The 222955-nt window shown below is 62.9% G+C and carries 222 protein-coding genes, 4 tRNA genes, 1 other RNA gene and 2 pseudogenes (1 of these 229 cut by a window edge); 109 read left to right on the top strand and 120 right to left on the bottom strand.

The window, feature by feature from the left end; all coding sequences use genetic code 11:
- Positions 1-2, bottom strand: a 2-nt sliver of a protein-coding gene (serS, locus tag ACZ1JV_RS22140; RefSeq protein ID WP_465150545.1) for a serine--tRNA ligase. The gene continues 1279 nt to the left of window position 1, outside the view; just 2 of its 1281 coding nucleotides fall inside the window; only part of the start codon is in view: it crosses the left edge, with 2 bases visible at positions 1-2; its stop codon lies off the left edge, out of view.
- A 185-nt stretch (positions 3-187) separates the two neighbouring features.
- On the opposite strand from serS, the gene ACZ1JV_RS22135 reads away from it, so the two are divergent.
- Both ACZ1JV_RS22135 and ACZ1JV_RS22130 read left to right on the top strand, forming a co-directional pair.
- Complete coding sequence (locus ACZ1JV_RS22135) at positions 188-1246, top strand: acyltransferase family protein (protein WP_465150544.1); 1059 nt, start codon at positions 188-190, stop codon at positions 1244-1246.
- Positions 1247-1404: 158 nt separating this feature from the next.
- A complete protein-coding gene (locus ACZ1JV_RS22130) occupies positions 1405-2715 on the top strand; it encodes a methyl-accepting chemotaxis protein (RefSeq protein WP_465150543.1) in 1311 nt (436 codons plus the stop codon).
- Positions 2716-2813: 98 nt separating this feature from the next.
- On the opposite strand, the gene ACZ1JV_RS22125 is transcribed toward ACZ1JV_RS22130, so the two are convergent.
- Positions 2814-2888 (bottom strand) — tRNA-Val (locus ACZ1JV_RS22125).
- An 89-nt stretch (positions 2889-2977) separates the two neighbouring features.
- Here ACZ1JV_RS22125 and ACZ1JV_RS22120 point away from each other — a divergent pair.
- Positions 2978-3265, top strand: coding sequence for a DUF3297 family protein (locus tag ACZ1JV_RS22120; RefSeq protein ID WP_395331520.1), 288 nt, complete (start codon positions 2978-2980; stop codon positions 3263-3265).
- A 36-nt stretch (positions 3266-3301) separates the two neighbouring features.
- Here ACZ1JV_RS22120 and ACZ1JV_RS22115 read toward each other — a convergent pair whose 3' ends face one another.
- Complete coding sequence (locus ACZ1JV_RS22115; protein ID WP_465150542.1) at positions 3302-3958, bottom strand: CHAP domain-containing protein; 657 nt, start codon at positions 3956-3958, stop codon at positions 3302-3304.
- Between the two features lie 189 nt (positions 3959-4147).
- Here ACZ1JV_RS22115 and der point away from each other — a divergent pair, with 189 nt between their 5' ends.
- Positions 4148-5524, top strand: a complete 1377-nt coding sequence (gene der / locus ACZ1JV_RS22110) for a ribosome biogenesis GTPase Der (RefSeq protein ID WP_465135829.1) — start codon at positions 4148-4150, stop codon at positions 5522-5524.
- A gap of 82 nt (positions 5525-5606) precedes the next feature.
- Here the strand turns inward: der and ACZ1JV_RS22105 are convergent, their stop codons facing one another.
- A complete protein-coding gene (locus ACZ1JV_RS22105; protein ID WP_465150541.1) occupies positions 5607-6764 on the bottom strand; it encodes an AI-2E family transporter in 1158 nt (385 codons plus the stop codon).
- Positions 6765-6909: 145 nt separating this feature from the next.
- Here ACZ1JV_RS22105 and ACZ1JV_RS22100 point away from each other — a divergent pair, with 145 nt between their 5' ends.
- A complete protein-coding gene (locus tag ACZ1JV_RS22100; RefSeq protein WP_465150540.1) occupies positions 6910-8997 on the top strand; it encodes a prolyl oligopeptidase family serine peptidase in 2088 nt (695 codons plus the stop codon).
- Here the strand turns inward: ACZ1JV_RS22100 and ACZ1JV_RS22095 are convergent.
- The 5 genes from ACZ1JV_RS22095 to ACZ1JV_RS22075 form a co-directional block, all read right to left on the bottom strand.
- The gene (locus ACZ1JV_RS22095; RefSeq protein WP_465150539.1) at positions 8990-10042 is read right to left on the bottom strand and encodes an NAD(P)H-dependent flavin oxidoreductase; all 1053 of its coding nucleotides are present in this window, start codon (positions 10040-10042) and stop codon (positions 8990-8992) included. The genes ACZ1JV_RS22100 and ACZ1JV_RS22095 overlap by 8 nt on opposite strands.
- A 23-nt stretch (positions 10043-10065) precedes the next feature.
- The gene (gene bfr, locus ACZ1JV_RS22090) at positions 10066-10545 is read right to left on the bottom strand and encodes a bacterioferritin (protein WP_465135825.1); all 480 of its coding nucleotides are present in this window, start codon (positions 10543-10545) and stop codon (positions 10066-10068) included.
- Positions 10546-10650: 105 nt separating this feature from the next.
- Positions 10651-10845 carry a (2Fe-2S)-binding protein gene (locus ACZ1JV_RS22085; protein ID WP_465135824.1) on the bottom strand — a complete coding sequence of 65 codons (195 nt, stop codon included), beginning with the start codon at positions 10843-10845 and terminating at the stop codon, positions 10651-10653.
- Between the two features lie 86 nt (positions 10846-10931).
- A complete protein-coding gene (locus ACZ1JV_RS22080) occupies positions 10932-12233 on the bottom strand; it encodes a DUF418 domain-containing protein (protein ID WP_465150538.1) in 1302 nt (433 codons plus the stop codon).
- 123 nt (positions 12234-12356) lie between these two features.
- Complete coding sequence (locus ACZ1JV_RS22075; RefSeq protein ID WP_465150537.1) at positions 12357-13541, bottom strand: SPOR domain-containing protein; 1185 nt, start codon at positions 13539-13541, stop codon at positions 12357-12359.
- A gap of 282 nt (positions 13542-13823) precedes the next feature.
- On the opposite strand from ACZ1JV_RS22075, the gene ACZ1JV_RS22070 reads away from it, so the two are divergent.
- The 3 genes from ACZ1JV_RS22070 to ACZ1JV_RS22060 are packed head-to-tail and all read left to right on the top strand — an operon-like array spanning position 13824 to position 16577.
- Positions 13824-14549, top strand: coding sequence for an AAA family ATPase (locus ACZ1JV_RS22070; RefSeq protein ID WP_395331538.1), 726 nt, complete (start codon positions 13824-13826; stop codon positions 14547-14549).
- Positions 14550-14563: 14 nt separating this feature from the next.
- Positions 14564-15250, top strand: coding sequence for a hypothetical protein (locus ACZ1JV_RS22065; RefSeq protein ID WP_465150536.1), 687 nt, complete (start codon positions 14564-14566; stop codon positions 15248-15250).
- A 22-nt stretch (positions 15251-15272) separates the two neighbouring features.
- Positions 15273-16577, top strand: a complete 1305-nt coding sequence (locus ACZ1JV_RS22060) for an SPOR domain-containing protein (protein ID WP_465150535.1) — start codon at positions 15273-15275, stop codon at positions 16575-16577.
- A 221-nt stretch (positions 16578-16798) separates the two neighbouring features.
- On the opposite strand, the gene ACZ1JV_RS22055 is transcribed toward ACZ1JV_RS22060, so the two are convergent.
- Together ACZ1JV_RS22055 and ACZ1JV_RS22050 are read right to left on the bottom strand one after the other, a co-directional pair.
- On the bottom strand, positions 16799-18040 hold the full coding sequence (locus tag ACZ1JV_RS22055; RefSeq protein WP_465150534.1) for a dihydroorotase: 1242 nt from the start codon (positions 18038-18040) through the stop codon (positions 16799-16801).
- Positions 18037-19017 (bottom strand): aspartate carbamoyltransferase catalytic subunit, encoded by a 981-nt coding sequence (locus tag ACZ1JV_RS22050; RefSeq protein ID WP_465135818.1) that lies wholly within the window; start codon positions 19015-19017, stop codon positions 18037-18039. Before ACZ1JV_RS22050 ends, ACZ1JV_RS22055 begins: the two co-directional genes overlap by 4 nt.
- A gap of 154 nt (positions 19018-19171) precedes the next feature.
- Between ACZ1JV_RS22050 and sppA the strand changes: the two genes are divergently transcribed.
- The gene (gene sppA, locus ACZ1JV_RS22045; protein WP_465150533.1) at positions 19172-21073 is read left to right on the top strand and encodes a signal peptide peptidase SppA; all 1902 of its coding nucleotides are present in this window, start codon (positions 19172-19174) and stop codon (positions 21071-21073) included.
- A gap of 19 nt (positions 21074-21092) precedes the next feature.
- Here sppA and ACZ1JV_RS22040 read toward each other — a convergent pair whose 3' ends face one another.
- Complete coding sequence (locus ACZ1JV_RS22040; RefSeq protein ID WP_465150532.1) at positions 21093-21254, bottom strand: hypothetical protein; 162 nt, start codon at positions 21252-21254, stop codon at positions 21093-21095.
- Between the two features lie 210 nt (positions 21255-21464).
- Between ACZ1JV_RS22040 and ACZ1JV_RS22035 the strand changes: the two genes are divergently transcribed.
- Both ACZ1JV_RS22035 and tig read left to right on the top strand, forming a co-directional pair.
- A tRNA-Leu gene (locus ACZ1JV_RS22035) sits at positions 21465-21549 on the top strand.
- Positions 21550-21637: 88 nt separating this feature from the next.
- A complete protein-coding gene (tig, locus tag ACZ1JV_RS22030) occupies positions 21638-23203 on the top strand; it encodes a trigger factor (protein WP_465150531.1) in 1566 nt (521 codons plus the stop codon).
- 88 nt (positions 23204-23291) lie between these two features.
- Here the strand turns inward: tig and ACZ1JV_RS22025 are convergent, their stop codons facing one another.
- Complete coding sequence (locus tag ACZ1JV_RS22025; RefSeq protein WP_465150530.1) at positions 23292-24767, bottom strand: hypothetical protein; 1476 nt, start codon at positions 24765-24767, stop codon at positions 23292-23294.
- A gap of 253 nt (positions 24768-25020) precedes the next feature.
- Here ACZ1JV_RS22025 and clpP point away from each other — a divergent pair, with 253 nt between their 5' ends.
- From clpP to ACZ1JV_RS22010, 3 genes are all read left to right on the top strand, one after another.
- On the top strand, positions 25021-25689 hold the full coding sequence (gene clpP / locus ACZ1JV_RS22020) for an ATP-dependent Clp endopeptidase proteolytic subunit ClpP (RefSeq protein ID WP_465135813.1): 669 nt from the start codon (positions 25021-25023) through the stop codon (positions 25687-25689).
- A 148-nt stretch (positions 25690-25837) separates the two neighbouring features.
- On the top strand, positions 25838-27100 hold the full coding sequence (gene clpX, locus ACZ1JV_RS22015) for an ATP-dependent Clp protease ATP-binding subunit ClpX (RefSeq protein ID WP_395390794.1): 1263 nt from the start codon (positions 25838-25840) through the stop codon (positions 27098-27100).
- A 124-nt stretch (positions 27101-27224) separates the two neighbouring features.
- Positions 27225-27572: a low molecular weight protein tyrosine phosphatase family protein gene (locus ACZ1JV_RS22010; RefSeq protein WP_465152626.1), complete on the top strand. Its 348-nt coding sequence runs from the start codon at positions 27225-27227 to the stop codon at positions 27570-27572.
- Between the two features lie 9 nt (positions 27573-27581).
- On the opposite strand, the gene ACZ1JV_RS22005 is transcribed toward ACZ1JV_RS22010, so the two are convergent.
- On the bottom strand, positions 27582-28163 hold the full coding sequence (locus tag ACZ1JV_RS22005) for a nuclear transport factor 2 family protein (RefSeq protein WP_465150529.1): 582 nt from the start codon (positions 28161-28163) through the stop codon (positions 27582-27584).
- 137 nt (positions 28164-28300) lie between these two features.
- Positions 28301-29257 (bottom strand): cation diffusion facilitator family transporter, encoded by a 957-nt coding sequence (locus ACZ1JV_RS22000; protein ID WP_465152625.1) that lies wholly within the window; start codon positions 29255-29257, stop codon positions 28301-28303.
- 357 nt (positions 29258-29614) lie between these two features.
- Here ACZ1JV_RS22000 and ACZ1JV_RS21995 point away from each other — a divergent pair, with 357 nt between their 5' ends.
- Together ACZ1JV_RS21995 and ACZ1JV_RS21990 are read left to right on the top strand one after the other, a co-directional pair.
- On the top strand, positions 29615-32263 hold the full coding sequence (locus ACZ1JV_RS21995) for a TonB-dependent receptor (RefSeq protein WP_465150528.1): 2649 nt from the start codon (positions 29615-29617) through the stop codon (positions 32261-32263).
- Positions 32264-32364: 101 nt separating this feature from the next.
- Positions 32365-33012, top strand: coding sequence for a YitT family protein (locus ACZ1JV_RS21990; RefSeq protein ID WP_465150527.1), 648 nt, complete (start codon positions 32365-32367; stop codon positions 33010-33012).
- A gap of 63 nt (positions 33013-33075) precedes the next feature.
- Here the strand turns inward: ACZ1JV_RS21990 and mtgA are convergent, their stop codons facing one another.
- Together mtgA and ACZ1JV_RS21980 are read right to left on the bottom strand one after the other, a co-directional pair.
- Positions 33076-33741, bottom strand: coding sequence for a monofunctional biosynthetic peptidoglycan transglycosylase (gene mtgA, locus ACZ1JV_RS21985; RefSeq protein ID WP_465152624.1), 666 nt, complete (start codon positions 33739-33741; stop codon positions 33076-33078).
- A gap of 80 nt (positions 33742-33821) precedes the next feature.
- Positions 33822-34202, bottom strand: a complete 381-nt coding sequence (locus ACZ1JV_RS21980) for a winged helix-turn-helix transcriptional regulator (RefSeq protein WP_465150526.1) — start codon at positions 34200-34202, stop codon at positions 33822-33824.
- Positions 34203-34314: 112 nt separating this feature from the next.
- Between ACZ1JV_RS21980 and ACZ1JV_RS21975 the strand changes: the two genes are divergently transcribed.
- The gene (locus ACZ1JV_RS21975) at positions 34315-35064 is read left to right on the top strand and encodes an SDR family oxidoreductase (protein WP_465150525.1); all 750 of its coding nucleotides are present in this window, start codon (positions 34315-34317) and stop codon (positions 35062-35064) included.
- 77 nt (positions 35065-35141) lie between these two features.
- Positions 35142-36197 carry a patatin-like phospholipase family protein gene (locus tag ACZ1JV_RS21970; RefSeq protein WP_465150524.1) on the top strand — a complete coding sequence of 352 codons (1056 nt, stop codon included), beginning with the start codon at positions 35142-35144 and terminating at the stop codon, positions 36195-36197.
- Between the two features lie 81 nt (positions 36198-36278).
- Here the strand turns inward: ACZ1JV_RS21970 and rpoH are convergent, their stop codons facing one another.
- Together rpoH and ACZ1JV_RS21960 are read right to left on the bottom strand one after the other, a co-directional pair.
- The gene (gene rpoH / locus ACZ1JV_RS21965) at positions 36279-37190 is read right to left on the bottom strand and encodes an RNA polymerase sigma factor RpoH (RefSeq protein ID WP_465135806.1); all 912 of its coding nucleotides are present in this window, start codon (positions 37188-37190) and stop codon (positions 36279-36281) included.
- An 89-nt stretch (positions 37191-37279) separates the two neighbouring features.
- Positions 37280-38224, bottom strand: a complete 945-nt coding sequence (locus ACZ1JV_RS21960; RefSeq protein ID WP_465150523.1) for an RluA family pseudouridine synthase — start codon at positions 38222-38224, stop codon at positions 37280-37282.
- An 18-nt stretch (positions 38225-38242) separates the two neighbouring features.
- Here ACZ1JV_RS21960 and ACZ1JV_RS21955 point away from each other — a divergent pair, with 18 nt between their 5' ends.
- The 4 genes from ACZ1JV_RS21955 (at position 38243) to rnpB (ending at position 40581) form a co-directional block, all read left to right on the top strand.
- Positions 38243-38704: a M67 family metallopeptidase gene (locus tag ACZ1JV_RS21955; protein WP_465150522.1), complete on the top strand. Its 462-nt coding sequence runs from the start codon at positions 38243-38245 to the stop codon at positions 38702-38704.
- 48 nt (positions 38705-38752) lie between these two features.
- On the top strand, positions 38753-39409 hold the full coding sequence (locus tag ACZ1JV_RS21950) for a histidine phosphotransferase family protein (protein WP_465150521.1): 657 nt from the start codon (positions 38753-38755) through the stop codon (positions 39407-39409).
- Between the two features lie 27 nt (positions 39410-39436).
- Positions 39437-40141 (top strand): N-acetylmuramoyl-L-alanine amidase, encoded by a 705-nt coding sequence (locus tag ACZ1JV_RS21945; protein ID WP_465135802.1) that lies wholly within the window; start codon positions 39437-39439, stop codon positions 40139-40141.
- Between the two features lie 9 nt (positions 40142-40150).
- Positions 40151-40581, top strand: an RNA gene (gene rnpB / locus ACZ1JV_RS21940) — RNase P RNA component class A.
- Between the two features lie 227 nt (positions 40582-40808).
- On the opposite strand, the pseudogene ACZ1JV_RS21935 reads toward rnpB, so the two are convergent.
- Positions 40809-41384, bottom strand: a pseudogene (locus ACZ1JV_RS21935) (metallophosphoesterase); the annotation flags it as partial.
- Between the two features lie 237 nt (positions 41385-41621).
- Between ACZ1JV_RS21935 and ACZ1JV_RS21930 the strand changes: the two are divergent.
- On the top strand, positions 41622-42386 hold the full coding sequence (locus tag ACZ1JV_RS21930; protein WP_465135801.1) for a TorF family putative porin: 765 nt from the start codon (positions 41622-41624) through the stop codon (positions 42384-42386).
- A gap of 183 nt (positions 42387-42569) precedes the next feature.
- Complete coding sequence (locus tag ACZ1JV_RS21925; RefSeq protein WP_465150520.1) at positions 42570-42998, top strand: VOC family protein; 429 nt, start codon at positions 42570-42572, stop codon at positions 42996-42998.
- A 50-nt stretch (positions 42999-43048) separates the two neighbouring features.
- Here ACZ1JV_RS21925 and nhaA read toward each other — a convergent pair whose 3' ends face one another.
- The gene (gene nhaA / locus ACZ1JV_RS21920; protein ID WP_465150519.1) at positions 43049-44245 is read right to left on the bottom strand and encodes a Na+/H+ antiporter NhaA; all 1197 of its coding nucleotides are present in this window, start codon (positions 44243-44245) and stop codon (positions 43049-43051) included.
- Between the two features lie 120 nt (positions 44246-44365).
- On the opposite strand from nhaA, the gene ACZ1JV_RS21915 reads away from it, so the two are divergent.
- Positions 44366-45088 carry a glycosyltransferase gene (locus tag ACZ1JV_RS21915; RefSeq protein WP_465150518.1) on the top strand — a complete coding sequence of 241 codons (723 nt, stop codon included), beginning with the start codon at positions 44366-44368 and terminating at the stop codon, positions 45086-45088.
- A gap of 127 nt (positions 45089-45215) precedes the next feature.
- Here the strand turns inward: ACZ1JV_RS21915 and ACZ1JV_RS21910 are convergent, their stop codons facing one another.
- From ACZ1JV_RS21910 to ACZ1JV_RS21890, 5 genes are all read right to left on the bottom strand, one after another.
- The gene (locus ACZ1JV_RS21910) at positions 45216-45407 is read right to left on the bottom strand and encodes a DUF6771 family protein (protein ID WP_465150517.1); all 192 of its coding nucleotides are present in this window, start codon (positions 45405-45407) and stop codon (positions 45216-45218) included.
- A gap of 384 nt (positions 45408-45791) precedes the next feature.
- Positions 45792-46475, bottom strand: a complete 684-nt coding sequence (locus ACZ1JV_RS21905) for a hypothetical protein (RefSeq protein ID WP_465150516.1) — start codon at positions 46473-46475, stop codon at positions 45792-45794.
- A 29-nt stretch (positions 46476-46504) separates the two neighbouring features.
- Entirely contained in the window at positions 46505-46927 is a 423-nt protein-coding gene (locus ACZ1JV_RS21900) for a hypothetical protein (protein WP_465150515.1), read from the bottom strand.
- A 36-nt stretch (positions 46928-46963) separates the two neighbouring features.
- Entirely contained in the window at positions 46964-47140 is a 177-nt protein-coding gene (locus tag ACZ1JV_RS21895) for a hypothetical protein (protein WP_465150514.1), read from the bottom strand.
- Between the two features lie 11 nt (positions 47141-47151).
- Positions 47152-47838: a hypothetical protein gene (locus ACZ1JV_RS21890; protein WP_465150513.1), complete on the bottom strand. Its 687-nt coding sequence runs from the start codon at positions 47836-47838 to the stop codon at positions 47152-47154.
- Between the two features lie 100 nt (positions 47839-47938).
- Between ACZ1JV_RS21890 and ACZ1JV_RS21885 the strand changes: the two genes are divergently transcribed.
- Entirely contained in the window at positions 47939-48370 is a 432-nt protein-coding gene (locus tag ACZ1JV_RS21885) for a lysozyme (RefSeq protein ID WP_465150512.1), read from the top strand.
- A gap of 103 nt (positions 48371-48473) precedes the next feature.
- Here the strand turns inward: ACZ1JV_RS21885 and ACZ1JV_RS21880 are convergent, their stop codons facing one another.
- Entirely contained in the window at positions 48474-49406 is a 933-nt protein-coding gene (locus ACZ1JV_RS21880) for a hypothetical protein (protein WP_465150511.1), read from the bottom strand.
- A 118-nt stretch (positions 49407-49524) separates the two neighbouring features.
- Here ACZ1JV_RS21880 and ACZ1JV_RS21875 point away from each other — a divergent pair, with 118 nt between their 5' ends.
- From ACZ1JV_RS21875 to ACZ1JV_RS21855, 5 genes are all read left to right on the top strand, one after another.
- Positions 49525-51165 (top strand): hypothetical protein, encoded by a 1641-nt coding sequence (locus tag ACZ1JV_RS21875; RefSeq protein WP_465150510.1) that lies wholly within the window; start codon positions 49525-49527, stop codon positions 51163-51165.
- 56 nt (positions 51166-51221) lie between these two features.
- A complete protein-coding gene (locus ACZ1JV_RS21870) occupies positions 51222-52463 on the top strand; it encodes a hypothetical protein (protein WP_465150509.1) in 1242 nt (413 codons plus the stop codon).
- 706 nt (positions 52464-53169) lie between these two features.
- Positions 53170-53652 carry a hypothetical protein gene (locus ACZ1JV_RS21865; RefSeq protein WP_465150508.1) on the top strand — a complete coding sequence of 161 codons (483 nt, stop codon included), beginning with the start codon at positions 53170-53172 and terminating at the stop codon, positions 53650-53652.
- Positions 53649-53867: a hypothetical protein gene (locus tag ACZ1JV_RS21860; RefSeq protein ID WP_465150507.1), complete on the top strand. Its 219-nt coding sequence runs from the start codon at positions 53649-53651 to the stop codon at positions 53865-53867. The genes ACZ1JV_RS21865 and ACZ1JV_RS21860 overlap by 4 nt, the downstream gene beginning before the upstream one ends.
- 168 nt (positions 53868-54035) lie before the next feature.
- Positions 54036-54572 carry a hypothetical protein gene (locus ACZ1JV_RS21855; protein WP_465150506.1) on the top strand — a complete coding sequence of 179 codons (537 nt, stop codon included), beginning with the start codon at positions 54036-54038 and terminating at the stop codon, positions 54570-54572.
- Positions 54573-55380: 808 nt separating this feature from the next.
- Here the strand turns inward: ACZ1JV_RS21855 and ACZ1JV_RS21850 are convergent.
- Genes ACZ1JV_RS21850 through ACZ1JV_RS21825 form a run of 6 tightly spaced genes read right to left on the bottom strand, consistent with a single transcriptional unit; the run spans position 55381 to position 62724 of the window.
- Entirely contained in the window at positions 55381-55557 is a 177-nt protein-coding gene (locus tag ACZ1JV_RS21850; protein ID WP_465150505.1) for a hypothetical protein, read from the bottom strand.
- A 59-nt stretch (positions 55558-55616) separates the two neighbouring features.
- A complete protein-coding gene (locus ACZ1JV_RS21845) occupies positions 55617-56075 on the bottom strand; it encodes a hypothetical protein (RefSeq protein WP_465150504.1) in 459 nt (152 codons plus the stop codon).
- A complete protein-coding gene (locus tag ACZ1JV_RS21840; RefSeq protein WP_465150503.1) occupies positions 56072-56368 on the bottom strand; it encodes a hypothetical protein in 297 nt (98 codons plus the stop codon). The genes ACZ1JV_RS21845 and ACZ1JV_RS21840 overlap by 4 nt, the downstream gene beginning before the upstream one ends.
- Entirely contained in the window at positions 56365-59676 is a 3312-nt protein-coding gene (locus ACZ1JV_RS21835) for a hypothetical protein (RefSeq protein WP_465150502.1), read from the bottom strand. The genes ACZ1JV_RS21840 and ACZ1JV_RS21835 overlap by 4 nt, the downstream gene beginning before the upstream one ends.
- Before the next feature lie 55 nt (positions 59677-59731).
- A complete protein-coding gene (locus ACZ1JV_RS21830) occupies positions 59732-60118 on the bottom strand; it encodes a tail fiber assembly protein (RefSeq protein WP_465150501.1) in 387 nt (128 codons plus the stop codon).
- On the bottom strand, positions 60115-62724 hold the full coding sequence (locus tag ACZ1JV_RS21825) for a phage tail tip fiber protein (protein ID WP_465150500.1): 2610 nt from the start codon (positions 62722-62724) through the stop codon (positions 60115-60117). The genes ACZ1JV_RS21830 and ACZ1JV_RS21825 overlap by 4 nt, the downstream gene beginning before the upstream one ends.
- Positions 62725-62780: 56 nt before the next feature.
- Here ACZ1JV_RS21825 and ACZ1JV_RS21820 point away from each other — a divergent pair, with 56 nt between their 5' ends.
- Positions 62781-63179 carry a hypothetical protein gene (locus ACZ1JV_RS21820; RefSeq protein ID WP_465150499.1) on the top strand — a complete coding sequence of 133 codons (399 nt, stop codon included), beginning with the start codon at positions 62781-62783 and terminating at the stop codon, positions 63177-63179.
- Positions 63180-63192: 13 nt separating this feature from the next.
- On the opposite strand, the gene ACZ1JV_RS21815 is transcribed toward ACZ1JV_RS21820, so the two are convergent.
- The 12 genes from ACZ1JV_RS21815 to ACZ1JV_RS21760 all read right to left on the bottom strand — a co-directional run bounded on the left by ACZ1JV_RS21815 (position 63193) and on the right by ACZ1JV_RS21760 (position 73361).
- Positions 63193-63957, bottom strand: coding sequence for a hypothetical protein (locus ACZ1JV_RS21815; protein ID WP_465150498.1), 765 nt, complete (start codon positions 63955-63957; stop codon positions 63193-63195).
- 1 nt (position 63958) lies between these two features.
- The gene (locus ACZ1JV_RS21810; protein WP_465150497.1) at positions 63959-64300 is read right to left on the bottom strand and encodes a hypothetical protein; all 342 of its coding nucleotides are present in this window, start codon (positions 64298-64300) and stop codon (positions 63959-63961) included.
- Positions 64301-64318: 18 nt separating this feature from the next.
- Positions 64319-68107: a hypothetical protein gene (locus ACZ1JV_RS21805; RefSeq protein WP_465150496.1), complete on the bottom strand. Its 3789-nt coding sequence runs from the start codon at positions 68105-68107 to the stop codon at positions 64319-64321.
- Positions 68108-68167: 60 nt separating this feature from the next.
- The gene (locus ACZ1JV_RS21800) at positions 68168-68404 is read right to left on the bottom strand and encodes a phage tail assembly chaperone (RefSeq protein ID WP_465150495.1); all 237 of its coding nucleotides are present in this window, start codon (positions 68402-68404) and stop codon (positions 68168-68170) included.
- A 56-nt stretch (positions 68405-68460) separates the two neighbouring features.
- Positions 68461-68919, bottom strand: coding sequence for a hypothetical protein (locus ACZ1JV_RS21795; protein ID WP_465150494.1), 459 nt, complete (start codon positions 68917-68919; stop codon positions 68461-68463).
- Between the two features lie 125 nt (positions 68920-69044).
- The gene (locus tag ACZ1JV_RS21790; RefSeq protein ID WP_465150493.1) at positions 69045-69992 is read right to left on the bottom strand and encodes a phage tail tube protein; all 948 of its coding nucleotides are present in this window, start codon (positions 69990-69992) and stop codon (positions 69045-69047) included.
- A gap of 73 nt (positions 69993-70065) precedes the next feature.
- Positions 70066-70500 (bottom strand): phage tail terminator-like protein, encoded by a 435-nt coding sequence (locus ACZ1JV_RS21785; protein ID WP_465150492.1) that lies wholly within the window; start codon positions 70498-70500, stop codon positions 70066-70068.
- On the bottom strand, positions 70500-70817 hold the full coding sequence (locus ACZ1JV_RS21780; RefSeq protein ID WP_465150491.1) for a hypothetical protein: 318 nt from the start codon (positions 70815-70817) through the stop codon (positions 70500-70502). The genes ACZ1JV_RS21785 and ACZ1JV_RS21780 overlap by 1 nt, the downstream gene beginning before the upstream one ends.
- Positions 70817-71167, bottom strand: coding sequence for a hypothetical protein (locus tag ACZ1JV_RS21775; protein WP_465150490.1), 351 nt, complete (start codon positions 71165-71167; stop codon positions 70817-70819). Before ACZ1JV_RS21775 ends, ACZ1JV_RS21780 begins: the two co-directional genes overlap by 1 nt.
- Complete coding sequence (locus ACZ1JV_RS21770) at positions 71164-71556, bottom strand: hypothetical protein (protein ID WP_465150489.1); 393 nt, start codon at positions 71554-71556, stop codon at positions 71164-71166. The genes ACZ1JV_RS21775 and ACZ1JV_RS21770 overlap by 4 nt, the downstream gene beginning before the upstream one ends.
- Before the next feature lie 91 nt (positions 71557-71647).
- Positions 71648-72607: a hypothetical protein gene (locus tag ACZ1JV_RS21765; RefSeq protein WP_465150488.1), complete on the bottom strand. Its 960-nt coding sequence runs from the start codon at positions 72605-72607 to the stop codon at positions 71648-71650.
- A gap of 100 nt (positions 72608-72707) precedes the next feature.
- Entirely contained in the window at positions 72708-73361 is a 654-nt protein-coding gene (locus tag ACZ1JV_RS21760; RefSeq protein ID WP_465150487.1) for a hypothetical protein, read from the bottom strand.
- A gap of 148 nt (positions 73362-73509) precedes the next feature.
- Between ACZ1JV_RS21760 and ACZ1JV_RS21755 the strand changes: the two genes are divergently transcribed.
- Positions 73510-73929, top strand: coding sequence for a hypothetical protein (locus ACZ1JV_RS21755; RefSeq protein ID WP_465150486.1), 420 nt, complete (start codon positions 73510-73512; stop codon positions 73927-73929).
- On the opposite strand, the gene ACZ1JV_RS21750 is transcribed toward ACZ1JV_RS21755, so the two are convergent.
- From ACZ1JV_RS21750 to ACZ1JV_RS21740, 3 genes are all read right to left on the bottom strand, one after another.
- Positions 73921-74991, bottom strand: a complete 1071-nt coding sequence (locus ACZ1JV_RS21750) for a minor capsid protein (protein ID WP_465150485.1) — start codon at positions 74989-74991, stop codon at positions 73921-73923. The two genes, ACZ1JV_RS21755 and ACZ1JV_RS21750, sit on opposite strands and share 9 nt — an antisense overlap.
- Entirely contained in the window at positions 74991-76421 is a 1431-nt protein-coding gene (locus tag ACZ1JV_RS21745; RefSeq protein ID WP_465150484.1) for a DUF4055 domain-containing protein, read from the bottom strand. Before ACZ1JV_RS21745 ends, ACZ1JV_RS21750 begins: the two co-directional genes overlap by 1 nt.
- A gap of 66 nt (positions 76422-76487) precedes the next feature.
- A complete protein-coding gene (locus ACZ1JV_RS21740; protein WP_465150483.1) occupies positions 76488-77924 on the bottom strand; it encodes a phage terminase large subunit in 1437 nt (478 codons plus the stop codon).
- Positions 77925-78019: 95 nt separating this feature from the next.
- Here ACZ1JV_RS21740 and ACZ1JV_RS21735 point away from each other — a divergent pair, with 95 nt between their 5' ends.
- Positions 78020-78553, top strand: coding sequence for a hypothetical protein (locus ACZ1JV_RS21735; protein WP_465150482.1), 534 nt, complete (start codon positions 78020-78022; stop codon positions 78551-78553).
- 48 nt (positions 78554-78601) lie between these two features.
- On the opposite strand, the gene ACZ1JV_RS21730 is transcribed toward ACZ1JV_RS21735, so the two are convergent.
- On the bottom strand, positions 78602-79051 hold the full coding sequence (locus ACZ1JV_RS21730) for a hypothetical protein (RefSeq protein WP_465150481.1): 450 nt from the start codon (positions 79049-79051) through the stop codon (positions 78602-78604).
- 142 nt (positions 79052-79193) lie between these two features.
- Positions 79194-79679: a hypothetical protein gene (locus tag ACZ1JV_RS21725; RefSeq protein ID WP_465150480.1), complete on the bottom strand. Its 486-nt coding sequence runs from the start codon at positions 79677-79679 to the stop codon at positions 79194-79196.
- Positions 79680-80046: 367 nt separating this feature from the next.
- Here ACZ1JV_RS21725 and ACZ1JV_RS21720 point away from each other — a divergent pair, with 367 nt between their 5' ends.
- The gene (locus ACZ1JV_RS21720; RefSeq protein ID WP_465150479.1) at positions 80047-80583 is read left to right on the top strand and encodes a recombinase family protein; all 537 of its coding nucleotides are present in this window, start codon (positions 80047-80049) and stop codon (positions 80581-80583) included.
- Here the strand turns inward: ACZ1JV_RS21720 and ACZ1JV_RS21715 are convergent.
- Positions 80580-80954: a terminase small subunit-like protein gene (locus ACZ1JV_RS21715; RefSeq protein WP_465150478.1), complete on the bottom strand. Its 375-nt coding sequence runs from the start codon at positions 80952-80954 to the stop codon at positions 80580-80582. The two genes, ACZ1JV_RS21720 and ACZ1JV_RS21715, sit on opposite strands and share 4 nt — an antisense overlap.
- 204 nt (positions 80955-81158) lie before the next feature.
- Between ACZ1JV_RS21715 and ACZ1JV_RS21710 the strand changes: the two genes are divergently transcribed.
- From ACZ1JV_RS21710 to ACZ1JV_RS21695, 4 genes are all read left to right on the top strand, one after another.
- Positions 81159-81992, top strand: coding sequence for an RES family NAD+ phosphorylase (locus ACZ1JV_RS21710; RefSeq protein ID WP_465150477.1), 834 nt, complete (start codon positions 81159-81161; stop codon positions 81990-81992).
- A 48-nt stretch (positions 81993-82040) separates the two neighbouring features.
- Positions 82041-83009: a DUF2971 domain-containing protein gene (locus ACZ1JV_RS21705; protein ID WP_465150476.1), complete on the top strand. Its 969-nt coding sequence runs from the start codon at positions 82041-82043 to the stop codon at positions 83007-83009.
- A gap of 3 nt (positions 83010-83012) precedes the next feature.
- Positions 83013-83171: a hypothetical protein gene (locus ACZ1JV_RS21700; RefSeq protein ID WP_465150475.1), complete on the top strand. Its 159-nt coding sequence runs from the start codon at positions 83013-83015 to the stop codon at positions 83169-83171.
- Between the two features lie 111 nt (positions 83172-83282).
- Positions 83283-83921: a lecithin retinol acyltransferase family protein gene (locus tag ACZ1JV_RS21695; RefSeq protein WP_465150474.1), complete on the top strand. Its 639-nt coding sequence runs from the start codon at positions 83283-83285 to the stop codon at positions 83919-83921.
- A 468-nt stretch (positions 83922-84389) separates the two neighbouring features.
- Here the strand turns inward: ACZ1JV_RS21695 and ACZ1JV_RS21690 are convergent, their stop codons facing one another.
- Genes ACZ1JV_RS21690 through ACZ1JV_RS21680 form a run of 3 tightly spaced genes read right to left on the bottom strand, consistent with a single transcriptional unit; the run spans position 84390 to position 85269 of the window.
- The gene (locus ACZ1JV_RS21690) at positions 84390-84599 is read right to left on the bottom strand and encodes a hypothetical protein (protein ID WP_465150473.1); all 210 of its coding nucleotides are present in this window, start codon (positions 84597-84599) and stop codon (positions 84390-84392) included.
- Positions 84596-84802 carry a hypothetical protein gene (locus ACZ1JV_RS21685; protein ID WP_465150472.1) on the bottom strand — a complete coding sequence of 69 codons (207 nt, stop codon included), beginning with the start codon at positions 84800-84802 and terminating at the stop codon, positions 84596-84598. The genes ACZ1JV_RS21690 and ACZ1JV_RS21685 overlap by 4 nt, the downstream gene beginning before the upstream one ends.
- Positions 84799-85269: a hypothetical protein gene (locus ACZ1JV_RS21680; RefSeq protein WP_465150471.1), complete on the bottom strand. Its 471-nt coding sequence runs from the start codon at positions 85267-85269 to the stop codon at positions 84799-84801. Before ACZ1JV_RS21680 ends, ACZ1JV_RS21685 begins: the two co-directional genes overlap by 4 nt.
- A 204-nt stretch (positions 85270-85473) precedes the next feature.
- Between ACZ1JV_RS21680 and ACZ1JV_RS21675 the strand changes: the two genes are divergently transcribed.
- On the top strand, positions 85474-85884 hold the full coding sequence (locus tag ACZ1JV_RS21675; protein ID WP_465150470.1) for a hypothetical protein: 411 nt from the start codon (positions 85474-85476) through the stop codon (positions 85882-85884).
- A 129-nt stretch (positions 85885-86013) separates the two neighbouring features.
- Entirely contained in the window at positions 86014-86574 is a 561-nt protein-coding gene (locus tag ACZ1JV_RS21670; RefSeq protein WP_465150469.1) for a hypothetical protein, read from the top strand.
- Between the two features lie 81 nt (positions 86575-86655).
- On the opposite strand, the gene ACZ1JV_RS21665 is transcribed toward ACZ1JV_RS21670, so the two are convergent.
- Positions 86656-87015, bottom strand: coding sequence for a DUF2958 domain-containing protein (locus ACZ1JV_RS21665; protein WP_465150468.1), 360 nt, complete (start codon positions 87013-87015; stop codon positions 86656-86658).
- Positions 87016-87194: 179 nt separating this feature from the next.
- On the opposite strand from ACZ1JV_RS21665, the gene ACZ1JV_RS21660 reads away from it, so the two are divergent.
- Positions 87195-87389, top strand: a complete 195-nt coding sequence (locus ACZ1JV_RS21660) for a hypothetical protein (protein WP_465150467.1) — start codon at positions 87195-87197, stop codon at positions 87387-87389.
- Positions 87390-87394: 5 nt separating this feature from the next.
- Here the strand turns inward: ACZ1JV_RS21660 and ACZ1JV_RS21655 are convergent, their stop codons facing one another.
- Together ACZ1JV_RS21655 and ACZ1JV_RS21650 are read right to left on the bottom strand one after the other, a co-directional pair.
- Entirely contained in the window at positions 87395-87616 is a 222-nt protein-coding gene (locus ACZ1JV_RS21655; RefSeq protein ID WP_465150466.1) for an SHOCT domain-containing protein, read from the bottom strand.
- 149 nt (positions 87617-87765) lie between these two features.
- A complete protein-coding gene (locus ACZ1JV_RS21650) occupies positions 87766-89331 on the bottom strand; it encodes a recombinase family protein (protein ID WP_465150465.1) in 1566 nt (521 codons plus the stop codon).
- Between the two features lie 33 nt (positions 89332-89364).
- Here ACZ1JV_RS21650 and ACZ1JV_RS21645 point away from each other — a divergent pair, with 33 nt between their 5' ends.
- The 5 genes from ACZ1JV_RS21645 (at position 89365) to ACZ1JV_RS21625 (ending at position 95299) form a co-directional block, all read left to right on the top strand.
- Positions 89365-90399, top strand: a complete 1035-nt coding sequence (locus tag ACZ1JV_RS21645) for a glycosyltransferase family 2 protein (RefSeq protein WP_465150464.1) — start codon at positions 89365-89367, stop codon at positions 90397-90399.
- An 11-nt stretch (positions 90400-90410) separates the two neighbouring features.
- Complete coding sequence (locus ACZ1JV_RS21640; RefSeq protein WP_465150463.1) at positions 90411-91685, top strand: hypothetical protein; 1275 nt, start codon at positions 90411-90413, stop codon at positions 91683-91685.
- 47 nt (positions 91686-91732) lie between these two features.
- Positions 91733-92647, top strand: coding sequence for a sulfite exporter TauE/SafE family protein (locus ACZ1JV_RS21635; RefSeq protein ID WP_465135797.1), 915 nt, complete (start codon positions 91733-91735; stop codon positions 92645-92647).
- Entirely contained in the window at positions 92644-93405 is a 762-nt protein-coding gene (locus tag ACZ1JV_RS21630) for a TIGR02186 family protein (RefSeq protein ID WP_465150462.1), read from the top strand. The genes ACZ1JV_RS21635 and ACZ1JV_RS21630 overlap by 4 nt, the downstream gene beginning before the upstream one ends.
- Before the next feature lie 121 nt (positions 93406-93526).
- A complete protein-coding gene (locus tag ACZ1JV_RS21625; RefSeq protein WP_465150461.1) occupies positions 93527-95299 on the top strand; it encodes an ATP-binding protein in 1773 nt (590 codons plus the stop codon).
- Between the two features lie 128 nt (positions 95300-95427).
- Here the strand turns inward: ACZ1JV_RS21625 and ACZ1JV_RS21620 are convergent, their stop codons facing one another.
- The 3 genes from ACZ1JV_RS21620 to ACZ1JV_RS21610 form a co-directional block, all read right to left on the bottom strand.
- Positions 95428-96858: an MATE family efflux transporter gene (locus ACZ1JV_RS21620; RefSeq protein ID WP_465135794.1), complete on the bottom strand. Its 1431-nt coding sequence runs from the start codon at positions 96856-96858 to the stop codon at positions 95428-95430.
- An 8-nt stretch (positions 96859-96866) separates the two neighbouring features.
- Positions 96867-97613, bottom strand: coding sequence for a 7-carboxy-7-deazaguanine synthase QueE (locus ACZ1JV_RS21615; RefSeq protein ID WP_465150460.1), 747 nt, complete (start codon positions 97611-97613; stop codon positions 96867-96869).
- A gap of 416 nt (positions 97614-98029) precedes the next feature.
- Positions 98030-100699 (bottom strand): valine--tRNA ligase, encoded by a 2670-nt coding sequence (locus tag ACZ1JV_RS21610; protein ID WP_465150459.1) that lies wholly within the window; start codon positions 100697-100699, stop codon positions 98030-98032.
- A 175-nt stretch (positions 100700-100874) separates the two neighbouring features.
- Here ACZ1JV_RS21610 and ACZ1JV_RS21605 point away from each other — a divergent pair, with 175 nt between their 5' ends.
- The 5 genes from ACZ1JV_RS21605 to ACZ1JV_RS21585 all read left to right on the top strand — a co-directional run bounded on the left by ACZ1JV_RS21605 (position 100875) and on the right by ACZ1JV_RS21585 (position 105376).
- Positions 100875-101990, top strand: a complete 1116-nt coding sequence (locus tag ACZ1JV_RS21605; protein ID WP_465150458.1) for an ABC transporter permease — start codon at positions 100875-100877, stop codon at positions 101988-101990.
- On the top strand, positions 101987-102901 hold the full coding sequence (locus ACZ1JV_RS21600) for an ABC transporter ATP-binding protein (protein ID WP_465150457.1): 915 nt from the start codon (positions 101987-101989) through the stop codon (positions 102899-102901). The genes ACZ1JV_RS21605 and ACZ1JV_RS21600 overlap by 4 nt, the downstream gene beginning before the upstream one ends.
- Before the next feature lie 11 nt (positions 102902-102912).
- Entirely contained in the window at positions 102913-103851 is a 939-nt protein-coding gene (locus ACZ1JV_RS21595; protein ID WP_465150456.1) for an MlaD family protein, read from the top strand.
- A gap of 23 nt (positions 103852-103874) precedes the next feature.
- Positions 103875-104504, top strand: coding sequence for an ABC-type transport auxiliary lipoprotein family protein (locus ACZ1JV_RS21590; RefSeq protein WP_465150455.1), 630 nt, complete (start codon positions 103875-103877; stop codon positions 104502-104504).
- 320 nt (positions 104505-104824) lie between these two features.
- Entirely contained in the window at positions 104825-105376 is a 552-nt protein-coding gene (locus ACZ1JV_RS21585; protein ID WP_465150454.1) for an outer membrane protein, read from the top strand.
- Positions 105377-105517: 141 nt separating this feature from the next.
- Here the strand turns inward: ACZ1JV_RS21585 and ACZ1JV_RS21580 are convergent, their stop codons facing one another.
- From ACZ1JV_RS21580 to crcB, 6 genes are read right to left on the bottom strand one after another with little or no spacing between them, the layout of a single operon-like run.
- On the bottom strand, positions 105518-106228 hold the full coding sequence (locus ACZ1JV_RS21580) for an ATP12 family chaperone protein (protein ID WP_465150453.1): 711 nt from the start codon (positions 106226-106228) through the stop codon (positions 105518-105520).
- Positions 106229-106243: 15 nt separating this feature from the next.
- On the bottom strand, positions 106244-106474 hold the full coding sequence (locus tag ACZ1JV_RS21575; protein WP_465135786.1) for a hypothetical protein: 231 nt from the start codon (positions 106472-106474) through the stop codon (positions 106244-106246).
- Complete coding sequence (locus ACZ1JV_RS21570; RefSeq protein WP_465150452.1) at positions 106471-107121, bottom strand: HAD-IA family hydrolase; 651 nt, start codon at positions 107119-107121, stop codon at positions 106471-106473. The genes ACZ1JV_RS21575 and ACZ1JV_RS21570 overlap by 4 nt, the downstream gene beginning before the upstream one ends.
- Positions 107118-107720 carry an FMN-binding negative transcriptional regulator gene (locus ACZ1JV_RS21565; RefSeq protein ID WP_465150451.1) on the bottom strand — a complete coding sequence of 201 codons (603 nt, stop codon included), beginning with the start codon at positions 107718-107720 and terminating at the stop codon, positions 107118-107120. The genes ACZ1JV_RS21570 and ACZ1JV_RS21565 overlap by 4 nt, the downstream gene beginning before the upstream one ends.
- The gene (locus ACZ1JV_RS21560) at positions 107720-109042 is read right to left on the bottom strand and encodes an RluA family pseudouridine synthase (RefSeq protein WP_465150450.1); all 1323 of its coding nucleotides are present in this window, start codon (positions 109040-109042) and stop codon (positions 107720-107722) included. Before ACZ1JV_RS21560 ends, ACZ1JV_RS21565 begins: the two co-directional genes overlap by 1 nt.
- On the bottom strand, positions 109039-109446 hold the full coding sequence (gene crcB, locus ACZ1JV_RS21555; RefSeq protein WP_465150449.1) for a fluoride efflux transporter CrcB: 408 nt from the start codon (positions 109444-109446) through the stop codon (positions 109039-109041). The genes ACZ1JV_RS21560 and crcB overlap by 4 nt, the downstream gene beginning before the upstream one ends.
- A gap of 166 nt (positions 109447-109612) precedes the next feature.
- Between crcB and ACZ1JV_RS21550 the strand changes: the two genes are divergently transcribed.
- The 7 genes from ACZ1JV_RS21550 (at position 109613) to gatB (ending at position 115944) form a co-directional block, all read left to right on the top strand.
- A complete protein-coding gene (locus ACZ1JV_RS21550; protein ID WP_465150448.1) occupies positions 109613-110263 on the top strand; it encodes a hypothetical protein in 651 nt (216 codons plus the stop codon).
- Positions 110264-110505: 242 nt separating this feature from the next.
- Entirely contained in the window at positions 110506-110712 is a 207-nt protein-coding gene (gene rpsU, locus ACZ1JV_RS21545) for a 30S ribosomal protein S21 (RefSeq protein ID WP_132386556.1), read from the top strand.
- Positions 110713-111057: 345 nt separating this feature from the next.
- Positions 111058-111651, top strand: a complete 594-nt coding sequence (locus ACZ1JV_RS21540; RefSeq protein ID WP_465150447.1) for an FKBP-type peptidyl-prolyl cis-trans isomerase — start codon at positions 111058-111060, stop codon at positions 111649-111651.
- A gap of 11 nt (positions 111652-111662) precedes the next feature.
- Positions 111663-112193, top strand: a complete 531-nt coding sequence (locus ACZ1JV_RS21535; protein ID WP_465150446.1) for an FKBP-type peptidyl-prolyl cis-trans isomerase — start codon at positions 111663-111665, stop codon at positions 112191-112193.
- Positions 112194-112474: 281 nt separating this feature from the next.
- Positions 112475-112777: an Asp-tRNA(Asn)/Glu-tRNA(Gln) amidotransferase subunit GatC gene (gatC, locus tag ACZ1JV_RS21530; protein WP_021234714.1), complete on the top strand. Its 303-nt coding sequence runs from the start codon at positions 112475-112477 to the stop codon at positions 112775-112777.
- Positions 112777-114264: an Asp-tRNA(Asn)/Glu-tRNA(Gln) amidotransferase subunit GatA gene (gene gatA, locus ACZ1JV_RS21525; protein WP_465150445.1), complete on the top strand. Its 1488-nt coding sequence runs from the start codon at positions 112777-112779 to the stop codon at positions 114262-114264. Before gatC ends, gatA begins: the two co-directional genes overlap by 1 nt.
- A 177-nt stretch (positions 114265-114441) precedes the next feature.
- The gene (gene gatB / locus ACZ1JV_RS21520; protein WP_465150444.1) at positions 114442-115944 is read left to right on the top strand and encodes an Asp-tRNA(Asn)/Glu-tRNA(Gln) amidotransferase subunit GatB; all 1503 of its coding nucleotides are present in this window, start codon (positions 114442-114444) and stop codon (positions 115942-115944) included.
- Positions 115945-116219: 275 nt separating this feature from the next.
- On the opposite strand, the gene ACZ1JV_RS21515 is transcribed toward gatB, so the two are convergent.
- From ACZ1JV_RS21515 to ACZ1JV_RS21505, 3 genes are all read right to left on the bottom strand, one after another.
- Positions 116220-116522: a hypothetical protein gene (locus tag ACZ1JV_RS21515; RefSeq protein ID WP_465150443.1), complete on the bottom strand. Its 303-nt coding sequence runs from the start codon at positions 116520-116522 to the stop codon at positions 116220-116222.
- Between the two features lie 35 nt (positions 116523-116557).
- Positions 116558-119458, bottom strand: coding sequence for a M16 family metallopeptidase (locus ACZ1JV_RS21510; RefSeq protein ID WP_465150442.1), 2901 nt, complete (start codon positions 119456-119458; stop codon positions 116558-116560).
- Between the two features lie 297 nt (positions 119459-119755).
- Positions 119756-120211: a nuclear transport factor 2 family protein gene (locus ACZ1JV_RS21505; protein ID WP_465135774.1), complete on the bottom strand. Its 456-nt coding sequence runs from the start codon at positions 120209-120211 to the stop codon at positions 119756-119758.
- A 338-nt stretch (positions 120212-120549) separates the two neighbouring features.
- Between ACZ1JV_RS21505 and clpB the strand changes: the two genes are divergently transcribed.
- Entirely contained in the window at positions 120550-123129 is a 2580-nt protein-coding gene (gene clpB / locus ACZ1JV_RS21500) for an ATP-dependent chaperone ClpB (RefSeq protein WP_465150441.1), read from the top strand.
- 48 nt (positions 123130-123177) lie between these two features.
- Here the strand turns inward: clpB and ACZ1JV_RS21495 are convergent, their stop codons facing one another.
- From ACZ1JV_RS21495 to ACZ1JV_RS21485, 3 genes are all read right to left on the bottom strand, one after another.
- Positions 123178-124158: a 2OG-Fe(II) oxygenase gene (locus ACZ1JV_RS21495; RefSeq protein ID WP_465150440.1), complete on the bottom strand. Its 981-nt coding sequence runs from the start codon at positions 124156-124158 to the stop codon at positions 123178-123180.
- A gap of 86 nt (positions 124159-124244) precedes the next feature.
- Positions 124245-127400: a TonB-dependent receptor domain-containing protein gene (locus ACZ1JV_RS21490; protein ID WP_465150439.1), complete on the bottom strand. Its 3156-nt coding sequence runs from the start codon at positions 127398-127400 to the stop codon at positions 124245-124247.
- 341 nt (positions 127401-127741) lie between these two features.
- Complete coding sequence (locus tag ACZ1JV_RS21485; protein ID WP_465135770.1) at positions 127742-128293, bottom strand: hypothetical protein; 552 nt, start codon at positions 128291-128293, stop codon at positions 127742-127744.
- A gap of 426 nt (positions 128294-128719) precedes the next feature.
- On the opposite strand from ACZ1JV_RS21485, the gene ACZ1JV_RS21480 reads away from it, so the two are divergent.
- The 9 genes from ACZ1JV_RS21480 (at position 128720) to ACZ1JV_RS21440 (ending at position 139871) form a co-directional block, all read left to right on the top strand.
- Positions 128720-131776 carry a TonB-dependent receptor domain-containing protein gene (locus tag ACZ1JV_RS21480; protein ID WP_465150438.1) on the top strand — a complete coding sequence of 1019 codons (3057 nt, stop codon included), beginning with the start codon at positions 128720-128722 and terminating at the stop codon, positions 131774-131776.
- 114 nt (positions 131777-131890) lie between these two features.
- A complete protein-coding gene (locus ACZ1JV_RS21475) occupies positions 131891-133939 on the top strand; it encodes a tetratricopeptide repeat-containing sulfotransferase family protein (RefSeq protein ID WP_465150437.1) in 2049 nt (682 codons plus the stop codon).
- 23 nt (positions 133940-133962) lie between these two features.
- The gene (locus ACZ1JV_RS21470) at positions 133963-135177 is read left to right on the top strand and encodes an aspartyl/asparaginyl beta-hydroxylase domain-containing protein (protein WP_465150436.1); all 1215 of its coding nucleotides are present in this window, start codon (positions 133963-133965) and stop codon (positions 135175-135177) included.
- A gap of 6 nt (positions 135178-135183) precedes the next feature.
- Positions 135184-136677, top strand: coding sequence for a 2OG-Fe(II) oxygenase family protein (locus ACZ1JV_RS21465; protein WP_465150435.1), 1494 nt, complete (start codon positions 135184-135186; stop codon positions 136675-136677).
- A 97-nt stretch (positions 136678-136774) separates the two neighbouring features.
- A complete protein-coding gene (locus ACZ1JV_RS21460; RefSeq protein WP_465135765.1) occupies positions 136775-137125 on the top strand; it encodes a hypothetical protein in 351 nt (116 codons plus the stop codon).
- A 151-nt stretch (positions 137126-137276) separates the two neighbouring features.
- Positions 137277-138062, top strand: coding sequence for an SDR family oxidoreductase (locus ACZ1JV_RS21455; RefSeq protein WP_465150434.1), 786 nt, complete (start codon positions 137277-137279; stop codon positions 138060-138062).
- Between the two features lie 16 nt (positions 138063-138078).
- Positions 138079-138720 carry a TetR family transcriptional regulator gene (locus ACZ1JV_RS21450; protein WP_465150433.1) on the top strand — a complete coding sequence of 214 codons (642 nt, stop codon included), beginning with the start codon at positions 138079-138081 and terminating at the stop codon, positions 138718-138720.
- Positions 138710-139600 carry an S-methyl-5'-thioadenosine phosphorylase gene (gene mtnP, locus ACZ1JV_RS21445; RefSeq protein WP_465150432.1) on the top strand — a complete coding sequence of 297 codons (891 nt, stop codon included), beginning with the start codon at positions 138710-138712 and terminating at the stop codon, positions 139598-139600. Before ACZ1JV_RS21450 ends, mtnP begins: the two co-directional genes overlap by 11 nt.
- A gap of 43 nt (positions 139601-139643) precedes the next feature.
- Positions 139644-139871, top strand: coding sequence for a hypothetical protein (locus ACZ1JV_RS21440; protein ID WP_465152623.1), 228 nt, complete (start codon positions 139644-139646; stop codon positions 139869-139871).
- Positions 139872-139914: 43 nt separating this feature from the next.
- On the opposite strand, the gene ACZ1JV_RS21435 is transcribed toward ACZ1JV_RS21440, so the two are convergent.
- Positions 139915-139990, bottom strand: a tRNA-Ala gene (locus ACZ1JV_RS21435).
- A 260-nt stretch (positions 139991-140250) separates the two neighbouring features.
- Between ACZ1JV_RS21435 and ACZ1JV_RS21430 the strand changes: the two genes are divergently transcribed.
- The 3 genes from ACZ1JV_RS21430 to ACZ1JV_RS21420 all read left to right on the top strand — a co-directional run bounded on the left by ACZ1JV_RS21430 (position 140251) and on the right by ACZ1JV_RS21420 (position 144161).
- A complete protein-coding gene (locus tag ACZ1JV_RS21430) occupies positions 140251-142554 on the top strand; it encodes an arylsulfatase (RefSeq protein WP_465150431.1) in 2304 nt (767 codons plus the stop codon).
- Positions 142555-142607: 53 nt separating this feature from the next.
- The gene (locus ACZ1JV_RS21425) at positions 142608-143252 is read left to right on the top strand and encodes a LysE family translocator (protein ID WP_465150430.1); all 645 of its coding nucleotides are present in this window, start codon (positions 142608-142610) and stop codon (positions 143250-143252) included.
- 111 nt (positions 143253-143363) lie between these two features.
- On the top strand, positions 143364-144161 hold the full coding sequence (locus ACZ1JV_RS21420) for a hypothetical protein (RefSeq protein ID WP_465150429.1): 798 nt from the start codon (positions 143364-143366) through the stop codon (positions 144159-144161).
- A 69-nt stretch (positions 144162-144230) separates the two neighbouring features.
- Here ACZ1JV_RS21420 and ACZ1JV_RS21415 read toward each other — a convergent pair whose 3' ends face one another.
- The 7 genes from ACZ1JV_RS21415 to ACZ1JV_RS21385 all read right to left on the bottom strand — a co-directional run bounded on the left by ACZ1JV_RS21415 (position 144231) and on the right by ACZ1JV_RS21385 (position 151642).
- Complete coding sequence (locus ACZ1JV_RS21415) at positions 144231-145250, bottom strand: type II secretion system F family protein (protein WP_465135758.1); 1020 nt, start codon at positions 145248-145250, stop codon at positions 144231-144233.
- Positions 145251-145265: 15 nt separating this feature from the next.
- Entirely contained in the window at positions 145266-146237 is a 972-nt protein-coding gene (locus ACZ1JV_RS21410) for a type II secretion system F family protein (RefSeq protein ID WP_465150428.1), read from the bottom strand.
- A 54-nt stretch (positions 146238-146291) separates the two neighbouring features.
- Positions 146292-147563, bottom strand: a complete 1272-nt coding sequence (locus ACZ1JV_RS21405; RefSeq protein ID WP_465135756.1) for a pilus assembly protein CpaE — start codon at positions 147561-147563, stop codon at positions 146292-146294.
- Between the two features lie 4 nt (positions 147564-147567).
- Entirely contained in the window at positions 147568-148242 is a 675-nt protein-coding gene (locus ACZ1JV_RS21400) for a CpaD family pilus assembly protein (protein ID WP_465150427.1), read from the bottom strand.
- Between the two features lie 14 nt (positions 148243-148256).
- Positions 148257-149813, bottom strand: coding sequence for a type II and III secretion system protein family protein (locus tag ACZ1JV_RS21395; RefSeq protein WP_465150426.1), 1557 nt, complete (start codon positions 149811-149813; stop codon positions 148257-148259).
- 47 nt (positions 149814-149860) lie between these two features.
- Positions 149861-150865, bottom strand: a complete 1005-nt coding sequence (gene cpaB / locus ACZ1JV_RS21390; RefSeq protein WP_465150425.1) for a Flp pilus assembly protein CpaB — start codon at positions 150863-150865, stop codon at positions 149861-149863.
- A gap of 69 nt (positions 150866-150934) precedes the next feature.
- On the bottom strand, positions 150935-151642 hold the full coding sequence (locus ACZ1JV_RS21385; RefSeq protein WP_465150424.1) for an A24 family peptidase: 708 nt from the start codon (positions 151640-151642) through the stop codon (positions 150935-150937).
- A 129-nt stretch (positions 151643-151771) separates the two neighbouring features.
- Between ACZ1JV_RS21385 and ACZ1JV_RS21380 the strand changes: the two genes are divergently transcribed.
- From ACZ1JV_RS21380 to ACZ1JV_RS21370, 3 genes are all read left to right on the top strand, one after another.
- The gene (locus tag ACZ1JV_RS21380) at positions 151772-152728 is read left to right on the top strand and encodes an alpha/beta hydrolase (RefSeq protein ID WP_465152622.1); all 957 of its coding nucleotides are present in this window, start codon (positions 151772-151774) and stop codon (positions 152726-152728) included.
- Between the two features lie 108 nt (positions 152729-152836).
- Positions 152837-153952: an NAD(P)/FAD-dependent oxidoreductase gene (locus ACZ1JV_RS21375; protein ID WP_465150423.1), complete on the top strand. Its 1116-nt coding sequence runs from the start codon at positions 152837-152839 to the stop codon at positions 153950-153952.
- Positions 153953-154025: 73 nt separating this feature from the next.
- Complete coding sequence (locus tag ACZ1JV_RS21370; protein ID WP_465135750.1) at positions 154026-154208, top strand: YegP family protein; 183 nt, start codon at positions 154026-154028, stop codon at positions 154206-154208.
- On the opposite strand, the gene ACZ1JV_RS21365 is transcribed toward ACZ1JV_RS21370, so the two are convergent.
- From ACZ1JV_RS21365 to ispH, 4 genes are read right to left on the bottom strand one after another with little or no spacing between them, the layout of a single operon-like run.
- A complete protein-coding gene (locus tag ACZ1JV_RS21365; RefSeq protein WP_465150422.1) occupies positions 154209-155333 on the bottom strand; it encodes an FUSC family protein in 1125 nt (374 codons plus the stop codon). It lies immediately after the preceding gene.
- 4 nt (positions 155334-155337) lie between these two features.
- Positions 155338-155778, bottom strand: coding sequence for a ribonuclease HI (rnhA, locus tag ACZ1JV_RS21360; RefSeq protein WP_395331688.1), 441 nt, complete (start codon positions 155776-155778; stop codon positions 155338-155340).
- On the bottom strand, positions 155775-156764 hold the full coding sequence (thrB, locus tag ACZ1JV_RS21355; protein ID WP_465150421.1) for a homoserine kinase: 990 nt from the start codon (positions 156762-156764) through the stop codon (positions 155775-155777). The genes rnhA and thrB overlap by 4 nt, the downstream gene beginning before the upstream one ends.
- A 13-nt stretch (positions 156765-156777) precedes the next feature.
- Positions 156778-157752 carry a 4-hydroxy-3-methylbut-2-enyl diphosphate reductase gene (gene ispH / locus ACZ1JV_RS21350; RefSeq protein ID WP_465150420.1) on the bottom strand — a complete coding sequence of 325 codons (975 nt, stop codon included), beginning with the start codon at positions 157750-157752 and terminating at the stop codon, positions 156778-156780.
- A 68-nt stretch (positions 157753-157820) separates the two neighbouring features.
- Here ispH and ACZ1JV_RS21345 point away from each other — a divergent pair, with 68 nt between their 5' ends.
- Positions 157821-158495 carry a hypothetical protein gene (locus ACZ1JV_RS21345; protein WP_465150419.1) on the top strand — a complete coding sequence of 225 codons (675 nt, stop codon included), beginning with the start codon at positions 157821-157823 and terminating at the stop codon, positions 158493-158495.
- 55 nt (positions 158496-158550) lie between these two features.
- Here the strand turns inward: ACZ1JV_RS21345 and ACZ1JV_RS21340 are convergent, their stop codons facing one another.
- From ACZ1JV_RS21340 to ACZ1JV_RS21310, 7 genes are all read right to left on the bottom strand, one after another.
- Positions 158551-159027 carry a DUF4440 domain-containing protein gene (locus ACZ1JV_RS21340; protein WP_465150418.1) on the bottom strand — a complete coding sequence of 159 codons (477 nt, stop codon included), beginning with the start codon at positions 159025-159027 and terminating at the stop codon, positions 158551-158553.
- Between the two features lie 156 nt (positions 159028-159183).
- Entirely contained in the window at positions 159184-159951 is a 768-nt protein-coding gene (locus ACZ1JV_RS21335) for a lysophospholipid acyltransferase family protein (protein WP_465150417.1), read from the bottom strand.
- Entirely contained in the window at positions 159948-160385 is a 438-nt protein-coding gene (locus ACZ1JV_RS21330; protein ID WP_465135743.1) for a Fur family transcriptional regulator, read from the bottom strand. Before ACZ1JV_RS21330 ends, ACZ1JV_RS21335 begins: the two co-directional genes overlap by 4 nt.
- Positions 160386-160518: 133 nt before the next feature.
- On the bottom strand, positions 160519-160965 hold the full coding sequence (locus ACZ1JV_RS21325) for a Ros/MucR family transcriptional regulator (RefSeq protein WP_465135742.1): 447 nt from the start codon (positions 160963-160965) through the stop codon (positions 160519-160521).
- 178 nt (positions 160966-161143) lie between these two features.
- A complete protein-coding gene (locus ACZ1JV_RS21320) occupies positions 161144-161626 on the bottom strand; it encodes a GNAT family N-acetyltransferase (protein WP_465152621.1) in 483 nt (160 codons plus the stop codon).
- A 14-nt stretch (positions 161627-161640) separates the two neighbouring features.
- The gene (tsaB, locus tag ACZ1JV_RS21315; protein ID WP_465150416.1) at positions 161641-162306 is read right to left on the bottom strand and encodes a tRNA (adenosine(37)-N6)-threonylcarbamoyltransferase complex dimerization subunit type 1 TsaB; all 666 of its coding nucleotides are present in this window, start codon (positions 162304-162306) and stop codon (positions 161641-161643) included.
- Between the two features lie 13 nt (positions 162307-162319).
- Complete coding sequence (locus tag ACZ1JV_RS21310; protein ID WP_465135740.1) at positions 162320-162898, bottom strand: NifU family protein; 579 nt, start codon at positions 162896-162898, stop codon at positions 162320-162322.
- Between the two features lie 153 nt (positions 162899-163051).
- On the opposite strand from ACZ1JV_RS21310, the gene ACZ1JV_RS21305 reads away from it, so the two are divergent.
- Positions 163052-166099, top strand: a complete 3048-nt coding sequence (locus ACZ1JV_RS21305) for a M16 family metallopeptidase (protein WP_465150415.1) — start codon at positions 163052-163054, stop codon at positions 166097-166099.
- Between the two features lie 464 nt (positions 166100-166563).
- Here the strand turns inward: ACZ1JV_RS21305 and ACZ1JV_RS21300 are convergent.
- Positions 166564-167381, bottom strand: a pseudogene (locus ACZ1JV_RS21300) (IS5 family transposase).
- A gap of 75 nt (positions 167382-167456) precedes the next feature.
- Between ACZ1JV_RS21300 and ACZ1JV_RS21295 the strand changes: the two are divergent.
- The 3 genes from ACZ1JV_RS21295 to ACZ1JV_RS21285 all read left to right on the top strand — a co-directional run bounded on the left by ACZ1JV_RS21295 (position 167457) and on the right by ACZ1JV_RS21285 (position 170084).
- A complete protein-coding gene (locus ACZ1JV_RS21295) occupies positions 167457-167684 on the top strand; it encodes a hypothetical protein (protein ID WP_465148548.1) in 228 nt (75 codons plus the stop codon).
- Between the two features lie 391 nt (positions 167685-168075).
- Positions 168076-169449 carry a class II 3-deoxy-7-phosphoheptulonate synthase gene (locus ACZ1JV_RS21290; RefSeq protein WP_465150414.1) on the top strand — a complete coding sequence of 458 codons (1374 nt, stop codon included), beginning with the start codon at positions 168076-168078 and terminating at the stop codon, positions 169447-169449.
- Between the two features lie 257 nt (positions 169450-169706).
- Positions 169707-170084 carry a hypothetical protein gene (locus ACZ1JV_RS21285; protein WP_465150413.1) on the top strand — a complete coding sequence of 126 codons (378 nt, stop codon included), beginning with the start codon at positions 169707-169709 and terminating at the stop codon, positions 170082-170084.
- A gap of 23 nt (positions 170085-170107) precedes the next feature.
- On the opposite strand, the gene ACZ1JV_RS21280 is transcribed toward ACZ1JV_RS21285, so the two are convergent.
- Entirely contained in the window at positions 170108-170266 is a 159-nt protein-coding gene (locus ACZ1JV_RS21280; protein WP_465150412.1) for a hypothetical protein, read from the bottom strand.
- Positions 170267-170365: 99 nt separating this feature from the next.
- Between ACZ1JV_RS21280 and ACZ1JV_RS21275 the strand changes: the two genes are divergently transcribed.
- Positions 170366-172300 carry a CocE/NonD family hydrolase gene (locus ACZ1JV_RS21275; protein ID WP_465150411.1) on the top strand — a complete coding sequence of 645 codons (1935 nt, stop codon included), beginning with the start codon at positions 170366-170368 and terminating at the stop codon, positions 172298-172300.
- A gap of 104 nt (positions 172301-172404) precedes the next feature.
- On the opposite strand, the gene ACZ1JV_RS21270 is transcribed toward ACZ1JV_RS21275, so the two are convergent.
- From ACZ1JV_RS21270 to ACZ1JV_RS21250, 5 genes are all read right to left on the bottom strand, one after another.
- The gene (locus ACZ1JV_RS21270; RefSeq protein ID WP_465150410.1) at positions 172405-173712 is read right to left on the bottom strand and encodes a glycoside hydrolase family 1 protein; all 1308 of its coding nucleotides are present in this window, start codon (positions 173710-173712) and stop codon (positions 172405-172407) included.
- Between the two features lie 26 nt (positions 173713-173738).
- Positions 173739-174308, bottom strand: coding sequence for a TetR/AcrR family transcriptional regulator (locus ACZ1JV_RS21265; protein ID WP_465150409.1), 570 nt, complete (start codon positions 174306-174308; stop codon positions 173739-173741).
- A 220-nt stretch (positions 174309-174528) separates the two neighbouring features.
- Positions 174529-176283: a chloride channel protein gene (locus ACZ1JV_RS21260; RefSeq protein WP_465150408.1), complete on the bottom strand. Its 1755-nt coding sequence runs from the start codon at positions 176281-176283 to the stop codon at positions 174529-174531.
- Between the two features lie 203 nt (positions 176284-176486).
- Positions 176487-177065, bottom strand: coding sequence for an HD domain-containing protein (locus ACZ1JV_RS21255; protein WP_465150407.1), 579 nt, complete (start codon positions 177063-177065; stop codon positions 176487-176489).
- Positions 177066-177284: 219 nt separating this feature from the next.
- The gene (locus ACZ1JV_RS21250) at positions 177285-178079 is read right to left on the bottom strand and encodes an SDR family oxidoreductase (RefSeq protein ID WP_465150406.1); all 795 of its coding nucleotides are present in this window, start codon (positions 178077-178079) and stop codon (positions 177285-177287) included.
- Positions 178080-178294: 215 nt separating this feature from the next.
- Here ACZ1JV_RS21250 and ACZ1JV_RS21245 point away from each other — a divergent pair, with 215 nt between their 5' ends.
- Positions 178295-179473, top strand: a complete 1179-nt coding sequence (locus ACZ1JV_RS21245; protein WP_465150405.1) for an FAS1-like dehydratase domain-containing protein — start codon at positions 178295-178297, stop codon at positions 179471-179473.
- Positions 179474-179487: 14 nt separating this feature from the next.
- The gene (locus tag ACZ1JV_RS21240; protein ID WP_465150404.1) at positions 179488-180006 is read left to right on the top strand and encodes a nuclear transport factor 2 family protein; all 519 of its coding nucleotides are present in this window, start codon (positions 179488-179490) and stop codon (positions 180004-180006) included.
- A 26-nt stretch (positions 180007-180032) separates the two neighbouring features.
- On the opposite strand, the gene ACZ1JV_RS21235 is transcribed toward ACZ1JV_RS21240, so the two are convergent.
- Positions 180033-180944, bottom strand: a complete 912-nt coding sequence (locus ACZ1JV_RS21235; RefSeq protein ID WP_465150403.1) for an SMP-30/gluconolactonase/LRE family protein — start codon at positions 180942-180944, stop codon at positions 180033-180035.
- Positions 180945-181153: 209 nt separating this feature from the next.
- Here ACZ1JV_RS21235 and ACZ1JV_RS21230 point away from each other — a divergent pair, with 209 nt between their 5' ends.
- Complete coding sequence (locus ACZ1JV_RS21230) at positions 181154-182338, top strand: glycoside hydrolase family 76 protein (RefSeq protein WP_465150402.1); 1185 nt, start codon at positions 181154-181156, stop codon at positions 182336-182338.
- A gap of 23 nt (positions 182339-182361) precedes the next feature.
- Positions 182362-182436: transfer RNA gene (locus ACZ1JV_RS21225), tRNA-Gln, on the top strand.
- 71 nt (positions 182437-182507) lie between these two features.
- Here ACZ1JV_RS21225 and ACZ1JV_RS21220 read toward each other — a convergent pair.
- The 6 genes from ACZ1JV_RS21220 to ACZ1JV_RS21195 form a co-directional block, all read right to left on the bottom strand.
- Positions 182508-183446, bottom strand: a complete 939-nt coding sequence (locus ACZ1JV_RS21220; RefSeq protein ID WP_465150401.1) for a magnesium transporter CorA family protein — start codon at positions 183444-183446, stop codon at positions 182508-182510.
- Positions 183447-183603: 157 nt separating this feature from the next.
- Complete coding sequence (locus tag ACZ1JV_RS21215; RefSeq protein WP_465150400.1) at positions 183604-185178, bottom strand: MltF family protein; 1575 nt, start codon at positions 185176-185178, stop codon at positions 183604-183606.
- Positions 185179-185401: 223 nt separating this feature from the next.
- Positions 185402-185851, bottom strand: coding sequence for a peptide-methionine (R)-S-oxide reductase MsrB (gene msrB / locus ACZ1JV_RS21210; RefSeq protein WP_465135702.1), 450 nt, complete (start codon positions 185849-185851; stop codon positions 185402-185404).
- 55 nt (positions 185852-185906) lie between these two features.
- Positions 185907-186209, bottom strand: coding sequence for a UBP-type zinc finger domain-containing protein (locus tag ACZ1JV_RS21205; protein WP_465135701.1), 303 nt, complete (start codon positions 186207-186209; stop codon positions 185907-185909).
- Positions 186206-187834 (bottom strand): FAD-dependent oxidoreductase, encoded by a 1629-nt coding sequence (locus ACZ1JV_RS21200; protein ID WP_465150399.1) that lies wholly within the window; start codon positions 187832-187834, stop codon positions 186206-186208. The genes ACZ1JV_RS21205 and ACZ1JV_RS21200 overlap by 4 nt, the downstream gene beginning before the upstream one ends.
- Before the next feature lie 114 nt (positions 187835-187948).
- A complete protein-coding gene (locus tag ACZ1JV_RS21195; RefSeq protein ID WP_395332183.1) occupies positions 187949-188152 on the bottom strand; it encodes a hypothetical protein in 204 nt (67 codons plus the stop codon).
- A 143-nt stretch (positions 188153-188295) separates the two neighbouring features.
- On the opposite strand from ACZ1JV_RS21195, the gene ACZ1JV_RS21190 reads away from it, so the two are divergent.
- Both ACZ1JV_RS21190 and ACZ1JV_RS21185 read left to right on the top strand, forming a co-directional pair.
- Complete coding sequence (locus tag ACZ1JV_RS21190) at positions 188296-188835, top strand: AAA family ATPase (RefSeq protein ID WP_465150398.1); 540 nt, start codon at positions 188296-188298, stop codon at positions 188833-188835.
- Between the two features lie 86 nt (positions 188836-188921).
- Positions 188922-189266 (top strand): DUF2322 family protein, encoded by a 345-nt coding sequence (locus ACZ1JV_RS21185; RefSeq protein ID WP_465150397.1) that lies wholly within the window; start codon positions 188922-188924, stop codon positions 189264-189266.
- Positions 189267-189271: 5 nt separating this feature from the next.
- Here the strand turns inward: ACZ1JV_RS21185 and ACZ1JV_RS21180 are convergent, their stop codons facing one another.
- From ACZ1JV_RS21180 to ACZ1JV_RS21170, 3 genes are all read right to left on the bottom strand, one after another.
- Positions 189272-189925 carry a dihydrofolate reductase family protein gene (locus tag ACZ1JV_RS21180; RefSeq protein ID WP_465150396.1) on the bottom strand — a complete coding sequence of 218 codons (654 nt, stop codon included), beginning with the start codon at positions 189923-189925 and terminating at the stop codon, positions 189272-189274.
- 95 nt (positions 189926-190020) lie between these two features.
- The gene (locus tag ACZ1JV_RS21175; protein ID WP_465150395.1) at positions 190021-191187 is read right to left on the bottom strand and encodes an MFS transporter; all 1167 of its coding nucleotides are present in this window, start codon (positions 191185-191187) and stop codon (positions 190021-190023) included.
- A 14-nt stretch (positions 191188-191201) separates the two neighbouring features.
- Positions 191202-192236 (bottom strand): aldo/keto reductase, encoded by a 1035-nt coding sequence (locus tag ACZ1JV_RS21170; protein ID WP_465150394.1) that lies wholly within the window; start codon positions 192234-192236, stop codon positions 191202-191204.
- 117 nt (positions 192237-192353) lie between these two features.
- Here ACZ1JV_RS21170 and ACZ1JV_RS21165 point away from each other — a divergent pair, with 117 nt between their 5' ends.
- Complete coding sequence (locus ACZ1JV_RS21165) at positions 192354-193259, top strand: LysR substrate-binding domain-containing protein (protein WP_465150393.1); 906 nt, start codon at positions 192354-192356, stop codon at positions 193257-193259.
- A 78-nt stretch (positions 193260-193337) separates the two neighbouring features.
- Here the strand turns inward: ACZ1JV_RS21165 and ACZ1JV_RS21160 are convergent, their stop codons facing one another.
- On the bottom strand, positions 193338-194387 hold the full coding sequence (locus tag ACZ1JV_RS21160) for a tyrosine-protein phosphatase (protein WP_465150392.1): 1050 nt from the start codon (positions 194385-194387) through the stop codon (positions 193338-193340).
- 291 nt (positions 194388-194678) lie between these two features.
- On the opposite strand from ACZ1JV_RS21160, the gene ACZ1JV_RS21155 reads away from it, so the two are divergent.
- Complete coding sequence (locus ACZ1JV_RS21155; RefSeq protein ID WP_465150391.1) at positions 194679-195131, top strand: tRNA (cytidine(34)-2'-O)-methyltransferase; 453 nt, start codon at positions 194679-194681, stop codon at positions 195129-195131.
- Between the two features lie 10 nt (positions 195132-195141).
- Here ACZ1JV_RS21155 and ACZ1JV_RS21150 read toward each other — a convergent pair whose 3' ends face one another.
- From ACZ1JV_RS21150 to ACZ1JV_RS21130, 5 genes are all read right to left on the bottom strand, one after another.
- On the bottom strand, positions 195142-195996 hold the full coding sequence (locus tag ACZ1JV_RS21150) for an oxygenase MpaB family protein (protein WP_465150390.1): 855 nt from the start codon (positions 195994-195996) through the stop codon (positions 195142-195144).
- Between the two features lie 41 nt (positions 195997-196037).
- A complete protein-coding gene (locus tag ACZ1JV_RS21145; protein ID WP_465150389.1) occupies positions 196038-196772 on the bottom strand; it encodes a GntR family transcriptional regulator in 735 nt (244 codons plus the stop codon).
- 30 nt (positions 196773-196802) lie between these two features.
- On the bottom strand, positions 196803-197873 hold the full coding sequence (locus ACZ1JV_RS21140) for a Rieske 2Fe-2S domain-containing protein (protein WP_465150388.1): 1071 nt from the start codon (positions 197871-197873) through the stop codon (positions 196803-196805).
- 209 nt (positions 197874-198082) lie between these two features.
- A complete protein-coding gene (locus ACZ1JV_RS21135) occupies positions 198083-198805 on the bottom strand; it encodes a CbtA family protein (RefSeq protein ID WP_465150387.1) in 723 nt (240 codons plus the stop codon).
- A 10-nt stretch (positions 198806-198815) separates the two neighbouring features.
- Positions 198816-199043, bottom strand: a complete 228-nt coding sequence (locus tag ACZ1JV_RS21130; RefSeq protein WP_465135687.1) for a CbtB domain-containing protein — start codon at positions 199041-199043, stop codon at positions 198816-198818.
- Between the two features lie 197 nt (positions 199044-199240).
- On the opposite strand from ACZ1JV_RS21130, the gene ACZ1JV_RS21125 reads away from it, so the two are divergent.
- A complete protein-coding gene (locus tag ACZ1JV_RS21125; RefSeq protein WP_465135686.1) occupies positions 199241-199798 on the top strand; it encodes a histidine phosphatase family protein in 558 nt (185 codons plus the stop codon).
- 65 nt (positions 199799-199863) lie between these two features.
- Positions 199864-200139, top strand: a complete 276-nt coding sequence (locus ACZ1JV_RS21120; RefSeq protein ID WP_465150386.1) for a hypothetical protein — start codon at positions 199864-199866, stop codon at positions 200137-200139.
- Between the two features lie 112 nt (positions 200140-200251).
- On the opposite strand, the gene yghU is transcribed toward ACZ1JV_RS21120, so the two are convergent.
- Positions 200252-201100, bottom strand: a complete 849-nt coding sequence (gene yghU, locus ACZ1JV_RS21115; RefSeq protein WP_465150385.1) for a glutathione-dependent disulfide-bond oxidoreductase — start codon at positions 201098-201100, stop codon at positions 200252-200254.
- Between the two features lie 197 nt (positions 201101-201297).
- Here yghU and ACZ1JV_RS21110 point away from each other — a divergent pair, with 197 nt between their 5' ends.
- Positions 201298-201927 (top strand): TetR/AcrR family transcriptional regulator, encoded by a 630-nt coding sequence (locus tag ACZ1JV_RS21110; RefSeq protein ID WP_465150384.1) that lies wholly within the window; start codon positions 201298-201300, stop codon positions 201925-201927.
- 88 nt (positions 201928-202015) lie between these two features.
- Here ACZ1JV_RS21110 and ACZ1JV_RS21105 read toward each other — a convergent pair whose 3' ends face one another.
- On the bottom strand, positions 202016-203116 hold the full coding sequence (locus tag ACZ1JV_RS21105; RefSeq protein WP_465135682.1) for a branched-chain amino acid aminotransferase: 1101 nt from the start codon (positions 203114-203116) through the stop codon (positions 202016-202018).
- 764 nt (positions 203117-203880) lie between these two features.
- Positions 203881-204417: a hypothetical protein gene (locus tag ACZ1JV_RS21100; protein WP_465150383.1), complete on the bottom strand. Its 537-nt coding sequence runs from the start codon at positions 204415-204417 to the stop codon at positions 203881-203883.
- A 47-nt stretch (positions 204418-204464) separates the two neighbouring features.
- Here ACZ1JV_RS21100 and ACZ1JV_RS21095 point away from each other — a divergent pair, with 47 nt between their 5' ends.
- The 8 genes from ACZ1JV_RS21095 (at position 204465) to ACZ1JV_RS21060 (ending at position 210499) form a co-directional block, all read left to right on the top strand.
- Positions 204465-205241: a TlyA family RNA methyltransferase gene (locus tag ACZ1JV_RS21095; RefSeq protein WP_465150382.1), complete on the top strand. Its 777-nt coding sequence runs from the start codon at positions 204465-204467 to the stop codon at positions 205239-205241.
- 115 nt (positions 205242-205356) lie between these two features.
- A complete protein-coding gene (locus ACZ1JV_RS21090) occupies positions 205357-205911 on the top strand; it encodes a TspO/MBR family protein (RefSeq protein WP_465150381.1) in 555 nt (184 codons plus the stop codon).
- A 47-nt stretch (positions 205912-205958) separates the two neighbouring features.
- Positions 205959-206207, top strand: coding sequence for an accessory factor UbiK family protein (locus tag ACZ1JV_RS21085; protein ID WP_395332228.1), 249 nt, complete (start codon positions 205959-205961; stop codon positions 206205-206207).
- 80 nt (positions 206208-206287) lie between these two features.
- Positions 206288-206893 carry a DNA repair protein RecO gene (gene recO / locus ACZ1JV_RS21080; protein WP_465150380.1) on the top strand — a complete coding sequence of 202 codons (606 nt, stop codon included), beginning with the start codon at positions 206288-206290 and terminating at the stop codon, positions 206891-206893.
- 20 nt (positions 206894-206913) lie between these two features.
- Positions 206914-207957 carry a 3-isopropylmalate dehydrogenase gene (gene leuB / locus ACZ1JV_RS21075; RefSeq protein ID WP_465150379.1) on the top strand — a complete coding sequence of 348 codons (1044 nt, stop codon included), beginning with the start codon at positions 206914-206916 and terminating at the stop codon, positions 207955-207957.
- A 44-nt stretch (positions 207958-208001) separates the two neighbouring features.
- Complete coding sequence (locus tag ACZ1JV_RS21070) at positions 208002-209186, top strand: glycosyltransferase (protein ID WP_465150378.1); 1185 nt, start codon at positions 208002-208004, stop codon at positions 209184-209186.
- Positions 209141-209824 carry a DUF2238 domain-containing protein gene (locus ACZ1JV_RS21065; RefSeq protein ID WP_465150377.1) on the top strand — a complete coding sequence of 228 codons (684 nt, stop codon included), beginning with the start codon at positions 209141-209143 and terminating at the stop codon, positions 209822-209824. Before ACZ1JV_RS21070 ends, ACZ1JV_RS21065 begins: the two co-directional genes overlap by 46 nt.
- Positions 209825-209941: 117 nt before the next feature.
- Complete coding sequence (locus tag ACZ1JV_RS21060) at positions 209942-210499, top strand: hypothetical protein (protein ID WP_465150376.1); 558 nt, start codon at positions 209942-209944, stop codon at positions 210497-210499.
- Positions 210500-210673: 174 nt separating this feature from the next.
- Here ACZ1JV_RS21060 and ACZ1JV_RS21055 read toward each other — a convergent pair whose 3' ends face one another.
- A complete protein-coding gene (locus tag ACZ1JV_RS21055) occupies positions 210674-211960 on the bottom strand; it encodes a phospholipid carrier-dependent glycosyltransferase (RefSeq protein WP_465150375.1) in 1287 nt (428 codons plus the stop codon).
- A gap of 101 nt (positions 211961-212061) precedes the next feature.
- Between ACZ1JV_RS21055 and ACZ1JV_RS21050 the strand changes: the two genes are divergently transcribed.
- The 6 genes from ACZ1JV_RS21050 to ACZ1JV_RS21025 all read left to right on the top strand — a co-directional run bounded on the left by ACZ1JV_RS21050 (position 212062) and on the right by ACZ1JV_RS21025 (position 217266).
- On the top strand, positions 212062-213270 hold the full coding sequence (locus ACZ1JV_RS21050) for a trans-sulfuration enzyme family protein (protein WP_465150374.1): 1209 nt from the start codon (positions 212062-212064) through the stop codon (positions 213268-213270).
- Entirely contained in the window at positions 213267-214652 is a 1386-nt protein-coding gene (locus tag ACZ1JV_RS21045) for a PAS domain S-box protein (RefSeq protein WP_465152620.1), read from the top strand. Before ACZ1JV_RS21050 ends, ACZ1JV_RS21045 begins: the two co-directional genes overlap by 4 nt.
- 90 nt (positions 214653-214742) lie before the next feature.
- A complete protein-coding gene (gene apaG / locus ACZ1JV_RS21040; protein ID WP_465135671.1) occupies positions 214743-215141 on the top strand; it encodes a Co2+/Mg2+ efflux protein ApaG in 399 nt (132 codons plus the stop codon).
- A complete protein-coding gene (locus ACZ1JV_RS21035) occupies positions 215138-215593 on the top strand; it encodes a hypothetical protein (protein ID WP_465150373.1) in 456 nt (151 codons plus the stop codon). The genes apaG and ACZ1JV_RS21035 overlap by 4 nt, the downstream gene beginning before the upstream one ends.
- 54 nt (positions 215594-215647) lie before the next feature.
- Entirely contained in the window at positions 215648-216451 is an 804-nt protein-coding gene (locus ACZ1JV_RS21030; RefSeq protein ID WP_465150372.1) for a LysR family transcriptional regulator, read from the top strand.
- A gap of 71 nt (positions 216452-216522) precedes the next feature.
- Positions 216523-217266: a carbonic anhydrase gene (locus tag ACZ1JV_RS21025; RefSeq protein ID WP_465150371.1), complete on the top strand. Its 744-nt coding sequence runs from the start codon at positions 216523-216525 to the stop codon at positions 217264-217266.
- Positions 217267-217323: 57 nt separating this feature from the next.
- Here the strand turns inward: ACZ1JV_RS21025 and ACZ1JV_RS21020 are convergent, their stop codons facing one another.
- Both ACZ1JV_RS21020 and htpX read right to left on the bottom strand, forming a co-directional pair.
- The gene (locus tag ACZ1JV_RS21020; RefSeq protein WP_465150370.1) at positions 217324-218739 is read right to left on the bottom strand and encodes an aromatic ring-hydroxylating oxygenase subunit alpha; all 1416 of its coding nucleotides are present in this window, start codon (positions 218737-218739) and stop codon (positions 217324-217326) included.
- A 132-nt stretch (positions 218740-218871) separates the two neighbouring features.
- Positions 218872-219756, bottom strand: a complete 885-nt coding sequence (htpX, locus tag ACZ1JV_RS21015) for a zinc metalloprotease HtpX (RefSeq protein ID WP_465150369.1) — start codon at positions 219754-219756, stop codon at positions 218872-218874.
- 325 nt (positions 219757-220081) lie between these two features.
- On the opposite strand from htpX, the gene ACZ1JV_RS21010 reads away from it, so the two are divergent.
- The 3 genes from ACZ1JV_RS21010 to ACZ1JV_RS21000 all read left to right on the top strand — a co-directional run bounded on the left by ACZ1JV_RS21010 (position 220082) and on the right by ACZ1JV_RS21000 (position 222950).
- Positions 220082-221062, top strand: a complete 981-nt coding sequence (locus ACZ1JV_RS21010; protein ID WP_465150368.1) for an NAD(P)H-dependent flavin oxidoreductase — start codon at positions 220082-220084, stop codon at positions 221060-221062.
- A 24-nt stretch (positions 221063-221086) separates the two neighbouring features.
- Positions 221087-221878: an enoyl-CoA hydratase-related protein gene (locus ACZ1JV_RS21005; protein ID WP_465150367.1), complete on the top strand. Its 792-nt coding sequence runs from the start codon at positions 221087-221089 to the stop codon at positions 221876-221878.
- A 316-nt stretch (positions 221879-222194) separates the two neighbouring features.
- Entirely contained in the window at positions 222195-222950 is a 756-nt protein-coding gene (locus tag ACZ1JV_RS21000; RefSeq protein ID WP_465150366.1) for a HEAT repeat domain-containing protein, read from the top strand.
- Positions 222951-222955 lie beyond the last annotated feature (5 nt).

The raw sequence follows: 222955 nt of genomic DNA, 5'->3' as shown, positions 1-222955 counted from the left end.
ATGGGCCGGGGCTATGCCGCCTCACGCCGATACGCGCAAGATTGGCCGATGCGCTTTGTGCCGCCGAACTTCGATGCACCCACAGTCTTTGCGCATGGCGGGTAAAGTGCCGGCACCGTTCCAACCCGGGCCGAAACGGACGTATTTGCCGTTGGCGCCATGTCGCAATTGCGAAACGATCCCTGCCATGGGAACGCTTCGACTGATCCTCGCCATCGCCGTCCTGCTTCAGCACATTGGTCGCTTCCCGTTCGGCGGAGACAATGCCGTTGTCGGCTTTTTCGTCATTTCGGGCTATCTCATGACTTTCGTCATGCAGCGCAGCTACGGATACGGTCTGGAGGGTTTCGCCCGGTTCTGGTGTAACAGGGCGCTGAGGCTGTATCCTTCCTATCTGCTCGTGCTTGCGTTTTCGGTGAGCCTGCTCGCCTTGGTGCCCGACGGTTTTCGCATCGCGTTCAAGCCGGAGATGGCGATTCCGGCTACCACCGGCCGATGGCTGGAGAACCTGACGATGATCTATCCGGCCATCGTCCCCAGCAGCATTTCGCCGCGGCTGGCGCCCGCGACCTGGGCCATCACGACGGAACTGGTCTTTTACCTGCTCATCAGCCTGGGAATCTCCCGCAATCGGCAAATCACGCTGGTATGGTTTGGCCTGTCGCTCGCCTACAGCATGGTCGCAATACTTGCCGGTGACGTGGGCTTGTTTTCCTACCTTGCCATTCCCGGCGGCAGTCTGCCGTTCAGCCTTGGCGCGCTTGCCTATCATTACCGGGAGGAGATCGGTGCCCGTATCGCCGGGCACGCACCGAAACTGGCATGGTGCGCGCTTGTGGCATTTGCAGCCGTCATCGGATTGCGTTTTGCGGCGAGAGCCCTGTGGGGACCGAGCGTTTGCGATGCGATCGCTCTGATCGTGACCGGCCCGATCGCCCTGCTGATCGTTGCCCCATTGGCCGTGTCGGATTGGAACCCCGTTCCGCGCGCATTGGACAAGCGCCTGGGGGACTTGTCGTATCCGATTTATATTTCCCACTGGATTGTCGGGTTGGTCATTGCATGGTCGTTGGGTTGGCAAGGGGCGCATTTGTGGCAACGGGTGATCCTTTGCCTCATCACCTTGATAGTCTCGATTGCATTTGGCCGTTTATTGACTTTGACCTTCGACCCGCTGGTAGAGCGTCTTCGGACGAGAATTCGAACCCGAAGAATATCCACGAATATGAAGAGTGCTTCCTGTTAAGCGGGAAAATGCCATTAAATTTCCGCAAGCTGCCCTTGCGACACCTCTGCTGATAATTCTTCGCAATCGAAGGTCGAAAGTGCCGCCTATAACACCCTAGGGGTCCGCAAAAAGCCGGAACGGTTCCGACTTGCGCGGGCGGGATTGGGGTAAAAGCTATGGAGTGGTTCAGGGCAAACGCGCCTATTCGGCTTAAATTGCTGATTTCATTTGGCAGTATGGCGGCGCTGACTTTGGCAAGCGGGCTGGCCGGGCTATACCTGGCAGACGGAATGGCGGGCTGGGCCGTGGTTGCGGCCACTTTCGCAGCGGCAGTTTTTGGCATCGCCTATCGTGAGGCGATTGCCGGGCCTTACGTCGCCACCGTGGTGCGCATGGAGGGACTTGCCGCAGGCGATCTCGACAGTCCGATCGAGTTCACGCATTTCCGCGATTGTGTGGGGCGCATGACGCAGGCGATGTTCCAGTTCCGCGAAACCGCGCAGGCAGAGATCGCCAAGAGCGACGAGGCGCAGCGCAATGCCCAAGTGGTGCAGGGCATGGCGATGAACTTTCGTCGCCTTTCCGATGGCGACCTGACGGCGGACATCGTCGAGGACTATCCCGGCGAATATGCGGCGCTGAAGGATAGCTTCAACGATGCGCTGGGCAGCCTGCGCGGGTTGCTGGGATCGGTGAAGTCCGGCACGCAGAACAGCCTTGTCGGGTCGCGCGAGATTGCACAGGCGTCGGAGGATCTTGCCCGGCGGACGGAGGCCAATGCCGCCAGCCTGGAACAGACGGCGGCGGCAATCCAGCAGATCGATCACCGGCTTAAGGCCACTGCGGAGGCGGCGACGCGGTCGGTCGCGACATCCGGGCAGGCGATGGATGCGGTGCATGAGGGGCGCTCGCGCACCGATGCCGCAGTTGAGGCGATGAACCGCGTAAGCGAAAGCGCCAAGGGCATCGATGCGGTGATCGAAGGGCTGGACAAGATCGCCTTCCAGACGCGCGTGCTGGCGATGAACGCGGCGGTGGAGGCCGGACGCGCCGGCGATGCCGGGCGCGGCTTTGCGGTGGTGGCCGATCTGGTTTCGGCACTGGCCATGCGTGCTGAAGAGGAATCGAAGCGGGCGCGCGATCAGCTTGGCGTGACCCAGACGGATATCGAGGCCGCCGTGGAGGCGGTGCACAAGGTCGATTCCGCTTTCGGCGTGATCTCGGTTTCGGGCGAGGAAGTCACACGGCTGGCCGGGCTGATCGCCTCTGACAACGACGCTCAGGCCGCCGCGATCGGCGAGATCAACGCCGCTGTCAGCGCGATGGACCATTCGACGCAGCAGAACGCGGCGATGGTGGAGCAGACTTCGGCGGCGGCGCGCAATCTGACGTCCGAAGTGGCCACGTTGGCGGCGGAAGCGGATCGCTTTCGCATGACGCCGGCGCAGGGCGGTTTCCGGCCGATGCTGGTGAGCGGGCGCGTCTGATGCGTCATTCCGTCGCGGCGGCACGGGTCGCTGCGGCGGAAGCCCTCAAAAGCCATCGATGTTCGGAGTGTTTGAAGGTGGCCATTCCAGAGAAGGAATGGTGGGCGCGGCAGGGATTGAACCTGCGACCCCACCCGTGTGAAGGGTGTGCTCTACCACTGAGCTACGCGCCCGCCGGCCGGACCATGTCCGCTGCGGAAGCGCGCCTCTAGATGAGTCGGATCGAATTGACAAGCGTGCATCTGCAATTAAATCGCGTGGCATGACCGAAGAGACCAAGACCGGCGCAGACGTGCCGCCCGACCACCTTGCCATCAACCCGAAGAGCCCGTTCTTCGATGAGGAAAAGCTGAAGCGCGGCGTTGGCATCCGCTTTAAGGGCACCGTGCGCACCAATGTCGAGGAATATTGCATTTCCGAAGGTTGGGTGCGCGTGCAGGCCGGCAAGACGCTGGATCGCAAGGGCAATCCGCTGACGGTGAAGCTCGCCGGTCCGGTCGAGGCCTGGTACGAGGATCTGGGCGAGGACGCGCCGGTCGCCAAGCTCTGAATATGGATCGGGCCGCGTGATGCGGCCCGATTGCTATCAGTAGGTGCCTGCGATGATGGCGCCGATAGGGTCGCTTCGGCGGCCCTTTTTCTTTGCCTGCGGCGTGAGGGCGGGCGATTCGTCGGGTTCCGCGATGGCGTCGAGCCGGGCACTGCCCAGATCCTTCATCGCGCCGGGCTTCGCATTATAAATGAAGCCGGAAACTGGCCAGTGCGTGGTGCCCAGGTTATGGATCGGTGCGTACCACACGCGCACTTCGCTCCAGTCGTTCTCGGGCGAAACGTCCAGCACGGTCACGTTCTTCTCGATCTGGCCGCGGCGGCCATTGATCGGGGACCAGTTGGAATGGCTGACCAGGATCGTGCGCGAATCGACCACTTTGCTGACCGTCGCCACGTGGCCCAGTTCGGAATTGGCGTAAGGTTGCATCGCCATGACTGCGCCGACGCGCGGCGTGTGGCCGGTGGCATAGCGTCCATGCGCCTGCTGCCACCAGGTATGGGCATCGCCGAAGATGCGGATGCCCGAAAGCTGGCGTGCGTAGGGCACGCATTCGAGATAATCCGGGCCTTTGGCGGCGTCCGATCCGCCATCTGCGCCCCCGTTTGCACCGGCCATGGTATCGTCGATGGCGGCGCTGGCAGCGACCGGATTGATGGCTGGTGCCGCCGCCGCAAGTGCGAGGCCCAACATGATGAATCTGCGGTAACCCTTCATGTTTGCCATGTTCGGCGGGCAGGGTTAGGGGCTTCCTGAATTATGTGGTTAATGGCGCGGTAACTATTTGAGCGCCGAAACCGCAGAAAACCGTGTCTTTTTGCAGGGTCATTTCCATTTGCGGCAAATTCCCCTATCGGCGCGAATCCTTTATCGAGTTCTTATATGCTTCCCCAGGTGATCATCATCGGCCGACCCAACGTTGGCAAGTCCACGCTGTTCAATCGGCTCGTCGGCAAAAAGCTCGCGCTTGTCGACGATCAGCCGGGCGTCACGCGTGACCGTCGCTTCGGCGATGCCGAACTGCTGGGGCTCAAGTTCCAGATCGTCGACACTGCCGGCTGGGAGGACGACGAAGCGGAGACGCTGCCCGGCCGCATGCGTCAGCAGACCGAGGCTTCGTTGGAAACTGCCGACGTCGCACTGTTCGTGGTCGACGCGCGTGCCGGCTTGACCCCGCTGGACGAGGAAATCGGCAACTGGCTGCGCGCCTCGCCGGTGCCGGTAATCCTGCTGGCAAACAAGGCTGAAGGCCGCGCGGGCGAGGGTGGTCTGCTCGAAGCCTATTCGCTGGGCCTTGGCGATCCGGTTGGCATCTCCGCCGAGCATGGCGAGGGCATGGCCGACTTGTTCGAGGCCCTGCTACCGCATCTGGAACCGCTCCAGCCTGAAGAGGAAGAGTTCGAGGAGCTGGACGAGGAAGCGCTGCTGCGCGCGCCGCTCAAGCTGGCCATCGTCGGCCGTCCGAACGCGGGCAAGTCCACCCTGATCAACAAGATCCTGGGGCAGGACCGCCTGCTGACCGGGCCGGAAGCGGGCATTACCCGCGATTCGATCGCGATCGACTGGGAATGGACCGATCCCAAGACGGACGAAGTCCGCCCGGTTCGCCTGATCGATACCGCCGGCATGCGCAAGCGCGCCAACGTGACCGAAAAGCTGGAACGCATGGCCGTGGCCGACGCGCGCCATGCGATCGACTTTGCCGAAGTGGTCGTGCTGCTGCTCGATGCAACGCGCGGGCTGGAGCATCAGGACCTCACCATCGCCTCAAAGGTGCTGGAAGAAGGTCGCGCACTGATGATCGCGATCAACAAGTGGGACGTGGCCGAGGACGCTTCGAAGCTGTTCCAGGGCATTCGCGGCGCGCTGGACGATGGTCTGGCCCAGGTCCGCGGCGTGCCGCTGCTGGCGGTTTCGGCACGCACCGGCAAGGGGCTGGACGAACTGATCGCCGCCGCCTTCTCGATCCGCGAGGCATGGACGCGCCGCGTGCCGACTGCCGCGCTCAACCGCTGGTTCGACGATGCGTTGTCGGCCAATCCGCCGCCGGCGCCGGGCGGTAAGCGCATCAAGCTGCGCTACATCACCCAGGCCAAGACCCGCCCGCCGGGCTTCGTGCTGTTCGGCACGCGACTGGACCTGCTGCCGGAAAGCTACAAGCGCTACCTGGTCAACGGCATCCGCCGCGAACTGGGCTTTGACGCGGTGCCGATCCGCCTGAACCTGCGAAGTGCGAAGAACCCCTTCGCAAACAAGTAGGCGCCAATTGCCTCAGACATGAAAAAGCCCGCTTCCGCATTGTGCGGGAGCGGGCTTTTTCGTGGGAGCGGGGAGCCGTGGCTTACGAGGGGTGCGCTGCCGTTTCGGCGCTGGCACCGCGCTGCTCGGCCGCTTCGTCTTCCAGTTCGATGGCGTCGGGCTCGATCATGCCGTCTGCGCTGCGCATCTCGCGCATCAGGTTCCAGACCGAGATGAACAGCGCGGCGATCACCGGGCCCACGATAAAGCCGTTGAGGCCGAAGATCTGCAGGCCGGCCAGCGTGGCGATCAGCACCACGAAGTCCGGCATGCGCGTGTCGCGGCCGACCAGGATCGGGCGCAGCAGGTTGTCGATCATGCCGATCACGAACATGCCGCAGAAGGCGAGGATCGAGCCCTGCCAGACATGGCCCGTCGCCAGCAGGTACAGCGCCATCGGCACCCAGACGAGGCCGGTTCCCACGGCGGGCAGCAGCGAGAAGAAGCCCATCAGCACGCCCCAGAGCAGCGATCCGGGAATCCCCAGCAGCGAGAAGATGACCCCGCCGACAAGGCCCTGCAGGATGGCAACGACCACGGTTCCCTTCATCGTTGCGCGCACTACGACGAGGAAGTTGGTGATCAGCCGGTCGCGAAGGTGCGGGCGCAGCGGCAGCGATTCACGGATCAGTTCACCGTAACGGCGCCCGTCGCGCAGCAGGAAGAAGGTGAGGTAGAGCATCACGCCCAGCGCGGCGAGGAAGCTCAGCGCGCCCTGACCGGCGGAGACGAGGCGCGTTGCCAGCCCCTGCAAGCCGCTGGCGATCCCCGCGCCGAACTGGCGGCGCAGCGATTCGAAGTCGGCAAGGCCGTAGCGGTCCACCAGTCCCTCTACCGAATCGGGCAGGGCGGCGCGCAGTTTTGCGATAGTGTGGCTGACATCCAACTGGCCGGTGGAGATCTTCTCGTAGATCGCGCTCACTTCCTGCACCAGGCTGATGCCCAGCAGGATGGCCGGAATGATGAACAGGGCCAGCAGCATCAGCAGCATAAGCCCGGCGGCGGTGTTGGGCCGCCCGCCCATCTTTTGCGAAAAGCGGAAGGTCAGCGGCTCGAACAGGATCGCGGCGACCACGCCCCAGAGCACGGCGCCGAAATAGGGCATCAGCAGCCATGCGAAGGCGACCGATACGATGATGACCAGAAATGCGAAGCCATAGTCTTCGAGGCGATAGGGGGGCTGCGGACGTGGACTCTCCATGATCCTGTCTTAGCACGATTTCATATTGCGCCAGCCCGGATCGGGTACGGGGTGGATTTTTTCGGGCGGCTGGGCAAGACAAGCCGCATCGGGCGGGCGGCGAACGGCTTTCCGCGCATCCATAAAAAGAACCGGAGATCGCGTCTTGCGCACAACTCTCGCCCTTCGCCTCGCTATTCTGTCCCTCGGCTGCGCCGTGGTTCCCTTTGCGCCCGCCCTGGCGGACGATGCCGGCCCGCAGCGCGCCTTTACAGCCGACGATCTGTTCAAGCTTTCGGGCGTTACCGATCCGCAGATCTCGCCGGACGGCAGCCGTATCGCCTATGTGCGCTCCAGCGCGGACGTGATGGTGGATAAGCAGGTGCCGTCGATTTGGCTGGTGGACGTGGCAAGCGGCGCGCAGCGCCCGCAGGTCACCGGGCAGGGCGCGCATTTCTCACCGGTCTGGTCGCCGGACGGCAAGCGGCTGGCCTTCGTTTCCAGCGACGGCAGCGGCGCGCCGCAGCTTTACGTGCTGTGGCTGGATAGCGGCGCCAAAGTGCGCGTGACCGGCCTGCCGGATAGCCCCGGCAGCATCGCCTGGTCGCCCGATGGCCGCCAGATCGCCTATACCATGCGCGTTCCGGGTGAGGCGATGAAGCTGGGTTCCGGCCCCGCCAACAAGCCGGAAGGCGCCAAGTGGGCCGATCCGCTGGAAGTGATCGACCGCGTGACCTATCGCGCCGATGGCGGCGGCTATACGCAGCCGGGGTACGATCACTTGTTCCTCGTCTCCACCGATGGCGGTGCGCCGCGCCAGCTGACTTTCGGCAATTTCGACGATGAGGGCCCGCTCTCGTGGACGCCGGACGGCAAGCGCATCCTGTTTTCGGGCAATCGTAATGCCGACTGGCAGCGGGAAGCGAACAATTCCGAGGTCTATTCGCTCGACATCGCCAGCGGTTCGCTGACGGCGCTCACCACGCGCAAGGGGCCGGATGCCAATCCGCTGGTCTCGCCCGACGGCAAGCGCGTGGCCTATCTCGGCTATGACGATGTGAACCGGTCTTACGAGAACACCGAGCTTTACGTCATGAACATCGACGGTTCGGGCGTGAAGGCGCTGACCGGCAAGTTCGACCATTCGATCGATTCGATCGCATGGTCCGGCAATTCGACGGTGCTTGCCCAGTATGACGATCACGCGAAGACTTACGTGGCGCGTGTCGGCCTCGACGGGTCGGTGCGTAATGCGGTGGAAGGGCTGAGCCCGGGCAAGGGCTATGACCGCCCCTATACCGGCGGCGAGTTCTCGGTCTCCGGCAATGGGCGCATCGCCTATACCTCGGGCACGGCGGCTCGTCCGGCGGACCTTTGGGTCAGTAGCGGCGGAGCGGGGCGCAAGCTTACCGATCTCAACGGCACCTGGATGGAAGCCAAGGCGATGGCGCCGGTGCGCAAGCTGGCTGTCACTGCGCCCGATGGCCGTGCGATCGACGCATGGCTGGTGACGCCGCCGGGGCTCGCTGCGGGGCAGCGCGCGCCGCTGATTCTGGAAATCCATGGCGGCCCGAACACCGCCTATGCGCCGGGCTTCGCGACCGACTATCAGCTCTACGCGGCGCATGGTTATGCGGTGCTCTACACCAACCCGCGCGGCAGCACGTCCTATGGCGAGGAGTTCGCCAACCTGATCGACCGCGCCTATCCCGGCAAGGACTACGACGACCTGATGGCGGCCGTCGATGCCGCGATTGCCGATGGCGTGGCGGATCCGAACAACCTCTTCGTCACCGGCGGTTCGGGCGGCGGCGTGCTGACGGCGTGGATCGTCGGCAAGACCGATCGCTTCAAGGCGGCCGTCACGCAGAAGCCGGTGATCAACTGGATCAGTGAGGCGCTGACCATGGACGCCACCACCTTCACCTCGCGCTACTGGTTCGACAAGAAGCCGTGGGAAGACCCGATGGAATACTGGCGCCGTTCGCCGCTGAGCATCGTCGGCAATGTGAAGACGCCGACCATGGTCGTGGTGGGTTCGGAAGACTATCGCACCCCGGTCAGCGAAGCGGAGCAGTACTATGCCGCGCTGCAGATCCGCAGTGTGCCGACGGCGCTGGTGAAGGTGCCGGGTGCAAGCCACGGCGGCATCGCTGCGCGGCCCTCGCAGTCGGCCGCCAAGGCTTCGGCGATCCTGGCGTGGTTCGACAAGTACCGGACCGACAAGACCGCTCCGGCAGCGGACGCTAAGTAAGCGAAAGTTCGGCGGCGAGCTGGGCGACCAGTTCCGCCGCCGGCAATGGGCGGGACAGCGGCGCACCCTGTCCCGCCCATTGCGCGCCGTAGAGCGACTCGCCCTTGGCCTTGGCAGCGGCGTTGAGCGCCTTTCCGGCCAGATAAGTGCGCGGATAGGCGGGGACCGGCGGGATGCCGCTGCGTTCGCCGAACTCCGTAAAGCGATTGGCAAGACAGCGTGCAGGGCGGCCCGAAATGGCGCGCGTCATCGTCGTATGGAGTGCCGCATTACTGGCGAGCAGGGCGCGATAACCGGCATCGGCGTTCGATTCGGTACAGGCGATAAAGGCGGTGCCAAGCTGCGCGGCCACGGCGCCAAGGTTCAGCGCGGCGCGGATGCCGGCGCCGTCCATGATCCCGCCCGCCGCGATCACTGGCAGCTTGCCCCAGCGGGCCAGCTGCCTTGTGAGCGCGAACGTGCCAAGCCGGTCGTCCCGCGCGTCTGGATCGAACATGCCGCGATGGCCGCCGGCTTCCCACCCTTGCGCGACCAACACGTCGACACCCGCCGCCAGCGACAACTCCGCTTCGGCCAGGCTGGTGACACTGCCGAGCAACAAGCAGCCTGTTGCTTTCAACGCGGCGATGGCGTCGGGATCGGGCAAGCCGAAGTGGAAGCTGACGACGGCGGGTTTCGCCTCCAGCACGACATCCAGCATGGCGGCATTGCCGGCGAAGCTGTCGTAGATCGTTTCCAGCGCGGCGGGCGGCTCTGCGTCATATTCGCGGAACAGCGGGGCGAGGGTATCAAGCCAAGCCTGTTCGCCCGCAGGATCGGCCTGCGGCGTTTCGTGCACGAAGAGGTTGAGGTTGAAGGGCCGGTCGGTGCGGCTGCGCAGATCGGTGATCTGCCTGCGGGCTTCATCTGGTCCGATGGCACCGAGCGCCAGTGAACCGAGCGCCCCGGCATTGCAGACTTCGGCGGCAAGGGCCGGCGTCGAAGTGCCGGCCATCGGGGCCTGTATCAGCGGAATGGAAAGGCCAAGGCGCGCGAGAAAATCCATCTAACCCGCGCGCCTTCCTAAAGTCAGTCTTCCGCCGGCTTGCTCTGAAGCTGGCAGTAGTTCTGGATGCCCATGCGCTCGATCATGTCGAACTGCTTTTCGAGGAAGTCGACGTGCTCTTCCTCGCTCTCCAGGATGCGTGCGAAGATTTCGCGACTGACGTAGTCGCGCACGGCTTCGCAGTGAGCGATGGCTTCGCGCAGCAGCGGAATGGCGTCATGTTCCAGCGCGAGGTCGGCCTTAAGCACTTCCTCAACGCTCTCACCGATGCGCAGCTTGCCCAGCGCCTGGAAGTTGGGGAGCCCGTCGAGATAAAGGATGCGATCGGCCAGCACGTCGGCGTGCTTCATCTCGTCGATCGACTCGTGGCGCTCATACTCGGCCAGCTTCTTGATGCCCCAGTTGTCCAGCATGCGGTAATGCAGCCAGTACTGGTTGATCGCGGTCAGCTCGTTGAAGAGAGCCTTGTTGAGGAAGTCGATGACCTGGGGGTCGCCCTTCATGGGGGATGCTCCTGAAAATTTCAGGGCGCATTATGGGCGCGTATGCAAACGGGTGCAACCCGCGGAAAGCCCCGCGAGGTGAACCTCTTACGCCGGGTGTACCGTTTAGGCGGCGGCGCTGAGTGGTGCTTCCAGCGCCGACATTTCATCGGCGATGATGTCTTCGGCGTCTTCCAGGCACTGTCCGCACTGCGGTGTCCGGCCGAGCGCGGCGTAGAGTGCATTGGCATCCCCACGGCAGCAGCGCGCGGCGGTGCGCAGGTCGTTTTCCTTAATCGCATTGCAGATGCAAACGTACATGGGCGAATCCTCTTACAAGGCCCATCATATGCAACTGCAAATGGATCGCAATAGCATTCTTTGGGGCCGAAAATCCGCCAAAAAACTCAGGTAGATAGTGGGCGCCGATTGGGCAGAAGGCGCTTTTCGACCAGCGAACGCCACACCAGCTCCAGCGGTCCGCGCCGGTATCGGCGCAGGAACGGCGCGCTCCAGGTCAGCATGATCGACCAGCCCAACAGCACGAACAGCCACTGCGCCGCCGCGCCCACTTTGCCATAAAGGCCAAAGCCCCAACCGAAGAACAGAACGCTCATCAGCAGGCTGGTGCCGATGTAATTGCTGAAGGCCATCTGCCCGCAGGCGACGAGACGGCGGCCGATGCCGCTGCGCAGCAGTGCCGGCGCGGCGGCCAGCATCAGCGCGCCGTAGCCGAGGGCGGTGACGAAATGCGCCGGCATCAGCCCCTTGCCGAGCATCACGTACATCGCGATCGGCGGGAAATGGCGCGGCCAAGCCCAACGGAGCGCGATTAGGGTGAGGATGAGGCCAGCGCCGGCAGTCACTGCGCCGAACTGCAGCAGCGTGCGGCGTGGTACCGCGCCTTGCGCCAGCCCCATGCGCTGCAGCACCAGACCGACCAACATCAGCGGGATCACCTCGCTCCACGCATGCAGGGTCATCGTCACCAGCCAGAAGGGATCGTCGCGCAGCTTCGCTGCTGCAATGTCCCAGAAACCGGCGTGGTAGAGTGCCGTCTGCGCCTTTGCCGCTTCGCGATATAGGGCGAGGCGGTCGGCGACTTCGTGGCGCTCCGCCAGCGCGGCGACGCCCAGGCGAACGGCCTCCTCGGCCCGCAGAAGCGGCAGCATGGCGGCAAGATCGACGATCGCGGCGGTCAGCGCGATGCCCCCCGCCAGCCCCAGCAGCACCGCGCAAGGCTGGCGGCGCACGAACAGCACGGCGATGCCGCAAGTGGCGTAGACGAACAGGATGTCTCCCCACCACAGCAGCAGATAATGCAGCTGCCCCAGCAGCATCAGCCAGGCGAGGCGGCGCACTTGCAGCACGTCGCCATCGCGGCCGGCGGCGTCCGTGCGTTCGCAATAGAGCGCGATTCCGGCACCGAACAGCATCGCAAACAGCGCGCGCATCTTGCCTTCGAAGAACAGGAAGCCAATGGCATAGCCCCATTCGTCGGCACCGCTGGCGGGCATCGCAAATCCGGGGGAGGCCGATCCCACCGCCGGCCCGGCAAAGCCCGAAATGTTGATGGCCAGGATGCCCAGAACGGCGATCCCGCGAATGAGGTCAAGCGTTTCGAGCCGGTCCACAGCTTCCGCCGCGCCGGTCACCTCGAAATCGTAGTGGACCTCGCGGGCGTTATCGCCCGTCAATGCCTTCGGCATAGCCCCTGTCTCCCAATCGGGAGGCTATGCCTGCGATTCGCCGGAGTCCATGGAAATTGCCGATGGAAGATGGGATGGCGGGGGCTATCGCCCCGACGCTTGCCTCAGGCCGTTGTCAGGCGGTCATTTGGGCGGTGTAGCGATGCACTCGTGGCCTGAAGACTTCAGTGCCGCGCAAGCCTTATCGGCCTCCGCCTTGCCGGCGAAGCCGGTGGCATAGAGGAAGATCAGCGGGCCGCCGCGCACCTGCTCGCGGCGGCTTCCAGCCAGTTCTGGGCGCTTCGACAGGCTGGACCACAATTTGTCGGCATTGGCGGCCACGCCGAAAGCGCCCAGCTGGAGGCGCCAGCCACCCGGTTTGGCGGACGTGGCGGCGGAAGCGGGGGCCGGGGCGGGGGTAGGGGGCTTGGCAATTGCAACGGGTTTTTGCGCGGCAGGTTTCTGCGCAATGGGCTTCGCCACGGCAAGCCGCGCCGGCTCGGGCGGGCTTGCGCTTGGCACCGTCGCGACAATGGCCGGCTTCTTTGTGGGCGAAACCGTGGGCTTTTCGATCGAGGCGGGCCTTTCGATCGAGGCGGGCACGGGCCGTGCATAGTCGGCGCCCGCCGTCGCAGGGCCGGTGGGCTGCACCGATTCGCGGGCGAGTTGCGGGCGAGTCGCAGCGGCTCCGGGTGCGCCCAGCGCAGCGGATGCATCCACGCGCGTACGCTCTGCATCGGCGTCGGCGGAGAGTTTGGCCGCTAGCGGGACGCTCTGCTGCCGTTGCTCCAGCGGAATGTGCTCGTCCATCTGGGCAAGCGCGCGGGTGGCCTGCGGCAGGCCGGCCTGCTGGGCCAGACTGACCAGTGCATAGGCGCGCACCCAGTCCTTCTCGGCAAGGTCGCCATTGAAGCAGGCAACGCCCAGAATGTACTGTGCCCGCGCGTCCCCGCGGCCGGCGGCGGCGGCGATATAAGGCATGGCCTTCTCACGCTCTCCGCGCTGGAACAGCAGCAGGCCGTAGTTGTCCGAGGCCTGCACATGGCCCTGCGCTGCGGCCTTGCCATAAAGTGTTTCGGCCTGCCCCAGATCCAGCGGCACGCCCCGGCCCATCTTGTAGGCCTGCGCCATGTTGAATTCGGCGTCGGCATCGCCCTTGTCGGCCAGCGGCTGCCATTGCTGCACGGCGGCTTCGTATTTCCCGTCCGACCAGGCATCGACTCCGGCCTTCACGTCGGCGGCGGCGGGAGTCGGAATCAGGGCGCAAAACGTGCAGAAGGCCCCGGTCGACGCAGCGCTCGTTGCAAGGAAACGAAGAATTTTCTGCATCTTGATCCCGCCCCGATGACCGTTCCCGGCTGGAAGACATGCTACGCGAAGATTGACGGATGGCACCAGCCCGGTCGCGGGACAATACGGGCTACTGCCGAAAATCGCCCTTAACCGACATGGTAAACAAATTCCTGACGCGATGGTGGCATGAAAGGGTGGGCGCGGGAAGCCTGCGGCCGGGAGCGCGGCGTACGTAATTAACTCTAAATTAGGAACGATCTGCGATCCCAGCCCTCAGACAGGTTCACATTCCTTATGGAATTCTCAGGGGACAGGGCTTTGCGAGTACTGGCATTGGCATCGCAGAAGGGCGGCTCGGGCAAGACCACGCTCTCGGGACATCTTGCCGTCCAGGCGCAGCGCGTCGGCGCCGGGCCGGTCGTGCTGATCGACATCGACCCGCAAGGCTCGCTGGCCGACTGGTGGAACGAGCGTGAGGCCGAACTGCCCGCCTTCGCCCAGACCACCGTGGCGCGCCTCGCCGCCGATCTTCAGGTGCTGCGCCAGCAGGGCTTCAAGCTGGCCGTGATCGACACGCCGCCGGCGATCACTATGGCGATCCAGAGCGTGATTTCGGTTGCCGAACTGATCGTGATCCCGACCCGTCCCAGCCCGCACGACTTGCGCGCCGTGGGCGCCACGGTCGATCTGTGCGAGCGTTCGGGCAAGCCGCTGCTCTTCGTCGTCAACGCCGCCACGCCCAAGGCGCGAATCACGGCCGAAGCCGCCGTCGCACTTTCGCAGCACGGCACCGTTGCCCCGGTCACGCTGCACCAGCGCACCGATTTCGCCGCCTCGATGATCGATGGCCGCACGGTGATGGAAGTGGATCCCAACGGCCGTTCCTCCCAGGAAGTGGCGGCGCTGTGGAACTACATTTCGGACCGTCTCGAAAAGAACTTCCGCCGCACCGTGTTCTCGGCCCCGCCGGTTCCCGGTCAGCCGGTGATCCAGGGCGCGCAGCGTCCGGTCGGTGGCTTCGGCCGCCGCGTCGCGGGGTCCTGAGCATGTCCGGCGCGATGAGCGAGCCCCGTACATTCGCGTCGCTTTCGCCGAGCCTGCTGGCCCGCAAGGGCAGCGCCAAGCCGGCGATGCGCCGTCAGGACAACGCCTCCTTCGGCATGAGCGGCATGGCCGTCGCGCCGGCACCGATCGACGACCTTGGCTGGAACGACTGGGGTGCGCCCGAACAGGCAGCGCAGGTCGCGCCGGTGGCGGCTGAACCTTCGATTGCAGTTGTTGAGGCCGTTGCACCGATGACTGTGGTGGTTTCGAACCCGGCTCCGATCGAGGAACCGGTTTTCGAGGCTCAGGCTTTCGAAGAAGCGCATGTGGAAGAGGCTGATCTCGGCGACATGCACTTCGTCGAGGAAGAAGGCGAAGACGGTTCGACCGACGCGCCGATGGCATCGCTCATGCCCGAAATGCCGGCCCTCGCGCCGCGCAAGCCGGACGTGCTGCGTCAGATCGAGGATCTGGCCGAGCGGATCAACCGTACCGCCGCGTCGGTGCGCCCGATGATCACCGAAGGTCGCCGCGCTGCATTCACGCTGCGCCTCGATGCCGAACGTCACTTCCGCCTCAAGATGGCCGGCGTGCTGCTCAACCGCAGCGCCCAGACCATCGTGACCGAAGCGCTGGACAAGTACCTGGCCGAATTCGCCGACGTTTCGGCGCCGGCCCGGATGGCGGCGAAGCGCAGCTGATCGTCCTAGGGGGGACATTCTGATGGAACGCCTCAATTCTTCTCGCACCCGTACGGTTGGGCTGACGATGGGCGCGGCCATGGCGGCGGCGCTGCTGGTCAGCTGCGCGAGCCACGGACCGGTCGCCAGCTCCGGCGCCCCTGCCACGGCTTCGGCCGATGCGGGTGACAAGGCTATTGCCCGTGCCGAACAGCGCGTGGCCAAGTCTCCGCGTGACGCTGCCGGTCGTTCGGCTCTGGCGCAGGCTTATCTTGCTGCGGGTCGCTTCGATTCGGCAGCCACCACGTTCGCAGATGCGATCTCGCTGGGCGATCAGGATCCGCATACTGCCCTTGGTGCCGCGCTGGCCTATATCGGCGCCGGCCGCAATGCAGAGGCACTGGCCGTGTTGGAGCGCGTGCAGGACAAGCTTCCTGCCAGCGATTTCGGCCTGGCCGTGGCATTGGCCGGTCAGCCGGCCAGCGGCGTTTCAATCCTGACCGACCTCGTGCGCGGCGGCGAGGCGACGCCCAAAACGCGCCAGAACCTTGCCTATGCCTATGCCCTCGACGGTCGCTGGCGCGAAGCGCGCCTGATCGCGTCGCAGGATCTTTCGGGCGACCAGCTTGATGCGCGCCTCAACGAATGGGCCTCCAGCGCCGCCCCGGCGCAAGGTCGTGAACGTATCGCTACGCTAATCGGCGCGCCGCTGCGTGGCGATGCGGGTCAGCCGGCAATGCTGGCGCTGAACCCGTCGACCGACGGCGCGCAGCTTGCCACCGCCAAAGCTCCTGCACCGGCCGCGGAAGTACCGGTTGCCGCTCCGGCACCCGTGCAGGTTGCTGCCGCCGGTGGCGAACTTCCGGCCGTGCAGTCCGGCGAAAGCTTCTGGGGTTCCAGCCAGCCCGAGGAAGCGGCCCCGGCGCCTGTCGCCACGCCGCGTCCGGCCATGACGGGTGCCGTTGCTGCGCGCAGCCTGCCCAAGCCTGCTTTCGCACAGGCGCCGACCGCGCGCCGCGCTGCCGCTCCGGCCAAGGTCGCCGCCGCCCAGCCCAAGCGGGCTGTCGGTGCCACCACCCATCTCGTCCAGCTCGGTTCGTTCCGCTCGATGGACGGCGCCAAGCGCGCCTGGGCCATCTTCCAGGCGAAGAATCCGAAGCTGAAAGATCACACCCTGCGCATCACCGAGGCGCAGGTGAACGGCCAGCGCTACTACCGCGTTGCCGCCGAAGGCTTCGATCGCGATGGCGCACAGTCGCTGTGCTCTACTGTCCGCCAGGGCGGATCGGCTTGCCTTGCCTATTCCGAACGTAGCCCGCTGCCGGGCGCCAAGCTCGCGAGCCGCTGACGCGTTTCACTACTTTACCAGTTCCATGTGAACCTGAACGGCCCCTGTTTTCGAACAGGGGCCGTCTTTTTTGGTGGGTATGGAGTTGGCTGGTCAGCGAGCAGCGGAGCTTATCAAATCCAATCCGTCGGCCCCCGCCTTCGCGGGGATGACGGCGTGTTTTGAGAGAGATTTGAGCGGGGCTGCGTCGCGTTCGGCCCCGCTTTGGTCCATGAAACCGCTTACTTTTGAAGAACCGCCACGCCGCCCTTGAACAACGCCACGGCGCGGCCCTGCACGGGCTGCTTGTCAAACGGCGTATTGCCGGCGAGGGCGGCCATCTTGTCCGAATCGACAATCCACGGACGGTCCGGCGCGATCACCGCGATGTCCGCTTCCGCGCCCACCTCAAGCTTGCCGGCATTGACGCCCAGTAGCTTCGCAGGGTTGGTGGCGATCAGCTCGAACGCGCGCGACAGGGAGATCACGCCATCGCGCACGAGGTTCATGGTGTGCGGCAGCAGCGTCTCTGCCCCCGCCATGCCCGGCGCCGAATCGGAGAACGGCAGGCGCTTGTCTTCAGGCCCGCGCGGATCATGGCCGGATGCGATGACGTCGATTGTGCCGTCGCCGATGGCGGCGATCACCGCCTTGCGGTCGTCTTCCGAACGCAGGGGCGGGGAGAGGTGGGCGAACGTGCGGAAACCTGCCAGCGCCAGGTCGGAGAGCATGAAGTAGGCCGGCGTCACGCCTGCCGTCACTTTCAGCCCGCGCGCCTTGGCCGCGCGCACGAGGTCCAGCCCCTTGGCAGTCGTCACCTTGCGGAAGTGGATCGGCGCATTCGCCAGTTCGGCCAGCGCGATGTCACGGGCGATCGCCAGCGCTTCGGCTTCGGCGGGGGCGGAGGGCAGGCCCAGACGAGTCGCCATTTCGCCCGCGGTGGCAACGGCCTTGCCGACGATGCCTGCGTCTTCCGAATGGGTCATCACCACCATGCCCAGCATGCCGGTGTACTGCAGCAGACGCAGCATCGTGCCCGAATCGCCGATCCAGCTGCGGCCGGTGGCGACCGCCTTGGCGCCGGCATCGCGCATCAGCGCGATTTCGGCCAGCGAAGTGCCTTCCAGCCCCTGCGTCGCGGCGGCGAGCGGGTGCACCCAGAAGTCCGGCTTGCCCGATTGCGCGGCAAAGCGCACGCGGGCCGGCACGTCGAGCGGCGGGTTCTGGTCCGGCATCAGCGCTGCTCGGGTAATGCCGCCGAAGTGGAAGGCCGGCTTGTCGATGGCGAAGACGCCAAGGTCGACCAGACCCGGTGCGATCAGGTGGCCGCCGGCATCGTGGACGGTGTCGCCCGGTTGCGCGGAGACGTCGGCGCCGATCGCGGTGATGAAACCACCCTCGCAGCGCAGAGCGCCGGGGGTGATAGTGCCGTCGGCAAGGACCAGTTTGCCGTTGGTGAGGGTGAGGGGTGCCTGATTGCTCATGCCCAGCCCTCCACATTGCGGGCTTTTCGGGTCAGCACATCAAGACAGGCCATGCGCATGGCCACGCCCATTTCCACCTGCGTGGTGATCTGCGAGCGGCCGACCAGATCGGCCACGTTCGAATCGATTTCGATGCCGCGGTTCATCGGCCCCGGATGCATGACGAGGGCGTTGGACTCAGCCTTGGCAAGCCGGTCGAGCGTCAGACCGTAAAGATGGCGATATTCGCGCGGGGAGGGGATGAACTGGCCTTCCATGCGTTCCAGCTGGAGCCGCAGCATCATCACCACGTCGGCGCCCTTCAGCGCGGCGTCGAAATCGTGGAACACCTTCACGTTCATCCGCTCGATATCCGCGGGCATCAGCGCGGGCGGCGCGCAGACGCGCACTTCGGCGCCCAGCGAGGCGAGCGAGAGGATGTTCGAACGGGCGACGCGGCTGTGCAGGATATCGCCGCATATGGTGACGCGCAGGCCGTTGAAGGCGCGCTTGGCCTGCCGGATCGTCAGCGCGTCCAGCAGGGCCTGGGTGGGGTGTTCGTGCTGGCCATCGCCGGCGTTCAGAACCGGGCAGTCGACCAGATTGGCGATCAGCTGCACCGCGCCCGAACTGGCATGGCGGATGACGATGGCATCGGCGCGCATGGCGTTCAAAGTCATCGCCGTGTCGATCAGCGTTTCGCCCTTCTTCACGCTGGAATTCGCCACCGCCATGTTCACCACATCGGCGCCCAGGCGCTTGCCGGCGATCTCGAAGCTCAGCAGCGTCCGCGTCGAATTCTCGAAGAACGCGTTGATGATCGTCAGGCCCGAAAGCAGATCGCGGCGTTTCTGCGTGCCGCGATTCATCTCGACCCATTGTTCGGCCTCGTCGAGAAGGAACCAGATCTCATGCGGGGCAAGACCGCCAATGCCCACGAGACCGCGATGCGGGAAGGCGAGCGCGCCTTCCGGATAGATATATTCTGGGGATGTCATCGAAGATCAGGCACTAGGCCCAGCTGGCTCCAGGCTCAAGCATTTTACGGGCAATAACACGCAAGAGATGCGCTGTGTCCGGAAACCTTGTTTCGCGGTCTGGCGGCAGGCCGCCGTGGGGCGTATGCAGGTTCCCGGAAAGGCTGGTGAATCCATGAAGTTCGCGCACAGGGTCTGGAAATTGCTGGTCGGCGTGAAGGACGCGCTGGCGCTGGTTTTCCTCTTGCTGTTTTTCGGCCTGCTCTACGCGGTGTTGACGTCCCGGCCGGCGGCCACCCGCATTCAGGACGGGGCGCTGCTGCTGGACCTCAATGGATCCATCGTCGAGGAGAAGAGCAGGCCCGATCCCCTAAGCCTGCTGGCGAGCAGCCAGGCGCCCGCCGGTCAGTTCCAGGCGCGCGACATAGAACGCGCGCTGAAGCTGGCCGCGACGGACAAGCGCATCAAGGTCGTCGTGCTCGATATGTCGCGCTTTCTGGGCGGCGGCATGGTGCATATCGAGGAGATCGGCCACGCGCTGGACGATGTGCGCAAGGCGGGCAAGCCGGTGCTGACTTTCGCCAATGCCTATGCGGACGACGGCGTGCAGCTTGCATCCCACGCCAGCGAGGTCTGGATCGATCCGATGGGCGGCGCCTTCGTGGCGGGGCCGGGCGGCAACCAGGTCTATTTCAAGGCGCTGCTCGATCGCTTCAAGGTCAACGCCCACGTCTATCGCGCGGGCACCTACAAGAGCTTCGTGGAGCCCTATCTCCGCAACGACATGTCCCCCGCCGCGCGGGAAGCCTATCAGGACATCTACGGCGCGCTGTGGGGCAGCTACAAGGCGGATGTCGCCCGCGCCCGCCCCAAGTCGCAGCTGGACCGCATGACCGGCGATCCTATCGCCTGGACCAAGGCCACCGGCGGTGATTTTGCCCAAGGCGCAAAGGCGGCCGGACTGGTCGACCGCATCGGCGACAAGAGCGAATTCGACGCCCGCGTGACCGAGATCGCGGGTGAGGACGACGCGCGGGACGATAACGACCTGCCCTACAAGCACACCGATCTGGCGGCATGGCTGAAGGCCAATCCCGAAAAGCAGGAAGGCGCGAAGATCGGCGTTATCACCATCGCGGGAGAGATCGTCGACGGCGACGCCGGACCGGGCCGAGCAGGCGGAGACCGCATCGCCCAGCTGCTGGACGACAATATCGACGAGGGCTTCAAGGCGCTGGTCGTGCGAATCGATTCGCCTGGCGGCTCGGCCATGGCCGCCGAGCGGATGCGCCGCGCCATCGATCGGTATAAGGCGAAGAAGATCCCCGTCGTCGTCTCGATGGGCAACCTTGCTGCCAGCGGCGGCTACTGGGTCTCCACCCCGGGCCAGACGGTGTTCGCGCAGCCGGCGACGATCACCGGCTCGATCGGCGTTTTCGCGGTGGTGACCAGCTTCGAGAAGACGCTGAGCGAATACGGCGTCACCAGCGACGGGGTGAAGACCACGCCGCTGTCCGGCCAGCCCGACATTCTCGGCGGCTTCACGCCCGAAGTGGAAGGGATGCTGCAGGCCTCTGTCGAAAATACCTATGGCAAGTTCGTCGCCCTTGCCGCGCAGGCGCGCAAGACGACGCCGGAAAAGATGGATACGATCGCACAGGGCCGCGTCTGGCCGGGATCTGAAGCGCAGAGGATCGGCCTTGTCGACAAGATGGGCGATCTGGACGCGGCTCTGGCCGAAGCGGCCCGCGTCGGCGGCGTCGGCAACGGCAAGTGGCATGCGGTCTATCTGCAGAGTGAGGAGGACACTTTCAGCAAGTTCCTCAGCAGCATGACCTCTCAGGCCCCGGATGACAGCGCCCGCGTGCAGGCGGGTGCCTACGACTTTGCCAGCCTGGTTTCCCGCCGCCGCGACGAACAGGCTTCGCGTGTGGCCGGGCAGTTGACTGCGATGCTCTCAAGCCGCGGGGCGCAGGCCTATTGCCTTGAATGCCCGGTCGTGCCGGGTAGCGCTGCGCGCAAGGCGGACCAGGTTTCGACCCTGCGGATGCTCGCCAAGCTGGTCGGTTTCGACTGATGGAACCGGATGCCGCCGCTTAATCCGGCGGCGGCATCTCCAGCGGGCCGGTATCTGGCTGGTCGAAGTCCGGTCCTTCGGGCGGAAGTTCCTCTGGCAGGTCCGGCGGGCCGGGCTCCATCGGCGGAACGGGCGTTTCGGGTGGGGTATTGCCGGGATCGTCTGCGGGTTGGGTGGCCATGTCGCCTCTCGCTTCGCTGGTGCGTGTCTGCTTCGTAGATAACGCCTGAGGGCGCAAGTTGGTGCCCCGGCAAGGCGGCGCAGCCCGTCTTGCACCCGAAACGTCATGGCCATCCCGCGCACAATATAAGGGCACGGCGAATCGCCGCCCTTGCCCTTTCCCGCGTGTCCTTATAAGGGCACGTTCCTTGAGTTTCTGGCTTTCATCCATGCGGGCGTGGCGGAACTGGTAGACGCGCTGGTTTTAGGTACCAGTATCGAAAGATGTGGGGGTTCGAGTCCCTTCGCCCGCACCAGTCTCGTCGCCCCGGGGGAGGGTAGCCGCGAGAATCGGCCCGCAGGCTCGTTGCCGGGCCCGTTGAATTGCACAGGAAGGCATTTGAAATGCAGATCGTCGAAACCACCAACGAGGGCCTCAAGCGCGCCTACACGGTGACCATTCCCGCTACCGCCATCACCGCGCGCGTCGAAGGCGAAATCAAGAAGATCGCCCCGCAGGTGAAGATGCCCGGCTTCCGCGCCGGCAAGGTGCCCGCCAACCTGGTCAAGAAGATGCACGGCGAAGCGATCCATCAGGACGCGCTGAACGCCACCATCCGCGAAGCCATGGACAAGCTGGTCACCGACCACGCGCTGCGCCCCGCCATGAACCCCGACGTTGCGCTGGGCGAAGGCTACGAACAGGGCAAGGATGCCGAGCTGACCGTCAGCCTGGAAGTCCTTCCGGTCATCGAAGCGCCCGCCATCGACGGTCTGAAGCTTGAAAAGCTGGTCGTGCCCGTGTCGGAAGACGCCGTGACCGAAGCGGTCGAGCGCATTGCCTCGCAGCAGCAGCGTTTCGAAACCAAGGACGGTGCGGCTGCCGATGGCGACCAGCTGATCATCGACTTCACCGGCAAGCTCGACGGCGTCGAGTTCGACGGCGGCAAGGCCGAGAAGGCCCCGCTGGTCATCGGTTCGGGCCGCTTCATCCCCGGCTTCGAAGAGCAGCTGGGCGGCGCCAAGGCTGGCGACGAGCGCACCATCACCGTGACCTTCCCGGAGGACTACCCGGCCGCGAACCTCGCCGGCAAGGAAACCACCTTCGACATCGTCGTGCACGAAGTGAAGGCGCCCGCCGAATCGAAGCTGGACGACGATTTCGCCAAGGAACTGGGTCTTGAGAGCCTTGAGCAGCTCCAGGGCCTGCTCAAGGGCCAGCTGGAGCAGGAAACTGCCGGCCTGACCCGCACCGCGATGAAGCGCCAGCTGCTCGACCAGCTTGCCGCCGGTCATGACTTCGACGTGCCGCCGACCATGGTGGAAGCCGAATTCTCGCAGATCTGGCAGCAGCTGACCCAGGAAGCCGCTGGTGAGGAAGATCCCGCCGCCGCTCTGGCCGAGATCGAAGCCGAGAAGGACGATTACCGCAAGATCGCCGAGCGCCGCGTGCGCCTTGGCCTGCTCCTGTCGGAAATCGGCCAGACCAACGGCGTCGAAGTGACCGCGCAGGAAATGTCGATGCTCGTTGCGCAGGCCGCGCAGCAGTATCGTCCGGAAGACCGCCAGCGCTTCATGGAATATGTCCGCCAGGACCCGATGATGGCTGCCCAGCTGCGCGCGCCGCTTTACGAAGATAAGGTCGTCGACTTCCTCATCGAGAAGGCTGACGTCACCGAGCGTGAAGTGACCCGCGACGAACTGCAGGCCGCCATCGAAGCCGACACCGACGGCGAGAAGGCCGCCGAAGCCAAGAAGCCGGCTGCCAAGAAGGCTCCGGCCAAGAAGGCTGCCGCCAAGAAGGAAGAAGCCGAGGCTCCGGCCGAGGAAGCTGCTGCCGAGGAAAAGCCGAAGAAGGCTCCGGCCAAGAAGGCCGCTGCCAAGAAGGACGAGGCTGTCGAAGCTGAAGCCGAGGCGAAGCCGGCCAAGAAGGCTCCGGCCAAGAAGGCTGCTGCCAAGAAGGAAGACTGATCGCGTCGCGTAGACCGCTGACCGATCGTTGAAGGCCCGCCGCGCGCAAGCACGGCGGGCCTTTCCTTTTGCGGAGTCGGGAGAGTGCTCAGTCTCCGGGCGGCGCCACTGCAACCCAGCCATTGCCGATGCGCCGAAGTTCGATGGATTTCACGGCAAAGCCGCTGCTTCGCAGGTGGGCGAGGATCGCGGCGGCATCGAACCGGTGGTCGGCATCGTGCTCGGCCCAGAACAGTGTGGGACAATTCCGCGCCAGCTTGCGCGAATCGTCCGATTCCAGCGCGAAGCCGAAGTGCGTGGCTACCTCCCGGTAGGCCCAGGGGATCACCGCGCCGTTGTCCACCGGCGGGCCGGCGATGACGTTGGCGTTCCAGAAGCGGTCGGTATGCACCAGCGTCTGCGGACAGTGCGCGACCTGATCGGCGATGAAGCCGCCAGTGCCGTACCACGAATAGCGCGCCTGCGTGATTTCGACGTTCTCCACCAGCGACCATGCCGAGAGGATGAACGCAAGGCCAAGGAATAGCGCGGTCATGCGCGGCCCCAACGCGTGCAGCAGCCGCCCGCAGGCGAGAGCGATGCCGACGCTGACGGCGCCGATCATGGCGGTCAAGTACTTCTCGATCAGGATCGGGTGCAGCAGGTGCAGCACCACGAGAATGCCCAGCCCGAGCACGACGCCGCCCGCCAGCAGCGTCAGCGTGCTGATGCCGCGGCAGGGGAAGCGGCTGCGCATGAGATCGCGCCCCAGCAATGCCACGCCCGCCAAAGCCCCCAAAAGGACCAGCGGATTCGCCTCCAGGCTTCGCAGCAGCGCATATTCGATCGACCAGCGTGCGCTGGCGAAGCCGGGGCTGATCCAAAAGGTCTGCGTATTGGCCTGCCAATAGGGCAGTTGGGCAAGGCTGACGGCCATGAAGATCAGCCCAGACGCCACGGCAGGCAGGGCAATGGCGCGGGCCTGTGTCCAGTCGCGCCGCAGCAGCGCGGCTGCGAGGAACGGCGCCACAAGGGCCCCTGCGATCAGCGTGGTGACGATATGGGTGTTGAAAGCCACAAGTAGGGTGGCGGCGTAGACCAGTCGCCGCGCCGTTGATCCGCCTTCGCGGGTGAGTTCCAGCGCGGAAAGCGACAGGGCCAGCAGAATGCCGGCGCAGAGCGACAGGAAGTAGGATCGCAGTTCGCTGGCGCTCATCACCGACCACAGGTTGCCCATCAGCAACAGCAGCAGCGCGGTGCCGGCTGGCAGCAGGCGCGGCACATCGCGCACGATCAGCGTTCCTGCCAGCAGACTGACCATGCCGATCGCCAGGTTCAGCAGCCGGTGTGTCTCGGTCTGGCCTAACCACGCGGTCGCGCGGGCGAGCGCATAATAGAGGGGAGGGTGGTTGTCCGGCAGCCAGCTGGTGTGAAGCGCCTCAAGCCAGCCCGGGCCGACGCGGGTGACGCATTGCGTGTAGAATTCGTCATACCAGGGCCCGCGATGCAGGCAGGCCCATGCAATCGCCAGGGCGAGGGCAATCGCGGCGAGCAGAATCGTGCTCGCATGGAGCTTTTTCGACATGGTGGGCTCCCCCCCCCCGAAGCCGGCGACACGTGAATTCCCTTATCCAATGAAGGGATGGCCGAAATATTGATGGCGGGCAACGGAGAGGGCACAAATCCCCCGTCCATCCGATCGGAACCGGCGCAAGTTACGCTGTTCCGCCCGATTGCCCCCCGATAGTTGTGTGTCCTGCATCGAATGAAGGGTTAAAGCCCTTGAACATCGGGCAGGGGCACGCGACATAGGCGGTCCAAACCAGAAGAGGACTCCCATGCTCGACCTGTTTGGCGCCTCGGGCGCCCAAGGAAAGTTCACTACCGACCCCGTTACCGGCGCACTCGTGCCGATGGTCGTCGAGCAGACCAGCCGTGGTGAGCGCAGCTTCGACATCTATTCGCGCCTGCTGCGCGAACGCATCGTTTTCATCACCGGCGAAGTTGAGGACCACATGGCCTCGCTGATCGTCGCGCAGCTCCTGTTCCTCGAATCGGAAAATCCGACGAAGGACATCTCGATGTACATCAACTCGCCGGGCGGCGTGGTGACGGCCGGCATGGCCATCCACGACACCATGCAGTACATCAAGCCGCGCGTTTCGACCGTTTGCATCGGCCAGGCCGCATCGATGGGGAGCTTCCTGCTCGCCGCCGGCGAGCCGGGCATGCGCATCGCGCTGCCGAATGCCCGCATCATGGTGCACCAGCCCTCGGGCGGCGCACGCGGCATGGCCTCGGACATCGAGATCCAGGCGCGTGAGATCCTGCGGATGCGCAAGCGTCTCAACGATCTCTACGTGAAGTACACCGGCAAGTCGCTGGACGAGATCGAGAAGGCGATGGACCGCGACACCTTCCTCGAAGCCGAGGAAGCTCTGGCGTTCGGTCTGGTCGACAAGGTCTTCGAAACGCGGCCTGACGCCGACAAGCCGGCCGAAGCCTGAGCATGACACAGAAGGTCGGTGCCTGCGGGTATCGACCTTCAGTTCTTTGCAACGGTTATCGGGGTACCCATATAGGGCTAGGATTGCAAAACCGGCCCCGTCCAAGGTAGACTCGACGAGTCGCCTGGAAATGGCCTAAAGACGGAAAATGACGAAATTGAGCGGATCTGACGCGAAAAGCACCCTCTACTGCAGCTTCTGCGGCAAGTCGCAGCACGAAGTGCGCAAGCTGATCGCGGGCCCCACGGTCTTCATCTGCGACGAATGTGTCGAGCTTTGCAACGACATCATTCGCGAAGAAACCAAGGCCGGAATTGCGGGCAAGAAGGACGGCGGCGTGCCCTCCCCCCGTGATATCTGCGAGACGCTGAACGACTACGTGATCGGGCAGGACCGCGCGAAGCGCGTGCTGTCGGTGGCGGTGCACAACCACTACAAGCGCCTCAAGCACAGCGGCAAGCAGGGCGATGTGGAGCTGTCGAAGTCGAACATCCTGCTGGTGGGCCCCACCGGTTCGGGCAAGACGCTGCTCGCGCAGACGCTCGCCAAGACGTTCGACGTGCCCTTCACCATGGCCGACGCCACCACGCTGACCGAAGCCGGTTACGTGGGCGAGGACGTGGAGAACATCATCCTCAAGCTGCTGCAGGCTTCCGACTACAACGTCGAGAAGGCGCAGCACGGCATCGTCTACATCGACGAGATCGACAAGATCAGCCGCAAGGCCGAGAATCCGTCGATCACGCGCGACGTTTCGGGCGAGGGCGTGCAGCAGGCCCTGCTGAAGCTGATGGAAGGCACCACGGCCTCGGTTCCCCCGCAGGGCGGCCGCAAGCATCCGCAGCAGGAATTCCTGCAGGTGGACACGACCAACATCCTGTTCATCTGCGGCGGCGCCTTCGCGGGTCTTGAGAAGATCATTGCCGACCGCCTCCAGAAGCGTTCGATCGGCTTCGGCGCGCATGTCGCCGATCCGGACAAGCGCCGCGTGGGCGAACTGCTCCAGAAGGCGGAGCCGGAAGATCTGCTGAAGTTCGGCCTGATCCCCGAGTTCGTCGGCCGTCTGCCGGTGATCGCGACCCTGAACGACCTCGACATCGAGGCGCTGGTCAAGATCCTGCGCGAACCGAAGAACGCGCTGATCAAGCAGTACGCCAAGCTGTTCGAGCTGGAAGACGTGGAACTGACCTTCACGGACGAGGCGCTTGAGGCGATCGCCCAGAAGGCTATCGACCGCAAGACCGGGGCGCGCGGTCTGCGCTCGATCGTGGAAGGGCTGCTGCTCGACACCATGTTCGACCTGCCGACCGAAGGCGATATCGCCGAAGTCGTCGTGGACAAGGACGTGGTCGAAGGCCGCAAGGAACCGGTCCGCGTGCTGAAGGGTGACAAGGCCGAAGCCGCAGCTTAAGCGCTGCCGCCAAGGTCAAAACGAAAAGGGCCCGTCCGGATCATCCGGGCGGGCCCTTTTCGTTGTGGGGCTTTCGTTGTTCGGCGCATTTGCCGTGGTCCGCGCGGTGTGCTTCGGTCGGGCGATGAAGCGCTATCTCTTCGTCTGCAGCCAGAACAAGCTGCGCAGTCCGACGGCGGAACAGATATTCTCCAGCCGGGGCGATATCGAAGTGGCCTCGGCCGGAACCAATGTCGATGCCGTGGAGCCGCTGACCGGCGAACTGGTCGCCTGGGCCGATGTGATCGTGGTGATGGAAAAGGCGCATCGCAGCAAAGTGCAGCAGCGGTTCCGTCGCCATCTCAATGGTCAGCGGATGATCTGCCTCGACATTCCGGACGACTATGCGTTCATGGATCCGGCGCTGGTCGAACTGCTCGAACTGCGGATGTCCCGGCACCTGCCGCCCCGGCCGGCTGGCCGAGGCGGGTAGGGCCGGACCTCAGTTTCCGTCGGGGCGCGGGCCCATACCACCGCCGCCGGGGCCACCGGGACCGCGCTGGCCGCGCGGGGGCATCGGATCGCCCTTCTTCATCGTGCGAACGACCTGACCGTCGCGGGAGATGGTCATCTGCTCGGTCTCGGTGGATTTGAGCAGCCAGCCCTTATCGCTCTGCACCCAGGTATCGTGCGAAAGCTCGCTCATGGCGAACTGGTGTGACTGGCCATCGCGGTCCTGCCGATTGCCCGCAGCGTCCTGGCGCTGTTCGACTTCGGCGGTCTGGCCGTTGACGGTCACCGAAAGGATCGTGTTGGTCGATTTTCGGCTGGGGTCGACGGGAATATTTGCAAGGCGATCGATCATATCGTCGGCATTCATCGAATTGCCGCCCAGATCGGTGCGCTTGAAGTCGGGGGTAAGGAACGGCTTGATATCGTCCGGCTCGCGCGTGTCCATCGCGGTCTTGAGGGCGGCGTAGCGCGCTTCAAGGTCGCTCTTGGTGTCGGCATGGGCAAGGCCGGGCAGCAGGGCGCAGCCAAGCGCCGCGGAAAGCAGCAGGCGGGCGGGGTATCGACGTGTCATTGCGGATCTGTCCATCCAGTCGGTGATGGACACGATTCCTAGCCACGGGCCCGCGCGCCGCAATCGGGATTATTGTACCTTATTGTCGCGGAATTCCCTGTGCGCCTGCGCGGTGCCGCAAACAGTCCAATCAATGTTCAGACGACCATTTCGCTTTCCAGGGCGCAGGGGGTGTGGGCCTCCGTCTCGATCTGGATGGTCGGGTGGCCGATCTTGAATTTGTGATCCAGATCGTGGGCAAGATCATGCAGGAATCCATCGCCGGGCTGGCCGGCCGGCATCACCAGATGCGCGGTGAGGGCGGTTTCGGTCGTGCTCATCGGCCAGACGTGAAGGTCGTGAACGCGCGCGACACCGGGGCGAGCTTCCAGAAAGGTGCGGACGGCGGCGATATCGATGCTTTCGGGTACGGCCATCATCCCCATGCGAAGCGACTCGCGCAGCAGGCTCCAACTGGACCAGGCGATGACGGCGGTGATGATCAGCGAGGCGATAGGGTCGACCATCGCCCAGCCCGTCCACACGATCACGATCCCGGCAATCACGACCCCGGCTGAGACCGCAGCGTCGGCCATCAGGTGCACGAAGGCGGCACGCAAGTTGAGGTCGTCCTTGCTGCCCTTGGCGAACAGCATGGCCGAAAGCGCGTTCACCGCGATGCCGAGCGCGGCAACGACGATCATCGTCGTGCCGGTAACCGGTGCCGGTTCGGCGAAGCGGCGGATCGTTTCCACCAGGATCGCGCCGATCGCCACCCAGAGCAGGGCGGCATTGGCGATGGCAGCGAGGATCGAGGAACTCTTGAGGCCGTAAGTGAACCGTTCCGTCGGCGGGCGAGAGGCGAGCACGCTGGCCGCCCAGGCGAGCAGCAGCGACAGTACATCCGAAAGATTGTGCCCCGCATCGGCCAGCAGCGCCATCGAATCGCTGATGAAGCCGGCTGCGACTTCGGCGATGACGAAGACCAGGTTCAGTCCTACCGCGAGTGCGAAGGCCCTACCGACATTACCGGGAACGGCATGATGATGCCCGTGGTGGTGCCCGTGGTGGTGGTGGCCATGATTGTGGCCATGATGATCGTGTGCGACGCCCATGACGACGATGATTGCCACGGCCAGTCGGCCGCCATCAAGCGATGTCGTAACATGTCATGGCTTCGGCGGCTCTTATGCGGCAGTGCGGAAAACGGGTACCGGGCACCTCGTGACATTTATGCCGCAGTGGGGAAGCGTGAATTTTTCGACAATCCTCGGAAATGTCACAAAAAATCGGATCCGACTGCATCGTTTCTGCCACACGGGGCAAAAATTGCTGCGACCTGTCCAGAAATGAATCCACTGTGTCAGAGACTTGTCATATTGCGCTGCTCTTAGCAGCCGCAGCAAAACTGTGGCGGGGCAAACCTTCTGCAAATTGCAACCAACCCATTCAGATGGCTCCAGGGGGCTAAGATGAAATTTCACACCGTTCTCTCTACGGCGACCAGCACGCTGGCCGTTGGCGCAGCGTTTCTTGCCATGCCGGCTCTCGCTCAGTCGACCGGTTCGACTGAATTCGAAGAAGGCACGATCCTTGTTACCGGTTCCGCTCAGCGCGGCATCGACGGAATCCAACTGCCCGATTCGACCAAGACCAAGCAGGTCATCACCCAGGACATGATCGCCAATCAGCGTTCGGGTCAGGCCATTCACGAACTGATCAACCTGGTTCCGGGCGTCAGCTTCCAGAACAACGACCCGTACGGCGGTTCTGGCGGCACGCTGAACATCCGTGGTTTCGATGCCAGCCGCATCTCGCTGACCTTTGACGGTCTGCCGCTGAACGATACGGGCAACTACGCCCAGTATTCGAGCCAGCAGCTCGATTCGGAACTGGTCGAGCAGGTGAACGTCAACCTCGGCACCACCGACATCGACAGCCCCACGGCTGCCGCGTCGGGTTCGACGGTGAACTATCGCACGCGTAACCCCACCGAAGACTTCCACGTTAACGTGCGCGGTTCGGCGGGTGAATACGGCTACTTCCGCATGTTCGGCGTGGTCGACACCGGCGTGTTCACCGGCATTGGCACCCGCGCATTCGTTGCCGCCAGCCATGCGACGAACGAGAACCCCTATCAGCGTTCGAGCAAGACCGACCGCACGCAATTCAACGCCAAGATTTATCAGCCGATCGGCGATAATGGCGACTTCGTGTCGGTTGCAGGCAACTACAACATCAGCCGTAACCGCAACTTCTCGTCGGTTCCGCTGCGCACCGACAGCAAGATTTTCGCCGTGTCCGGCACCTCGCCGAATCAGACCCTGACGAGCACCGATCGCGTCGTCGGTTCGGGTTCGAGCAACCGTTTCCCCACCAGCATGGGCGAAGCCGATTACACGCTGGCGTCGTGCCACATCGCTGCCGCCAATCCCGGCGTCACCGACTCGCCGAACGCTTGCGGCACCCGTTACGACGAGAGCTACAACCCGTCGAACACTGGTAACATCCGCATCAACTCGCGCTTCACGCTGTCGGATAGCCTGATCCTGACCGTGGATCCGAGCTACCAGTACACCAAGGCCAACGGCGGTACGGGTGCGGTCACCGGCTATGAAGGCTTCTACACCCGCGCTGCGACCTCCACTCTCGCGGCAATCGGGCCGATCTATGGCTACATTGGCGGCAAGCCTTACTTTGGCGGCGTCGATCTGAACGGTGACGGTGACACGCGCGACAGCGTCACGGTTTATGCTCCCAGCGAAACCAAGACCAACCGCTTCGGCCTGATCGCCAACCTGATCTGGAACCCGATCGACGGCCAGACCTTCCGCCTGAACTACTCGTTCGACTACGGCCGTCACCGCCAGACCGGCGAAGTTGCCGCAGTTTACGGCAGCGGCCTGACGACGGAATACTTCCCCGAAGACAATCCGCTCCTCGATGTGGGCGGCGGCATCATCCAGAAGCGCAACCGTAAGTCGATCGCCATGCTCAACCAGGTTTCGGGTGAGTACCGCGGCGAATTCATCGACAAGCGCCTGACCGTCAACCTGGGCATTCGTTCGCCCTGGTTCACGCGCAAGCTGAACAACCTCTGCGTCACCGAAGCGGGCGGTTCGTTCGTCGACTGCTTCACCGACGCGGCGCAGCAGGCCACCTTCCTGGCCGCCAACCCGACCTATGTCGGCCCGACCAAGCGCAACTACAACTTCCACAAGATCCTGCCGACCGGTGGTTTGAACTTCTCGGTCACCGACAACCTGAGCGTGTACGCCAACTACACCAAGGGTATGCAGGTTCCGGGTACGGACAACCTGTATCAGTCGCTGGGCTTTGCCGCTGGCCAGGCTCTGCCGAAGCCGGAAACCACCGACAACCTCGACATCGGAACGCGCTTCATCTCGGGCAAGTTCCAGGCGCAGTTCTCGGCCTGGTACACCTGGTTCAACAACCGCCTTGCTTCGTCGTACAACCCCGAACTCGATGTTACGACCTATCGTAACCTCGGCAAGGTTCACAAGTACGGCCTCGATGGCAGCGTGGGCTACTCGCCGATTCCGGAAGTCACGCTTTATGCTTTCGGTTCGGTGCTGAAGTCCAAGATCATGGACAACGTTCAGTCGGGCGAGTGCACCGCGGCCAACGTGGCTGCCGGCGTCTCGACCGGCATCGGCACCTGCTCGGCCGTTGGCGATCCGATCTACTACATCACCAAGGGCAAGCGTGAAGGTGGTGCTTCCACCTACATGTTCGGTGGCCGCGTGCAGGGCAACCTGGGGCCGGTCGAACTGGGCGCGCAGGCGAAGCGTACCGGTCCGCGTTACGTGAACGATCAAAACCTGCCGATCGTTCAGACCTACACGGTCAACGGTGCGACCACCACGTACCAGGTCTATGGCGCCAAGACCCCGGCCTACACGGTCGTGGATCTCGACGCGAAGGTCGGTCTGGGCTTCCTCGGCCTGAACGACATGACCTACCTGCAGCTCAACGTGACCAACCTGTTCAACAAGCTCTATGTCGGCGGCTTCACGTCGAACACGGCTACGAACTCGGTTCCTTACGCCTACATCGGTTCGCCGCGCACCGTCAGCGGCACCATCTCGATGGGCTTCTGATCCGAAAAATCGCGTCACGCGAAACAGGGGAGGGGAGGGAACTGCGGTTCCCTCCCCTTTTTTGTTGGCTGCCAACTTTGGAAAATCATTCAGCGCGGAACATGGAAATTCACGAAGATACCGTCGATCTTGCCGATGCCGGAGCGATTCCCGAGGGCACGCCACATAGCCTGTTCGAAGATGGCTACGCCTTGGTCGTGGGCACCATCCTGCTGTCGATGGGGCTCATTCTGCTGCAGCAGGCCCAGCTTGCGACTGGCGGCGTGGCCGGTCTTGCGCTGACGCTGAACTACCTCACGGGCGCACCGGTGGGACTGCTCTATGCGGTGCTGTCACTGCCCATGCTGGCACTGACCGTGCGGTCCATGGGGAGTGCGTTCCTCCTCAAGACGATGATCGTGACGCTGGGACTCTTCGCACTTACCGCGCTGGCGCCTCATGCGCTGGTGCTGGATTATGTCGCGCGGCCGGTTGCCGCGGTGTTCGGCGGGACGCTGATCGGCATGGGCGCATTGGCGCTGGCCCGGCACGCGGCGGGGTCCGGCGGATCCGGTGCGGTCGTGCTGTCGCTCTACCGCACCCGGGGTTGGAACGCAGGGCGCACGCAGATGATCTTCGATATCGGCGTTCTGCTGTTTTCGCTGCTGGCGCTGGACCTTGTGCAGGTCCTCTGGTCGCTGCTGGGCGTCATGGCGACCGGCGGCATCCTGTTCGTGTGGCACCGGCCGGGTCGCTATAACGGGTACTAGAGCGTTTTCTAATCAGGTGGAATCACCTGATGGCTCGGAAAACGCGGCAAACCAGATGCTGATTTAGTCGTAGACGCAGGAATCGAAGCCTTCGCGCTTCACCGTGCCGATGCGTGCCGCGATGATATTGCCGTAGCGGCGCGTGAAGCCGGACGGGTTCTTCACGTCGCGCGTCTTGGGGCTGGGCAGGGCGGCGGCGATGCGGGCGGCCTCGACAGGCGTCAGGTTGGTAGCCGACTTGCCGTAGTAACGCTGCGCACCGGCTTCCACGCCGTAAGTGCCGATGCCGGTTTCGGCTACGTTGAGGTAGACCTCCATGATCCGGCGCTTATCCCACAGGTTCTCGATCAGGAAGGTGAACCAGACCTCGAAACCCTTGCGCAGATAGCGGGTCCAGCCTTCGCCCTGCCAGAGGAACACGTTCTTGGCAGTCTGCTGGCTGATCGTCGATCCACCGCGAATGCGACCACCGGCGGCATTGCGCTCGAACGCTTTTTCGATGGCATCGGTGTCGAAGCCGTTATGCGTGCAGAACTTGCCGTCCTCACCCGCGATGGCGGCGGCGACCATGTTGCGGTCGATCCGGCTCAAAGGCTGCCAGTCCTTGGTGATGCCGTTGCCGTCCACCAGCATCGTCACCGTCACCGGCGGCGGCACGAAGCGGTAGAGCACGGTCAGCCCCACGCTGATGGCGACGAACCAGATGATGACCTTGGCAAGGATGCGCAGCAAAGGAAGGGAGCCCCGAATTCTCAGATTGACGCCGCCTGCCTAGCGAGGTTGCGCGAGGGGCGAAAGGTGGCGTGCGATCAATCGCGGGTATCGAATGCGGTCCTGGCCGTCTGAACGTCGCCCAGATGCTTCTCCGCCCAGAGCCAGACGCCGCAGAATGCCTCGCCCAGGCTGTGGCCCAGCGGGGTGAGGCGATAATCCACATGTGGGGGGATCACGGGGTGGACGGTGCGATGGACGAAACCGTCGCGCTCCATCTGGCGCAGCGTCTGCGTGAGCATCTTCTGGCTGATTCCGGGAACCGTGCGGGCAAGCTGGCTGAAGCGTGATTCGCCACCTTCTTCCAGAGCCTCCAGCACCAGCAAGGTCCACTTGTCGGCCACGCGTCCGATCAGTTCGTTGACGAGAGCGTCCACGCCGGGGACATTCGAATAGCTGGTGATCGACGGATTTTTCATTTCTTACCTACTGGTTCGTACCATACTGTTAGGTGCCTACTTTCCAAAAGAGAGTATAAGTTCCAAATCGTCTTCGCAACCTTCCTCTCACCTCGTATTTACGGAGTTCCCCATGAAGACCAGTGGCAACACCATCCTTCTTTCCGGCGGCGGTACGGGCATCGGCCGCGAACTGGCGCAGCGCTGGCATGATGCCGGCAACGTCGTGATCGTCACCGGGCGTACGCTTTCCAGCCTGGAAGAGACGGCAAAGGGGCGTGCGAACATTCACCCGATGGCGCTGGATGTCGGCGATCCGGCGGGGATCCGTGCCTTTGCGCAGGATGTGCTGGCGAAGTTCCCGGCGCTCAACGTGCTGGTCAACAATGCCGGGATCATGCCGCTGGAGGACATTTCGAGCTCGCGTGATCTGTCGCGGGCAGAGGCTTGCGTGACCACCAACCTGCTGGGCCCGATCCGCCTGGCCGATGCTCTGATCGATCACCTTTCGGCGCGACCGGATGCGGCGATCGTCAATGTCAGTTCCGGGCTTGCCTTCGTGCCGCTGGTGGCGGCGGCGGTCTATTCGGCGACCAAGGCGGCGATCCATTCGTGGACCGATTCGCTGCGCTTCGCGCTGGCCGGCAAGGTAGAGGTTATCGAACTGGCGCCGCCGGCGGTGCAGACCGAACTGACCCCTGGGCAGTCCACGCGGGAGGGCTACATGCCGCTGGGCGATTTCACCGACGAAGTGATGAGCCTGTTCGCACAGCAGCCGACGCCCGAACTGATCGGCGTGCAGCGCCTTGGCTTTCTGCGCAATGCAGAGGCGGAAGGCCGCTATGCCGAGACGTTCGCCACTCTCAACGCGCCGCACACCTGAAAAACGGCTCACCGCTGGAACCATCCGGCGGCCGGTGCTATCACTGTATGTTGCAGCGCAGCATCGGCGGCACGGCCATGTTTTCCAAAGACAAGCACGTACATTACCTGGATCTCGCACTTCAGGGTGGAGGCGCGCACGGCGCCTTCACCTGGGGTGTGCTCGACGGGCTTTTACAGGATGAACGGTTGATCCCCGGCGCCCTGAGCGGGGCAAGTGCGGGGGCCATGAATGCCGCCGTGCTGGTTTCGGGCCTCGTTAGCGGCGGGCGCGAGGGCGCGCGGGATAGGCTTCGCAGCTTCTGGAAGGAGCTGAACCGCTCCGGCCGAGAGGCGGGGCCGCTGATTCCGATGATCGAGGCGTTTCCGCAGACATCGCGCGCGCTCTCGTCCTGGTGGTCGACCGTGTTCGGAGACGTGGGCATGGCCCATGCTTCCCCCGAACTGGGTCGGGAGATGCAGGAAATCCTGCGCAAGGTGATAGACAAGCACGTCGATTTCGATGCGATCCGCAGCGAAGAGGCGCCGCCGTTGTTCGTTTCGGCTACCAATGCCCGATCGGGCGCCTTGCGTCTGTTCCGCAATGCCGATTTGACCAGCGATGCGCTGCTCGCCTCGGCCTGTCTGCCGCTTTATTTCCCTCCCGTCACGATCGACGGGAAGGATTATTGGGACGGCGGCTACAGCGCCAATCCGCCGCTGGTTCCGCTGGTGCAGGAAAGCGCCAACGACGATCTGCTACTGATCACCGTGAATACCCAGGTACGTTCCGAAACCCCGCGCAATGCCGCCGCAATCATCGATCGGCTGACGGAAATCGGCTTCAACCAGTCCATGCGCAAGGAATTGCAGGGGTTGGTGCTGCTGCAATCCGCGATCGGGCAGGCCCGGACGAAGGCCGGCGCGAAAGATGGGCTGGTCGCGCAAGTCGAGCGGCTGCGGCTTCATGAGATTCACGATGAGCCCACGCTTGCCGCCATGCCGGCGCAGACCAAGCTGCTGCCGGTGCGGCATCTGCTGCTGAAACTGCACGATGCCGGCGAGGCGGCGGCCAAGCTGTGGTGCGAGGCCAATGTCGAGCATCTTGGCAAGCGCAGTACCGTGAACTTCGCCAAGCGCTTCGGCCCGGCCTGACGCCAGTGCAAATGACAAAAGAAAACCGGGCCGCCCTTGCGAGCGACCCGGCCGATCTTTTCACCAGAATGCTGACTGAAGTTACATCGCCGGAACCAGCTTCTTGCTGGTGGCGATGCGGGCCATCGCCTTCTGCAGCTTTTCGAAAGCGCGAACCTCGATCTGGCGCACGCGTTCGCGGCTGACGTTGTAGACCTGGCTCAGCTCTTCGAGCGTCTTCGGGTCTTCGGTCAGGCGACGTTCGGTGAGAATGTCGCGTTCGCGGTCGTTCAGCGAGTCCATCGCCTCGACCAGCATGTCGTGGCGAACGGTGGCTTCTTCCGCATCGGCAACGGTCTCGTCCTGCAGCGGGCGGTCATCCGCAAGGATGTCCATCCACTGGCCTTCGCCTTCTTCGCGCAGGGAGACGTTCAGCGAAGCATCGCCGCCCATCATCATGCGCCGGTTCATGTTCACCACCTCCTGCTGCGACACGCCGAGCGTGGTCGCGATGGTGGCGACATCGTCCGGATGCAGGTCGGTGTCCTCGTAAGCGTCGAGGTTCTTCTTCATGCGGCGCAAGTTGAAGAACAGCTTCTTCTGGCCCGCGGTGGTGCCCATCTTCACGAGCGACCACGAGCGCAGGATGAACTCTTGAATCGACGCCTTGATCCACCACATAGCATAAGTGGCGAGGCGGAAGCCCCGATCGGGCTCGAACTTCTTGACCCCCTGCATAAGGCCGATGTTGCCTTCGGAGATCAGTTCGGAAACGGGCAGGCCATAGCCACGGTAGCCCATCGCAATCTTCGCGACGAGGCGAAGATGGCTGGTTACCAGCTGTGCAGCTGCTTCGGGATCCTCGTGTTCCTTGTAGCGCTTGGCGAGCATGTATTCCTGCTCGGGCGCAAGCACAGGGAACTTGCGGATCTCGGAGAGATAACGATTGAGGCTCTGCTCGCTGCCCAGCGAAGGTACCGCCGGGAGATTGCGTCGCTTGGTGTTCACTGTCATCCGTCCTTTCCGGTCGGCCCGCGGTCGAAGACCCTATGCAGGCATCTTAGCTTGGGGCCACCTTTGTAAGATAGCATGTTAATCCGATTTCACTGACGCAGTTCGTCGATCAGAGCCCGCATGTCGTCGGGAAGGGGGCTGGAAAATCGGACTGTCTCCCCAGTAACGGGGTGGACGAAGCCAAGTTCCGCTGCGTGAAGCGCTTGGCGGTGAAATCCGAGTCGTTGCACGACCGGACGAATCGCTGAAGGTGTACGTCCATATACTGGATCCCCCAATAGCGAATGCCCGATTGACGACATGTGAACGCGTACTTGGTGCGTTCTTCCCGTTTCGAGGCGACATTCTACAAGCGACGCGCCTTTAAGCGCTTCGATCGTGCGGTAATGAGTCACCGCGTGTTTGCCTCTGCCTTGTTCGACCAGTGCCATCTTCTTTCGGTTGGTATTCGAACGACCGATCGATCCGGTTACAGTGCCGGCAAGAGGAATCGGTTTTCCGGCCACGACGGCGCGATAGGCACGCTCGATCGAGTGGTCGGCGAACTGGGCGGCAAGGCCTTCGTGGGCGCGGTCGGTCTTGGCGACCACCAGCAACCCAGAGGTGTCCTTGTCGATGCGGTGGACGATGCCGGGCCGCGCCACGCCGCCAATTCCCGAAAGCTGGCCGCGGCAATGATGGAGCAGGGCGTTGACCAGCGTGCCGTCCAGATTGCCGGCGGCGGGATGGACGACGAGGCCGGCCGGTTTGTCGACGACGATCAGGTATTCATCCTCGAACACGACGTTCAGCGGAATGTCCTGCGGCGCCGCTTCGGCGGGAATGGCTTCGGGCACGGCGATGGCGAAAGGCGTGCCGGGTTCCACCTTGAGCGAGGCCTGCGCGGCAGGTTTGCCCGAAAGCGTGATGCGGCCTTCGCCCATCAGGGCCTTGATGCGTTCGCGCGAGAGGCCGCTGGCCTCTGCAAGCGCCTTGTCGAGGCGGCCACCGGCCTCCCCGATCGTACCTTCAATGATGTTTTCCATGACCCCCATTGTCTGTACGATTTGGGGATGAATGTCGAAGTGACAAGAGAGGTTGTTACCGCTTTGATGGAGGAAGCCGCGCGCTGCCATCCGGAAGAGTGCTGCGGCCTGCTGCTGGGGGCAGCGGCGGGGGAGGGCACGCGCATCGACCGTGCGGTTCCCGCTGCCAATGTCGCCCCTGAACGCACCCGCCATTTCGAGATCGATCCGGCGATGCTATTGGCCGCGCATCGCGCCGAGCGGGCCGGCGGGCCGCAGATTCTCGGCTATTATCATTCGCATCCTACGGGGCAGCCCGTACCTTCCGCCGTGGATCGCGAACATTCCACCGGCGATTTGCGGATTTGGGCGATCATCGGCGACGGGCGTGTTGCATTCTGGCGAGATAGCGGGAATGGTTTTTCACCAATTATCTGCGATGTCATCGGCGGGAATCATCCGGATTCGCCTATAGATTCTGCTGATGCGGCGCATCTTGCCCAAACCTGATCGCCACCTATCTGTTGGCCACCTGAAAGCATGGAAGTTTCCGCGAATATGAGCACCAGTGCGATCGAACTTGCCAGTCTCCTCTGTTCGCGCCTCTGTCACGACATGTTGAGCCCGGTGGGCGCGCTGTCGAACGGCCTTGAACTCCTGTCCGACGAGAAGGACCCGGAGATGCGCCAGCGCTGCTTCGAACTGCTGGACCAGAGCGCGCGGATCTCGGCAGACAAGCTGAAGTTCTTCCGCCTTGCGTTCGGCGCAGCGGGCGGTTTCGGAGACATGGTGCCGGTTACCGAGGCGCGGGCCCTGGTCGATGCGCTGATCGCCAACAATGCGCGGATCGTCGTCAACTGGTCGCTGGGCAGCGACACGATGCCCAAGCCGGCGATCAAGACGCTGCTCAACTTCGCGCTGATCGGGATCGAGGCGCTGCCGCGCGGCGGCACACTGGATATCGCTGCCGAACTGCGCCCCGATCAGCTCACTTGCGGCACCAGCGAGATCGTCGTGCGTGCGGCGGGTCCGCGTATAGCTTTCGACCGTGACGTCGGCCGGGCCCTTGAAGGCGCGCTGCCCGAGGGCGACCTGTCCAGCCGCACCGCACCGGCGGCGATGATCCAGCAGCTTGCGCAAAGCCTTGGCGGGCGGTTGCAATATGCACTGGGCGACGATGCGCTGGTGCTCGGCGCGGTTCTTCCCGGTATCTGACGGGCCGCAAGGGAAGGGCATCGGACGATGAACCGCTGGCTGGTCAACCGAGTCGTCGAATCGCCCAACCACAATGAGCGCAAGCTGCCGGTTTCCATGGTGGTGCTCCACTATACCGGCATGAAGAGCGCCGATGAGGCGCTGGAGCGCATGTGCGATCCGGCGGCGGAAGTCTCCGCGCACTACATGATCGACGAGGAGGGGATCGTCACCTCGCTGGTGCCGGAGGACAGGCGGGCGTGGCACGCTGGCCGGTCCTACTGGCGCGGGGTGACCGACGTGAATTCCGCCTCGGTGGGGATCGAACTGGTCAATCCCGGGCATGAATGGGGCTATCGTCCGTTCCCCGAACCACAGATGGACGCGCTGCTGCCGCTGCTGGCGGACATCATGGACCGGCACGACATCCCGCGCGCGAACGTGGTCGCCCATTCGGACATCGCACCGTCGCGCAAGCTGGATCCGGGCGAGTACTTCGACTGGGCCCGCCTTGGCCAACTGGGGCTCGCGCTGGAAATCCCGCCGGCGAAGATGAACCTGTTCTACGACAATCCAGGGGCTTTCTATTTGGCGCTGGAACGGTTCGGATACGACATCGCGGATGGTCGAGCGGCGGTCAGTGCGTTTCAGCGCCGCTGGCGGCCCGAGATCATCGATGGCGTGATCGATGGCGAAATCGGCGGAATTCTCTTCGAACTGCTGTTGGAGCGTGACACCGGTCGTGCTAGGTGACCGCCCGCACCGGGGAGCCGGGCAGCCGCGGGCATCTTCGGATGCGCGAGGAAAGTCCGGGCTCCACGAAACAAGGGTGGCGGGTAACGCCCGCCGGGCGAGTCGGGTTTTCAGGCCCGGCGAAGCTTAGGGAAAGTGCCACAGAGAGCAGACCGCCAACCGGGGCAACCCGGAAGGTAAGGGTGAAAGGGTGCGGTAAGAGCGCACCGCGCTACCGGTAACGGCAAGCGGCATGGCAAACCCCACCCGGAGCAAGACCGAATAGGGGCTGCGCGCCATCTTGAATGGCGGGTTCGTTTCGGACCCAGGCAGCCCGGGTTGGTCGCTTGAGCGACGCAGCAATGCGTCGCCTAGAGGAATGGCTGCCACCGCGGCGTAAGGTCCCTCTGTTTGGGAGACCACGCCAGGTACAGAACCCGGCTTACAGGCTCCCCGGTGCGTTACGATCCTGAGCGGCGACCTGAATGACAATGCCGTCTGCAGTGTCGCACGCCTGGATGAACCAGCGATTCTCGCCCTCCAGCCCGATTGCCGTCAGCGTGCCGTGGACATAGGCGCCGGTGTCGATGCCGATGCGGTTGGAGCGGATTTCCGGCTGCTGGGTGATGGTGTGCCCATGCACGACCACTGCCCCGAAATCGCCGGCATGCGTCAGGAACGGCTCGCGAATCCATCGGCAGTCATGGCCCAACTGATGGTCCAGCGGCGTATCCGGCCGCACCCCGGCGTGGACGAACAGATAATCGCCGATGCGCACCATTTTCTCGAACCCGTCGAGGAAATCGAAATCGTCCTGCGGGATGGCATCCAGCATCGCCAGTTGCAGTTCTTCCGGCTCGGCTGCCATCACGAAACCCGGGTCCACGCCATAGGAGATGATCGTCTCGCGCCCGCCATACTTCACGAAGCTGCGGAAAGCGTCCAGCTTGCGTGCGGCGACCAGCAGCATCTCCTCGTGATTGCCCTGAATGAAGTCCACCCGGCGTTCGCGCGACCATCGCCGCGCCCGGTCGATCACGCCGGCGCTTGCGGGGCCGCGGTCGATCAGATCGCCAAGCAGGATGACGTTGCTGACGGCCTCACCCCGATTGGCGTCGTCGCGCTCGATCGCGGCGATGAGTCCCTCAAAGAGGTCGAGCCGGCCATGAATGTCCCCCACGGCATAGACGCGCTGGCCTGGCGGCAGCTTGGGCGTCCATTGTCTGGCGGGACGGGCGACAAGATTTTTGAGCTTTGAAAGCATTCTATGCCGGCCGGTATACGCCGCGCCCGGAGCCTGGGCAAGCGCGCCGCGCTGCAACTGCGAGTGGCAAAAAGTCCACACTTCGTTTCCCGATTGTTGCTTTTCTGAAATTTTCCTTGTGCGTTTTCTTGGTGCGATGCAGCATTATTGTGCTGACGCACGCTGTCCCGAAACGAGGACGCGGCGAAAAGCGCAGGTGGGAACGAAGCACCAAAAAGAATTTGTGAGGGAATGAACATGGTTATGTCCGTCCGTGGCCTTATCGCCGCGACCCTTCTTGCGGGCTCCGCGCTCGCAGCGACCCCCGCCTTCGCCGACGAAGCCGACGCTCCCAAGGACTTCACCGTCACCGGTAACGTTGCGCTCACCACCGATTACCGTTTCCGCGGCGTTTCGCTGTCGAACGGCGATCCGGCCATCCAGGGCGGCATCACCGTTTCGCACAAGAGCGGCGTCTACGTCAGCACCTGGTCGTCTTCGATCCATGGTGGCGACGTCTACGGCGATCAGGAACTGGACCTCATCGCCGGCTGGACCGGCGGCCTGGGCAGCAGCGGCCTGACGCTTGACGCCGGTATGCTGTATTACGCCTATCCGAGCGGCCACGTGGGCGATGCCAACTACTGGGAACCTTACGCATCGCTTGCCTACTCGGTCGGACCGGCCAAGCTGAAGGCGGGCCTTGCCTATGCGTGGAAGCAGAAGGGCCTGCTAACCATCAACGGCTACAAGCACGACAACGTCTATGTCTACGGCAACGTCGACGTCGCCATCCCCAATACGCCGGTCACCGTGTCGGGCCACCTCGGCTACACCAACGGCGTGCTCGCGCCGTGCTATTACTGCAATGGCGACAAGACCGGCGTCGACTATTCGATCGGCGCTTCGATGACGGTGTACGGCCCGCTCTCGGTTGGCGTCAGCTACGTCGGCGTCAGCGGCCCGAGCATCGACAGCTACACCAACGACGCGGTGGTGGGCACGCTTACCGCTTCGTTCTGATCCAACGAAAATTCGCAGGAGGACCCGCCCGGAGCATTCCGGGCGGGTTTTTCGCGTCCGGACGCTGCGATTGCGAGAACATGGTGGAGTGGCAGGCTTGGTCTGGTCTATCGTGCCCCATCCAAGTCAAAAATGCGTGCGGACGCCCGCAAAGGTGCGCTGCCGTTTTCCAAAGGACATCCCGTGACCAAGTACCTTCACACCATGATCCGCGTGACCGATCCGGACGCGACGATCGCCTTCTTCGAACTGATCGGGCTGAAGGAAACGCGCCGATTTTCCAGCGAACAGGGCCGTTTCACGCTGATCTATCTGGCCGTGCCGGGCGAGGAATCGGAAGTGGAGCTGACCTATAACTGGCCGGCCGAGGACGGTTCGTTTGAGGAATATACCGGCGGACGCAATTTCGGCCATCTCGCCTTCCAGGTCGACGATATCTACGCCACCTGCCAGACGCTGGCCGATGCGGGCGTGACCATCAACCGCCCCCCGCGTGACGGGCACATGGCTTTCGTGCGCACGCCCGACGGCATTTCGGTGGAACTGCTGCAGGACGGCCGCCTCGAACCCGCAGAGCCCTGGACCTCGATGCCGAACGTGGGTTCCTGGTAATACGGAAAGTCGACGCTGCCTCTGGCGGCGTCGACCATTTCCCCGGCAGGTTAGGGCCGAGTTGGGGGCTGCGGCGCGAAACGCAGGATCGCGAAGCCCAGCAGCGATGAGAACAGCGATCCGGCCAGCACGCCCAGCTTCGCTTCTTCCACCAGATCCGGAAAGCTGGGGAAGGCAAGGGCGCCGATGAACAGGCTCATCGTGAAGCCGATTCCGCACAGCACTGCCATGCCCCAAAGTTGCATCCAACTCGCGCCTTCGGGCCGGGATGCAAAGCCGGTACGATCGGCCAGCACGATCGCGGCGAAGATGCCGATCTGCTTGCCCAGAAACAGACCAAGGGCGACGCCCAGCGGCACCGGATCCAGCAAACTGCCGCCGGTAACGCTTCCCCCAAGCGCAACGCCCGCGTTGGCAAAGCCGAACAGCGGCACGATCAGAAAACTGTTCCAGGGCGCCAGCGCATGTTCCAGCCTTAGCAGCATCGATTCGCGGTGCAGCGGTCGCAGCGGGATCGTGAAGGCCAGCAGGACGCCGGCGACCGTGGCATGGATCCCGGAATTCAGCACGCAGATCCACAAGCCAAGGCCCAGCAGCAGATAGACCGACAGGAACGGAACCCGCAGGCGTCCGCAGGCCAGCAGCGCGATCAGCACTGCCGCTGCGCCAGTGGCCCAAACGGGATCAATGTGCGCAGTATAGAACAGTGCGATCACCGCAACCGCGCCAAGATCGTCGACAATGGCGACGGTCAGCAGGAACAGGCGTAGCGATGCCGGCACGCGGCGGCCGAGCAGGGCAAGCACGCCCACTGCGAAGGCGATGTCGGTTGCTGCCGGGATCGCCCAACCACGCTGGGCGGGTGGCTCCAGGCCGGCGGTCGCAAGATAGATCAGTGCAGGCGCAATCATTCCGGCCAGCGCCGCCAGTACGGGAAGCCGCCGCCGCGCCGCGCTGGACAGTTCGCCGTCGATGATCTCGCGCTTTATCTCCATCCCGACGACAAGGAAGAACACCGCCATCAGCGCGTCGTTGATCCAGGCATGTAGCGTGTCGAGTCGCGCTACGGGGGTCCAGCTCAGCGGATGGTGAAACAGCTCATGGTAACCATGACCAAGCGACGAATTGGCCACCAATAGCGCCATTATTGCGACGAAAATCAGCAGAATCCCCGCCGAAGCCTCGCTGCTTATTAACTTTATGAAACGGAACGCCAATTCATTGGCGTAATTGCGCTGTGCACTCATAAGTCCTGTCTCGGGCAGACTTGGCGGCGATGCAAGCCGTCCATGCAATCCGGATGCCGGCCTGACGGTAACGTCAAGGCTTCACCCGGAATGCGGCCTGTCGGGGTTCGGGGGGACTACGTGGTAACAGCTGGTGCGATTCAGCAGGCGCTCGTGTGCCTGCAGCATGTCGAGCAGGAACTGCTGCTCTTTACGGCGTTCTGGCTCTTGCTGGGCGCTTGCGACGATCTGGGCACGGACATTGCGTGGCTTTGGTTGCGGCTGACGGGCAGGGCGCGCGGTACACGCCTTTCGCAGGAGGACTGCGATGCGCCATTGAACGGACGCGTCGCGATCCTTGTGGCCGCCTGGCAAGAGGATGAGGTGATCGGCCACACCATCCGGCACGCGCTTGCGGCATGGCGACAGCAGGATTTTCGCCTTTACATCGGTTGCTATGCCAACGATCCAGCAACGCTGGCGACTGCGATGGACGGAGCGGGGCAGGATGCCCGCGTACGCCTGGTGATCCATTCGCGCCATGGCCCCACCACCAAGGCCGATTGCCTGAATCGCCTTTACGACGCCCTGTGCGAGGATGAGCGGCGCTGGGATCAGCCGTTCCGCTGCATAGTGCTTCACGATGCCGAGCAAGTGGTTTCGGTTGCACACCTAAAAATCCGCAGATTTGCGTTATCCCCACAGCCTGGGGGTCAAATTCGACCAGTCCTGCTGGCTCGCCATCCAGAGCGGGTGATCAGGCAGGCTGGGAGTGGGGCGGATCGTGTCCGGTCGTCCTTTGCACTTGGAACAGCGCAGATGCAGGTGCGCGATGGCGGTCGCCGTGTTCCAGCCATGGCATAGGAACCAACGATAGACCTTGGCGCTGTCGAGGACGCCTTTGTGGCCGCAGCGTCTGCACACGACTTCGAGGTTTGCGTCACGCCTCGGAAAATCCCCGAGGTCTTTGAAGCCGATGTTCGCTCCAACGTCACGGGAACAGCTTGAGTTGATCCGGGTGCGGTATGCCTGGGTAGTCGTTCAGACGATCAACAATGGCCTGAGCAAGCTCATTGGCCGCTTTTTCGCGCATCCGTTCGTCGGGCATGGTTATGCCAACTCGCGCCCAAGCAGGGGCGTTGAGGATGGCCTCCGATAGCTCGCTGGTTTCGAGTCGGTCCATGCGGCGAGAATAGAACGTAACAGGAACATCGGCAAGCGGGTTGAAACCAAATGCACCAAATGACAGGCTGATCCTCCATTGGTTCGGAGGTTCGAAAATGTCATCGCGTATCGTTCAGCAAGCCGTTTTGGATCGGCTACGAGACGGGCCTGTCGAGGCGGTTGATGGAACGCTGCCTCTCCCGCCGCATGAACGTGGCGAGGTTGAGGCTGCCATCGAGGGATTGAGGAAACTCGGTCAGGTGCGGATTTATGGAGCGCCGAACGCGAACTTCTTCTTCGGGATTGATCCCGAGGCATTTTACCTTTCCAGGCACGAACACCTAGTCAGGCAGTGATCCAACGATGACGAAGCCCGGAAGGCATCTGCCGGGCTTTCGGGTCGTTAGGCGTTCTGCTGTTCGACCGGCATGTCTGCTTCCGGGCCGGACATTCCAACGATCTGGAAGAACTCGTTCATATGGTGGGGACCGACGCGGACTTGCCCATCCCAGTGTTTGATTGTGTCCGCCGGGCGCTTGTGCAGCCAGAAAAGATCGAGCCGCTTGTTGGCTAGCTTCTCACCCCAAGTGCGGCGATTGTGCTTTATCAGGTTCGTTAGCAGGTAAAGGTCTTCCAAGCCTTCGGCCACCGGATAACCCATCTCGCGCACCATCTCTACCAGATCATAGTGTTTGACATATTCCTGATCCACCCACTTGAGTGCGCTGCGCTCCCAATGGTGATAGAGCGTGATGACGAACGCCTTACGTAGCGTCGATCCATTCTCCACCGCTAGCCCATGTTGATAATCGAGAATTTGCTCCTTGCTCCAAACTATAAAGCCGTCCTCATCTTCTTCGCCCTCCCACTCGGCACCGTTGCTCAAGGCCTCCGCGTAGTCGTCGATTTCATGAAGGGCCTTCGTAGCCCTTTCCTCAAGCGCGAGGTGAGCGGCGTCATAGCTATCAATGATGGACCGCAATCCGTCGTGAAAAGCCCAACCATGCTCATTGAAAAAGAGCCGTACCACGTCATTCCCCCTTGTTGCGCGGGTCCAATAGCAGCCAAAGAAAAAGCCCGCCAGCATCCTGACGGGCCTCGGTATTGCTTCTCAGGTTATCGTTTAGGCGGGCAATCGTCTTCGTCGAACAGACGGTCAATATCGGCCAGGCCGAAGCCAGAGATTGTGTTACCACCCTTGATGACCAGATTGTTGATGTCAGCTTTACCGATTAGACCCGGCTTCACGCGGATTTCGTCTTCGGCCATTTCAAACACCCTGTCGCCGTCTGGCGTCTTAAGCACGATGTTACTAGGCAAAGCCCCAATGAGCCTACCGGCCAACCTGCCGACTTGAGCGCCAATGTCACCAAGGGTATTGCCGTCTTCCATTAGCACTTTTGCGTAAGCGTTCCCATCGGCGGCATCCTGAGCCACACGAACCATGTCAGGCATTGCCTGGGCGGTCGCTCGTTCCATGGTGCGCTTGATCGCCTCTTCAAGCTCTTCGCGCATAATCTCTTTTACGGTCTTCATCATTCTCTCTCCCACTTCTCGTGTCGGGTTGTCGTTTAATTAGTTTCTCGGCTGTGGTGGTGCCAACGGCACACTGAGCGAGGCAATTGCTTCCTCGATTGCTCTGGCAAGTGGACAAAAGATGTCATTGCTCAAGAGCGTCAGTGCGTCATCGAGCATGATCTCTACCGCTTCATCGGCTGGGATCGGTGTTGCCTCTAGTTCGATCTTATCCATGTCTCTCCCCCTCACTTCGGAAATTCAAACAGGCCGGTTTCATCCAGCTTCATTGGCCTTGGTAGTGGTGCTGCACCTTCCTGATACGCACGGCCATTCGTCCACACTCCTTTGTTCTCTTCGTAGAACGCATCTGCGTCTAGGAACTCTCTATCGGCATTGAATGTGCGGACGAGAGGTTCAGAGCAAAGGCCGTAGAATGGAGAGAAGAGGAAAGTGGCTGAGAAGTCACCGTCCGCATGTTCTCCAAGGCCGAGGCTCTGGGTGATGAGAGTGACAATGCGGGTGTAGCGGGAAGGGCTAGAAACGGGGTTCACGAACGGCACGACGACAACAAGGCGTTCGTCACTCATCGACGGGTTGAGAATGTCAATGCTGCTCTGTGAGTGAACCAGATGGAAGATGTAAGGGAAGGCTTCCAGTGCTTCGAGAAGCTCTTGCTTGGCGGTGTAGGGAAACTGGATTGCCGCCGCCGTGATATCCAGGATGTCATCCTTGATGTGGTTGCGAGCATATCGCGCGAAGGTCCAATAGCGGCGGGTGTTGCTTACCTTGTGCTGATCGCGAAGGCTGCGCATAGTATCTGCCATACTCACGTTACCGGGTTCAGCGTAAAAATCGTGAGTATGTGTCATGCGGACGACGTTCTTCTTTGCGCGTCCGGGAAACTCGGAAAGTGTTAGCTTGGGGTTGGTCATTTGGATGCTCCTCTCTGGATTTCTCCTTCCAGAGTTATTTATCCCAAGGAGCAAAAAACCCGCTCAAATAGGCTCAAAAGCCTGATCTGCTAACTACGGGATGACAACATCATCCCGTGCCGGTCTTGGCCTCGTAAAGACATATGAAGACTGTAAGCTGAAAGCCTATCTCTGCCCCGCAAGTATTTGGACTATCGGCTGGGGGCGCACCACCAACGTCAAGAAGGGCGACACCTGTACGCAGGCACAAGCAGATGCTTGGCTCGTTGCCGAATACGACAGCTTTGAGAAACAGGTCCGCGCACTGGTCAAGGTATCGCTTACGGCGAACCAGCTAGGGGCGCTAACATGCTTCGCCTACAATGTCGGCGTTGGAGCCTTCAAGTCCTCCACCTTGCTCAAGCTGCTCAACGCCGGGAACTATCAGGGCGCGGCAGAGCAGTTCGCTCGTTGGAACAAGGCGGCGGGCAAGGTAATGGCAGGGCTCACGAAGCGCCGTGCGGCGGAGGCCGATCTGTTCAAGCGTAAATAGGGGGGATGCTCGAAAGGGCTGCTCAATCCGAAACGCATCCAGCATAATTGATACAGGAACCCCGTAGGCTTATGCTTGCGGGGTTTCAGCTTCTCGGACTTGCTTAAATCGTGAGCAGACCTCTCTGGTAGACACCGGCTGCTTCGAGCGCTTCGTCTCGTTCTATTCTGGCGCTGAGGCGATCACACTCTTCCTTCCAATCTGGCCGAATGGCGTGTTGGCACTTGGAGTAGGTTGGAAATAAACCGCGTGCAGCATTTTCAGCTATCATTGTACCGCGATGAAGTGCGCGGCTGGTCAGGATTTTGAGGGCGTGACGGTCATCAATCCCAATGTCGTTACCGTTGTGCTGATCTTGAGCAATTCGAGCGCTGTAAGCGGTGCTGATTTGTGCGATTACGCCGATCTCGTATAGCTTGGCACTTGAATATCCAGCCCTCACCCACATACATTCCAAATAGCGCATCAGGCTCCCGAGATTCTTTTTTACGGGAAGCAAGGAATAGGTGGGGCGTGAAGCCTCGATTATCTGTTTATCGTCGTTTGTCGCGGACATAATTTGTGCAATTTGATTGATTATCTGTGACTGCGATAAGCCCGTGGGAATGGACACGATAAGAGAAGGTCGTTTGCCTTCATCAGTCCAACGACCTTTTATGTATTCGTCGGCTTTCGCATTCAGTCGAGAAAGAGGTGTGGCCGTATCAATTACAAGTTCGTCGATCAATTGAACGGAAGGTCGTTCTCCTTGAAACCCAAAGTGACGAATTCCTTTATCGAGCCACCATTCGTCAAAGGTCATGCTGCCGACATCGCCTAAATTATCATAAACCGATAGTACGGCTTCAAAGTCCGGTGGCAGTCTCGAACGGTCGCTATCCCTGAGTGTATTCGTCCTCGCTCGCCGTGCCAGTTCGTAGCTCGGGCTCATATGCAGGTACTCAAACCACAGAGCGCCGAAACGCGCCTGCTCAAGGTGAGCCCAGCGGCCTCCGATCGACAAAGGCAAGGGATTTTCGGCGGGATTTTCGACCATAGGTTATCTCGTTAGGGCCAAGGCGATCTAGATAATCACGCTCTGGGATAACCTCGGACTATCAAATCCTCACCACGGAGCAACCCGCAACGCTGGAAAATAGAGGAAATCCCTAGACATGACGAATAACTCGAACACCGACACCGCAATTGAAGCCCTGAGCACCGAAGCGCTCACTCAGCAGGTCAACATCGCGGAGAGCACCGAAAAGCTCTTTGCACTTGAGGGCAAGGCGTCCGATCTCCGTGCCCGTGTCACTTACCGTGTTTGGAAGTTCATCAACGACAACGGCGCTGCCAACGTGGATGCCCACGCGAAGGAAAACGGTTACTCGTCCACCTCGACGAAGTATCCGCTCCATGTCGCGGTACAGTTCGTGCTTGGCCTGAACATCTTCAACAATACCACCGACGAGCAGCAGAAGGATCGCACCAACAAGGTCCGTCCCTTCATGCTCAGTGTGGATTACATGAACCGTGTCTCCGACAAGCACGACTTCACCGCGATGGGCGAGGACGAGTTCGTGACGTTCTACAAGGATGCCGGTCAGCAGTCGGGTATGGAAAAGCTGTTGAAGCAGCTTCAGCGCCCGGAACCCGTGGATAGCGAAGGCGACCCGCAGGCCGATAACGTGATTGACGAGGCTCTGGAAAGTACGGCTGCGCAGTCGATCAAGAGCAATGCGCTTCCCGGTGTGGCAATGGGCAAGCCCATGATGTGCATCGTGCGGAACGATGGCGACAACATCGTGTTCCTGCCTCTGCCCAATGCCGCACCCTCGGTTATTGCCGATATGGCCGCGTATCGTTCCACCGGCATGGAAACGGCTTCGGATGCGGCGCTGTTCTGGCATGAGGTCGCGACGGTTGCACCGGCAATCATTCAGGACATCGAGAAGAGCAAAATCCCTGTCGAGCCTGTTGCCAATGACGACGAGGTGAATGCTTCGACGCCTATGCTCCCGGCCTATGCGCTCTACCTGCTCGACGGAAGCACGCTGTCGGTCGCCAATTCGCGAATGCTCGATACCCGTGTGCTGACCATCGAGCCTCGCGATGGGGTCGAGACGCAAGCAAGCGCCTCCATCCCGCGTTTCATGGACAAGAAAACCCGCAACACCATGTTCGAGCGACTTGCGAAGCCGACCGTGTGCGCAGGTTACGGCGACAAGGACAGCATTTCGTCCGTTTCGAATGATGGTCGGCTCCGCATCAAGTTCGGTCACAAGTCCCGTGCGCTCAACGGTCAGCTTGCTTTCCCGAAGCTCTCCGAGTTGGGTTCGAACTGGACGCACCGCGTCAGCGCCAACTTCAAGGCGTCGGCAGTCGCATCGCTCGATGCTGTGGCGGTCGCGAAGCTGGGCAAGGAGTTCATGGCCGTGCTCGCCAAGAAGCGCCGTCAGGACAAGGAAGTCACGGTGACTATCCGGGATGGGGAAATCGGCTTCAAGCACGACAAGGGCCAAACCGTCGCCATCGATGCGAGCACGACTGGCAATGTGGAAGCGCGGGTTATGGCGAGTGACCTCCTGACTTGCCTGCCCACGCTGGCACCGCTGGACGCCGCTGGTGGCTTGGAAGTCGAGGTGGATGCGAATGGCATGTTGGTACTGGTGGTTCGCAGCAAGGTCGCCACGTTCCGTGCCCACATCCAGACGCTGGAAATCGAGCGCGACACCTGCAATCGCAAGTTGCTGGAACTGGTCGAGGCAACGCCTTCGACCGCCGCTGAAGAACCCGCCGCCGATCTGGCCGCGTGACCCTCTAGCCCCGCGATAGGCTTGTCCGTCGCGGGGCTACCTTCCCGGAGTTTTCTATGACTATCGACTATCGGGCGCGCCAGCAGGGCCGCGCCACCTATCTTATTGCCGGTCAGAAGCGCACCCACACGATGCCCGTCACCCCGATTGCCAAAGTACGCGGCGGCAATCTCCCGGCCCATCTCGCATCGCCGGCTGATCTTGATTTTCTGGATCCCGCCAACCCGTACTTCGTCACCGACCGCGCCCTGTTCTCCTATGGGCAGTTCATCGGCGGCAGCACGCCCAAGGGTATGTTTGATCGTCGTGCCGGTGTGACGATCCTTGGCGATAGCGGCGGCTTCCAGCTCATCAGCAATCCGGCGCTCTGGCACGGCAACACTACTCGGGCCAATGCCCTGTCGTGGCTGGAGGCGCACACCGACGAAGCTATGACGTTGGACATTCCCACGAGGGCAATTGGCAATAATCCGCTGTTTCCGACTTTCGCAGATTGCCTCAGCACGACCCTGACGAACAATGCGTTCTTCCAGCAGCACCGTCAGGGCAACACGCGGTTCCTAAGTGTATTGCAAGGCAGGGACCGGGCCGAAGCTATCCAGTGGCTCGATGCAGTGAAGGTGCAGCCGTTCGAGGGCTGGGCAGTCGGTGGCGACATGCGGCTCGATTTCGTCTGGCTTGTGGAGTTGCTGACCCGGCTTCGCGATGATGGCCTGACGGGCAAGCGGAATCGGCTTCACGTTCTGGGCACCAGTTCGCTCACACAGGGTGTCATGCTCTCCGCGATCCAGAAATCCTTTGCCGAGCTTCCGGGTGAGGAGGATTTCCAAATCACCTTCGACACTTCGAACCCTTCGCAGGTTATGACGTTCGGCCAGATGTACGGGCATCCGCTCATCACGCCTGACAGTGGAACCACGCCGGGACGCTTTGGGCATACTACCTTCAAGACCCCAGCGAGCACCGATCACTCGCAAGGCGATACGCGAAGCATTCCGATTAAGAGCAGCCGCATCAGCGAGGGGCTGACCATCGGGGACTTGTGCGCCATGCCGTCACCGGGCCGCAACAGCGCGTGGGATGCTCTCGCAGAGGCAATTGTCGTCCATCACAATCTGGATGCCATGCTCTCCGCGTTCGATGAGGCAAACTCCATCATGGAGATGCCGAGCAGCTTTGCCGTCCAGCTTGCGCCGTCGCGCCATGTGACTGCCTACAACGTCTTGCGTGGGGCGTTCAGGCACAACAGTCCGGTGGGGCATGTTAAGCGGCACAAGTCGCTGTTCGCCACGATCTGAAGTTCAGATCGTGTTGAGATGGGAGCCGACTGGCAGGCTCCCATCTCAGCCCTTCGGGCGCTCTCATAGGGCATCTGCAGGCTCACATAGGGCGTAGGTGTGCTGGACCGGACAAGGCGCTGTACGGGCTTCGCAGGGCAGGGGCGGGCCGCGTTTCCCTCGGCGCAGCCATACTTCTCGATACACCTCCTGGGGAGAAGCGAAGCGCTGGCTGTCCGCAGGACAATGCTCTGGCGAAGCCAAACCCAGGCCTGAACACGAAGTGTCCTACTCGGGAGATTTGTCGTGCCTTTCGTGGCGGCGCGACAGCGACGACGCGAAAGGTGCGAGAAATCGCGCCGTGTGCGCCTCTGGTCATATTCTCCTTGTGATGAAGTGGGTCTTTGTATGCGATACATATCTACTATCGTAGATATGGCTCTTATAAAATCCAGTTCGTCATAAGGGGAGTATGCCCGGAGTAGCTATTCATACTATGGGTCTTATAAAATCCTGACGTATCGACACTTCTATATTGAACCCTGAAACGCCCCTGTCGTATAAATAGACATAGAAGAAGTGCAGACTGAGAAACTGCCGTCTTCGGCAGTGGTCTGACACTTCAATCGGGTTGAACTGGTTCAATCTCCTTTTGCGAAAAGTCTTGGTCCGCTGCGTGTATCTCAGTCCGCGCAGCGGACTTTTCGCATTCAGGGAGAAGAGCCAAATGGCCACCAAAGATAATATCCGCAATGACGTCCTCGAACTGCTCTGGGACGAGTTCTGCAAGACCCGCAATTACCAGAAGCACAAGAACGATATCACGGTCACGATGACGTTCGACGACTACCTAAGCCTCTGGTCCAACACCCGCATCAACAGCCTGACAGTTCGCATGGATCGCGGCCCGCAAGCGGTTCGCTATTACATGACTAATAGCGTTCGCCCGGTGTGTAGCTGGATCAACAGGGAAGCGATGGTGCGCGGCGGTGAAATGACCGTCCACAATGCCAAGATCAGGAGCGCAGAGGATAGCAAGAGGCTGTTCCAGTTCGTAGCCGGGGACAAGCACTCCGAGGCATCGCGGGCACGTATCGGAGCATCAAAGCGCGGCACGAAGCAATCGCCAGCCCAGATTGAAAAGAGGACGGCGGCAAGGGTCGCAACAATGGCTCGCAAGAGGGTCGAGAGGGAGGCTCTAGGACTATGATGCATAAGTTCACCGGCCCAGAGCTTTTAGAGATGAGAGGGTACGTTGCTCTCTGTCAGGATCACCCGGCGCTGTTTGTAGGCGAGAAGCCATTCATCAAGGAAATGGCGAAAAAGGCCGATAGGATGGCGATGGTTCTCACCAAGAAGCAATACGATTGGCTGCTCCTCATCATCGATCGCGTTATCACGTTCAACGACAGGCAGCGTTCCTGAATTCTAAATTCTGCCTAGCTCTGTAAGGTGCGAAAATCACGGAATAATAGTGACGGAATCATCTCTAATGCAGTATAACGAGAAGGTAAGCCGGGTTGCCCAATATGGTGGCTCGGCTGCTTCATCAATTCCATCTATATGAGATTCCCAGAACGCATGACAAACCCGTTGACTACGCCGCAGAGTATCACACCTTTCGTACAGGCCTGCGCCAAGAAGATAAGCACCAATGACCCTGTTTACGTGCCGGTGGTTGAGGTGGGCAAAGCCATCTACGGCCAGTGCTTCGTTAACGTCCAGAAGCACGTCAAAGAGCATGATGGTAAGATCATTTATGGGTGGACGCTCTGGGAGTGGTCCGGGGTTATGGTTGATGCAGAACATCATGCGGTTTGGGAGAAGCCGGACGGAACTTGGGAAGACATAACTCCTAAGCCGGACGGCGAGCAGCGTATCTTATTTGTCCGCGACGATGCCGCCGTTTACGATGGCTTCAAAAGTATTTTGAACCAGCGTTTCCCGGTGGCCACGAACAAGCCTGCTCGGGAGTTTGTGGCATTGAAACGCGAGGCGGAAGTGCTGTTTGAGCCGTACCGTCAGACTGGGTTCTTTAGCGTTCCCGATGATGTAGTGGAACGGGCGGAGAAGAAGAATGTGCGAGCGGCCCGTCGATGGAACAAGCTACTCGCTGACTTCGGACCTTGAACGGCTCTAGGATCGCAAGGCGTCATGGTCTGGGCGCTGCGATGCTCTGGAAGCTCGCGAACTGATAATGCCCAACACAAAAAAGGGCCGCTAGACGAACAACCCGCAGGTATGTTCCCATTAGGCGGCCCACTTTAATTTCGGCTCGTCGTATTTTTCGACTTGGACCGAATCACTTTTTTATTCACAACATCGGTGCGACCCGAGGGGCGAGCTCGCCCTTTTCAACTTAGCCCGGAGCCTAACGGTTCCGGGTTTCTTTGTTCCGTCATTAATCTGCAATTGATTGCGGAACCATGAACGGGGACCGGCAGGCATAACCCTGTGGAAAAGGAGTGAACTGACGGCTTACAAAATCCCACTTTACCACGAGCGCGGCCTTGATATGTTCCGAGTGAACATAGGCTTTTTCGTTGGGAGGTAATTGTGACCGTCCAGTCATCGTTATCTATGCCGTGCCTGACGATGGCCGTCCTTGGGATCATCGTTGTAGCATCGACGATACTCGGCAATTGGGGCCTTACTCCGTTGGGAAAATGGTCCCTGCGAGTAATCGGCGTCCTGCTGCTGGCCTTGGGCTTAATCCTAGCCTAGGGCGTGATGCCTCCTTCTGGCGACTTTTAGTGATCGAGCGGATCGAAGCCGCGCTTATGCCACTTCGCATATGCCCATTCCCCGATCCTGATAGCTGTCCAGATCAGGGATGCCACAGCCGCGATGGTCGGCAGCATCTGGGCCATCGTACCGAATGCTACTCCCGCACTCACTACGTCGATGACGTTCTTCACATCTTGAGTTTCGTGAACCATCAGAGCACCAGGCCAAAGACATTCGATGCCAGAGAGAGCAAGTCGGTGAGGCTCTCGGCTGTCTCTGCTTTGATGCCGAGGAGAGCTACCGGAATAGCGATGAGGATTGCCCATGTGGCCTTCTTTTGGAAGATGGGCAGTGCCTTCTTGAGAAGGGCTTTGGTAGTGGCTTTCATGTGCGACCTCCAACGAGATTTATATTGACTATTTACTCGTTGGAGTTGGCGAGACCGGCTTATCCGTTTGAGCCGCCAGCGGTACAAGTGATCTGCCAACTGGAAGACTTACCATCGACGGATGCGGTGATGTTCCAAGTTGCCATTTTGCCCGCATACACCTGACCGACACGCAACGGTGACACGATCATCTGACATGACGTAGATGTTCCGCCACTCGCCACGGACGTTGTGTACCCTGTCCCAGTGACGGAGTAGGTCCAAACACATGCTTTGGTACATGTCAGGATGAATGATGCTGCATTGGAATTAAGTGACGATGCTTCGTAAGCGCCGGGAGGGTAATTCCAAGCGATAGAGGATTTGCCCCAGAGATTGGACATCGCAATTGTGCCGCTGCCGATGCCCGCGAGATTACGAACTGCGCTATCACCAAGGCTGATTTGCGCGTTGGATGATCGACTTAGTTCCGTGTTGATCTGGCTGAATGAGATTTGACCTGAGCCGGGAAGTGTCATTCTTCCACCTCTGGCTCAGTTGGCTCTTCCTCTGGAACTTCGGGCTCTGTCACTGGTGGCGGGTTCTGGATGATGCCGTCTTCAATGGCGCGGATGACATCGGCCTCTAGCTTGTCGATAGCCGCGTTCTGGAATGTCTCATCAAATGCGATGTTCATAGCTGCGAAGACATATGCGGTGCTGGGGACAACCTGCATCAAGTCGTAGGTCTGTTCGAGAGTGACGCCGTTATGCTCCCATCGAATGCGCGCCAGAGCGGTTGTCGTATCGTGACTGATAATCGTTCGGATCATAGGAAACCTGCCTTTGTCATTATGTTCTCTAGCTTCGCGAGACGTTCGCTAAACCGGGCATTTACGCATGTGAGTTCGTCGATTTGCTCGGCCTGCTGCTGATTGTCGGCAGCGAGGATTGCGACCATATCCATGTAGTTGACCGACTTAGTGCCGACGAGATCGGTCGAGGTCTTCACGACTTCTGGAACGGCCAATTCGAGTGTCTGCGCACCGAAACCGACGCGGGTAATGCCGTCGCGCTCGTAGAGCATGGACGCCTTCGCCATACCCTGACGACGAGCAGCCACGTTATCGATCGGGCGCTTGTTCTCCTTGAAGCGTTCGTCCGAGTACGCGACCACGTTTGCCGGGAACCAAGCGTCATTGTTGTTGTCCATGCGGAGCAGCCAAGCGCCACGGCTCTGCGAATAGACGCCGGTATCGCTGCCGTTGGACATGAACGTAGACCATGTGCCGATGCTGTAGCCGGGCCAGTTGTTTACACCAGTTCCATACGTGGTGATGTTGCCGTAGCCCGCGCCAGCGTCCGCTACCTGGATGCCTCGGCCTCTGGCCTCCCAGTAGACACCCCCGTCACTCTTACACCTGAGCCAGTTGTTCGTGTACACTTCGCTGGCGGTCATACTTGCGCCAGCGGTGATGCTGCCATTTGAGCCGAGGGTAATGACCGCGCTGCCAGCTTTATTGCCGCTGTAGACCAAAAGACCGTTCGATGCGCGGACGGAAATGTAACCGTTGTCTAGGTCGCAAATGTCTCCATCGTCACCGATTTCTAGGCTGAAACGGTTTGCGCTGTAGACTTTAGTTCCAAGCGATAGGCTACCAGTCATGCCTGTGTTGCCGTTAACTTGCAGACCTGTCGCCGTAAGCCCGCCATTAGCATAGGCGGGAGCATTTAGATTGGTGGTACTAGTGACCGATAGAGTGCCGCTCACCAACGTACCGCCGCCGAAGTTCTGACCATTAGAAGAGGTCAGCCCACCAGTCGCCAAATTGACCATAAGGGGGCGCAGGTCGTTCCACGTCGCTTCGCCTGACGTGTTTGCGTTCGTCAGCAAAAGATAGAAATTGTTATTGTCGTTTCGCTGGATCACGCCATAGCCTGATGCAGCGGATCGGAGATATAGCTGCCCGTTGCCGCCGTAGTTTATGACCTGACCTGCGGAGAACGTATTGGTCGATGCCAACGAAGCCTTGGCATTCAATGCTGTCTGGGTTGCAGAAGTTACCGGAGCCGACGCGATGTTGCCGGTGTGGTAGATGTCCTGGCCTTTGAATTTCGGCGCAGCGTCGTCAGTACCAGCGCGGAAGATGGTGGACCATGTGATTGCGCTGCCAGCCGCTTTGCTGGTGCCGTTCCAGCCGAGGAAATCGAGCGATGGTCCGCTAGTATCACTGGTCATCGATAGACGGAACGAGTGTTCGTTAGCGACAACCTGAGTAGGCGTAGAAGTGCCTGTTGAGTTCCAGTAGTGGTTTACTCGACCAGCACCATCTTGCACGTTGATCCCGTACGAACCGTTACTTCCGCCCATTTCGAAATTATGGAGGACGCGGTCTAGCGTGGACGTGCCTGCGTAGATGGATGGCACGCTTACGCGACCCGTGAACGCGGCACCGCTCTTGTCGGCCTTAGTCGATGGATCGAAGTTGCCTGTGTGATAGACCGCTTTGCTGTCCCATGTCAGGTCAGTGGCAGTTAGGTCTAGCTTCTTAGAACCAGCCGTTACGTTCAGTTTGATGTTTGCCGATGAAGTCGTGTCTTCGCGGATAGAGTAGTTGCTGCCATCAACGATGTTGTACCAGACTTTACCAGTGTCTGTTTCACTGAACACTATGCGAGGGCTGGTAGAACTAATTCCGAGATTACCGCTGATCGTACCGCCTGCAGCATCCAGCTTCGTGGAAGGCGTGAAATTCCCAGCGTGCCAGACGGTGCTCGTGCCGACCTGAACCGTGCCGCCATATGGCTGTAGGCGCAGGGTGCCCTTGGTATTTGACCCTGAACGAACTTCGATACCTGCGACGTTCGGGGTCAACTGGTGGATTGAAACCGTAGTGTTGCTGCCATCCGTGGTGGTCTGGGTTCCAGTGATGAGTTCAGTATAGCCATCACCTGCGGTGGTGCGAGTGACCGCGAGCGGCTTGGTCTCCGATGTGACGGAAACAGCGCCGGAAAAAGCCGCGCCATTAAGCAAAGCTGGGACGCCACCAAGCGCATCCTCAATAGCGCCTGCGTTCACAGGTTCCTGTGCCTGACCGGCTGCTAGCTCTGCGGCGGCTTGGGCCTGCTGGGCTGCATTCTTAGCCGTCTCGGCTCCGGTCTTCGCGGTCTGCGCATCTGTCTTTGCTGCAACGCTGGCGTCCTTCGCGACAACGGCTGCATCGCGGGCAGTCTCGGCAGCATTCTTAGCAGTCTGGGCATCTGCCTTCGATGTGGCCGCATTTGTCTCGCTGGTCGCGGCTGCGGTCGCGCTCGATGCGGCGGAATTCTTGTAGGTGAGGGCGGTATCGCGCGCACCTTCTGCGGCTGTTTGGGCCGTCTGTGCTGCTGTCTTCGCCGTAACAGCGGTATCGCGGGCCGTTTCGGTCGCACCCTTCGCGGTCAGTGTGGAGGCCAGGGCAGCTTCGGCAGCGGTCTTTGCTGTCTGGGATGCGTCCCTGGCTGTCTCGGAGGCACTCTTGGCGGTGCCCGCATCGGTAGCGGACGAGGCTGCGGCGGTGGCAGATGTTGCAGCGGCCTGCTTGGATGCGTTGGCATCGCTTGCCGAACCGGCGGCAGCGGTGGCGCTTGTTGCGGCGGCAGTCTTGGAGGTATTTGCAGCGGTCGCGGAACCTGCGGCGGCTGTCGCGCTGTTCGCGGAATTGGTGGCGCTGGTCGCGGCGGCATTGGCACTGGCGAGGGCATTGGCGGCGCTCTGGGAAGCGGCGATGGCACTGGCAGATGCCGAATTCTTGTAACCGAGGGTGTCTGCGATCTGCTGGTTTAGCAGCGTCATATCGTTGCGCAGCGGGCCGAACGTGTTCACGAGGTCCACGACATCGCGCCACTGCTGGAAATTCAGCGCGGCAGTCGGCCAGATGGAATAGCGGGCGTTTGCCTTGGTTGCGCCGAAATAGTTTTCGGTAAGTGTGATCTGCGTGGCACTATCAACAGAGGCAATGCCGTAACCGATACCTTCAATGAAGATACCGAAGCCTTCATGGATATAGGTGGCGAACTGCGTTCCGGTTCCGGTGACAACTGCTGAGTTGTTCGTGACCGAAAGGGTGCCTACCTTATACCATGCTAATGAAACCGCCATTGCGCCAATACCTCGCTGAACTTGTCAGCTATTTATTGGTCGCGCTTTTCTGGCCTCAGTTCAGCGCCGAAGGTGGTTCAGGCCAGACAACATCGTCGTAAGTGGCGTTGGGCTGATCCTGTGTGATGTCGCGCAATGCCTGTCTGTATGCGGCCCACGCCTCTCGCTCCTCCGCTGTGAATGGGCTGTCTGGGAAGATCGTGTAATCGCAGCGGGCAAGCAGGTTGGTCCTGCGTCCCCTGATCTTGTCTTGCTCGACGGCCATGTTAATCCCGGCAGGAACGACAGACTTGCCATCGCGAGCGATCTTGCCGTCCAGTGGCGCATCGATCTCGACGAAGACCTCGCCATAAGCGCATTGTAGCTTGGCGTGATCCTCGTTCGAGGTCTGGATACAGATGCGGATTTGCTTGTTCGGTTTTCCGATTGCGTAGTGTTTCATCGATAGATCACCAGAATTGGCACCCTCATGGACGCGAGACGCACGTTCGAGTTCTCGCCTTTCCAAGTGGCTGTGAATGTGTGGTTGCCTGCCCCTACGCGGATGCGTCCGAACAGCGAGAAGGTGTCAGCGGTCTTCGCACCACCAGCGGCGTTGAGAGCGATGCCATCGCAATACATGATGCACTCCCAGTTCTTATCGCCGCTGGGGAAGCCCTGTGTTGCCGATAGAAGGGGGATAATCCACGCATCGTATGCAGCCGGGATCGTGTACGTGAGTGCGGTCTGATGGGCGTTGTTACCGTACAGGATTGCCGTGCGCTCGGCATAATGAACCTCCGTTACCGAGTTTAGCGCGATTTTGTCCGTGCCGATGGTGAGGTTCTGGATATTGGCCGATGTGATGTTCGCAGTGCCGATCAGCGCGTTTTTGACGCGGAGTTCGCCGTTCACAATCTCCATCAGGTCATAGGAGACGCCGTTGGCCGTATTACGGAAGGCAATCGCGCCAGCCTGGAACACGATCTTGGATGTACCGCCACCGGCAGCGACAACCATACCCGCAACGTCGGTGCCGCCCGAGACCGCGAGGGTGTATTTGCCCTCCACGACGCCGACGCGGTTGCTGATAGCTGTCGCGGTCTGCTGAACGCTAGCGAGGCTTGAGTTCGTGCCATTGAGGTTGGCCTGGACGGTCTGGATGGCAGTGGAATTTGCACTATCCCTGTTCGCACTGGCCGTGGCCTCCGATGAGATGCGCGCATGGGCATCGTCTGCTCTGGCTTGTGCGGTGTTGACCTGCGTGGTGAGCGCGTTGTCCTTTGTCGCGCGGGTGGTCTGCTCAGTGACAATTGCGGCATTCCAAGCGCTGTTGACGCTGGCGATAGCCTGATTGCGCGCTGTTGTTTCGGCGGAAATGGCCGAGGCACGAGCGGTGCGCTCAGCGGACAAACCAGCATCAACGCCGTCCACGTCTGCCTGAAGTTCGCTGATTTGGCTCGCAATGGAGTTCTTCGCGGTCGTCAGCGCATTGTTGGTCGTGACGATGGAGGCGGCATTCTGATCTGTCTTCGCGGCGACAATGGCGATGTTGTCGGCATTGGATTTGTCGCCGCTGATGCGAAGGGTCGCCTCGTTCTGGATTGCGGCCTTGTTTTCGCCCTGGGCAACCGAGATCGCTTCAACCGATTCCACAAGGCTTTCGCCGTTCTCGTTCCAGTCGGCTACGAAGCTGTCGATTTTGACGAATGCCTCATCGCGGTATGCGCGCGCCGCCTTGTCGTTTGCGGTGATCGCAGTGACACCGATCGCTGACATCTCCTCCACCTGTTCGATGAACGGATAGAGGTCCGTGCCCGTGTAATTCGCGACCTGTTCGGCTAGATCGGAAACCTGGGTGGCGACTTGCTGCGCGGTATCGGTTGCGGCGTTTAGGGCCTCGTCGAGTGCCGGCGATATGTCGTCCTTGTCGTGGACGGCCCAGCAACGATTATAGCCGACCTTCACCTCATAGACGGGATCGGCGTTTTTTAGCTGGTTGATCGAGCCCGTGACGACGAGGGGCGCTGCCGAGCGATCTGCCATGAGGGGCTTGGGGTTACCCATGCTGTAAAAGTCGGCACCGAACCACACACCATTGCCGTCAGCGAGGAGGATGCCACCGGCCTGCGCAACCGCATCGCGGAGCAGCTCGCCCGTGTTGACCTGGCTGTTGACGTAGACGTTCCACACGATGCCAGCGAAGGCCGAGAAATCCCCGATCTTGTCGGCAGGAACGCCCGTCTTGAGCAACAAGTGCGGGATGATCTCATCCAGAGTTAGCGGAGTGCTGGATCCGTTTTTGGCACCGCGCACGTCTGCGCTGATCTTGTAGCGAGGGGCGCCACCGAGACGGAACATGCCCAACGGCAAGCACACGGCCCATTCTGAGGGCTGTAGCGACAGGCCGATGAGTTCGGCATACGTCGAGACGCTGGCCTTCATCTTCGTTGGGAGGAGGGCTTCAGCGCGCTCATAGACGGCGGGAATGTCGAGTACCGGGCCGTAGCCGTGAACCTGATAAACCCAGTAGACCTGATCCACCAATTCGGGATCGACGGTCAGGGCGTAACCGGAGCACCAAGGCTTGACTGCGCCTTCCATGTCCTCCGAGCCTTCCTCGCCACCCGTGCCCGCGTAGGTTGCGGTAAGGAAATCCGTGTCGAGGGTCGCTTCCGGGCCGATCAGATCGAGGGAGGCGGTTAGGCCATCACGCGAGAGCGCGGAGACGCGGCCAGTGAAATAGGGCGTGTATGCGGAGAAGGGTTGGCCGTGCTCACCGATCCAGATTTTGCACTCGGCATTGTTCCAGCGGTAGGTTGACCAATCCTCGTTCTCGTACACTTCACCGAGACGGAATTCGATGCTGCCGCGCCTGACGCTGCTGGTCGAGAAGTCGCCTTCCTCGTTCTGGAAGTCTGCGCCGTGGCTGGGGCGTTTGCTGATAAGGGGAGGCCAGAACTCGCCATCCAGAAGCGTGCCCTCAGGACCGGAGGCCTTGTGGGACATACGGACAGTTACGGTTTCGCCGGAGCGCTTGAGAGGCTTAGCCTCCATGATGATGGCCATGGACATCAGCTATTTATTGATGACCTCAGGCAAGCCGCCTCGTTGGCAGTTCCCGGTTGCTTTCGCGCGTGACCATTATATCAAATGGTCAAAAGGGATTTCAGGGGGATAAAGTGTTTCTAGCTGCTTCGATGATCTTACTCGCTGCCGGAACGACCAACGCAGATTATTGTGTCCGACAACAGAAAGAGTGGGACGATAACGAGAAGGTCATGGGAATGATCTTCGACGTGGATGTTCAGTTTTGGCGTAGTTCGAAAAAAGCTGCCGATGCTACGAAAGCGGTCGACGACATAAACCGAGCATCAGCGGATAAAACAAAAATCTCGGTGGACTTGGCGAAGGGCTATCAGCGGGCAGAAAGCATTGAAGGGCGGATGCTGCTCGCAAAATGCAAGATGCCAGATCATAGCGCGACCTGGAAAACCTACGCAACCGAGCCCTATCCAGAATAAGCAGTTGCCTAAATTACTTGTAGGTCGTCACCTGGAACTCAACGGTATTGTTGTTCGAGCCGTTGTCCGTGCGCTTGGGATTGGCTGAGCTACGGACATACAGGGTTTTCCTCTGCATGAACTCGTCGTCGTCCTTCTCGATGAAAAGGAAGAACTTGCCCATACCAGTGGCGACCATGAAGGGTTGCCAGTTCGTGTAATAGTCGGCGTCCTTGACGCCGGACACGACGATCTTGTGCTTGCTGCGAACGCGGTAGTTCTCGATGGTCAGGGAGCCGAACTCGTCAACGATATTGCTGGTATCGTCCATTTCCTCTTCGTGGCCGATGTCGATACCGACATTCGTAACGCGGGTGCCCACGAGCAGGCGGCAGCACTGAATGTAGCCGTCTGGGTTGGTAGTGTCGGTGAAGTCCAGGCGGATGTACTGGTGCGTCACCGGGCTATCGAGCAGGAACACGGAAATCGCATCGTCCAATGGCGCGATGCCGTTCCAAGCCTGATAGGTGTGATCGAACGCGGCAACGCCATTCAATTCCGCCACCGTCGCACCCATGCGAACGCGCACGGTCGCGGTCGATTGTAGGTTGTTGCCCACGAGTGCAATTGTGTCGATGGGCGTTCCAGCCAGCTCGAAGACCACATAAACGCCGGACAGGCCAGGCGAGCGATAGACCATGCCGGGTTCATCGTTGGTCATGTTCTTGGGTTCAGCGACCGTGATGGTGCTGCTCGTCTCGAACGTAATTGCCTGTGGTTTACAGAATACCGCCGCCATCTTAACCCCTGATCTTTATAGTTGTGGTGTTTTCGTCCAGATCGCTATCGAAGGAAATGACCTTCATCTGGCGTCCGTCGGTCCTGAACTTGGTGAAGTCAGGAATGTAGCTGGGGATGCCATTCTTGAACTGGTCGAAATGCAGCAAGCCTTCTAGTTTCACCTGAAAGACCACTGGACCGGCATTGGCGGCCAATACCTTCGCGGCGAGTTGTTCCGCGCGTACCTTGTCCAACTGCGTGTCGATGGTGACGGACCTGGATGTCTTAGGATCAAGGGCATCGTTGGTGTCGGTGACGTACCTAAATTCGTACCTGACGAAATCTGATCTGCTATCTGCCATCCCCTATTTACCTCCCCCTTAGTAGACCGATACGACCTTGCCGTTGACGTTGCTGGACGCGGAATTGACCGCCGAAACGACGGTGCCCGCAAACGTGGTGGACGAGGACAGGGCGGCATAGATTTTCGCGAGCCACGAATTGGATTCCTGCTGCTGGGCAACATAGGCATCCGTCTGGCTCTGGATAGCCGAAACGGTATCGGTGCCGGACGCGACCGCGTTGGTGAATTCCGTTGTCACGTTCGCCATTGCCTGAGTGGTCCAGTTGCGCACATCACCAAGGATGTTCTGGCCGGTCGCGCTGTTCGCGCCGTAAATGTCGTTCACGCCGTTGATGATGCTGTCCATCAGGGCCGAGAAGTCATCCTGATTGACCGTCTTACCTGCCGCGATGTCAGTCTTGAACGCCTCGAACTTGCCGAGGTTCTGGCTGAGCACGGACAAGGACGAGTAGCCGCCAGCTTCACCGTTGAGGCTGTCTAGGATGCTCTGGAAGCTAGAGGTCTGCTCCTTGATAATGTCCTGTAGCTTGAGGGCGCGAAGCTGCTCAAGCTGGGCATATTCCTCGCTGGTCGCGCCAGCTTCCTGGAATATCTTGTTCAGGGACTTCATTTCGGTGTTCAGGGTATCGACCGCTGCCGCAACCGGGTTCACGCGGCTTTGCAGTTCCTTGAATACGCCTTCGAACTTGAGGGCTTTCTCAAGCTGGGCCTGTAGATCGTCGCCAGCGGTGAGGAGGGCCTGTGTCGATGCGCGGACGCCGGTAATCGCGCCATCCCTGATCGCGTCGGCCAAAGCGTATTGCAGCGCTTCTTCCGCACCGTCCTTACCGAAATCGGTAACGTCGCTGTACTTGCCCTTGAGCTTGCCCGAGCGACCGGAAGTGGAAACGCGCCACTTGCCCTTGTACTGGCCGATGGACACGGAATAGTTGCCGTTGGCATCGCCGCCTAGCTGCTCTGCGATGCTGTCCAGGCCAGAGGTGATGCTGTTACCGGCAGTGGAAGAATTGTCCTCGTATGCCTGCTTGTTGCCGTTGGTCGTCAGGACGCCGTTGGTAACGCTGGTCGTGCCCCACTTGGCCTTCTTCAACAGGCCACCCAGAACACCACCGATGATCGAACCACCGAGAGCGCCAAGGGGGCCTAAGAATGCGCCACCAAGCGCACCGCCAATGGTCGAACCCATCGTGGAGAACTTGCTAGAGATCATCTTGCCGAAGGCGGCAACGGTCTGGCCGATCTGCGCACCAGCACCGACCGCACCCAGCTTATCACCCAGGCCCTTGATGACCGTACCGTTCTTACCGAACAGGCCGTTGAACATCTTGCCCATCGAGCCGTTCTTGCCGAAGATGCTGTCCTTGCCGAACATCTTGGACATGCTCTTGTCGAAAGCGTCACCGAGGCCGATGCTCTTCATGAGCCCGCCGATGCCGCTTTCGCCCTTGAGGCTACCGATCAGGCTTTGCAGCTTGTCAGCGATCTTGCCGAAGACACCACCGAACACGTCGCCCAAGTTGCCAATGACCTTGGACCACTTATCGTAGGATGCCTGACGTAGCTGGTCGTCGAGGTCTTGCTTTTCCTCCGCCTCTTCCTTCGCGATGCGGGAGAGCACCTTGCGGTAATCGTCAGCGCTGTATTTGCCCTTGCCGCCCGCATATGCGGTGGCAGCGGCTTCGCGCTGGTCAGCATACTTCGTGGTGATCGCGCCAATCTGACCGGCCTTGGTGTACTGGGCGAACAAGTCCTTGCCATCAGCGAGCAGCTTGTTGTTCTTGGCGATCTGGACGCCGCGCTCGGCATCTGCGCGAACGGCAGCTTCCGCAGCCTTATACTGGGCAGACTGTAGATCGAGGCCCTGTGCCAGCGCGTCATTGCGGAACTTGTAGACTTCCTGCTCAACGGAAGCCTGATCCTCGGTCATGCCCTTGAGCTGCTCCGCGAACAGGGTTTCCTGCTGGCCGAGTTCGAGGGATTTCTTGTTGTGGCCGTCCAGCGCATCAGTCAGGAACTTGGCCGTCCTGACCTGCTGCATTGCAGTGCCGAGGCGCGTCTTCTCGGCAGCGTTGAGATCGCGGCCAAGGATTTTCTGTAGCTCAAGCTGCTTGGAATAGTCCTCGGCGGCGAGAGGGAGGAGGGCCGCAGTTTCGGCCTCGCCCTTCAGCGTATCCCAGAATTCCTTTTCCTGCTCCGCGCGCTTCTCCGCGTCGGATTTGCCGGTCTTGCCCTTTTTCTTATCAGGTGCCGGCTTGTCCTTGCCCGCTGCCTTGTAATCGACGTTACCCTTGGCTGAGGTGCCCTTGGCGTCGTCGATCCACTTGCGGTTCGCCTTCTGGTCATTGAACCTCTTGCTGGCCTCCGCCATCACGGTATCGACGATCTTGCCGGTCGAGCCGAACGATAGGTCTACCTTGCCCCACTTGCTGAAATCGCCGGTCAGGGATGCGGCCAGGGCAGAGCCGGTTTGCGTGAACATGGCCTTGAGGTCATTCAGGGCAGCGGCGAAGATGTTGGGAAGCTGCTCAGAGACGTAGGACGCGGCACGTAGGATGCCGACGAAGCTCTCGCCCATCGACTGTCCCGCGATATCGGTTGAGGGGACCAGCCAGTTAAACAGATCAGCAAAGCCACTGCTGATCGCACCAATGACCGTGCCGATGATTTCACCGACGAAGCTGAACATCGAACCGATGTTGCGGCCCGCGATGGTAATCATTTCACCAACGAACGAGAAAACGACCGCTAGGTTATCGAAGCCTTCCTTGAGGTTGGACGCGCCCTGGGAACCTGCGGTGAACATCGACAGGAGGCCGGAGCCAACGTCGGTGACGTAGGACAGAAGACCGCCGACCACATCCATGATACCCGAGAGCAATGGTGTGATAGCGCCGAGGCCTGCCGACACTGCGTTGGTGATCTTGCCGACCGTCTTATTGAGGACGCCATCGCCCATAGCGGCGAGCGTGTTGAAAATCTGATCTTCTAGGTTTGAGAACGCACCCTGAGCCGTCGCCATCTGGCGCTCCATCGCACCACCGAAGTTGGTGTTGCCGATGCCGACGATGTACTTCTGGATGTCCTGGGCGTTCTTGTTGACAGTAGTGGTGACGCCCTGGAAGGTGAACTTGACCTTATCGCCCTGCTGGCTGGCCTTGATGCCGAATTCCTTGAGGCGCTCGAACTCGCCAGTCGTCGCATCAGCCACCGCCTCGATCATCTGGCTCATGTCCTTGCCCATGGCCGCAGCGGTGTTGCCGTAGCTGGTCATGATCGCGGTGGACGTTTCCATTCCCAACGCGCGTAGCTTGATGAAGCCATTGACGGATTGTTCGGTCGAGAAGGGCGTGTCGCTGCCGAACTTGACCAACTCACGATAGGCGCTGTCCGCAGCCTCCGTGCTCTTCGTCATCGTCAGGAGGTTAGCTTTCCAGACCTCCACCTTCGCGGCAGCTTTGACAGCGGCAGTACCAATAGCGGCGAGGGCAATAGCGATTGTGGCAATGACCGCGCCCTGGGGTCCGAACGCCATCAGCTTGGAGAGCAGCCCGCCAACTTCTGGCACAGCGCCAGCAGCCTTGCCTTTGATCTCTTCTAGGACATGACCGATCTTGCTTGTTTCGGAAGCTGCCTTCCCGGCATTCCTTCCAATTCGATCAAAGCCGCCAGCGATGTTATCGTTCGCAGCGGAAGAGCCTTTCCCCTTGTTAGCGAAGCGATCCAGTTCGGCACCAAGGCGAGCTAGTTTCGCCTCAGCACTGCCGGTATCTACATCGATGGAAATTGCTGCGTTAAAGTCTGACATAGATCACCCCGGAAACTGCTTTCCGTATTTATTGGAAGGCGATTTCCGGGGTGTTCTGGGTTAGGACTTGGCGCGCTTTGCTGCCTTGTCCGCTTGGACTTTCAGATAGTGAAGGTCTGTGTATCGGATGACGTAGAGGAAGGCTTCTGTCTCTCGCTCGGTGAGGCCTAACTCCTCCGCATAGTCCTTGATTGACCTACGAGGGATCGCACCAAGTGACATGCCTGCGCTTCTATCACTTCCGAGTTCTAGGAAGGCTTCGTAGTAGACTTGCTCGCTGATGTTCAGCTTAGGCATCTTCTCCACCTGCTTTACCGCATAGTGGTTTCCCTCTTTGGCATCCTCTAGGAAGGTCAGTCCTCCTTCTTCGAACCAGTCGATGTACGCTTTGAGTTTCCCAATGCCTTCTCCTGGCTGGCAACAGGATCGGCCTTGTAGTTCGTAACGTCACGAGTTTCAGCGATCAGGCGTTCGACGAGGAAGCGGTTGTCCTCATCGGTGAAGAGTTCCCATGCTGCTTCTGGCGAGTAAGGGACTTCGTTGCCGTCCTCGTCCAGCACTTCCTTCCAATCCTTCAAGCACATCTGAATGAAGCCGAAGACGTTGGCATACTCGCCGTTCTTCCTGTCGTCGTTCGCGCATTCGCGTTCGAAGCGTTCCAACTCTATTTTGAGGTACTTGCTGAATGGATCGAAGAGGCTGGTCTTGAATGTGCCGTAGTAGTTGCCGTTCTCATCCTCGATGGGATGCTCGACACCGTACTGTGCCTTAACGGCGTCAAACCTGTGATACTTGCGGAACTTAATTGCCATTGTCTCTCCTCCCTTGGAGTTTGTTTACCGCCAGTATTTATTGCCCAAGGGAATGGCGTGACCCATGAGAGCCACGCCACCTGAGCGGTCTAGGAAGGGAGAGAGGAAAGACCGCTCAGTAAGGGTTAGAGACGTTCGATGAACACGTCAGTCTTCGCGGTGTCGTCATAACCACCATCGTAGGTCAGCTTCGCCAGAATGCTCGAACCCGAGAGTTCATCGCTTGGCCTCTGGAATGTAGCTGCTGGAACGGTGAAGCGATAACCCACGCCATTGAGAGTGACCTCAAAGGACAGCTTCTGGGCTTGGCCGGTAACGTCTTCGTTGATCTGGAAGCTCTCGCGATAGATGTTCAGTTCGCCAGTTACCTTGCGCGCACCGGAGGTGCCGATGTCAACGGCTTCATCGACGCCACAAACCAGACGCTGTTCACGTTCATGGGAGATGGTTAGCGTGAGAGAGGAAACACCAAGATCGACAGTGCCGTTAGGACCAACCAGCTTGACGTTCCTGAGGTGCTTGTAGGTGAACTCGCGAGCAGTAGCATCAAGCGCGGTAACGCTGGCTTCGTGATCGGTATCGTCGGTGACGCGCTTCATGCCCAGCATACCAAAGGTGGTGGACACGCCATCACCGGCAGAAGAAGCCAGTTCGAAGTTGTTTACGATCACCCCGCTATCGACGTAGTACATACCGTTAGCAGGAGCCGGGTCAGTAGCGTCATTTGCCTTGAGGGCAGTTACGACCGAAAAGTAGGTGTCGGTCTTGCCAGCGGAGAGCTTGTTGGTTGCCCAACCACCCGACAGTGCGCTCTTGAGAAGAAGATCAAAAACAGCGCTCTTCTGGAGACGGGTTTCAACGCTCCATTCAAGAGAGCTTGCGCCTTGCTGAGCGCCATTGCTCGCGCGGTTAGGGCGCTTGGTGTTGCTCGCGATCTGAGCGGTGGAATAGGTAGGCGGAGCCTGATCGGTAGAGACTGGCAACTCGAAACGAGTTGCGACATCGGGAGTAGTGCCCGGCTCGACTTCCTCGATGATCGAGTAAGTCGGATCGGAAGAATTGAGATATGCCATTCGCGGCCTCCAATAACGTGTTAATGGAGCCCGCTGGCTCCTTCGTTATTTAGTTGGCCGACTGAATTGTCTCTTAGTTGGAGCGCCTCTTGCTCTCCCAAGTCACAGTCACATTGATCTGCGTGTAATCGGTTTGATCGACTGTCGTGTATCCAATGCGAGTGACAGAGGTGTATCCGTCTTCCGAGGTCCAACCACGGAATGACGAAGCGAACTTGTCTCTGATCTGGCGAGCAGCGCCCATGCCTGTTCCCTTCGGTGCGAACACTTGAAGATAGGCAACTCCGAGTTGGAGATAGGCCGGGTTCGTCTCTAGCGTATCCTGCTCACTCTCACCGGGAGAGATCGAGAAACGCACCCAAGGGAGTGTCTCATCCAGATTGGTCTTTGGCTGGTTCTGGACGAGCCTTTGAGTTGCTGAGAGTGTGACAGTCTTAGTGCCACTCTGGTAAGAGAGCACGGTTGCCGCGAAGCGGTCATTGAGGGCTTTTTCGTCTAGGTCGAGCATCACTTGCCTCGCAGTTTGGTGGCGGCGAGGATTGCGTTATCTAGCCATCCATTCGGTGCCTGATCGGAATGGCCGTGAACGAGTGCAGGGCCATACGGTGTGTTGTTCTCCACCTTGCCGCTCTCGAACGGCTTGGATGGTGTCTCCACGGTCCAGTTGCCGCGAAACTCGCCGCTATCCACTGGCGAACCGCGAACCACGTTGGCGTGTACGTCGAGTGTCACCTTCTTGGTGGCGTCGAGCACGGCCTGTTCGGCAGCTTCCTTGAATTTCGGGATCGTCTTGAGGAGGTCGGAGAAGTCGATCTTCATGCCCATCACTGCACCTCCGCAATGTACGCGACGATCTTGCCTTGGAGGGGCAGGGCGGTGACATCGCCGATGATGTAAGTGAGGTCGCCCCATTCGAACTTGTCGCCCTGTAAGGGCTTCTCGCGCATCGTAGCGACACTAACGGTCACGGCGCGTCCTTGGTCGTCCTTCATCTGGATAGGCCCTACAGCGGCCCTTACAGGGATGGACAGGGGCGCCCCGCCGACTGGCTCAAGCTGTTCGGTGACGGGGTTCCATTCCTGGCCCTCTGGTCCGGTGCGCTTCAGGATGCCGTCCGCGCCGAATTCGTCGAGCATTTCCCCGGCCAGTTCAGCCATCTCATCGTAGAAGGTCATCGGCGCACCAGCTTGCCGAAGCTGACCGATGGGGTGGCCGTGCTAACGCGCAGCGGCTCGAATAGCTTGGTGACGCCCGGGAAGGGATCGGCCGAGACAGGTTCGAAGTATTCGACCTCCTTCTTGAAGCCAGCGCCTTCCTTGTTCTCGCTTTTCACGACCGGAGCGGCAACGCCGTCCTGGGGGTTCTGGCTGATGCGCAGCGCAAGGGTTGCCACCGCGAGAAGGTAACGAGGGGTATCCTCTGCGCCATCCACGAGGGGAGCATATGCCTGCTCGACGTAATCGAATGCTTTGAGCAGGGCGGCATTGCGATCGGCAATGTCTGCCCACTCGGTGTTGCCCCTGTCTGTGTGGAATGCGTCCACCTGATCCAATGTGATTGCCATGTGTCCTCCCGGCTTTTCGTTATTTATTGTCGGGACATGGCGAAGCCCGCTCCGTCGCCAGAGCGGGCTCCTTCCGTTCGCGAGGAATGGATTAGACCTTGTTGAACTTGATGAAGCGCAGGCCGAACTGGGCGTCAGGAGCGACCTTCGACCAGCTAGCAGCAGCCTCAAGGTAGGACTTTACCTGTGCTGGGGTGGTCGGGATGTTGCCTTCATACGAAGTTCCGAGCACCTGAACAGCGCGCGAGAAACGCGAGTGAAGGATGTCAGCACCACCGCCGCCAGCGGCGTTGGCCTTACGCTCGACTTCGAAAGCTACCTGTGCGGTGCCTTCACCGTAACCGATGGAGCCGGTGCGGCCCACGATAGCCTCGTCATCGGTCAGCTTGTTCGACTTGATGAGCTTGAAGCCCTGATAATCCGCAAATCGGGTGCCGGTCTGCGATGCCGGGACGAAGCCGTTCTTTTCCTGAGCCTGTAGCTTCGCATAACGAGTGTGCGAAACCATGAGGACGTTGAAGAGTGGCGACCACTCTTCAGCAGTTGCGGTTGCGTCATAGATCACCGACATGTCCCAATCCGTGGCAACTTCGTGGGTGATTGCGGCATTGTCAGCGAGAGCAGCGCGAACGCCAGTTACCATCGAGAAGTAGATGGACTTGGTGATGGCATTGCGATGACCAGCGAGTGCGGCAGCGAGATCACCTTGCTTGCCATACTGAGTGATGATCTGCGTCAGGTCAGTGGTTGCCAAAGCGTAGTTGAGATCGAGACGCATTGCGTTGAAGGTGCCACCTTCAATCGCACCAACATCGCCTTCGGAGTTGATGTTGTCGTTGGTCACGTTGAATGCTTCACCCGACAGAGGCTTGAGGTAGTCGAGAGTGATCTTACGAGGACCACCATTTGCGAGCGCCTGGATTTCAGTGCTAGTGGTGGTGAGACCGGACTGAACAAGCTCATTGGTTTCCTGCGCAATAGCGGTGACGCGCACGTCCATCTTGCGTTCGGAACCAGCCAGCCCAGCAATAGTGGTGTTGGTAATTGTCATTATTGTTATCTCCAACTTAGTGAACTGCGGCTCACTGTCGGAGCCGGGCAAGCGTAAGTGGCTTGCCCGGTATTTATTCGGCTGATGTTCTGAGGATCATTTAGAGCTTCAAATCAGAAGCACCGATGCGATCACAGAGAGCATTACGAGCCTGTAGTTCGAGACTATCCAGGTAGTCCCACTCTGGCTGTGTCGTCGGTCGCTTAGATAGCTTCTCAGGTGCGACGGTTGAGGAGTTTCCGGTCGCATTAGTGCCACTCGTTGTGGAGCCGCGAACATAGTGAGAGCCTGCATCTGTCCCGAGATACTCGCCAATGTACTCTGACACTGGCTTACCTTCGATAGAGCTCACACCCTTGTCATACTGCGCCATCGCCTTGAACTGATAGGTGAGTGGTCCAACCATATGATCGAGTACCTTGCCCTCCGTGAGAGCCCTGGCAATCTCGTTGTCTACGCGAACTGCGCGAAGGTCATTGTCGCGAGCGGTTAGTTCACCGTTGAGCCTGTCGATTTCCTTCTGGAACTTGTCGGAAAGGCGCTTCTCGATAGCGGCTACGTCGCCAGAAGCGCGTTCGGCTTCGGCGGCGGCGGCTTCCCGAGCGCGTTCTGCGCCTTCAGCAGCCTCATGGGCTTCTCGGATTTTTGTGGAAAAGGACTTGTTCTCGTCCTTAAGCGACTGATTGGTCGCCTCTAGTTTTGAAATGCTCTCTTGCGCTTTAGCAAGTTGAGCCTGTAGCTCGTCAATAGTCATTATGTCCTTTCCGCCATGCTGGCCGGTTAGTAAGGAGCCGTGCTGGCCTCCATGACTATTTATCGAGGGGGTGAGATTGTTCTGTCCGTTAGCCGTTGACTGGGGAAATGTCGCAGATTGGGTGTCGGGTTTCGGAACTCTGTTTGCGATGGCAGTGGCAATTTACATAGCGAATGGCCAAGAGCGCTTTGCCCGACATATGAAAGCTCAGGAGAAGGCTGATACCGTCGAGAAGCGAGCCCACCTGATTGGTGAGGTCATCAGACTGACTGCGGGAATCGAGGCAAAGACCCACGAGGCTAGAGGTCAGGTCAATGCGACTGCCGGAGAGGGATCGCTCTGGAGGAAGTCGATCAGTGATATCGAAGGTCTTCGTCTCCAACTTCTATCCATCCAACAACTCGCCACGTCGGAACCGCAGGTATTTGGTGAGATCGGACGCATCTATCTTGAGAGCAAATTCGAGGTGGGCATTATGGAGTCCACACCGAACTACGTTGCGGCAATTCTGGGTCAGATGCGTGACCGAATGCATTTGCGTAGGTCCGAGATTGCGAAGTTAGCTTAATAGGTCCGCGTACTTCTTTCGCAGTTCGTCCAATGTCAGGAGGGTGCCATCCGACTTGACGAACTGCGCAAGGTCCAGTTTGCCAGAACGGAACATCTCGGCACGAGTGACGCCTAACACCTTCTCTTGCGTAGCGGCATCCTTGCCTTTCAGCCAATCAGCAAAGCGGGGCGCGCCAGCAACCTGACCGTCCATGCTTGCGCGATCACCGGCAGGTAGTTCGTCTTTGTCTAGGCCGAGTTCTCGAAAGCTCTTCGTGACGGCGACACTGATCGAACGACAACGAATGTGAAGTGGCGGGATTGGCCCTTCGCCAATCGGGAACATCTTGCCGTCATTGCTGCCACATTGAGGAGTGGTGCGGCTGTCCAGGGTAGCTAGGAACTGCCATCCCTTCACAACGTGAGCGTTGGCCTTCCATGTCTCCTGTGCGGTGACATTACTGACGTGGTTGACGGCAGTGCGGACGACGCTCTGTGCAGACGCGCGGGATACGTCCAGAATGCCATCGCTGTAATGCAGTGCCTTGGTGCCGCGAATGCTGCGCACGATCTGGTCGGTGGTGTCACCGCGCACCATGCCATTGCGAATGGCCTCCGAAACGCGGTCGATACGCCCTTGCTCCATTCCTTCGGTCCAGCTTTTGAGCAGGCGGCCCTTGAAGGGGACTTCCTCGACTATCGCTTTTAGGCGCGTGGGCGTGGGCAGCTTTGTGGCGATATCAACGACGAGGGCGCTGTCGATCGCTGCCTTCTGGAACCCGGCTTCGGCGGCGGCGAACTCGTTTAGCTCGTCGGCCAGGCTGTCATGTAGCTGACGGTAGATCTCGGAATTGAGGGATCGGATTTCATTGAGCAGCGCCAGCAAGCGCTTGGTGCTTTTCGGGCCAAGGTCGTACCCGCGCTCTTCGATCACGGCGAGACGGGTAGCGATCTTCTCGACGAGATCGGCATCCGCGCTGTTGAGCAGCCGCACGATCCTGTCGGAGATGCCGGCGCCATAGCGCAAGATGGCTATGGCGTGCTGAATGGCGCGGTCTTGTAGATCGGAGTTGACGGACATCAGAGCGTCGATGGCCTATCAGCCGCTTCTTGGGCGATGCGCTCGGCCTCGACCTGCGGGCTAAAGCCGTGCGGCATGACTTCGCCTTCATCGAGGGCTTCGTGGAAGGTCTGGAGTGAAAGCTGGCGCTTATCGACGAGCGAGGACAGAAATTCGCCGGTCTGCGCGTCCATGGGCTGCGGAAGGAAATCGACGTTCAGTTCGAATGTCAGCGCCGGGTTCTTCGGGTCTGCCCATGTGGCATAGCGCTGCCAAACCGCCTGCTGCTGGCCGCTGCACTTGTTCGTGAAGTCAGCGAGCATCGCGTTCTCTGCTGCGCGGCGAATAAGCTGGGTTTCGGCTGCTTCTGGTGCGGGCTTCTCCGGGGCAAGGATGGAATGACCGATAGCCGAGAGAGCGTCCTTGAGGTCGCGGAGTTTATTGGTGACGAGTTCCTGGCCTTTGGGGTCGTAGGTGAACCAATCGACGGTCGTGTCCTTCGACTTGAAGGCCCACACCGCGCCCGGTGCGACAGGAAACTCGATCTTGTCGGTTGGCTGGCCGGTGAATGGGTCGATGACCTTGCCCGTCTTCTGATCCACCTCGGGCTCAAAGCCGGTGATGTACGCGATAGGGCCGGAAGTCATTTGCAGCGCTGCCGCCAGCTTGCCCTCGACGACATAGTGTTGGAGGTTCAAGTCCACACAGTGCTGAAGCATCGATGGCGTGGGAACGATGCTGCCTTCGGTGTTCAGCACCGTAACAGGCAATTCGGTAAGCGGCTGATCGTTCACCGTGGGCACGACGACGCTGGTTTCGACGAAATCGCCGCCTTCAACCTGATCGTGAATGCGGACCTCGTAATGACCAGCGCCATTGATGAGCATCTGGCGAACGCGCTTGCCCTCGTTTTCGAGCAGGCGCACATGGACAAGGCCGACGCGGGCTTCGTCGATGAAGCCACGGGTAACTTCCAGGATGCTCTCAGCGACGTACAGGGCTTCATACGGACGGAAGCCAAGGCGTAGTTCGTCGGCAGCGCTCATGTTGACAGGGAATTGCGAGCGGGAAGGGTGGTCCGTTACCGAGATCGTGAAATTGGTAATCATCGTTTCGCGGGTCATCCACTCGGACACTTCATCCAGTGATCGACCGTCGCGGGTGATGAGGTTTGTCAGGAGTTCGACGCGCTTGCTGGCGATGGAGCGCTTAGGCAGCTTGCGATAAATGAGGCCGGTCCAACCCTGAGCGATCTTGAAAGCGGCGGGAAAGAAGCCGGTCGATTGTAGATGGTCTGCGTACTCAGCCTCGCAATCATCGATGCGGGCTTTCGGGAGGTACTTTAGCCCTTCCTTCTTCACCGCCTCTTCACCAGCTACGAAGTCGCGATTGCGCTTCCAGCGGTCATGCCATGCTGCGATTTCCTTAGTCGGTTCGTTGATCTTATACACAGGTCTCCTCTGCCGCCGTGGCGAGTTCGCGTTTCAATGGCAGGGAGCGGCCCTGCCAATTACTTATTACCTATGGCGGTTTCCCGCGTTGATGATGAGAGCACCGGGGGAAGGCTTCTTCTCTTGGTTGAGGTCGAGAAGCTCTGTGATGCCCCAGACAACGGCGTCCATCCTGTCAGGGGACTTCTTGCGGCTAGCTGGACTGCCCCAATCGCACATCTGGGCTTCTAGTTCCGCTAGAGTGCCAACGTGATGGACTTTGCCGACTTCGTACATGCCAGCCACAGGTTCAGCGCGAGAAGTCTTGTCCCCAGTGGTTCGATTAGCGTTCACGAACTTCAAAGCGCCCTGTAGGTGAGGGCTATGCTGGATGATGGTCGATTGAAGCCATCTACCACCCGCGTTGTCTTCAATGATGATGCGGCAGGCGCCCCACTGTTTATAGGCCTCCGCGATCACATCACAGACATGGATTGGTGAGCCGTTGCGGCTGTAGTCGGCCAACACATAGACCTCGGCATCCTTGCCGTAACCAGAGACGCCCTGAACAGTGATGCCGTGAAGGTCGTTCTTAGTGTCGCCCTTCGTCGCGGGGTCAACAGCCAGTGTGACGCGGTTGAGGTCGATGTCCTGCTCGGCCAAATATGCCAGCGTTTGCTCTGGCGTCGAGATGCTTGCTGGCTTGGGAATGCGGTGATTTACGAAATACTTCCCGACGAAAAGTGCGTTGGAATTCTCATCTGACCACTCACCCGTCACATATCGACGGCGGCTAGAAGCTGAACCGGCCATCAGACTGTCTATGTAATCTGGGTGGAGGTTCTCTTGGTTGGACTCAGCTTCCATTTTGAAAGCCGTCCACTGCTCTGCGTTGTGAAGTGCATCACCATCCAGCGGATTGATCTTCTGAATGAACGCCTTGTATTCCCAATCACTGTACCAGCGCGGGTTACAGTCGAAGAACATCTTGTTGGTGAGGATTTTGCCATCGTAGGTTTCTGTCTTCGCGCGAAGTCGGGAAAGCAGGGTGGAAACCTGACCGTAGCCAAGGCCATCCTCGTTACACTCGTTAATCAGGATCGTGTTGAACTCGTCACCCAACACCTTCGTCATTCGGTTCTCGTCCAAGCCATCGAAGAATATCTTCGACCCGTTGGGGAAGGTGACTGTCATGGTGCTCTGGCTGATCTCGAAGCCCGGTTGATCCTTCAAACCCGGCCAAGCCTTGTCCAACACCTCGTGAAGTGTCTTGTCGAAGAGGGTTTTCTCGCACGAGTTGCGAGTTAGTCGGAAGATCGCATGGCGCGAGCCCGGAGCGCGAACAGAACGCTCAACGATAACATCGACCCAGAAGAACGACTTACCACCGCCCGAGCCACCGTATGCTAGAAAGAACTTGTATCCAGGCGTCGTAACTATCTTGTGCGCTGTAACCTGATCTGGGTTGCGCTTGCTGATGTCATGACGAATGCCTGCGGTCGGTTTCTTAGTCTCTCCTGCCATCCTTTATTTAGAGGAATGGCCCGTTCGCCCTCGATTAGTGACGCGCGCTAACTACGGCAGTACACAAGCAAGTCGTAGACAAGAGGGAGTAGTCGATGAGAACGCGAATTTGTGCCGTTGTAGCCCTGTTAACAGTCAGCACTCCAGTTCAGGCAAAGCCGCTCTGGAATAACCTCGCAACCGATATGTCAGAAGCCGAAGTGAACGCGCTCTATCCCCCAACGAAAGGCCTGGGGAAGTTCGTTCGTGTTGATCTGGGAGATAGCTGTATTGCGGATTTGCAGTTCGGCTATCGAGACGGGAAACTGTCCAGTGTCTCGATGTCGAGAAGCGAGAAGGCAATCGGCAAGTGTGAAGGTCCAGTGGTTCGCGGGCTAGGCGCGAAGTATGGCGAGCCCGATAGTGTGGACTTCAAAGTGAAGGAGCCGAACCGCTGTGGCTCTGGCGCTATCGGGGGCTTGTGTCGGCTGGGTGGTAGCGAGGACAGGCAAGTTCGTCGTTATTCCACATGGAAGCTGCCTAGCGGTGTAGAGGTCAGGCTCAGGACTACCGATTACAACAAATACGAATGGCGCGTGGAATGGATTGACGTTCCAGCGGTGCCAGAACAGATCATCGCAAAGCTCTAAGGGATTGATGGCGGGACGTGTTTCCCGCCATCAGTGTGATTGATCGGATTAGAATTTCCGGTCGGCTGCTGTTTCGGGAACGCAAGTGCCGCCGAAAAACATCCGCATGACGATCTGACCCTGACCGTTACGAAGCAACTGAGTGTCGGAAATCGTCCCAGTGATCCGATCTATGACGAGTTCCGATGAGCCCATGTTCTCTTCGGATGTCCGAGTAATCGTGGTCGCACTGTACTTCACGTTGCAGGTAATCGTTCCCTCGCAAAAGGGAACGCGCTGACCGTTAGGGGCCTTCCACACGGTCCGTTTCACATCGTCCAAAATGTATCTGCGAACGGTCGTTTGTTGCTGGCCGTTCGCTCGCTGGTCAGCGTAGGGATTGTTGGTCGTGACCTGGGATTTATTCATGGTGCAACGGATTTGCTGTTCTTTTGCGGCGGCCACCGTTGGAAACACCAAGGCGATAGACGTGAGAAGAAGCAATGCTTTCGGTTTCATATGGCCCCCATTCTGCTCAGTAGTCTCAGCTAATTGGGAACGCCTATAAACCAATGCGCGGTGCGCCAAGGAGGTTTTTGGAAAGGTGGCAAAAAAATCCGAGACAGGTTTTTTAGAGACTAAAGAAAAATCTCAGGTGGCGTCACTGGGTCCGACATGGGTTATCGAGGGCTTCGAAAGCGATCTGGAAAATAGGAAGGTCACTATTTTCAACGGAGAAGGCTTTGATCATAGGGTTGGCTGTGTAGTTGAAGCCCTTGGGGGCCATGCCGGAAATCGCTAGGACGGCGGAGCGTTTGCCATCTTCTGCGTTAGGATAGGGCTTTAGCCACTGGAACCCTCTTTGCTGAAGCGCCTGTAAGGAGGCGATCCACTGGGCAGATGTGTACTGCGGCATCGCCGACACCACTTTGCCTTGGCAGAACTGGACAACGATATCCTGCTTATCGATGGTGGCAATGTATCGATCGATGCCGATGGGCTTTGAAATCTGCCGTCCGTTGACGATCATCGAATTATATTCGGCTAGCGTCATGCCCTGGATGACGCCAGCGACGTAAAATCGGTCTGGGCTGATATCGTCGTAGGTTAGAGCTTGAGCAGCAAGTAAAAGCGCCAATACAGGCATAGTGTCCCCCGATAGTTTGAAAGCCGTATCTCTGATTATCTGATCGCGCGCCAGGGTGTCAGGTTTTTGGAAGGTCGAAAATAGATATCGTGCCCCACACCGCCCCTCCCACACCCTAGGGGTATATACCCCCTGACAATGCTCATCCTTCCCCTGTGACGCTCTTACAGGGCCAAGGCGCCCCTCGGACATGTCCTTGTAGCGGTCTTACAGGTCTGCCCTGTAAGAGCATCTACGGGCATCGCATGTGAGCCGGGTGTCACAACAGGGCAATCCCTGCCGTTACGTAACGCAAGGTGTCACAAATAGGTTGATTGGCAGGGAATGTGACAGCATCGCCACTGGGTCTTAGAACCTGAGGTGACACATGCTCGTCGGATATGCTCGCGTTTCCACCACTGACCAAGACCTGGCAGTTCAGCTCGACAAGCTAGGGCAGGCCGGATGCGAGAAGGTCTTCAGCGAGAAGCAATCCGGTACGACAGCCGACCGTGAGGAGTTGCAGCGCTGCCTAGAGTTCGTGCGGGAAGGGGACGTGCTCGTGGTAACGAGGCTCGACCGCTTTGCCCGTTCTGCACATGACCTCCACAACATGATCCACACGCTTATCCACAAGGGCGTCGGGTTCCGTTGTATCGATCAGGCAGGCATCGACACCACCAGCAGCATGGGCAAGCTAATCCTGGGTGTGCTTGGTAGTGTGGCGGAGTTCGAGAACGATCTACGCAGAGAGCGTCAACGAGAGGGTATCGCTAAGGCACGGGCGCGTGGTGCGTATAAGGGCGGGAAGGGCCGCATTGACGCTCAGCGGGTAAATGCGATGCTATCTGAGGGCATGAACCCCAGCACCGTAGCACGGGAACTGGGGATCAGCAGGCAATCGGTATATCGCTTGATGGATTAAACGCCGTCGCCGCCATCACCCTCGATAATGCTGGCGTCGATGATGACGGGTAGGGCTTGCTGGATCTCAAGCGTGGTCTTTTCCCCAAAGCGATTCCTGTTCGCATATCGCTTGCGCTGCGCCAGAACGCCCACGAGCATATCGTCGTAACGGTAATCGTTGCTTGAATAGCCGGGCACCTTACGCGCAATCAGTTCCGCGATGTCGTCCAGAACATAGGTGCCTTCCTCTCGGGCCGTGTTGAACCGGGCCTTCAATTCGGCGTCCTTACGCTGCCATGTCATCACGGTTCGATATCCGGGCATGGCGGGATCATTACAGATCATCGTGAGAGCCTCGCCACACTCCAAACGCTCGCAGATTTCGTCCACGAGGGCTTCTGTACGCCTTGTGGGCTGTCCAGGCCGGTTCCTGGTAGCATCCTGTGCAATGCTCGTAATGACGGGCACAAGCTCTGCCATAACGGTTTGCGTGTGTTTAACTGGTGGATCACCCTGTATCGTGCTGGATTTCTTTGCCATATCGTATTTATGGCGTGGGGCCGAAATAGGGACATTCTAGGGGGGCAAGATCAGATGAGTGATGAAATGGAGTTCGACGATCCCACTAAGCCAGAGTTCGCATCATGGCTCAGTTACAGTAAGTTCGTCCAAAGCGTTCGCCTTACCAATCGTTACGTGTTCGATGACAAAGTGCGCTTGTTCCTCGAAACAGTCGTTGCGACCATCAATCAGCGAGACACTCCCATTCCAGTTGGTGCCGCCCTTTATCGAGCGCAACAGGGTGTTGATTATCAACCCCGATATGATGACGATGGTGAACTCATCCACGAAGAGCCAGTTGGTTATAGTGCCAGTAGGATGAAGCCTCTGCGTGATCGTGCCAGAGAGGGTCGTGCAAATCCCGTCGGCATTCCTGTCTTGTATGTAGGGAAGACCATCGAGACTGCTATATCGGAAGTCCGGCCCTGGATCGGTGCTGAGTTGTCAGTTGCCGAAATGGTAGTCACTCGTCCCTTGAGGGCTCTCGATCTTTCTGTTGGACACAAATCCTCTGTCTCGTTTGCACATCTGGACAAACTCATAAACAGCATTCCCTTTACCGCAGAAGAGAAACGGAAAGAGGTATGGAACTCTATCGACAAGGCATTCTCTAGGCCGGTTACCTCTAGTGATAATGTGGCCGATTATGCTCCTACTCAGATACTCGCGGAAGTGTTCAAGCGTCAGGGGTATGATGCTCTGATCTACAAGAGCCAGTTTGGCGAGGATGATGGTTACAACATCGCCGTCTTTGATCCAGATGCTCTGGAGGTAAGATCGTGTGCGCCTTATCAGGTCAAGGGCATCAAGGTCGAATTCGCTGAGTGCGGCAATCGATGGTTCAGGCGAGGTCTGGCAGGCGCCTAGTCTTGCTTTATATTTTTCGCTGAATTTAGACACCTAACGGGGGCAACCGTGGCAATCGACGATACTACGCGCAAGATGCTTGAACTGTTCTTCTGCTATGACCGCAAGCGAGTGGGCATAATGGAAAAGGAGAACTTGTCACTCGCGCATTACACGACCGCAGAGACAGCCATGAAGATACTCTCTGGCCGGTCACTCTGGTTGCGCAACGCAGCGGTTATGAATGACTACTCTGAGATTGAGTATGGTCGCAACATCGTCCACACGGTTCTTACTAAAGCACTGGGTGGCCGGTTCAAAGTGGCTCTGGATGCAGTTCATGAGGGCGTTTTTGAAGAGGTAATGGCCTCTTATCAAGAGAGCCTTAATCATGCCCGTGAAGTCTTCTTTCTGACATCACTTAGTGAACATCACATAGCAGAGCAGTATGGTCGATTGTCAATGTGGCGCGCTTATGGCGGGCCGGTGGCTGGTGTTGCCTTTATCTTTCGGGGCGGCGTGGTGGATATGGAACTAGACCTTCCATTGGAGGTGAGTGCCACGCCGGTGCTCTATGGTGACGCCCCCAAGTTCCATATCGAGTTCGAGGAGTGCCTTGAGAATATCGAGGGCAACGTCGAGTTCTTGAAAACCATCGACAGAGAGATGATCAAAAACACGGCAACTGAGGTTCTCCAGACCTCGATGCTCTCTATCAAGCATCCGGCCTTCGCTGAGGAGAAAGAGTGGCGGCTACTCCATCGCCCGCTTCACTTTGGTTCCGAATACATGAAGCCAGAGCGGTTCACTATCGGTGGCATTCCGCAGTCCGTCTACAAAATCCCATTCCACAACCCAGGCACCTTCGATTGCCCTCAACTTGATTTAGACAAACTACTCGTCGGTATTATGATAGGGCCGTGCGCATATCCCGAGACAGTTTTCCGGGCATTGAAGGACGAGATGGAGGCCGCTGGAATTCAGAATGCTGATAAGCGCATCTTCTATAGCAACGTACCTCTACGCCAACAGGTTTGAGACATGAGCAAGAAGGACGAGTTGGATAAGCTGGACGATCAGATGCGGGACTTCTGTACTGATCCAGATGCCTATGTGGAGAAGACATCCCCGGAGTATATGGAGGAGCAGAAGCGCATTGAGGAGCAGCGCCGCAAACTCCCCGGATATGGGAAGTATTAGTCTCGCATACGTGCCAGGGCTAGAAGGCGCTTCGCGTTGATCGTCCTTGTGGATTGTTGGGGCGCGGTTCAGTGAGACTGATTGTTAAGCATTACCGGATAGGCGGGGAGCATGAGAGTTTTTTCCACCTTGCTTGAAGTGGCAACTATGCCGTTTATGCTGGCCGCCGATCTTGTCGATAAGATAGCTGGCACTCCGCCCGAGGATTATCTTTCCCGGCAGCTCCAAACCGATCCTGTCATCTTCGGGGAATCCGCCTTTCGTGGGAAGCTGAAGGGGGAGCTGCGCATCGAAGCCGGGATGGTGCTGCGGGTTAAGAGGAAGGGCTTTCGCCATTACGGCGTCTATGTCGGCGGCGGTCGAGTGATCCATTACACGTCAAACGACGGCGAGCGGTCCAAGCATTGTACCATCCAGGAAACTGGCATGGCCCGGTTCATTGGCGGTTCTGATGTGGTGGACGTGGTGGGCTTCCCCGATCAGATCGAGGGGAAGAAGTGCCTCTCAGATACGGAAACAGTGGCGAACGCGCGATCCCGCCTTGGCGAAGGCGGCTACAAGGTCCTCAGCAATAACTGCCAGCATTTCGCAATTTGGTGCCGCACCGGCATTAAGTTCTCTGGTCAGAGCCCTTATGTGAAGTCGTCAGCTTCTGTGTACAATGCTCTGCCTCGCGTTCCAGACTTCCTTGAAATGAAGGGAATGTGGGTGGAGCGGTCGATCCTATCGTCTCAGGTGATCGCCGGTTAGTTACCTTGGCTGCTTATCATGCTTGATATCGAGCCCCATTCGACCTATGTCTTGGGCGGGCTACCGTTGAAAATCCGAAACCGAAACTCGACTAAACCGCGAAACTGAAACCGAAAACATCCGAAAACCGAGGCGGCCCAATCATCCAACGACGATCACCTAGGTGGTCGCGGGCTGAGGGTTTGCGGCATGTTCAAGTCTCTAGTTGACGGTTATCTCGGGTTGGCGCGCGATTTTCTCGCGAAGGATCATCCCTACATTGCGGCATTTCTGGCGGTCCTATTGGCCGTCATGTTCTTCTGCGCGTTTTTGCTCTTGGTCCTATACTCACCGACCAGTCTAGGTGTTGCTGCTGCCGGTGGTGCGGTTGCGAAAGCTATCCGAGGGCGAGTTTCAGCATGAGAGCGGCTTTCGGGGCGCTAAAGACAACCACGAGTTCATCGTGGGTGTCGTGCTGATTGTGGTAGGTCATGTTTGGCCGCCCCATGCTAACTTGCACCACATCGCGTCCGATTTCTCCGCGAAATACACGACCAAGTGGTGCGGTGCTCGCTGATCAGCGGCGATGTCGTAATCTGACGTCGCCATCCCGCGTAGCCATTCGTTCAGTTCGAATGTCTCATTCTCGGTCAACCACCGGGTTTCAACGAGGGTCCAGCCTTCGGGATGATCAATCATGCCGCACCTCCATTCAGGGCAGCAATCTCCCTGCGCTTGTGGTCGAGAAGGATCGTGAAGCCAGGATGCTTGATGATCTTCTTGACGTAGTATTCGGAAAGCCCGGTGGCCTTGGAGATGCTGCGAACAGTCTCTCCAATTGCCACACGGAATGCGATATCCTCGACAGTCTCGTTCGGGATCGTCAAGGCAGGGCGGCTCATTCGTCACCGCCGTTGTCGTTCGTGTCGGTCTTGTCCCCGAAATCGCGGCGATTGGTCTTGCTCATGTGCCAGCGATTAGCCTGATCTAGTTGCGCATCACGAAGATGTTCCGCGCTATCGGAATAGCTGGACCTAGAGGCAGGCCACATACCCTTGTACTGGCCGATTGAGGTTACAGTACCGTTGAGCTTGCTTTGAGCAATCACGTTGCCGGGAAAGCGGGCAGCGCCTTCGTTGTCCCATTTGATGAGGTTGCTCTTGCGGTATGCTTCATTGGCCGTGTTCGCGACGGCCACGAGGCTCTTCTCAAGCGCAATTAGGCGAACATCGTGTCCTTGGAGTGCAAGGTGATGCTCCATGATATGGTCGCTATGGTAAGTGGCTTGAGTTGCCTGATGAACGCAGCCGATGCGGTAGTAGATGTGTAGGACTGTTACGATTGCCAGTCCGATTAAGATGTATGTCATTGGGGTTTCCTCTCTCTGGAATGTGTCTTCCAGAGTTATTTATTCCTGGGGGAGAATAACCCGCGCTTCTGGCTCTACCTGTCTTCCTCCGCGTCAACCTAAAAGAGTTGGAGGAGGTTGAATTCTTCGGATGATTATCTGGGTAGATGGCAACATACGATGTGGGCAGGGCAATAAAGCGCTGCGCAGATCGGAGTTTACAAAATGGCTAACTTCAACCCCGCGATGATCCTGCCCGCAAGCAAGTCCAACGAATTCGCAGAGGGTGCCAACCAGGAACGTACTGCCAAGGCCATCCTGCTCGACGGCATCAAGCGTCAGTTGGACTTCTACGCCAACCCCGGCAAGGAAGGTCGCCGCTGGTTCACTCTCGGCCAGAAGGAAGTCGCTCTCACACTGCGCATCGGGAACAAGCCTCTCAAGCTCAACGGTGAGGAAACCAAGGTCGTCGTTCCGACCGAACACTTCTCTGCCGCGATGAAGCACTTTGCCGCAGAGGTGGAGAAGGGCGCTTTCGATGCGCAGTTGAAGGATGCTGAGAAGGCGATGGGAGAGCGCAAGGAGAAGCTGCGCAAGACGCGCGCCAGCAAGAAGGCAGCGCCGCAGCCCGCATAAGCTAGCCAACATACAAGACCTCAAGGGAGCCCTAGTGGCTCCCTTTTTCTTTAGCCTCTAAACATCGTCGGAGTTTGCCATCTCTCTTCGATGAGGTATGTCACATGCAAATTGCCGTAGGAGGTACATGTGGCTAGCTGGCTTGATCTGACCGACCCGTCTCTCGAAAATGGCTTCAATGCCCCCGTGTATAAGCCCGAGCCTGGACGCACTCAGGTGGCAACGATGATCGACAAGGCGATCACTCAGTATCAAGCTAACCCCGATAGCAAGGCACCGAACCGCGTATGGAAGAAGGGCACCAATGGTGCCGTGAGCTTCTCGCCCGTCATCAAGGGCAAAGAGCTAATCCTGGGTGGTAAGGAAAAGCACTACATTCCGGCAGAGCGGTTCGTCGATGCTCTCAAGCAATTGAAGGCTGCCGTCGAGGGCAAAGAGTGCGACAGCGAGATCAAGACCGCGCTGGAAAGCGCCAAGGTCCGTACTGTCAGTGGTTCGCGTAAGTCGAGCGGCGATAAGGCTTGGACCGCTCGTAAGGACTGGAGCGATCTTTCGTTTGCGCAGAAGCAGACCATCACCGCGAATTATCGCAATAAGATGAACCCGGATCGGACCTTAATCGCGGAAGTCGGTCATAAGCCTGATGCCGAGATTGTCAGCAGCCCGAAGACAAAATCCAAAAGCAAGTGACACAAGAAAGGCCCCGCGAGAGCGAGGCCTTTCCCGAATAAAGGAGCGGAGGAAGCCAAAGACCTCTTCCTCCGTTCGTATTTATGCCACGATGTGCCCTGCGGAGCGCGCTTGTGCAGCATACTTGCTCAGGGTGTGTTCGGCAGTCCAGTTGAGGTCTTCTTCAACACGAAGCCCGTTCATTCCCCTCACTTCCGCAAGCTCACAAAGGCTGATGTAGCCGAGTTCGGGAGTGCCAAACCCCATGTCCGCAAGCCCGAATGCCAAGCCATCAGCATCGCATTCCGTGATGAGGAACGTGGCAGCGCCATAGGGCACGAACAGCCGACAGACAGGCTGGAAGTCGATCTCTCCGCCGGTGCCCTTGCGGGGTTCCTGTTCCTTGTAGTTTTTGAGCAGCGCAACGCGCGTCTCGGGGCGAAGCAATTCGGTCCAATCCATTGAGCACTTCCTTTCTCGAAAATGTGCTCAAGGACATCAAAAGCCGTCTGGAGTGGATCGCAAGAAAAGAGTGGTCTGCGGAGTGGCTATTTTCCCGGTGTTTTGAAGAAGAAAGTGGATGACACCTGATGTAGATGGCTATTGATAGATCGGCACGACGATACCACGGAGTGCCCATAATGCTTCTCAACACTCAGGAACTTGCTGCTCTTGCCGATTACCTCGTTTGCGAGATTGATTGCTCGGCAGAGTACGAAGAGGATCAGTTCGGTATTCAGTTCGCGGGTGTTGGTTGCTCTGTGGAGCGCTACTCCAACTTCTTCCGCGTTGAAGTTGGTCATCCCGATGATGTCGTTGAATTACCTCGCACCTAACTAGGTCAGCGAAGGACTTTCGCTTTCTCGGCCTGAAATTCCTCCTCGGTGAGCGCGCCGCTGTCGCGAAGGTCTTTCAGCTTTTCGAGTTTGTTCAGGGATGACATGGAGCGGGGGAGGGGCTTGCTGGCCGGTTGCGCTCCAGCCCTGCGCCCACGACGCACGATGTACATGAAGCCGCTGATTAAGATGGCCCAGAATACAATCGCGCCAATTACTTCACCCATAAATCCCCCTGACGTTTAGCCGCATGGTCGCCTAACCTGCTGATCCGTTGAAGGGTAGCCTATTCTACCCTGCGCTGCCCATAGAGGGCAAAAAGAGCGCTTCCGGTTAGTCGAGGCGCTCTTCTACTGAGTGGCCCTGTGTGGAGTTCTCAGGGAACGTACTGGCCCTCAAGCAATTTGCCTTCGGTGTCGAATAGCCACCATGAGTTTTCATCCGGCCTGACGACGAAGGTGTCATCGGCGTTGATGTCAATGCGCAAGATGAGGCGGCTCAGCGCAGCGTTCACCGCAGTCCGCGCTTCGAACCGTTCATCTAAATCATCGCTGTCGATGGCACTTCGAAGATCGTCGACGATAGAGGCCTCCACAGATTTCACCGGCTTGTATGCGCCCGCATTTCGGGCCGCGCCTAGTTCGATCAGCCGGAGGTCTAAGCTCTCCATTTCGGCTTCTAAATCGGTCAGCCGTTGTATCAGCGACTTTGGTGCGTTCCCTTCAGTGATCGCGTTCAACACGTTGTTGATTTGCTGCTGGCGAATATCCTTCTCACGGCGAAGTTCTGCCAATGCGATCTGATTGTGATCCGTCTCCTGTTCCCGCTCCCTTGCTTCGGCGATCAGGGGAAGGAGCTGGTTAAGGATGGTTGCCTCCAAAATATGGTACTTGACTGTTACGCGGTTATCGCAGGCGATGTGCTGATACCTCGCCTCGTTACAGCGTACATAATATCGCATTCCCCACTTCTTCGTCATTTTGCTCTGTAGGGTTGCCGACTTCCCGCACTCCCCGCATTTTACGATGTTGGCGAGGAGGTTCTGTGAGCGACGACGGGCATCGCCACCAGACCGCCTCCGAGTTCTACGAACCGCTTGTGCTTTGTCGAACGTGACCACGTCAATGACCGCAGGGTAGAAGTCGGTCGCGAGAGTTTCGCCTTTGATCGTTACGTATTCACCGATGACTTGTCGCGCCTGTAAGACCTTGTGGATATACCTGGGCGTCCACTCCTTAGCGTTTTTGTAGCGCTTTTCGCTCGACCATGAAATCTCCCCCATAGCGCGCAACTTGTAGAGGATTTGAAGGCTTCCCAAACCGTCACAGTACCATCGGTACATCTTGCGGACGATCTCGGCGCGATGCTCGTTGAGAACGTACTGCCCATCCACGATGTCGATCCAAGCTGGGCATTGCCGAGTATGAACCGCTTTCTGTCCGTTCTGGATTGCGGCGAACGTCTTGTCCCAATGAGCCTGCGACCGTTTTGATTTCTTGTTGCTCTCCTCTCGGCCCAACGCGCCTTTGATGATGACCGAAAAGAGGTCCATCAGTTCGGTGTCTTCGCCCGCCTTGTAAACGTGCCCATCATGATACGTCGCTACGTCCACGCCGGATTCGTTTAGCGACCAGATGAGACGCGCTGAGGCTTTCGCACCTTGTCGGCTGAGGCGGTCTACGTTTTCGCAGACCAAGACAGCGCCCGAAGCAAACTCACCTTCGCGGGCTCTCCGCTCGAATTCGTAGAGGTCCGTTCCGACCTCCCGGTTTGCGCCCTTAAACGCGCTCTTGGCCTCGTCCTTCAATTCCTGAACGAGTTTCCAACCGTGGCTCTCGATCATCTGTCGGCCATAACGAAGCTGTCGATCGATCGAGTCCTCCTTCTGATTAGCGGAGGAATATCGAGCGTACAGGAAGGCAGGCTTGGCTTTGTCGGTCATGTATTTCCCCTAGACGGAACGCGTTAATAAAAAATGGGTACAACCGAAACCATTACGGAGGACATGGTCCATTCCGCGGAACTGACCGTGATCGATCGCACGCTGGACCACGCTGATTTCGTGCAGCTGCCGGTCCGTGCCGAACGCGAGGCGCGCTCGCGATGGGTGGGCGGGCATTATCTCGACGAGTTTGCCGAAGCCCATGGCAAATCGCTGGTGGTGCGCGATGCCTTGGGGGCAGCGTTGCCGGCTGCAGGGGTGGGCTGCGGGTTCTCCCGCAAGATGCTGGCGCGGATTGCACAGCAGCGCGTGGCGGCGGGCGGCAAGGGACCGTTCGCGGCCGAATGCCTTACCGAAGACTACGAACTGGGCGTGCTGGTCTGGCGGGAAGGCGGCAAGGGGCGCTTCGTCCGCGCGCGCGATCCGCAGGGCGAACTGGTCGCTACGCGGGCCTATTTCCCGGATCGGCTGGAGGATTCGGTGCGGCAGAAGACGCGCTGGATCCATGGCATCGCGTTTCAGTCCTGGGACCGGCTGGGCTGGAGCCGCATCGACGGGCGCGCCGGGCGGGCCGCAGGCATGGCCGATGTCTGGATGGCGCTGCGCGATCGGCGCGGGCCGCTGACGGCGGTGATCCTGGCGGCGAGCTATCTGCTGATCGTGGTGGAGGCGGCATTGGCAATTCTTCGTCTCAGTGGCTGGCAGATATTGCCGATGCAATCGCCCGTGCTGCGGACCATGCTGATTGCATGCGCCGTCAGCCTGGCATGGCGATGCGCGTTCAGAGGGATGTTCACCGCCCGCGAATACGGTGCGATGGAAGGGGTTTGGGCTATTCTGCGCCTGCCGGTGGCCAATATCATCGCGATACTTGCCACGCGCCGGGCACTGACCAGCTATGTGCGGACGCTGGCGGGCGGTGCGGTCGTCTGGGACAAGACGCGCCACGCGGCCCATCCGGCGGCCATTCCGGCAAGTGGCCACCGCGTTGCTCAAAATCGCCCAGCGGCGGCCGTTTCGTCGATACGTGGGACTGCGGCGGCCGAACCTATGCGGACGGCTGCATGATGTCGGGGCGTATGCGCGGACAGCCCGTGGTCGCCTTGCTCGCGGTGCTTTGCGGATGGGCGGGCGGCAGGCTCTCGGCATGGGAGGCGGAGCCTTCGGTGGCGGCGCCGGCGATAGGTACGGCAAGCGCCGGCACGGAAGGGGAGGGCGGTTATCGCGTCGACCCTGCGACGGGGCCCCAGTCGTTTACCGGAACCTATCCGTATGCCGGCGGATATTCGGACGTGCCGCCACCTGTCGGCCAGGCCTATGGCCCTCCACAGTACTGGCAGCCCGGCGCGATGGTTCCGCGCGGGACGGTTTTCCGGCAGGTTCGCGTCGCCGGTTATCCGGGCGGCATAGCCTATGTTTTCGTGCCCGGTCCGGCAGGTGCAGCGGGGCGCGACCCGGCCCTTTTTGCGCAGGCGAATGCCGATAACGAGCAGGCTCCAGGCTGGGCCGCTGTCGACCCTGGGCGGGACTTTCCGCGAACGCCGATGGGGGCCGTTGCGCCGCGGCGGCTTCCTGCCGGTTTGCCGTCCTTCGCGTTGCTTTCCGCGCCGTTACCCGTCGATGCGCCTGCAGGTGCCGGGCAGGTCGCGCCGCCGGAGGGGCAGGACGGAGCCGCACGACCCGCCTTTGCGTTGAAGCGCTGGTCGGTCGACTCCTGGGCGTTGCTGCGCGGCAATGGCGCGGGGCCTTTGGCGAACGGCGCATTGCCGGCCACTTATGGCGCCAGCCAGACGGGTGCGATCGTCCGCTACCGACTGGCGCGGCAGTCTGCTTATCGCCCCGAAGTCTACCTGCGATCCACGATCACGCTGGGGCAGACCCGGAACGAGATCGCCACCGCAATCGGCCTCGCCGCACGTCCTTTGCCAAGCTTGCCAGTGGTGACCGCCCTTGAAGCGCGCATGACCCAGCAGGCCGGGCAGCACTGGTTCCAGCCGGTCGCCATGGCGATCACCGCTCTGCCGCCGTTCGAACTGCCGCACCGGTTGCGCGGTGAAACCTATGGCCAAGCCGGCTATGTCGGAGGCAAGTTCGCGACGCCGTTTGCGGAAGGACAGCTTCGGGTTGATCGCGGCCTGTTCAGTCTGGCGCGCGCGGAAGCGCGGCTGGGCGGGGGGCTGTGGGGCGGTGTCCAGAAGGGGGCGGGCAGGCTGGATGCGGGGCCCTCGGCCACGCTGGCGCTGCCTCTGGCAAAGAACGTGTTCGGGCGTCTGGCGGTCGATTGGCGTTTCCGCGTTGCCGGAGACGCCAAACCGGACTCCGGACCGGCGCTGACTCTTTCCGCAGGTTTCTGATTCGCGGCTTTTCTCCGCTGCCGTGCTGCGTTAGCGAGAGAACTGGAATGGATGTCTATCTTCCCATCGCCAATCTCTCGGTCAACGGGCTGGTCATCGTTGCGCTGGGTGCACTGACAGGGATCCTGTCGGGAATGTTCGGCGTGGGCGGCGGCTTCCTGACGACGCCGCTGATGATCTTCTACGGCATTCCCCCCACGGTCGCGGCGGCATCGGCCGCCAGCCAGGTTACCGGCGCCAGCGTTTCGGGCGTCTTCGCCCATGCCAAGCGCGGCGGCGTGGATTACCTGATGGGGTCGGTCATGGTGTTCGGCGGCATCGTCGGTACCGGGATCGGCGCGCTGCTGTTCAACCTGCTGGCGCGGCTGGGCCAGATCGATACCGTGATCAACATCCTTTATGTCGGGATGCTGGGTTCGATCGGCAGCCTGATGGCCAAGGAAAGCATTCAGGCGATTCGGGCGGAGCGCAGCGGCGTGCCGATCGCGGCGCGAAAACGCCGACATCACCCGATGGTCGCCAGCCTGCCGATGCGTTGGCGCTTCTATCGATCCGGCCTCTACATCTCACCGCTGGCGCCACTGTTGCTGGGGGTCGCCACCGGTATCCTGACGATGCTGATGGGCATCGGCGGCGGCTTCATCCTGGTGCCGGCCATGCTCTATATCCTGGGTATGAGCGCCAATGTCGTCGTCGGCACCTCGCTCTGGCAGATCCTCTTCACCACGATCGCCACCACCATGATGCACGCGATGACCACGCATGCCGTGGACATCGTGCTGGCTTCGCTGCTGCTGTTCGGCTCCGTTACCGGGGCCCAGATGGGCGCACAGCTCGCGCAGAAGGCAAGCCCGGTGAAACTGCGCCTGATTCTGGCGGTGATCGTGCTGCTGGTGGCGGGGCGCATGGCGATCGGGCTGGGATATCGGCCTGACGAGATTTTCACGGTCGCCCCGCTATGAGGCTGGTTGCCGCCTCTTTCGCTCTTTTGGCAGCGGTCATGCTGGGCGGCGCGCGCGATCCGATCCTGGTGCCCGAAGTCTCGCAGCATGAAGTGGCGCTGCAGCAGGGTTTTACCGGTACCGAACTGCTGTTGTTCGGCGCGATCCTGACCCCGGAAGGATCACGCGCCGCGCAGGACTATGACATCGTCGTCGTGCTGAAGGGGCCGACCCAATCGATCATCCTGCGTGAAAAGCGCAAGGTGGCTGGAATCTGGATCAATACGAACAGCACCGAATTGCGTTCGGCGCCGTCGTACTATGCCATCGCCTCGACCAAGCCTATCGCCCGGATCGTCGATGACAAGACAGCGGCGATCTACGAATTGGGGCTGAAATGGCTGCAACTCTCGCCGATCGGCGCGATCGACCCGGATGAGCAGACGCGCTTCGCCAACGGACTGGTCGACCTAAATCGCCGCAACGGGCTCTATCGCGAGGATGAGGGCGGCGTGAAGGTCAGCGAGCAAGTGCTCTACCAGGCGCGCATCGGCCTGCCTTCGCGCGTCCCGACGGGAACCTACACGGCCGAGACTTTCGCCATTTCGAAGGGGCGCGTGGTGGCATCGGCCAGCAGCCAGGTCGAAGTGCGCAAGCTCGGCGTGGAGCGGGCAATCGCCACTTTTGCCGAGAACTACGGCTTTGCTTATGGCCTGCTGGCGGTGATCGTTTCGGTGGGCATGGGCTGGATCGCCGGCCGGCTTTTCGCGCTGCGCTGAAGCGCTGGCTCGACCTGGTGCTGAGACTTTTGTACGAGTGCGATCTTAGCTGGAAATTAACTGCCCGGTCATAGCTCTCAATGGCCCGGAATTTTCCTTCCGGTACCGTTTCGAGGGCACAATGAACCAGATGCAGATGGAAGGCTTCGATCCCGCGCGCGCGCCGCAGGCCGGGCAACCGGCAGCGCAGCCTGTGGGGCAACCGACACCACAGGCCGCCGCGCATCCGGGGACCAGCGCCCCCAATCCCCACGCTCACGCCGCCGCCCAGCGGCAGGCGCCGCGTCTGGATACCGGGCGCGAGCCGATCGGCGTGATCCTGGAGATTTCGGGCGCCGGCACGCGCATCGCGCTCGACATCAACCGACTGGGCGAAGTGATGAAGGACGGCGATCCCTCGGTCGCGCAGTCCGGACAAGTCGGCAGCCAGGTGAAGATTCGGGTCGGCAATGGGTGGCTGCTCGCCAGCGTCCGCAACCAGAAGAGCGACAGCAAAATCCCCGGCGGCATCGTGGCCGAGGCGGACTTTCTGGGCGAAGGGAGCGAGGAGCGGCTGACCGGGCGCATCCACGGCTTCCGCCGCGGCGTCACCTTCTATCCCTCTCCCGGCGCGCTGGTCTATCCCGCGACGACGGAGGACTTGCGCCAGATCTACGCGAGCGACGGACGCAGCGCGGTGCAGATCGGCAACGTCTATCCCACCAAGGACATCCGCGCGGGCCTCTATGTCGACGCACTGCTGGGCAAGCACTTCGCGCTGCTGGGATCGACTGGCACCGGCAAGTCGACCAGTGCGGCGCTGATCCTGCACCGCATCTGCGAACATGCGCCGGAGGGTCACATCATCATGATCGACCCGCACGGCGAATATGCATCGGCGTTCCGCAACACCGGCGTGATCCTCGACGTGTCGAACCTGCAGATGCCGTACTGGCTGATGAACTTCGAGGAGCATTGCGAGATCCTGCTGACCTCGCGCGGGGACGATCGCCAGCTGGATACCGAGATCCTCGGCAAGTGCTTGCTGGAAGCGCGGGGCAAGAGCCGGCTGGCGGAACAGCTGGGCAAGATCACCGTGGATTCGCCGATCCCCTATCTGCTGTCCGACTTGTCCATCATCCTCAACAACCACATGGGCAAGCTGGACAAGGGCCACTCCAGCGCGCCCTACATGCGCATCAAGAACAAGCTCGACGAGATGAAGGGCGATCCGCGTTACCAGTTCATGTTCTCCGGCATGCTGGTGGGCGATACGATGGCGGAGTTCATTTCCAAGATCTTCCGTCTGCCTTCCAATGGCCGGCCGATCTCGATCATCGACGTGTCGGGCGTGCCTTCGGACATCACCAGCACTGTCGTCGCCGTGCTCAGCCGCATGGTCTTCGACTATGCGATCTGGGGGCGTGAGGAGAAGACGCGGCCGATCCTGCTCGTCTGTGAGGAAGCGCACCGCTACGTTCCCAGCGAGAAGAACGCCGATGGATCCTCGGTAGGCCGCATCCTTTCGCGCATCGCCAAGGAAGGCCGCAAATACGGCATCTCGCTGGGTCTTATCACCCAGCGCCCGTCCGACCTTGCCGAGGGGGTGCTGTCGCAGTGCGGCACGATCATCTCGATGCGCCTCAACAACGATCGGGACCAGGCTTTCGTGCGCGCGGCCATGCCGGAAGGCGCACGCGGGTTCCTCGATTCCATTCCGGCGCTGCGCAACCGCGAATGCATCATCTGCGGCGAGGGCGTGACGATCCCGATCCGCGTCTCTTTCGACGAGCTGGAAGAGTACAAGCGCCCCGCCTCGGCCGACCCTTCGTTCACCGAGCTGTGGAACAGCTCCGGCGGGGAGGAGGAGTCCGTCCTGCGCACCGTTCAGCGCTGGCGCGCGCAGGGTAGGTAACGGCGCTTGTGTCCTCCCCTGCAAGGGGAGGGGGCCGCCTGAAGGCGGTGGAGGGGTTTCGCGGCTGGCGTGGATACCCCTCCGTCAGTCTTTCGGGCTGCCACCTCCCCTTGCAGGGGAGGAATGTCTCACAGATCGAAGGCCGCGCGCCACTTGCCCCAGCGGTAGTAGGCCAGCGTCAGCGCCACGGTCAGCGCCGAGCCGACCGGGTAGGACCACCACAGCGCCTCGCTGCCGATCAGCGGATAGGCGAGGTGGTAGAAGCCCAGACGGCCGGGATAGAGGCCGATGAACATGATCACCAGCGGCACCACTACGGCGCCGTAAGCTCGCAATGTGCCGGTGAGGATCATGGTGATGGATACGATCACGAACGAGGCGGTGCAGACCAACTGGATATGCTGCGCGATCGGCATCGCCGGGCTATGCCCGCCCAGGAACAGCGCCAGCAGCGGGTGATCGAACACCACGATCAGTGCTGCCATCAGCGTGGAGAGCGCAAGGTTGGTGACGAGGCCGATCTCCGTCACCTTGCCCACCCGGCCGTGATCGTGCGCGCCCAGCGACTGCGCGACCATCGCGCTGACGGCCGAACCGATCGCCATCGCCGGCATCTGCAGGTAGTTCCAAAGCTGCAATGAGGCGCCATAGGCCGCCGCCGCCTCCAGCCCCTCCGCGTTGACGAGGCTGACCATGATGAGCCCGGCAGACGACACCAGCAGCATCTGCGCGCCCATCGGCAGGCCCTTCAGGATCACATACTTCAGTTCACTGCCACGCGGGATCAGATAGCCCAGTTCCGCGCCGCGCAGGCGCATCGGCAGGTCCTTGCGGTAGATCGTCCAGAGCTGGAACACGAGGCCGGCGAAGTTCGCGAAGGCCGTCGCCGTCGCCGATCCGGCGATCCCCAGCGTGGGCAGGGGGCCGGGGCCGATGATCAGCAGCGGGTTCAGGATCACGTCCAGCGCCACCGTCAGGATCATCGCGTAGAGCGGAGTCTTGGAATCGCCCGCACCGCGCATGCCCATGGAGACCATCAACGAGAGCGATCCCAGTGGCAGCGTCACGAAGATCACGCGCAGATAGGCCAGCGCCTCGATCCGGCTGGCGCCCGGCGTGCCCAGTGCATGAAGCAGGGCGTCCGCGCCGAACCAGCCGGCCAGGCCGCAGCCGATCGCCAGCAGCGAGCAGAAACCGACGCCCGAACCGAAGGTCTTGCGCGCCGCGTCGATGTCGCGCGCACCGAAGTGTTGGCCCACGCGCACCGTGGTCGCCATGCCGAAGCCGAAGACCAGCGCGATCAGCAGGAACATGATGATGTTGGCATTGGCCGTGGCCGCCAGCGCGCTTTCGCCCAGCAGCCGCCCGACCCAGATTGCGTTCACCGACCCGTTCAGCGTCTGGAGGACGTTCGAGATCAGCATCGGGATCGAGAACACCAGCAGCGTCTTGAGGATCGGCCCCTGCGTGAGGTCGCCCTTCATGCGCTGCTGCTGCGCCGGCGTTTCAGGTTCCCCCGGTTCGGTTTCCCCGGCGGGAATCGGCGATGCTTCGTTCATATGTCCCCTTACGTGCCCCGCGTATCGCCCCAGATGTGGATGTGCAGGCGGTCCGTGAAGCGATAGCCCTCACGCATGCATAAATCCGAGAGCCAACCCGAACGCTGCCGGATGACATCGCTGGAGCGGCCTTCCGGCATCAGGAATAGCCGCTCGCGCGGGATCGCGTAAGTCTCCCTAAGCGCTTCCACTTCGTCCACGTCGGCGGGCTCCGCCACCACGAACTTGAAGAAGGCGCGCGGGTCCGCCGCCCATGCCGCCAGCCGTTCGGGCACCAGCGCCAGTTCCGCCGGATTGCCGCTGTGCGCCAGCTTGGGGCTGACATTGTACTGCTGCACCCGCGCATCGAGACTGGCGTGCGGTGCGACCGAGCCGTTGGTCTCGATCTCCACGTGCATTCCCGGCCGCTCTTCGTCGAGCGCCGCCAGCATCCGCGCCAGTTGCGGGCCTTGCAGCAGCGGCTCGCCGCCGGTGATCACAAGGCGGTCAGGCGGCAGATCGGCCACCATGCGCGCCACACCGGCTTCCTCGGCCATGACCTGATTGGCCTTGCGCTCGAACGCCAGATCGTCGCGGTGGAAGCGGTTATCGCCGGTGAAGCGCCAAGTGTACGCGGTGTCGCACCACTGGCAGGCAAGGTTGCAGCGCGACAGCCGCACGAAAGTGCTCGGCCGCCCCATGCTGGGCCCTTCGCCCTGAAGCGAAGCGAACACTTCGGGTTCGCCGGGAGTGGTGGTGGCAAGCGCAAGCGTCACGGATGGTCTCGAATGCAAGGTTACGGTTTTAAGGGGTGAGGTTGACACAGTTTACACGGTCCAGAGGGAAAAGTGTCACCTTGTGTCGAGGGTGTCACCTTGTGGCTGGTACCGTGGGGAAAGAGCGGGGCGGTCATGCGCGGAAAAGTGTCAGATGCGCGTGGGGTAGGAAATCGAAAACGACGCGAAACGGCGGCGGAGGAACGCCCATCCCTCAATATCCGTCATCCCCGCGAAGGCGGGGATCCCGCTTCCTTTTTTAGCACGCGGAGGCGCGGAGGCACGGAGAAGAGGGTTGCTGCACTGTCCCTCCGCGCCTCCGCGCCTCTGCGTGAAATGAGGAAAGCGGGGCCCCCGCCTTCGCGGGGGCGACGAGGGGAGTGGTGTCGGTTTAATCCCACTCCCCCCGCTTCATCTTACCCCAGCCGCGCCAGCGCCGCAGCGAGACGCTCGGCTTCGGCCGAGTGGTGGGCATGGTCCGCACGCGCCTTGTCGATCGCCTCGGGCTTGGCCTTCTCGACGAAGGCCGGGTTGCCCAGACGCTTGTCGAGCGAGTCCCGTTCCTTGACCGAAGCGGCCATGGCCTTTTCCAGACGGGCCTTCTCCGCTGCGATGTCGATCACGCCTTCCAGCGGGATCGCCAGCGTCGCGTCGCCCGCGCCCACCTGCATGGCGGCACCGGCCGGAGCAGCCTCGAACAGAATCGCATCCAGACGGGCCAGACGGTCGATCACGGTGCCGTTGCGGCCGATCACAGCGCGCGTCGCGTCCGAGGGATCGGCAACATAGGCGGTGAGGCGCGCGCCGGGCGCGATGCCGAGTTCGGACTTGGCGCCGCGCAAGTTGCCGATCAGCGCGATCAGCCATTCGACTTCCGCCTTGGCCTCACCATCCACCGAAGCTTCCGGCGCGGGCCATGCGGCGACGATCAGGTCCTGATCGCGCGCGCCCATCTTGCTCCACAGCTCTTCGGTGACGAAGGGCATGAAGGGGTGGAGCATGACGAGGATCTGGTCGAGCACCCAGCCGGCAACGGCCTTGGTCTCTTCGTCGAAGTTGCCCTTGATAAGTTCGATGTACCAGTCGCAGAACTGGTTCCACACGAAGTGGTAGATCGCGTTGGCGGCCGCGTCGAAGCGCAAGTCCGCCATGGCCTTGTCCAGCGCGGCGACGGTTTCGACGACTTCGCCGATGATCCACTTGTTGACGGCGGAACTGGCTGCCGGCGCCTTGATCGAAGTGCTGGCGACGATGCCGTTGGACTGGCAGAAACGGGCGGCGTTCCACAGCTTCGTGGCGAAGTTGCGGTAACCCTCCACGCGCTTTTCATCCATCTTCACGTCGCGGCCCTGGCTTTCCATGGCGGCCATGAAGAAGCGCAGCGCATCGGCACCGTACTTGTCGATCAGGCCCAGCGGATCGACCACGTTGCCCTTCGACTTCGACATCTTCTGGCCGTCGGCAGCACGCACCAGACCATGGAGATAGAGCCGCTTCCACGGCACTTCCTTCATGAAGTGAATGCCCTGCATCGCCATGCGCGCATCCCAGAAGAACAGGATGTCGAAGCCGGAAACCAGCAGGTCGTTCGGGTAGTGCTTCTTCAGCAGCGGAGCATCTTCATCAGGCCAGCCGAGCGTGGCGAAAGGCCAGAGCGCGGAGGAGAACCAGGTGTCCAGCACGTCGTTGTCGCGGGTCAGCTTCTTGTTGCCGGCCTGCGCCTGTGCCTCTTCTTCAGTCTCGGCCACGAAGATCTCGCCGTCTTCGGTGTACCACGCCGGGATGCGGTGGCCCCACCAGAGCTGGCGCGAGACGCACCAGGGCTGGATGTTTTCCATCCAGTTGAAGAAGGTCTTTTCCCAGGTCTTGGGAACGATCTCGATCGCGCCGGAGCGGACGGCTTCCATCGGCGGGCCGGCCAGTGTCTGCGCATCGACGTACCACTGATCGGTCAGCCAGGGTTCGATCACCACGCCGCTGCGATCGCCGAACGGGGTCTGGATCACGCGATCCTCGACCTTTTCGAGCAACCCGTCGTCTTCGAGGAAGGCAACGATCGCCTTGCGCGCCTCGAACCGGTCCATGCCGATGAACTGCGCGGGGACAAGGCCGTCCTGCGTCTGGCAGACATGGGCATCGGCATCGAGCATGTTGAGCATGTCGCCGGCCTTGAAGCCCGCGCGCTTGCCAACCTCGAAGTCGTTGAAGTCATGACCCGGGGTGATCTTCACCGCGCCGGAGCCGAGTTCGGGATCGGCATGCTCGTCCGCGACGATCGGAATCTCGCGGCCGGTGAGCGGCAGGGTGACGGTGGCGCCGCGCGCCAGCAGTTCCTTGTAGCGCTCGTCCTCGGGGTTAACCGCGACGGCCATGTCGGCCAGCATCGTTTCCGGGCGGGTGGTGGCGACGTGGATATGGCCCGAACCGTCCGAAAGCGGATACTTGATGTGCCAGAAGTGGCCGTTGGTTTCGCGCGTTTCGACTTCGAGGTCGGAAATGGCGGTACGGAACTTCGGGTCCCAGTTCACCAGCCGCTTGTCGCGATAGATCAGGCCCTGCTTGTGCAGGTCCACGAAGACCTTGACCACGGCCTTGGTGAAGTGCGGATCCATCGTGAACTGCTCGCGGCTCCAGTCCATCGAGCAGCCGAGGCGGCGCAGCTGGCCGGTGATGGTGCCGCCGGATTCGGCCTTCCACTCCCAGACCTTCTCGATGAAAGCTTCACGCGTGTAGTTGGCGCGCTTGTCCTGCTTCGCCTCCATCTGGCGTTCGACCACCATCTGGGTGGCGATGCCGGCATGGTCGGTGCCGACCACCCAGAGCGCGTCCTTGCCCTTCAGGCGCTCGTGACGGATCACGATGTCCTGCAGCGTATTGTCCAGCGCGTGGCCGATGTGAAGCGATCCGGTGACGTTCGGCGGCGGGTTCACGATGGTGAACGGCTGCGCATCGGCACGCTCGGGGCGGAACAGCCCTTCGCTTTCCCAATGTTGGTACCACTTCGCCTCGATCTGGGCGGGGTCGAAGGTCTTGTCGAGCCCAGATTCGAGAGCGGCTTCGGGGGCGGTTTCTGGAGTGTCGGTCATGGCGCGGCGCTTTGCCAGTAGAGCCCCTCGCGCGCAAGTACGCGTAGGGGCGGGGGCTAACTCTGCCATCAAATTGCCACGGACTATTCTCAGACAGACTCTTGCGAAATCAACAATCCGTCGCAACCGGGGAACCCCTTGCCGGTACAGGCATTTTCCCCCAATACGAGCGCACATGCGGGAATGGGCTGAATTCACTCTGTCGGGAAGCGACCAAGGCGGTGTCCACACGGTGGCGCTTAAGGGGCCGCTGTGCGTTCATTCGCTGGGCAATCTCGATGCCAAGATGGCGGAGTGCGGCTCTCCCGTAGACCGCATAGACTTGTCCGGCGTGACCGATATAGACACCACCGGCGCCTGGCTGGTGAAGCGTTTCGCCGAAGAACATGGCCTTGAAATCGTTGGTCAAAGCGAAGGGGCCAAGCGCCTGTTCGCCGCCATCGGCCGCATGCCCAAGGATGAAACGGAAATCGTGCCGCAGCCCGGCCTGCTGATGCGCACGGTGGGTGAGTTCGGCGATGTCGTGGTCAACTGGGGCAAGGGCTTCGTCAAGGCCATCGGCTTTCTGGGCGAACTGATCCTGGCGCTGGGCGTGGCGATCCGCCACCCGTCGCGCCTGCGCGGCACGGCGCTGGTGTTCCACATGCAGCATGTGGGCATCAACTCGCTGTGGATCATTGGGTTGATGAGCTTCCTGATCGGCATCGTCATCGCCCAGCAGGGTGCGGTGCAGCTGGCGCAGTTCGGCGCGGAAATCTACACGATCAACCTCACCGGCCGCCTTGCGATGCGAGAGCTTGGCATCCTGATGACCTCGATCATGGTCGCCGGCCGCTCCGGTTCCGCCTTTGCGGCGCAGATCGGCACGATGAAGCTGACCGAGGAAGTGGACGCCATGCGCACCATCGGCGTTTCGCCGATGCAGGCGCTGGTGGTGCCGCGCGTGCTGGCGGCGATGCTGATGATGCCGCTGCTGGGCTTCTATTCCACGGTGCTGGCGATCATCGGCGGCGCTTTCATCGCCAACTTCGCGCTGGATATTCCGTTCTGGACCTTCCTCCAGCGCACGCAGGAAGTGGTGCCGACGACGGACATCTGGGTGGGCCTGCTGAAGGCACCGGTCTTCGCGCTGATCGTGGCGCTGGCGGGCTGCTATCAGGGCATGCAGGTCACTTCCAATGCAGAGGAAGTGGGCCAGCGCACCACGCAGGCGGTGGTCACGGCGATCTTCACGGTGATCGTGCTGGACGCCTTCTTCGCCATTTTCTTCACCAAGATCGGCTGGCAATGACCGATATCGCCACCGAACAGGTCGAAGACCGCGCCGCCGCCCGTGCCGAAGCGGACGATGAATATCCCATTGTCGTCGAAGGGCTGACCAATGCCTTCGACGGTTTCGTGGTGCACGAAAATCTGTCGCTCAAGGTTCGCAAGGGCGAGATTCTGGGCGTCGTCGGCGGATCGGGCACCGGCAAGTCGGTGCTGATGCGCTCGATCATCGGGCTCCAGCAGCCGCAGTCGGGCGATATTACCGTGCTGGGCCACCACATGGAGGATTCCACCGACGAGGAGGGGATCGACCTGCGCTCGCGCTGGGGCGTGCTGTTTCAGGGCGGCGCGCTGTTCTCCACGCTGACGGTGGGTGAGAACGTGGAAGTGCCGCTGAAGCAGTTCTTCCCCGAGATCGGCGATGAACTGCGCGCGGATATCGCCCGTTTCAAGGTGCGCCTTGCCGGTCTGGCCGAAGAGGCGGCCTACAAGTATCCGAACGAGCTTTCGGGCGGCATGAGGAAGCGCGCCGGCCTGGCCCGCGCGCTGGCGCTCGATCCCGAACTGCTGTTCCTGGACGAGCCGACCGCCGGCCTCGATCCCATCGGTGCCGCCGCGTTCGACCGGCTGACCCGCGGCCTGAAGGAAACGCTGGGGCTTACCGTGTTCCTGATCACCCACGACCTCGACACGCTGCACGCCATCTGCGACCGCGTGGCCGTGCTGGCGGACAAGAAGGTGATCGCGGTGGGGACGATCCCGGAGCTTCTGGCGCTCGACCATCCGTGGATTCAGGAATATTTCAACGGCCCGCGCGGCCGTGCGGCGCTGGGCGCCAAGGACGAGATTTCGGCAGGCAAAGCGGCGGACGAGCCGCTGATCGCCGCCGTGGAAGACAATACCGGCAAGAATTCTGAAGAGCCGGGGGCATAGGGCACCAGAGTATGGAAACACGCGCCAATCACGTCTGGGTCGGAGCGGTCACGCTGGTGCTGCTTGCGGCGCTTGCGGCGTTCATCATCTGGATTGCCCGCCTGAACGAAGGTGCGCGCAACGAATACGACATCTTCTTCAAGCAGTCGGTAGACGGGCTGGCGAAGGGGTCAGGCGTCGATTACGCGGGCGTGCCGGTGGGCCAGATCCGCGAGATCGAGTTGTGGCCGCAGGATCCCAGCTTCGTGCGCGTGCGCATCCGGGTGGATAAGAAGGTGCCGGTGACGGTCGGCACTACGGCAACGATCCAGGGCAGCTTCACCGGCGTTTCCGACATCCAGCTGGAAGGTGCGGTGAAGGATGCGCCGCTGCTGACCGAGCCGGGCCCCGAAGGCGTGCCGGTGATCCCCACCAAGCGCGGCGGCCTTGGCGAAATCCTGTCGAACGCGCCGCTGCTGCTGGAACGTCTGGCGACGCTGACCGAGAACCTGAATCTGCTGCTGTCCGAGGATAACCGGCGTTCGATCACCGGCATCCTGAAGAACACGGACAAGATGACCAAGGATCTTTCGGCCGCCTCGCCGGAAGTGCGCAAGACGCTCGTCCAGCTTCAGGGCACGCTGGATCAGGCGACCAAGACGCTGGCGGCCTTCGAAGGCGTGGCCGGCAAGGCGGACAACCTCCTGGGCGATCAGGGCAATTCGCTGGCCGATCAGCTGCGCAAGACGCTGGCATCGGCGCAGAAGTCCATGGATACGCTGGATGTGACGCTGCAACATGCGCAGCCCGCGTTCGACAAGGTTTCGGACCAGACGCTGCCCGCTGCGGAGGCCGCGATCCGCGACCTGCAGGCGACCAGCCGGGCCTTGCGCTCGGTAACCGAAAAGATCGACGAACAGGGCGCCGGCGCGCTGCTGAAGGGGCAGAAGCTGCCCACTTATAAGCCATGATGGGGCCCGAAATGCGAACTGCGATGCGAACCGTGAAGACGAACGCCGGCAAGGTTCTCGACCGGAAGGCGCTGGGCAGCGTACTTGCGATCGCGGCCTGTCTGGCGCTGCCCGGCTGCATCAGCCTTGCCCCCAAGCCGCCCGAGCAGCTGATCCGCCTGACGCCGGACGAAAGCGCCGCTGCGGGTTCACAGGTCAGCGGCCAGCTGTCCGAAGCGATCGTCGTGCTTGATCCCGACTCCGATCGCAGCCTGGATACGCCGCGCGTGCCGGTGAAGATCGATGCCTCCAGCCTTTCCTACCTGAAGGATGCGTTCTGGACGGAGAAGCCCGCGCGCCAGATGCGCGCGCTGCTGGCCGAAACGCTGCGTGCGCACACCGGCCGAATGGTGGTGGAAGGCCTGAATTTCGAGAATGCCGGACAAGTCCAGATCGGTGGACGGTTGCTGGCGATGGGCTATGACGTGCCGACCCGCTCGGTGGTCGTCCGGCTGGACGTTACCAAGGTTGAGCGCGGCGGCCCGCTGACCACGCGCCGGTTCGAGGCCAGCGTGCCCGATGTGAAGCCCGATGCCGCCGCCGTGGGGCCGGCGCTGAACCGGGCTGCCAACGATGTGGCCAAGCAGGCGGCCGACTGGATCAAGGGTTCCTGAAAAGACTTGATTGCGATTAGGCGGGGATGGCGGAAGTAATTTTTGCTATTCCCGCGCGTTGCCCGCCCCAGGTGTGAACTTTTTGTAGTCCGGTCGTTTATATTTGACAGTGTGTTTGTTGTTTGGTGCTCGTCATTTGTTGCACAAGCGTTTCTGCGGGTTGCACTGCCTTTCCTGAAAATTCCTGTGTGGCCCGATTGCAACGGCAAGGGTGAGGGTAGGCCGTACACTTCCTTATGTCGTTGCAACAAGGTCGATGCCCTGTATTCGGCCCCCACTCCGCGCCAGGGGGGCGGGAGTGAATACAGGTGCGAATTACCATGAAGAAGATCACCCTCGCCGCCGTTGCGGCGCTGTTTGCCATGCCTGCCGCTGCCAATGCGCAGGCTTATGTGCAGGTGACTGGCGGCTACGATGCCGTCTCCTACGGCAGCGATATCAACTCCGACGGTTTCGACTACGGCGCCGCTGCCGGATACGAACTGCCGATCAGTAACGCGATGTTTGTGGGCATTGAGGGCACCGTGGCAGGCAGCACCGGCAAGAAGTGCTATGGCGATGTCGACATCGCCCGCCTGTGCATGAAGACCGGCCGCGACCTCGCCGGCGTCGTTCGCCTGGGTACCAATGTGGGTGCGAACAGCAAGCTCTACGTCCTTGCCGGTTATACCAATGGCCGCGTCACCGCGACTTACGAAGATCCGGACCTCAAGCTGAAGGCCAGCGGCGACGCCGACGGCGTCCGTCTGGGCGCCGGTTTCGAACAGGCTCTCGGCCACAACATGTTCGGCAAGATCGAATATCGCTATTCGAACTATGAAGACGGCTTTTCGCGCCACCAGGCGCTGGCCGGCTTCGGCATCAAGTTCTGATGAACTGAGGTACCGACGCTGACGGGCGGGGCGAGCGACCCAGCCCCGTCCGCGCGAGGGGGCCCGTTCCGGCTTGTCCGGGGCGGGCCTTTTTCTGTTCCGAAGGTCGCATGGAAAGCTGCGACCTGCCTGGGGCAGCGGTTATCCCGCGCGTGCCAGACGGGCGAAATCCATCGCCAGCTTGAACGCGGTGAAGCGCGTGGCGCGGCGTTCCGCGGCTTCCCAGTCCTCGCCCCAGAGTTCGACCTGCCAGTCCTCTTCCAGATTGGCCGCGTTCCACAAGGCGTCGGCATCGGCGTCCGGCTCGATGGCGGCTTGCGCGATCACCAGCGAGGCGGCAAGGCTGGACAGCATGCGCAGCGCGGCCAGCGTGAAAGCATCCTGTGCCGTCAGCATGGCTTCAAGACGCGCCAGCGTCTCGGCCGGGACCGATTTGTGAAGAATGCCGGAAACGCGCGGGAACTGCAGGGCATGGCGCGCTTCGGCGGCGGCCAGCATCGGCTCCCACACTGCCAGCTGGCGCTGGTACAGCGCGTCTTCGGGATCGGCACGGTAGCAGAGCGTGTCGGTCTCTGCATAAGGCAGGATTTCGCGCACGGCCAATTGCGGGTCGGTCGCCATGGCATCCACGGCGAAATCGGCAAGATCGCGCAGCGGGAAGGTCGCGGTATCGATTTCCTCACCCTGCGCGGCCCATTCGGCGGCCATCGCCTCTGCCAGCGCGCGGCTGGGCAGCACTTGCGCGCGGCCGCCGGCGGTCTTGATGCCGCGCCCGTCCAGCAGCACGCGCCAGCTGCCGCCCGCATCGCCGTCCATTTGGGCGACGGTTACTTCCTTGTAGAAACGCTTCACTTCACGAATTTCCGGTCAGTTGCCGCTGCGCCACTTGCGCGCGAGCAGGCGGGGAATGACGAAGACGTCGATCATGCCATTGAGGATGAGCAGATAGCCCAGCCAGAGCGGCCATTGCAGCTTGTTCGCGCCGATCGCCATGCCGGCGACCACGCAGGCCACGCCGAACAGGCGGACAAGCTGGATGGTGATCCAGCGGTTGCGGGCCGGATCCTTGGCGCCGGCGCCATTGCTGTCGGTCGTCATGCGAGGAGGTGCTCCAGCAGTTGCTGCGGGGTTTCGAAGAGCTTTTCGGCCCCGGCGGCGATCATTTCGGTGGGGTGGTGATAGCCCCAGTCGACCCCGATCCCGCGCGCGCCGGCATTGGTGGCCATCTGCATGTCGTAGACGGTATCGCCGATCATCACCGTTTCGCCCGGCTGCGCGCCGGCATCGTCCATCGCTTCCTCCAGCATCGCCGGATGCGGCTTGGAGGGGTGACGGTCCGCCGTCTGGAGCGTGACGAACAGGTCCTTGATGCCGTTCGCCTCCAGGCAGAACGACAGGCCGCGATCGGACATGCCGGTGGCGACGCCCAGCGTCCAGCCGGCGTTCTGCAAACCGTGCAGCACTTCGGCAATGCCGGGGAACAGCGGCTGCGAGACGCGCCCCTCGGTGCGCGCCTGCCGGAACGCGGCCTTGTAGCCATCGGCCATGGCGTGCTGCTGCGCCTCGTCGCTGTCGGGCAGCAACTGGCGCATCGCCTGCGGCAGCGACAGGCCCACCGCGCGCCGGATCAACCCGCGTGAGGGGGCGGGCAGGCCGAACTGGGCGAAAGTCGCCTCCATCGCCTCACAGATCGGTGCCTGCCCGTCGACCAGCGTGCCGTCGCAATCGAAGACGGCGAATTTCATCCAACCAGATCCCTCATAAGTTGCGCAATCGCGCGCGAACCTTCGGCTTCGAGCCCCAGCGCGACGCGTTCGCGTTCGTCGGCGGGCTTGTTCTGGGAGAGCTTGAAAGTCGGCCGCCAGGCCTGCACTTCCAGCTCGAAGCCGACGATGCCGGCCTTGAGTTTTGCCAGATAGCCGGGCGAGACTTTGTCCATGGTCCAGGCCTCACCCTGCGAAATGCGCGCCTCGTTACGGGCGGAAAGGGCTTCGAGCAGGCCCATCAGGCCTTCGTCGTCCATCCGCCGCACGCGGCCTTCCATTTCCACGCTGACGTAGTTCCACGTCGGCACCTGTTCGCTGCTCTCATACCAGCGCGGCGAGACGTAGGCGTCAGGCCCGTTCACGACGGCCAGCGCAGTGGTGTCCGCAATGTGGCGGGCAAGGGCGTTGCCGCGCGCCAGATGAAACTGCACGGCGCCATCCCCGGTCCAGAGCAGGGGGGTGTGGGCAACGCGCGGCCCGTCCGGCGTGGTGGCGAAGATCATGCCGAAGCCGATCTCCTCCACCAGCGCCTCGGCCATCATGCGATCGGCCGGACGGAACTGCGCGTTGGGGTGCATCAGCGCTTGCCGCGCGGTGCGCCGCCGCCCGGAGGGCCGCTGGGCCGCCCGCCAGCGCCGCCGGAAGGCTTGCGCGGGCCGGCCGGCTTGCGAACGCCTGCGGGCTTACCGGTCGTCGGCTTTCCGGCAACCGGCTTGCCGCTGGCCTTGCGCGGACCGGCCTTCGGACCACTCGGCTTGCCACCCGCTTTGCCGCTGGGCTTTCCGCGCGAACCGGGGCGTTCGGAGGCACCGTCGCGGCGCGAACGGCGTTCGCCGCGGCGTTCCTTGCGGTACTGCTTGGCGTGGGCCTTGGCGGCACGCTTTTCGTCGTCCTTGGTGAACACCGGCGCGCCTTCGGGCAGTTCGGCGCCATCGGCCTCATCGAAGCCGAGCGATTCCATCGAATTGGCGAAGTGCTCGGGCAGGGGGGCGGTCACGTCCAGCGGGGCGCCGTCCGGATGCTCGATGATCAGGCGGCGGGCGTGGAGGTGCATCTTGCGGCTGATCGTGCCGGAGAGGAACGCTTCCTGCCCGCCATACTTGCCGTCACCCACGATCGGGTGGCCGATCGCCGCCATGTGCACGCGCAGCTGGTGGGTGCGGCCGGTCAGCGGGTGCAGTTCGACCCATGCGGCGCGATTGCCGGCACGGTCCAGCACGCGGTAGCGCGTCTTGGCCGTCTGGCCTTCCTTCTCGTCCACATGCATCTTCTCGCCGCCGGTTCCCGGCTGCTTGGCGATGGGCAGTTCGATCATGCCGTCGTTGATGCTGGGCACGCCGACGACGAGCGCCCAGTAGATCTTCTTCGCAGTGCGCCCGGAAAAGCGCTTGGAGAAGAACGCCGCGCTGCCCGGCGTGCGGGCGACGAGCAGGACGCCGGAGGTGTCTTTGTCCAGACGGTGGACCAGACGCGGGCGGGGGCCCTTGTCGGCATAGGCGTCCAGCAGGCCGTCGACATGTTCCTTCATGCCCGAACCGCCCTGCGTGGCGAGGCCCGGCGGCTTGTTGAGCACGATGGCGGCGCGATCCTGCGTCAGCACCATGGCGTCTGCGAGCTCGATCTCTTCCTCGGTCAGTTCGCGGCGCGGGCGCGAGGCGCCAAGGCCGGGCTTGGGCTCGCCACCCGGCGGCACGCGCAGGACTTGCCCCGCGGAAAGGCGGGTATCGACATCGGCGCGCTTGCCGTCGACGCGCAGCTGGCCGGTGCGCGCCCAGCGCGAGACCATGGCGAAGCCGACCTGCGGCAGGTGGCGCTTGAACCAGCGGTCAAGGCGGACGCCTTCGTCGTCGTGGCCGACGGTGAACTGGCGGACGGTATCTGTATTCTCTGGGCGGCTCATGCGGCGCTCCTCATCATGGTAAGGCCGAGGAACAGCGCGCAAAGGCCGGCGGCCAGCGAAATCGCGACGTAAAACACGGCAAGCCCCGGTTGGCCGCGCTGGGCAAGCGCAACGGTATCGAGGCTAAAGGAAGAAAACGTGGTGAAGCCCCCTAGCACACCCACGCCGACGAACAGGCGCAGGCCCTCTCCACCCGGCGCCGAGCGGCCGAGCCACCCGACGAGCAGGCCCATGACAAGACTGCCGACGATATTCACCGTCAGCGTGCCATAGGGAAACGCCAGTGCACGGACGGGGCCAAGCAGGGCACTGAAGGCATAGGCAACGGCAAACCGCAGCCATGAGCCGACCGCGCCGCCCAGCACCACCAGACAGGAGGCGAGGAGGAAGGAAGGTTGGGGCATGGAGCCCGCCTTAGCCGCGAATGCGCGGATTTCCAATCGTGGTGGAGCGGATGGGCAAATGAAGCGCCTCATCCGTGCAGATACTTGTGTGCGCTTTGACCGGTTGCCGCGTGCCGCACTCTATAAAGAGGCCTGGGTGCGACCCCACTCCGCAAGGAGACATTCAATGCAAGTCTCATCCGCAACGAGCGCCATGAGCGCTCTGTTCAATCCCCGCAAGGATATGGACGACAAGATCACGTCCGCCGTTTCCAGCGGTTCGATCACCGATACCGATGCCTCGGCTCTGGAATCGGCGCTCGATTCGATCGACAGTTCGCTTTCCTCCAGCAGTTCGTCCTCCAGCCGCCTCGATCCTTCGCAGATGAAGGACCGGATCGATTCGCTAATTTCCGATCAGGTATCGTCGGGCACGCTGACCGAGGATCAGGCGAGTGCGCTGCAATCGCTGTTCGCGCAGGGGCCCTCGGGCTCGTCCGCCACGGATGCCTCGGCCTCGGCCGGCGGTGAAGAGGCGATGGGCGGTGTCGAGGGCATGGGCGGCCCGGGCGGTCCCCAGGGTGCCGGCGGTCCGCCTCCGGGTCCGCCGCCGACGGGCGCGGCCGATGAAACCGACGATACGGACGATTCGACTTCTACCGATTCGACTGACGACACCGATTCCACGGATTCGACCGATTCCACTTCGGAAGCGCTCGATGCGATCCTGGCCTTCATCCAGAACCTGAAGGACACGCAGAGCACCGGCAGCACGTATTCGGCTTCCGGCGTCAGCGAAACCACGGCTTCCGGTCTGATCGTCGACCAACTGGCCTGATCGGCCGGATTGGTGTAGAACATCCTCCGTCGGGCGGCCGCGCCCGGCGGAGGACTGTGCAAAGGCGGCTTTCCGGCGCTAATTTGAGCCGAGATTGCTTGCCTTGCAGCCCCGTTGGTGCTAGCGGCCCCCAACTTCGAGCCGACCTCGCAAGGGATTCGGCGTATTTTCGTATTTTTTCAGGGCACCTTCCGCGTCGGAATGCGGAAACAGTGCTTTCGATTTGTGAGGTGTGTCGGTTTATGCAGATTCTCGTCCGCGACAACAACGTCGATCAGGCTCTCCGGGCTCTCAAGAAGAAGCTGCAGCGTGAAGGCGTTTACCGCGAGATGAAGCTGCGTCGTCACTTCGAGAAGCCCTCCGAGAAGCGTGCACGCGAAAAGGCTGCTGCCGTTCGCCGCGCCCGCAAGCTGGAGCGCAAGCGTCTCGAGCGCGACGGCGTCAAGTAAGAGCACTTGCCGATAGGCGTGGGGATCGTCCCCGCGCCTTGCAGGCATGTCTCGGGCGGCTCGCGCCCTCATCCGATCCTGCTGCCGGTTTTGCCGGGGCGGACAAGTCGGGTGAGGGCGCGGGCCGCTTTCGTTTGCCTGCCGTTTATTTGCCTGCCCGCTCGTTCGGTTCCGCGATCTTGCGGCCTGCTGCATATCGGGCAACCGGAAACGCGGCTTAATCGCTTGATGGTTGCGTTTTCCTGATCCATGAGGGCGCGGACGAATCCCGCGCCCTTTTGCGTATCCGCGTCCCACGTGCGAACGCAGCCCAACCGGCGCCACAAGATAAACCAGGAAGGCTCCATGACAGAGATCACCCGCGTCCCGCTGCAGCCGATTGCCAAGGGCGCCGTTGCCAAGATCTGGATCGGCGTGGCCGCAATCGCGCTCGCCGCTGCCGGCATCGCCTATGCCTCGCTGCCGCCTTCGGTCCATGTCGAGACGATCAAGGCCGGTTCGGGCGAATCGCCGACCATGGATGACGTGGTGCTGATCAACTACAAGGGCACCCTGCCGGACGGTAAGGTGTTCGACGAGCAGAAGAACGCCCCGATGGCCCTGGCGGAAGTGATCCCCGGCTTCGGCAAGGCGATGGTGAAGATGCAGCGCGGCGGCAAGTACGATGTCGAGATCCCGGCTGCGCTCGGTTACGGCCCCAAGGGTGCCGGCCCGATCCCGCCGAACAGCGATCTGAAGTTCGAAATCGAACTGATCGACTTCAAGAGCCGCGCCGAGATCGAGCAGCAGCAGCGCATCCTTCAGCAGCTGCAGCAGATGCAGATGCAGCAGGGCGGCGCTGCGGCCGGCGCGATGCCCGGCGGCGCAGTTCCCGGCGGTGTGGCCCCCGGCGGTGTGGCCCCCGAAGGCGCGCCTGCCGGCGCCCCGGTCCAGCCCTGATCGCGCGCCCGGTGAAGTTCGCCCCCCTCGCGCTGGCCTCCGGGCTGGCGCTCGCACTCCCGGTGGCCGCTCACGCGGCTGCGAAGCCCGCTGCCGCGCCGGTTGCTGCGGCTCCCGCTGCTGTCGCTCCGGCCGCGCCCAAGGTTACCGTGGAAACGGTGACCAAGGGTGAGGGCGCCATGCCCACGCGTGACGACTTCGTGCTGATCGCCTACAAGGGCATGCTCAAGGACGGCACCGTGTTCGACCAGTCGGACGCGACGCCGATGGCCGTGGGCGACGTGGTTCCCGGCTTTGCCGATGGCCTCGTGCAGATGCAGCGCGGCGGTTCCTATCGCCTGACGATCCCGGCCGCGCTGGGTTACGGAGCCGAAGCTACCGGCCCGATCCCGGCAAATTCGGACCTGGTGTTCGAAGTGCAGCTGATCGACTGGAAGACCCGCGCCGAATTCGAACAGATGATGGCGCAAGTTCAGGCCCAGCACGAAGCGGATCAGAGTGCTCCGGCTGGCGCCCCGGCGACACAACAACCCAAGCAATAAAGACGTCGGCGGCCTTTCGGGGCCGCTCGATGCTTGAAGCAATTCCGGCCGGGTGCTAGCGCCCCGGTTGGAATGGTCTGATCCGAAACTGTCGTTTCGGATCGTTCGGCACCGGCCCACGCCCCCACCCGACCTCCCATCAGGGTACACTTCGTGGGAGGTCGGGTGGGGGCGTGGGCCGGTGCCGAACCGAAATTCGCTCTTCGGCGAATTTCGAATGAGACTCTGAACTTCTGGCGTCCGCGGCTTTCGATGCGGCGCCATCAACCTGAAGGAAAGCCATGTCGGTCGATACCGCAACCGTTGCGAAGATCGCCAGCCTTGCCCGCATCAAGGTGAGCGAGGCTGAAATCGAGGCGATGGTCCCCGAACTCAACGGCATTCTCGCCTGGGTAGAGCAGCTCGGCGAAGTCGATACTTCGCAAGTAGAGCCGATGACCGCCGTCATCCCCAATACGCTGCGCCTGCGCGACGACGTGATCGATGCCGATCCGCTGACCGGCGGCGACAAGCGCGATGCCGTTCTGGCCAATGCTCCCGCCGCCGAACACGGCTTCTTCGGCGTGCCCAAGGTGATCGAATAATGACTGATCTTACGGAACTCGGCGTCGCGCAGATCCGCGACGGCGTTGCGGGTGGCGATTTCACCGCCGTCGAAGTGGCTGAAGCGTTCAACGCGAACGTCGCCGCCGCGCAGGAAGCGCTGAACGCCTTCATCATCGCCACGCCCGAAAAGGCGATCGAGGCGGCGCAAGCCACCGACGCCAAGCGCGCTAAGGGCGAAGCTCTGGGCAAGATGGGCGGCGTGCCGATCGGCATGAAGGACCTGTTCGCCACTTTCGACGTGCAGACCACGGCCGCCAGCCACATGCTGGAAGGCTTCAAGCCGCAGTACGAATCGACCGTCTCGCAGAAGCTGTGGGATGCCGGCGCGGGCATGCTGGGCAAGCTGAACCTCGACCAGTTCGCCATGGGCTCGTCGAACGAGACCAGCTATTTCGGCAACGTGATCTCGCCGTGGAAGCGTAACGATGGCGGCAATGCTGCCCTCGCTCCGGGTGGCTCCTCGGGTGGTTCCTCGGCTGCGCTCGCCGCGCGTCTCTGCCCGGCGGCGACCGGCACCGACACCGGCGGTTCGATCCGCCAGCCTGCCGCCTTCACCGGCACCACCGGCATCAAGCCGACCTATGGCCGCTGCTCGCGCTGGGGCGTGGTGGCTTTCGCCAGCTCGCTCGACCAGGCAGGCCCGATGGCCCGCTCGGTGCAGGACTGCGCGATCATGCTCGAAGCCATGGCCGGTTTCGACGCCAAGGATTCGACCAGCCTCGACCTCCCCGTGCCGAACTGGGAAGCCGCGCTTTCGGGCGACATGAAGGGCAAGAAGGTCGGCATTCCCAAGGAATACCGCGTCGATGGCCTGGATGACGATGTCGCCAAGTCGTGGGACGACGGCATCGCCTGGCTGAAGGATGCGGGCGCGGAGATCGTTGAGATTTCGCTGCCGCACACCAAGTACGCGCTGCCGACTTACTACATCATCGCCCCGGCCGAAGCCTCGTCGAACCTCGCCCGCTATGATGGCGTGCGGTATGGACTGCGCGATCTGCCGGACGGTGCGAACCTTCAGGACATGTACGCCGCGACCCGCGCCGCCGGTTTCGGCCCCGAGGTGAAGCGCCGCATCCTGATCGGCACTTACGTGCTTTCGGCCGGTTTCTACGACGCCTACTACACGCAGGCCCAGAAGGTCCGCGCGCTGATCGCGCAGGATTTCGCCAAGGCTTTCGAGCAGTGCGACGTGATCCTCGCGCCGACCGCGCCCTCGGCCGCCTTCGGTCTTGGCGAGAACGTCGACGATCCGCTGAAGATGTACCTGAACGACGTCTTCGCGGTGCCGGCCTCGCTTGCGGGTCTTCCGGCGATGTCGGTCCCGGCCGGCCTCAACCGCGAAGGTCTGCCGCTGGGTCTTCAGGTCATCGGCAAGGCTTTCGACGAACAGGGCGTGCTGAACGCCGGTCTCGCGCTGGAACAGCGCGCGCTGTTCGCGGCCAAGCCGGAGAAGTGGTGGTAAGCTGGTCGCTCCTTTTCGAACTGGTCGGCGGCATCGGGGAGATGCTGACCGACCGGGCACCGAAGCGGAGAGACGACCGACCCGCAACTCGGCGCAAAGTGCCGGAGCGGGAAACAAATGACGGGGTGAGGCAGCGGCATCGGCTGCTGCGTCGCCCCAGAAGTGGACCGAAACACGATGACTGAATCAACCTATCGCATCCAGGGCGCCACCGGTGACTGGGAGGTCGTGATCGGCCTCGAAGTCCACGCGCAGGTCACCTCGAACTCCAAGCTGTTCTCCGGATCGGCGACGGCATTCGGCGCGGAGCCGAACTCGCAGGTCTCGCTGATCGACGCGGCGATGCCGGGCATGCTGCCGGTTCCGAACCGCGAATGCATCCGTCAGGCCGTGCGTACCGGCATGGCGATCGAGGCGCAGATCAACAAGTGGTCGCGCTTCGACCGTAAGAACTACTTCTACGCCGATCTTCCGCAGGGCTACCAGATCAGCCAGCTCTACCACCCGCTGGTGGGCGAGGGTTCGCTGACCATCGAGGCGGACGAGAAGGCGGGCATCCCGGCCGACAAGGTGATCGGCATCGAGCGCATTCACGTCGAGCAGGACGCGGGCAAGCTGATGCACGACCAGCATCCGACGATGTCCTACGTCGATCTCAACCGATCCGGCGTGGCGCTGATGGAAATCGTCAGCCGCCCGGACATGACCTCGCCCGCAGAGGCCGGGGCTTACGTGGCCAAGCTGCGCCAGATCCTGCGCTATGTCGGCTCGTGCGACGGCAACATGGATCAGGGCTCGATGCGCTGCGACGTCAACGTCTCGGTGCGCAAGCCGGGCGAGCCGTTCGGCACCCGTACGGAGACCAAGAACGTCAACTCCGTGCGCTTCGTCATGCAGACGATCGAGCATGAAGCCAGCCGTCAGGTCGATGTGCTGGAAAGCGGCGGCAAGATCGTGCAGGAAACCCGCCTGTTCGATCCGACCACCGGCTCCACGCGTTCGATGCGGTCGAAGGAAGACGCGCACGACTATCGCTACTTCCCCGATCCGGACCTGCTGCCGCTCGAACTCGACGATGCCTTCCTTGAGGAATGCCGCGCGAGCCTGCCCGAGCTGCCGGACGCCAAGCGCGCCCGTTACGAAGGCGAGCTGGGCCTTTCGGCCTACAACGCCGCCGTGCTGACCGCCGATGTCGATACCTTTGCTTGGTTCGAGGCGCTGCTGGCCGAAACCGCTGCGGCACAGGGCAAGGCTCCGTCCGAAGTGGCGAAGCAGGCCGCCAACTGGCTGATTTCCGAATTCTTCGGCGCGCTCAACAAGCAGGGCAAGTCGCTGGAAGATTCGCCGATCAGCCACGAACAGGCGGCGGAACTGCTGGCTCTGGTGGGCAAGGGCACGATCTCCGGCTCGATCGCCAAGCAGGTTCTCGAAACGATGTTCGAGACCGGCGACAACGCCGGCGTCATCGTTGAGCGCGAAGGCCTGAAGCAGGAATCGGACACCGGCGCCATCGAGGCCAAGGTGGACGAGATCCTGGCCGCCAATGCCGACAAGGTCGCCCAGTACCGCGAAGGCAAGGTTGCGCTGTTCGGCTTCTTCGTCGGCCAGACGATGAAAGCCATGGCCGGCAAGGGCAACCCGCAGGTGGTGAACGAGATCCTGAAGGCCAAGCTGGGCTGATCTCTTTACCGAACGCATAGAAAAGCCCCGGAAAGCAGCGCGCTTTCCGGGGCTTTTTCATATCAACCTTATCTCGTCGCCCCCGCCCTTCGGCTGGCCGGTAGGCCGGCCGCTCAGGATGAACTGCCCGGAGGGCAGGTGGGGGCCCGCTGCCTTTTGCGCCGCATCAGGAACAAGCGGGATCCCCGCCTGCGCGGGGATGACGGGGTGGTTGTTGGGATGGCTATCGGCACAGCCACCCCAATCGGCAGGGTCAACCCAGTCGCTCGCCTATCTCAGGCGACCTTGGTGCCGGTCAGTTGCATCGTGCCGAAGAAACCGGCCTTGATCGTGCCGGTAAGCTCGGTGCCTTCGACGGTCGCCTTGCAGTCGAGGTCGATCGGCATGGGCGAGGTCATCTTCATCTTCCAGCTCAGCTGATTGCCGCTGATCTTGCCGCCGCGCAGGTCCATCGTGCCGAGGTCGCCGGTGATCTGGCCGGTGAAGCTGTCACCTTCGCCCGGAACGACCGTCAGCGTGCCCTTCTGGTTGCCCATCGGGGTCTTGGTCGAGCATTCGTAGGTTCCCCCAAGCGACATTCACATTCTCCTGTTCGTTGTCCGGCGCGGATCGATCATTCCGATTCGTCGCCCGTTGCTGCGGGTGCCTGCTGGATTTCGATCGGCAGGCCAAGCCCCTTGAGCTGGGGTTCCACCACCTTGCGATCGCCCACGATCACGAAGACCAACCCCTGCGGCCGCAGGAACTGCGTGGCGGCGCTGGCGACGGCGGGCTTGTCGATGCCGCGGTACTTGGCGGCCAGGGTTACGTAGTAGTCTTCGGGGCGGCCAAGGCGGTCGTTCTGGCTGATCGCGCCCGCAACCTGCCCGTTGGTTTCGAACAAGTTGGGAAGCTGGCGGATCGCGCCGTCGGTCACGCGCTGGAACTCTTCGGCGGTGATCGGCTTGGCAGCCGGATAGGCGGTCATGTCGGCCAGAATCGCCTTGATCGCATCGCCCGTGCGGTCGGACTGGACGGGGGCAGAGACCGTAAAGGCGCTGGGACCGATCGGCTGGCTGACGCCGCTGTGGACGCCGTAGGACCAACCCTTCTCCTCGCGCAGATCCTTGTTCAGGCGCGAGAGGAAGCCGCCGCCCAGCACGTCGTTGGCAAGCTGCAGCGTTTCGGTATCGGGCGTGCGGCCGGTGACCGGCAGCACGCGGCCGGCCAGGATCACCGACTGGGGCGAATGCGGCCGGTCGATCAGCACGATGCGCGGCTTGCCGGCGGCGATCGGCGCGGTCAGCGGCTTTACAGGGGCCGGGGTGGCCGGGGCCTGCCAGTTGCCGAACGCGCGTTCCAGGAGGGGCTTCAACTGCTCCATCGACACATCGCCCACTACGGTGATGCGGGCGAGGTCCGGCCGCAGCCACTTGGCATGCGCGGCTTTTAGCGCATCCGGTGTCAGCGCGGCGAGGGTGGCCGCCTGACCCAGTCCATCATTGGGCTGGGCATAGGGGTGCGCACCGTAGAGCGCGGCGCCCAGCGCGCGGCGGGCGAGCGCGGGGGGCGAGGACAGCGTCTGCGCCAGCGAGGCTTCGGCCTGCGCTTTCACCCGCTCCACTTCGGACGGGGCGAAGGCCGGGTGGCGCACCACATCGGCCAGCAGGTCCAGCGATGGGCCCAGGTTGTCGGTCAGCGCCGTCAGCGTGGCGCTGGAAGTGTCGAGCGAACCGTCGATGGAAATGCTGGCGCCCAGCCGTTCCTGCGCCTCGGCAATCTGGGTGGCGTCGAGCGTGGCGGTGCCTTGATCAAGCATCGAGAGCATCAGGCCCTGTGTGCCCGGCGTATCCAGCGCATCCGCGGCATAGCCAGCGTCGAAATCCAGCGTCAGCACCAGCTTGGGCACAGCGGTACGTCGTGCCAGCACTACCGGAATGCCGTTGGAAAGCGTGGTGCGCTCCATCGCCGGGAAGGCCAGCGCACCCACCGGGGCGACCGGCGGGGCGGAAATCTTCGGGGCGGGCGGCAGTGCCGGGGCAGGCTTCTTGGCATCGGGCTTCGGGGCGGGCGTCTTGTCCTCATCGCCCCAGCCGCCCAGCTTGGCGCCGTCCATCGTGCGTTCGCCCGGCACCACGTCCAGCGCGTAGACCGGGCGGGAGAGCCACTTGTTCATCGCCGCCTTGATCTGGTCCGGCGTCAGCGCGGCCATGGCGGCAAGGTCATGCTTGTACTTGGCCGGGTCGTTCGAATAGGCCTGCCCTTCCGCCAGCGTGGCGCCCTTGCCGGCGAAGCCGCCGACGCGCTCCAGCCCGCCGATCTCTTCGGACAGCGTGCTGACGACGGCGCGGCGCACTTCATCCTCGGTCGGGCCGTCACGCAGAAAGTCGGCCAGCACCTTGTCGAAGGCGGCATTGGCCTTGGCGCGATCGACGCCGGGCTTCACCTGCATCGCCATGCCCAGGAAGCTGACGCCTTCCTCGATCTGCGCGGAGGCGGTGACGCCCACGGCAAGTTCCTGACCGCGCACCAGTTCGTTATCCAGCCGCGAGCTGGCGAGGCCGCCCAGAATGTCCATGCCCACTTCGAGAGCCGGGGCATCGGCATCGTTGAGGCCGGGGCCGGTCCAGTTGCGGGAGAGGTAGACCAGCGGCACCTGATCGGCGATCTCACGATGGAGCGGGGCGGGCAGGGTTACGGGCCCGGCAGAGACAGGCGCCACTTCCGGTCCGCGCGGGATCTGGCCGAACCACTTTTCGACCAGCGGCTTGGCGGTGGCGGCGTCGATATCGCCGGAAAGCACGAGCACGGCGTTGTTGGGGCCGTAGTGATCGGTGAACCATGCGCGCACGTCGCTCAGGCTGGCCGCATCAAGGTCCGCCATCGAACCGATGGTGGTGTGGCGATAGGGGTGGCCGACCGGCAGCAGCCCTTCGTTCAGCGCATATTCGACCAGACCATAGGGCTGGTTGTCGCCCTGCCGCTTCTCGTTCTGGACGACGCCCCGCTGCTTATCGAGCTTGTCCTGGGTGACGGCGGGCAGCAGGTGGCCCATGCGGTCGCTTTCCAGGAACATCGCCAGCGGCAGCGCGCCGGTGGGCACCGTCTCGACATAGTTGGTGCGGTCGTAGGAGGTCGATCCGTTGCTCGACGTGGAGCCGGCGGCATCCAGCGGCACGTCGAAATCGGGCACGTTGGACGATCCACCGAAGAACAGGTGTTCGTAGAGGTGCGCGAAGCCGGTCTTGCCGCGCGGTTCGTTGCGCGATCCGACGTGGTAGTAGAGCGTGACGCCGACGATCGGCGCCTTGCGATCGGTGTGGACGATGGTGGTGAGGCCGTTGGCCAGCACGAAGTTCTCGTAAGGTATATCCACCTTGGAAACGAGCGCGGCCGGCGAAGCGGGCTGGGGCGCTGCGGGCACGGCTGGTGCCGGCGGTGTCGATGCCATCTTGGAGGCGGGCGCTCCGGCACAGGCGGACAGGAGAAGGGCGGTGGCGAGCGCGATGGCGCTGGAACGATGGTCGAGACGCATGGCGCAAGGTCTATCACGTTGATCGTGCGTGACCAGAGTTTCGATTGAGCCATGCGGAATGGCAGAGTTTCAGACGGTTGGTGACGTTTGATCCCGTGAACCACTTGTGCTGCACAAACTTCGTCGTCCCCGCGTAGGCGGGGACCCCGCTTTTCTTGGCGAAGTAGCAAAAGGCAGCGGGGCCCCCGCCTGCCTCCGGGCAGTTCATCCTGAGCGGCCGGCCTGCCGGCCAGTCGAAGGGCGGGGGCGACGAGATTTAAGATGCGAGCTTTTTGTCCAACTTCCTGACCGGGCGACTTACCCCCGCCGGAAGATCTGCCCCGAATCGAAGCGGGTGATGCGCCATTCGCCATCGGCATCGCGGCGGCATTCCATCTTCACGTCGGCCACCGCCAGCGGGTCGCAATACTTGTCGAACGGTCCTTCGCCCACGGCGGCGAAGAACACCAGCAGGTAGCCGACCTTGGCATTGTCCGCATCGTCGAACGAGACGCGCAGCGAGGTGATGATGTGGCGCATCGTCATCAGTCCGGCGCCCGCGCGCAGCGCCTCCGCACGGCCCTGATAGAAGGTTTCTACCGCTTTCAACCCTTCGCGCCATTCGCCGCCGACGTTGTAGGCCACGTCTTCGGCCAGCACGTCCGCCTTGCGCATCGAAAGGCCGTTGTTGAGGTCGAGCTCGTCGCCCCACTCATAGACGACCTGCTTGATCGCGAGCACGTCCGCTGCCTGCTGGGGGGTGAATTTCGCCACTGTCGATGCCTCTTCCCGTTGGTTGGCCCGATGCTACGGGTTTCCGGGCGAAAGCTAGGCAAAGCGGGCGCGGAGGCCAAGCTTTGACGCGCGATCAACGCCCCGGCGTCGTTTGCGAGGAGAAAATGCCGCGCGGTTCAGGGTTATCGGGGGTGGCAATCTGCGCGCAGACACCCATCTTGGTGCCCGGCCGGTTCCGGCATTCGCTGTCACGAGGAAAGACTGAGCGCGATCAATGCTTTCAGCCTGAGAATCGGGCAGAAAGAAAATCCGCTGGGCAGGTCTTGTGTTGTAAATATGCAACACTATATGATCGAGGTCAGGAGGCATTCACGACCATGAATCTCGAAAAGTTTACCGACCGGGCCAAGGGCTTCCTTCAGGCGGCGCAGACCGTTGCGATCCGCATGAACCACCAGCGCATCGGTCCCGATCACATCCTCAAGGCCCTGCTGGAAGACAGCGAGGGCATGGCGTCCGGCCTGATCCAGCGCGCGGGCGGCAATGCCGCGTTCGCGCAGCAGGAAGTGGACAAGGCGCTGGCCAAGCTGCCCGCGGTTTCCGGCAGCGGTGCGCAGGCCTCTCCGGGGCTGGATAACGACGCCGTGCGCGTGCTGGACCAGGCCGAGCAGCTTGCCGCCAAGTCGGGCGACAGCTTCGTTACTGTGGAGCGCATGTTGCTGGCGCTGGCGCTCGCCACCACGACCTCTGCCGGGCAGGCGCTGAAGGCGGCCAACCTCACCCCGCAGGCGCTGGAAGCCGCGATCACCGACTTGCGCGGCGGCCGCACGGCGGACAGCGCGGGCGCGGAAAACGCCTATGACGCGATGAAGAAGTATGCGCGCGACCTCACGGAAGCCGCGCGTGAGGGCAAGCTCGACCCGGTGATCGGCCGTGACGAGGAAATCCGCCGCACCGTGCAGATCCTTGCCCGCCGCACCAAGAACAACCCCGTGCTGATCGGCGATCCCGGCGTTGGCAAGACCGCCATTGCCGAGGGTCTTGCCTTGCGCATCGCCAATGGCGACGTGCCGGACAGCCTGAAGGGCCGCAGCCTGATGGCGCTCGACATGGGCGCGCTGATCGCGGGCGCCAAGTATCGCGGCGAGTTCGAGGAACGCCTGAAGGCCGTGCTCGACGAAGTGAAGGGCGCGGAAGGCCAGATCATCCTGTTCATCGACGAGATGCACACGCTGATCGGCGCGGGCGCTTCCGAAGGATCGATGGACGCAGGCAACCTGCTGAAGCCCGCCCTTGCGCGCGGCGAACTGCACTGCATCGGCGCGACCACACTGGACGAGTACCAGAAGTATGTCGAGAAAGACGCCGCCTTGCAGCGCCGTTTCCAGCCGGTCTTCGTGGGCGAGCCGACGGTCGAGGACACGATCTCGATCCTGCGCGGGCTCAAGGAGAAGTACGAACTGCACCACGGCGTGCGGATCACCGACGGCGCCATCGTGGCGGCGGCGACGCTCTCCAACCGCTACATCACCAACCGCTTCCTGCCGGACAAGGCGATCGACCTCATGGACGAGGCCGCCAGCCGCATCCGCATGGAAGTGGAGAGCAAGCCCGAGGAGATCGAGAAGCTCGACCGCCGGATCATCCAGCTGAAGATCGAGGAAATGGCGCTCGGCAAGGAGACCGACGAGGCATCGAAGGACCGCCTTGCCAGTCTGCGCGAGGAACTGGCCAATCTCGAACAGCAGTCGAGCGAACTGACCACTCGTTGGCAGAACGAGCGCGACAAGATCGCCGCCGAAGGCAAGATCAAGGAGCAGCTCGAAGCCGCGCGCGTGGAACTGGAGCAGGCGCAGCGCGGCGGCGACCTCGCCAAGGCGGGTGAGCTGTCCTACGGCACGATCCCCTCGCTGGAGCGCAAGCTGGCCGAAGCGCAGGCGCAGGCCGGAAACGCGCTGCTGCGTGAGGAAGTGACCGAGGATGACATCGCCGGTGTCGTCAGCCGCTGGACCGGCGTGCCGGTCGACAAGATGCTGGAGGGCGAGCGCGAGAAGCTCCTCAAGATGGAGGAGATGATCGGCAAGCGCGTGATCGGCCAGAAGGATGCGGTCGCCGCCGTGTCCAAGGCGGTGCGGCGTGCGCGTGCGGGTCTGCAGGATCCGAACCGGCCGCTGGGCTCGTTCCTGTTCCTCGGCCCCACGGGCGTCGGCAAGACCGAGCTGACCAAGGCGCTGGCCGGCTTCCTGTTCGACGATGACAGCGCGATGGTCCGCATCGACATGTCGGAGTTCATGGAAAAGCACGCAGTGGCCCGCCTGATCGGCGCGCCTCCGGGCTATGTCGGCTACGAGGAAGGCGGCGTGCTGACCGAAGCCGTGCGGCGCCGGCCCTATCAGGTCGTGCTGTTCGACGAAGTGGAGAAGGCGCACGCGGACGTGTTCAACGTGCTGCTGCAAGTGCTGGACGATGGCCGTCTGACCGACGGGCAGGGCAGGGTTGTGGACTTCACCAACACCCTGATCATCCTGACCAGCAACCTCGGCAGCCAGTACCTGACCCAGCTTGACGAAGGGCAGGACGTGGACACCGTGGAGCCGCAAGTGATGGAAGTGGTGCGCGGGCATTTCCGGCCCGAGTTCCTCAACCGCCTGGACGAGATTGTGCTGTTCCACCGCCTTGGGCAGGAGCACATGGGCCCGATCGTCGATATCCAGGTCGCGCGGGTCCAGAAACTGCTGAAGGACCGCAAGATCACGCTGGACCTGACCGACGCCGCCAAACGCTGGCTGGGCCGGGTGGGCTACGATCCGGTCTACGGCGCAAGGCCGCTGAAGCGCGCGGTGCAGCGGTATCTGCAGGATCCGCTGGCGGAGAAGCTGCTGGCGGGCGAGGTACCTGATGGATCGCACGTCAAGGTCGACGATGGCGACGGGGCGCTGGCGATCAGCGTGGCGTAAAATCTACGGGGGGACGGGAAACCGGCCCCCCGTTTTTATTCCTGCCTGTTACGCGGGCATGCGGTGAGTCCAGACGTCGATGGGTTCGGCACGAATCCAGCGCGTGGCCGCCCACTTCGCGCCCTGGCGAACGGGTGCGCCAGCATGGCTGCTGCGGGGATCGGGCGAACCGTCTGCGAAGGTATTGCGGAAGGCGACCATGTCGCCGCCGCCGCCCGCTACGGAAAGGCCCTGCCGGGGAAAACGCGTCTCACCGCCGAGGTAGCCGGTGTTGAGATAGACCAGAGCGGTGGCGATCCTCTGGTTAGGCTCGTTGGGCAGGGTGTCCATGTGCTCGCGGTATTGCTGCCCCGGCGCGTAGTGAAGCACGCTGAGCGGCTCGCCCTGCTCGACGCGGGTGTCGGTGGCGGCGGCGATCCGTCGCAGAATGGCCTGCAGGGGCAGGGATTCGCGCGTGGGGCCGACGACTGCAGCCGAGGATGTGCGGATGGGGTGTGCTATTGGCCGACCGGTGCGCGGATCTGCCACCGTCGACGGGGCGAGCAGGTCGCGCGCGGCCATGGCGATGTGGGCGCACTCGGCAGGCGTGAAAAGGCCGCGCCAGCGCCGGACCTGGCAGTCCTCATCGAGAACTTCCGGATCGCCGAGGACGGAGGGGTAGCCCTGCGCGTCGAGGCTCATCTGTTCCAACAGGGCAAGATCATCCGCAGCCGTGCCGCCGTAACGATCCGCGGCCGCCTTGAGATATTCCACGGCGCTGGCCCAGTCTGCGGGCGCGCCGGTGCCGTTGGCGGTCAGCGCCACTTCCATCAGGGCCCCGTCTTCATGTCCGGCAAGCGTTGCCGCGCGCAACAAACGCCGGGCTTCGGGAAGGTCGCGCGCAAGCGGGCTGCCGATCAGCCGCCATTGTCCGAGCAGCGCCAAGGCGTCGGCATCGCCGCGAGCCGCGGCATCCTCGGCAATCGCGACGGCGTCGGCATTATCGTCGTTCTCAAGGGCGGCGAGGGCTCGGTCGCTGGCTAGGGTCATGGAAAGTCTCTTGGCCTGACATGTCTTCAAAGAAAAGGGGCGGCGGGATGACCCGCCGCCCCCTCGAAGGCTTGTGATCGCTACGATCAGAACTTGGCGGTGATGCCCGCGTAGAAATAGCGACCCATGTTCGGGTAAACGCCCGAACCTTCGCCGACGCCGGTCAGACCGTACGGCGGCATCTTGTTGAAGACGTTATCCACGCCGAGGTAGAACGTGTAATCCTTGCCGATTTCCGTTTCGAGGCGGATGTCGTGGTAGAACACGTCCGGGTACTTCTTGATCGGGGCGTAGTCCGCATTCTGCGGCGGGTTGCCATTGACCGAGTTGTAGTCCTCGTAAGCGTTCAGATACATGGCATCCAGCCAGCGCAGACCGTAGCTGAACTTCACCGGACCAGTCTGGAACGTCGCATTCAGGTTCACCGCATCCGACGGGTAGCTGAGCTCGTCGAGATAGGTGTCCTTGTAGGTCGGATCGGTCGGGTCGGTGAAGGTGTCGTTCTGGAAGTAGTGCGTCCAGTAGGCCGACAGCGTCAGGCGACCGAAGTCGAACCGGTGATCGTAGCTGGTTTCCACGTTGATGCCGCGAACCTTCATCTTCGCGTAGTTCAGCGAGCTTTGCAGCAGCGAACCTTCGAGGATCTGGTACGGCTGTTCGCCGTTGGGACCACCGTTTGCACCGGCGCGCTGGAACAGCCCGCAGTACGGGTTGTCGAGCGAAGCCGAGTCATAGCACAGGTCCGCAATGGTCTGCGCGTCAACCGAAGCGATCACGTTGTTGACGGTGATGTCCCAGTAATCGACCGAGATCGACAGGCCGGGGACCCAGCGGGGCTGGATGACGGCACCCACGGTGTACGAATCCGACGTTTCCTCACGCAGGTTGACGTTGCCGCCGCTGAGGATTTCGAGCGAGCTCGAATAGGCGTAGTCGTACGAGCTGGGGATACCAGCTGCGGCGCAGTTGGCGGGGCGGTTGGTCGTGCCGGTGGCGATATTACGGGCCGAGCACGGGTCGGTGAAGTTCGGCGCGTAGTTCTGGCCGACGGCCGAGTACAGTTCGCTCAGGTTAGGTGCGCGAATTGCACGGGCATAGGTGCCGCGGAACTTGAGGTCGCGGACCGGGCTCCAGATCGCTTCGGCGCCGTAGGTGGTGACGGTGCCGGTCGCGCCCTTGTAGTCCGAGATACGGCCGCTGCCGCGCACGCTCAGATCTTCGAAGAACGGACGGTCCTTGAGGATCGGAAGCGCGATTTCCGCGTAAGCTTCCTTCACTTCGAAAGCGGGCGAGTCGAAGGACGGAATGGCGTTGTAGAACGCGTAACCTTCCTGCGTCAGGTCATCGAGGTTGTACTTCAGCGTCTCGCGACGGTATTCGCCGCCGATCGAGAAGGCCACCGGGCCGCCCGGCAGGTTGAAGAACTCGCTGGAGTCACCCGAAATGAAGCCCACGGCGTCGAACTGGGTGATCTTGCCGGTCGCCACGCTCTTGGTCAGGATGTAATCCTTGGCCGCCTGGCTGACGGAACCCTGACCGAAGGGGTTGAGCGGAACGCAGGCAGCGATATCGCCGGCGAGACGCGGATCGGTGGAAGCGTCGCCGCCAGTGATGTACGAGAACGCGGCCGAGGGATCGACCTTCGAACGGCAGACGATGTTGCCGTTGGCGTCCGTCGTCGTGTCAAGCGCCAGCAGGTAACGCTGAACGTTGACGTTGCCGGTGATGACGTTGCGTTCCTTGTGCTCGCCATAGTTGGCGGACAGTTCGTAGTGCCAGTCATCGTTGAAATCGCCCTTGACGCCGCCGACGATGCGGAAGGTCTCGCGCTTGATCTGCTCGTCGCGCATGCCGAAGTCGGTCCAGTTGCGGCGAAGGTTGAACTGGAACGAGCCATCGGCAATCGCGGCCCGCTGTGCGGCGAGTGCGGCGGACGAGAGCGCAGCACCGGTGTTCACGTTAACCGTCGAAGCCATGAACGCATCGGTCAGCGTCTGACGCGCGTCGTCGCTCAGATACGGGTTGTCGAGGCGAACCCGCTCACGCGAGTCGCCCAACGTGGTGCCTTGCGAGAAGAACGGACCGCTCTGCGAACCGCGGGCGTCCGTGCGGCTGTACTTGGCCTCGAAAAACGGCACCAGCGCGGGGCTGACTTCGTAATGGCCAGCCAGGTTGACGGTGTAGCGCTGCAGGTCGGGAGAAAGCGCGACCAGCTGGCCTTCGCGGCTGTTCGTGCCGTTGCCGCCCTGGAAGCTGCCGTTAGGACCGATGCCGATGCGTTCGCCGGTCTGCGCCACCAGCGAGCCGTCGCGCTGGAACAGGTAGTTGCAGGTGAAGGCCCGGCCGTTGGTGCCGGTGCCGCAGGGGGCCGCGGTCGGGTTCACATAGGCTGCGACCTGGCCGCCCAGCGAGATGGTGGCCGAGTGGATGTCGTTATAGAACGTACGATCGGGGATGCCGTTAGACCCGTTGACCGAACCGGCCGGATCCACGTCGGTGATGACGAAGTTCTGGTTGCGGCGCAGGCCGGGACGGTCGGACGCGTAGAAGTCGTCCGAGTGCGAATACTCGGCCGCCAGGGTGATGTTGCCGCGACCTTCGGCGAAGTTCTTGCCGGCCACGAAAGAGACGAACTGCTTGCCAGCGTCGCCGTACGTGGAGATGCCGGTCTGAGCGCGGGCGCGAATGCCGTCGAAGTCTTCCTTCATGACGAAGTTCACGACGCCGGCGATCGCATCGGAACCGTAGACGCCAGAGGCGCCGCCGGTCAGAATGTCGACGCGTTCGATGAGGTCGGCAGGAATCGTGTTGACGTCGACCGACACGCCATTGACGAGAACGTCGCTGCCGACGTGGCGGCGGCCGTTCACCAGAACCAGCGTGCGCTGCGTGCCCAGACCATAGAGGTCGAGCAGGTTAAGGCCGCGCGTACCGAGGAAGCGGGTCGAGTTTGCCTGGCTGAAGTTGCTGCGCAGCATGGGCAGTTCGTTCAGCTGGTCGCCCACCGAAAGGTTGCCGGAGCTGAAGATCTGCTCGCCGGTGAGGACGGCAACGGGGTTGGCCGATTCGAGGTTCGGCGACGAAATGCGCGAACCGGTGACCACGATGGCCTCGCCGGCTTCGGCGTCGCTTGCGGTGTCGGCAGGCGCTTCTTGCGCGTAGGCCTGGGTCGAGCACAGGACGGCAAACGCCGTCAGGCTCGTGGCGCCCCGCAGGGCGCCCTTCATGAGCGTCGATTTCAAGTGTGTGTCCCTTGTTTGCGACCCGCCTCCCGCAGCGTGACCAAACAGGGAGGGGGTGGATGTAGCTGACAGGCATCGGAAAATGCCCGCCGCCATGGGACGATGTCTTGCCTCAGCCAACGGGCCGTTCAACCCGTATTCCTACCTGAACGGATAATGAATTTTGCTTTGTGGCGTTTATGTAACAGATTTATTGCACAGATTTTTCAGGATTAACAGAGCTTGCGTGCGGAAGTCGCAACGATGCGTCGAATATAGCACGAGGCATGGGTTAAAATTCCACGCGCCAAGTCCTTTTGGTAATTATCGTGCAGTTTCCAAAGGGCCGGCCGAAGTGTGAATTATTGCACACGCCGCATCTTAAGCGCTGTCTGTCCGCGAACCGAAACGAAATAGGTGCCGAGTACCCCGCGGGTAATGCGAGCTTCGTTGCCTGGCTTGGGGGACAGGACGAAATCGTTGGTGTCGTTCTGCTCCCACGTGCTGTTGTCGGCGAAAGTGATCACCCAGCCGTTGGGGTTGCGGCGCGCGCTTTGCACCGTGGTGGTCACTTCCTTGATCTCGTTGGCATCCTCCTCGCTGCCGCCGAAGCCCATCAGCTTGGCTACCGGGGCGGCGAATCCGAACAGGCCGCGCTTGGCCTGCTGCACGGCCTGTTTGTCGGCAACGACGATCTCCTTCTTGCGTGCTGCGTCGTCCAGCGCAGAGGCCTGGCGATCGAAGCAGGAAAGACGTTCGGTGTTGTCGGTGATCGTGCGGCAATCGAGAAGGCGCTGGAACAGTTCCGGCTGTGCCGGGGATTCCGCCTCCTTGCGTGCGGCCGTGGCGGCAATGGGGGTGAGCAGGGCAATGGCGATAATCGTCTTCAGACTCGTGCTGATCGTCCTGCGCATCGTGTGTCCTTTTTATGTCGGCTGCATCCGGCCAGCCGCGAGACGGGCGTAGCAAGGCCCGGCGGGCTTTCGCAAGCTTGGGCCATATCCGCGTAATGGATCGGCTGCGCGAGAGTCCTGTCGCGCAATAAAAGGGCGAACTTTAAGGGCGTGTTTCTTGCAATGTTGCGACAATGCCACGACCGATCGGTTGGTTTTGATGGCTGCGACGCGCGGCTGCCCGTCGCAGCAAATCTGTAATGTTGCGCATATGCCACAAGGTAACGGTAATGTTGCGCCGCAAGAGGCAAGGCTCTTTGCGATAGCCCAGCTTTGCGCAATGAAACGGCATCTTCCGGGGTTGCGAAATATCGTTGCTCGGATTTTGCACTGCCGGGGAATTCAAGGCGCATGGGTCACGCCGCGCCTTATGAAAGGGACACACCAGTGAAAAAATCCACTCTTACCGCGCTGAAGGCAGGCGCAGCACCCGTGGTGCTGGGCTTCGCTCTGGTCAGCAGCGCTGCCTATGCGCAGGACGCCGCTGCACCCGCAGATGCCGCGCCTGCCGATGCCGGCACGCCGATCGTCGTCACCGGTTCGCGCATCGCGTCGCCGAACCAGACCTCGATCGCACCGATCACCACCGTCACCTCGCAGGACATCAAGCTGCAGGGTACGATCCGCACCGAAGACCTGCTGAACTCGCTGCCGCAGGTTGTCGCCGGCCAGAGCTCGGGCCTCGCCAACGGCGCGACCGGTACCGCCACGGTCGACCTTCGCGGTCTTGGGCCGTCGCGCACCCTCGTGCTGATCAACGGCCGCCGTCTGATGACGGGGGATCCGAACAGCACCTCGTCGGCTGCCGACCTTAACTTCATCCCCGCCGCGCTGGTGAAGCGCATCGACGTGCTGACCGGCGGTGCTTCGGCCACCTACGGTGCGGACGCCGTTGCCGGTGTCGTCAACTTCCAGATGGACACCGAGTTCGAAGGCTTCCGTATCGACGCCAACTACGGCCTCTATACGCACAGCAACGGCAACGAGTTCGCCCAGAGCATTCTCGACAAGCGTGCCGGCAACCTCGACTACACCTACCCGACCGGCACCAATGCCGACGGTGGTCAGTATGACGTCACTGCCGCGTTCGGCACCAGCTTCGACGACGGCCGTGGCCACGCCACTGCCTATGTCGGCTATCGCCGTGCCAGCGCCGTGACGCAGCGCAAGCGCGATTACTCGTCGTGCTCGATCGGCGTGAATCGCGCCGGCGTGTTCAGCTGCGGCGGTTCGGCCACGGCCAACCCGGGCAACGTGCTCTACTACGATCCCTCGAACACCTCGTCGTCGACCATCGGCGCGCTGGGTGCGGGCACGATCACGCAGGGTGCGCAGAACATCTATAACTTCGCGCCGCTGAACTACTATCAGCGTCCGGACGAGCGCTACACCGCGGGCGTCTTCACGGACTACGAAATCAGCGAAGCGATCCATCCGTACATGGAATTCATGTTCATGGATGACCGCACCGTTGCGCAGATCGCCCCTTCGGGCGACTTCGGCAACACGCTGACCATCAACTGCGATAACCCTCTGATGTCGGCTGCTCAAAAGGCAGAACTCTGCCAGTCGAGCAACCTGATCAGCGGTTTCATCGGCAACTTCCCCGTTGCTTCCGGCGCTCCGTTCAACCCGACCCCGGGTGCGGCTCCGATCAGCTACATCGATCCCACCACTGGCGCGACCTACAACAGGGCGTTCATGCAGCTGCTGCAGCGTAACGTCCAGGGCGGCGCTCGCCAGAGCGATCTCCAGCACACCGCGTTCCGCACCGTCATCGGTTCGCGCGGTGAACTGGGCAAGGCCTGGTCGTACGACGCCTACTACCAGTATGGCCGTACCAACTACACGCAGGTCTACTCGAACGAGTTCTCGGCCTCGCGTCTGGCCAATGCGCTTGACGTGGTGCAGGGCCCCAACGGACCGGTCTGCCGCGTTGCGCTGTCCGATCCGGCGTCGCGTTGCGCCCCGTACGACATCTTCAGCGGGAACGTTTCGCAGGCCGCGATCGATTACCTGTCGGCCACCGGCTTCATGAAGGGCCAGACCTCGCAGCAGGTCGCCAGCGCCACCTTCACCGGCATGCTGGGCGAATACGGCATCCAGTCGCCGCTCGCTTCGGATGGCGTGAACGTTGCTCTCGGCGCTGAATATCGCCGTGACTCGCTGGAACTGAACACCGACGAAGCCTTCACCACGGGCGACCTCACCGGCCAGGGCGCTCCCACGCTCTCGACTGCGGGTAGCTACAAGGTCAGCGAACTGTTCGGCGAAATCGACGTTCCGATCGTTCAGGACGGCTTCATCCAGAGCCTGTCGTTCAATGGCGGCTACCGCTATTCGCACTACAGCATCTCGAACGGCCGTACCTTCAACACCAGCACCTACAAGCTGGGTGTGGAACTCGCTCCGATCTCGGACATCCGCCTGCGTGCCGGTTACAACCGCGCCGTTCGCGTTCCGAACATCCAGGAACTGTTCGCACCGCAGATCGTCGCGCTTGACGGCACGACCGATCCTTGCGCCGGCCAGGACACCCTTTCGGCCGCTTGCGCCGCACAGGGCCTCACCGGTGGTACCTCGCTCAACCCGGCTGGCCAGTACAACGGCCTGATCGGCGGCAACCCCGATCTGAACCCGGAAAAGTCGACCACCAAGACCATCGGTGTGGTGCTTGCTCCGCACTGGATCCCGGGTCTGACCGGCAGCGTCGACTGGTTCGACATCAAGGTGAAGGACGCCATCCAGCGTTACGGCGCCGATGCGATCCTGGCTGCTTGCGGCGTCTCGGGCGGTACGGCTGATGCTTGCGATCTCATCCATCGCAACCCCGCCGGTTCGCTGTGGCTCAGCTCCGACGGCTACGTGGAAGACATCTACCACAACGTTGGTAGCGTGAAGACCCGCGGCATGGAGTTCAACGGCAACTACACCACCGAAATCGGTAACGCTGGCCGTCTGACCCTGAACATGGTCGGCACCTGGCTGAACCACTACACGGTCGATAACGGTCTGACCGAAGTGTACAACTGCGCCGGTTACTATGGCCCGACTTGCGGCACCCCGCTGCCCAAGTGGCGCCATAAGGCCCGCGTGTCGTTCAACACGGCCAGCGGTATCGGCGTGTCGTTCCAGTGGCGTCACCTGTCGTCGGTCACCACCGAGTTCGCCAACCCGTCGAGCACTCTGCAGGACTCGCGTCCGCAGCAGCAGAACGATCTCGACACCAAGATCAAGTCGCAGGACTACTTCGACCTGACTCTGACGGCGGCTCTGGGCGATCACCTGACCTGGCGCCTGGGTGCGACCAACCTGTTCGACAAGGACCCGCCGCTGGTCACCTCGACCGGTTGCGCCAGCGTGGTCTGCAACGGCAACACCTACCCGGGTACCTACGACGCTCTGGGTCGTTATGTGTTCACCGGCATCACCATGAACTTCTAATCGTTCCCTTGAACGTTTAGTCTTCGGCGGCGGTCTTCCCTGGGAGGGCCGCCGCCTTTGTATCCGGCCTCCACGCAATTCGCGGTAATGGCCCAGAATTTTCGGACCCCGCGCATGACCGACACCGCCACGCCCTCCGATGAGCTTCGCCGGATCGCCGGGCTCGCGCGCATGGGGCGGCTCGATGAAGCTGCTTTGGCGGTTGCCGCTGCGGTAGCGGAAAGCCCGGCGGACCCCACACTGGCAGCGCTGGGCGGCGCGGTGGAGTTTCACCGTGGCCAATTCGCGCGCGCCGTGCCTTATCTTGAAACCGCCCATGCCATGCGTCCGCAGGATCTGGTGGTGCGCACCAATCTTGCCGAGAGCCTTTGGCGGACAGGCCGCAATGACGAAGCCCTGGCGCTGTGCGACGAAGGTTCCGCGCGCGCCGATCCCAGCTTGCGGCTGGCCGGGCTGGGCGCCCATCTGGCGCAGGAAGCCGGTGACTTTTCGCTGGCCATCCGCCTCTACCGGATCGTGCTCGCCAAGCGGGCGGATGACTGGTCCTTACTCAACAACCTTGGCAATGCGCTTTCGCAGGAAGGCGAACATGCAGAGGCGGTGGAGGTACTTCAGCGCGCGATGAAGCTGGCGCCGGACTCGCCGCCGATCCGCGTGAACCTTGGCACTGCACTGCTGCACGCCGAGTGGACTGACGAGGGCGTGCAGGTCCTGCGCGATGCTGCGCGGGATTTTCCGGACGACCATGTGCCGATGCTGACCCTTGCGACCTTCTATCGCGATACCGGCATGGATGCTTTGCAATACGAAGCGATCGCCGAGGCTGCGCGCCGGGCGCCGGGAGATGCAGGCATTCTTTCCGATTACGGACAGGAGGCCGCGCGCCGAAACGACTTCGCGATTGCGGAGCGCCAGTTCGAGGCCGCGCTGGTCATCGATCCGGCGCTAGGGCCTTCGCTGGTTGGCCTTGCCGCGGTCTATGAACGCAGCAATCGCGAGGCGGAACTGGAACCCTTGCGCGAACGGGCCATCGCCAGTGGCGCCGATGCCCAGACTCTGGCGTTCATCGATGCCTTGCGCTTCAAGCGGATGGAGCAGTTCGATGAGGCGTTCGCCGCGCTGGAGCAGGCGGGCGAGGTGGTGGTCGCCCACCGTCTGCACCAGTTGCGGGGCATCATGCTCGATCGCATGGAACACTATGACGAGGCGTTCGCGGAATTTACCGCGATGAATGCCAGCCAGTTGGACGAACCCTCGCAGCCGGCGGAACGCGCCGCACAGTTCCGAGACGCCATCGCGCGTGCGAAGGCGCAAGTGACGGTGCCGTGGGTGGCCGGCTGGACCGCTGCTCCGGCTGGCGAACGCCCCGCTCCCATCATCCTGCTGGGCTTTCCGCGTTCGGGCACGACGCTGCTCGACACCATGTTGATGACCGCGCCCGACACGCTGGTGCTGGAGGAAGAGCCGCTCTTCGATCAGCTCGAGACCGAACTGGGCGGCATCGAGGCGCTGGCGAGGCTGGACGCCGAAACGATCGCAGCGGCCCGCGCACGTTATTTCGATCGGGTTGCGGCACTGGGCACGCTCGGCCCCGATACCACGGTAATCGACAAGCACCCGATGCATCTCAACAAGGTGCCGGTGATCCGCCGCCTGTTCCCCGATGCGAAGTTCGTGCTGGCACTGCGCCACCCGTGTGACGTCATTCTCAGCTGCTTCATCACCAACTTCCGTCCGAACAATGCGATGAGCAATTTCCTCGATCTGGAAACGGCCGCCGCGTTCTACGACCTGAGCTTCTCCAATTGGGAGCAGGCGCGCGCGGTGTTCGATCTGCCGGTGCGCACGGTCGTCTACGAACGGTTGGTGGCCGATCAGGCCCGTGAACTGGAACCGCTGTTCGATTGGCTGGGCCTGCCCTGGCAGGGTGAGGATTTCGATCACCGCGAGGCCGCCCGGTCGCGCGGCGTCGTACGAACGGCTAGCTATGCACAAGTGACCGAAGCGGTCTACACGCGCGCGGCCGGTCGCTGGCGGCGCTATGAGCGCCATCTTGCACCCATTTTCGCAACGCTGAAGCCCTGGGTGGAGGGCTTTGGATATTCGCTCGATGACGATCGGGTGCCGCCATGGTCGGAACCGTCCGGTTCCGTCGTGCCTTAGAGTTGATTGGACCCGGGGGGGTAATGAATTCAGGCCTTTCGCAACCAGAAACGCAACTTGCGGAAATCGATCGACTTGTCGCTGCGGGGCGTTTGCCCGATGCGGCGGATGCACTTGAAAGGCTGCTGACCGGGAATGCGGGGGCATTTGCCGGTGCGCAGGCCTTGGCGCAATGGCTGAAGCTGGCCGCGCTGCGCCGCGCCCTGCGCCAGCCGCGCCGCGCGCTGGACGCGGTGCACCGCGCGCTGGAACTGGCACCGCTGGACGTCATGGCGCTGGTCATGCGCGCCGGTTTGCTGGAACGGCTGGAGGATCCCGGCGCCGGTGAGGCGTGGGGGCAGGCGATCGCGCAGAAGCCCGATGGCGCATTGCCGGCGCCGCTTGCTGCCGCCTTCACGGCGGGCGAGGCGTTTCATGCCGTCTGGCAGTCAGAGCGGGAAAAGCGTCTGGCCGAAGCCAGCGAGGCGGCGCTGTCTCAAGCCGAACCCGGCGCGAAAACCACTGCCGAAGCGGTCGATCAGAATGGCGACGACATGGCGTGGAAGCTGGCGCGGTTCCGCGACAATATCCTGCACAAGACGCGCGTCTATCACTCGACCCCCACGCATTTCCATTATCCCGGACTGGTCGAGCGCGAGTTCCATCCGCGCCATACGATGCCCTGGCTGGCCGATGTGGAGGCGGGTTTCGACGCGATCCGCGCGGAAATGCTGGCGCTGATCCAGTCCGAACGGGCCGAGCTGGAACCTTACGTGCAGTACGAGGATCGCCAGTCGCTGGATCAGTGGCGCACGCTGAACCACAATGCCGACTGGAGCGCGATCCACCTGCTGCGCCATGGCAAAGTGGTGGACCGCAATGCCGCGCAGGCCCCGCGCACGATGGAGATTCTGTCGCGCCTGCCGCAGCCGCAGGTTCCCGGCGCGTCTCCCAATGCGATGTTCTCACTGCTGGCGCCGCGCACGGCGATCCCGGCCCACGTCGGCGTCGACAATACGCGGCTGGTGTGCCACCTCCCGCTGGTGGTGCCGCCGGGCTGCTGGTTCCGCGTGGGCGCCGAAACCCGCGAATGGCGCGAGGGGGAGGCTTTTGTCTTCGACGATACCATCGAGCATGAGGCGATGAACCCCAGCGATGTGCTGCGCGTGGTGCTGATCTTCGACGTCTGGCATCCCGGCCTTTCCCAGCCCGAACGCGATGCGGTGGCGGCGACCATCGCTTCCGAAGGGCGGGGCTGACCGGCGATGCGGCCCGTCGCGGCAGAAAGGGACGATCCCGAACAGTTGGCCGCGCTTGCCGGACAGGCGCTGGCGGATGGCACCGAGGAGGCGGCCGAGGCGCGACTGACCCGCTATCTGGACCGTCATCCGGCCGATCCCGCGCTTTTGCACTGGGCGGCGATGTTGCGCCGCGCATTGGATCGGCGCGACGGGGCGATTTCGGCGCTGGAACACGCGCTTCGCCTTTCGCCTGACAATGGCGGCATTGCCCATGCCCTGGCGCATGTCCGGCTGGAGGCAGGGCTTCCCGCGTCGGCTGCGTTTGGGCAGGCGATCCGGTTGGCTCCGGCCAAGGCCGAGATTCGGCTGGGTCTGGCATCGGCCCGCCATGCCGAAGGAGAGGGCGCGCGCGGGCTGGCCGAGATGGAGGCGATGCTCACCGCCAATCCGGGCTGGATGGAAGGGCACCGGCAATTCGCGCAGCTGGCCACGCATCTGGGCCAAAGCGCTCGGGCGCTGGCGACGATAGAGGCCGCGCTTTCCCGTTTTCCGGACAGTGAAACGCTGCGCGGATTGGCGGTGGATCTGCTGCTGGCGGCCGAGCGCTTCGCCCCGGCACTGGCAGTGGCGGACCGCGCGCTGGCGCGAAATGGCCCCTCCGCCCGGTTTCAACTGGCGCGCGCGGCGGCGCTGGACGATCTGGGCCGGATTGATGAGGCGGCGGCGCAGTTTGCCGCACTGGGCGCTCCGGCGGATCAGGGGCACGCGGTCTGGCTGGTTCGCCATCTGCTGCGGGCAGGGCGCCATGCCGATGCGAGAGAGACCATCGAGCCCTGGCTGACGGCACCGGGGGCGGAGGGCATGTGGCCCTATGCCGCGCTGGCATGGCGGTTGACGGGCGATCCGCGTTCGGAGTGGTTGGATGGACAGACGGGGCTGACCCGCGTCGTCGATCTCGATCCGCAGGAGATGGGCCTTGCCGATTTGCGGGCTTTCCTGGGCGGGCTGCATGGCCGTTCGGGTCGGTTCCTCGATCAATCCGTGCGCGGCGGTTCGCAGACCGACGGGGCGCTGCTGTCACGGATCGAGCCGGAAGTGGTGCGCCTGCGCACGCTGCTTCGCCGTGAGGTAACGCGTTACATCGCCGATCTGCCGCCGCCGGATGCGGCGCATCCCTTGCTGTCTCATGCCCGTCCGGCGCGGCCGCGCTTTGCGGGCAGCTGGTCGGTCCGGCTGGCGGGGGCGGGGTTTCATACGCCGCATCACCATCCGCAGGGCTGGATCAGTTCGGCGCTCTATATCTCGGTGCCTGAAGGGCTGGCGGACGGGCAGGGGCACCTTGACCTCGGCGGCGCACCGGCATCGCTGGGAATCGAATTGGCTCCGCGGCTTACGGTTACGCCGCGCCCCGCACGGTTGGTGCTGTTCCCGTCGTGGATGTGGCACGGCACCCGCCCGTTCCCGTCCGGCGAGCGCATGTCGGTGGCATTCGATGTCGCCCCACCGCCCCGCGCGTGATGATCTTGGGCACTTGAACGGCGCCGCAACGCAGCATAGTTTCGTTTCATTGAGAAAGCGGCGCGATGCCTGCGGGGCGCGCGCCCGGGAGATTACAATGTTGAAGCGTACCCCTGTTCTGATTGCCGCCTTCCTTTTGACTGCGACACCGGCCTTCGCTGCGGGCCAGACCACTGCGCCAGCTGCCCCGGCCGCCGCCGATGCGGCCAATGGCGCTGCCGCTGCCGCGAACCCCACCGCCGGTCAGGCTGCCGTCCAGCCGGCCTCGCAAGTGGCGCCGATCGAAAAGAAGGATCCCATCGTCTGCCAGCGCCAACAGGAAATCGGCTCGCTGCTGCACGCGAAGAAGGTCTGCATGCCCAAGAGCCAGTGGGATGCCCAGCGCCAGATCAACCGCGAGAATATCGAACGTTCGCAGATCCAGCGCGGGCTTGACCCGGTTCAGTGACGTCCTGCCTCCGGCGGCCAACGTCGCCGGGGCGGGTTTTCGCGCTGAGTGTTGACCTGTCCACGAAGGCCGCTTAACCGGCCGATTAAATTGTCGTGCAACCTTCCCGTGCAGGCGAAGGACGGGCGGCTTCGTGGAACGGGAGAATTCGATGATTCTGGACAGCAGCACGGCCGCCGTAGTCACCGGCGCAGCCTCCGGCCTTGGCGCGGCTACGGCCCGCGCACTGGCGGCCAAGGGCGTCAAGGTGGCGATCTTCGATCTGAACGAGGAAGCGGGCGAAGCGATCGCGGCAGAGATCGGCGGCGTGTTCTGCAAGGTGGACGTGACCAACGACGCCAGCGTCGATGCCGGTTTCTCCAAGGCCCGTGCCGCGCACGGCCAGGAACGCGTGCTGGTCAACTGCGCCGGTATCGCGCCCGCGTCCAAGACCGTGGGCAAGAACCGCGAGACGGGCGAGCCGCGCGCGCATGACATGGCCGTGTTCGAAAAGGTGATCGCGATCAATCTGGTCGGTACCTTCCGCTGCATCAGCAAGTCCGCCGCAGGCATGGTCACGCTCGATCCCGTCGACGAGTTCGGTGCGCGCGGGGCGATCGTCAACACCGCTTCCGTCGCCGCGCAGGACGGGCAGATCGGTCAGGCCGCCTATGGCGCATCGAAGGGCGGCGTGCTGGCGATGACCCTGCCGGTTGCCCGCGACCTGATGAGCGAAGGCATCCGCGTCAACACCATCCTGCCGGGCATTTTCGAAACCCCGATGATGGCCGCGATGCCGCAGCAGGTGCAGGATGCGCTGGCGGCGATGGTGCCGTTCCCCAAGCGTCTGGGCAAGGCCGAGGAATACGCCAAGCTGGCGCTGTTCATGGTCGAGCACGACTACCTCAATGGCGAAAGCGTCCGTCTGGACGGCGCGATCCGCATGGGGCCGAAGTAAGCGAGGGCCCGGTCAGATGGCCCAGAATAGCTCCAACAGCGAAGATACCGCGCCGCCACCGGGCGCGCGGGCGCACCTGCTGGATACGGCAAGCGCGATCATGCGCGACGGTGATGTGATCGACATCTCGCTGTCGGAGCTTTCCTTGCGGTCTGGCCTCAATTCGGCGCTGGTGAAGTACTATTTCGGCAACAAGGCCGGGCTGCTGAAGGCGCTGCTGGACCGGGACTGGCAGGCCATCGTTACCAGCGTGGATGCGCTGCTGGCGAAAGATGGCTGGTCGCCGGAGGCCAAGCTGCGCCGTCACCTCTGGAAGGTGGTCGATACCTTCTACGAAGTGCCTTACCTCAACCGCCTGACGATGCGCATGGTCCGCGAAAGCGACGATGCCGAGGCGCGCCGCATTGCCGACAGCTACCTCTCGCCGATCTACCGGGCCTATGAGGAACTGATCGGCAACGGCGTCGACGCCGGGGTCTTTCGCGAGATCGACCCGCAGCTGTTCTACTTCACGGTGACGGGGGCGGTAGACCGGTTCTTTTCGGCCAGGCTGGTTCTCAAGCATTGTTTCGGTCAGGACACATTGACCGAGGAACTGCGCGACCGCTATCGCGAGCATACCATAGACATCATCATGGCAGGTATCCTTGCGCGCTGAAAAAGGCAGTTTCTGGCACATCGGGGTGATCGGCGGATCGGGCCTGACTGCCGGGATCGAACTGGAAGAAGCACAGGAGATCGCGGTCTCCAGCCCCTTCGGAGAGCCTTCGGGCCCGGTCGTGACCGGGCGGTTGGAAGGCATCCGCTTCACCTTCATCGCCCGCCACGGGGCAGGGCACGCAATCCCGCCTTCCGCCGTGAACTACCGTGCCAATATCGACGTGCTGGCCCGCTGCGGCGTCACCGATGTGCTGGCATTGTCTGCCATCGGTTCGCTGCGGGAGGCGATGGCGCCGGGGCACATGGTGATGGTGGATCAGTTCATCGACCGCACCCATGACCGGAGCGGCAGCTTTTTCGGCACCGGCATGGTGGCGCATGTCTCGCTGGCCGATCCGGTCTGTCCGCGCCTTTCCGCGCTGGCGGGGGAGGCGGCGAAGCTGGCCGGGGCCACGGTGCATCCGGCCGGGTGCTACCTTGCCATGGAAGGCCCGCAGTTCTCCACCCGCGCCGAAAGCCGCATGTATCAGGCATGGGGCGCGGACGTGATCGGCATGACCGGCATGCCCGAGGCACGCCTCGCGCGCGAGGCGGAGCTGCCTTACGCGATGCTGGGCATGGTCACCGACTATGACGCATGGCGCGAGGACGAGGCCGGCGTCGAGGTCAGCCACGTGCTGGAAGTGATGCACGCCAATGCCCGGATCGCCCGCCAGACGCTGCGCCTGCTGGCCGCCACGCTGCCGGCGGAGCGCACGCACAGCCCGATCGACCATGCGCTGGATCACGCGCTGATCACCGCGCCCGATGCGCGCGATGGCGGGCTGCTGGCAAGGTTGGATGCAGTGGCGGGCAGGGTGCTCGCGCCGCAAGGGTGATTCGGCGGTGGCGAAGCGGAAGAAACGCTATCTGACGGCGACGATGCCCGATGGTTATGTGAAGACCATCGGGCCCACGGCCGATCCGTTCACCCATTACTGGCGCATCGTGGCCGAGCTGGAAAACGGCAAGACCGAAGTGTTCTGGGGCCACGAACGTTCGCTGGCCGAGGCGAAGCGCAAGCGCGCGGCCACGGAAGAGGCCAAGCGTATGCGCGGCTGGAAAAGCTATCAGTTCGAGATCGTGGAACTGGTTGAAATTCCGGTCTGAACTATCTGATTTTTTGAAGAAGTCCGCATCGGCGGAAAGGAAATGGTGGAGCCTAGCGGGATCGAACCGCTGACCTCCTGCATGCCATGCAGGCGCTCTCCCAGCTGAGCTAAGGCCCCAATCATTTCAGCAGATCGAGCCTGGGAAGGTCGATCCGTGCCCCTGCTTGCGCCGGGGAGGAGCGCCCTTTGGCGGGACTTTGCCGGGCTGGCAAGACAAAAATGAAGTTATCGACAGGCGGATGATGGAAAGGCGTCTTGGTGAAGCCGTGCCCTGAGCGGGAAGGAGGTGCTCACCCTGCCCATTGCGCGGGATTTCCCCGATGGGCGGAGGCGCGCGGGCGTGGTGTTGCAAGGGTTCCACGCGAAGGAGCCGCGCCATGGCCAACGATCACCGCAATGCCGAAACGCCGGACATTCTGCCTCGCCCGGATTTCCATTTTCAGGGCGAAGTGGGGCGGACCTACAAGGATTCGGACCCCGCCACCTTCCCCCAGCCGGTGCAGCCGCCCAAGGGCGCGCCCAATATCGTGCTGATTCTGCTGGATGATGTCGGCTTCGGGCAGTTCAGCACTTTCGGCGGCGGCGTGCCTTCGCCGACTATGGACCGGCTGGCGGCGGAAGGGCTGCGCTACAACTATTTCCACACGACGGCGCTGTGCAGCCCGACTCGCGCGGCGCTGATCACCGGGCGCAATCATCATTCGACCGGATTCGCCGGGATCACCGAACTGGCGACCGGCTATGACGGATATTGCTGTATCCTGCCGCGCAATTGCGGCACGGTGGGCGAAGTGCTGCGCCAGAACGGCTACATGACCGCGTGGATCGGCAAGAACCACAACACGCCCACCTGGGAAACCAGCGCGGCGGGGCCGTTCGACCGCTGGGCCAATGGTTTGGGCTTCGACTATTTCTACGGCTTCAACGCCGGCGACATGAACCACTGGAACCCGATTCTCTACGAGAACAAGAATCTCGTCCCCGCATCGGAGGATCCGGACTATCACCTGACCGAGGATCTGGCGGACCGTGCCATCACCTGGGTGCGGCAGGTGAAGAGCATCGCGCCGGACAAGCCCTATTTCCTCTACGTCGCGCCCGGCGCCACCCATGCCCCGCATCAGGCCCCGAAGGAATGGATCGATCAGTTCAAGGGCAAGTTCGACCAGGGCTGGGATGCCTACCGCGAACAGACCATCGAACGGCAGAAGAAGCTGGGTGTGGTGCCCGCCGATACCGAACTGACCGTGCGCTCCAAGGGCCTGCCCGCGTGGGATGACCTAAACGCCGATCAGAAGCGGCTCTATGCGCGGATGATGGAAGTCTTCGCGGGATATGGCGCGCAAGTCGATGCGGCGATGGGCAGGGTGGTCGATGCCGTGAAGGCGCTGCCGGACGCGGACAACACCATCATCATCTACATCGCCGGCGACAACGGATCGAGCGCGGAGGGCGGCCTTGAAGGATCGCTGTGCGAGAACATGTTCTTCAACGGCTTTCCCGAGAAGTGGGAAGACAACATCAAGGCCATCGACGAACTGGGCGGGCCGAAGCACTTCAACCACTTCCCGTCCTCTTGGGCCCACGCGATGAACACGCCGTTCCAGTGGACCAAGCAGGTGGCCAGCCACTTCGGCGGCACCCGCAATCCGATGATCATCTCCTGGCCGGACGGGATCAAGGACAAGGGCGCACTGCGCGATCAGTTCATCCATGTGATCGACATCGTACCGACGCTCTACGAGGTTTGCGGCGTGAAGGCCCCCAGCGTGCTGAACGGTATCCAGCAGAAGCCGGTGGAAGGCGTCAGCTTCGCAGCGACCTTCGATGACGCGGACGTGGCCAGCAAGCGCAAGACGCAGTACTTCGAACTGGGCGTCAATCGCGGGCTTTATCATGAAGGCTGGATGGCCTCTGCGCCGTCTTTCGTGCCGTGGCAGCCGGTCCGGTCCGAAGACTGGGATCCGGACCAGCAGGTATGGGAACTCTACAAGCTGGATGAGGACTTCTCACAGGCGAACGACTTGGCCGCCCAGCATCCCGACAAGCTGCGCGAACTGCAGGACATGTGGTGGGTGGAGGCGGCCAAGTACAGCGTCCTCCCGTTGGACTGGCGCGCGACGATCCGCATGAATGCCGAAGCGATGGGCCGGCCCAGCTTGGTCGGCGGGCGGACAAAGGCGGTCTATTACGAAGGGCAGGTTGCCTTGCCCGATGCCGCTTGCCTGCCGATGCTCAACAAGAGCTGGACGATCACCGCGGAGATCGACGTGCCCGATGGCAAGGCGGAAGGCATGATCGTCACCCACGGCGGGCTGGAGGGCGGCTATGGCCTCTACTTGCGGGAGGGCAAGCCGGTGTTCGTCTATAACTTCCTCTCGGTCGACCGGCCGACATTCGTGGCGGAAACGGCCTTGCCGAAGGGCAAGACGACGCTGGTGGTCGATTTCAAGTACGACGGTGGCGGCATGGGCAAGGGCGGCACGATCACCCTTTCCGCCAATGGCGCGCAGATCGCCGGAGGGCGGCTGGAGAAGACGGTGCCGATCCAGTTCTCGCTGGGGGAAGGGCTGGATATCGGCCTGGATACCGGATCGCCGATCGACTTCACTTACAAGATGCCGTTCAAGTTCACCGGCAAGGTGGAGCGGGTGGAGATCGAGGTGAAGCCCGGGCAATAGGATCTGCAGGCAAAAGGGGTGGCACGGTCATGATGCGGTTGTAGAAGCGCGTCATGACCGGCCTTTCCCTGCTGCTTGCCTTCGTCGTCGCGGCGACGATCCTGACGATCACGCCCGGCGTGGACACGGCCATGGTGCTGCGCTCCGCCACTGTGGACGGTCGCCGCCCGGCAGCTTTTGCCGGCATGGGCATTCTGGTCGGCTGCCTGATCTGGGGCGCGGCGGTAGCGCTGGGGCTGGGCGCGCTGCTGCGCGCGTCCGAGATGGCCTATACGGCCGTGAAGTTTGCCGGGGCTGCCTATCTGCTGTGGCTGGGCGCGAAGCTGGTGTTGCGACCGCGCGAGGCGCTCGACGTGAAGGCGGGGGCGGTGGCCGCACCAGTGGCGGGGCGCGGGGCGTTTCTGCAGGGTTTCCTCACCAACATGCTCAATCCCAAGATCGGCGTGTTCTACGTGACGTTCCTGCCGCAATTCGTGCCGCATTCGGTAACGGGCAGCGCGGGCGTTGCCGGGTACACCTTCTTCCTTGCCGTGGTCCATGTGCTCCTGACGGTCGTGTGGTTCGCCGCACTGATCGGCGCGGCGGCCCCGCTCGGGCACTTCCTGCGCCGTCCCGGTGCGGTGAAGACGATGGACCGGCTGACCGGCGGGGTGTTCGTGCTGTTCGGATTGAAGCTGGCGACCTCTTCGGCGCGTTGAGCCGCGCCGTACTTTTCAACGGGGTATCAATGCGATAGGCTGCCCACCGTGCGGGGATGCGAAGGTGCGAAAGCTATGACGGGTTTGCGGCTCAAAAGGCGGCTTGTCTGCATGATGGCCATACTGACTTTGTCGGAATCGTCATTGATGGCGGCGCAGACTTCCGCGGACACGAATGCCGATATCGTCGTCCGGGCCCAGCGTAAGCAGGAAGCACGCGATTTCGTTGCCGCCATGACATCTGCCAATATAAGCAGCCAACTTGCGCGCTGGGACCGACAGGTCTGCCCCGAAGTGATCGGCATCGCTCCGGATCAAGCACGGGCAATGGAACGGCGGATCGGCGAAGTGGCAGCCAGCGTGAGGCTGCGGGCGGGTCGAAGTCCCTGCGCCAACTCGCTCTTGATCATTGTCGACAACGATGCGGATGGCGTCGTCGCGCGGTTGGTGAAGTCGTTTCCGATATCGCTGCGGCCTGATGATGCGGACGGACTGCCCCGGTTTGCGCAGTCGCGGCGGCCGGTCCGCTGGCTCAGCGTCACCAAACCTTGCGGATTCGGAGGCTGTGCGGTGTCCAATTCGCGCCTCACCACGGCCGAACGCCCGGTCTTGACCGGGATGCTGATGGTAATTGATGGCCGCAAGCTCGACGGTTTCGATCTTTCCGAGTTGTCCGACTATGTGGCCTTCGTAGCATTGGCCAATCCGCGCGGAGGTGGCGCCCCGCCCGCGACCTCGATCATGGCGATGTTCGATCGGGACCGGCCGCCGGGGGAACACTGGCAATTGACCGGCAATGACATGGCTTTCCTGAGCGGTCTCTATCGCTCGGCCGTGGATGCCAGGGGGCCAAACCAGCGCAGCGACATTTCGGCGCGAATGGCAAAGGCGGCAGATTCGGGCGAATAGGGTTCAAAAAAGCAAACCCCCTTCCGCGGCCGGTGCCGGGAAGGGGGCTGGTGTGACCATCAGATCCGCTTACTTCGGCGGCGGATGCGGATCGCCGCCGGAGAAGGCGTCGGCGATCGAACAGGCCGCCGGGCCAAGGATGACGACGAACAGCGTCGGCAGAATGAACAGGATCAGCGGCACGGTCATGATCGCGGGCAGGCGCGCGGCCTTTTCCTCGGCGCGCATCATGCGCTCATTGCGGAATTCAGCCGAGAGCACGCGCAGTGCCGAAGCGAGCGGCGTGCCGTAGCGCTCTGTCTGGATCATCGTCGTCACCACGCCCCGCATCGCGTCCAGATTGACGCGATAGGCCAGGTTCTCGAACGCCTGGCGGCGCTCGGTCAGGAACGAGAGTTCGATGGAGGTGAGGGAGAATTCCTCGCCCAGTTCGGGATAGGCACGGCCCAGTTCGCGCGCGACGCGATCGAATGCGGCGTCGACCGTAAGGCCGGCCTCGGCGCAGATGACCAGGAGGTCCAATGCGTCCGGCAGGCCCTTGCGGATCAGATCGGTGCGCTTGGTGATCAGGTTCTGCAGGAAGATGTCCGGGCCCTTGTAGCCAAGCAGCAGCATGGCGGCAAAGCCCATGAAGCGCTTGAAGGCGCTCCATTCGGGGAAATAGTTGATGCCGTAGATCACCAGTGCGGCAGTGCCGCCCAGTACGATCGGGGCCACCATGCGCGCGAAGACGACCGCGACCGCCCATTCCTTGTTGCGGATGCCCGCCTGCGCCAGCTTCTGCTGGATCACCTTCAGCTGGCTGTCCTGCAGCACCCGCATCGCGCCAAGGACGCTGCCGATCTTGTCGGTCGTCTCGTTGCGGCGGACGACAGAGGTGCGCTTCTTGGCGGTGCTGGTGACGAGGCCGGACTTCAGCGCTTCACGGCGCTGGTTGAGCGCCTTTACGCGCTTGGCCATCGGATCGCGCACGGTGATGGCGGCATAGATCGCCATGAGCACGGCGACGGCGGCCACCGCCGAGAGAAGCGTGGCGACGAAGTAGACGTCGAAGCCGAGGAGGGTGGGACCCGCGGATTGGTTGAGCATGGTGGTTCTTTCCGCTCAGATCTCGAAGCTGACCATCTTGGCCATGATGAAGGCGCCGATGCCCATCCAGATGCCGCCGCCGATGCCGGCAACCATCAGGCGTTCGTCGATGAAGAACTTTCCGATGTAGCCCGGGTTGATCCAGTAGATCATGCCGAAGACGATGAAGGGGAGCGAGCCGACGATGTAGGCCGATGCTTTCGATTCCGAACTCATCGCGCGGATCTTCAGCTTCATCTGCGAACGCTTGCGCAGCACGTCGCCCAGGTTGGCCAGGGTTTCCGCCAGGTTGCCGCCGGTTTCGCGCTGGATCGCAAGGGTGATGCAGAAGAAGTTGAATTCCGGAATCTCAAGCCGGTCCGCAGTCTCCTGAAGGGCGTCCTCCATGGTCTTGCCGATCTTCATGCGTTCGGTCACCAGCTTGAATTCCACGCCCACCGGGCCGGGCACTTCGGCGGCGACGATGCCCAGCGTCTCCGTAACCGGAAGGCCGGAACGCAGGCCGCGCACCAGCAGGTCGATGGCATCGGCGAACTTCACGTTGAAGGAATTGGTGCGGCGCGAGATCATCTTGCCGAGCACGAAATGCGGCAGCCACAAGCCCAGGAACCCGCCGAAAGCCAGCGCGAACAGCGGCATTCCGGACTTGAGGTAGACCAGCAGGGTCAGCGCCACGGCAAGCCCCGCCGAACCGTAGATGTACTGCGACACCGTCCAGGCCTGCCCCGAACGGTGCAGGCGCAAAGCCAGCGCATCGATCCTCGATCCCGATCCGGTGACCTTGTGCACGCGCGGCTTGCGCGCGGCGACGGCGCGGCGCATCTGCGCCTCCATCCGATCCGTCTGGCTCTGCGAATGGCGGAACCGCACCGATTTCAGGCGGCGCGAGGATTCCTTGGCGGCCGAAGGGCCGGAGAACGCGGCCAGGACCAGCCCGATCACTGCGATCAGGCCAACTGCCACCAGGATGAGCTGCATCACATTCATTGCCGTCGTCCGTCACCGGGCCAGGCACCGCGTGGGTTTCCCCACGCGGTGCCCTCAGGCCGCCGTTTCTTTCTTGGTGCTCTTGCCCATCATCGCCTTGAGATCGAACTTGCCGAGCAGCGACGGCTTGGCCGCGCCCTTTTCGGACGCTTCGCCGGCGTCCTCCAGGATCATGCGCGAGAGTTCGCGGATCGCCCCGCCCGCGCGGGTGGAGCGGTTGGCGTCGGCAAAGGTCTGCCCCAGCTTGGCCGCGGTGGAGGCGGCCTTGAGATCGTACGGGATCGAAAGCTGGATGCGCGTTTCGATCGAAGCCTCGAAATCGGCCTTGCTGATTTCTGCCAGGCCCGACTGGACCTTGTTGGCCACCACGATCACCCGGGCGTGCGGGGCGTGGGCCTTCAGCCAGGACAGCATGCGGATCGTGTCACGCGCGGAGGCCAGCGTGAGTTCGGTGGCGAGAACCACCACGTTCACGTCGGCCACCAGTTGCGGGAAGTTGATCAGCATGTTGCGCGGCAGATCGATCACGGTCATCTCGAAGGCCTGACGGAACTCTTCCTCCAGTTGGACGAAGGCGGAGCCATCGGTCATCAAGGGCGTGCTGATCGGCGCTTCGGCGGAAAGGATCGCCAGATTGTCGTTGGCGCGGATCATCGCGCGTTCGATGAACAGGCCGTCGATGCGGCTGGGGTTCTCGATCGCGTCGGTCAGGCCGCGGCCCGGCTCCAGGTCCAGCACCAGCGCGCCGGTGCCGAAGTGGATGTCGAGATCCAGCAGCGCGGTCGGCAGCTTGTTGTCGGCGCTGAACAGCCAGGCGAGCGAGGTGGCCAGCGTCGATGCGCCCACACCGCCGCGCGTGCCGATCACGGCCGTGGCGATGTGCGGCTTGGAGGCGCCGCCGTCATGGCTGCGCGGCGCGGTGAACACGGCTTGCGCCTGTGCCAGCGAATCGCGCACTTGCGAGGGCGAGAGCGGCTTCAGCAGATAGTCGTGAATGCCGCTGGCGATCAGATCGCGGTAGAGGCGCACGTCGTTGACCTGGCCCACCGCGACGACGACCGTGCCCGGCTCGCACACTTCGGCCAGGGCATTGATGTCGTTCAGCGGGTCGCCGCTTTCCGACAGGTCCACCAGCAGAATGTTGGGCGATGCAGTGATCGCCAGCGATTGCACGGCGTTGCGCAGGCCGCCCTTGTTGCACTTCTCGGGCTGCCAGCCCATCTCGATCGCGATCGGACGCAGCACGTCGAGCGAGGCTTCGTCGCAGAGATAGGCGGCGAACTGGTCGCGGCCAGCAGGGCCGCCGGATTTCCAGGGTGCGTTCATGGAATTAGCTCCCTCCCTTCGAAGAGACGGCAGAAACGGCAGTGCCGCCACCGCCGGTGGGCATGGCGTTGCGCCAGGCATCGATCGCCTTGGAACTGCGCACGCTGGAAGTGCCTTCGGATTGCTGGCCATGGACCAGGTCTTCCGGGTTGGCGACCATGGCGGCCAGGTTCGAATTGTTGGCGCAGCCATAGTTGCTGGACAGGCCGCTGCCGGGATTGAAGTCGCTGTTGCTCGACCAGTCCGGGCAGCCGGCCACGGTCGCCTTGGCACGCACCAGCACCACGCGCGCGCGGCCCTGATCCAGATAGCCCTCGGTGGCGGGTGCGCCCTCGCTCAGCTGAATGCCGAAGCGCGAGGCAACGGCTTCCACCGCGCTGCGCGTGGCCGGGTTGCCGCTGGTATCCTCGATATAGACGCGGTCGCCATAGCGGGCGCCCATGGCGGTGAACCAGTCGGCAAGGCGGGTCTGTTCGCCATAGGCCAGGCCATCGCCGCCAATGCCGACGTCCAGCGTGTAGTTCACTTTCTCCACCACCGGCTGATGAACTGAATTCATCGAGCGGTTGGTGGGGATGCCGCCGCAGGCGGACAGCGCGAGGCCAAGCGAGAGGGCGAATGCGCCCCCGGCGATGCGGCCGGAAAGAGCCCGCGAGGGGGCGCTTTTGATAAGGGTCATCGGTTTCACCTTTCTCACTTCATGCTGAAGCCGGGGCGAGCGCCAGCGGGTGCCGAAGCGCCCTTGGAGCCTTTACCGTCGCTTGCGCTGGCGCCACTGCCCACCGAAGGCGCGGCGGGAGCGCCGTTGCCGTTCGATGCCGGGGCCTGCTGCTTGGCGCCGCTGACGCCGTCGCTGGCCATGTTGCCCAGCAGGCGCTGCAGGTCGTTGGGTGCATTGAACCCGTCGGTCGGCAGCTTGATGTCGTTGGCATCGACCGGGTTGACGAGGTACGGCGTGACCACGATCACCAGTTCGGTCTCGCCGCGCTTGTAGTTGGTCGACCGGAACAGCGAACCGAGGATCGGTATATCGCCCGCGCCGGGCAGCTTCTGGATGGTGTTCTGCGAATTGTTGCTGAGCAGGCCGGCGATCATGAAGCTCTGGCCGGAGCCCAATTCCACGGTCGTTTCGGCGCGGCGCACGTTGAGCGCCGGGACCGCATATCCGTTCAGCGCAACTGCGCCGTCAGCCGAAAGTTCAGACACTTCGGGGCGCACGCGCATCGAGATGCGGCCGTTCGAAAGCACTGTGGGCGTATAGCTGAGCGAGACGCCGTAGTTTTTGTATTCCACCGAAATGGCGTTGCTTGTGCCGCCCTGCGCGACCGGGATCGGGTATTCGCCGCCCGCCAGGAAGTTGGCGGTCTCGCCCGAAAGCGTGGTCAGGTTCGGCTGGGCCAGCGTGGTGGAAAGACCCACTGTTTCACCCGCATCGAGCGCGCCAAGGATGTTCATGCCGAACAGCTTGCCCATGCCTGCCAGCGTGCTGCCAGTGGTGATGGGATTGACCCCGGTGCCGGGAGTCTTCGTCCCATCGGGGTTGGTGCGGACGATGGTGTTTCCCATGCCGAGAGGGCCGCCGGTATTGAATTGATCGTACCAGCCGGTGCGGCCTTGGCCTAGGCCGAACTGAAAGCCGCCGGTGCCGTCGATGGTGGTGATGTTCGTTTGCAACTGCTTCACCAGCGTGCGGCTGACTTCAGCAATGCGCACCTGCAGGTTGACCTGCACCGGCGTCGCCAGACGCAGGCGGCTGATCACGTTGGCTTCCTTGCCCACATAGGCCTGGACCAGACGCTCCGCCTCGGCCGCGTCTTCCGGAGACTTCACGGTGCCGGTCAGCAGGAACGTGCCGGTGCCCACGGTGGAGACGCCGATCCGGGCTTCCGGCATGGCGAGGTGCAGCATCGAATCGACGCTATCGATGTTGGAGCCGACCCGGATCGTGGCCGACCAGACCACCGCGCCGGCCGCATTGCTGGCGTAGACGGTGGTGGTGCCGCCGGCCTTGCCGAACAGGTAGAACTGATTGCGCGACTTGACCTGAACGTCGGCCACCGCGTCGTTGGCGACGAACACGTCGGTCATCGCGCCGGGCACGTTGACCAGCTGGCCGTTGCCGATCGAGAGCGAGATGTCCTGCGCGGGGCGGACGACCGACTGGGCGGTGACCGGGGCGGCAAGCGGCATGGCCAGCGGCGAGAGCACGCAGGCGGCGCGCAGCAGGGATTTGAGAAGGCGCGTGTTCATCGGATTGCCCTTCGTCGGGTGAAAGCGGTTGAGGTTCGGCGCGCGCATCAGTGGCTGCCCACGGATTCGACGGTGACGTTCTTGCCGCGGGTCACGCGAACCACGGGGCCAAGCGGAACGCTCGGGCCGCCGGCGGCGATCCGTGCCGGGGCGATCATCGGCCCGGACGGGGCAGACATCGACGGGCGGCTGGAGCGCTGGAAGCGCGAGACGTCGCCACCGGTCTGGTAGGTCGTATTGCCTTCCATCGGCTGGTTCATCGCGGTGCGCATGATCTGTTCTTCCTGCGCCTTGGTCGCACCTTCCGGCACTTTGACCTGGCCGGAGGCGAGGATGCGCTCGAATTCGCCCTGATTGTCCGCGATCGAGCGGAGCGAGAGGCTGATCGTGCCCAGTTCCTGCGCAACGGCGACCTTCTCGGCAATGCGCGGGGTCACTTCGAGGGTAACGGTGCTGAAGGCGTGGACCACGGTCTTGCCGTCCACCACTTCGTTGTCGGTGGCCTGGTCGGTGGCGAGCACGCGCATGTTGCGCAGGATCGTTTCCGAAGCGCGCAGCGGCTGGCCGCCGTCGTTGCCGGTGACCTGTTGCGTGAGCACGAGGTCGACGTGGTCCCCCGGGAAGATGAAGCCGCCGACGCCGGTCTTGGCGGATACCGGGATGGTCACCGCGCGCATGCCGGGCGCCAGTGCGGCGGCAAGGAAGCCGCGGTCGCCCGGTGCGACGAGGCCGCCCTGGGTGACCGGCTGGCCGGCGGTGATGGGATAGCGGACCACGGTGCCGAGCAGCTTCTGCATGTCGGCCTCGCCCTCGATGAAGTAGGCGTCCTTCACCAGTTCCTTGGGCCAGTCCTGGTAGGAGATCGAATCGGCGGTGATGATCGTTCCGACCGGAAGCGCGCGCTGCGCCACCAGAACCTTGGGTCCGGTGGGTACGGCAACGGCGCCGGCCTGCGGTGTGGCGGCACCGCTGAACAACGATCTGGCGACAAAGGCGGTGCCGGCTGCGACAAGCAACGCGACGACCAGCAGCACCAGCTTCTTCTTATCCATGGCTTAAAAGCCCCCTGAGTATCCCCGACTAACTCTGTGTACCTTCGGGTAAATTGGTTAAAATCAGGTTCACCCCAACAGGGTGCCCGGCAAGACGTTAGTATGAACCGCCGCGATCGTGCGGTCCGCGATCACCCAAAGGGCGGCAGCAGCGATGGCCACGCCATAGGGCACCTTCAGTTTCGATTTCTGGCGGCGCTGGATGTGGACGAAGGCCAGCATGAACAGCACGACGATGGCCAGCGCGCCTGCCGCAGCGGCAAGCGCCGAGATCCCGGCGAAGGTATCGGGCGTCAGCAGCGGATGGCCGGTGGCCAATGCCCAGGTCGTCGCGGCGGCCAGCCAGACCCAGCCGGCGGCAAAGGTCCACGCGGCGATGTCGCGCGCCAGCTCTCCGGGGCGACGCTGCATGTTGAAGGCGGCCATGGCGACGGAGGCGCCGCCACCGACAACGGCCATCAGCACCACCAGCACCAGAAAATGAGGCGGGGAGAACCACAGCGCCAGCGCGGTCAGCAGCTTCACGTCGCCGCCGCCCATCTGGCGCACGATGAAAAGAAGGCAGGCCACCACGAACGTCGCCAGCGCAAGGCCGATCTGGAATCCGGCCTCCGCCCAGCCATAGCCGATTGCCAGCCACCACAGCGGAGCCGCCAGCGCGATGCCAAGGTTAAGCGTGTTGGCTATTTCGCGGCGTTTCAGGTCGGTGAAGGCGGCCACGACTAGCGCGGTTGCCAATGCGGCCAGCAATGCGTAGGCAAAATACGCGGCGTACATGCGTTAGGACCCCCCTTAACAGGGGAATGATCTAGCGAGTATCACTTACCAAATAGTAACCAGTGCACTGAGGCTGGAATTAGCCACGTGACCATCGAAACAAGCGAAATTCCCCATCCTTTCAAGGTAATGGAAAAGAAAGACCGGGCCCGCCGGGCTATCCCGTATGACGCCGTGGAGGGCCGCTGGCTGGCCGCCGACGGCAAGACCGCGATCCGCCGGATCGACTGGGCAGAACCCGAAAACCCGCGCGGATCGCTGCTGTTCCTGCCCGGGCGCGGCGACTGCTACGAGAAGTGGCTGGAGACGCTGGAACAGTGGGCCGAGGAAGGCTGGGCGGTCAGTTCGATCGATTGGCGCGGGCAGGCGCTGAGCGGCCGGCTGGGCCGCGACGGCACCACCGGCCATGTCGACGATTTTGGCCTCTGGATCGACGATCTGGCCCAATTCTGGGCAGATTGGGCCGCCAGAACACCCGGCCCGCACGTACTGGTCGGCCATTCGATGGGCGGGCATCTGGCCATGCGCGCGGTCGCTGAGCGGCGCGTCGATCCCGATGCGCTGGTGCTTTCGGCGCCGATGCTGGGTATCCATCCCACCACGCTTCCCGCTGCGCTGCTCCATCCGGTTTCGCGGATCATCGCCGCGCTGGGCGATTCGCGCCGGCCGGCGTGGAAGGGTAACGAGAAACCGCAACTGATCCCGAATGCCCGCGCGCTGCTGCTGACTCACGACGAATCGCGTTATGCCGATGAGGGCTGGTGGCGGCGGGAACGCCCGGCCATCGCCATGGGACCGGCCAGCTGGGGCTGGGTGGAACGGGCGCTGGCCTCGATCCGGGGGCTGGAGGCGAAGGGCGTGCTCGAATCGGTAGACATACCGGTGCTGCTGCTGGCGACCCGCCATGACGGGTTGGTCTCATGGCCCGCGATTCGCCGTGCCGCCGCGCGGTTGCCGCATGCCCGGCTGGTCGACTGGGGCCGCGAATGCCGGCACGAAATCCTGCGGGAAGTCGATCCCGTGCGCGATCAGGCGATGGCGGCGATCCGGGATTTCCTGAACGACACGGCGCCCGGCAAACCATGATCGGCCTATCCTGAGGCGGATCGTGCGCGGGTTATTCATGGATCGCCGCATTTTCCGGGACGTCAGGTGATGCCACCGGCGTTCAAAATGCTCTAGGGGCTGGCCCCTATGGATTCGCGGTTCGATATCGTCATCGTCGGTGCCGGCATGGCCGGTGCCTCGCTTGCCGCGCGGCTTTCTGGCACTTCGGCAGGCCCATCGGCAGATAGGCCGCGCGTGCTGGTGATCGAACACGAGGATCGCCCCGGTTACCACGCCACCGGCCGCTCCGCCGCGTTCTGGACGGAAAGCTATGGCGGCCCCGGCGTGCAGCCGCTGACGGCGGCGTCCGGCCCCGAACTTTGCGCGCTGGGCGTGCTGGCCCCACGCGCGGCGCTGACCTTGGGCCGCGCGGGCGAGGAGGCCGACGTCGAACGGTTCGCGCGGGTCTACGGCGATCTGGGCGTGGAGGTCCATGTGCTGGACCGCGCCGGAATCGCCGCACGCGTGCCGGGGCTGCGCGGCGGCTGGACCTCCGGCGTGCTGGAACCCAGCACTTGCGATATCGACGTGGCGGGGCTGCACCAGCACTACCTTGCCGCCGCGCGCCGGGAAGGCGTGGAGATCCGATGCCGCGCGGGCCTGCGCGCTGCCCAGCGTAACGCGACCGGTTGGGCGCTGACGCTGGCCGATGGCAGCGAGGCGGCCTGTGACATACTGGTCAACGCGGCCGGGGCGTGGGCCGATCCGGTGGCGCGACTGGCGGGCGTGCAGCCGCTGGGGATCACGCCCTATCGCCGCACCGTCGCGCAGCTTGCGGTCGGCCGCCCGGTGCCCGACGATCTGCCGCTGGTGCTGGATCTGGGCGAAACCTTCTACTTCAAGCCCGAGCACGGCCGGCTTTGGCTCAGCCCGCATGACGAGACGCCCAGCGCCCCCTGCGATGCCGCGCCGGAGGAACTGGACGTGGCGCTGGCGATAGACCGGTTGGAGCAGGTGGTGGACTGGCCGGTGGAGCGGGTGGAGCATCGCTGGGCGGGCCTGCGCTCCTTCGCGCCGGACCGGCTGCCGGTCTACGGCTTCGATCCTGCCGACCCGGCGTTCTTCTGGTTCGCCGGGCAGGGCGGCTTCGGCATCCAGACTGCGCCCGCGGCGGCTGTGCTGGGCGCTTCGCTGTTGATGGGCGGGCAGGGCGGCGATCTCGACCCGGCGCCTTACGCGCCAGGACGTTTCGTGACAGCCTGAAGTCCTGCTTGCACCGGGCCGGATCCTGTTCAAGTATCGCTGCGGGGGCTCGTTTCGCGACTGGAGAACCACGATGGCGCACCGTTTCGAGATCCGGAAGAACAAGGCGGGCGAGTTCGTCGCCTACTTCCTCTACAATGCCGAAACCATTTTCTGGACCGAGGGCTACTCCAGCAAAGCCTCCGCCAAGAGCGCCATCGAATCGATCAAGAAGAACGGCCCGGCTGCCGAAACGGTGGATACCACCACCGAATAATCATTCCGAACCGGGCACATCCTCGGCGCGCTCGGCGGGTTTCCGGCCGGGCGCCACGAAGTGCCAGATCAGCAGGACAGGCTCCAGCACGGCCATGCCGATCAGGATGCTGATCAGGCGGTGGATGGCGGGCAGGATATGCGCGTCCGCATAGGAATCGGGCACCAGCACGACCAGCACCGTTAGCGTGAACTGCAGGCCCAGGTACGTGATCTGCGGCAGGCCATTCTCGATATGGCGGCCGATCACGATGCCAAGGCAGGTGCCCGCGATCAGCACCGGCGCGCTGCCTTGCGCCACCAGCAGCACGGTCAGCGCCAACGCGCCGCCGGCAAGGCAGCCCATCGTCCGCAGGAACAGCCGCCGCGTCACCGGAACGAAGCCGCTGGCGCCGATGCCGCCGATCGGCACGATCATCACCGCCATCACCGTGACCGCCGCCTGCGCCATTTCCGGCAGGTCGAACAGCGCATGGAGCAGCGGCAATACCGAAATGGCGATGCCCGCCTGCACGGCGTGCCGCGCCGCATGGGGGTGCCAGCCCATCCGTTCGGGACGCGGGCTCTGCAGGTCCAGCCACTTCTTGCCCGCCAGCGTCGCGGTTATCAGGCTGACGATCACGCAGGCGATAGTGCCCGCGATCACTTCCAGCAGGCGCGTCTGGGCGAAGTCTATGGTGTCGAGCGCCGGGTGCTCCAGCTTGTCGAGCAGCACCATTTCGAAAGTCAGGCCGAACAGCAGCCAGGCATAGGCGCGCCGCGCGGTGATCATGCCGTAAAGGCCGATGGTGCCGACGATCGCCGCGCTGGCCATCGCCAGCGGCAAAGAGCGGGCCGCCCAGGGCACCACGATCAGCGCCAACCCCGATCCCAGCGCGGTGCCGACGATGCGCAGAACCCCGCGCAGCATCGTTTCCGAAGCCTCGCTTTTCAGTAGCACGAAGGCGGTGAAGGCCGCCCAGCCGACCATCTTCGCGCCGATCAGATGCGCAATGACGATGGCCAGCATGACGGAGGCGACGCAGGCCCACTCGTCCGCCATGCGCGGGCCGGGTGTTATCAGCGCGCGCGCTTCCTTCCGAAACGCCTGCCGGAAGGCGTCGAGAGTCAGAGCCCGATCCGGCAAACCATCAGCTCTTGCCGGCTGCGACCGCCGCGTCGCTCGCCAGCTTGTCCACGCGTTCATTTTCGACATGGCCGGAATGCCCGCGCACCCATTGCCATTCCACCTGATGGCGGCCGCTGGCTTCGATCAGGTCATGCCACAGGTCGGCATTGCGCACTGGCTGCTTGCTGGCGTTGATCCAGCCCTTCTTCTTCCAGCCGTGCACCCACTTGGTGATCCCGTCGATCACATACTTGCTGTCGGTATGCAGCGTGACTTCGCAAGGCTCGGTCAGCGCGTTCAGCGCCTTGATGACGGCGGTCATTTCCATGCGGTTGTTGGTGGTATCGGGATCGCCGCCCGACATCTCCTTCTCATGCACGCCCATGCGCAGCAGCACGCCCCAGCCGCCGGGGCCGGGGTTGCCCTTGCAGGCCCCATCGGTGAAAACGTCGACCTTCTTCATGCGCCGAAGATACCGTGGTTCGCCGGATCGGCATAGAATTCAAGGCGTCGCGCGAAAGCCATGGGGTCCTTCGGAGTAACCAGCGCACCTTCCGGCGTGTTCAGCCAGTCGTAAGCGCGGGTGGAGAGGAAGCGCACGGCGGCGCCGCGTGCCAGCACGGGCAGGGCGGCACGTTCGGCGGCGGAGAGCGGGCGCACGCTTTCGTAGCCCGCGATCAGGGCGGCAGAGAGTGCGGCATAGAAGCGGGTGCCGTCGTTGGAGAAGCACCACGCCGCATGCGTTACAGCCACGTCGTAGGCCAGCAGATCGGTGCAGGCGAAGTAGAAGTCGATCAGGCCTGTCACCCGGTCGCCCAGCATCAGCACGTTATCCGGGAACAGGTCGGCATGGATCACGCCGCGCGGCAGGTCCGCCGGCCATTCGGTGGCCAGCGCCGGCAGTTCGCGCTCCACCAGCGCGGCCAGATCGGCATCGATGGAGGCCAGCCCGTCATGTCCGCAATCGCCCAGCAGCTGCTGCCACGCGGGCAGGTCCAGCGAATTGGCGCGGTTCATCGGGAATTCGGCGGAGGCATGGTGCACTTGCGCCAGCGCGGCGCCTACCGAGCGGGCCTGATCCACCGTGGGTTCGGATACCGAAACGCCCGGAAGGTATTCGATCAGCGCCAGTGCCTTCTTGCCTTCGGGCGTATCGATCAGGCGGTGGCTGGCGCCGTCGCGGTCATGCATGGTGCGCGGCACCGGGCAGCCGCGTTCGGCAAGGTGGTCCAGCAGATCGAGGAAGAACGGCAGCTCCGCCACTTCGGTGCGGCTTTCGTAGACCGTGAGGATGAAGCGCCGCGATTCGTTTCCCTGTTGGGTTTCGATCAGCCAGTTGCTGTTGGAAACGCCCTCGGCAATGCCCTTGGCGGAGATCAGCGTGCCCACTTCGAAGGCATCGACGATCGCCGCCATCTCTTCGGCGCCGAGCCGGGTGTAGACTGCCATGTCTGGAAAATCCTCAGCGGACGAGCTGGCGGGGCAGCTTGAAAGTGATGGTCTCTTCGGCAGTGACGACCTGTTCCGCCGTCACGTCGCGCAGTTCCGCGATGCGGGCGATCACTTCGTTGACCAGCTCCTCGGGCGCGGAGGCGCCGGCGGTGAGGCCGACGTTGGAGATGCCGTCGAACCATGCCGGATCGATATCGGTGGCGCGCTGAATCATGCGGCCGACCGATCCCGAACGCTCCGCCACTTCGACAAGGCGCAGCGAGTTCGAGCTTTTGGGAGAGCCGATCACCAGCACCAGTTCGCACTGCGGGGCGATCTGCTTGACGGCGGCCTGCCGGTTGGACGTGGCATAGCAGATGTCTTCCGCCTTGGGGGCGACGACATGGGGGAAACGCGCCTCGATCGCGGCGATGATCGCGTGGGTATCGTCCACCGAGAGCGTGGTCTGCGACAGGTAGGCCAGTTCGCGGTCGGCGGGCACATCCACGGTGGCGACGTCTTCCACCGTTTCGATCAGCGTCATGTTGCCTTCGGGAACTTGCCCGAAAGTGCCGATCACCTCGGGGTGGCCGGCATGGCCGATGAACAGGATGTGGCGGCCGTCCGCGATCTGGCGTTCGGCCTGGCGGTGCACTTTGCTGACCAGCGGGCACGTGGCGTCCAGCCATTCAAGCCCGCGCGCGCTGGCTTCGGCGGGCACCGACTTGGGCACGCCGTGGGCGGAAAAGATCACCGGCACGCCGTCCGGCACCTGATCCACGCGTTCGACGAAGACGGCGCCCTTGGCCTTCAGGCTATCGACCACGAACTTGTTATGCACGATTTCGTGACGGACGTAGACGGGCGCGCCGTAGATCTCCAGCGCACGCTCGACAATCTCGATCGCGCGGTCGACACCGGCGCAGAATCCACGGGGTGCAGCGATCAGCAGGCGCAGGGGCTCGTTCGTTTCGAGCGTCTTCTCAGGCGGAAAGGGCGCGTTCATGAATGGGCCTCTAGCGCTTTGCCGCGCGCGCCGCTAGGGCAAGCGCACGCCACTCGAGGGATGTACCGATGAATGCACGCCGCCTGACTGCTACCGTCCTCTGCTCCGCCGCCGCGGTGACCGCGCTGAGCGGTTGTGCAAAGAAGGGCGATATCGTGGTCGATTCGGGTGTCGGCATCACCGCAGTGCGTACCGCGTGCCCGGCCGTGGGCGTTCCGGACTACACTGGCGACATCACGCTGTTCCGCACGCCGAACGACAAGACCTCGACCAATATCGACGTCGTGGCGGCGATCACCAATGTACGTTCGCAGTGCAGCGACCAGAACGGCGCGCAGGCGAACGACAAGGTTACCTCGCAAGTCGGCTTCGACGTGCTGGCCCGCCGCAACGATACGCAGGGCGCCCGCCAGGTGACGCTGCCGGTGTTCGTAACCGTGCTGCAGGGCGGTTCGGCCGTGGTTTCCAAGCGCGTCGGCCAGGTTCAGGTGAGCTTCGCCGCCGGCCAGGACCGTGCGCAGGCACACTTCGCCGGCACCGCTTTCATCGACCGCGCCGCCGCCACGCTGCCGCCCGAGATTCGCGAACGCATCACCCGCCCGCGCAAGGCCGGCGATCAGGACGCAGCCGTCGATCCGCTGTCGCAGCCCGAGGTCAAGAGCGCCGTGGCGCGCGCCAGCTTCGAAGTGCTGGTGGGCTTCCAGCTGGATGAAAGCCAGCTGGCATACAACGCCACGCGTTGAGGTTGGTGGACGGCCTGTACCCCGCGCGGCAGCGTCGTGCGGGGGCGCAAGCCTTTTATTTTACGGGCTTTCCGCGTTCATCGAGTTTCATGTCGCCTCCGCGCAGCCGTTGGATGGCCGTTACTTTGCCATCGGCCACATCATAGGCCACCGCATCATAAGACCAGCAGCAATGCGACGGGATGTTGGTGCCCCAGCTTCCGGCTGAATTGAAATATTCAATGAACAGCAGGCGGCCCGTGGAGGAAAAGCCGGGAGATACCTTGAACGACACGCCATATGCGGCCAGCTTCTTGCCGTATTGGGCGATCCAGTCGGCTTTGCCATGCGCTATTTCCTTGCCGTCTTCGGTAACGACAATGTCATCAGCCAAGAGGGCGGCGTAGCCGTCCACATCTTTGCTTTCGATGGTGCGGACCAGTTGCTCCGCCAAAATGGCTTGCCCCGGCAACGATGGCGGAGGCGGGACCTGAGCTTCTGTCGCCAGAGGCGTGCTTAACATCAGAAGCGAAAAGATTATCCTGCCGAGCACGCCCGCTTCCCACCGCTGATGTCAGCTTTCAGGCTCTCACACAGACTGACCCATGGCAACAAATGGTCGTGACCGGCAGTGGAGGGAGCGGCCGGATTCGGAGGCTGTTCTGCTTGTGAAGTAGGGGCGGGGCCCTCAATTGGCGACCTTGAGCTTTTATTCTGGCATCACCCGCTCGATCGCCTCGCGCGCATGGCGGGCGATGGCCTTGCGATCCGTGCGTTGTTCGGCGGTCAGTGGTGGCAGGAAGTGCAGCGTGAGGTGTAGCGGCTTCCAGCGCGCGAGGATGCGCAGGAAGTTGTCTTGCCCGGGTTCCTCGCCCACCCAGGCCATGTCCGCGACGTTCGGCCCATAGTCCAGCCAGACCGGCTGGATCGCCAGATCGCCGCAGCCGGATTCGACGGCGGAGAGCAGCGAGGATTTGAAGGGCAGCAGGTCGGTGCCGTCGCTGGTGGTGCCTTCAGGGAAAATCGTCAGGCTGCCGGTATCGGCAATCGCGTGACGGACCTGCTCGATCTGCGCGGCGACGCTGCGGCGCTCGTGGCGGGCCACGAAAATCGTGTCGTTCAATTCGCAAAGCCAGCGGAGCGGGCCGAAATCGGCGAGGCCGTCATGCGCGACGAAGGCCGTGCCGGTCGTCCCCGCCAATGCGGGAACGTCCAGCCAGGACACGTGATTGGCCAGCAGCACGCTGTGGCCAACCGGACGGGTGCCGCGCATCGATATGCGCAGGCCGGAAATCGCCGCAACCGCACGCAGGAACAGGCGCGGTGCCGGATTGGCGCGCGTGAAGATGGCGATCAGGTAATAGGCGGCAAGGCTGGCGAGCAGGGTGGCGAGAAGCGCGACCAGCCGGATGGCGACAAGCGGCCAGCCCCAGAACGCGATCGTGCGCCCCGGGGTGGCCGTTGCAGCCTGTGTCACTTGCGGTTTTCGCCGTCCTCGCGTTCGATCTTCACGCCGAACAGTTCCATGCGGTGATCGACGAGGCGGAAGCCGAGGCGTTCGGCCACCTGACGCTGCAGCGCTTCCAGTTCGGGGTCGACGAATTCGATGACGGCGCCGGATTCGACGTCGATCATGTGATCGTGATGCGCTTCGGGCGCGGCTTCGTAGCGGGCGCGGCCGTCGCCGAAATCGTGACGGTCAAGAATGCCGGCTTCTTCGAACAGGCGCACGGTGCGGTAGACCGTGGCGATCGAGATGCCGGGATCGAGTGCGGAGGCGCGCTGGTGCAGCTTCTCCACATCGGGGTGGTCCGTGCTTTCGGACAGGACCTTGGCGATCACCCGACGTTGTTCGGTGATACGCAGGCCGCGTTCGGCGCAGAGGGCTTCGATGTCGATGGGTTGGTGCACGTTTGACCTGTATCAATGAAAAGAGGCGCACCCGCTATTTAGGCTGGTGCGCCCCCAATCACAACCTTTGGGCGGCCGAACGATCCGGCTTTCCGCAATTTGTGCGAAATCGGATGGTTCGGCGCGCCGCCGCTCAGGCGGCGGCGGTCTTGGGCTTGCGGCCGCGGCGCGCGTTGGGCTTGCGGCCCAGGCCGATCTTCTTGGCCAGTTCGCGACGCTTTTCGGCGTAATTCGGGGCAACCATCGGATAGTCGGCGGGCAGGTTCCAGCGCGCGCGGTATTCTTCCGGGGTCATGTTGTAGTGGGTCATCAGATGGCGCTTCAGCATCTTCAGCTTCTTGCCGTCTTCAAGGCACACGATGTAGTCGGGCTTTACCGAAGCGCGCACCGAAACGGCGGGCTCAGGCTTTTCTTCCTCGACCACGGGGGTGCTGCCGAGACCGGCAAGAGCGCCGTAGACATTGGTGATGAGCGAGGGCAGGTCCTCAACACCGACGCTGTTATTGCTGACATGCGCGGCCACGATGTCAGAAGTAAGCGTGATCAGTGTTTCCTTGGCATCAGCCTGGATAGTGTCCATTTTCTAACGACCTCTTATTTTTGCGACCTATTGGAAAGGAATCGCCACAGGGATTCACATTCCGCAGTTCGCAATGAACCAATCCTGTGGAGAAAACAAGACGTTTCCCTAATGGTTCGTAATTGTTTTAATTGTCGGGCGTTAATCCAGCGTGAATACTGCCGGTTCGGTTGAAATGTCAGTGCAAGTCGGTCGCAATTTCGCCGCAAATGTCGCAAGCGAAGGTGATTGCATCGATCCGCTCGCCATTGGGCATGCGGTAGTAATCCTTACGCTCGCCAATGGGATAGAAACCAAAACCGCAATAAAGGAATTCTGCGGGATTGCCTTTTCTCATTTCCAGAAGCAGCCTGCGGGCGCCGCGTGTTCCCGCATCTTCGCGAAGCGCATCCAGCAGTGCGCGGCCAAGTCCAATTCGGCGATATTCGGGCTTAACGCCAAGAAGAAGCAGTTCTTCTTCTTCGTAACCGGTGCGGGAAAGAGAAAATCCGGCCGCTTCTTCGTCTTCGGTGACGGGCAGGCCTTGCGCGGAGATCAGGCGGTAATGGCAATTGCCGATGGCCAACGCGTCATCCACCTGGCGGCGGTTCCAGGCTTCGCCCCATGCCGGATCGAAAGCGGCGGCCATCACATCCATGATGCGGTCCAGATCGTCGAACATGCGGGCGCCGGTCATTATCGAACTCCGGGGGCGGCCATCGGCTTGGCGTCGGGTGCGCGGCCGTAGAGTGGATGCGCCTCGGCCGTCAGGGCGCCGGCCGGCAGCAGCGGCAGGCAGCGCGCGTCGGGCCAGAGCGGCAGCGCGTCGCCATTGCCGCGCGCGGCGACCAGCGCCTCCGCCTGCGTGCCGGCGATCACCGCTTCGGTGCATTCGGCCACCGCCACATCGGGGCGCAGCGAGGCGAGGGGGCGGATCGTGGCGCCGGCCGCGTCGAAGCTCTGGACGAACCACTCGCCGTGCCCGCCGGTCATCGCCACGGCTACGGGCACGTCGCCGCGATCCTTGCGGGCCATCGCGGCGATCAAGTCCATCGTCGGATAGCCCACCACTTCGGCGCCCCAGGCCAGCGCCAGCGCGCGGGCGGCGGCAAGGCCCACCCGCACGCCGGTGAAGCTGCCGGGCCCCAGCGCCACGGCAATCCGGCCAGCGCGGCCGCGATCGGGCAGGGCGCCGATCATCGGCACCAGCGCTTCGGCATGGCCGCGGCCCAGCATGCGGTAATCGCCCGCGATCAGTTTGCCATCGGCGAACAGCGCGACCGAGCAAGCCTCGGTGGCGCTGTCTATCGCGAGAGTCAGGCCGGGAAGATCCAGCGCACGGCTATCGGCGGGTGCGGTCACGTCAGCGTCGGGATCAGGCGGCGCGGACTTCGGTGACTTCGGGAACGTAGTGCTTCAGCAGGCTTTCGATGCCGTGCTTCAGCGTCGCGGTGGAAGAGGGGCAGCCGGAGCATGCACCCTGCATCGCCAGATAGACAACGCCGTCGCGGAAGCCGCGATAGACGATATCGCCGCCATCGTTGGCAACGGCCGGGCGCACGCGGGTTTCGATCAGGTCCTTGATCTGCTCCACGATGTCCGCATCGGCGGGATCCTCGCCATAGTCCACGTCCTCTTCGGGCGGGACGGAGAAGCCGCTGGCAGTGCCGCCGGCGAACAGCGGGGCCTGCGATACGAAATGATCGAGCAGCACCGAAACCACCTGCGGCTTCAGGTCCGACCATTCCACGCCGGGCGCGGCGGTAACGGACACGAAGTGTTCGCCGAAGAACACGCCGGTCACGTCGCCAAGGTCGAACAGGCCCTGCGCCAGCGGCGAGGCTTCGGCCGCCTCTGGCGAGGTGAATTCGCGCGTGCCCGCGGGCATCACCTGCCGGCCGGGCAGGAACTTGAGCGTAGCGGGATTCGGCGTGGTTTCGGTTTCGATGTACATGGTTCTCGCGATGTAGGAGCAGTGGCCATCGGGTCAAGTGCGGCGATTACCGGAATGAGGCAAATTACGCGCGTGATTTGCAACCGATGGTGCGTTTCCGGTGTTATTTCTATTCACTGGCCCTTAAGCAATCGCGGTCTTATACCAAAAGTGATGACGACTACTTCGCGCGCCGCTCGCTCGCTCGCCGCCCTGCTGCTTCTGGCACCGCTCCCGCAGCCCTTCCTTGCACCGGCACTTGCCGGAACGACGGCCAATGCCGGCAAGGATGCTGCCGCCACGGCGCAGAAGTCGGCCCCGGGCACCAAGCAGCAACAGCCCGGTGCGCCGGCTTCGACGCGCCAGCGCCCGCTGCCGGTGGTGGTGAAGCAGGATGGCGATGATGAGCCGCTGGTGGGTGATGCCGATCCCTGGCTCTATCGCGGCAGCGACATTCCGCATGACAAGGAATGGCATTTCGGCGAACTGTCCAACGGCCTGAAATATGCGGTGCGCCGCAACGGTGTGCCGCCGGGTCAGGTTTCGATCCGCATCCGCGTCGACGCCGGTTCGCTGTACGAAACCGATTCGGAACGCGGCTATGCGCACTTGCTGGAACACATGCTGTTCCGCGAATCGAAATACATTCCCGAAGGCACCGCCATCGCCGCCTTCCAGCGGCTGGGCGCGACCTTCGGCAGTGATACGAATGCAGTGACCTCCACCACGCAGACGGTGTTCAAGCTGGACTTGCCCAACGCCACGCCCACTTCGCTGGACGAGACGTTCAAGCTGATGAGCGGCATGGTCACCGCGCCGGCGCTTTCGGCATCGAACCTGAAGCAGGACCTGCCGATCGTGATGGCCGAAATGCGCGAGCGGGGCGGAGCCTCCAAGCGCGTGCAGCAGGCGATGCAGCAAGTGCTCTACGCCGGCCAGCCGCTGGCCCAGCGGGAGCCGATCGGCACCGTGGAAACGCTGACCTCCGCCACGCCGCAAAGCGTGCGCGCCTTCTATTCGCGCTGGTACCGGCCGGACAACGTGGCCGTGATCGTGGCGGGTGACGCCGATCCGGCGACGCTGGAAAGCTATGTGAAGAAGTGGTTCGCCGACTGGAAGGCCACTGGCAAGCTGGCGACCGCGCCCAGCTTTGGCGATCCCGCCGCGCCGGCCGATGCCGATCCCAAGAACCCGGTGGGCGAGACGCGCGTGCTGGTGGAGCCGGACCTGCCGCCCTCGCTGCTCTATGCCACCTTGCGCCCCTGGCGGCAGGTGACGGACAATATCGCCTATAACCAGGGCCTGATGGTCGATGCCATCGCGCAGGCCGTCATCAATCGTCGCCTGGAAACGCGTGCGCGGGCTGGAGGCAGCTATCTCTCGGCCTCGGTCGACCAGCAGGACGTGTCGCGTTCGGCCGATGCCACCTTCGTCTCGATCACCCCGTTGGGAGACGACTGGAAGGCCGCGCTGCGCGATGTGCGCGCGGTTATCGCCGATGCGCTGACCCATCCGCCGACGCAGGAAGAGATCGACCGCGAAGTGGCGGAGCTGGACGTCAGCTTCCAGGTCCCCGTCGAACAGCGCCGCATCCTGCCGGGATCGAAGCTGGCCGACGACATGGTCAACGCGCTGGACATTCGCGAGACGGTGGCCGGGCCGGAAGACGTGCTGAACATCTTCCGCCAGTCCAAGCCGATGTTCACGCCGGCCAAGGTGCTGGAACATACCCAGCAGCTGTTTTCCGGCACCGTTACCCGCGCGCTGTTCACCACGCAGAAGCCGGGCGTCGTCACCGACGATGCCCTGCGCACCGCGTTGATGGAGCCGGTGAAGCCCGACGCCGCCACGCGCACGGCCAGCAACGCGCCGCCGGTCTCGTTCGATACGCTGCCCGCCATCGGCAAGCCGCAGAAGGCGATTTCCGACAAGCCGACCGGCCTGCTGGATATCGAGCAGCTGGACTTCGCCAATGGCGTGAAGGTCCTGCTCTGGCCGGTGCAGGAAGAGCCTGGCCGCGTGACTGTTAAGGTGCGCTTCGGCGGCGGTACCCGCTCGTTCTCGCCCAAGGATGCGCCGTACCTTGGGCTGGCGGACTATGCGCTGGTCGGCTCCGGCCTTGCCACGCTGGGTCAGGAAGACCTCGACCGGATTTCCACCGGTCGCAAGATGGGCTTTGACTTCAACACGCAGGACGCCTCTTTCGTCTTCACGGCGGAAACGCGCCCGCAGGATCTGGCGGACCAGCTCTACCTCTTCGCGGCCAAGCTGGACCTGCCGCGCTGGGATCCCAGCCCGTTCACCCGCGCCAAGGCGGCGGCGAAGATCCAGTACGATACTTATTCCACCTCTCCGCAGGGCGTGCTGAACCGCGATCTGACGTTCTATCAGCGCGGGCAGGACCCTCGCTTCGCCACGCCGACGCCGGCGCAACTGGCCGGCACCACGGCCAAGGGCTTCAAGGCGGCGTGGAGCAAGGCGTTGGCCAGCGGGCCGGTGGAAGTGCAGATCTACGGCGATTTCGACAAGGTGGCCGCCATCGGCGCGCTGGAGAAGACCTTCGGCGCGCTGAAACCGCGCAGCCCGGCGCCGATCGTACCGGCTGCCGAGGTAAAGGTGCCCGCGCCGTCCGACGTGCCGATCGTGCTGCATCACCACGGCGATCCCGATCAGGCGGCAGCGGTGATTTCGTGGCCCACCGGCGGCGGCGCCATGGGCATCAGCGAATCGCGCAAGCTGGAAGTGCTGACCCAGCTCTTCACCAACCGCCTGCTCGACGCCGTGCGTGAGAAGCTGGGCGTGGCCTATTCGCCCTACGTCTATTCGCAGTGGCCGGTGGACATGAACACCGGCGGTTCGATCACCGCGATGGCGCAGATCGATCCCAAGTCCGCCACGGTGTTCTTCCAGACCGCCGACGAGATTGCCGAAAACCTGATCGCCAACCCGCCCAGCGCCGAGGAACTGGCCCTGGTGACCGAACCCATGCGCCAGCAGGTAACCCGCGCGGCATCGAGCACGGCCTTCTTCATGAGCCAGCTTGAAGGCGCGACCTACGACCCCTCCCGCATCGGCACGGTGCGCACGATCCTCAACGACTACACGCAAGTCACCCCGCAGCAGATGCAGCAGCTGGCCGCGCGCTATCTGGGCAAGGACAAGTCCTGGCGGCTTGAGGTGATGCCGGAAGGCAAAAGCTCCGGCACGGTAGCCAAGCGCTGATTGAAACGGGAGGCTTCGGCCTCCCGTTTTGTTTGGGCCCCGTTTTATTTGGGTGATGTACCGGGGCCATGGCGTTTCAGCCGATGAGCGTGTTGGGGTAACATGGATTTCGCTAGAATTTTTCTCGCGCTCGTTGGACTGTTCGTGGCTATCTGGTCCGCCAATCAGTTGGTCAGGGCCTATCGGACCGGTGAAATTACAATTCTTAGCAATATGAAGCTGGAATGCGGTGCAGACGATCCGAGGTTCTTTTTTTGGTTGTTCGTAATCCTTGATGCCATTTACATGGTGCTTGGCATTTTATGCGTAGCATCATCGATCGGATTGCTGGGCGCATAAACCGCGCGATGATGCATTAGAATCCGGCGCAGTAGCTAGGCGTTGAACGCGCAAAGGGGCGCGGCTTCTATCGCCTCCCCAGCCTTCAGGCAGCACCGCAATGAGGTTTGCGAGTACTCTCGCAACTAGGCGGCGTGGACAAATTTGAGCCAGTATCTGGCGGTAGCGATATGAACCATGCCGAGGAAGCTGTTGGCAAGCTGGTCGTAGCGGGTGGCGATGGCGCGATTGATCTTGAGGTGGCCGAACATGCGCTCAATGCGGTTGCGCTGCACGTAGAGCGCCCGGTCATGTTCGATTTTCACGCGGCGGTTTGACCGGCCAGGAATGACGGCCTCGATTTTCCGCTTGGCGAGATCGGCACGGATGGAATCGGCGTCGTAGCCCTTGTCGGCGAGCAGGGCGTCGGGCGTGCGCTCGGGCAAAGCTATGAGCGCATCATACGCCTTGCAGTCTGCCGCTTCCCCGACCGTCAGGTGGAAGGCAAGCGGTCGCCCGAGGGCATCAGCCAGGCAGTGAAGCTTACTGGTGAACCCGCCCCGCGAGCGGCCAAGAGCGCGTCGATGAGTCCCCCTTTTCCGCCCGCTGCCGAGACGTGGGCGCGGACTGTTGTGCTGTCGATGCTGTAGTGGCCGCTGTCCGCCATAATCTCGGCCAGCGTCACCGCCACGATTTCCCAAACCCCGGCTTCGCTCCAGCGCCGGAACCGGCGATAGATCGTGTTCCAACTGCCGTATTTGGGCGGCACGTCGCGCCACGGAGCACCGCAGCGAAGCCGCCAAAGAATACCGTTGATGATCGATCGGTTCTGCTCGGGCGGCCTGCCTCTGCCACGGTTCTCGGACTCGATCGGCAGCAAGTCCTTTAGGATGCGCCATTCCGCCTCGGTAAGATCGCCCCTGCTCAAGCCTGCCTCCAAAAAGCAGCCTTGAATCAACTTCATCGCCTTACGTCAATCGCTGCGCGCCTTTCCAGCGGTTCGATTGCGAAAGCCGCTGCTTTCCGAGATAAGGTGCCTATGATAGCCACGCCAATAGACGAAGCTGTGCCCAAGGCATCGACATTGAAGCTGGCGGTCATGGGCTTTCTGACGCTCTGGTGCCCCTATATCTTTGTCTGGTTCATCCAAAAACCGGAATACCCATCGACGTTCCGCAGGGCCTTCACGGCATGGGCGATCTTTTGGTGCGGGTGCGCAGTGCTGTTCTTCGTCGTGCAATTTGCGACGGGCGATCAACCCAGATAAACGCCGAGCCTCGCACCCTTAATTTGTCAACGCCGCCTAGGCCCCGTCATCCCCGCGAAGGCGGGGATCCCGCTTGTTCTTGCGGCGGGGAGAAAAGGAAGCGGGGCCCCCGCCTTCGCGGGGGCGACGAACCGGGATTTGGTGCGCGGATTGAGGACGCGCAGGCGGATTAGTCGTGAACGAAAGCATCCAGTCCTGCAGCCTCCTTGGCAACAATCTTACCCATCGCCCCGATGCTAGGGCGCAATCGATCACGCTGATCGCCTAAACCGGCTTTGCAAAAATTGCTTGGAGCGGCTATGGCGCGCCCCTTGTTTGCGGTTCTTGCCGGTTTGGCCCCATGCATTTGGCGCGGGGAGTGAGGGCGAAGGAACCGCCAGGAGTACGTAACGTGGCTAGCAATTGGACCCCGGAAAGCTGGAAGGCTAAGGAAGCCCGCCATCTTCCGGTATATGGCGATGCGGAGAAGCTGGGCGAGGTTGAGGCCACGCTTGCAAAGTTTCCGCCGCTGGTCTTTGCGGGCGAGGCGCGTGCTCTGAAGGCGGATCTGGCCGAAGTCGCTGCCGGTCGCGGTTTCCTGCTTCAGGGTGGGGACTGCGCGGAAAGCTTCGCCGAATTCAGCGCAGACAATATCCGCGATTCCTTCCGTGTGCTGCTCCAGATGGCCGTAGTGCTGACGTTCGCCAGCAAGCAGCCGGTGGTGAAGCTGGGCCGCATGGCGGGCCAGTTCGCAAAGCCGCGCTCGGCCCCGACCGAGATGGTGAATGGCGTCGAGATGCCCAGCTACTTCGGCGACATCATCAACGGCATCGAAGGCAACGCCGAAGCGCGTCGCAACGATCCGGAGCGTATGCTGCGCGCCTACACGCAGTCCTCGGCCACGCTGAACCTGCTGCGCGCCTTCGCGCATGGCGGCTATGCGAACCTGCGCCAGGTCCACCAGTGGACGATGGAGCACATCAACCGCAGCCCCTGGGGTGAGAAGTTCTCCCAGATGGCCGACCGCATCGGTGAGGCGCTGGACTTCATGGCGGCTTGCGGCGTGGACCCGACCTCGGTTCCGCAGCTTCAGGGTACCGACTTCTACACCAGCCACGAAGCGCTGCTGCTGCCTTACGAGGAAGCCCTGACCCGCCGCGATTCGCTGACGGGCGACTGGTACGACTGTTCGGCCCACATGCTGTGGATCGGCGACCGCACCCGCTTCGAAGGATCGGCTCACGTCGAGTACCTGCGCGGCGTCGGCAACCCGATCGGCATGAAGTGCGGACCCAGCCTTGAGCCCGACGCGCTGCTGCGCATGCTCGATACGCTGAACCCGGGCCGCGAACCCGGCCGCATGACCCTCATCAGCCGCTACGGCTATGACAAGGTCGAGGCGGGCCTGCCCAAGCTGGTGCGCGCGGTGAAGGCGGAGGGGCATCCGGTGGTGTGGTCGTGCGACCCGATGCACGGCAACGTCATCAAGACCGACACCGGCTTCAAGACCCGCCCCTACGAGCGCATCCTTGCCGAAGTGCGCGGCTTCTTCGCCGTTCACCGGGCCGAGGGCACGCACGCGGGCGGCATCCATATCGAGATGACCGGCCAGGATGTGACCGAATGCACCGGCGGCGCCATCGCCATCACCGACGAGGCGCTGAAGGACCGTTACCACACCCACTGCGACCCGCGCCTCAACGGTGCGCAGTCGATCGAACTCGCTTTCGAACTGGCGGACCTGCTGAACCTGGAAGCGACCGAAAGGCAGAAGCAGGCGGCCTGATCCGCCGGTATTGGAGCGGTTTTCGACCCGACTGCATCGGATCGAAAACCGCTCTAAGTTTTTGGGTTGGCGCATTTCCCGAGACATCAGGTGATTCCACCTAACTGGAAAATGCTCCAAGCGGGCAGGGGAGAAGGCTCTCCTGCCCGTTTGTGCTTGCGGCCATGCTGCGAACTTGTCGGCCCGGCAATGTCGTCGTAGATTTTCCGAAAGCCGGGCGGGCCGATCGCCTGGGTGTGGATGGGAAGGCTGGGGCGATGAAAGCTTATACGCGGCGCATTCTTGGACTTGCGGGCTTTACCGCTTTGGCGCTGGGGGCCGGTTTCACGCTGGCAGCGGGCTCCGCTCTGGCGCAGGAGAGCCAGCCTGCGCCCAGCGCTCCCCCCACGTCGCCCATCGTCGTGCAAGGCGACAAGGCCCAATCCGCAGGGGCCCAATCCGCAGCGGCCCAACCGGCCGCGCCGCAGTCCGCGATCGATAAGGCCGATCCGGTGGTGTGCGAGAAGATTCAAGAAATCGGATCGCGCCTGAAAGTGAAGAAAGTCTGCCTCACCAAAAGCCAGTGGGACGCGCAGAAGCGTGAGGACCGCATGAATATCGAACGCTCGCAAGTGACGCGCGGCGTCGGCAACTGACGGATAACCTGCGAACGAGGTTCTCAGATTGCCTCGGCCCCGGTAAATTCCTCGATCAATCGCTTTAAGCGGCCGGCAATCTCCGCCGTCGCGGGATTGTAGACCATCATGGTGAGATCGGGCCGCCCCTCCAGCGTGGAATAGTCTGTCAGCACGGCGGCCGCCGCCACGTTCCAGGCCATAACGTCCAGGTGGCGGTGCGGATGATCGCCGGGCAGTTTTCCGGTCCAGGTCCGCTTCCCGCTTGACCGTATGAAATGCACGGGCCACCAATCGCGGCCATGACAAAAAAACTTCGGGCTCGCACCCACCGTATCGCCATCAGCGTCGCCGCCGCGCCGCTCGCTCTCGCCGCTGCCTCGCAGCTTTCCGCGCAGGATACTGCTGCACACACCGACACGATGGCGAACGAGCAGGTCGCCGCCTATGACTGGGTGCGCCCGCAGGCGGACTACATCCGCCGCGTGGTGATGATCCCGATGCGCGACGGCAAGAAGCTCTACACCGTGATCGTCATGCGCAAGGGCACGCACGACGGGCCGATCCTGCTCAGCCGCACCCCCTACAATGCGGACAAGTCTACCAGCCGCAACCGCAGCCAGAAGATCGAGGAGATCCTGCCGGTCGCCGATGCGGACTTCGTGAACGACGGCTATATCCGTGTCTATCAGGACGTGCGCGGGCTGGACGGGTCCGAAGGCGATTACGTGATGAACCGGCCGCTGCGTGGGCCGCTGAACCCCACCAAGGTCGATCACGCCACCGACACGTACGACACCATCGACTGGCTGGTGAAGAACGTGAAGGAAAGCAACGGCAAGGTGGGCATCACCGGATCGTCCTACCTCGGCTTCACCTCGCTGATGGCGCTGGTCGATCCGCACCCGGCGCTCAAGGCTTCGGTGCCGCAGAGCCCGATGGTCGACGGCTGGATGGGCGACGACTGGTTCCACAACGGCGCCTTCCGCATGTTCGGCTTCGATTACGACCTTGGCCAGACGGTCAAGAAGGGCGGCGGCGCGGTGCCGAAGGGCACGGGCGACGAATATCAGGCCTATCTCGATGCCGGATCGGCGATGGAATACGCCAAGGCCTATGGGCTGCTGCAACTGCCGGTGGTGCGCAAGGTGCTGGAACATCCCAGCTATGACGCATGGTGGCAGGGTCAGGCGGTGGACAAGCTGCTGGCCGCGCGCAAGCTGACGGTGCCGACGATGCTGGTCGTGGGCCAGTGGGACCAGGAAGACAGCTATGGCGCCCCGGCGGTCTACAAGGCGCTGGAGCAGCAGGACGCGAACAACGACATGGTTTCGCTGGCGATCGGCCCGTGGCGCCACTCGCAGGTGAATTACGAGGCGCGCGAGCTTGGCCCGCTGAAGTGGGAAGGCGATACCGGCGCCCAGTTCCGCCGCAATTACATGAAGCCGTTCCTCGACTGCCATCTGAAGACTAACGCACCCAAATGCGATACGCCGCCGGTGCTGACCTATGCCACCGGCGCCGTGGGCGCGAAGGGCGGCTGGGAGGTTTCGCAGAAGTGGCCGGCGGGGAACTACACGCCGCTTTACCTTGCCGGCAATTACGGCCTCACGTGGTCGAAGCCCGCTGGCGGCAGCGACAGCTACGTGTCCGATCCGGCCAAGCCGGTGCCGATGCTGCCGCGCCCGGTGCATATGCAGGGTGAGGAGTGGAAGACCTGGCTCGTCCACGACCAGCGTTTCGTCGATGGCCGTCCGGACGTGCTCAGCTACACCACCGGCGTGCTCGACAAGCCGGTGCACATCATGGGCGCACCCAAGGTGGAACTGCACGCCAGCACCACCGGGCAGGACAGCGACTATGTGGTGAAGCTGATCGACGTCTATCCGCAGGAGAACTCGGCCAATCCGGAAATGGCAGGCTATCAGCTGGGGATCGGCATCGAGATCTTCCGTGGCCGCTATGTGAACGGCTTCGACAAGCCGCAGCCGCTGGAGCCGGGCAAGGGCTACACCTTCCAGTGGTCGCTGCCGAACGTCGATCACGTGTTCCTGCCGGGCCACAAGATCATGGTGCAGGTGCAGTCCAGCCTGTTCCCGCTCTACGACCGCAACCCGCAGTCGTGGGTGCCTTCGATCATGGAGGCCAAGGCCAGCGACTATGTGAAGGCGACCGAGACGGTGACTTATGGTGGCGATGCCGCCAGCGCCGTGTGGCTGCCGATCGCCAAGGACTGAAGCCTCTCCCGCGTGGGGAGGTGATGTGAAGTGCTGACGGGGGAGCGGGGCTCCCTCGTCAGCGTGTTCTGTCAGATTTCCTATACTTCGCTACGCCCGCCGGATTACACCGCGTTGCGCTTGGCAATCGCGCCCAGCACCGCGGCGCTCGGCTTGGGTGTGCGGGCAAATGTCGCGCGGTCGACAGAGCACAGGCCGTACTTGTGCTTGAAGCCGAACACCCATTCGAAGTTGTCCGCCAATGTCCAGTGGACATAGCCCAGCACCGGCACGCCATCGGCGATTACCTGCTGCAGCCCGGCGAGCGCTTCGGGAATGAACTTCGCGCGCACCGCGTCGTCCTCGATGCCGATGCCGTGTTCGGTTACCATCACCGGGCGCCCGGTCGCCTCATGGGCATAGCGCACCGCACCGGCCAGCGAGGCGGGGTAGATTTCCGTGCCCATCTGATTGCGCGGCGCGTCGGCGGGCGGCTGGACCTGACCGTCGGCATTCCAGATCGCCCGCGCATAGTTCTGCACGCCGATGAAGTCGTCCTGCTTGGCGAGGTCCAGCCAGGCACCGTAGAACTGCTTGCGGATCGCGTCGCGCTGCGAATTCGCACCCACGGCCTGATCGTCGCTCATGGTCAGGCTGACGCCCACCGGCAGATCGCCACGCGCGGCCTTGATCGCGGCGCGGCCGGCCTTGTGCGCGGCCAGCATGTTTTCTTCCAGCAGCGGAATGTCGTCATGCTCGGGCAGCATGCCGTTCTTGAAGTTGCTGGCCCCGCAGGCCGCGCCCGCCGCCTGGTTCATCGCTTTCACCATGCCGGCCATCTGAGGCGGCAGGCCCTTGTCGACCAGGTGGATCATGTTCGGCTCGTTCAGCGTGGTGGCATAGCCCATGCCCGCCGCCAGCCGCCGCGCCGCCTTGTCGCAATAGCGGGCGAAGAGGTCCGCCGCGTCCTTCTGGGTCCAGCCGCCCTGCGCGGCGAACCAGCGGGGCACGGTGAAGTGGTTGAACGTCACCATCGGCGTCAGGCTGCGCGCATGGCAGCCATCGATGATCCGCGCATAGTGATCGAGCATGGCGATCGAGAACACGCCGGGGCGCGGCTCGATCCGGGCCCATTCGATCGAGAAGCGATAAGTGTCGAGCCCCATCTGTTTCACCAGATCGAGGTCACGCGGCCAGAGTTCGAAGGAGTTGTTGGCATCGCCCGAAGGCTCCATGAACATCGTCGGCTTCACCTGTTCGACCAGCCAGAGGTCGCTAAGCGTATTGTTGCCCTCTACCTGATGCGCGGCGCTGGCGGTGCCCCAGCGGAAGCCCTTGGGGAAGCCCTTCGGCGCCGCCGCCATGGCCTTGCCCGCCTGTGTGGCCAGCGCGCCGGCCGCCAGTCCGGAGGCCAGTACAGTCCTTCGATCCATTCTTCACTCTCCCTGTTTGCGCCGGTTTACGGGATCAGCCGGTCGGCGGTTTCATTCCATGTCGTCACGAGGTCGAAGCCGCGATCCTCCAGCAGCCACTGCAGTTCCAGCCCGTCCATCGCCGCCAGCACTTGCCGGGCGAGGCACTCGGGCGCGCTGCTTAAGGGCGCGAACAGTTCGGCGAAACGCCGGCGCGCCAGTCGGTCGCGGGTGACGAAATAGGCGTGGGCTGGGTGGTCGGCGGCCAGCGCCTCCACCCGCAGCATGGCGTAGAGGCGCACGAGTTCGGGCCGCTCCGCATTGCGGGCGACGATGGCGGCCAGCACGCGCAGCATTTCCGCACGGTCGCGGGGCGCTGCATCGCTGGGAAACAGGCCGGCGATGGCGTGTTCGTCCTGCGCGTCGCGGTGGTCCAGTACGGCGAGCAGCAGGTCGGTCTTGGAGCCGAAGTGGTGGAGCAGTCCGGCGTCGGTCATCGCGCAGCGCAGCGCCAGATCGCGGATCGAAAAGCCGTGAAAGCCGCGTTCGCCGATCACGGCAATGGCGCTGTCGAGAATCGCGGCGCGGCGATCCTCCCGGTTCATGCGGGTGCGCATGGGCTTCCTCTCGTTACCTAGTGATCGCTAGGTAAGGCGATTGGTGTGGGGCGGGAAGGGTGGGGCTGGAGGCATCGCCGGGGCGAAGAAAGCTGATCCTCCCCGATACGGGGAGGGGGACCGCCCGAAGGGTGGTGGAGGGGGAATGGCGCTGTGCTGCCGAAAGCCCCCTCCGTCAGCGCTGCGCGCTGCCACCTCCCCCGGTGGGGGAGGATCTAGGTCAGCTTTCGCCGAACAGCTCGCGCTGGGACGCCTCGATTTCCTCGAAGTACCGCCGCCTCGCATGGCGCTCGGTCACCACGCCGACGACTTTGGCCACGCCGTCCACCACCGCGAGTTCGTCCGCCACGGCAATGTCGAAAGCCTTGATCATCGCACGAATGTCGGTCGCCGGGGCGAGGGTGGTTTCGGTCAAGGTCGCCAAAGTGCCCACCTCGGTCTCGGGATCGAGATTGGGGTTCCAGGCCGAGGCGGTGGTGACGATCCCGGCATAGCGCTCGTCCACGTCCAGCAGGATGGCCTTGCTGGCGGAGCCCAGCGGCACCCGCGCACGGAATTCGGAGAGGGGCAGGTTGGCCGGCGCCGAAACCCAGTCGGTGCGCATGATCCGCCCGGCCGTAAGGCTGAGCATCCAGCCGATGTCGCGCGGGGACCGGATGATCGAACCGCGAATATGCAGCCGCCAGGTGGAGAACGAATAGCCGAACGTCTCCCGCGTGAAGGCGCTGGAAACGAGCGAGGCGGTCAGCACCACGCCCATCAGCGCGAAGTCGTGCGTGGTCTCCAGGATCAGCAGCGCCAAGGTCATCGGCCCTCCGACGATGGAGACGGCCACGCCCGCCATGCCAACCAGTGCGGACTGCGTGGGGTCCAGCTCGATACCGAACGGCAGCATCTGCACCGCGTCGGCAAAGATCAGCCCGACCAGCGAGCCGAGGAACAGCGAGGCGAAGAACAGACCGCCGCGAAAGCCGAAGCTGAGCGAGATGACGGAAGCCATGATCTTCAATGCCAGCACCATCAGCAGGAACTGGATCGCCGGCTGCATGGCCAGGTTGAGGTGCATGGCCCCGTGCCCGGCGGAGAGCGACTGCGGCGAAAGCCATGCCAGCGGCATCAGCAGCAGCCCGCCGATCAGCGGGCGCCACTTCGCGATGCGGGTGAGTTTCTGGACATGGATCTCGATGAAGGTCACCAGCCGCATCACCAGGATGCCCACCAGCGCGCAGGCAAGGCCAAGGATGGCGTAGATGAAATAGTCCGGCGTGGTCAGCGCGCGGGTGCTGGACGCCGCGATCAGATAGGGCTCCACGCCCAGTTGCCGGGTAATGAAGGCGGCGCCCAAGGCTGCGGCGATGACCGGGGCGATCGCGGCCGGGGTATAGGTGCCGATCACGATCTCGAAGGCGTAGAACGCGCCGGCCAGCGGTGCACCGAACGCTGCCCCTACCGCCGCACCGGCACCTGCGCCCACCAAAGTGCGCATGTCCGCGCGGCGCAGCTTGAACCACTGCCCCAGCACCGAGGCGACCCCGCCGCCCATCTGGGCATAGGCTGCTTCCAGCCCGACCGAGGCGCCGGCGCCGTTGGAAACGATGGTCTGGGCGGAGATGATCAGGTTATCGATGAACGGAATCCGCCCGCTGTGCAGCGCGTTGGCCTCCACAACGTCGATCGGCGCGCGGCGGCGGCGGCGCAGCAGATAGGCGATGCCGATCAGGACGAGGCCACCCAAGGGCAGGGCGAGCAGCCGGATCGGATGGCGGATTTCGCCGATGGCGCTCAGGCGGTTGCCGGTGACGCCGTAGAGCACTTGCTGGATGGCGTGGGCCAGAAAGCCCTGCAGATTGGTCAGCCAGCCCGCGGCGATGCCTGCGCCGACGGCAAGCAAGATGAACGCCAGTTCGCTTTCGCGCATGCGCCGTCGCTGGCGGACGACCAGGGCTTTGAGGGCATTGACGGCGGGACGTCGCATCGCCGCCGATTGGGCCTCACGGTGTGGGAGAGTCAAGGCGGGTGTTGGGAGAAAAGGAGGAATTGCGATGGAAGCTCCTCCCCCACCGGGGGAGGGGGACCGCCCGAAGGGTGGTGGAGGGGGCAGGCGCTGTGCTGCCGAAAGCCCCCTCCGTCAGCGCTACGCGCTGCCACCTCCCCCGGTGGGGGAGGATCTTGGAGAGGTCAGGCCCCAAACCAGCCCTTCGCCTCAGCCACCGCCAGTTCGCGCTCCATGTAATCCCACAATGCCGGCGCGCCCAGGCTGATCTGCGGCTTCAACCGCTTCACCACCCGCGCATGACTGATGCCGTTCTCCCGCCAGCTCTGGCCCTCGTTGCGCAAGTTCAGCAGCGCCGGCATGGCGCGGTCGATGGCGTGGGCGAAGCGGGCCTCGGCGGTCTGTTCTTCCTCGAACTCGATCCACAGGCCGCGCAGGTAATCCGCCTCGGCCTCGGGCAGGATGCCGAAAATCCGGTCGATCGCCGCGCGTTCGGCCTGCTTGCGGTCTGCCAGGCCTTCCTCGAAGAACACCATGACATCGCCGGTCTCGATCTCGCCGATGTCGTGGACCAGCAGCATCGCCATGACGCGACCGATATCCGGCGTGCCCACGGCATAGGGCGCCAGCGCCACCGCAAAGAGCGCGATCTGCCAGCTATGCTCGGCCGAGTTTTCGTAACGGTCCAGCCCGATCGGCTTCACCTTGCGGGTGACGGCCTTGAGCCGGTCCAGTTCCATTACGAAATCGATGACATTCTGCATTGTGTGCGAGCCTCCAGTTGCGGAGCGCTCTGGAATTATGTCCGGCGATTCTCAAGCGAGGGGCGGGGAAATTCTTCTCAACCTCGCTCAAACCAATCGCCAAAACACCCCGTCATCCCCGCGAAGGCGGGGATCCCGCTTGTTCTTCTCCGCGGAGGCAGAAGGAAGCGGGGCCCCCGCCTTCGCGGGGGCGACGATGTGATTGGTAGGGGCCGCCGCTTACTTCGGCGGCATGCGGATGCCGCCATCAAGCCGGATGCACTGGCCGTTGAAGTAGGTGTTGCGCGTCAGTTCCAGCACCAGCGAGGCGAACTCATCCGGATTGCCCAGGCGCTTGGGGAAGGGCACGGCCTTGCCCAGCCCTTCGTAGACCGCCTCGTTCATCTCCTTCACCCGCAGCATCGGCGGCGTGGCGAAAGTGCCGGGCAGGATGGCATTGACGCGAATGCCAAGGTCCATCAGGTCGCGCGCCATCGGCAGCACCATGGCGTTTACCGCGCCCTTGCCGCCGCCATAGGCGACCTGGCCGATCTGCCCGTCCTGCGATGCGGCGGAGGAAGTGAGGATGATGCAGCCACGCTCGCCATCGTCATTGATGGGATCGGAATTGGCCATGCCGAGCGCCGCGATGGAGGCGACGCGGTAGGATGCGGTGAAGATGCCGTCGGCCGACTTGGCGATCTGCTCGGTCGGCGCGCGCTTGTAGGCGCCGGTGGCCTTGTCGAACGAAACGGTCTTGCCGCCACCGGCGACCACCGCGCAGTGTACCACCACGCGTTCCTGCCCATGCGCGGCGCGGGCCTTGGCAAAGCCGGCCTCCACGCTGTCTTCGTCAAGGATGTTCACCTTGCAGAACACGCCGCCGATCTCGGCCGCGAAGGCCTCGCCCGCTTCCTCGCTGATGTCGAACACGGCCACTTTCACGCCGGCATCGGCCAGAGCCTTGGCGCTCGCCCGGCCAAGGCCCGATGCGCCGCCGGTAACGACGGCGGCAAGCGTGGTGTCGATCTTCATCAATGGTCTCCCGGCACGATTCGTATTTGCGCCAAGGGCTAGCGCAACTCGGCAGGCGCCCGCGCGGAGAGATTGCGGGTGGGCGGCAAGTATCGCTCCCACGCGATGGCCGCATCATGCTTGCGCCGATTGCCGATCAGGCTGCACCTTCGGACAGGCGAGCGACGAACGGCAGTGGAAGACCGTCACCCAAACAAGCATGCGGAGAGAGTGAAATGGCCGAAGGGGATGTGGTGCTGGACACCAGCGACGTCGACAAGTGGGTGGGCAAGCCCGTCATCTTCGCGGAGTTCTGGGACCCCTGCAACGCCACCGACATCCGCCGCTGGGCACAGGCGATGGACTATGCCAACCCCTTGCACTGGGACGAGAATTTCGCGCGCGCCAGCAAGTTCGGCGGCATCGTCGCGCCGCAGAGCTTCACCGTGGCGATGGACTATGGCCACGGCTGCCACCCGTCCTGCGTGGGCAAGATTCCCGGCTCTCACCTGATCTTCGCGGGTGAGGAGTGGTGGTTCTATGGCAGTCCCGTCCGCCCCGGAGACAAGCTGACGCAGGAACGCACCTTCGCCGGCTATCGCATTGCCGAAACGGGCTTTGCCGGGCCGACGATGTTCGCCGATGGCGATACCGTGCACCGCAACCAGCACGGCGCCCTCGTTGCCAAGGAGCGGGCGACCTCGATCCGCTACCTCGTGGAGGAAGCGAACAAGCGCAAGGTCTACGACAAGGAAAGCCGCGCGCCGAAGCTCTGGACCAAGGCGGAACTGGACGAAGTGGCCAAGATCCGGCTGGACTGGATCAAGTCCGGCCGCGAGGGGATTTCTCCGCGCTGGAGCGCGGTGAACGTGGGCGATGCGCTGCCGCGCCGGGTGATCGGGCCGCACAGCCGCGTCACGTTCGCGCTGGAATGCCGCGCGCACCGGCAGAACATCTGGGGCACCTGGCGCTGGAATGTGCCCGAGGGCGTCTATGATCCGGCGCAGGAAGACGCCGGCTTCGGCGGCGACATGACTTACGATTTCGAAGCGCGCAAGATCGATCCTCGTCAGGCGGACGGACTGTTCCATGGCCCCAGTTCCGGCCACATCAACCCGGAAAAGGCCGAGAAGGTCGGCATGGGCGGCGCCTATGGCTACGGATCGTCGATGAATGCATGGCACCTCGACACGGTGGCCTACTGGGCCGGGCATGAGGGCTATATCTGGCACTCGAAAACCCAGTTCCGCAGCCCCGCCTTCGAAGGCGACGTGACCTATGTGGACGCCACCGTGGTCGACAAGCAGGAGACCAGCGAGTTCGGCATGCCGGTGGTCACGGTCGAAACCCGGATGACGACGCAGGACGGCGCGACGATCCTGAAGGGCACCGCCACGGTCTCGCTGCCGCTGTAAGGGGGAAGGGCACCATGGCGGACCGTGAGGACATCGTCGAACGGCTCAATCTCTACGGGCTCGCCATGGATACCCGGCGGTGGGATCTGTTCGATCAGATCTTTCTGCCCTTCGCCGCCGTCGATTACGGCCCCGGGTCGTGCTGGAGCGAGTTAGGTGCCTTCAAGGATGCGTTCGGTGCCTTTCACGCATTGTTCGACGCCACCCAGCACATGATGAGCAATCACCTCGTCCGAGTGGAAGGAAACAGCGCCTTTTCGATGACTTACGGGCAATGGCGCCTGATCCGCTATGCGGCAGGCGAGCCGCCCGTCTGGGACGGCAGCGGCTATTACGACGATGAATGGACCCGCACACCGGAAGGCTGGCGTATCGTTCGGCGGACTTGCCGGGTGATCTACTGGACGGGGAACCCGCGCGTCCAGACGCCCAGCGAAGACCTTGAATTCAAACTGGACCTCGCCGCGCTGCACAAGGAGGCGGATGGGGGCAGGGTCAGCGTGCTGTGGAAGGGTAGCTCCTTCATCCTCTAACATATTAGGATGACCGCTATACCGGGCTAATCCAACGCAAATCGCGCCGGTTCCAGCCGCATCCCAGCGATCGGCGCGCGGGTGCGATAGAGGTGGGAGTTGCGTGCGGTGATCTCGCCGCCCTCCTTCAAGGTATCTCCGCCATCGGCCGGCACCGAGTTAAAATAGAGATCGCGCATGTCGGCACCGCCAAAGCGGAGCTGCGTGATCGAGCCCTTTTCAAGATCGAGGCGCGCCAGTTCGCGGCCGTCCGGCGCAAGGCAGGTCAGATGGCGGGATCGGAAGCCGGTAAGCCAGAGGTTGCCTTCGCTGTCGAGCGCCATGCCATCGGCGTCTTCCTTCTCCAGCAGCAGACGGCGCTCCGTCACGGTGAAGTCGGCGGCAAGGTCGAACCTCCAGGTGCCGCGGAAGGTGTCGTTGCAATAGAGGTAGCGGCGGGCGGGATCGAACATCACACCGTTGGAGAAGCCGATGCCGTCGGCGACGCGCGTGATTGTCCGATCCGCCGTCAGCCGGTAGATTTCCGTGGTTTCCGGCGAGTTTCCGGCAATCACGCTGGCAATGTCGATGGTGCCGAACAGGATGCCGCCGGTCCCATCCGAAACCATCTCGTTGATGCCGTTCACGGGGCGGTCGCCCAGGGTATCGATCAGCCAGCCCGATCGACCGGAAGCCGGGTCATTCCACATGATCCCGCCTTGCCCGCTGGAGAGGATGCAGCCGTCGGCGTTCATCATGACCCCGCCGGTCCACATGCGCGCGGGGTTGAGCGCGGCGATCGCGGTCCCATCCGGCCTTACGCCATGAATGCCGCCGCCGATCACATCGCTGTACCAGATCGCATTGCGATCATGATCGACCGCCAGCCCTTCCAGATAGATGCCGGCGGCGATAGCGCTGCACACGTGCGCTGGCCGGTCAGCCGCGTTTTCGTCCATGCTCCGCTCCCGCATTGTCTTGACCTCTGGGTCTGTTGGTGGGGCGCGCGCGAGTCAAGCAGATGGGCAGCGCGCCTGCGATCGGCGTTATCGGCAGGGAGGGCTCGCAGATCGGCGCGGGTCTGTTATGGAGGCGCTCAGGCGGCCATGATCGGCTGTGGTCTGGATTACAGGAATTCTCGGTTGACGTTTTCGAGGTACGGCGTCTGATGCGCACGGGGTCTGCTTTCGGGATGCGGCGCGCGCTGTTGCGCGGACTGCCCGGCCTGCTCATGGCGCTGATGGCGGCGCCGGCAATTGCTCAGGCGGCGGCCCCATCCCCGCAGCCAGACGCGGCATGGCCGGACCGGACCCGTATGGCGGTCGACTATCTCGATACGCAATGGGGCAAGCCCGCCGATTGGAACGGGATCGAGGCATGGCAGCGCTTCGTCGTGGTCGACGCCTTGCTCGACTATCAGCGCCGGACCGGCGATCGCCGGTTGCACGACAAGATTGCCGCCGCCGTGCGCAACCGCGCCGGCCTTTATCTCAACGACGATGCGCTCTGGGCCGTCGTTGCCAGCATTCACGCCTGGCAGGCCGACCGCGATCCCGCGCTGATGGACTATGCGGCCTCCACGTATCAGCGCCTTGTCAGCACCTATTGGGACGACCGCTGCGGGGGCGGTCTGTGGTGGGATCCGGCGCGTACCTACAAGAACGCGATCACCAACGAACTGCTGCTTTACGCATCCACCCAAATGTTTCTGGCAACCGGAGAGCCGGGCTATCGCGACTGGGCGCTGCGCACGTGGAACTGGTTCGAACACTCCTCGATGATCGGCCCGGACGGCCTGGTCAATGACGGGCTGGACGCACAATGCCGCAACAATGGACAGCCCTATTTCACGTACAACCAGGGCGTGCTGCTGGGCGGGCTCAGCGATTTGACGACGATTACCGGCGACAACCGTTACCGCATCGTCGCTGCGAAGACCGCCATCGCCGCCGCGCGCCGGCTTTCGACGCCGGAGGGTGTCCTGAAAGAGCCGGTTCCCATCGGTTCGGACGGGCTGATCTTCAAGGGCGTCTTCGCGTTTCACCTCGGCCATCTGCTGGACGACATGGCGGAAGGGCCCGAACGCCGGGAACTCACCGACTGGGCCCGCGTCAATGCCGATGCCGTGTGGCGATCCAGCGCATCCGGCGCGCAAGCGATCGGCAGCGACTGGTCGCAAGTCGGAACCTCGACGCCCAGCGCGGCAGCACAGGCGGCGGGAATTGCCATGATGTCGGCAGGAATCGGCACGCCGCTGCCGCACCGCGACGCGCGCGTTGCCGGGGCGGAAAATTCCGGAGCGAAGGATCCTGCGGAAAACTTCTCCCAAAGCCTCTTTTCACCGCGCCGCTAACCCGCTAAGCGCGCAATCCCTGCTGGGGCGTCGCCAAGTGGTAAGGCACCGGTTTTTGGTACCGGCATTCGCAGGTTCGAATCCTGCCGCCCCAGCCAGTTTCCCAAAAATCACGTCGGTTTTCCCGAAACACGATAGGCATCGGCTCAGGTCCCGCAATCGGGCCTGCTCAGATCCAGTCCCGCCATTTGAACCACAGGTAGGGCACAAGGGCGGAGAGCAGGCAGAGAATGAGCGCGAAGGGATAGCCCAGCGGCCAGGCCAGTTCGGGCATGACATGAAAGTTCATGCCGTAGACGCCGACCACCAAAACCGGCGGTATTCCCACTACCGAGGCGACCGTCAGGACTTTGACCACGTCGTTCTGCTCGATGCTGATGAAGGCGGTCGCCGCGTCCTGCAGCAGTTGGATCCGGCCGCCCAGGCTCGTCTCGAACTCGTCCAGCGATGCGATGTCGTGCTGGACGGCCTCTAGACGATCCCGCAGCGCCTGATCGAGTTCCGGCGTGCAGCGATCGAGGACGAAACTCACCATGCGGCCGATGCTCAGGAACGTGTAGCGTACGCGGGAGGCGCGATCGCTGGCCTGGCCCATGTCGCGCATGATCTCGCGAATCTTGCGGGTCTCCTTGCCCAGACGGGATCGGAACGTCTCTTCGAAGAACAGCGCCTGCGATGCCTGGGAGACCATTTCCGAAGCGTGTTCCAGGTGGTCTGCGTCGCGGTCCACGATGTCTTCCAGCAAGGACGCAAGTGCAGAGCCCGGCGTGAGATCGGGCGCATTGCGGACGGCGTTCGCAACGGAGTCGAACGGCAAGAGCTCCGCATAGTGCACGGTCACCAGGACATCGGGGGTAAGGATGAAGCCCGCCGGTGCCAGTTGCCAGTGTCCGGTGTTGATGCCGCCGATCAACGGCGCGCTCATGTAGAGAATCTGGCCGTCGACGCGCAGGCGGCTGGAGGATTCAATCTCGCGCAGCGCGGCCAGATCGGGAATGCGGATGCCGAAGCGCTGTTCGATCGCCCGTTTCTCGTCGTCGTCGGGCGATAGAAGATCCAGCCAAACCGCGCTGCCTTCCGCCGAGCCTTCGGGAAACGATCGCAACATCCGAAGGCTCCTGCTCAGCCCTGCAACGGATGCGACGGCCTACGTGCCATCCGCGGCGACGACATCGGGAAAGGGATGTTCGAAAGAATGACGGACCTCATGCCCGGAAACAACCATCCACTGCAGACAACGTTCCCGGCCGTTTCGGGCGCGCTCGCTACGTTCCGGTGGCGTGGCCCGTGATGCTGGCCTTGCCCGCTGCCTTTTGCTCCCGCGCTTCCTGGATCAGGCTGTAGGCGACGTAATACTTGTAGATGTTGCTGACGTACGTGGTCGTTTCCGATCCGATCTTTTCCATGGCGATGCGTTCGACATTGCCAAACCAGATGTTCGGATTCAGGCCGCGTTCCTTGGCGATCGCGCGCAGCTGTGCGATCCGGGCGGCGCCGGCGTTGTAGGCGGCGAAGGTGAATAGAGCCTTGTTCAGCGGATCCATCGGCTCCTTTTCGAAATAGCGGTCACGCAGGAAGCGCATGTATTTCACGCCGGCATGGATGTTCGGTTCCACTTGGCGAATGTCGCCGACTTTTTGCGTTTCGCCGGTTTTCGGCATGAGCTGCATGATGCCGACTGCGCCGACCGGACTGTGCGCATTGTTGTCCAGCCGGGATTCCTGATAGCCCTGCGCGGCCATCAGCAGATAATCGAAATCGTACTGCCCGCCGTAGCGGTGAAACAGTTCCGCAAGGTTCAGGAACTTCTGACGTTCGGCATTCGAGGCGGCATCCTTCACGAAATTCGTGTTCTGCAGATACTTCTTCTGCAGCACGCGCCCGATTGCGGAATCCAGCCCCTTGTCCCGGATGAACTGATTGAGGTTCGCCATCATCTGCGGGGAATTCTTGCGGATTCCCACCGCCAGCGATCCATTGCGCCGGACGGCGATATCGTCGTGGATTTGGATATTGGGGAAGACCGATTTCCAGAACCGGGCCAGGTAATCGTCCACGATCGTAGCCGGAATCAGCCCGGCGTTCACCATTTCCAGCAGGTCGTCGTCTTCAAGCGATTCCGGTGCGGCGCGAATATCGACAGGCTTCTTGCCCGCGCCCTTCAGCGCGATGTTGAGCTTCTGCAGGCTGGCATAATAACTGGAACTCTTGCGAACGAAGATGGTCTTCCCGGCGAGGTCTTCGGTGGAGTGAACTGGCGCGGCGCCCGGTCCGGTGATGAGGACTTCCGAAATGCCCGTGCGCGTGGGGTTGGTGAAATCGATCTGGCTCTGGCGTTCGGGCGTGATCGTCAATTGCGCGATCACCATGTCCACGCGGCCGTCGCGCAGGGCAGGCAGTAGCGCGTCGCGCGGCATCGGGATCGGCACGACGTGGATTTTCAGCGAGCCGGGCGGTTGCCGCTTGTTGAGTTCCTGCTCCAGCATGGTGAGATATTCGTAAGACAGGCCGCGCTGCACGCCCTTGTCGATGAAGTAGAAGGTGCGGTTGAACGGCACGCCCACGCGAATGAGGCGCCGGGCGATCAGCGCATCGAAGTCGCCGGTGAACTTGATGTCCACCAGTTTGCGCATGTCGGGCGGCAGGCCCAGTTCGTATGTCGGAGCGGCATCGCCGGCTGCGGCTGTCGCGGTTTCCTTGTGCTCGGGCGTTTTCGTCTGGTCTTTCGGCCCGGAGCATCCGCTGGGAAGCAGCCCCGTCAAGGACGCGCAGGCGAACACCATGCCGATCACCCGATTACGGGCGCGGCGTTCCATATAGGGCCGATCTGCCATCATCATGCATCCGAGCTTGTCGCATCGGCACGCCGTTCACGTCACGGCGAGGGGAAACGCTCGGCTTTTCGCCGATGCGATCGTGCAGAAAAGGTTCTGCCTGGATGGCTTTCCAGAATTCTTCACGTGAGGGAATCGGGAAGAATCCCAAGGTCGGCACGGGATATCCATGACCCGCGCAAGCCTGCGCGACCGCCGCGGCGAACGGCGGTCGCATTCGGTATCCCGATCAGCCGATGTCTTCGACCTGATCGAGATAGGCGCCATAGCCCTGGTCCTCCATCTCTTCGCGCGGAACGAAGCGGAGCGAGGCCGAATTGATGCAATAGCGCAGGCCGCCGCGATCGAGCGGGCCATCCTCGAACACGTGGCCAAGGTGGCTGTCGCCATGGGCGGAACGCACTTCGGTGCGCGTCATGCCGTGGGTGTGGTCGACCAGGTTGTTCACGTTGGCCGGCTCGATCGGCCGGGTGAAACTGGGCCAGCCGCAACCGGATTCGTACTTGTCGGAAGAGGCGAAAAGGGGTTCGCCCGAAACGATGTCGACGTAGATGCCCGGCTTCTTGTTGTAGAGATATTCTCCGCTGCCGGGCCGTTCGGTGCCGCTGTGCTGGGTGACGTGGAACTGTTCCGGCGTCAGGCGCGCGATCGCTTCGGCGGACTTCTGGTAGGTGGGCATGAACTGTTCTCCTTGGCGCGAAGATGGTGATGGATTCGCGCGGAGGGAAGAGGGCCTAGAAGAACCGGGGAATCGGTCCAAGCTGCGGCGTCTGGTCCGGCAGGTCTACCTCCACCCGATCCACATAGCACCAGCCCCAGCCTTCGGGCGGATCATAACCCTCGATGATCGGGTGGTGCGTCGCATGGAAATGGGCGCTGGCGTGGCGGTTCGGGGAATCGTCGCAACAGCCGACATGGCCGCAGCTGCGGCACAGGCGCAGATGGACCCAGAAGCTGCCCGTCTTCAGGCACTCCTCACAGCCGCGCGCGCTGGGCGTGACCGTGTTGATCGTCGAACTATGCGGGCAGGAACTCATGGCACGGCCTTTCGGGCAAGAAGGGCATGGATCTGCGAGACGACCGCCGCGCCTTCACCGACGGCGGCGGCAACGCGCTTGGTGGATCCGGCGCGTACGTCGCCGATCGCGAAGACGCCCGGCATGGCGGTTTCCAGCGGCTGCGCCGCGCCGGTGACGACGAAGCCGTTCCCATCCTTCTCGACCTCGGCCGGAAGCCAGTCCGAATTGGGATCGGCGCCGATGAACAGGAACATGTGGCGCAAGTCGCGCTGGCGGACCACGCCGTCGCCGCAGCGGATGTCGATGGTGGCCAGCGTGCCGTCCTCCTGCCCGTCCACCGCGATGACTTCCGCGCCCACGTGGATTTCCACGTTCGGCAGTTCGGCAATCCGCTCTATCAGGTAACGCGACATCGTCTGTTCCAGTGGCCGCCGCACGATCAGATGCAGGCGCTTCACTTGCGGCGCCAGATAGACCACGGCCTGCCCGGCGGAGTTGCCGCCGCCGACCAGCGCCACTTCCTCACCCGCGCAAATCCGGGCCTCTATGGGAGAGACCCAGTAGGAGATGCCCGTGCCTTCGAAGCGTTCGAGGCCCTGGATGGGAAGCCGGCGATAACGCGCGCCGGATGCGACCACCACGGTTCGCGCCTTCACGCAGCGCCCTGCGGACATGGTGATGCGCAAGTTCTCCTCTTCCGGCATCAGCGCTTCGACAGAGACGGGAATGGCGATCCGGGCGCCGAACTTCAGCGCCTGGTTGAACGCGCGGCCGGCGAGTGCGTGGCCTGAGATGCCGGTGGGGAAGCCCAGATAGTTCTCGATCCGCGCAGAAGCACCGGCCTGTCCGCCCATGCTGCGCGAATCGAGCACGACCACGGAAAGCCCTTCCGACGCGGCATAGACCGCTGCGGCCAGCCCCGCCGGCCCCGCGCCGACGATCGCAACGTCGTGCAGCACGTCCGAATCGATGTGCGAGGTCAGGCCAAGGCAGGCGGCCAGATCCTCCTCGTGCGGTGCGCGCAGGATCGATCCGCTGGGGCAGACCACCAGCGGATATTCCGATGGCCCCACGCCGAGGCGTTCGACCATGGCCTTGCCTTCCTCGTCCCGGGTCGCATCCAGAACCAGCGAGGGGTAGCCGCTGCGGCGGAGGAATTCCTGCAGGCGCAGCACTTCCGCGCTTTGCGGAATGCCGATGATGATCGGGCCGGCGCCGCCTTCCTCGATCAGGCCGACCCGGCGCAGGATCAGCGCGCGCATGACCTTTTCGCCGAGTTCCGCCGAACCGATCATGAGCGCGCGCAAATGAACGTCGTCGATCGGCACGGCGGTGCAGCCGTCCGGTCCGGCGGTTCCGCCGGCGATCGTCGGGCGGCCGGACAACTGATTGATTTCCCCGCTGAACTGGCCGGCGCCGTGGGTAGTGATGCGGGCAGCCCGGTTCAGGCCATCCCGTCGCTGCACTTCGATCGTGCCTTCCAGTACCAGCCAGGTCGGCGCCTGCGTATCGCCGATGGCGTAGACGGTCTCTCCGGCGGCGAAGCGGCGTTCCGGCCCGCTGGCGAAATGCCGGGCGAGAGACAGCTCGCTCGCCGACAGGACCGGAAACATCTGGTATTCGCGCGTCTCGATCGTGCTCATGGGGCCTCCGCGGCGCGGTGTGGAGGCCCGAGACTAACCCATGATGCCAAGGCTGGAAACGCCAAGGCGGCAAGATCACCGCCCCGCAGGCTCATGGGTCTTGTCTGTCCGCGATCAGGCCAACCCGGTAATTTCCAGATTCTGGGCCACGCGCCGGATGGTGCAGAGCTTCCTTGCGCCTTCCCAAAGCTCCGCGCTGCGCCGAGCCGCCTGCTGATGAGCGATGATCAAGGCGCCGGCAATATCGGGAGCCGAAAACTCGAGGCGCTTGGCAAGGCCGATGCCGTCTTCGAGAAACTTGAGCGTGTAGACCTTCATGTCCATCCTCCATGGGCGGTTCGATCTCGCGTTTTCGCGCCCGGTCGTCAATTATCCGCTTGGGTAGGAAGCCGAACCGTTTTGCGTCGGAATGAAGGGAAAATCCCGTCCGAGTGCTGCCGCTATGATCACAAAGAGGTGTAATGGACCGTTTTGTAGTGCTTTCCGGCTGCTCCGGCGGCGGCAAGTCGACCCTGCTTGACGAACTGGAACGGCGCGGCTTCGCAGTGGTGGCGGAGCCTGGGCGCCGGATCGTTGCGCAGGAGCGGTTGACCGGCGGCGCGGCCTTGCCGTGGATCGATCCCACCGCCTTCGCCCGGCGCGCGGTCGCGATGGCATTGGAGGACCGCAGGCAGGCGGCGGATCTGCCGGGCACGGTGTTCTTCGATCGCGGGCTGATCGATGCGGCGGTGGCGCTGGAACATGCGGCCGGCATCCCTGCGGCGTACACCTGCGGAGCCGAACGCTATCACCGCCGCGTCTTCATGACGCCGCCCTGGCCGGAAATCTTCCGCAATGACGGAGACCGTCTCCATGGCTTCGACGAGGCTGTCGCCGAGTATGACAGGCTCGTCCGGGCTTGCGAGCAACTGGGATATTGCGTGGAACCGGTGCCCCGGATGCCGGTGCCGGCCCGCGCCGACTGGGTGCTGGCGCGCCTTGGCAGCGGCGTTTCGTCGTGACGGTTCATCTCCGTCCCGCGCCGCATGGCGGAGGGCGGTGGAAGGTGTTAGGGGCCGCGCGCAATTGATACGGGACTATTCGAAAAATGCTGGCAACGATCCAACCGGGCGCGACCTTCAAGGACACTCTTCAGAAGCTGCCGTCGATCGACGGCGTGCAGCGCCTCGACCTTGTAGATGAAGCGGGCACGGTGGTGGCCGGTATCGAAAACAAGCCGGGCAAGCAGGGATCGCTGGCGGTCTACCAATACCTGAAGCAGTGCTTCGGATTGCTGGACGCGAAGGCTGCCGAACACGGTCTGGAGATATTCTGCGAACACACCGAGGATGCGCGCAACCGCCCCGGCGCGCATCCGAACGTAGACCTGTTGCTGGCGATTGCTGCCGGCGGCGCTCCGCTGCGCATGGAAGTCGTCGCCGCAGAGGGCTGACGTCGTTACGCCCCGTCCACGCGGCCGAGCACGATATGGGTCGCGAGGTCGGTGGCGGTGGATTGCGTCACGCGGTAGCCTAGCGCGGGAAGGTCCAGCCCTTCGAACAGCGCCTCGCCCGCTCCCAGCAGGACGGGCGAGAGCGCAAGGTGCAGGTCGTCGATCAGGCCGGCCTGCAGATACTGGCGAACGGTCGAGACGCCGCCGCCGATCTTTACGTCCAGCGGGCCGGCGGCTTCGCGGGCACGCTCCAGCGCGGCATGGATCCCATCGGTGACGAAGTGGAACGTGGTGCCGCCTTCCATCACGATCGGGTCACGGGGGTGGTGGGTCAGGATGAAGGTTGGCGCGTGATAGGGGGGATTGTCACCCCACCAGCCTTTCCAGCCATCGTCAGGCCATTCGCCGCGTGACGGGCCGAACATGTTGCGGCCCAGGATGAAGGCGCCGAAGCCTTCCATCGATCGGTGGGCAAAGCTTTCGTCCACCCCGTCGGACCCGCCGCTTTCACCGATCATGGTCTTGAAGGTTCTGGTTACGTAGATCCATTGGTGAAGCTCGGTCCCGCGCTTGCCCAGCGGATCCTGCAGGCTTTGTTCCGGGCCAGCGCCGAATCCGTCCAGCGATATCGAAAATCCTGCAACTCTTACGCGGGCCATTCCGGTCTCCTCTGCTCCGCCCGCCATGCTGCCTTGCCCCGCTTCCGGCTGCAATCCGAAAGCGGGGCAAGAAACATCAACGGATGTAGAGGACCTTAGGCCGGGGCGACGCGCGCCGCCGCGCCGCCGCGCGCGACGAGGAGGACGATGACCAGCCCGATCGTGGAGGTTGCCGCGCCGGCCAGCGCCACCGTCGGATAGCCAAGGCCGGCTGCGATCACCCCGCCTCCCAGCGCCGCGCCGATGGCGTTGCCCAGATTGAAGGCGCCGATGTTCACGGACGAAGCGAGGTTGGGGGCATCGGCGGCGGCGGTCATCACCCGAACCTGCAGCGGCGGCACCAGCGCGAAACTCGCCACGCCCCACAGGAAGATCAGGATCGCGGCCGGCGCGGCCAGCGGCATCAGCAGCGCGAAGGCGACAAGGATCACGGCGAGCGACCCCAATGCGGCGATCAGCGTGCGGTCTACCGACCGATCCGCAAAGCGCCCGCCCAGCCAATTGCCCACGGTGAGGCCCAGGCCGTAAGTCACCAGCATCGCGGTAACGTATCCCAGCGAGGCATGGGTCACTTCGCGCAGGATGGGCGTGATATAGGTGAACACCGTGAACATCGCGCTCGACCCGATAACGGTCAGGCCCAGCGCGCCCAGCACGCGGCCGCGCGTCAGCACGCGCAGTTCGGCAATCGCATCGCCGCCGGTGGGTGCGGGAAGCTTCGGAAGCGTTAGCCACAGCGCCGCCATGGTGACGATGCCCAGCCCGGCGGTTCCCCAGAAGGCCGCGCGCCAGCCCATGTGCTCGCCCGCCCAGGTTGCCAGCGGCACGCCGACGACATTGGCGATGGTGAGCCCCATGAACATCGCAGCGACGGCGCCTGCGCGCTTCTGCGGCGGCACCAGACTGGCGGCGACGACCGAGCCGACGCCGAAGAAAGCACCATGGTTGAGTGAGGTGACGATGCGCGCCACCAGCAGCATCGAATAGCTGGTGGAGATCGCCGCCATCAGGTTGCCCAGCGTGAAGATGCCGGTCAGCGCCACCAGCAAGGTGCGGCGCGGCACGCGGCCGGTGGTCAGCGTCATCAGCGGGGCGCCGATCATCACGCCCAGCGCATAGGCGCTGATCAGCAGCCCGGCGACGGGGATGGAGACGCCGGTGCCTTCGGCGATGACGGGCAGCAGGCCCATCGGGGCGAATTCGGTCACGCCGATGCCGAAGGCGCCAAGCGCGAGGGCCAGCAGGCCGGGGTTGAGCTTCATGGCAAGATGTCCGTTCAAACCAGCGGGGGATTCAGGCGGGCAAAGCCCTCCTGCTGGCGGTAGGGGGTGTGGGGGTAGGGCGGCAGCACATCGCTTGCCGTATCCAGCGCGGCGATCTGCTGCGCGGAGAGGGACCAGCCGACCGCGCCCAGATTCTGGCGCAGCTGCTCCTCGTTACGTGCACCGATGATGACGGAGGAGACGGTGGGGCGCTGCAACAGCCAGTTGATCGCGATCTGCGGCACGGTCTTGCCCGTTTCGGCGGCAATCGCCTCGATCGCGTCGATCACGCGGTAGAGAAGATCCTGTTCGACCGGGGGCGCGAACTGTTCGGTTTCGTGCAGACGGCTGCCGTCCGGGATGGGCCGGTCGCGGCCGATCTTGCCGGTAAGGCGGCCCCAGCCGAGCGGGCTCCAGACCAGCGCGCCGATGCCCTGGTCCGCGCCCAGCGGCATCAGATCCTGCTCATAGGCGCGGCCGATCAGCGAATAGTAGACCTGATGCGCCACGAAGCGCGGCAGTCCGTGCTGGCTGGCATGGGCCTGTGCCTTCATCAGCTGCCAGCCGGGATAGTTGGACACGCCGGCATAGCGCAGCTTGCCCGCGTCGATCAGGCCAGCCAGCGCCTCCATCAGTTCGTCCACCGGCGTGGAGGCATCGAAGGCGTGGAGCTGCAGCAGGTCGATATGATCGGTGGCCAGGCGGCGCAGGGCGTCCTCCACGGCGCGGACCAGCCGCGCGCGGGACGTGCCCCAGTCGGCCGGACCATCGCCCATAGGCAGCCCGGTCTTGGTTGAGATCAGCACCGCGTCGCGCCGGCCCTTGATCGCATCGCCCAGGATTTCTTCCGAAGCGCCGTTCGAATAGACGTCCGCCGTGTCGAACAGGGTGACGCCGGCCTCAAGGCAGATGTCGATCAGCCGCCGCGCGTCGCGCGCGTCGCTCTGGCCCCAGGCGCTGAACAGCGGGCCTCTGCCGCCGAAAGTGCCGGTGCCGAAACTCAGGGCGGGTACCCGCAGGCCGGATGCGCCAAGCTGCCGATATTCCATTGCACGATCCTTCAGATTTGCGTTCGCCAATTTTCATTCGCGAATTCATATTCAGGCGCATAAATGGATTACGGATGTCGGCGGCGGAAGCGCCCTTGGTGGCGAAGGATTTTTGACATGGATGCAAAAGTGGCGCTGGGGGCAGACCGGGCACGGGCGCTGGAGATATTCGCGACGGTTGCCGATACCGGCAGCTTTTCGGCGGCCGGGCGGCTGTTGGACCTGACTCCTTCGGGCGTCAGCCGCACGATCGACCGGATCGAGGCGCGGCTGGGCGTCCGGCTGCTGCTGCGCTCCACCCGCACGCTGACGCTGACGGCGGAAGGGCAGGCCTACCTGCAGGCGGCGCGGCGCATTCTCTCCGATCTGGACGACGCGGAACAGGAGATCGCGGATCAGGGCGCACCGCGCGGCCGGTTGCGGGTGAGTGCGGCACTCTCACACGGCCGGCTCTGCGTCGTCCCGCTGCTGGGCGCGTTCGCCCGGCGCTATCCGCATATCCTTGTCGACATCGCGCTGACCGATGCGCTGGTGGACGTGGCGGGCGGGCAGGCCGATGTCGCGGTCCGCTTCGGGCCTTTGGCGGATAGCGCGCTGACCGCGCGGAAGATCGGGGAGACGGGCAGGGTGATCGTCGCCTCGCCCGATTATCTCGCCCGCCACGGCACGCCGCGCGCGCCGGAGGACCTGCACGGGCACAATTGCCTGAACTTCAATTTCCGCCGCGCCGAACCGACATGGCCGTTCCGCCGCGACGGTCAGGACTTCGCGCTTTGCGTGAAGGGCAATATCGAGGCGAACAACGGCGAAACGCTGGGCCAGCTTGCCGCCAATGGTGTGGGCGTCACCCGCGTCGGCGCGTTCAGCGTGGCATCCGAACTGGCCGCCGGCGGGCTCGTTCCATTGCTGGAGGAGTACAACCCGGGCGATGTCGAGCCGATCCACGCGGTGTTCGTGGGTGGTGCGAACGTGCCGCGCCGCGTGCGCGTGTTCGTGGACTTTCTGGTCGAGAACTTGCGTTGATATGGAAGGGCACGGCGCACCGGCGGGCAGGGAAGCGCCCGCCCGCCGGTCTTTGCGATGCCTATGCGGGCGGGGCGATCAGTCCAGCATGATCTTGCGCAGCTTGGCGAAGTCCGCGTCGGTCAGGCCCACCTTCTGCTTCAGGTAGCCTTCCGATCCGCCGTACTGCTGATCGAGATAAGTGAAGAACTGCGCGAGGTTCGATGCACCGCTGGGCGTGTAGAGCGGCTCGGCCTTGGGCGGCTGGCCGTCGGCGCGGGCGGCGTAGTATTTCAGGATCGGGTTGTTCGGAAAGTCGGCCGGGTCGACCTTGGGCATTTCCCACTGCGGGCGGCGCAGTTCGGTGGACCGGTGATAGTCCTTGATGATGGTCTCGCGGTCGACGCCCAGCACGTCGTAGATCAGGGCCGTGGCGATGCCGGTGCGATCCTGCCCGGCCGAACAGTGGTAGACCACCGCGCCCTCGTTCGCGAGAAGGCGGTTGAACAGTGCGCGGAACTGCGGAACCAGCATCACTTCCATGCCCTGGTACATGTTCTCGCCGCCGCTCTTGGCCATCTTGGCGAACAGGGGTTTCAGCGAATAGTCGTTGGCTAGAAAAAGCGCGCCGGTGCGGTCGTCCAGCTGGTCGGGCGCGACTTCGCGTTCCTCGATGGAGCGCAGATCGACCACTGCGCCGAGATGGAGCTGGCCCAGCAGGGCATAGTCGGCCTCGGTCAACAGCGGCATCGCGCCGGAGCGGAAGGCCTTGTCCCACTTCACGGTATGGCCGTCCCTGGTGGCATAGCCGCCGATGTCGCGGAAGTTGCTGCCCTGCTGCAGTGGCAGCACGCGCTCGGCGACGACGGTGGTTTTCCCTTTCTTGCCCTGAAGGATGACGTAGCGGCGTTCGCTGACCGGGATCGGCAGCTTGAGCCTGGCGTCCGTACTGGCGGTGGCGAAGCGCTGGTCGCCCTTGTCCAGCACGGTATCGGCGCTGATCCACACGGCGGCCGGGCCGGTATCCGTCCGCGAAAGTTCCACGGTCTGGTCATCGAGCCGAACCAGCGTGGCAGGCTCCGCCGCGATGGCGGGTGTGGCAGCCAAGGCAATGGTCAGGGCGATAAGAGCGGGGGCGGCCTTGCGCATCAATCGAAACCTCAAGCTGAGTGGTGGGTGGTGGCGCGTCTAGAACGGATGTATGTATCTCTTGTGACAAACCTGGCGTCAAATGGGCCGCCGCAATGATCGCCGATATGATGGATAAAAAGCATTGATCGTGCTCATTTCACTACCGTTCCGGAACGCGATTTCGGGTGAATTGGCGAGGATAATGTAACGATTGTTCCGTTGCGGCGATCGGCAACCGCGATCCCTGCGCAAGCGGCGAAGCGGCATGGCAGGCTTGCGTGGTTCGTCTGGGGCCGCCAATTGGCGCGAATGCGTATCGCTCTCTTCGAACCGGAAATCGCTGGAAACGTCGGCGCCGTCCTTCGCCTCGCCGCCTGCATGGGCGCCACCGTAGACCTGATCGAGCCGATGGGGTTCGAATGGGATGACCGAAGAGTGCGTCGGACCGCGATGGACTATATCGACCACGTCACGATCGTGCGTCACCCCGATTTCGACGCGTTCAAGGCCTCCATCGGAACGCAAAGGCTGGTGCTGTTCACCACCAAGACCGACCGGTCGGCCTACGATTTCCAGTACAGGGCCGATGACGTCCTGCTGTTCGGCAAGGAAAGCATGGGCGTGCCGGCTTTCGTGTCCGACGCCTGTGCGGAGCGGGTGCGGATTCCGATGCGGCCGCAAGTGCGTTCGATGAACCTTGCCACTTCGGCGGCACTCGCGCTGGGTGAGGCTTTGCGGCAGACGTCCAGCCTGCCGGGCTGATCATCGCGCGTCAGCGCTTCCCGGCAAAGGCCCAGCGTATCGTGGCGGCCATGGCGCGGGTACCGGCGCGCACGGGCAGGGCGACAAGGCCTGGGCGGCCGATGCCCAGCATCGTCCGCGCAAAAGGCGGCAGCAGATCGACGGCTGCGGTGCCCAGGGTCTGCAACACTGTGCCGGGGCGTCGGCCCGGCTCTCCTTCCAGCAGGAACGCGGCGACTTCGCGCGCGGCGGGGCTTCCGGCCAGTTCCTCGCGCATGTCGGCGATGAGCGCCGCCGCCTCGGCCCGGCTGCGCGGCACCGGCGCACAGCCCAGCAATTCGGCGACCGTGGCGCTCTGCTCGAAATAGCGATCCTGATCGGCCGCCGGCATGTCGGGATCGGCATAGGCCAGATAGGCTTCCAGAAAGCTGGTCGCCTCGGCAACGTGGACCCAGGCCAGAACGCGCGGATCGGTTGCGGAATAGGGCCGGCCGTCGGGCATCGTTCCGCTGATTCGGGTATGAATGGCGTTGACGGTGGCGATGGCTTTCAGCGCCTCGTCCCGGTGGGCGTAAGTGGTGGTGGCAATGAACCTTGCGGTGCGGCGCAGGCGGCCTTCGACGTCGTGCCGGAAATCCGAATGGTCCAGCACGCCCTGAAGCGCCACGGGATGCAGCATCTGCAGCAGGAGCGCGCGCATCCCTCCCACCATCATTGCCACCACATCGGCGTGGACCATGCGGATGGGGCTGTCCGGCGGGAACAGGGCGTCGGCGGAAGGGAGGACCGGCGCCTCGCCCTTCGAGCGGTCGTTGAAGACCGCGCGGACTTGCCGCACCAGCAGGTTGCGAAGGGCGTCCGCAGGCTTGGGAATCGGCGCGACCATCGGTGGAGAATGCCCGAATTAAGGCAATCGAACCAGCACGCTCAGGCGTCGGCGGTGCTTTCGCCGTGGAACCGCCGGAACAGACGTTCGCTGCCCAGAGCGGCGCGCGCATGATCGCGCATCGCGCGCTCGGCCGTGTCCGCGTCCATGCGCCGGATCGCCGCGATCACGGCCACATGTTCGCGATGCGCGGCGCAAAGGTGGGCGAACTCGTCCGCGGGTTCGTTCTCCAGCGTCAGCGCAACGGCGGAGGCGAAGGGCAAGTGGTCGTTGCGCGCCAGTGCCTGCCCGATCGAGGGGTTGCCGCTGGCATCCACGAGAAGGGTGTGAAACGCCAGATTGTAGTCGTGGAACCGGTCCACGTCGCCCTGCGCCAGCGTGCCTTTCGCGAAGATGGCTTCCCCTTCGGCAAGGCAATCGGCGAACCGCATTTCCTCCGCCGCGGTCATTCCGCGCAGGGCTAGCCGCCGTGCGGCCAGGCCTTCCAGAACGCCGCGCACTTCGATGGCGCCGTTGATGTCTGCAGAGGTGATTGCCCGCGCGGTATAGCCCCGCGCGCCCAGCTTTTCGACCAGGCCCTCTGCTTCCAATGCACGCAGGGCGGTGCGCACGGGCATGCGCGAAACGCCCAGCGCATCGGCCGTGGCGATCTCCGCAATCCGCTCGCCGGGGCGGAATGCACCTTCCGCGATCATCCGCCGCAGCGAGATGATCACGTGCTGGCCCGGCTTCAGCCGGCGTCCGCCCTGCGGTTGGGGATCCCCTTCAACGTCCATGGCTTGCTTTCGGCGCGCGGGTGCGGCCTGTCAAACCTGCTCCGCGCACTCGGCAGCAATGGCACGATCGATCATCAGGCGCGATCGCGCGCCGCCGGCATCGATGTTCAGCTTCAGCAGCCGCCGTTCGGGCCAGCGCAGCAGGTTCGCTTGCTGCCGTTCCAGCATCTCCAGATCTTCTCCGAAAATCTTGCGCTGGCCTTCGCGGATCGTGTCCGTCAGCTCCCCATCGTCCACGGCGAAGCGGCGCGCCATGCCCCAGAAGTAGTGGTGGCTGGTTTCGGTTTCCGGTGTGATGAAATCGACGACGATGCTGGATGCCTTGGCGGCTTCCGGCGCGTCGTACCCGCCCTGTCCCTCCAGCGCGACGCCCACCTCGATCATCACGTGGCTGGGCAGCGTGAAGCGGCAGAGCTGCCAGCGGTCTACCGTGGCATCTTCGTCAAGCCCGGCGCCGCGCAGGGCCATGCGCCAGAACGGCGGGGCCTTGATCGCATCCATAAAGCGGCTGGTGACGACCTCATTCGCATCCGCATGGGTGCGGACGGGCGCCTCGTCGATTTCCTTCTGGCCGATGCTGCTGGAATGGACGTAGGTTTCGTGCGTCAGATCCATCAGATTGTCGATCATCAGGCGATAGTCGCAGGCAATGTGGTAATAGCCGCCGCCATAGGCCCATTCCGCGCTATCCGCCCATTCCAGCGGGTGAAGCGCGGCCGGATCGGCCTCATCCGGATCGCCGGGCCACACCCAGATGAAGCCGTGGCGCTCTATTGTTGCGAAGCGGCGTCCGGCGGGAAAGCCGCCGACTTTCTGCCCGGGCATTTCCGCCGCCTTGCCCAGACAATCCATCACCAGCCCGTGATAGCCGCAGACCAGCCGGCCTTCGCGCACGAAGCCCAGCGACAGCGGGGCGCCACGATGAGGGCAGAAGTCTTCCAGCGCCGCCGGTAGTCCGTCCGGGCCACGAAAGAACACCATGCGTTCGCCGCAGATGGTTCGGCCCAGCGGTCCATCCGCGATCTCGTCCGGCGTGCAGGCGACGTACCAGGCATTTTTGGGCCAGATCGGGGCGGCCGAAGCCGGGGTTGCGCTGTCCATGGATCCACTCCTGCCATCAATTATTGGATCCAATAATTGTGAATTTGGATCCAATGTCAACGCGAATCCTGGCGGTGGCGTCACACAAACGCCGAGTGGGGCCTGTTGGACAGACGAAATCACCCCGCTTGCGCACGCGCGGGCGGGGTGATTTCGTTGGGATCAGGGAATGGCGGGCAGCAAGGCGCCCGGTAAGCGGGCGGGCTTGTTCAGATTCGGCTCTGTCGCTTCAGCACACGCTCCGCCCAAAGCCCGAAGGCCAGGCCGATGGTGACCCAGAGCACCAGCTGCGTTCCCATCGATGCCACGCGGAACTTCCAGAGAAGGACGGCGGGAAAATCGGCGGGCACTTCGTTGATGGTCGGCAGCAGGAACTGCCCGAGGGCAACTGCACCCAGATAGACCATGACAGCAAGAAGGGTGGCATCGAAGCCGCGACCCGGGCGCGCCATCGCCCTGCGTACGCGCGCTGCGACCACGGCGGCGCCCAGCGAAAGGGCGATCATGCCGAAATAGGCGGCCGTGCGCAGCGCCACCGTCTCATGTTTGCCCACCGCAGGCGGGGTTTGCGGATATTTCAATGCCGGCACGATCACGACCAGCAGGAAAGTCAGCGCCGCCAGCACCAGCGCAAAACTGCGCGGGCCCAAGTGGGCCATACGGCCATAGCCATAGGCGAAAACCAGCGAGAATACGCCGCCTACCGCCGCGCCGTAGAGTGCCAGCGCGGTGAGAAGGCCCGCGCCTTTCTGGGTGGCGCGGCTGACGAGTTCCTCTTCCTCCGGCATACCGGGGTGATGCATCGCATGGCTTTCCTCATAGCCGATGGCGAGGTCGATCTGCGGCTCGGCAAAGCCACGTGCGAAAAGCGTGGCCAAAAGCGCGCCCAGAATGCCGGCAAGCATTCCGCGCCAGAGCAGGTCCCTGGTCATGTCGGGCGCCTTAGTGGCAGGGGAAGCCGAGGAGGTGGCGTCCATCATGCACGAATTCGTGCACGTACATGCCCTGAAACAGCGCGAAGGCACCCTGTTCGGTGCTGACGAAATAGAGGAAGATCAGCGCCAGCAGCGTGCCCAGCACGGCCCAGGGGGCGATATCCTCAAGCGGAATGGCGTTGCCGCCTTGCACGGGGATGAAGGTATCGTCGAAAACTGCGGCACTGGCTGCCATTGTCATGCTCCTTTTCGGGATTGCGCGTCCCTTGGAAAACCTGTTGCCGGGAAAGAAGGTCTGGCTCTCGACGGGGTGGTTACCGCACGATTACAGTGGCGCGACCGCGCCGGGATTGCACCGGCTTCTTCGTTCCTGAACACAAGTCCCTTTGGGCGCTGCGCCTCTTTCCGTCAACGACTTCAGGGCTTCCTCCCTTGGCAACTACGCTTCTGCTCCTCTGTATCGCCTCTACGTCGTCCAGTCGCTTGGGCGGTTTCCCCGATCCGGCAGAGCCGTTGGACGATGCCGGTCGGCGTGACGCGGCGGTGGCGGTGCCCGCTTCCCGTTTCCATGCCCGTGTGCATCGCAGCCCGGCACTGGCCGCTGCGGAGACTGCCGCGGCAATGGGTCTGGCCTCGACGCCGGATCCGGCGCTGGCAGATATCGATCATGGGGCATGGATGGGTCTGCCTTTTGCCGAAATCGCGCCCGCCGAACTGGGGGCATGGCTTGCCGATCCGTCCCGCGGCGCACCGGGCGGAGAATCGATGGCGGCGGCGTCCCGGCGGATAGGAGAATGGATGGACGAGGTTGCCAGACAGGACGCGCCGGTCTGTGCCGTCACCCATCCCATGATGGTGCGGGCTGCGCTGGCCCATGCGCTCGGCATGCCGTTTTCGGCCGCGCTTGCCATCGATCTTGCCCCGCTTTCCCATACGCTACTGTCGTTCAACCGCGCATGGCGCCTGCAGTCGCTGGGCCCTGCGATCTAGTGCCGTTTCGGGTGCGCGACGCCCGACAAGGTGATAGCCTGCCCCGACAACCTGCGAAGGAGAGCATGATGCCGCTGATCGAACGGGCCGCACGGGTACTGGCGAAGTCCAGAAACGGAAGCGACGATTGGGATCATCTGGACGCAAGGACGCAGGAGGAATTGAAGAGCACCGTAATCGCCGTGATCAAGGCTCTTCGCGTTCCGACTCCGGGCATGTGCGCCGCCGGGCACAAGCTGCTGCTGGAGGAGGGGCATTCCGCCGGAACCAGTGACGCGCACGATGCATGGCAGGTCATGGTCGATGCCGCCGTGGGAAGCGTTCCCGTTTCCAGCGGCTAGGGATCGACGTTCGGCATAGAGGCCGGCGACGCGGGGGAACGTATGGAGAATGGTTCCACTACGTCCCGCGGTCGGATGCGGCGGCCGGGCTGCCGCCGCATCTTCCCTGCGTTTATCCCGCCAGCACCGCGTCGATATCGGCCGCCGAGTGGCGCTCGCGCACGAAGCCGTCGCCATTGCGATTGACGATACGGCCGCGCTGAATGCCCTTGCGCGCGGCCAGTTCCTCACCCCAGCGGACGAGGTTGGTATAGCTGGGCACATCCAGGAAAGTCGCTGCGTCGCCATAGGCATCGCCGCGCAGGAAGGCGCCGAACCAGCCGTAGGCGGCGATGTCCGCGATGGTGTATTCGTCACCCGCCAGATAGCGGGTCTGGGCCAGCCGCTTGTCGGCAACGTCCAGAATGCGCTTGGTTTCCATCGCATAGCGGTTGATCGGGTATTCGAACTTCTCCGGCGCATAGGCGTAGAAGTGGCCGAACCCGCCGCCGATCATCGGCGCCGTCCCCATCTGCCACATCAGCCAGGACATGCACTCCGCCCGGCCCGGCTGCGTGGTGGGCAGGAACATTCCGAACTTCTCGGCCAGATGGAACAGGATCGAGCCCGACTCGAACACGCGCACTGGCTCATCGCCGGAAAGGTCCAGCAGAGCGGGGATCTTCGAGTTGGGATTGATCGATACGAAATCCGATCCGAACTGGTCGCCGTTGCCGATGTCGATCAACCATGCGTCGTACTCTGCGCCCGCCACTCCGGCCGCCAGAAGTTCTTCCAGCATGATGGTGACCTTCTGGCCGTTCGGCGTACCCAGCGAGTAAAGCTGGAAGGGGTGGGTGCCGCGCGGCAATTCCTGCTGATGGGTCGCGCCGGAAACCGGGCGGTTGGTCTTGGCCCATTCACCCCCGTTGTCCTTGTCCCAGGTCCAGACTTTCGGCGGGTTGTAGGTACTCTTGAGCATGCGGGCACTCCGTCAGTGTCGTTGGCGGAGAGGTAGGTGCGCCGGTGCCTGCCGACAACCCTTTGGTACGCTTCGGAAAGACACCTGGTGCGTATTAAATAAAGGAAATAAATCAATCTTATGGGCCGAAAGTATGAGGAACCTAACCCCTCTTAAATCATTGACTGCAGTGGCGGGGGTGGCCAAGCAGGGCATGCATGATTCAATCGATTGAAAAACAACCCGCCGAAGATGCGGGGGAAACCAGCCGTCAGTCGCGTCGCCGTAACAAGGGGTTTGAAGAAACCCACCTGGTGCTGATCGAGACCGCCGTCAAACTGGTTTCGATGAAGGGGATGGAGGCGCTTTCGCTTTCGGAAGTCGCGCGCGAGGCGGGGGTCAACCGCACGACGGTCTATTACCACTTCACCGATCGCGATGCCTTGATCGATGCCATCCGCGAATGGTCGAAAAGGCAGCTCAGCGCCGTGCTGACGCCTACCGATCCACCGGAAAACCGCACGCGCATGGTGATCCGCTATGTGCTGGAAAACCCCGAAGTGGTCGCCTTGTGGACCGAAGAGTTCCTGGCGCCGGGCCGAATCCACGACCGTTACGTCACCTTCGCCCGGTTGACCGAGGATCTGGGCATTCGCTTCTCGGACGAGCCGCGCGCTGCGGGAATGGAGCCGGAGGTCTTTGCGACGTTCATGTTGACGTGGTCGATGGTGGCGCCGCGCGTCTATCGCAACAGCGTGCGGCCCGAACTCTCCATCGACGAGACGGTGGACCGGCTAACCCACACGCATATGGCGATGTTGCGACAGTGCGGGTTGGCCGAAAGTTAAGGCGCCGCCGGATCGAAGAATCGGCAACGAAAAGGCCCAGAGTGCAGGTTGCACGCTGGGCCTTTTCGTTTGTCGTGGCCTGAGGGCCTCAGGCGATCTTGTGGATCCAGTTGTGCGTGTCCGCCGCTTCGCCGCGCTGGATCGAAACCAGACGGTTCTTCAGCTTGGCGGTGAGCTGGCCGGGGCCGCCCGAACCGATGGTGAATTCACCATCGCGGCCCGAAACCTTGCCGACCGGGGTGACGACGGCGGCAGTGCCGCAGGCGAACGTCTCGATCAGCTTGCCCGATGTGGCATCGGCGCGCCACTGGTCCAGGCTGTACTTGCCTTCCACCACCTTCAGGCCTTCCTCACGCGCCAGCTGCAGCAGGCTGTCGCGGGTGATGCCGGGCAGGATCGTGCCGGTGAGGGCAGGGGTCAGCAGGGTGCCGTCCTCGAACACGAAGTAGAGGTTCATGCCGCCCAGTTCCTCGATCCACTTGTGCTCTGCAGCGTCGAGGAAGACGACCTGATCGTGCCCGCGTGAGATCGCTTCGGCCTGTGGCACCAGGCTGGCAGCATAGTTGCCGCCGCACTTGGCCGCACCGGTGCCGCCGGGGGCGGCACGGGTATAGTCCGAAACCCAGATCGAGACGGCCGGTGCGCCCGACTTGAAGTAGTTGCCCGCCGGGCTGGCGATGACGATGAACTTGTACTGCTTGGCCGGACGCACGCCCAGAAACGCCTCGGTGGCGATCATGAACGGGCGCAGGTAGAGCGAGGCGCCCTCGGCGGCCGGGATCCAGTCACGGTCGGCCTGCACCAGGCGCTCGATCGCCTCGATGAACAGCGCTTCGGGCAGTTCGGGCATGGCGAGACGCTCTGCCGACTTGTTGAAGCGCGCGGCATTGGCTTCGGGGCGGAACAGCGCGATCGAGCCGTCGGCCTGCTTGTAGGCCTTCAGGCCTTCGAAGATTTCCTGCGCATAGTGCAGCACGGCGGCTGCCGGATCGAGCGCGATCGGCTGACGCGGGCCTACCACGGCATCGTGCCAACCCTTCCCTTCGGTCCATTCGACCACGACCATGTGGTCGGAGAAATTGGTGCCGAAGCCGGGGTTGGCGAGAATGGTCTCGCGCGTTTCGGCGCTGGTCGGCGCGGGGTGGGGCAGAGTGCTGAAAGTCAGGCCGGCATCGGCGAGCGTCGCCATCGAACGAAATCCTCTAAACTGAGATTGCTGGCGCCTCTGAACGAAAATTACGCGCGGCGCAATCAAAAAGTAATTTTGATACTCTGTCTTATAGCTTTAGCACGGCGACAAAGCCGGATGAACCGGCAACTTTGGCCTAGGCTGCGGCAGCATGCTCTTGCCCCCGCTTTACGGTAAGGGCCAGTGCGAAATTCGCCTTCGCGCTTGCGCAATGGCGGGCCGGTGCCTGTGGAGGCGCGCTGCTGGAAGACTAGAGGAAAGCCCAAAATGAGAAGGGCCGCCCCGGTTGCCCGGTGCGGCCCTTCGCATGGTCAGCGGCCGGGAGTGCCGCCAGCGAAAGCCTTTATCGCGAATTCAATTCAGCGATAATGCCTCGCGACGGAAAAAGCCGACCTCTCTGCTGAACCATGAGACATCGGATCACCTCCTTTCGCGCTGTTTGAGCCATAGGGCGCCGCTGGTTAAAGCGGCTGGGCTTCGGGGTGCTTCCGGGCGCGTTTCCCAGGGTCCCTCTGCCCTGTTCAAATGTGTCTCCGATTCCGCAGCGCACAACAAGTCTTGTATTCGTTTTTTTTGCGGTCATTATTGATGCTTCGGGCCAGTTATCCCCAGCCTTTGAGCCGCATTGAAGCTCGATTGCCGGGGCAGCCGAGTGCGGCCTGAAAGCGCCTTTTTTGCTGCAGAAATCGACCGCCGAACGGGTGCCGAAACGCCTTTTCGGGCGTGCGGCGATTCCCGTTCACAAGTGCACTTTGGCGAGGGTCTTATCGGCAGTCCTCGACCACGCGAGAGACTTCGGTCCAACTGGGCACGTAAAGCGTGGCTGCGCCCGGCGCTTCGATGGCGAAACGGCCTTTGCTGAACGCTATCGAATCGAGCAGTGCGTCGCGCGCGGGCAGGGCGACGGACAGCCCGGTCGTGCCTGCCGTGGCCGCCAGCGTGCGCGCGGTTTCTGAAGTGCGCACGACCAGCGTGGGGGTGCTTGCGGTACCGGCGCGGGTCAGGGTGACGGTGGCAGCCGGCCGATTGCAGGTAAGCGTGACCAGACCGTCCGCAAAGCTGGCGGCGCCCGGGGCGGTCATGCGCCAGTCGCCGGGCGTCTGCGGCGCATCCTGCCAGCTGGCGGGCGGCGGAGGTGGAGGGGGCGGCGGCTGAGTCGGCGCCGGGCGCGGGACGGGCGGCGGCGCCTTGGGCGCAGGCACGCAGGCGGCGAGCAGCGCCAGCACGGTCAGCGGGGCGCTTGCGACAAGTTTGCGGGGGAACGACGGGACGGCTGCGAGCCGGCGCGGATTTGCCTTCATGGCCCCGGTATGGAATGAGGCGCGCTCCTTCTCAAGTACGCAAAGCCATGACCGACCCGTCCGAGCCCCGACATATCGAAAAGAAAAGCCCTTCCAAGGTGCGCGTGGATCAGATGCTGGTCGATCGCGGCCTAGTCGAAAGCCGCACGCGGGCGCAGGCGCTGGTGCTGGCCGGGCTGGTGTTTTCGGGCGAGACGAAGATCGCCAAGCCCGGCCAGAGCATCAAGGCCGATGCCCCGCTGGAAGTGCGCGGGCGCGATCATCCCTGGGTTTCGCGCGGCGGGATCAAGCTGGCGCATGCGATCGAGCATTTCCAGCTGGACCCCACCGGCGTCACCGCGATGGATATCGGCAGTTCGACCGGCGGTTTCACCGATGTGCTGCTGACGAACGGGGCTGAGCATGTCTTCGCCGTCGATTCGGGCACCAACCAGCTGGCGTGGAAGCTGCGGCAGGACCCGCGCGTCACCGTGCTGGAGCAGACCAGCGCGCGCATCCTGACGCCGAACGAGATTGATCGGCCGTGCACATGGGTGGTCTGCGATGCCAGCTTCATTGCGCTATCCAAGGTTCTGGAAGTGCCGCTGCGCCTTGCCGCGCCGCAATGCAGGGTAGTGGCGCTGATCAAGCCGCAGTTCGAAGTGGGGCGCAACGAAGTGGGCAAGGGCGGCGTCGTGCGCGATCCGGTGCTGCACGAACGCGTCTGCGGCGAAGTGCGCGACTGGCTGGAGGGAGAGGGCTGGGCGATCCAGGGGATCGTCGAAAGCCCGATCAAGGGGCCGGAAGGAAACGTGGAATTCCTCATCTCCGCATCACGGGGATGACGGTTTCCGGGCGGGCCGGGCGACTTTTGCGCTGCGCATGCATTGCGTGTTGGCATTTGTCGTACCACAAACCGCCAGACTTGATGGTTTTTCCTGATTCGGGGGTTGCCAGGGAATGAACCCGATTGCCTCACCGGCCCAGTTGCGTGCCAGCCTTTTGCGCTGGGCACTGGTGCTCGTGCCGTTGATCGTGCTGTTGGGCTTTCTTTCGGGCAAGATTGCCGGAAGCGGGCCGGGCAACGCGTGGTTCGACGCGCTTGCCAAGCCCGGCATCTATCCGCCACCGATCACTTTCGCGATCGTCTGGACATTGCTCTACGTCATCATGGGGCTGGCGCTGGCGATGATCTGCGCGGCGCGGGGCGCTCGCGGCCGGGGCGTGGCAGTGATCGCCTTCGTCGTGCAGTTCGTGCTCAACCTGGCGTGGAGCCCGGTGTTTTTCGCGCTGCACAAGATGACCGGCGGGTTGGTGGTGCTGGGGCTGCTGGTGGCGGCGGTGATCGTCACGATCCTGCTGTTCGCCCGCGTTCGGCCCGTCGCCGCGCTGCTGCTGGTGCCGTATCTCGCGTGGATCTGCTTCGCGAGTTACCTGAACTTCGCGTTCCTCCAGCTCAATCCGGACATGGACGGCGTGGAAGGCCCACGCGCGGTAGAGCGTTTCAACATCTAAACACGGTCCCTCTTGCGTGCGGGGCCGTGAACGACCAAATAGCCCCCATGCAAAGCGAAAACCCCTTCGTCGCCGATTTCGTCAAGATGATGAACAGCGCTGCCGGCACGCTGGCCGGTGTCGGCCGCGAGGCGCGCGACAATGCGCGTGAGCGCTTCCGTGAATTCATGGGCGACATGGACTTCGTCAGCCGCGAGGAGTTTGAGGCCGTGAAGGAAATGGCCGCCACCGCGCGTGGCGAGATCGAGGACCTGAAGGCCCGCATCGCCAAGCTTGAAGGCAAGTCGGGCGAGTGATCGCCTGCCGGGGCAGTCTTTCGTGAGCCTGCCTCGCTCCATCTCGCTCCGCGTTTCCTGAAGCCCCAGTAGCCGCAGCCATGCAGTTGCGCGCCCCTGCCATCGTCTGTGCCACCCGGCCCCACGGCGAAACCGCCGTCATCGCCCGGTTACTGACCGAAGAGGCGGGGATCGTTGCCGCCTATGTCGCCGGAGGGCGCGGGCGGCAGCTTCGCCCGGTGCTGATCCCCGGCAACCTTGTCGAAGCGGACTTGCGCTCGAAAACCGACGAGCAGCTTCCTTTCGCGCGCATCGAACTGATCGAATCTCGCGGGCCCTGGCTCAGCGAGCCATTGCCCGCCGCGGCGATTTCGTGGGTTACGGCGCTGGCGGCCGCCGCGCTGCCCGAGCGACAGGCTTTCCCCGCGCTCTATCAGGCACTCGCCGCCGTGCTCGATGCGATCTGCGTCGCGCCCTCCGCGCGGGGCTGGGTCATGCCCTTGCTTTCCTTCGAAGTCCTGCTCCTCCGCGAACTGGGATACGGGGTTCCGGTGGACCGTCCGGCGGATGACGACTGGGGGGCGATCCTTGATACTTTCGACCGGCTCGGCCCCGAGCTTGCGCGCTATCCGCTTGCCGAACGGCGCGGAGACGCTATGGGGGCGCGCGTCCTGCTGCGCGAGCGGCTCAGGCGGATTCACGGCTAAACGCCCAACGGAGAACGTACATGCGCATTGCAGTATTTGCAGGAGACGGGATCGGTCCCGAGGTCACCGAGCAGGCAGTGCGTGTTCTCAAGGCGCTTGAACTTCCCGGCCTCGAACTGGTCGAGGGCGATGTCGGCGGCGTTGCCTATCGCAAGCATGGCCATCCGCTGCCCGCCGAAACGCTGGAGATCGCGCGCTCTGCCGATGCGATCCTGTTCGGCGCGGTGGGCGATTTCTCGTGCGACCATCTTGAGCGTCACCTGCGTCCCGAACAGGCCATCCTTGGCCTGCGCAAGGAACTGGGCCTTTTCGCAAACCTGCGCCCGGCGCGCGTGTTCCCCGGTCTGGAAGACCTGACCACGCTGCGCGAGGAAGTGGCGGCGAAGATCGACCTGCTGATCGTGCGCGAGCTGAACGGCGATGTGTACTTCGGCGAGAAGGGCATCCGCACGCTGGAAGACGGCCGCCGTCAGGGCTGGGATATGATGTCTTATGCCGAAGACGAAGTGCGCCGCATCGCCCATGCCGGTTTTCAGGCGGCGATGACCCGTTCCAAGAAGCTCTGCTCGGTGGACAAGGCCAACGTTCTCGAAACCTCGCAGCTGTGGCGCGATGTGGTGATCGAGGTTGCCAAGGAATACCCCGAGGTCGAACTCAGCCACATGTACGTGGACAATGCCGCGATGCAGCTGGTGAAGAACCCCGGCCAGTTCGACGTGATCGTCACCGGCAACCTGTTCGGCGACATTCTTTCCGATCAGGCCTCGATGTGCGTGGGCTCGATCGGTCTGCTCGCTTCGGCCAGCCTTGCCGAAGGCTCCTACGGCCTTTATGAGCCCATCCACGGTTCGGCGCCCGATATCGCCGGCAAGGGGCTTGCCAATCCGATGGCGACGATCCTTTCGGCAGCCATGCTGCTGCGCCACTCGCTGGGCCTTGAGGCCGAGGCAGTGCGGATCGAGGCTGCGGTGGCGAAGACGCTGGCCGACGGGATCAAGGGCGGCGATCTTGGCGGCTCGGCAGGCACCCGTGAGATCGGGGATGCAGTCGTAGCGCGTCTTTGACCGCGACTAAGGTTTCTTCAGATTTACCACGTAAAACAGGGCGCATGAACATTACCTCTTCCGATCTTGCAGAGGCCGTAGACGTTGCCGCAGCTCAGGCCGCGAAGCCGCTTGAGCTGGCGGTCGTTCTGCCGACCTACAACGAGCGCAAGAACCTTGCGACGATGATCGATCGCCTCGACAAGGCGCTGAAGGGCGTCGTGTGGGAAGCGGTCTTCGTTGACGACAACAGCCCGGACGGCACTTCGGACGAGGCACGCAACCTGTCTCTTCGCGACCCGCGCGTGCGCTGCATCCAGCGCATCGGCCGCCGGGGCCTTGCCAGTGCCGCGATCGAGGGCATGTGCTCCACCGCCGCGCCCGTCGTGGCGGTGATGGACGCGGATCATCAGCACGATCCCGAATTGCTGCCGCAGATGCTGAAGGCGATCACCTCGGACGAGTACGACCTGGCCTATGCCTCGCGCTTCGCCGAAGGCGCCAGCACCGAGGCATGGGGCCGGCCCGACCGCGTGAAGGCTTCGGGCCTTGCCAACAAGATTGCCAACAAGGTCACCGGCGTCGATCTTTCCGACCCGATGAGCGGCTTCTTCATGCTGCAGACCAAGACTCTGCGGGCCGACGCGCATCGGCTCTCGGGCGTGGGTTTCAAGATCCTGCTCGACATCCTGGCAACGGTGGACACACCGCTGCGGGTCAAGGAGTTTCCCCTGAACTTCGCCGCGCGCGCGGAAGGCGAGAGCAAGCTGGACAGGACGGTCGTGTTCGAATTCCTCATCGGTCTTTACGACAAGTGGCTCGGCCGCTTCATTCCCACCCGCTTCGCCCTGTTCGGCACGGTCGGCGGCCTGGGCGCAGTGCTGCACATGACGGTGCTGGCGCTGGTTCTGCACCTGTTCGGCGCGGAATTCGCGATGAGCCACTATCCCAAGGAAGCGGCCTTCATCACCGGCCAGACGATCGCGGCCATCGTCGCGATGACGTTCAACTTCGTGCTGAACAACGAACTGACCTACGCCGACAAGCGACTGCGCGGCTTCGGCCCGCTGGTGCGTGGCTGGGCGCAGTTTGCGCTGACTTGCGCCTTCGGCATGATCGCCAATATCGGTGCATCGACGGCGCTAGTCCGCATCGGTTTCCATGACTATGCGGCGGCGATCATCGGCATCGTGCTGGCTTCGGTTTGGAACTTCGCGCTGTCGAACAAGTTCGTCTGGGGCAAGTACTGACCTCCGGAACCACCGCGCGGCACGGCGTGCCGCGCGTACAGATCGGGCTGCTGCTGCTTACGGCGGCAGCGGCCGTTTTCAGTCTTGTCGATACGCCGTTTCCGCGGCTTGCGCCCTTGCAGAACCTGCCGACGCTGGCGGTTCTTGCCGCGATAGGCTGGTCGCTGCGGCGTTGGCCGATGCCGACAAGCGCGATTGCCTGCCTTTGCCTGTTCCTGATCCTGCACACGATCGGCGGGCGCTACATCTATTCCTACGTTCCCTATGAGGACTGGGCGCGTACGCTCGGCCTGCCTTCGCCCGCCGCCACGCTGGGGCTGGAGCGCAATTCGTGGGACCGATTGGTCCACTTCGCGTTCGGCGCGCTCTGGGTGCATCCGATCTCGGCCTGGCTGGCGCGTCACAAGGGGCTGTCTCCGGCGCTTGCGACCTACATCGCCGTCGAGTTCGTGCTGGCGGGCAGCGCGCTTTACGAAATCTTCGAATGGCTGCTGACGGTGTTCATGGCCGGGCCCGATGCGCTGGCCTACAATGGCCAGCAGGGCGATCCGTGGGATCCCCAGAAGGATATGGCGATGGCGGGGCTCGGTGCGGTCAGCGCCGCGATCGTCCTGCGGTTGAACGCGCGCCGGAAGTAACGCGGGTGTCGTCTGTCGGCGTTACTTGAACGTTTGCCGAAGTTGTTTTGAATAGATCGCCGTAATCCTGTTTCTCCTTTCTCGCGAATTGGCCCTCATGGGGCCGGGGAGAAGGCGATGATCTTTCACGTTTCCATCGATGCACGCGATCCGCAGCGCGTCGCCGAAGTGCTGGCCGAACTCATGGGCGGCGAAGCGACGCCGTTTCCGCCGGTGGCCGAGGGCAGCTGGCTCGCCCATGCGGGTGACGATCGCAACACGATGGTGGAGGTCTATCCGCGCGGCACGCAGCTGGTGGAAGCGCCGGGCAAGGCCGATTTCCTTGGCGTGCCGGGGGAGGGCGGCTTGACCTCCACGCACTTCGCGATGGCGACGCAGCTTGGCCCCGCGCAGATCTTCCTGATCGCCGCGCGCGAAGGTTGGCCTGCCAAGTACTGCAAGCGCGGCGGTGCCTTCGGCGTGATCGAGCTATGGATGGAAGGCAATCGGGTGGTGGAAGTGCTCACGCCCGAGATTGCCTGCCAAGTACTGCAAGCGCGGCGGTGCCTTCGGCGTGATCGAGCTATGGATGGAAGGCAATCGGGTGGTGGAAGTGCTCACGCCCGAGATGCAGGCGGAATACCTTGCGGCAGTGACCTTGCCGAATTGGAAGGCGATGCTGGCCCATGGGGATGAGAAGCATCGCGTGATGGCGTGAGTGGGTTGCGGTCTGGAACCAACACTCATTCGTCATCCCCGCGAAGGCGGGGATCCCGCTTCCTGCCTGCGGCGTAGCGAAGAACAAGCGGGCCCCCCGCCTTCGCGGGGGCGACGAAGTGCTATTGGAAAGCTACTGCGAGAACGGTTCGGTCAGCGCCAGCTCGGCAGCCACATCCAGAAGTTGTAGGTCTCGTCGCTCGGCAGCGGCAGGCCCGAGATGATCGGGAAGAACAGCACGAACATGCCGAGCGTCACCGCCATCGAAAGCGTCGCCAGCTTGCGCCAGCGGTCCTTGCGCTGCCACAGCGCGTCCAGCGCGAAGGCCAGCAGCGCCATCAGGAAGGCGCCCGGCAGCAGGTAGTGGTAGTAGAACTGCACGGGCTTGCCGTTCACCGCCCAGATCATCAGCGTGGCGGCATAGAGCACGCAGAAGGCTGCGATGTCGCCCCGGCGGCGGAACAGTGCCGCCCACAGGCCCCAGAAGAACGCCAGCAGGCCCGCCAGCATCGAGAACGGATTGCCCAGCATCACGATGCCGCGATGCGCGCCGTCGACGTTCTTGAACAGGTACCAGATCACCCGCCAGTCGACCGCCCACTGATACCAGAAGCTGCGATAGGGGTGCGGCTTCTTCACGCTATCCTGCAGGCGCACCATCAGCTCGTGCTGGCCGATGAAGTCGTAGGGAGAAAGCGTGAGGCGTGCGTAGAACATCGCCGGTGCGTAAGTGGCCCAGTAGACGGCGAGGGGCAGCAGGCCGAGCCAGAAAACCGCCTCTACCAGCGAGATGCCGGGGATCGGTCCCGCACGGCGCTTGCCAATGAACTTCCAGCCCGTCTCCCGCACGCGCAGCACGAAGAAGCACAGGCCCGGCATGATCAGCGCCGGCGCACTGCTCCACTTGGCACCGAGCGAAAGGCCCATGGCGACGCCGGCCAGAGCCAGGCGCACGCGCGCCGCGCCGGTGGTCTTGGCGTTCAGCGCGGCGGCGAACTGCCACAGGCCGACCATGCACATGGCCGCCTCCACCATGTCCAGCATGGCGATGCGGCTCTGGATGAACCACATGAAGTTGGTCGCCAGCAGCACGATCGCGGTGATCGTCGCCCGGCGGCGGTGGGAAGCGTGCCAGACCAGCCGCCCGAAGGCGAACAGGCCCGCCGTGCCGAACAGCAGTGGCCCCAGTCGCCAGCCCATCGGCTTGTCGCCCAGGAAGTGGATGAAGGTGGCGATCACTTCCTTGCCGAACAGCGGATGCTCTCGATTCGTGGGAATCAGCTGGAGCATCTTCAGCGCGGCGGGAACGTAGTGAACCTCGTCGAAATAATAGACGCTGGGTGTCGCCAGCCGCCACAGCGCCAGTGCGAAGAAAAGTGCGGTAACGGCAAGGCACCAGCCGAGCGGGTCACGGTCGTAGCGGGAAGCGTTCGGCAGCATTGAAGGCGCGGAATAAGGGGGATGCGGGGCGACTGCAAGGGTGCCAAGAAGCGTGTCACCGGCGCTTGCATCCTTGCCTTCGCGATCCTAGAGCCGTGCCCATGAAACGCACCACCGGACAGGACCGTACCAAGACCCGCAACTGGCGCCCGGCCACCCGCGCGATCCGCGGGGGAACCTGGCGCTCGGAAATGGGGGAGACCAGCGAAGCGCTGTTCCTCACCTCGGGCTATTCCTATGACGATGCCGCCACCGTTGCCGCCCGCTTCATGGGCGAGGACGACGGCATGACCTATTCGCGTCTCCAGAACCCGACCGTGCAGATGCTGGAAGAACGCATCGCTCTGCTGGAAGGGGCCGAGGCGTGCCGCACGCAGGCGTCGGGCATGGCGGCGATGACCGCCGCGCTGCTCTGCCAGCTTTCGGCGGGCGACCACATGGTTTCCGCACGCGCCGCCTTCGGTTCGTGCCGCTGGCTGGGCGACAGCCTGCTGCCGCGCTTCGGCGTGGACGTGACGGTGGTGGACGCTACTGACCTTTCCGCGTGGGAAGCGGCGATCCGCCCCAACACCAAGGTGTTCTTCTTCGAAACCCCGGCGAACCCGACGATGGACGTCGCCGATCTTGCCGCCATTGCCGAAATCGCCAAGGCCCACGGCATCACCACCGTGGTGGACAACGCCTTCTGCAGCCCCGCGCTCCAGCGTCCGCTGGAATTCGGCATCGACGTGGTTGCCTATTCGGCCACCAAGCTGATGGACGGGCAGGGCCGCGTGCTGGCCGGCGCCGTCTGCGGCAGCGAGGAATTCATCAACGACAAGCTACTGCCGTTCCAGCGCAACACCGGGCCGAACCTGTCGCCGTTCAACGCCTGGGTGGTGCTGAAGGGTCTTGAGACGCTGGACCTGCGCGCCAAGAAGCAGAGCGAGAACGCCCTGAAGGTCGGCCAGTTCGTCGCCGGCCGGGTGCCGAAGATCTTGCACCCCTGGCTGGACAGCCACCCGGCGCAGGCACTGGCGATGAAGCAGATGGACGCTTGCGGCCCGATCTTCTCCTTTGTCCTCGACGGTGGCCGCGCGCAGGCGCATGCGCTGCTGGATGCGCTGGAGCTGATCGACATCTCCAACAACATCGGCGACTCGCGTTCGCTGATGTGCCATCCTGCCTCCACGACGCACCACAACATGGGGCCGGAGGCGCGAGAGGCGATGGGAATCGGTGAAGGCATGCTGCGCATCAACATCGGTCTGGAAGATCCCGAGGATCTGATCGCGGATCTCGATCAGGCGCTGGCCAAGGCGGGTCTCTGAATCCTTCCGAACCTGGCCCCCAGCTTGGGACCGACGCCGCGGCCTTCCTTGCGGCGATCGTCGAATCGAGCGACGATGCCATCGTCGGCAAGTCGCTCGACGGCACGATCCTCAGCTGGAACCAGGCGGCCGAACGCATCTTCGGATGGCCGGCCGCCGAAATCGTCGGCATGAACGTCCGCACGCTGATCCCGGAGGATCGGCTGGCGGAGGAGGACGCGATCATCGCCAGCATCACGCGGGGCGAGCGCGTGCCGATGTTCGAAACGGTGCGCCGTCGGAAGGACGGCAGCCCGATCGACGTGGCGGTCACAGTTTCCCCCGTGCGCGATGCCAGTGGCCGGGTGGTCGCCGCCAGCAAGATCGCCCGCGACATCGGTCCCAAGAAGCAGACACTGCGCCGGCTTGAGGAAAGCGAGGCGCGGCTCAGCCTGCTGGCGGATAACATGTCGCAGTTGGCGTGGATTGCCGAAAGCGACGGCAAGGTGATCTGGCGCAACAAGCGCTGGTTCGACTACACCGGCACCACGCCCGAAGAGATGCGGGGTGAAGGGCGCCGGACGGTGCAGCACCCCGACTATATCGAGTCGGTGAACGCGCGCTTCCATGAACATCTCGCCTCGGGCGAGGATTGGGAAGATACGTTCCCGCTGCGCGGCGCCAACGGCGAATGGCGCTGGTTCCTTTCCCGCGCGACGCCGATTCGCGATATCGACGGGGCGGTGCTGTTCTGGTTCGGCACCAATACCGATGTGACCGAGATGCGCGATGCCGAACAGCGCATCGAACTGCTGCTTCAGGAAGTGAACCACCGCAGCAAGAACATGCTGGCGATCATCCAGTCGCTGGCGCGCCGCACCGATATCGCGCGGCCGGACTTCCTCGAAAGGCTGGAACAGCGCATCCGCAGCCTTGCCGCCAATCAGGACCTGCTGGTGCGGCGCGCCTGGGCGCACATCCCGGTTTGCGAGATGGTGGACGCGCAATTGCAGACGTTGGGCGATGCGCGCGGCCAGGTGGATTGCCACGGGCCGGAAGTGATGCTGTCACCCGGCGCAGCAGAGGCCCTGGCGATGGCCCTTCACGAGATGGGCACCAATGCGCTGAAGTACGGCGCCCTTTCCAGCATGACCGGGCGCGTTGCAATCGAATGGTCGGTCAGCCCCGATGAGGCGGCGCAGGCCGGTGACGACAACGAACTGTTCCGCATCTCATGGCGTGAGCAGGGCGGCCCGCCCGTCTCGGCCCCCGAACGCCCCGGCTTCGGCACCCGCATCATCGTCGATGTGCCGCGCATGAAACTGAACGCGCATGTCGAGACAACTTACGACGCTGCCGGTTTCGCCTGGCAACTCCAATGTCCCGTTTCGGCATTATCGTGATCCACCGATAATTTTCCTGCGATTTGCGGGAGCAGGGCAATAGGTCTAAGAGTTGCGTATAAGTCGTTAACCGGTAAGGTTGGCCGTATCATGAAGGAATTGTTCCAACATAGCGCCATCACCGAAGGGGTGACCGTCCGCGTCGCGGTGAACTTTCTGCCCGAGCAGTCTCGTATCGAGGCGGGCAAATGGTTCTGGGTCTATCACATCCGGATCGAGAACGATTCGGATGACACGCTGCAGCTGATGACGCGCCACTGGCGCATCACGGACGGCAACGGTGAAGTGAACCTTGTCGAAGGTGAAGGCGTTGTGGGCGAACAGCCGGTGATCCGGCCCGGCCGCAGCCACGATTACGTATCGGGCTGCCCGCTCTCGACGCCGCAGGGCTCGATGGAAGGGCATTACACTTTCGTCCGCAGCGACGGTGAAGAGGTCGAGGCGCAGATTCCTTTCTTTCCGCTTGCCGCTCCCGCCCGCGTCGGGTGAGCGACGAAGCGCGTTCGGACTCTGGCGCTCGCGATGTTCAGGTTGAACATGGCTACGGCGATGATCCGCAATACTTTTTCGATGAGGGCGCGGCAGCTGATCGAAAGGCGCAGTGGGACTATTCTCAACACCTGATTGAAGAGGCGGGCGGCCGGGAGCAGATCCACAGCCTTGGCATGATGGCCGCGGCCGCCTTCATTCCCATGGTTTTCGTCGTGGTGCTGTGCGAGATGCTGGGCCTGCCGTCGTGGGTGATCATGGCCGTGCTGTTTCTGCCTATGATCGCCGTTCGCATATATCCGCTTTATCTGGCTCATCGATCGTCACGCCCGCTGCCGATCGGAAGAGGGCACTTTTTGCGCGGCCGAGCCAAAAGCCTGATGGCGCTGGTGGCCGCCGTGATCGTGGCAGCGTCAATCCTGCTTAAAGTCGTGCCCACCGGGCTGCATTGACTGCCATGCCGTGACCGCCTTGCTCGATTGTCTGTGAGCGCTTAGGGAAGCGCCATGAAGCGGACGCACTTGCCTCTCAATGCCCTGCGCGTTTTCGATGCGGCGGCGCGGCATCTCTCGTTTACCCGCGCGGCGGACGAACTGGCGGTGACGCCGGCCGCAGTCGGCCAGCAGATTCGCGCGCTGGAAGACCTGCTGGGCGTGGTGCTGTTCCGCCGCACCAGCAAGGGCCTGGAACTGACCGAGGAAGCAGGCGCGGGGCTTTCGGCGCTGCGTACCGGGTTCCTCCATTTCGAGGATGCGGTGCAGGCCATGCAGGCCGGCCAGTCCAGCCACGTCTACACCATCGCCGCTCCGCGTGAGTTCTTCGCCGCCTGGCTGGCGCCGCGTCTTGCCGCGTTCCGGGCCGCGAACCCGCAAGTGCGCTACGTCCTTGTCGACGGTGAACTGACCGATTTTACCGAGGCCAACCTCGATCTGGCCGTGCGCTGGTCCGAAGGGCCGGACGATCTGGAAGGCGTGCGCCTTGGCGCGGCCGAATGGGTCGAAATGGGCGAGGGCGACTGGATCGGCTGGCCGGGCGATCCTGCGCCGGACAGCGACGATGGCCCCGAGAGTGAGGACGCCAAGCCTGCAATCCAGCTCGCCGATGCCGGTCAGGCTGTTGCCGCCGCCGCATCCGGCCTTGGCCGCGTGCGCGTTCCGGCGCTGCTGGCCGAGGGGCTTGCCGCCGGAAAGCAGATCAAGGTCGGCGCCAGTTCGCCTTGCCGCCGTGCCTACTGGCTGGTGGCACCGCTGCCGCAGTGGCGCCAGAAGAAGGTGAAGGAACTGGTCGCCGCGCTGATCCAAGGCGACTGAAAACCCTGATAGCGAGCGACTTGAATGGCGTGGTAGGTTCCGGCTGCATCAAGCGGGAGACTGCCATGTCCTTGAGCGATATCCCCCCGGAACATCCCGAAACGTGCTGCCGTACTTCTCGAAGAGAGATGATCGGCGCGATGGCCGCGCTGGCGGCCGCGCCTGCATTGGGGCTGGCTGCCGAGCCAGCCTTGGCGGCAGCCGCATCTCCCGAAACGCTGACGCCCGATCAGGCGCTGAAGGAGACCATGGACGGCAATGCCCGCTTCGTTGCGGGAGCGCCCACGGCGCACACCAAGGACCTGGCCATCATCAAGGCCCGCGTGGCGGAGGGGCAGTGGCCGATCGTCGACGTGCTCTCCTGCGCGGATTCGCGGGTGCCGGTGGAGATGGTGTTCGACGAGCCGATCGGCCGCCTGTTCGTCACCCGTGTCGCCGGCAACATCACCACGCCGGAGATCATCGCCAGTCTTGAATACGGGATCGCCGTGCTGGGCATCAAGGCGGTGGTGGTGATGGGCCATTCGAACTGCGGCGCGGTGAAGGCGGCTATCGAGAACCCGGAAGTGCCGGGCCAGATCAGCGCACTGTTCCCGGCGATCCTGCCGGCCGTCTACATGAGCAACAGCAGCGATCCGATGGTCGTCACCCGCCAGAACGCGGTGATTCAGGCGGCGACGCTGATCAATTCGTCACCCGTGGTGGAAGCGAAAGTGAAGGCCGGTGAACTCAAGGTCGTTCCAGCGGTCTACGATGTCGCGACGGGCAAAGTGGAAATGCTGCCGATCCCGCCGGCCATGCGGGTGGGCAAGTAAGCGGGTAGGTAAGCAAGCGGGCTGGGGACGGCTCGAACCGCCCCCGGCCGCGCATTTTCAGAAGCCGAGATCCTCGATCGGCCCGTCGAAATTGCCGCCCAGCTTGTGGATGGCCTTGGCGAGCTGATCCTGCGGCACGCCTTTCAGGTAGCCGTCGATGATCCGTTCGTAATTGCTGATCAGCCCCTCCACGTCCTTGGACAGGCGCATGAATTCGAAGCCGGTCGCGTGCAGGCCCTTCTGCTGGATCGGGATGTTCGAATAGTCCTGACGCGGAATCGGCGGGAATTCCGGGCTGTTATAGGGCAGCACCACCGGCTCCATCACCGTTTCGAAGTCCTCGCCCTCTGGCACGTAAGTCAGCGACCAGATCTCGAAGTAGCAGCTTTCCGGTCCGGTCGGGCGGATGCGGTAGGCCGACATCGAGGTGAAGTAGGGCAGCAGGAAGTAGTGGGGGAACAGGAATTCCACTGCCTTCACCGGATGCGTCTGCGATACGGCGCAGAGGTCCGGCACCGGCTCGCCGCGTGCGCTCAATTGGGCGGAGATCTGGTGCATGACGATGCCCAGCCAGTGGAACATCGCCATGTTCTGGTCTTCGGGCAGGCCTTCCTCGATACCGATCAACCCGCGCGCGATTTCCACTTCCTTCTCGTGGACCATGCCGGCCATGCCCTCGCTCAGAAGGGCCATGGACTTGACCTGCAGTTCCTGGTTCTCGCGATAGGAAAGGTGCGGTTCGGCCATGATCGGCACCGGGCCGCGCGGGCTGCGGTACATCGAATCGTACATCATCGGCGCGGCGTGCTGCAGCTGCGGGTGCGTCTGCATCACGTGGTAGCCTTCCATGAAGGCCTCCATCGCGACCTTCCAGTTGGCCGGCAGTTCCGCGCCGTAGCACCATTCCGCGCGCATCTTGTCCAGATTGCGGGCTTCGAGATTGCCCGCCACCGGGCCCAGCGAATCCCGCACGGAGGGGGCATCGTTGTCGTGGTTGATCCAGACGCAGCCGATGAAGGTTTCGGCGCGGCAGGGGATCAGGTTGATATCGTCGGGATTCAGCTGGCGGTCGGAGAACAGGTGCTTGCCGTAGACCTGCGTGGATTCGCCGTCCATGTTCCAGCGCCAGCCATGGAACGGGCAGACGAAGCCGGACTTGGTGCAATTGCCATGCGCATGGCCGGTGCCGCCCGCGAAGGGCACGCCGCGGTGGCGGCAGGCGTTGTGGAAGGCCTTCACCCCGCTGGTGGTGCGCACGATGATGACGGACTTGCCGACGTTCTCGTACTCGATCCAGTCTCCCACTTCGGGGATCTGCTCCTCGCGGCAGGCCATCTGCCAGACGTGCGGCCACAGGTGGTCCAACTCTGCCTGATAGAACTCGGCATCGTAGTAGCGCTTGACCGGGATCCGTTCCGGATCGTCGATCGGATAGGGGACGGACCGCAGTCCGCCGTCATGGGATTTCAGCACTCCGACACCTCTCGGGTTGTTCTTCAATTCGTATTGAACGAATGTACAACCCTGCGCCGGGCAGGCAATGGCCGGACGCGCGAGGCGCATCGCAGGCGCGCTAAGTGGGGGAGGCCCAGCGCGTCCGAATGGTCACTTCCGCAGTGGATCGAGCGCCGAAGCCCGGCGTGGAGGCGTTGCGGGCACCGGCCGTTCGGCACCGTCCATCGCCATCAGCGCGGCAATGCGCTTCTCGGTCGCCGGGTGGGTGGAGAACAGGTCTGACACACCAGTCGGCACGATATAGAGCTGCGCGGCGGCCGGATTACGTTCCGACGCGACACTGGGGATCGCCTGCGCCGGCCCCGCGATCTTGGCGAGCGCGGAGGCGAGCGCGCGCGGATTGCCGCTGATTTCGGCGCCTGCGCGGTCCGCACTGAACTCACGCGTGCGGCTGATTGCCATCTGCACGATCATGGCCGCGAACGGCGCCATCACCATTGCCGCGATCGCCACGACCGGGTTCGGCCTGTCTTCTCCGTGGCCGCCGAAGAACATGCCGAAATTGGCGATCATGGAGATCGCACCCGCAATCGTCGCCACCATGGTCATGGTCAGCGTGTCGCGGTTCTTCACGTGGCCCAGTTCGTGCGCCATCACGGCGGCCACTTCGTCGCGGGTGAGGCGGTCGATCAGGCCGGTGGTCGCGGCGACGGCGGCATGCTGCGGATTGCGGCCGGTGGCGAAGGCATTGGGGTTGGCGCTGTCGATCAGGTAGACGCGCGGCATCGGCAGCTGCGCGCGGCGCGCCAATTCGGCGACAAGGCCGTAGAACTCCGGCGCGGAGCGCGCGTCCACCTCGCGCGCGTTGTGCATCTTCAGCACGATGCTGTCGGCGTTCCAGAAGGTGAACAGGTTCATGCCCGCCGCCACGATCAGCGCGATCACCGCGCCGCCGCTGCCGCCGAACACATAGCCCAGCCCCATGAACAGCGCCGTCAGCGCCGCCAGCAGCATGGCCGTTTTCATCCCGTTCACTTCCTTAAACTCCTTGAATTGGTTGAATGTCGCATCTGGGTATCACATCGCGGCTTTCAATATCCGGAACGGGTTGTCTGACAATGTGCCGGGGCACATTGTCGTTGCGGCACCAGCCCACTCCCCCACCCGACCACCCATCAGGATACACTCGTGGGCGGTCGGGTGGGGGAGTGGGCTGGTGCCGCCAATCCGGCCGTCGGCCGGATTGCCAACAACCACATCGCCTGCGCGAATTGCTTGCCCCCAAGCGCCTTCGGTGTCCCCAAGCGCATCAATCCCCCCTAGGACCGCCGGAAAGAGGCTTTCTGGGGAGTTCACAGGCATGGCGTTCAAGACCCGCGTTACCGAGATGCTCGGCATCGAACATCCGATCGTGCAGGGCGGTATGCAGGGCGTGGGCCTGGCCGAACTGGCCAGCGCGGTGTCCAACGCCGGTGGCCTGGGCACGCTGACCGCGCTTACCCAGCCCAGCCCGCAGGCGCTGCGCGAGGAGATCGAGCGCTGCCGGTCCATGACCGACAAGCCTTTCGCCGTGAACATCACCGTGTTCCCCACGCTGCTGCCGCCCGACTACAAGGCCTATGCGCAGGCCGCGATCGACGGCGGCGTGAAGATCATCGAGACTGCCGGCACCCAGCAAGTGCGCGAGATCTGGGAGATGGTGAAGCCCCACGGCATCACCGTGCTCCACAAGTGCACCGCCGTCCGCCACGCGCTCTCGGCCGAGAAGCACGGCTGCGACATCATCTCCATCGACGGCTTCGAGTGCGCGGGCCATCCGGGCGAGGATGATATTCCCGGCCTGATCCTGATCCCCACGGCGGCGGACAAGGTGAAGATTCCGATGCTGGCGAGCGGCGGCTTTGGCGACGGTCGCGGCCTTGCCGCCGCGCTGGCGCTGGGTGCGGAGGGCATCAACATGGGCACGCGCTTCTGCGCCACGCAGGAAGCGCCGATCCACGACAATGTGAAGGCCAAGTACATCGAGAACGATGAGCGCGGCACCAACCTGATCTTCCGCAAGTTCAAGAACACCGCCCGCGTCGGCAAGAACGGCGTGTCCGACGAAGTGGTGGAGATCTCCGCCCGCCCCGAATCGACTTTCGACGACATCAAGCACTTGGTCGCCGGCGCAGTGGGCCGCGAACTGCTGCAGAGCGGCGATCTGACCAAGGGCATCTTCTGGGCCGGCATGGTGCAGGGCCTGATTCACGACCTGCCCACCTGCAAGGAGCTGATCGAAAGGATCGTTGCCGATGCGGAAGAGATCGTGAAAGGCCGGTTGGGCGGGATGCTGGCCTGAGCCGGCACGAAACGGGACGGAGCGATGCCTGAAATGATGTACGAAAAAGTCCTCTACAGCCTTGAGAACGGCGTCGCGCGGATCGCGATGAACGATCCGGCCACGCGCAATGCCGGCTCCGCGCAGATGGGCGAGGAACTGTTCGACGCCATGAACCGCGCCTCTTTCGAAGCGCGCGCAGTGGTGCTGACGGGCGAGGGCAAGGCGTTCTGCTCGGGCGCGAATCTTGGCGATGCGTCGGACATGCTGGCCGATCCGCGCCGCGACGTGGGCACGCTGCTCGATCGGCACTTCAACCCGGTGATCGTCGCCATGCGCAACATGGAGCAGCCGGTCGTCACCGCCGTGCGCGGCGCGGCGGCAGGCGTGGGCGCCGGGCTCGCCATGGCGGGCGACCTGATCCTCTGCGCCGAAAGCGGGTTTTTCCTTCAGGCTTTCCGCCATGTCGGCCTTGTGCCCGATGGCGGTTCCTCGTGGCTGCTGACCCGCGCAGTGGGCCGCGTGCGCGCCATGGAAATGATGCTGCTGGGTGAGCGTCTTCCTGCCGCCAAGGCGCTGGAATGGGGCCTGATCAACCGCGTGGTGCCCGACGAGGACCTCGATGCCGCAGCCCTCACGCTGGCGGGCGAACTGGCGCAAGGCCCTTGGTCGCTGCGCCGGATCAAGCAAGTGGCCTGGGCGGCGACTGACTGCACGCTGGAACAGGCCCTGACCAACGAACGCCTCGGCCAGCGCGACGCCTCCCGCACCGAGGATTTCGTCGAGGGCGTCACGGCCTTTGCCGAAAAACGCAGCCCGGTTTTCAAGGGGCGCTGAGCACAAGGTGACAGTTCGGTTGACACAGTTGACACGGTCCAGGGGGAAAAGTGTCACCTTGGGGCCGGAACTGTCACCTTGTGGAGCAAAGCGTAACCTTGTGCCGCGCGGCCTTTGCCGGGCGGCGCATTGGGTTTGAGGTGAAAGGTGAGGCGACATCACCCGCAGAATAGCGCGGGTGACAGGGTGTAGGAAAATGGCCGACCACGCCACACCCGGGCGGGTGGAGGCAACTGCGGTATCCGCATCGCTTCGACCACTTGCCGGCATTCGCGAGATAGCGGAGAAGGCCGCATCAGCTCGTAGGGCGGGAACTATGGAAGACCTTGCGGATGATCCCCGCTCGACGCCGGACCTGTTCGCGGCCGCGCTTCAATCCGATGACGATGTCGCGTGGGCAGCCATTCCTGTGCTCCAGCGGCGGGGATCGCGAGAGGTACTCGATCGGGCGATCAACCTGACCCGCAGCGACGATGCGTTCATGCGCATGCGCGGTGCGGATATTCTCGGTCAGTTGGGCATCCCGATCCGGACCTTCCCGGAAGAATGCTTCCAGTCGATCGTTCCGCTGCTCGCAGATGGCGATCTTGGGGTTCTGGATTCTGCGATCACGGCATTGGGCCATCTCGATCGTGATCGTTCTGCCGACTTTATAGCCCCTTTTCATGCCCATGAGGACGGCGATATCCGTCTGGGCGTGGCAATGGCGCTGGGTGGCGCCGAGGCTCCGACGGCACTGGAAGCCCTGATGCGGCTGATGACTGACCCGGACAATCGCGTTCGCGACTGGGCGACCTTCGGGATGGGCGGCCTTTCGACAACCAACACCCCAGAGATCAGAAACGCGCTTGCAGCGCAGTTGGACGATCCCGACGACATGGTTCGTTACGAGGCGACCTGCGGGCTCGGTCTCCGGCGAGACGGACGGGCGGTTGCGCCGCTGATTGCGATGCTGGAGGACGTCCCAGATGGCTTCTTTCTGAGGGAAGCCGCTGGAGTCATGTTGGGTGAGCCGGATGGATATGAGGTATCCACCCCAGACCTGATCGATCGCCTGCGCCGCATTCCCTGATCGCG

It is taken from the genome of Novosphingobium sp. BL-S-19 (genome assembly GCF_055521675.1).
The sequence above is the reverse complement of the archived record's forward strand: the minus strand, read 5'-3'. Positions and strand labels throughout refer to the sequence as shown.

Coding starts and splice junctions, on each gene's coding strand:
- ACZ1JV_RS22135 (WP_465150544.1), top strand. CDS start 188: ATGGGAACGCTTCGACTGATCCTCGCCATCGCCGTCCTGCTTCAGCAC.
- ACZ1JV_RS22130 (WP_465150543.1), top strand. CDS start 1,405: ATGGAGTGGTTCAGGGCAAACGCGCCTATTCGGCTTAAATTGCTGATT.
- ACZ1JV_RS22120 (WP_395331520.1), top strand. CDS start 2,978: ATGACCGAAGAGACCAAGACCGGCGCAGACGTGCCGCCCGACCACCTT.
- ACZ1JV_RS22115 (WP_465150542.1), bottom strand. CDS start 3,958: ATGTTGGGCCTCGCACTTGCGGCGGCGGCACCAGCCATCAATCCGGTC.
- der (WP_465135829.1), top strand. CDS start 4,148: ATGCTTCCCCAGGTGATCATCATCGGCCGACCCAACGTTGGCAAGTCC.
- ACZ1JV_RS22105 (WP_465150541.1), bottom strand. CDS start 6,764: ATGGAGAGTCCACGTCCGCAGCCCCCCTATCGCCTCGAAGACTATGGC.
- ACZ1JV_RS22095 (WP_465150539.1), bottom strand. CDS start 10,042: ATGGATTTTCTCGCGCGCCTTGGCCTTTCCATTCCGCTGATACAGGCC.
- bfr (WP_465135825.1), bottom strand. CDS start 10,545: ATGAAGGGCGACCCCCAGGTCATCGACTTCCTCAACAAGGCTCTCTTC.
- ACZ1JV_RS22085 (WP_465135824.1), bottom strand. CDS start 10,845: ATGTACGTTTGCATCTGCAATGCGATTAAGGAAAACGACCTGCGCACC.
- ACZ1JV_RS22080 (WP_465150538.1), bottom strand. CDS start 12,233: ATGCCGAAGGCATTGACGGGCGATAACGCCCGCGAGGTCCACTACGAT.
- ACZ1JV_RS22075 (WP_465150537.1), bottom strand. CDS start 13,541: ATGCAGAAAATTCTTCGTTTCCTTGCAACGAGCGCTGCGTCGACCGGG.
- ACZ1JV_RS22065 (WP_465150536.1), top strand. CDS start 14,564: ATGAGCGAGCCCCGTACATTCGCGTCGCTTTCGCCGAGCCTGCTGGCC.
- ACZ1JV_RS22060 (WP_465150535.1), top strand. CDS start 15,273: ATGGAACGCCTCAATTCTTCTCGCACCCGTACGGTTGGGCTGACGATG.
- ACZ1JV_RS22055 (WP_465150534.1), bottom strand. CDS start 18,040: ATGAGCAATCAGGCACCCCTCACCCTCACCAACGGCAAACTGGTCCTT.
- ACZ1JV_RS22050 (WP_465135818.1), bottom strand. CDS start 19,017: ATGACATCCCCAGAATATATCTATCCGGAAGGCGCGCTCGCCTTCCCG.
- sppA (WP_465150533.1), top strand. CDS start 19,172: ATGAAGTTCGCGCACAGGGTCTGGAAATTGCTGGTCGGCGTGAAGGAC.
- ACZ1JV_RS22040 (WP_465150532.1), bottom strand. CDS start 21,254: ATGGCCACCCAACCCGCAGACGATCCCGGCAATACCCCACCCGAAACG.
- tig (WP_465150531.1), top strand. CDS start 21,638: ATGCAGATCGTCGAAACCACCAACGAGGGCCTCAAGCGCGCCTACACG.
- ACZ1JV_RS22025 (WP_465150530.1), bottom strand. CDS start 24,767: ATGTCGAAAAAGCTCCATGCGAGCACGATTCTGCTCGCCGCGATTGCC.
- clpP (WP_465135813.1), top strand. CDS start 25,021: ATGCTCGACCTGTTTGGCGCCTCGGGCGCCCAAGGAAAGTTCACTACC.
- clpX (WP_395390794.1), top strand. CDS start 25,838: ATGACGAAATTGAGCGGATCTGACGCGAAAAGCACCCTCTACTGCAGC.
- ACZ1JV_RS22010 (WP_465152626.1), top strand. CDS start 27,225: ATGAAGCGCTATCTCTTCGTCTGCAGCCAGAACAAGCTGCGCAGTCCG.
- ACZ1JV_RS22005 (WP_465150529.1), bottom strand. CDS start 28,163: ATGACACGTCGATACCCCGCCCGCCTGCTGCTTTCCGCGGCGCTTGGC.
- ACZ1JV_RS22000 (WP_465152625.1), bottom strand. CDS start 29,257: ATGGGCGTCGCACACGATCATCATGGCCACAATCATGGCCACCACCAC.
- ACZ1JV_RS21995 (WP_465150528.1), top strand. CDS start 29,615: ATGAAATTTCACACCGTTCTCTCTACGGCGACCAGCACGCTGGCCGTT.
- ACZ1JV_RS21990 (WP_465150527.1), top strand. CDS start 32,365: ATGGAAATTCACGAAGATACCGTCGATCTTGCCGATGCCGGAGCGATT.
- ACZ1JV_RS21980 (WP_465150526.1), bottom strand. CDS start 34,202: ATGAAAAATCCGTCGATCACCAGCTATTCGAATGTCCCCGGCGTGGAC.
- ACZ1JV_RS21975 (WP_465150525.1), top strand. CDS start 34,315: ATGAAGACCAGTGGCAACACCATCCTTCTTTCCGGCGGCGGTACGGGC.
- ACZ1JV_RS21970 (WP_465150524.1), top strand. CDS start 35,142: ATGTTTTCCAAAGACAAGCACGTACATTACCTGGATCTCGCACTTCAG.
- rpoH (WP_465135806.1), bottom strand. CDS start 37,190: ATGACAGTGAACACCAAGCGACGCAATCTCCCGGCGGTACCTTCGCTG.
- ACZ1JV_RS21960 (WP_465150523.1), bottom strand. CDS start 38,224: ATGGGGGTCATGGAAAACATCATTGAAGGTACGATCGGGGAGGCCGGT.
- ACZ1JV_RS21955 (WP_465150522.1), top strand. CDS start 38,243: ATGAATGTCGAAGTGACAAGAGAGGTTGTTACCGCTTTGATGGAGGAA.
- ACZ1JV_RS21950 (WP_465150521.1), top strand. CDS start 38,753: ATGAGCACCAGTGCGATCGAACTTGCCAGTCTCCTCTGTTCGCGCCTC.
- ACZ1JV_RS21945 (WP_465135802.1), top strand. CDS start 39,437: ATGAACCGCTGGCTGGTCAACCGAGTCGTCGAATCGCCCAACCACAAT.
- ACZ1JV_RS21930 (WP_465135801.1), top strand. CDS start 41,622: ATGGTTATGTCCGTCCGTGGCCTTATCGCCGCGACCCTTCTTGCGGGC.
- nhaA (WP_465150519.1), bottom strand. CDS start 44,245: ATGAGTGCACAGCGCAATTACGCCAATGAATTGGCGTTCCGTTTCATA.
- ACZ1JV_RS21910 (WP_465150517.1), bottom strand. CDS start 45,407: ATGGACCGACTCGAAACCAGCGAGCTATCGGAGGCCATCCTCAACGCC.
- ACZ1JV_RS21905 (WP_465150516.1), bottom strand. CDS start 46,475: ATGCTGGCGGGCTTTTTCTTTGGCTGCTATTGGACCCGCGCAACAAGG.
- ACZ1JV_RS21900 (WP_465150515.1), bottom strand. CDS start 46,927: ATGATGAAGACCGTAAAAGAGATTATGCGCGAAGAGCTTGAAGAGGCG.
- ACZ1JV_RS21895 (WP_465150514.1), bottom strand. CDS start 47,140: ATGGATAAGATCGAACTAGAGGCAACACCGATCCCAGCCGATGAAGCG.
- ACZ1JV_RS21890 (WP_465150513.1), bottom strand. CDS start 47,838: ATGACCAACCCCAAGCTAACACTTTCCGAGTTTCCCGGACGCGCAAAG.
- ACZ1JV_RS21885 (WP_465150512.1), top strand. CDS start 47,939: ATGACAACATCATCCCGTGCCGGTCTTGGCCTCGTAAAGACATATGAA.
- ACZ1JV_RS21880 (WP_465150511.1), bottom strand. CDS start 49,406: ATGGTCGAAAATCCCGCCGAAAATCCCTTGCCTTTGTCGATCGGAGGC.
- ACZ1JV_RS21875 (WP_465150510.1), top strand. CDS start 49,525: ATGACGAATAACTCGAACACCGACACCGCAATTGAAGCCCTGAGCACC.
- ACZ1JV_RS21870 (WP_465150509.1), top strand. CDS start 51,222: ATGACTATCGACTATCGGGCGCGCCAGCAGGGCCGCGCCACCTATCTT.
- ACZ1JV_RS21865 (WP_465150508.1), top strand. CDS start 53,170: ATGGCCACCAAAGATAATATCCGCAATGACGTCCTCGAACTGCTCTGG.
- ACZ1JV_RS21860 (WP_465150507.1), top strand. CDS start 53,649: ATGATGCATAAGTTCACCGGCCCAGAGCTTTTAGAGATGAGAGGGTAC.
- ACZ1JV_RS21850 (WP_465150505.1), bottom strand. CDS start 55,557: ATGAAAGCCACTACCAAAGCCCTTCTCAAGAAGGCACTGCCCATCTTC.
- ACZ1JV_RS21845 (WP_465150504.1), bottom strand. CDS start 56,075: ATGACACTTCCCGGCTCAGGTCAAATCTCATTCAGCCAGATCAACACG.
- ACZ1JV_RS21840 (WP_465150503.1), bottom strand. CDS start 56,368: ATGATCCGAACGATTATCAGTCACGATACGACAACCGCTCTGGCGCGC.
- ACZ1JV_RS21835 (WP_465150502.1), bottom strand. CDS start 59,676: ATGGCGGTTTCATTAGCATGGTATAAGGTAGGCACCCTTTCGGTCACG.
- ACZ1JV_RS21830 (WP_465150501.1), bottom strand. CDS start 60,118: ATGAAACACTACGCAATCGGAAAACCGAACAAGCAAATCCGCATCTGT.
- ACZ1JV_RS21825 (WP_465150500.1), bottom strand. CDS start 62,724: ATGGCCATCATCATGGAGGCTAAGCCTCTCAAGCGCTCCGGCGAAACC.
- ACZ1JV_RS21815 (WP_465150498.1), bottom strand. CDS start 63,957: ATGGCGGCGGTATTCTGTAAACCACAGGCAATTACGTTCGAGACGAGC.
- ACZ1JV_RS21810 (WP_465150497.1), bottom strand. CDS start 64,300: ATGGCAGATAGCAGATCAGATTTCGTCAGGTACGAATTTAGGTACGTC.
- ACZ1JV_RS21805 (WP_465150496.1), bottom strand. CDS start 68,107: ATGTCAGACTTTAACGCAGCAATTTCCATCGATGTAGATACCGGCAGT.
- ACZ1JV_RS21800 (WP_465150495.1), bottom strand. CDS start 68,404: ATGCCTAAGCTGAACATCAGCGAGCAAGTCTACTACGAAGCCTTCCTA.
- ACZ1JV_RS21795 (WP_465150494.1), bottom strand. CDS start 68,919: ATGGCAATTAAGTTCCGCAAGTATCACAGGTTTGACGCCGTTAAGGCA.
- ACZ1JV_RS21790 (WP_465150493.1), bottom strand. CDS start 69,992: ATGGCATATCTCAATTCTTCCGATCCGACTTACTCGATCATCGAGGAA.
- ACZ1JV_RS21785 (WP_465150492.1), bottom strand. CDS start 70,500: ATGCTCGACCTAGACGAAAAAGCCCTCAATGACCGCTTCGCGGCAACC.
- ACZ1JV_RS21780 (WP_465150491.1), bottom strand. CDS start 70,817: ATGGGCATGAAGATCGACTTCTCCGACCTCCTCAAGACGATCCCGAAA.
- ACZ1JV_RS21775 (WP_465150490.1), bottom strand. CDS start 71,167: ATGACCTTCTACGATGAGATGGCTGAACTGGCCGGGGAAATGCTCGAC.
- ACZ1JV_RS21770 (WP_465150489.1), bottom strand. CDS start 71,556: ATGGCAATCACATTGGATCAGGTGGACGCATTCCACACAGACAGGGGC.
- ACZ1JV_RS21765 (WP_465150488.1), bottom strand. CDS start 72,607: ATGACAATTACCAACACCACTATTGCTGGGCTGGCTGGTTCCGAACGC.
- ACZ1JV_RS21760 (WP_465150487.1), bottom strand. CDS start 73,361: ATGACTATTGACGAGCTACAGGCTCAACTTGCTAAAGCGCAAGAGAGC.
- ACZ1JV_RS21755 (WP_465150486.1), top strand. CDS start 73,510: ATGGCAGTGGCAATTTACATAGCGAATGGCCAAGAGCGCTTTGCCCGA.
- ACZ1JV_RS21750 (WP_465150485.1), bottom strand. CDS start 74,991: ATGTCCGTCAACTCCGATCTACAAGACCGCGCCATTCAGCACGCCATA.
- ACZ1JV_RS21740 (WP_465150483.1), bottom strand. CDS start 77,924: ATGGCAGGAGAGACTAAGAAACCGACCGCAGGCATTCGTCATGACATC.
- ACZ1JV_RS21735 (WP_465150482.1), top strand. CDS start 78,020: ATGAGAACGCGAATTTGTGCCGTTGTAGCCCTGTTAACAGTCAGCACT.
- ACZ1JV_RS21730 (WP_465150481.1), bottom strand. CDS start 79,051: ATGAAACCGAAAGCATTGCTTCTTCTCACGTCTATCGCCTTGGTGTTT.
- ACZ1JV_RS21725 (WP_465150480.1), bottom strand. CDS start 79,679: ATGCCTGTATTGGCGCTTTTACTTGCTGCTCAAGCTCTAACCTACGAC.
- ACZ1JV_RS21720 (WP_465150479.1), top strand. CDS start 80,047: ATGCTCGTCGGATATGCTCGCGTTTCCACCACTGACCAAGACCTGGCA.
- ACZ1JV_RS21710 (WP_465150477.1), top strand. CDS start 81,159: ATGAGTGATGAAATGGAGTTCGACGATCCCACTAAGCCAGAGTTCGCA.
- ACZ1JV_RS21700 (WP_465150475.1), top strand. CDS start 83,013: ATGAGCAAGAAGGACGAGTTGGATAAGCTGGACGATCAGATGCGGGAC.
- ACZ1JV_RS21695 (WP_465150474.1), top strand. CDS start 83,283: ATGAGAGTTTTTTCCACCTTGCTTGAAGTGGCAACTATGCCGTTTATG.
- ACZ1JV_RS21690 (WP_465150473.1), bottom strand. CDS start 84,599: ATGATTGATCATCCCGAAGGCTGGACCCTCGTTGAAACCCGGTGGTTG.
- ACZ1JV_RS21685 (WP_465150472.1), bottom strand. CDS start 84,802: ATGAGCCGCCCTGCCTTGACGATCCCGAACGAGACTGTCGAGGATATC.
- ACZ1JV_RS21680 (WP_465150471.1), bottom strand. CDS start 85,269: ATGACATACATCTTAATCGGACTGGCAATCGTAACAGTCCTACACATC.
- ACZ1JV_RS21675 (WP_465150470.1), top strand. CDS start 85,474: ATGGCTAACTTCAACCCCGCGATGATCCTGCCCGCAAGCAAGTCCAAC.
- ACZ1JV_RS21665 (WP_465150468.1), bottom strand. CDS start 87,015: ATGGATTGGACCGAATTGCTTCGCCCCGAGACGCGCGTTGCGCTGCTC.
- ACZ1JV_RS21660 (WP_465150467.1), top strand. CDS start 87,195: ATGCTTCTCAACACTCAGGAACTTGCTGCTCTTGCCGATTACCTCGTT.
- ACZ1JV_RS21655 (WP_465150466.1), bottom strand. CDS start 87,616: ATGGGTGAAGTAATTGGCGCGATTGTATTCTGGGCCATCTTAATCAGC.
- ACZ1JV_RS21650 (WP_465150465.1), bottom strand. CDS start 89,331: ATGACCGACAAAGCCAAGCCTGCCTTCCTGTACGCTCGATATTCCTCC.
- ACZ1JV_RS21645 (WP_465150464.1), top strand. CDS start 89,365: ATGGGTACAACCGAAACCATTACGGAGGACATGGTCCATTCCGCGGAA.
- ACZ1JV_RS21640 (WP_465150463.1), top strand. CDS start 90,411: ATGCGCGGACAGCCCGTGGTCGCCTTGCTCGCGGTGCTTTGCGGATGG.
- ACZ1JV_RS21635 (WP_465135797.1), top strand. CDS start 91,733: ATGGATGTCTATCTTCCCATCGCCAATCTCTCGGTCAACGGGCTGGTC.
- ACZ1JV_RS21630 (WP_465150462.1), top strand. CDS start 92,644: ATGAGGCTGGTTGCCGCCTCTTTCGCTCTTTTGGCAGCGGTCATGCTG.
- ACZ1JV_RS21625 (WP_465150461.1), top strand. CDS start 93,527: ATGAACCAGATGCAGATGGAAGGCTTCGATCCCGCGCGCGCGCCGCAG.
- ACZ1JV_RS21620 (WP_465135794.1), bottom strand. CDS start 96,858: ATGAACGAAGCATCGCCGATTCCCGCCGGGGAAACCGAACCGGGGGAA.
- ACZ1JV_RS21610 (WP_465150459.1), bottom strand. CDS start 100,699: ATGACCGACACTCCAGAAACCGCCCCCGAAGCCGCTCTCGAATCTGGG.
- ACZ1JV_RS21605 (WP_465150458.1), top strand. CDS start 100,875: ATGCGGGAATGGGCTGAATTCACTCTGTCGGGAAGCGACCAAGGCGGT.
- ACZ1JV_RS21600 (WP_465150457.1), top strand. CDS start 101,987: ATGACCGATATCGCCACCGAACAGGTCGAAGACCGCGCCGCCGCCCGT.
- ACZ1JV_RS21595 (WP_465150456.1), top strand. CDS start 102,913: ATGGAAACACGCGCCAATCACGTCTGGGTCGGAGCGGTCACGCTGGTG.
- ACZ1JV_RS21590 (WP_465150455.1), top strand. CDS start 103,875: ATGCGAACCGTGAAGACGAACGCCGGCAAGGTTCTCGACCGGAAGGCG.
- ACZ1JV_RS21585 (WP_465150454.1), top strand. CDS start 104,825: ATGAAGAAGATCACCCTCGCCGCCGTTGCGGCGCTGTTTGCCATGCCT.
- ACZ1JV_RS21575 (WP_465135786.1), bottom strand. CDS start 106,474: ATGACGACCGACAGCAATGGCGCCGGCGCCAAGGATCCGGCCCGCAAC.
- ACZ1JV_RS21570 (WP_465150452.1), bottom strand. CDS start 107,121: ATGAAATTCGCCGTCTTCGATTGCGACGGCACGCTGGTCGACGGGCAG.
- ACZ1JV_RS21565 (WP_465150451.1), bottom strand. CDS start 107,720: ATGCACCCCAACGCGCAGTTCCGTCCGGCCGATCGCATGATGGCCGAG.
- ACZ1JV_RS21560 (WP_465150450.1), bottom strand. CDS start 109,042: ATGAGCCGCCCAGAGAATACAGATACCGTCCGCCAGTTCACCGTCGGC.
- crcB (WP_465150449.1), bottom strand. CDS start 109,446: ATGCCCCAACCTTCCTTCCTCCTCGCCTCCTGTCTGGTGGTGCTGGGC.
- ACZ1JV_RS21550 (WP_465150448.1), top strand. CDS start 109,613: ATGCAAGTCTCATCCGCAACGAGCGCCATGAGCGCTCTGTTCAATCCC.
- rpsU (WP_132386556.1), top strand. CDS start 110,506: ATGCAGATTCTCGTCCGCGACAACAACGTCGATCAGGCTCTCCGGGCT.
- ACZ1JV_RS21540 (WP_465150447.1), top strand. CDS start 111,058: ATGACAGAGATCACCCGCGTCCCGCTGCAGCCGATTGCCAAGGGCGCC.
- gatC (WP_021234714.1), top strand. CDS start 112,475: ATGTCGGTCGATACCGCAACCGTTGCGAAGATCGCCAGCCTTGCCCGC.
- gatA (WP_465150445.1), top strand. CDS start 112,777: ATGACTGATCTTACGGAACTCGGCGTCGCGCAGATCCGCGACGGCGTT.
- gatB (WP_465150444.1), top strand. CDS start 114,442: ATGACTGAATCAACCTATCGCATCCAGGGCGCCACCGGTGACTGGGAG.
- ACZ1JV_RS21515 (WP_465150443.1), bottom strand. CDS start 116,522: ATGTCGCTTGGGGGAACCTACGAATGCTCGACCAAGACCCCGATGGGC.
- ACZ1JV_RS21510 (WP_465150442.1), bottom strand. CDS start 119,458: ATGCGTCTCGACCATCGTTCCAGCGCCATCGCGCTCGCCACCGCCCTT.
- clpB (WP_465150441.1), top strand. CDS start 120,550: ATGAATCTCGAAAAGTTTACCGACCGGGCCAAGGGCTTCCTTCAGGCG.
- ACZ1JV_RS21495 (WP_465150440.1), bottom strand. CDS start 124,158: ATGACCCTAGCCAGCGACCGAGCCCTCGCCGCCCTTGAGAACGACGAT.
- ACZ1JV_RS21485 (WP_465135770.1), bottom strand. CDS start 128,293: ATGCGCAGGACGATCAGCACGAGTCTGAAGACGATTATCGCCATTGCC.
- ACZ1JV_RS21475 (WP_465150437.1), top strand. CDS start 131,891: ATGACCGACACCGCCACGCCCTCCGATGAGCTTCGCCGGATCGCCGGG.
- ACZ1JV_RS21470 (WP_465150436.1), top strand. CDS start 133,963: ATGAATTCAGGCCTTTCGCAACCAGAAACGCAACTTGCGGAAATCGAT.
- ACZ1JV_RS21465 (WP_465150435.1), top strand. CDS start 135,184: ATGCGGCCCGTCGCGGCAGAAAGGGACGATCCCGAACAGTTGGCCGCG.
- ACZ1JV_RS21460 (WP_465135765.1), top strand. CDS start 136,775: ATGTTGAAGCGTACCCCTGTTCTGATTGCCGCCTTCCTTTTGACTGCG.
- ACZ1JV_RS21455 (WP_465150434.1), top strand. CDS start 137,277: ATGATTCTGGACAGCAGCACGGCCGCCGTAGTCACCGGCGCAGCCTCC.
- ACZ1JV_RS21450 (WP_465150433.1), top strand. CDS start 138,079: ATGGCCCAGAATAGCTCCAACAGCGAAGATACCGCGCCGCCACCGGGC.
- ACZ1JV_RS21440 (WP_465152623.1), top strand. CDS start 139,644: ATGCCCGATGGTTATGTGAAGACCATCGGGCCCACGGCCGATCCGTTC.
- ACZ1JV_RS21430 (WP_465150431.1), top strand. CDS start 140,251: ATGGCCAACGATCACCGCAATGCCGAAACGCCGGACATTCTGCCTCGC.
- ACZ1JV_RS21425 (WP_465150430.1), top strand. CDS start 142,608: ATGACCGGCCTTTCCCTGCTGCTTGCCTTCGTCGTCGCGGCGACGATC.
- ACZ1JV_RS21420 (WP_465150429.1), top strand. CDS start 143,364: ATGATGGCCATACTGACTTTGTCGGAATCGTCATTGATGGCGGCGCAG.
- ACZ1JV_RS21415 (WP_465135758.1), bottom strand. CDS start 145,250: ATGCTCAACCAATCCGCGGGTCCCACCCTCCTCGGCTTCGACGTCTAC.
- ACZ1JV_RS21410 (WP_465150428.1), bottom strand. CDS start 146,237: ATGAATGTGATGCAGCTCATCCTGGTGGCAGTTGGCCTGATCGCAGTG.
- ACZ1JV_RS21405 (WP_465135756.1), bottom strand. CDS start 147,563: ATGAACGCACCCTGGAAATCCGGCGGCCCTGCTGGCCGCGACCAGTTC.
- ACZ1JV_RS21400 (WP_465150427.1), bottom strand. CDS start 148,242: ATGACCCTTATCAAAAGCGCCCCCTCGCGGGCTCTTTCCGGCCGCATC.
- ACZ1JV_RS21395 (WP_465150426.1), bottom strand. CDS start 149,813: ATGAACACGCGCCTTCTCAAATCCCTGCTGCGCGCCGCCTGCGTGCTC.
- cpaB (WP_465150425.1), bottom strand. CDS start 150,865: ATGGATAAGAAGAAGCTGGTGCTGCTGGTCGTCGCGTTGCTTGTCGCA.
- ACZ1JV_RS21385 (WP_465150424.1), bottom strand. CDS start 151,642: ATGTACGCCGCGTATTTTGCCTACGCATTGCTGGCCGCATTGGCAACC.
- ACZ1JV_RS21380 (WP_465152622.1), top strand. CDS start 151,772: ATGGAAAAGAAAGACCGGGCCCGCCGGGCTATCCCGTATGACGCCGTG.
- ACZ1JV_RS21375 (WP_465150423.1), top strand. CDS start 152,837: ATGGATTCGCGGTTCGATATCGTCATCGTCGGTGCCGGCATGGCCGGT.
- ACZ1JV_RS21370 (WP_465135750.1), top strand. CDS start 154,026: ATGGCGCACCGTTTCGAGATCCGGAAGAACAAGGCGGGCGAGTTCGTC.
- rnhA (WP_395331688.1), bottom strand. CDS start 155,778: ATGAAGAAGGTCGACGTTTTCACCGATGGGGCCTGCAAGGGCAACCCC.
- thrB (WP_465150421.1), bottom strand. CDS start 156,764: ATGGCAGTCTACACCCGGCTCGGCGCCGAAGAGATGGCGGCGATCGTC.
- ispH (WP_465150420.1), bottom strand. CDS start 157,752: ATGAACGCGCCCTTTCCGCCTGAGAAGACGCTCGAAACGAACGAGCCC.
- ACZ1JV_RS21345 (WP_465150419.1), top strand. CDS start 157,821: ATGAATGCACGCCGCCTGACTGCTACCGTCCTCTGCTCCGCCGCCGCG.
- ACZ1JV_RS21325 (WP_465135742.1), bottom strand. CDS start 160,965: ATGGACACTATCCAGGCTGATGCCAAGGAAACACTGATCACGCTTACT.
- ACZ1JV_RS21320 (WP_465152621.1), bottom strand. CDS start 161,626: ATGTTCGACGATCTGGACCGCATCATGGATGTGATGGCCGCCGCTTTC.
- ACZ1JV_RS21310 (WP_465135740.1), bottom strand. CDS start 162,898: ATGTACATCGAAACCGAAACCACGCCGAATCCCGCTACGCTCAAGTTC.
- ACZ1JV_RS21305 (WP_465150415.1), top strand. CDS start 163,052: ATGACGACTACTTCGCGCGCCGCTCGCTCGCTCGCCGCCCTGCTGCTT.
- ACZ1JV_RS21295 (WP_465148548.1), top strand. CDS start 167,457: ATGATAGCCACGCCAATAGACGAAGCTGTGCCCAAGGCATCGACATTG.
- ACZ1JV_RS21285 (WP_465150413.1), top strand. CDS start 169,707: ATGAAAGCTTATACGCGGCGCATTCTTGGACTTGCGGGCTTTACCGCT.
- ACZ1JV_RS21280 (WP_465150412.1), bottom strand. CDS start 170,266: ATGGCCTGGAACGTGGCGGCGGCCGCCGTGCTGACAGACTATTCCACG.
- ACZ1JV_RS21275 (WP_465150411.1), top strand. CDS start 170,366: ATGACAAAAAAACTTCGGGCTCGCACCCACCGTATCGCCATCAGCGTC.
- ACZ1JV_RS21270 (WP_465150410.1), bottom strand. CDS start 173,712: ATGGATCGAAGGACTGTACTGGCCTCCGGACTGGCGGCCGGCGCGCTG.
- ACZ1JV_RS21265 (WP_465150409.1), bottom strand. CDS start 174,308: ATGCGCACCCGCATGAACCGGGAGGATCGCCGCGCCGCGATTCTCGAC.
- ACZ1JV_RS21260 (WP_465150408.1), bottom strand. CDS start 176,283: ATGCGACGTCCCGCCGTCAATGCCCTCAAAGCCCTGGTCGTCCGCCAG.
- ACZ1JV_RS21255 (WP_465150407.1), bottom strand. CDS start 177,065: ATGCAGAATGTCATCGATTTCGTAATGGAACTGGACCGGCTCAAGGCC.
- ACZ1JV_RS21250 (WP_465150406.1), bottom strand. CDS start 178,079: ATGAAGATCGACACCACGCTTGCCGCCGTCGTTACCGGCGGCGCATCG.
- ACZ1JV_RS21245 (WP_465150405.1), top strand. CDS start 178,295: ATGGCCGAAGGGGATGTGGTGCTGGACACCAGCGACGTCGACAAGTGG.
- ACZ1JV_RS21240 (WP_465150404.1), top strand. CDS start 179,488: ATGGCGGACCGTGAGGACATCGTCGAACGGCTCAATCTCTACGGGCTC.
- ACZ1JV_RS21235 (WP_465150403.1), bottom strand. CDS start 180,944: ATGGACGAAAACGCGGCTGACCGGCCAGCGCACGTGTGCAGCGCTATC.
- ACZ1JV_RS21230 (WP_465150402.1), top strand. CDS start 181,154: ATGCGCACGGGGTCTGCTTTCGGGATGCGGCGCGCGCTGTTGCGCGGA.
- ACZ1JV_RS21220 (WP_465150401.1), bottom strand. CDS start 183,446: ATGTTGCGATCGTTTCCCGAAGGCTCGGCGGAAGGCAGCGCGGTTTGG.
- ACZ1JV_RS21215 (WP_465150400.1), bottom strand. CDS start 185,178: ATGATGATGGCAGATCGGCCCTATATGGAACGCCGCGCCCGTAATCGG.
- msrB (WP_465135702.1), bottom strand. CDS start 185,851: ATGCCCACCTACCAGAAGTCCGCCGAAGCGATCGCGCGCCTGACGCCG.
- ACZ1JV_RS21205 (WP_465135701.1), bottom strand. CDS start 186,209: ATGAGTTCCTGCCCGCATAGTTCGACGATCAACACGGTCACGCCCAGC.
- ACZ1JV_RS21200 (WP_465150399.1), bottom strand. CDS start 187,834: ATGAGCACGATCGAGACGCGCGAATACCAGATGTTTCCGGTCCTGTCG.
- ACZ1JV_RS21195 (WP_395332183.1), bottom strand. CDS start 188,152: ATGAAGGTCTACACGCTCAAGTTTCTCGAAGACGGCATCGGCCTTGCC.
- ACZ1JV_RS21190 (WP_465150398.1), top strand. CDS start 188,296: ATGGACCGTTTTGTAGTGCTTTCCGGCTGCTCCGGCGGCGGCAAGTCG.
- ACZ1JV_RS21185 (WP_465150397.1), top strand. CDS start 188,922: ATGCTGGCAACGATCCAACCGGGCGCGACCTTCAAGGACACTCTTCAG.
- ACZ1JV_RS21180 (WP_465150396.1), bottom strand. CDS start 189,925: ATGGCCCGCGTAAGAGTTGCAGGATTTTCGATATCGCTGGACGGATTC.
- ACZ1JV_RS21175 (WP_465150395.1), bottom strand. CDS start 191,187: ATGAAGCTCAACCCCGGCCTGCTGGCCCTCGCGCTTGGCGCCTTCGGC.
- ACZ1JV_RS21170 (WP_465150394.1), bottom strand. CDS start 192,236: ATGGAATATCGGCAGCTTGGCGCATCCGGCCTGCGGGTACCCGCCCTG.
- ACZ1JV_RS21165 (WP_465150393.1), top strand. CDS start 192,354: ATGGATGCAAAAGTGGCGCTGGGGGCAGACCGGGCACGGGCGCTGGAG.
- ACZ1JV_RS21160 (WP_465150392.1), bottom strand. CDS start 194,387: ATGCGCAAGGCCGCCCCCGCTCTTATCGCCCTGACCATTGCCTTGGCT.
- ACZ1JV_RS21155 (WP_465150391.1), top strand. CDS start 194,679: ATGCGTATCGCTCTCTTCGAACCGGAAATCGCTGGAAACGTCGGCGCC.
- ACZ1JV_RS21150 (WP_465150390.1), bottom strand. CDS start 195,996: ATGGTCGCGCCGATTCCCAAGCCTGCGGACGCCCTTCGCAACCTGCTG.
- ACZ1JV_RS21145 (WP_465150389.1), bottom strand. CDS start 196,772: ATGGACGTTGAAGGGGATCCCCAACCGCAGGGCGGACGCCGGCTGAAG.
- ACZ1JV_RS21140 (WP_465150388.1), bottom strand. CDS start 197,873: ATGGACAGCGCAACCCCGGCTTCGGCCGCCCCGATCTGGCCCAAAAAT.
- ACZ1JV_RS21135 (WP_465150387.1), bottom strand. CDS start 198,805: ATGACCAGGGACCTGCTCTGGCGCGGAATGCTTGCCGGCATTCTGGGC.
- ACZ1JV_RS21130 (WP_465135687.1), bottom strand. CDS start 199,043: ATGGCAGCCAGTGCCGCAGTTTTCGACGATACCTTCATCCCCGTGCAA.
- ACZ1JV_RS21120 (WP_465150386.1), top strand. CDS start 199,864: ATGATGCCGCTGATCGAACGGGCCGCACGGGTACTGGCGAAGTCCAGA.
- yghU (WP_465150385.1), bottom strand. CDS start 201,100: ATGCTCAAGAGTACCTACAACCCGCCGAAAGTCTGGACCTGGGACAAG.
- ACZ1JV_RS21110 (WP_465150384.1), top strand. CDS start 201,298: ATGATTCAATCGATTGAAAAACAACCCGCCGAAGATGCGGGGGAAACC.
- ACZ1JV_RS21105 (WP_465135682.1), bottom strand. CDS start 203,116: ATGGCGACGCTCGCCGATGCCGGCCTGACTTTCAGCACTCTGCCCCAC.
- ACZ1JV_RS21100 (WP_465150383.1), bottom strand. CDS start 204,417: ATGAAGGCAAATCCGCGCCGGCTCGCAGCCGTCCCGTCGTTCCCCCGC.
- ACZ1JV_RS21095 (WP_465150382.1), top strand. CDS start 204,465: ATGACCGACCCGTCCGAGCCCCGACATATCGAAAAGAAAAGCCCTTCC.
- ACZ1JV_RS21090 (WP_465150381.1), top strand. CDS start 205,357: ATGAACCCGATTGCCTCACCGGCCCAGTTGCGTGCCAGCCTTTTGCGC.
- ACZ1JV_RS21085 (WP_395332228.1), top strand. CDS start 205,959: ATGCAAAGCGAAAACCCCTTCGTCGCCGATTTCGTCAAGATGATGAAC.
- recO (WP_465150380.1), top strand. CDS start 206,288: ATGCAGTTGCGCGCCCCTGCCATCGTCTGTGCCACCCGGCCCCACGGC.
- leuB (WP_465150379.1), top strand. CDS start 206,914: ATGCGCATTGCAGTATTTGCAGGAGACGGGATCGGTCCCGAGGTCACC.
- ACZ1JV_RS21070 (WP_465150378.1), top strand. CDS start 208,002: ATGAACATTACCTCTTCCGATCTTGCAGAGGCCGTAGACGTTGCCGCA.
- ACZ1JV_RS21060 (WP_465150376.1), top strand. CDS start 209,942: ATGATCTTTCACGTTTCCATCGATGCACGCGATCCGCAGCGCGTCGCC.
- ACZ1JV_RS21055 (WP_465150375.1), bottom strand. CDS start 211,960: ATGCTGCCGAACGCTTCCCGCTACGACCGTGACCCGCTCGGCTGGTGC.
- ACZ1JV_RS21050 (WP_465150374.1), top strand. CDS start 212,062: ATGAAACGCACCACCGGACAGGACCGTACCAAGACCCGCAACTGGCGC.
- apaG (WP_465135671.1), top strand. CDS start 214,743: ATGAAGGAATTGTTCCAACATAGCGCCATCACCGAAGGGGTGACCGTC.
- ACZ1JV_RS21030 (WP_465150372.1), top strand. CDS start 215,648: ATGAAGCGGACGCACTTGCCTCTCAATGCCCTGCGCGTTTTCGATGCG.
- ACZ1JV_RS21010 (WP_465150368.1), top strand. CDS start 220,082: ATGGCGTTCAAGACCCGCGTTACCGAGATGCTCGGCATCGAACATCCG.
- ACZ1JV_RS21005 (WP_465150367.1), top strand. CDS start 221,087: ATGCCTGAAATGATGTACGAAAAAGTCCTCTACAGCCTTGAGAACGGC.
- ACZ1JV_RS21000 (WP_465150366.1), top strand. CDS start 222,195: ATGGAAGACCTTGCGGATGATCCCCGCTCGACGCCGGACCTGTTCGCG.